The 230686-nt window shown below is 52.5% G+C and carries 183 protein-coding genes, 1 tRNA gene, 4 pseudogenes and 1 riboswitch (1 of these 189 cut by a window edge); of the genes and pseudogenes, 114 read left to right on the top strand and 74 right to left on the bottom strand.

Features of this window, described 5'->3' with window-relative positions:
- From infB to J1778_RS13580, 8 genes are all read left to right on the top strand, one after another.
- Positions 1–1638 carry the 3' portion of a translation initiation factor IF-2 gene (gene infB, locus J1778_RS13615; RefSeq protein ID WP_217173625.1) on the top strand. It extends 1056 nt beyond the left edge of the window, so the window shows 1638 of its 2694 coding nt (coding positions 1057–2694); its start codon lies off the left edge, out of view; it ends in the stop codon at positions 1636–1638.
- A gap of 79 nt (positions 1639–1717) precedes the next feature.
- A complete protein-coding gene (gene rbfA, locus J1778_RS13610) occupies positions 1718–2131 on the top strand; it encodes a 30S ribosome-binding factor RbfA (RefSeq protein WP_014333704.1) in 414 nt (137 codons plus the stop codon).
- Positions 2131–3075 carry a tRNA pseudouridine(55) synthase TruB gene (truB, locus tag J1778_RS13605; protein WP_217173624.1) on the top strand — a complete coding sequence of 315 codons (945 nt, stop codon included), beginning with the start codon at positions 2131–2133 and terminating at the stop codon, positions 3073–3075. The genes rbfA and truB overlap by 1 nt, the downstream gene beginning before the upstream one ends.
- 122 nt (positions 3076–3197) lie before the next feature.
- Positions 3198–3467 carry a 30S ribosomal protein S15 gene (gene rpsO, locus J1778_RS13600; protein ID WP_014333706.1) on the top strand — a complete coding sequence of 90 codons (270 nt, stop codon included), beginning with the start codon at positions 3198–3200 and terminating at the stop codon, positions 3465–3467.
- Between the two features lie 273 nt (positions 3468–3740).
- The gene (gene pnp / locus J1778_RS13595) at positions 3741–5864 is read left to right on the top strand and encodes a polyribonucleotide nucleotidyltransferase (RefSeq protein ID WP_120162396.1); all 2124 of its coding nucleotides are present in this window, start codon (positions 3741–3743) and stop codon (positions 5862–5864) included.
- 129 nt (positions 5865–5993) lie between these two features.
- Positions 5994–6878 carry a lipoprotein NlpI gene (gene nlpI / locus J1778_RS13590; protein WP_112286786.1) on the top strand — a complete coding sequence of 295 codons (885 nt, stop codon included), beginning with the start codon at positions 5994–5996 and terminating at the stop codon, positions 6876–6878.
- Positions 6879–6993: 115 nt separating this feature from the next.
- Positions 6994–7074 carry a protein YrbN gene (yrbN, locus tag J1778_RS24885; protein ID WP_096335046.1) on the top strand — a complete coding sequence of 27 codons (81 nt, stop codon included), beginning with the start codon at positions 6994–6996 and terminating at the stop codon, positions 7072–7074.
- Complete coding sequence (locus J1778_RS13580) at positions 7064–8986, top strand: DEAD/DEAH family ATP-dependent RNA helicase (RefSeq protein WP_217173623.1); 1923 nt, start codon at positions 7064–7066, stop codon at positions 8984–8986. The genes yrbN and J1778_RS13580 overlap by 11 nt, the downstream gene beginning before the upstream one ends.
- 122 nt (positions 8987–9108) lie before the next feature.
- Here the strand turns inward: J1778_RS13580 and J1778_RS13575 are convergent, their stop codons facing one another.
- Positions 9109–10134: a luciferase-like monooxygenase gene (locus tag J1778_RS13575; protein WP_217173622.1), complete on the bottom strand. Its 1026-nt coding sequence runs from the start codon at positions 10132–10134 to the stop codon at positions 9109–9111.
- A gap of 327 nt (positions 10135–10461) precedes the next feature.
- Between J1778_RS13575 and J1778_RS13570 the strand changes: the two genes are divergently transcribed.
- The 3 genes from J1778_RS13570 to J1778_RS13560 all read left to right on the top strand — a co-directional run bounded on the left by J1778_RS13570 (position 10462) and on the right by J1778_RS13560 (position 13765).
- Positions 10462–11436 carry an HlyD family secretion protein gene (locus J1778_RS13570; protein ID WP_217173621.1) on the top strand — a complete coding sequence of 325 codons (975 nt, stop codon included), beginning with the start codon at positions 10462–10464 and terminating at the stop codon, positions 11434–11436.
- On the top strand, positions 11421–12605 hold the full coding sequence (locus tag J1778_RS13565) for an ABC transporter permease (protein ID WP_217173701.1): 1185 nt from the start codon (positions 11421–11423) through the stop codon (positions 12603–12605). The genes J1778_RS13570 and J1778_RS13565 overlap by 16 nt, the downstream gene beginning before the upstream one ends.
- A 71-nt stretch (positions 12606–12676) precedes the next feature.
- Complete coding sequence (locus tag J1778_RS13560; protein WP_217173700.1) at positions 12677–13765, top strand: ABC transporter permease; 1089 nt, start codon at positions 12677–12679, stop codon at positions 13763–13765.
- Between the two features lie 55 nt (positions 13766–13820).
- Here J1778_RS13560 and J1778_RS13555 read toward each other — a convergent pair whose 3' ends face one another.
- Together J1778_RS13555 and ubiU are read right to left on the bottom strand one after the other, a co-directional pair.
- Positions 13821–14699: a U32 family peptidase gene (locus J1778_RS13555; protein ID WP_217173620.1), complete on the bottom strand. Its 879-nt coding sequence runs from the start codon at positions 14697–14699 to the stop codon at positions 13821–13823.
- Between the two features lie 14 nt (positions 14700–14713).
- Positions 14714–15709, bottom strand: coding sequence for a ubiquinone anaerobic biosynthesis protein UbiU (gene ubiU, locus J1778_RS13550; protein WP_217173619.1), 996 nt, complete (start codon positions 15707–15709; stop codon positions 14714–14716).
- A 314-nt stretch (positions 15710–16023) separates the two neighbouring features.
- Between ubiU and ubiT the strand changes: the two genes are divergently transcribed.
- Both ubiT and J1778_RS13540 read left to right on the top strand, forming a co-directional pair.
- Entirely contained in the window at positions 16024–16545 is a 522-nt protein-coding gene (gene ubiT, locus J1778_RS13545) for a ubiquinone anaerobic biosynthesis accessory factor UbiT (RefSeq protein WP_217173618.1), read from the top strand.
- Positions 16539–17042, top strand: a complete 504-nt coding sequence (locus J1778_RS13540; protein WP_217173617.1) for a GNAT family N-acetyltransferase — start codon at positions 16539–16541, stop codon at positions 17040–17042. The genes ubiT and J1778_RS13540 overlap by 7 nt, the downstream gene beginning before the upstream one ends.
- A gap of 40 nt (positions 17043–17082) precedes the next feature.
- Here J1778_RS13540 and J1778_RS13535 read toward each other — a convergent pair whose 3' ends face one another.
- Positions 17083–17385: a GIY-YIG nuclease family protein gene (locus J1778_RS13535; protein WP_217173616.1), complete on the bottom strand. Its 303-nt coding sequence runs from the start codon at positions 17383–17385 to the stop codon at positions 17083–17085.
- A gap of 114 nt (positions 17386–17499) precedes the next feature.
- Between J1778_RS13535 and J1778_RS13530 the strand changes: the two genes are divergently transcribed.
- A complete protein-coding gene (locus J1778_RS13530) occupies positions 17500–17937 on the top strand; it encodes a YhbP family protein (RefSeq protein ID WP_217173615.1) in 438 nt (145 codons plus the stop codon).
- A gap of 37 nt (positions 17938–17974) precedes the next feature.
- Here J1778_RS13530 and J1778_RS13525 read toward each other — a convergent pair whose 3' ends face one another.
- Positions 17975–18493 (bottom strand): type 1 glutamine amidotransferase domain-containing protein, encoded by a 519-nt coding sequence (locus J1778_RS13525; protein ID WP_217173614.1) that lies wholly within the window; start codon positions 18491–18493, stop codon positions 17975–17977.
- A 226-nt stretch (positions 18494–18719) separates the two neighbouring features.
- Here J1778_RS13525 and J1778_RS13520 point away from each other — a divergent pair, with 226 nt between their 5' ends.
- Entirely contained in the window at positions 18720–19361 is a 642-nt protein-coding gene (locus J1778_RS13520; protein WP_217173613.1) for a Rossmann-fold NAD(P)-binding domain-containing protein, read from the top strand.
- A gap of 176 nt (positions 19362–19537) precedes the next feature.
- Here J1778_RS13520 and J1778_RS13515 read toward each other — a convergent pair.
- From J1778_RS13515 to phnF, 10 genes and pseudogenes are all read right to left on the bottom strand, one after another.
- A pseudogene (locus J1778_RS13515) lies at positions 19538–20098 on the bottom strand (DapH/DapD/GlmU-related protein); the annotation flags it as partial.
- 8 nt (positions 20099–20106) lie between these two features.
- Positions 20107–20682: a ribose 1,5-bisphosphokinase gene (phnN, locus tag J1778_RS13510; protein ID WP_217173612.1), complete on the bottom strand. Its 576-nt coding sequence runs from the start codon at positions 20680–20682 to the stop codon at positions 20107–20109.
- 72 nt (positions 20683–20754) lie between these two features.
- Complete coding sequence (gene phnM, locus J1778_RS13505; RefSeq protein ID WP_217173611.1) at positions 20755–21891, bottom strand: alpha-D-ribose 1-methylphosphonate 5-triphosphate diphosphatase; 1137 nt, start codon at positions 21889–21891, stop codon at positions 20755–20757.
- Positions 21888–22595 carry a phosphonate C-P lyase system protein PhnL gene (phnL, locus tag J1778_RS13500; RefSeq protein WP_217173610.1) on the bottom strand — a complete coding sequence of 236 codons (708 nt, stop codon included), beginning with the start codon at positions 22593–22595 and terminating at the stop codon, positions 21888–21890. The genes phnM and phnL overlap by 4 nt, the downstream gene beginning before the upstream one ends.
- 27 nt (positions 22596–22622) lie before the next feature.
- A complete protein-coding gene (gene phnK, locus J1778_RS13495; protein ID WP_217173609.1) occupies positions 22623–23414 on the bottom strand; it encodes a phosphonate C-P lyase system protein PhnK in 792 nt (263 codons plus the stop codon).
- Positions 23414–24289, bottom strand: coding sequence for an alpha-D-ribose 1-methylphosphonate 5-phosphate C-P-lyase PhnJ (locus tag J1778_RS13490; protein WP_217173608.1), 876 nt, complete (start codon positions 24287–24289; stop codon positions 23414–23416). The genes phnK and J1778_RS13490 overlap by 1 nt, the downstream gene beginning before the upstream one ends.
- Positions 24279–25361 carry a carbon-phosphorus lyase complex subunit gene (locus J1778_RS13485; RefSeq protein ID WP_217173607.1) on the bottom strand — a complete coding sequence of 361 codons (1083 nt, stop codon included), beginning with the start codon at positions 25359–25361 and terminating at the stop codon, positions 24279–24281. Before J1778_RS13485 ends, J1778_RS13490 begins: the two co-directional genes overlap by 11 nt.
- Positions 25361–25942 (bottom strand): phosphonate C-P lyase system protein PhnH, encoded by a 582-nt coding sequence (gene phnH, locus J1778_RS13480; protein WP_217173606.1) that lies wholly within the window; start codon positions 25940–25942, stop codon positions 25361–25363. Before phnH ends, J1778_RS13485 begins: the two co-directional genes overlap by 1 nt.
- Before the next feature lie 3 nt (positions 25943–25945).
- Positions 25946–26389, bottom strand: coding sequence for a phosphonate C-P lyase system protein PhnG (gene phnG / locus J1778_RS13475; RefSeq protein WP_217173605.1), 444 nt, complete (start codon positions 26387–26389; stop codon positions 25946–25948).
- Positions 26390–27115, bottom strand: a complete 726-nt coding sequence (gene phnF / locus J1778_RS13470) for a phosphonate metabolism transcriptional regulator PhnF (RefSeq protein ID WP_217173604.1) — start codon at positions 27113–27115, stop codon at positions 26390–26392. It abuts the gene before it with no gap.
- A 674-nt stretch (positions 27116–27789) separates the two neighbouring features.
- On the opposite strand from phnF, the gene J1778_RS13465 reads away from it, so the two are divergent.
- From J1778_RS13465 to J1778_RS24730, 6 genes are read left to right on the top strand one after another with little or no spacing between them, the layout of a single operon-like run.
- Positions 27790–28356, top strand: a complete 567-nt coding sequence (locus J1778_RS13465; RefSeq protein ID WP_217173603.1) for a fimbrial protein — start codon at positions 27790–27792, stop codon at positions 28354–28356.
- A 56-nt stretch (positions 28357–28412) separates the two neighbouring features.
- Positions 28413–29135, top strand: a complete 723-nt coding sequence (locus J1778_RS13460; RefSeq protein WP_217173602.1) for a fimbrial biogenesis chaperone — start codon at positions 28413–28415, stop codon at positions 29133–29135.
- A gap of 43 nt (positions 29136–29178) precedes the next feature.
- Positions 29179–31776, top strand: a complete 2598-nt coding sequence (locus J1778_RS13455; RefSeq protein ID WP_217173601.1) for a fimbria/pilus outer membrane usher protein — start codon at positions 29179–29181, stop codon at positions 31774–31776.
- A 43-nt stretch (positions 31777–31819) separates the two neighbouring features.
- Positions 31820–32791 (top strand): fimbrial protein, encoded by a 972-nt coding sequence (locus J1778_RS13450; RefSeq protein WP_217173600.1) that lies wholly within the window; start codon positions 31820–31822, stop codon positions 32789–32791.
- 34 nt (positions 32792–32825) lie between these two features.
- Positions 32826–34556 carry a ShlB/FhaC/HecB family hemolysin secretion/activation protein gene (locus J1778_RS13445; RefSeq protein WP_217173599.1) on the top strand — a complete coding sequence of 577 codons (1731 nt, stop codon included), beginning with the start codon at positions 32826–32828 and terminating at the stop codon, positions 34554–34556.
- Positions 34557–34596: 40 nt separating this feature from the next.
- Positions 34597–43122: a two-partner secretion domain-containing protein gene (locus J1778_RS24730; protein ID WP_217173598.1), complete on the top strand. Its 8526-nt coding sequence runs from the start codon at positions 34597–34599 to the stop codon at positions 43120–43122.
- Between the two features lie 200 nt (positions 43123–43322).
- Here the strand turns inward: J1778_RS24730 and nrdG are convergent, their stop codons facing one another.
- The 5 genes from nrdG to treR all read right to left on the bottom strand — a co-directional run bounded on the left by nrdG (position 43323) and on the right by treR (position 50460).
- On the bottom strand, positions 43323–43787 hold the full coding sequence (gene nrdG, locus J1778_RS13435; RefSeq protein WP_217173597.1) for an anaerobic ribonucleoside-triphosphate reductase-activating protein: 465 nt from the start codon (positions 43785–43787) through the stop codon (positions 43323–43325).
- Positions 43788–43791: 4 nt separating this feature from the next.
- The gene (gene nrdD, locus J1778_RS13430) at positions 43792–45930 is read right to left on the bottom strand and encodes an anaerobic ribonucleoside-triphosphate reductase (protein ID WP_217173699.1); all 2139 of its coding nucleotides are present in this window, start codon (positions 45928–45930) and stop codon (positions 43792–43794) included.
- Between the two features lie 343 nt (positions 45931–46273).
- Positions 46274–47917, bottom strand: coding sequence for an alpha,alpha-phosphotrehalase (gene treC, locus J1778_RS13425; RefSeq protein ID WP_217173596.1), 1644 nt, complete (start codon positions 47915–47917; stop codon positions 46274–46276).
- A 22-nt stretch (positions 47918–47939) separates the two neighbouring features.
- Positions 47940–49358 carry a PTS trehalose transporter subunit IIBC gene (gene treB, locus J1778_RS13420; RefSeq protein WP_217173595.1) on the bottom strand — a complete coding sequence of 473 codons (1419 nt, stop codon included), beginning with the start codon at positions 49356–49358 and terminating at the stop codon, positions 47940–47942.
- Positions 49359–49509: 151 nt separating this feature from the next.
- The gene (gene treR, locus J1778_RS13415; RefSeq protein ID WP_217173594.1) at positions 49510–50460 is read right to left on the bottom strand and encodes a trehalose operon repressor TreR; all 951 of its coding nucleotides are present in this window, start codon (positions 50458–50460) and stop codon (positions 49510–49512) included.
- A 353-nt stretch (positions 50461–50813) separates the two neighbouring features.
- Here treR and mgtA point away from each other — a divergent pair, with 353 nt between their 5' ends.
- Positions 50814–53516 (top strand): magnesium-translocating P-type ATPase, encoded by a 2703-nt coding sequence (gene mgtA / locus J1778_RS13410; RefSeq protein ID WP_217173593.1) that lies wholly within the window; start codon positions 50814–50816, stop codon positions 53514–53516.
- A 904-nt stretch (positions 53517–54420) separates the two neighbouring features.
- A pseudogene (locus J1778_RS13405) lies at positions 54421–54897 on the top strand (Hcp family type VI secretion system effector); the annotation flags it as partial.
- Between the two features lie 146 nt (positions 54898–55043).
- Here J1778_RS13405 and J1778_RS13400 read toward each other — a convergent pair.
- From J1778_RS13400 to J1778_RS13385, 4 genes are all read right to left on the bottom strand, one after another.
- Positions 55044–56015, bottom strand: a complete 972-nt coding sequence (locus J1778_RS13400) for a TerC family protein (RefSeq protein ID WP_217173698.1) — start codon at positions 56013–56015, stop codon at positions 55044–55046.
- A 412-nt stretch (positions 56016–56427) separates the two neighbouring features.
- Complete coding sequence (locus J1778_RS13395; protein ID WP_217173591.1) at positions 56428–57174, bottom strand: glutamine amidotransferase; 747 nt, start codon at positions 57172–57174, stop codon at positions 56428–56430.
- A gap of 26 nt (positions 57175–57200) precedes the next feature.
- Positions 57201–58187 carry a Gfo/Idh/MocA family protein gene (locus J1778_RS13390; protein ID WP_217173590.1) on the bottom strand — a complete coding sequence of 329 codons (987 nt, stop codon included), beginning with the start codon at positions 58185–58187 and terminating at the stop codon, positions 57201–57203.
- Positions 58188–58218: 31 nt separating this feature from the next.
- A complete protein-coding gene (locus tag J1778_RS13385; protein ID WP_112286754.1) occupies positions 58219–58725 on the bottom strand; it encodes a M48 metallopeptidase family protein in 507 nt (168 codons plus the stop codon).
- 172 nt (positions 58726–58897) lie between these two features.
- Between J1778_RS13385 and rlmG the strand changes: the two genes are divergently transcribed.
- Positions 58898–60049 (top strand): 23S rRNA (guanine(1835)-N(2))-methyltransferase RlmG, encoded by a 1152-nt coding sequence (gene rlmG, locus J1778_RS13380; protein WP_217173589.1) that lies wholly within the window; start codon positions 58898–58900, stop codon positions 60047–60049.
- Positions 60050–60121: 72 nt separating this feature from the next.
- Here rlmG and J1778_RS13375 read toward each other — a convergent pair whose 3' ends face one another.
- Positions 60122–62158, bottom strand: coding sequence for an NADPH-dependent 2,4-dienoyl-CoA reductase (locus J1778_RS13375; protein ID WP_274388759.1), 2037 nt, complete (start codon positions 62156–62158; stop codon positions 60122–60124).
- A 396-nt stretch (positions 62159–62554) separates the two neighbouring features.
- Here J1778_RS13375 and J1778_RS13370 point away from each other — a divergent pair, with 396 nt between their 5' ends.
- On the top strand, positions 62555–63421 hold the full coding sequence (locus J1778_RS13370) for a crotonase/enoyl-CoA hydratase family protein (protein WP_217173588.1): 867 nt from the start codon (positions 62555–62557) through the stop codon (positions 63419–63421).
- A gap of 29 nt (positions 63422–63450) precedes the next feature.
- Here J1778_RS13370 and pdeR read toward each other — a convergent pair whose 3' ends face one another.
- The 4 genes from pdeR to malT all read right to left on the bottom strand — a co-directional run bounded on the left by pdeR (position 63451) and on the right by malT (position 71720).
- Complete coding sequence (pdeR, locus tag J1778_RS13365; RefSeq protein WP_217173587.1) at positions 63451–65469, bottom strand: cyclic di-GMP phosphodiesterase; 2019 nt, start codon at positions 65467–65469, stop codon at positions 63451–63453.
- 282 nt (positions 65470–65751) lie between these two features.
- Complete coding sequence (gene bglX / locus J1778_RS13360) at positions 65752–68049, bottom strand: beta-glucosidase BglX (protein ID WP_217173586.1); 2298 nt, start codon at positions 68047–68049, stop codon at positions 65752–65754.
- A gap of 385 nt (positions 68050–68434) precedes the next feature.
- The gene (locus J1778_RS13355) at positions 68435–68719 is read right to left on the bottom strand and encodes a YjcB family protein (RefSeq protein ID WP_112286748.1); all 285 of its coding nucleotides are present in this window, start codon (positions 68717–68719) and stop codon (positions 68435–68437) included.
- A 274-nt stretch (positions 68720–68993) separates the two neighbouring features.
- Positions 68994–71720 (bottom strand): HTH-type transcriptional regulator MalT, encoded by a 2727-nt coding sequence (malT, locus tag J1778_RS13350; RefSeq protein WP_217173585.1) that lies wholly within the window; start codon positions 71718–71720, stop codon positions 68994–68996.
- Between the two features lie 320 nt (positions 71721–72040).
- On the opposite strand from malT, the gene malP reads away from it, so the two are divergent.
- Both malP and malQ read left to right on the top strand, forming a co-directional pair.
- Positions 72041–74443 carry a maltodextrin phosphorylase gene (gene malP / locus J1778_RS13345; RefSeq protein WP_217173584.1) on the top strand — a complete coding sequence of 801 codons (2403 nt, stop codon included), beginning with the start codon at positions 72041–72043 and terminating at the stop codon, positions 74441–74443.
- A gap of 9 nt (positions 74444–74452) precedes the next feature.
- Positions 74453–76540: a 4-alpha-glucanotransferase gene (gene malQ, locus J1778_RS13340; RefSeq protein ID WP_217173583.1), complete on the top strand. Its 2088-nt coding sequence runs from the start codon at positions 74453–74455 to the stop codon at positions 76538–76540.
- 67 nt (positions 76541–76607) lie between these two features.
- On the opposite strand, the gene J1778_RS13335 is transcribed toward malQ, so the two are convergent.
- The 5 genes from J1778_RS13335 to malE form a co-directional block, all read right to left on the bottom strand.
- Positions 76608–77873 carry a type II toxin-antitoxin system HipA family toxin gene (locus J1778_RS13335; RefSeq protein WP_217173582.1) on the bottom strand — a complete coding sequence of 422 codons (1266 nt, stop codon included), beginning with the start codon at positions 77871–77873 and terminating at the stop codon, positions 76608–76610.
- Entirely contained in the window at positions 77863–78201 is a 339-nt protein-coding gene (locus J1778_RS13330; RefSeq protein WP_129639299.1) for a helix-turn-helix transcriptional regulator, read from the bottom strand. Before J1778_RS13330 ends, J1778_RS13335 begins: the two co-directional genes overlap by 11 nt.
- A 249-nt stretch (positions 78202–78450) precedes the next feature.
- Complete coding sequence (gene malG / locus J1778_RS13325) at positions 78451–79341, bottom strand: maltose ABC transporter permease MalG (RefSeq protein WP_112286742.1); 891 nt, start codon at positions 79339–79341, stop codon at positions 78451–78453.
- Between the two features lie 13 nt (positions 79342–79354).
- Positions 79355–80914, bottom strand: coding sequence for a maltose ABC transporter permease MalF (malF, locus tag J1778_RS13320; RefSeq protein WP_217173581.1), 1560 nt, complete (start codon positions 80912–80914; stop codon positions 79355–79357).
- A gap of 71 nt (positions 80915–80985) precedes the next feature.
- Positions 80986–82185: a maltose/maltodextrin ABC transporter substrate-binding protein MalE gene (malE, locus tag J1778_RS13315; RefSeq protein ID WP_217173580.1), complete on the bottom strand. Its 1200-nt coding sequence runs from the start codon at positions 82183–82185 to the stop codon at positions 80986–80988.
- 378 nt (positions 82186–82563) lie between these two features.
- On the opposite strand from malE, the gene malK reads away from it, so the two are divergent.
- The 9 genes from malK (at position 82564) to gdhA (ending at position 91522) form a co-directional block, all read left to right on the top strand.
- Positions 82564–83673 (top strand): maltose/maltodextrin ABC transporter ATP-binding protein MalK, encoded by a 1110-nt coding sequence (gene malK / locus J1778_RS13310; RefSeq protein WP_217173579.1) that lies wholly within the window; start codon positions 82564–82566, stop codon positions 83671–83673.
- Positions 83674–83699: 26 nt separating this feature from the next.
- Complete coding sequence (locus J1778_RS13305; protein ID WP_217173578.1) at positions 83700–84998, top strand: maltoporin; 1299 nt, start codon at positions 83700–83702, stop codon at positions 84996–84998.
- A 229-nt stretch (positions 84999–85227) separates the two neighbouring features.
- A complete protein-coding gene (gene malM, locus J1778_RS13300) occupies positions 85228–86124 on the top strand; it encodes a maltose operon protein MalM (RefSeq protein WP_217150088.1) in 897 nt (298 codons plus the stop codon).
- Between the two features lie 103 nt (positions 86125–86227).
- Positions 86228–87067 (top strand): AraC family transcriptional regulator, encoded by an 840-nt coding sequence (locus tag J1778_RS13295; RefSeq protein ID WP_217173577.1) that lies wholly within the window; start codon positions 86228–86230, stop codon positions 87065–87067.
- Positions 87068–87118: 51 nt separating this feature from the next.
- Positions 87119–87556: a DUF2000 domain-containing protein gene (locus J1778_RS13290; RefSeq protein WP_217173576.1), complete on the top strand. Its 438-nt coding sequence runs from the start codon at positions 87119–87121 to the stop codon at positions 87554–87556.
- Positions 87557–87790: 234 nt separating this feature from the next.
- Positions 87791–88663, top strand: a complete 873-nt coding sequence (locus J1778_RS13285) for a hypothetical protein (RefSeq protein WP_217173575.1) — start codon at positions 87791–87793, stop codon at positions 88661–88663.
- 153 nt (positions 88664–88816) lie between these two features.
- Positions 88817–89515: an acid phosphatase gene (locus J1778_RS13280; RefSeq protein WP_217173574.1), complete on the top strand. Its 699-nt coding sequence runs from the start codon at positions 88817–88819 to the stop codon at positions 89513–89515.
- A gap of 63 nt (positions 89516–89578) precedes the next feature.
- Positions 89579–90064 carry a methylated-DNA--[protein]-cysteine S-methyltransferase gene (locus tag J1778_RS13275; RefSeq protein WP_217173573.1) on the top strand — a complete coding sequence of 162 codons (486 nt, stop codon included), beginning with the start codon at positions 89579–89581 and terminating at the stop codon, positions 90062–90064.
- Positions 90065–90178: 114 nt separating this feature from the next.
- On the top strand, positions 90179–91522 hold the full coding sequence (gdhA, locus tag J1778_RS13270) for an NADP-specific glutamate dehydrogenase (RefSeq protein WP_217173572.1): 1344 nt from the start codon (positions 90179–90181) through the stop codon (positions 91520–91522).
- 69 nt (positions 91523–91591) lie between these two features.
- On the opposite strand, the gene J1778_RS13265 is transcribed toward gdhA, so the two are convergent.
- Positions 91592–93862 carry a TonB-dependent siderophore receptor gene (locus tag J1778_RS13265; protein ID WP_217173571.1) on the bottom strand — a complete coding sequence of 757 codons (2271 nt, stop codon included), beginning with the start codon at positions 93860–93862 and terminating at the stop codon, positions 91592–91594.
- Positions 93863–94086: 224 nt separating this feature from the next.
- On the opposite strand from J1778_RS13265, the gene fes reads away from it, so the two are divergent.
- A complete protein-coding gene (gene fes, locus J1778_RS13260) occupies positions 94087–95394 on the top strand; it encodes an enterochelin esterase (protein ID WP_217173570.1) in 1308 nt (435 codons plus the stop codon).
- A 9-nt stretch (positions 95395–95403) separates the two neighbouring features.
- Here fes and J1778_RS13255 read toward each other — a convergent pair whose 3' ends face one another.
- The 6 genes and pseudogenes from J1778_RS13255 to J1778_RS13230 all read right to left on the bottom strand — a co-directional run.
- Positions 95404–96201, bottom strand: coding sequence for an ATP-binding cassette domain-containing protein (locus tag J1778_RS13255; RefSeq protein ID WP_217173569.1), 798 nt, complete (start codon positions 96199–96201; stop codon positions 95404–95406).
- Positions 96198–97214: an iron-enterobactin ABC transporter permease gene (gene fepG, locus J1778_RS13250; protein WP_217173568.1), complete on the bottom strand. Its 1017-nt coding sequence runs from the start codon at positions 97212–97214 to the stop codon at positions 96198–96200. The genes J1778_RS13255 and fepG overlap by 4 nt, the downstream gene beginning before the upstream one ends.
- Before the next feature lie 2 nt (positions 97215–97216).
- Complete coding sequence (gene fepD / locus J1778_RS13245; RefSeq protein ID WP_217173567.1) at positions 97217–98218, bottom strand: Fe(3+)-siderophore ABC transporter permease; 1002 nt, start codon at positions 98216–98218, stop codon at positions 97217–97219.
- Positions 98218–99186 carry a Fe2+-enterobactin ABC transporter substrate-binding protein gene (gene fepB, locus J1778_RS13240; RefSeq protein WP_217173566.1) on the bottom strand — a complete coding sequence of 323 codons (969 nt, stop codon included), beginning with the start codon at positions 99184–99186 and terminating at the stop codon, positions 98218–98220. Before fepB ends, fepD begins: the two co-directional genes overlap by 1 nt.
- Before the next feature lie 352 nt (positions 99187–99538).
- Positions 99539–100378, bottom strand: a complete 840-nt coding sequence (locus tag J1778_RS13235) for a hypothetical protein (RefSeq protein ID WP_217173565.1) — start codon at positions 100376–100378, stop codon at positions 99539–99541.
- 154 nt (positions 100379–100532) lie between these two features.
- Positions 100533–101260, bottom strand: a pseudogene (locus J1778_RS13230) (phage integrase); the annotation flags it as partial.
- 424 nt (positions 101261–101684) lie between these two features.
- Here J1778_RS13230 and J1778_RS13225 point away from each other — a divergent pair.
- From J1778_RS13225 to J1778_RS13215, 3 genes are read left to right on the top strand one after another with little or no spacing between them, the layout of a single operon-like run.
- The gene (locus tag J1778_RS13225; protein WP_217173564.1) at positions 101685–102185 is read left to right on the top strand and encodes an Hcp family type VI secretion system effector; all 501 of its coding nucleotides are present in this window, start codon (positions 101685–101687) and stop codon (positions 102183–102185) included.
- Positions 102186–102196: 11 nt separating this feature from the next.
- Complete coding sequence (locus J1778_RS13220; protein ID WP_217173563.1) at positions 102197–102553, top strand: tlde1 domain-containing protein; 357 nt, start codon at positions 102197–102199, stop codon at positions 102551–102553.
- Positions 102554–102564: 11 nt separating this feature from the next.
- The gene (locus J1778_RS13215; RefSeq protein WP_217173562.1) at positions 102565–103077 is read left to right on the top strand and encodes a hypothetical protein; all 513 of its coding nucleotides are present in this window, start codon (positions 102565–102567) and stop codon (positions 103075–103077) included.
- A 276-nt stretch (positions 103078–103353) separates the two neighbouring features.
- Here J1778_RS13215 and J1778_RS13210 read toward each other — a convergent pair.
- Positions 103354–103430 (bottom strand) — tRNA-Ile (locus J1778_RS13210).
- Positions 103431–103573: 143 nt separating this feature from the next.
- On the opposite strand from J1778_RS13210, the gene mug reads away from it, so the two are divergent.
- The gene (mug, locus tag J1778_RS13205) at positions 103574–104071 is read left to right on the top strand and encodes a G/U mismatch-specific DNA glycosylase (protein ID WP_217173561.1); all 498 of its coding nucleotides are present in this window, start codon (positions 103574–103576) and stop codon (positions 104069–104071) included.
- Positions 104072–104153: 82 nt separating this feature from the next.
- Here the strand turns inward: mug and rpoD are convergent, their stop codons facing one another.
- The 3 genes from rpoD to rpsU form a co-directional block, all read right to left on the bottom strand.
- The gene (rpoD, locus tag J1778_RS13200) at positions 104154–105992 is read right to left on the bottom strand and encodes an RNA polymerase sigma factor RpoD (RefSeq protein WP_095923569.1); all 1839 of its coding nucleotides are present in this window, start codon (positions 105990–105992) and stop codon (positions 104154–104156) included.
- 247 nt (positions 105993–106239) lie between these two features.
- Positions 106240–107988 carry a DNA primase gene (dnaG, locus tag J1778_RS13195; RefSeq protein WP_217173560.1) on the bottom strand — a complete coding sequence of 583 codons (1749 nt, stop codon included), beginning with the start codon at positions 107986–107988 and terminating at the stop codon, positions 106240–106242.
- Positions 107989–108123: 135 nt separating this feature from the next.
- A complete protein-coding gene (gene rpsU, locus J1778_RS13190) occupies positions 108124–108339 on the bottom strand; it encodes a 30S ribosomal protein S21 (RefSeq protein WP_001144069.1) in 216 nt (71 codons plus the stop codon).
- A gap of 316 nt (positions 108340–108655) precedes the next feature.
- Here rpsU and tsaD point away from each other — a divergent pair, with 316 nt between their 5' ends.
- The gene (gene tsaD, locus J1778_RS13185) at positions 108656–109669 is read left to right on the top strand and encodes a tRNA (adenosine(37)-N6)-threonylcarbamoyltransferase complex transferase subunit TsaD (RefSeq protein ID WP_217173559.1); all 1014 of its coding nucleotides are present in this window, start codon (positions 108656–108658) and stop codon (positions 109667–109669) included.
- Between the two features lie 182 nt (positions 109670–109851).
- Here tsaD and plsY read toward each other — a convergent pair whose 3' ends face one another.
- The gene (plsY, locus tag J1778_RS13180) at positions 109852–110481 is read right to left on the bottom strand and encodes a glycerol-3-phosphate 1-O-acyltransferase PlsY (RefSeq protein WP_217173558.1); all 630 of its coding nucleotides are present in this window, start codon (positions 110479–110481) and stop codon (positions 109852–109854) included.
- 107 nt (positions 110482–110588) lie between these two features.
- Here plsY and folB point away from each other — a divergent pair, with 107 nt between their 5' ends.
- On the top strand, positions 110589–110945 hold the full coding sequence (folB, locus tag J1778_RS13175) for a bifunctional dihydroneopterin aldolase/7,8-dihydroneopterin epimerase (protein WP_112286726.1): 357 nt from the start codon (positions 110589–110591) through the stop codon (positions 110943–110945).
- Between the two features lie 186 nt (positions 110946–111131).
- Positions 111132–111956 carry an undecaprenyl-diphosphate phosphatase gene (gene bacA / locus J1778_RS13170; protein ID WP_217173696.1) on the top strand — a complete coding sequence of 275 codons (825 nt, stop codon included), beginning with the start codon at positions 111132–111134 and terminating at the stop codon, positions 111954–111956.
- 77 nt (positions 111957–112033) lie between these two features.
- Here bacA and J1778_RS13165 read toward each other — a convergent pair whose 3' ends face one another.
- Complete coding sequence (locus J1778_RS13165; RefSeq protein WP_217173557.1) at positions 112034–113269, bottom strand: multifunctional CCA addition/repair protein; 1236 nt, start codon at positions 113267–113269, stop codon at positions 112034–112036.
- A 132-nt stretch (positions 113270–113401) separates the two neighbouring features.
- Positions 113402–114022 (bottom strand): TIGR04211 family SH3 domain-containing protein, encoded by a 621-nt coding sequence (locus J1778_RS13160; RefSeq protein WP_112286724.1) that lies wholly within the window; start codon positions 114020–114022, stop codon positions 113402–113404.
- 299 nt (positions 114023–114321) lie between these two features.
- On the opposite strand from J1778_RS13160, the gene J1778_RS13155 reads away from it, so the two are divergent.
- From J1778_RS13155 to yjeH, 4 genes are all read left to right on the top strand, one after another.
- Complete coding sequence (locus J1778_RS13155; RefSeq protein ID WP_217173556.1) at positions 114322–115629, top strand: CYTH and CHAD domain-containing protein; 1308 nt, start codon at positions 114322–114324, stop codon at positions 115627–115629.
- A 57-nt stretch (positions 115630–115686) separates the two neighbouring features.
- A complete protein-coding gene (glnE, locus tag J1778_RS13150) occupies positions 115687–118524 on the top strand; it encodes a bifunctional [glutamate--ammonia ligase]-adenylyl-L-tyrosine phosphorylase/[glutamate--ammonia-ligase] adenylyltransferase (protein ID WP_217173555.1) in 2838 nt (945 codons plus the stop codon).
- Between the two features lie 87 nt (positions 118525–118611).
- Positions 118612–120039: a bifunctional D-glycero-beta-D-manno-heptose-7-phosphate kinase/D-glycero-beta-D-manno-heptose 1-phosphate adenylyltransferase HldE gene (gene hldE / locus J1778_RS13145; RefSeq protein ID WP_217173554.1), complete on the top strand. Its 1428-nt coding sequence runs from the start codon at positions 118612–118614 to the stop codon at positions 120037–120039.
- 112 nt (positions 120040–120151) lie between these two features.
- Entirely contained in the window at positions 120152–121402 is a 1251-nt protein-coding gene (gene yjeH, locus J1778_RS13140) for an L-methionine/branched-chain amino acid transporter (RefSeq protein ID WP_217173553.1), read from the top strand.
- Between the two features lie 80 nt (positions 121403–121482).
- On the opposite strand, the gene ubiK is transcribed toward yjeH, so the two are convergent.
- Positions 121483–121755, bottom strand: a complete 273-nt coding sequence (ubiK, locus tag J1778_RS13135; RefSeq protein ID WP_112286719.1) for a ubiquinone biosynthesis accessory factor UbiK — start codon at positions 121753–121755, stop codon at positions 121483–121485.
- A 132-nt stretch (positions 121756–121887) separates the two neighbouring features.
- A riboswitch (FMN riboswitch) is annotated at positions 121888–122063 on the top strand.
- A 134-nt stretch (positions 122064–122197) separates the two neighbouring features.
- Here ubiK and ribB point away from each other — a divergent pair.
- Together ribB and ygiD are read left to right on the top strand one after the other, a co-directional pair.
- Positions 122198–122851, top strand: a complete 654-nt coding sequence (gene ribB, locus J1778_RS13130; protein WP_217173552.1) for a 3,4-dihydroxy-2-butanone-4-phosphate synthase — start codon at positions 122198–122200, stop codon at positions 122849–122851.
- A 237-nt stretch (positions 122852–123088) separates the two neighbouring features.
- Positions 123089–123877, top strand: a complete 789-nt coding sequence (gene ygiD, locus J1778_RS13125) for a 4,5-DOPA-extradiol-dioxygenase (RefSeq protein ID WP_217173551.1) — start codon at positions 123089–123091, stop codon at positions 123875–123877.
- Between the two features lie 52 nt (positions 123878–123929).
- Here ygiD and J1778_RS13120 read toward each other — a convergent pair whose 3' ends face one another.
- The 3 genes from J1778_RS13120 to tolC form a co-directional block, all read right to left on the bottom strand.
- On the bottom strand, positions 123930–125090 hold the full coding sequence (locus J1778_RS13120) for a glutathionylspermidine synthase family protein (RefSeq protein WP_217173550.1): 1161 nt from the start codon (positions 125088–125090) through the stop codon (positions 123930–123932).
- 9 nt (positions 125091–125099) lie between these two features.
- The gene (locus J1778_RS13115) at positions 125100–125771 is read right to left on the bottom strand and encodes a DUF1190 family protein (protein ID WP_217173549.1); all 672 of its coding nucleotides are present in this window, start codon (positions 125769–125771) and stop codon (positions 125100–125102) included.
- A 185-nt stretch (positions 125772–125956) separates the two neighbouring features.
- The gene (gene tolC, locus J1778_RS13110) at positions 125957–127456 is read right to left on the bottom strand and encodes an outer membrane channel protein TolC (RefSeq protein WP_274388758.1); all 1500 of its coding nucleotides are present in this window, start codon (positions 127454–127456) and stop codon (positions 125957–125959) included.
- A 224-nt stretch (positions 127457–127680) separates the two neighbouring features.
- Here tolC and nudF point away from each other — a divergent pair, with 224 nt between their 5' ends.
- The 5 genes from nudF to parE all read left to right on the top strand — a co-directional run bounded on the left by nudF (position 127681) and on the right by parE (position 132185).
- Positions 127681–128313 (top strand): ADP-ribose diphosphatase, encoded by a 633-nt coding sequence (nudF, locus tag J1778_RS13105; RefSeq protein ID WP_112286713.1) that lies wholly within the window; start codon positions 127681–127683, stop codon positions 128311–128313.
- Entirely contained in the window at positions 128313–128738 is a 426-nt protein-coding gene (locus J1778_RS13100; protein WP_217173547.1) for a DUF1249 family protein, read from the top strand. Before nudF ends, J1778_RS13100 begins: the two co-directional genes overlap by 1 nt.
- Positions 128739–128765: 27 nt before the next feature.
- Positions 128766–129596 carry a 3',5'-cyclic-AMP phosphodiesterase gene (cpdA, locus tag J1778_RS13095; RefSeq protein ID WP_217173546.1) on the top strand — a complete coding sequence of 277 codons (831 nt, stop codon included), beginning with the start codon at positions 128766–128768 and terminating at the stop codon, positions 129594–129596.
- Positions 129593–130174 (top strand): esterase YqiA, encoded by a 582-nt coding sequence (yqiA, locus tag J1778_RS13090; protein WP_217173545.1) that lies wholly within the window; start codon positions 129593–129595, stop codon positions 130172–130174. The genes cpdA and yqiA overlap by 4 nt, the downstream gene beginning before the upstream one ends.
- 115 nt (positions 130175–130289) lie before the next feature.
- On the top strand, positions 130290–132185 hold the full coding sequence (gene parE / locus J1778_RS13085; protein ID WP_112286710.1) for a DNA topoisomerase IV subunit B: 1896 nt from the start codon (positions 130290–130292) through the stop codon (positions 132183–132185).
- Positions 132186–132285: 100 nt separating this feature from the next.
- On the opposite strand, the gene J1778_RS13080 is transcribed toward parE, so the two are convergent.
- Both J1778_RS13080 and J1778_RS13075 read right to left on the bottom strand, forming a co-directional pair.
- Positions 132286–132591 (bottom strand): putative quinol monooxygenase, encoded by a 306-nt coding sequence (locus J1778_RS13080; RefSeq protein ID WP_217173544.1) that lies wholly within the window; start codon positions 132589–132591, stop codon positions 132286–132288.
- 30 nt (positions 132592–132621) lie between these two features.
- Positions 132622–133209 (bottom strand): NAD(P)H-dependent oxidoreductase, encoded by a 588-nt coding sequence (locus tag J1778_RS13075; RefSeq protein ID WP_112286708.1) that lies wholly within the window; start codon positions 133207–133209, stop codon positions 132622–132624.
- 323 nt (positions 133210–133532) lie between these two features.
- Here J1778_RS13075 and parC point away from each other — a divergent pair, with 323 nt between their 5' ends.
- From parC to ftsP, 3 genes are all read left to right on the top strand, one after another.
- Complete coding sequence (gene parC, locus J1778_RS13070) at positions 133533–135806, top strand: DNA topoisomerase IV subunit A (protein ID WP_217173543.1); 2274 nt, start codon at positions 133533–133535, stop codon at positions 135804–135806.
- A gap of 218 nt (positions 135807–136024) precedes the next feature.
- On the top strand, positions 136025–136762 hold the full coding sequence (locus tag J1778_RS13065) for a 1-acylglycerol-3-phosphate O-acyltransferase (protein WP_217173542.1): 738 nt from the start codon (positions 136025–136027) through the stop codon (positions 136760–136762).
- Between the two features lie 154 nt (positions 136763–136916).
- On the top strand, positions 136917–138332 hold the full coding sequence (ftsP, locus tag J1778_RS13060; protein ID WP_217173541.1) for a cell division protein FtsP: 1416 nt from the start codon (positions 136917–136919) through the stop codon (positions 138330–138332).
- A 69-nt stretch (positions 138333–138401) separates the two neighbouring features.
- Here the strand turns inward: ftsP and dkgA are convergent, their stop codons facing one another.
- Together dkgA and ahr are read right to left on the bottom strand one after the other, a co-directional pair.
- Complete coding sequence (gene dkgA, locus J1778_RS13055; protein WP_217173540.1) at positions 138402–139226, bottom strand: 2,5-didehydrogluconate reductase DkgA; 825 nt, start codon at positions 139224–139226, stop codon at positions 138402–138404.
- Between the two features lie 104 nt (positions 139227–139330).
- The gene (gene ahr / locus J1778_RS13050) at positions 139331–140395 is read right to left on the bottom strand and encodes an NADPH-dependent aldehyde reductase Ahr (RefSeq protein WP_217173539.1); all 1065 of its coding nucleotides are present in this window, start codon (positions 140393–140395) and stop codon (positions 139331–139333) included.
- A 306-nt stretch (positions 140396–140701) separates the two neighbouring features.
- On the opposite strand from ahr, the gene J1778_RS13045 reads away from it, so the two are divergent.
- Positions 140702–141637, top strand: coding sequence for an AraC family transcriptional regulator (locus J1778_RS13045; RefSeq protein WP_217173538.1), 936 nt, complete (start codon positions 140702–140704; stop codon positions 141635–141637).
- A gap of 32 nt (positions 141638–141669) precedes the next feature.
- Here J1778_RS13045 and J1778_RS13040 read toward each other — a convergent pair whose 3' ends face one another.
- The 5 genes from J1778_RS13040 to J1778_RS13020 all read right to left on the bottom strand — a co-directional run bounded on the left by J1778_RS13040 (position 141670) and on the right by J1778_RS13020 (position 146768).
- Positions 141670–142329: a DedA family protein gene (locus J1778_RS13040; protein ID WP_217173537.1), complete on the bottom strand. Its 660-nt coding sequence runs from the start codon at positions 142327–142329 to the stop codon at positions 141670–141672.
- Positions 142330–142543: 214 nt separating this feature from the next.
- Positions 142544–143737 (bottom strand): cystathionine beta-lyase, encoded by a 1194-nt coding sequence (gene metC, locus J1778_RS13035; protein WP_217173536.1) that lies wholly within the window; start codon positions 143735–143737, stop codon positions 142544–142546.
- A gap of 179 nt (positions 143738–143916) precedes the next feature.
- The gene (locus tag J1778_RS13030) at positions 143917–145209 is read right to left on the bottom strand and encodes a TRAP transporter large permease (RefSeq protein ID WP_217173535.1); all 1293 of its coding nucleotides are present in this window, start codon (positions 145207–145209) and stop codon (positions 143917–143919) included.
- A 12-nt stretch (positions 145210–145221) separates the two neighbouring features.
- Complete coding sequence (locus J1778_RS13025; protein ID WP_217173534.1) at positions 145222–145734, bottom strand: TRAP transporter small permease; 513 nt, start codon at positions 145732–145734, stop codon at positions 145222–145224.
- A gap of 56 nt (positions 145735–145790) precedes the next feature.
- Complete coding sequence (locus J1778_RS13020; protein ID WP_217173533.1) at positions 145791–146768, bottom strand: TRAP transporter substrate-binding protein; 978 nt, start codon at positions 146766–146768, stop codon at positions 145791–145793.
- A gap of 522 nt (positions 146769–147290) precedes the next feature.
- Here J1778_RS13020 and exbB point away from each other — a divergent pair.
- Both exbB and exbD read left to right on the top strand, forming a co-directional pair.
- Positions 147291–148217 carry a tol-pal system-associated acyl-CoA thioesterase gene (gene exbB / locus J1778_RS13015; protein ID WP_238484717.1) on the top strand — a complete coding sequence of 309 codons (927 nt, stop codon included), beginning with the start codon at positions 147291–147293 and terminating at the stop codon, positions 148215–148217.
- A 9-nt stretch (positions 148218–148226) separates the two neighbouring features.
- Positions 148227–148661 carry a TonB system transport protein ExbD gene (exbD, locus tag J1778_RS13010; RefSeq protein ID WP_217173531.1) on the top strand — a complete coding sequence of 145 codons (435 nt, stop codon included), beginning with the start codon at positions 148227–148229 and terminating at the stop codon, positions 148659–148661.
- A 71-nt stretch (positions 148662–148732) separates the two neighbouring features.
- On the opposite strand, the gene garD is transcribed toward exbD, so the two are convergent.
- A complete protein-coding gene (gene garD, locus J1778_RS13005; RefSeq protein ID WP_217173530.1) occupies positions 148733–150304 on the bottom strand; it encodes a galactarate dehydratase in 1572 nt (523 codons plus the stop codon).
- A 563-nt stretch (positions 150305–150867) separates the two neighbouring features.
- Here garD and J1778_RS13000 point away from each other — a divergent pair.
- The 5 genes and pseudogenes from J1778_RS13000 to J1778_RS12980 all read left to right on the top strand — a co-directional run bounded on the left by J1778_RS13000 (position 150868) and on the right by J1778_RS12980 (position 156654).
- On the top strand, positions 150868–152214 hold the full coding sequence (locus tag J1778_RS13000; RefSeq protein ID WP_217173529.1) for an MFS transporter: 1347 nt from the start codon (positions 150868–150870) through the stop codon (positions 152212–152214).
- Positions 152215–152276: 62 nt separating this feature from the next.
- Entirely contained in the window at positions 152277–153047 is a 771-nt protein-coding gene (gene garL / locus J1778_RS12995; RefSeq protein WP_217173528.1) for a 2-dehydro-3-deoxyglucarate aldolase, read from the top strand.
- A gap of 27 nt (positions 153048–153074) precedes the next feature.
- Positions 153075–153968, top strand: a pseudogene (gene garR / locus J1778_RS12990) (2-hydroxy-3-oxopropionate reductase); the annotation flags it as partial.
- Positions 153969–154088: 120 nt separating this feature from the next.
- Positions 154089–155228, top strand: coding sequence for a glycerate kinase (locus J1778_RS12985; RefSeq protein WP_217173527.1), 1140 nt, complete (start codon positions 154089–154091; stop codon positions 155226–155228).
- A 118-nt stretch (positions 155229–155346) separates the two neighbouring features.
- Positions 155347–156654 carry an amino acid deaminase gene (locus J1778_RS12980; RefSeq protein WP_217173526.1) on the top strand — a complete coding sequence of 436 codons (1308 nt, stop codon included), beginning with the start codon at positions 155347–155349 and terminating at the stop codon, positions 156652–156654.
- A 55-nt stretch (positions 156655–156709) separates the two neighbouring features.
- On the opposite strand, the gene barA is transcribed toward J1778_RS12980, so the two are convergent.
- Positions 156710–159460: a two-component sensor histidine kinase BarA gene (gene barA / locus J1778_RS12975; RefSeq protein WP_217173525.1), complete on the bottom strand. Its 2751-nt coding sequence runs from the start codon at positions 159458–159460 to the stop codon at positions 156710–156712.
- Between the two features lie 64 nt (positions 159461–159524).
- On the opposite strand from barA, the gene rlmD reads away from it, so the two are divergent.
- From rlmD to eno, 5 genes are all read left to right on the top strand, one after another.
- On the top strand, positions 159525–160895 hold the full coding sequence (gene rlmD / locus J1778_RS12970; protein ID WP_217173524.1) for a 23S rRNA (uracil(1939)-C(5))-methyltransferase RlmD: 1371 nt from the start codon (positions 159525–159527) through the stop codon (positions 160893–160895).
- 9 nt (positions 160896–160904) lie between these two features.
- Positions 160905–163142: a GTP diphosphokinase gene (gene relA, locus J1778_RS12965; protein WP_217173523.1), complete on the top strand. Its 2238-nt coding sequence runs from the start codon at positions 160905–160907 to the stop codon at positions 163140–163142.
- A 77-nt stretch (positions 163143–163219) separates the two neighbouring features.
- Entirely contained in the window at positions 163220–164023 is an 804-nt protein-coding gene (gene mazG, locus J1778_RS12960) for a nucleoside triphosphate pyrophosphohydrolase (protein ID WP_217173522.1), read from the top strand.
- Between the two features lie 348 nt (positions 164024–164371).
- A complete protein-coding gene (pyrG, locus tag J1778_RS12955) occupies positions 164372–166009 on the top strand; it encodes a glutamine hydrolyzing CTP synthase (RefSeq protein ID WP_217173521.1) in 1638 nt (545 codons plus the stop codon).
- Between the two features lie 75 nt (positions 166010–166084).
- Complete coding sequence (gene eno / locus J1778_RS12950; RefSeq protein ID WP_217173520.1) at positions 166085–167389, top strand: phosphopyruvate hydratase; 1305 nt, start codon at positions 166085–166087, stop codon at positions 167387–167389.
- A gap of 88 nt (positions 167390–167477) precedes the next feature.
- Here the strand turns inward: eno and J1778_RS12945 are convergent, their stop codons facing one another.
- Positions 167478–168278 (bottom strand): MurR/RpiR family transcriptional regulator, encoded by an 801-nt coding sequence (locus J1778_RS12945; protein WP_217173695.1) that lies wholly within the window; start codon positions 168276–168278, stop codon positions 167478–167480.
- Between the two features lie 204 nt (positions 168279–168482).
- Between J1778_RS12945 and J1778_RS12940 the strand changes: the two genes are divergently transcribed.
- The 3 genes from J1778_RS12940 to queE all read left to right on the top strand — a co-directional run bounded on the left by J1778_RS12940 (position 168483) and on the right by queE (position 171504).
- Positions 168483–170036, top strand: coding sequence for a PTS transporter subunit EIIC (locus J1778_RS12940; protein WP_217173519.1), 1554 nt, complete (start codon positions 168483–168485; stop codon positions 170034–170036).
- 8 nt (positions 170037–170044) lie between these two features.
- A complete protein-coding gene (locus tag J1778_RS12935; RefSeq protein ID WP_217173694.1) occupies positions 170045–170734 on the top strand; it encodes an N-acetylmannosamine-6-phosphate 2-epimerase in 690 nt (229 codons plus the stop codon).
- A gap of 98 nt (positions 170735–170832) precedes the next feature.
- Positions 170833–171504, top strand: coding sequence for a 7-carboxy-7-deazaguanine synthase QueE (gene queE, locus J1778_RS12930; protein WP_217173693.1), 672 nt, complete (start codon positions 170833–170835; stop codon positions 171502–171504).
- A gap of 130 nt (positions 171505–171634) precedes the next feature.
- Here queE and queD read toward each other — a convergent pair whose 3' ends face one another.
- Positions 171635–171994 carry a 6-carboxytetrahydropterin synthase QueD gene (gene queD / locus J1778_RS12925; protein ID WP_113877448.1) on the bottom strand — a complete coding sequence of 120 codons (360 nt, stop codon included), beginning with the start codon at positions 171992–171994 and terminating at the stop codon, positions 171635–171637.
- 168 nt (positions 171995–172162) lie between these two features.
- Between queD and J1778_RS12920 the strand changes: the two genes are divergently transcribed.
- From J1778_RS12920 to J1778_RS12905, 4 genes are all read left to right on the top strand, one after another.
- On the top strand, positions 172163–173164 hold the full coding sequence (locus J1778_RS12920) for a hypothetical protein (RefSeq protein ID WP_217173518.1): 1002 nt from the start codon (positions 172163–172165) through the stop codon (positions 173162–173164).
- Between the two features lie 344 nt (positions 173165–173508).
- Positions 173509–175311, top strand: coding sequence for an NADPH-dependent assimilatory sulfite reductase flavoprotein subunit (cysJ, locus tag J1778_RS12915; RefSeq protein WP_217173517.1), 1803 nt, complete (start codon positions 173509–173511; stop codon positions 175309–175311).
- Between the two features lie 27 nt (positions 175312–175338).
- The gene (gene cysI / locus J1778_RS12910) at positions 175339–177075 is read left to right on the top strand and encodes an assimilatory sulfite reductase (NADPH) hemoprotein subunit (protein WP_217173516.1); all 1737 of its coding nucleotides are present in this window, start codon (positions 175339–175341) and stop codon (positions 177073–177075) included.
- Positions 177076–177099: 24 nt separating this feature from the next.
- A complete protein-coding gene (locus tag J1778_RS12905) occupies positions 177100–177837 on the top strand; it encodes a phosphoadenylyl-sulfate reductase (protein ID WP_217173515.1) in 738 nt (245 codons plus the stop codon).
- Positions 177838–177995: 158 nt separating this feature from the next.
- On the opposite strand, the gene J1778_RS12900 is transcribed toward J1778_RS12905, so the two are convergent.
- Entirely contained in the window at positions 177996–179033 is a 1038-nt protein-coding gene (locus tag J1778_RS12900; protein ID WP_217173514.1) for an aminopeptidase, read from the bottom strand.
- Positions 179034–179284: 251 nt separating this feature from the next.
- Between J1778_RS12900 and cysG the strand changes: the two genes are divergently transcribed.
- The 13 genes from cysG (at position 179285) to rpoS (ending at position 190550) form a co-directional block, all read left to right on the top strand.
- A complete protein-coding gene (gene cysG, locus J1778_RS12895) occupies positions 179285–180709 on the top strand; it encodes a siroheme synthase CysG (protein WP_217173513.1) in 1425 nt (474 codons plus the stop codon).
- A gap of 10 nt (positions 180710–180719) precedes the next feature.
- Entirely contained in the window at positions 180720–181628 is a 909-nt protein-coding gene (gene cysD, locus J1778_RS12890) for a sulfate adenylyltransferase subunit CysD (RefSeq protein ID WP_217173511.1), read from the top strand.
- Positions 181629–181641: 13 nt separating this feature from the next.
- Positions 181642–183069: a sulfate adenylyltransferase subunit CysN gene (gene cysN / locus J1778_RS12885; RefSeq protein WP_217173510.1), complete on the top strand. Its 1428-nt coding sequence runs from the start codon at positions 181642–181644 to the stop codon at positions 183067–183069.
- 1 nt (position 183070) lies between these two features.
- Positions 183071–183694, top strand: a complete 624-nt coding sequence (gene cysC / locus J1778_RS12880; protein WP_217173508.1) for an adenylyl-sulfate kinase — start codon at positions 183071–183073, stop codon at positions 183692–183694.
- Between the two features lie 59 nt (positions 183695–183753).
- Complete coding sequence (locus J1778_RS12875) at positions 183754–184134, top strand: DUF3561 family protein (RefSeq protein ID WP_238484700.1); 381 nt, start codon at positions 183754–183756, stop codon at positions 184132–184134.
- A 167-nt stretch (positions 184135–184301) separates the two neighbouring features.
- Positions 184302–184622 (top strand): cell division protein FtsB, encoded by a 321-nt coding sequence (gene ftsB, locus J1778_RS12870; protein WP_013574012.1) that lies wholly within the window; start codon positions 184302–184304, stop codon positions 184620–184622.
- A gap of 2 nt (positions 184623–184624) precedes the next feature.
- On the top strand, positions 184625–185344 hold the full coding sequence (gene ispD, locus J1778_RS12865) for a 2-C-methyl-D-erythritol 4-phosphate cytidylyltransferase (protein WP_217173507.1): 720 nt from the start codon (positions 184625–184627) through the stop codon (positions 185342–185344).
- Entirely contained in the window at positions 185344–185817 is a 474-nt protein-coding gene (gene ispF, locus J1778_RS12860) for a 2-C-methyl-D-erythritol 2,4-cyclodiphosphate synthase (protein WP_015695903.1), read from the top strand. Before ispD ends, ispF begins: the two co-directional genes overlap by 1 nt.
- A 22-nt stretch (positions 185818–185839) precedes the next feature.
- A complete protein-coding gene (gene truD / locus J1778_RS12855) occupies positions 185840–186886 on the top strand; it encodes a tRNA pseudouridine(13) synthase TruD (RefSeq protein ID WP_217173691.1) in 1047 nt (348 codons plus the stop codon).
- Positions 186867–187631: a 5'/3'-nucleotidase SurE gene (gene surE, locus J1778_RS12850; RefSeq protein ID WP_217173506.1), complete on the top strand. Its 765-nt coding sequence runs from the start codon at positions 186867–186869 to the stop codon at positions 187629–187631. The genes truD and surE overlap by 20 nt, the downstream gene beginning before the upstream one ends.
- Positions 187621–188247, top strand: coding sequence for a protein-L-isoaspartate(D-aspartate) O-methyltransferase (locus tag J1778_RS12845; protein ID WP_120134251.1), 627 nt, complete (start codon positions 187621–187623; stop codon positions 188245–188247). Before surE ends, J1778_RS12845 begins: the two co-directional genes overlap by 11 nt.
- Positions 188248–188489: 242 nt before the next feature.
- Positions 188490–189512, top strand: coding sequence for a murein hydrolase activator NlpD (gene nlpD / locus J1778_RS12840; RefSeq protein WP_217173504.1), 1023 nt, complete (start codon positions 188490–188492; stop codon positions 189510–189512).
- Between the two features lie 51 nt (positions 189513–189563).
- Complete coding sequence (gene rpoS, locus J1778_RS12835; RefSeq protein WP_112287711.1) at positions 189564–190550, top strand: RNA polymerase sigma factor RpoS; 987 nt, start codon at positions 189564–189566, stop codon at positions 190548–190550.
- Positions 190551–190678: 128 nt separating this feature from the next.
- On the opposite strand, the gene mutS is transcribed toward rpoS, so the two are convergent.
- Positions 190679–193234: a DNA mismatch repair protein MutS gene (mutS, locus tag J1778_RS12830; protein ID WP_217173503.1), complete on the bottom strand. Its 2556-nt coding sequence runs from the start codon at positions 193232–193234 to the stop codon at positions 190679–190681.
- A gap of 421 nt (positions 193235–193655) precedes the next feature.
- Between mutS and J1778_RS12825 the strand changes: the two genes are divergently transcribed.
- The 3 genes from J1778_RS12825 to J1778_RS12815 all read left to right on the top strand — a co-directional run bounded on the left by J1778_RS12825 (position 193656) and on the right by J1778_RS12815 (position 201013).
- Positions 193656–196316: a hypothetical protein gene (locus tag J1778_RS12825; protein ID WP_217173502.1), complete on the top strand. Its 2661-nt coding sequence runs from the start codon at positions 193656–193658 to the stop codon at positions 196314–196316.
- Between the two features lie 485 nt (positions 196317–196801).
- Positions 196802–197419, top strand: coding sequence for a response regulator transcription factor (locus J1778_RS24795; RefSeq protein WP_217173501.1), 618 nt, complete (start codon positions 196802–196804; stop codon positions 197417–197419).
- On the top strand, positions 197420–201013 hold the full coding sequence (locus J1778_RS12815) for an ATP-binding protein (protein ID WP_217173500.1): 3594 nt from the start codon (positions 197420–197422) through the stop codon (positions 201011–201013).
- 16 nt (positions 201014–201029) lie between these two features.
- Here the strand turns inward: J1778_RS12815 and J1778_RS12810 are convergent, their stop codons facing one another.
- The 6 genes from J1778_RS12810 to flgA all read right to left on the bottom strand — a co-directional run bounded on the left by J1778_RS12810 (position 201030) and on the right by flgA (position 209348).
- Complete coding sequence (locus tag J1778_RS12810; RefSeq protein ID WP_217173499.1) at positions 201030–203165, bottom strand: virulence factor SrfC family protein; 2136 nt, start codon at positions 203163–203165, stop codon at positions 201030–201032.
- Entirely contained in the window at positions 203162–206134 is a 2973-nt protein-coding gene (locus J1778_RS12805) for a virulence factor SrfB (protein WP_217173498.1), read from the bottom strand. Before J1778_RS12805 ends, J1778_RS12810 begins: the two co-directional genes overlap by 4 nt.
- Positions 206135–206137: 3 nt before the next feature.
- Positions 206138–207607, bottom strand: a complete 1470-nt coding sequence (locus J1778_RS12800) for an SrfA family protein (protein ID WP_217173497.1) — start codon at positions 207605–207607, stop codon at positions 206138–206140.
- 241 nt (positions 207608–207848) lie between these two features.
- Positions 207849–208292: a flagella synthesis protein FlgN gene (locus J1778_RS12795; RefSeq protein ID WP_238484699.1), complete on the bottom strand. Its 444-nt coding sequence runs from the start codon at positions 208290–208292 to the stop codon at positions 207849–207851.
- A 23-nt stretch (positions 208293–208315) separates the two neighbouring features.
- Positions 208316–208615, bottom strand: coding sequence for a flagellar biosynthesis anti-sigma factor FlgM (gene flgM, locus J1778_RS12790; RefSeq protein WP_217173495.1), 300 nt, complete (start codon positions 208613–208615; stop codon positions 208316–208318).
- A gap of 76 nt (positions 208616–208691) precedes the next feature.
- On the bottom strand, positions 208692–209348 hold the full coding sequence (flgA, locus tag J1778_RS12785; RefSeq protein ID WP_238484698.1) for a flagellar basal body P-ring formation chaperone FlgA: 657 nt from the start codon (positions 209346–209348) through the stop codon (positions 208692–208694).
- Positions 209349–209701: 353 nt separating this feature from the next.
- On the opposite strand from flgA, the gene flgB reads away from it, so the two are divergent.
- From flgB to J1778_RS12685, 20 genes are all read left to right on the top strand, one after another.
- Positions 209702–210115: a flagellar basal body rod protein FlgB gene (gene flgB / locus J1778_RS12780; protein WP_217173493.1), complete on the top strand. Its 414-nt coding sequence runs from the start codon at positions 209702–209704 to the stop codon at positions 210113–210115.
- An 8-nt stretch (positions 210116–210123) separates the two neighbouring features.
- Positions 210124–210528: a flagellar basal body rod protein FlgC gene (flgC, locus tag J1778_RS12775; RefSeq protein WP_217173492.1), complete on the top strand. Its 405-nt coding sequence runs from the start codon at positions 210124–210126 to the stop codon at positions 210526–210528.
- Positions 210529–210539: 11 nt separating this feature from the next.
- Positions 210540–211217 (top strand): flagellar hook assembly protein FlgD, encoded by a 678-nt coding sequence (locus J1778_RS12770; protein WP_217173491.1) that lies wholly within the window; start codon positions 210540–210542, stop codon positions 211215–211217.
- Between the two features lie 44 nt (positions 211218–211261).
- On the top strand, positions 211262–212488 hold the full coding sequence (gene flgE, locus J1778_RS12765) for a flagellar hook protein FlgE (protein WP_217173490.1): 1227 nt from the start codon (positions 211262–211264) through the stop codon (positions 212486–212488).
- 11 nt (positions 212489–212499) lie between these two features.
- Entirely contained in the window at positions 212500–213255 is a 756-nt protein-coding gene (locus J1778_RS12760) for a flagellar basal body rod protein FlgF (RefSeq protein WP_217173489.1), read from the top strand.
- A 13-nt stretch (positions 213256–213268) separates the two neighbouring features.
- A complete protein-coding gene (gene flgG, locus J1778_RS12755; RefSeq protein WP_129639238.1) occupies positions 213269–214051 on the top strand; it encodes a flagellar basal-body rod protein FlgG in 783 nt (260 codons plus the stop codon).
- Positions 214052–214211: 160 nt separating this feature from the next.
- A complete protein-coding gene (locus tag J1778_RS12750) occupies positions 214212–214952 on the top strand; it encodes a flagellar basal body L-ring protein FlgH (protein WP_217173488.1) in 741 nt (246 codons plus the stop codon).
- Between the two features lie 77 nt (positions 214953–215029).
- Positions 215030–216091 (top strand): flagellar basal body P-ring protein FlgI, encoded by a 1062-nt coding sequence (locus J1778_RS12745; protein WP_238484712.1) that lies wholly within the window; start codon positions 215030–215032, stop codon positions 216089–216091.
- On the top strand, positions 216091–217038 hold the full coding sequence (gene flgJ, locus J1778_RS12740) for a flagellar assembly peptidoglycan hydrolase FlgJ (RefSeq protein WP_217173487.1): 948 nt from the start codon (positions 216091–216093) through the stop codon (positions 217036–217038). Before J1778_RS12745 ends, flgJ begins: the two co-directional genes overlap by 1 nt.
- A gap of 121 nt (positions 217039–217159) precedes the next feature.
- Positions 217160–218797 (top strand): flagellar hook-associated protein FlgK, encoded by a 1638-nt coding sequence (flgK, locus tag J1778_RS12735; protein ID WP_217173486.1) that lies wholly within the window; start codon positions 217160–217162, stop codon positions 218795–218797.
- 49 nt (positions 218798–218846) lie between these two features.
- A complete protein-coding gene (gene flgL / locus J1778_RS12730; RefSeq protein WP_217173485.1) occupies positions 218847–219764 on the top strand; it encodes a flagellar hook-associated protein FlgL in 918 nt (305 codons plus the stop codon).
- A 71-nt stretch (positions 219765–219835) separates the two neighbouring features.
- Positions 219836–221500: a methyl-accepting chemotaxis protein gene (locus J1778_RS12725; RefSeq protein WP_217173484.1), complete on the top strand. Its 1665-nt coding sequence runs from the start codon at positions 219836–219838 to the stop codon at positions 221498–221500.
- Positions 221501–221692: 192 nt separating this feature from the next.
- Complete coding sequence (locus tag J1778_RS12720; protein WP_217173483.1) at positions 221693–222415, top strand: RNA polymerase sigma factor FliA; 723 nt, start codon at positions 221693–221695, stop codon at positions 222413–222415.
- 445 nt (positions 222416–222860) lie between these two features.
- Complete coding sequence (gene flhD, locus J1778_RS12715) at positions 222861–223208, top strand: flagellar transcriptional regulator FlhD (protein WP_238484697.1); 348 nt, start codon at positions 222861–222863, stop codon at positions 223206–223208.
- Positions 223209–223238: 30 nt separating this feature from the next.
- A complete protein-coding gene (gene flhC, locus J1778_RS12710; protein WP_217173482.1) occupies positions 223239–223802 on the top strand; it encodes a flagellar transcriptional regulator FlhC in 564 nt (187 codons plus the stop codon).
- A gap of 128 nt (positions 223803–223930) precedes the next feature.
- Entirely contained in the window at positions 223931–224815 is an 885-nt protein-coding gene (gene motA, locus J1778_RS12705) for a flagellar motor stator protein MotA (RefSeq protein WP_217173481.1), read from the top strand.
- Entirely contained in the window at positions 224812–225786 is a 975-nt protein-coding gene (gene motB, locus J1778_RS12700; RefSeq protein ID WP_217173480.1) for a flagellar motor protein MotB, read from the top strand. Before motA ends, motB begins: the two co-directional genes overlap by 4 nt.
- Positions 225787–225788: 2 nt before the next feature.
- Positions 225789–227843 carry a chemotaxis protein CheA gene (gene cheA / locus J1778_RS12695; protein ID WP_217173479.1) on the top strand — a complete coding sequence of 685 codons (2055 nt, stop codon included), beginning with the start codon at positions 225789–225791 and terminating at the stop codon, positions 227841–227843.
- Positions 227844–227852: 9 nt separating this feature from the next.
- Positions 227853–228359, top strand: coding sequence for a chemotaxis protein CheW (gene cheW / locus J1778_RS12690; protein ID WP_112287685.1), 507 nt, complete (start codon positions 227853–227855; stop codon positions 228357–228359).
- Between the two features lie 359 nt (positions 228360–228718).
- Positions 228719–230098: a methyl-accepting chemotaxis protein gene (locus J1778_RS12685; RefSeq protein ID WP_238484696.1), complete on the top strand. Its 1380-nt coding sequence runs from the start codon at positions 228719–228721 to the stop codon at positions 230096–230098.
- A gap of 201 nt (positions 230099–230299) precedes the next feature.
- On the opposite strand, the gene J1778_RS12680 is transcribed toward J1778_RS12685, so the two are convergent.
- Positions 230300–230686: flagellin (locus tag J1778_RS12680; RefSeq protein ID WP_274388756.1), on the bottom strand; the 387-nt coding region annotated here is incomplete at its 5' end.

Raw genomic sequence — 230686 nt, 5'->3', positions numbered from 1 at the left:
GTTATTGATCAGGAAACTGCTCAGCTGGTTGCGGAAGAAATGGGCCACAAAGTTATCCTGCGTCGTGAGAACGAGCTGGAAGAAGCGCTGATGAGCGATCGTGATACAGCTTCTTCTGCTGCCGCTGAGCCACGTGCTCCGGTTGTGACCATCATGGGTCACGTTGACCACGGTAAAACCTCATTGCTCGACTACATTCGTTCTACGAAAGTTGCAGCAGGCGAGGCCGGTGGTATTACGCAGCATATCGGTGCTTACCATGTAGAAACCGAAAACGGCATGATCACTTTCCTGGATACACCGGGACACGCCGCATTTACTTCAATGCGTGCTCGTGGTGCTCAGGCAACAGATATCGTAGTTCTGGTCGTTTCTGCAGATGACGGTGTGATGCCACAAACCATCGAAGCTATTCAGCATGCGAAAGCAGCTGGCGTGCCAATCGTGGTTGCGGTAAACAAAGTTGATAAGCCAGATGCAGATCCGGACCGTGTTCGTACCGAACTGTCTCAGTACGGCGTGATGCCGGAAGAGTGGGGCGGCGAATCTCAGTTCATTCACGTTTCTGCGAAAGTCGGTACCGGTATTGACGATTTGCTGCAAGCTATCTTGCTGCAAGCCGAAGTTCTGGAACTGAAAGCCGTTCGTACCGGCATGGCTAGCGGTGTCGTGATCGAGTCCTTCCTGGACAAAGGTCGTGGCCCGGTTGCTACCGTTCTGGTTCAGGAAGGTACTCTGAACAAAGGCGACATCATTCTGTGTGGCTTCGAATACGGCCGTGTCCGTGCGATGCGTGACGAAATGGGTCGTGACATTACGTCTGCGGGTCCTTCTATCCCTGTCGAAGTTCTGGGTCTGTCCAGCGTGCCGGCTGCGGGTGATGAAGTGACTGTTGTTCGTGACGAGAAGAAAGCTCGTGAAGTTGCTCTGTATCGTCAGGGTAAATTCCGCGAAGTGAAACTGGCTCGTCAGCAGAAATCTAAACTGGAAAACATGTTCGCGAACATGACTGAAGGCGAAGTTTCTGAACTGAATATCGTTCTGAAATCTGACGTTCAGGGTTCTTGCGAAGCGATTTCCGATGCGTTGCAGAATCTGTCTACTGACGAAGTTAAAGTTAAAATCGTCGGTATGGGTGTCGGTGGGATCACCGAGACTGACGCAACACTGGCCGCTGCTTCCAACGCGATCATCCTGGGCTTCAACGTCCGTGCAGATGCTTCTGCCCGCCGTGTCGTAGAAAGCGAAAGCCTGGATCTGCGTTACTATTCCGTTATCTATAACCTGATTGACGAAGTTAAACAGGCGATGAGCGGTATGTTGGCGCCAGAATACAAACAGCAAATCATCGGCCTGGCCGAAGTTCGTGACGTGTTCAAGTCACCTAAATTCGGTGCTATTGCAGGTTGTATGGTGACTGAGGGTATGATCAAGCGTAACAACCCAATCCGTGTACTGCGTGAAAACGTGGTGATCTACGAAGGCGAACTGGAATCCCTGCGTCGCTTCAAAGATGACGTTGCTGAAGTTCGTAACGGCATGGAATGTGGTATCGGCGTTAAGAACTACAACGATGTGCGTACTGGCGATGTGATCGAAGTCTTCGAAATCATCGAGATCAAACGTACTATCGCTTAACGTTTGCGAAGTAGCTGATATCCAGATGGGGGGCCTTGCGCCCCCTTATTTGTCTGGAGCAAGTGAGGAGAAAAGCATCATGGCAAAAGAATTTAGCCGTACTCAGCGCGTCTCTCAGGAGATGCAAAAAGAAATCGCCATCATCTTACAGCGTGAAGTCAAAGACCCGCGCGTAGGCATGGCGACTGTTTCAGGCGTTGAAGTTTCACGTGACCTGGCGTATGCCAAGGTGTTCGTGACCTTCCTGGACGTGCTGACCACAGATAATCACGATCCTGATCGTGTTAAGAATGGCATCAAAGCTTTGCAGGACGCGTCAGGTTTCATCCGTACGCTGATCGGCAAAGCGATGCGTTTGCGTGTAGTACCGGAACTGACTTTCGCTTACGACAACTCTTTGGTTGAAGGTATGCGTATGTCCAATCTGGTGACCAACGTCGTGAAGAACGATGCTGAACGCCGTTCAGCTGCAGGCGATGACGAGGAAGCATAATGAGTCGCCCACGTCGCCGCGGCCGTGATATACACGGTGTTCTGCTATTAGACAAATCTTTAGGCTTGTCTTCTAACGATGCCCTGCAAAAGGTTAAACGCCTTTATAACGCTAACCGGGCAGGACATACCGGCGCGCTCGATCCTTTAGCTACTGGCATGTTGCCGCTGTGCTTAGGCGAAGCGACCAAGTTTTCCCGGTTCTTGCTCGATTCTGACAAACGTTATCGCGTGATTGCCCGTATGGGACAACGCACGGACACGTCAGATGCTGAAGGCTCCATCATTTGTGAACGTGAAATGGCCTTCACTCAGCAGCAACTTGACGATGCTCTCGACAGTTTCCGCGGGGAAACCCAGCAAATTCCTTCCATGTATTCTGCATTGAAATATGAAGGAAAAAAACTGTACGAGTACGCGCGTCAGGGCATCGAAGTTCCGCGAGAATCCCGCAGCATTACCGTGTATGAACTCAAGTTCATCCGCTGGGAAGGCTTCGAGGTTGAATTAGAAATCCACTGTTCCAAAGGCACTTACATCCGCACGATTGTGGATGATCTGGGCGAAAAATTGGGCTGTGGTGCGCACGTCACATATTTGCGTCGTCTGCAGGTTGCAACCTATCCTTCAGAGCGTATGGTTACCATGGAACAACTTCATGAGCTGATCGCTCAGGCAGAAGAGCAGGGCATTGAGCCACGCCTGCTGCTGGATCCATTGTTGTTGCCGATGGACAGCGCGTGTGAAGACTTCCCGGAAGTGAATCTGCTGCCAGTGGTGGCCGGATATGTCAAACAGGGTCAACCTGTTCAGGCATCTGGTGCGCCGGTCAGTGGCATGGTTCGCATCACCGAAGGCGAAGAACGTAAGTTTATCGGTGTAGGCGAAATTGATGATGATGGCCGCATTGCGCCGCGTCGTCTGGTCGTCGAATACACGGATTAAGCGCTTTCTGCTCACCTTGCGATCATATATAGCAAAGGGTAGAATAGCGCAGCTTATGCATTGGGTTGCTGAATTAGAGATCGGCACCCGTTTAATTATCTATAATATTTTGGAGTAAGATTATGTCTCTAAGCGTTGAAGCTAAAGCTCAAATCGTTTCCGACTTCGGTCGTGGCACTAACGACAGTGGTTCTACCGAAGTTCAGGTTGCTCTGCTGACTGCTCAAATTAACCATCTGCAAGGTCACTTTGCAGAGCACAAAAAAGATCACCACAGCCGTCGTGGTCTGCTGCGTATGGTTTCTCAGCGTCGTAAACTGCTGGACTACCTGAAGCGTAAAGATGTAGCACGTTACACCAGCCTGATCGAACGTCTGGGTCTGCGTCGCTAATCAAGCGAGTTTCAGTGTAAAGGGGCCAATAGGCCCCTTTATTCTAGGAAGCATGGCCAAATCAGGGTACTGTATGGCTGCTGTTTCTGTTGTTATTCTAAGTACATGAACTTCCGTTACAGATGTTTTCGCGCGGCTAATGAGAGACTTTATTACCACATTGCCAGGTATATAAGGATTGTCATTAGTCGCGAGAATGTAGTGAGAAGCTCGGATATCTATCGGCGTGAACTGCTGTCATAACAGCTGCGCGTCATACAAAAGGACATTACATTGCTTAATCCGACTATTCGTAAATTCCAATACGGCCAGCACACCGTTACGCTGGAAACCGGCATGATGGCTCGTCAGGCAACTGCCGCTGTTATGGTCAGCATGGACGACACCGCGGTATTCGTTACCGTTGTTGGCCAGAAAAAAGCTAAACCAGGTCAGAGCTTCTTCCCGCTGACTGTTAACTATCAGGAGCGTACTTACGCTGCTGGTCGTATCCCGGGTAGCTTCTTCCGTCGTGAAGGACGTCCAAGTGAAGGCGAAACTCTGACTTCACGTCTGATTGACCGTCCGATTCGTCCTCTGTTCCCGGACTCCTTCCTGAATGAAGTTCAGGTTATCGCGACTGTAGTTTCCCTGAACCCACAAGTTAACCCTGACATCGTTGCGATGATCGGTGCGTCTGCAGCCCTTAGCCTGTCTGGTATTCCATTCAATGGCCCAATTGGTGCTGCACGCGTTGGTTACATCAACGACCAGTATGTTCTGAACCCAACCGCAGATGAGCTGAAAACAAGCCGTCTGGACCTGGTTGTTGCCGGTACTCAGGGCGCGGTTCTGATGGTTGAATCTGAAGCTGAAGTGTTGAGCGAAGATCAGATGCTGGGCGCGGTCGTATTCGGCCACGAACAACAACAAATCGTTATCGACAACATCAACTCACTGGTTGCTGAAGCCGGTAAGCCAAAATGGGACTGGCAGCCAGAAGTGGTTAACGCTGAGCTGCACGCTCGCGTAGCTGCACTGTCTGAATCCCGTCTGGGTGATGCGTACCTGATCACCGAGAAACAAGAGCGTTACAACCAGATTAACGTCATCAAATCTGACGTTGTTCAGGCTCTGCAAGCTGAAGACGAAACTCTGGACGCTGGCGAAATCTCTGACATTCTGGGCAGCATTGAGAAGAACGTGGTTCGTAGCCGTGTTCTGCGTGGCGAGCCACGTATCGATGGCCGCGAAAAAGACATGATCCGTGGTCTGGATGTGCGTACTGGTGTTCTGCCGCGTACTCACGGTTCTGCACTGTTCACTCGTGGTGAAACTCAGGCACTGGTTACTGCAACTCTGGGTACTGCCCGTGATGCACAGAACCTTGATGAGCTGATGGGCGAGAAAACTGACAGCTTCCTGTTCCACTACAACTTCCCTCCGTACTCTGTTGGTGAGACCGGTATGGTAGGTTCGCCAAAACGTCGTGAGATTGGCCATGGCCGTCTTGCTAAACGTGGCGTACTGGCGATGATGCCAAAACCAGAAGACTTCCCGTACACCGTACGTGTGGTTTCTGAAATCACTGAATCTAACGGTTCATCTTCAATGGCTTCTGTTTGTGGCGCATCTCTGGCCCTGATGGATGCAGGCGTGCCAATTAAAGCCGCTGTTGCGGGTATCGCAATGGGTCTGGTTAAAGAAGGCGAAAGCTTTATCGTTCTGTCCGACATTCTGGGTGACGAAGATCATCTGGGCGACATGGACTTTAAAGTAGCCGGTAGCCGCGACGGTATCACCGCGCTGCAGATGGACATTAAAATCGAAGGTATCACCCGCGAAATCATGCAGGTGGCTCTGAACCAGGCTAAGGGTGCGCGTCTGCACATTCTGGGCGTGATGGAACAGGCTATCAGCACACCACGTGGCGATATCTCGCAGTTTGCTCCACGTATTCACACCATCAAGATCAGCCCGGACAAAATCAAGGACGTGATCGGTAAAGGTGGTTCTGTAATCCGTGCGCTGACTGAAGAAACCGGCACCACCATCGAAATCGAAGATGACGGTACTGTGAAAATCGCAGCAACCGACGGCGAGAAAGCGAAATACGCTATCCGTCGTATCGAAGAGATCACTGCTGAAATCGAAGTTGGCCGTATCTATCAGGGTAAAGTGACCCGTATCGTAGACTTTGGTGCGTTTGTTGCCATCGGCGGCGGTAAAGAAGGTCTGGTACACATTTCTCAAATCGCTGACAAGCGTGTAGAGAAAGTGACTGATTACCTGCAGATGGGTCAGGAAGTACCGGTTAAGGTTCTCGAAGTTGACCGTCAGGGTCGTGTGCGTCTGAGCATCAAAGAAGCTACCGCACCTTCTCAGGACGAAACAACTGAGCAACCTGCAGCAGAATAATCTGTAACAGAAGTTTTACAGCTCCTTTCCAGCTGGAAGGGAGCTGTTCGTCTCATGAACACAGGATGCGTTCGTGTTAAGCAAGCGGATGACAGGATGTTCATCCAATGTTTGTCTCCGGGAGTAGAAATGAAGCCTTTCTTGCGCTGGTGTTATGTTGCGACAGCACTTATGTTGGCAGGATGCAGCAACCATGATTGGCGTAAAAATGAAGTTCTGGCGATTCCGTTGCAGCCGACGTTGCAGCAGGAAGTCATCCTGGCACGCATGGAACAAATACTTGCCAGCCGGTCATTGACCGATGATGAGAGAGCACAGCTATTATATGAGCGCGGTGTGCTGTATGATAGTCTCGGGCTAAGAGCACTGGCGCGAAATGATTTTTCACAAGCGCTGTCTATTCGTCCTGATATGCCAGAAGTTTTTAACTACCTGGGGATTTACCTAACGCAGGCAGGCAATTTCGATGCTGCCTATGAAGCGTTTGATTCTGTACTAGAGCTTGATCCAACTTACAACTACGCGCGTTTGAACCGAGGTATCGCACTGTATTACGGTGGCCGATTCTCGTTAGCGCAGGATGATCTGCAGGCGTTTTATCGAGACGATCCAAATGATCCCTTCCGTTCGTTATGGCTTTATCTTGCGGAGCGAGAAATCAATCCGAAGAATGCCGAGGTAGCGCTCCAGGAGCGTTATGACAAAGCGGACAGAGGGCAATGGGGATGGAATATCGTCGAATTCTACCTGGGCAAAATCAGCGAATCTACGCTGATGGAACGCCTCAAGGCAGAAGCAACGGATAACACTTCGCTCGCTGAGCATCTCAGTGAAACTGACTTCTATTTAGGTAAGCATTACCTAAGTCTGGGGGACAAGAACAGCGCCGCGGCACTGTTCAAACTGACGGTAGCTAACAACGTCCATAACTTCGTTGAGCACCGCTATGCATTGTTGGAATTGGCGCTTTTGGGCCATGAGCAAGACGACCTATCAGAATCGGACCAGCAATAGCTGACGACACCAATCAGCCTTTTTAATCATGGTATTTACCATTTTTAAGCGCCTTAACGGGCGAGGGTTGCTTTGTTCGTTTTATAATCTAATTTGAGCCGGTTCACACTTTTCAATGAAAATGACTGAAAATTTTCTCGACGAGTTATGTAGACTGGCTGCCATTATTAATGAGGCACGTGTACATGACTACTGAGCTTGAAACCTCTTTTGCTGACCTGGGGCTGTCTGCTCCGATCATTTCTGCCCTGACTGATTTGGGCTACGAAAAACCTTCACCAATCCAGGCTGAGTGTATTCCTCACCTGTTAAATGGCCGCGACGTTCTGGGTATGGCTCAGACAGGTTCCGGTAAAACAGCAGCATTCTCTTTACCACTGCTGCACAACATTGATGCTTCACTGAAAGCACCACAAATTCTTGTTCTGGCACCAACCCGCGAACTGGCGGTTCAGGTTGCTGAAGCAATGACTGATTTCTCTAAACACATGCATGGCGTGAATGTGGTTGCTCTTTACGGCGGCCAGCGCTATGACGTTCAGCTGCGCGCACTGCGTCAGGGACCACAAGTTGTTGTGGGTACCCCGGGCCGTCTGCTGGACCACCTGAAACGCGGCACCCTGAACCTCTCTAACCTGAGCGGTCTGGTGCTGGACGAAGCTGATGAAATGCTGCGTATGGGCTTCATCGAAGACGTCGAAACTATCATGGCTCAGATCCCGGCTGAACATCAGACCGCGTTGTTCTCTGCAACCATGCCAGAAGCCATCCGTCGTATTACCCGTCGCTTCATGAAAGATCCTCAGGAAGTACGTATCCAGTCAAGCGTGACTACCCGTCCAGACATCAGCCAGAGCTACTGGTCTGTCTACGGTCTGCGTAAAAACGAAGCGCTGGTGCGTTTCCTTGAAGCAGAAGATTTTGATGCGGCGATTATCTTCGTTCGTACCAAAAATGCGACACTGGAAGTGGCTGAAGCTCTGGAACGTAGTGGCTACAGCAGCGCTGCACTGAACGGTGACATGAACCAGGCGCTGCGTGAGCAGACTCTGGAACGTCTGAAAGATGGCCGTCTGGACATTCTGATCGCAACTGACGTGGCAGCACGTGGTCTCGATGTAGAACGTATCAGCCTGGTGGTTAACTACGACATTCCGATGGACTCAGAATCATACGTTCACCGTATCGGTCGTACCGGTCGTGCTGGCCGTGCGGGTCGCGCATTACTGTTCGTTGAGAACCGTGAGCGTCGTCTGCTGCGTAACATTGAACGCACCATGAAGCTGACCATTCCAGAAGTTGAAATCCCAACTGCAGAAGTTCTGGGCGAACGTCGTCTGGCTAAATTCGCAGCGAAAGTTCAGCAACAACTGGAAAGCAGCGATCTGGATCAATACCGTGGTCTGCTGGCGAAACTGCAACCTGCAGAAGAGCTGGACATCGAAACACTGGCTGCGGCATTGCTGAAAATGGCACAGGGCGAACGTCCTCTGATCGTTGCAGCGGATCCGGTCTTCAAAAGCCGTCCACCACGTCGTGAATTCGAAGATCGTGGTGACCGCGGTGATCGTGGCGATCGTCGTGACCGTCCGGTTCGCAGCAACGACCGTCCTGCACGTGATGGCGACAGCCCACGTCGTGAACGTCGTGACGCTGGCGAAATGGAACTGTATCGCATCGAAGTGGGTCGTGATGATGGTGTTGAAGTTCGTCACATCGTTGGCGCTATCGCTAACGAAGGCGACATCAGCAGCCGTTATATCGGTAACATCAAGCTGTTCGGTACGCACTCAACTATCGAATTGCCTAAAGGTATGCCGGGCGAGATCCTGTCTCACTTCACCCGTACGCGTATCCTGAACAAACCGATGAACATGCAGCTGATCGGTGATGCAGTGCCACAGGCTCCGCGTCGTGATCGTCCGGCTGGTGCAGGCGGTGAGCGTCGTGGTAACGGTGCTCCGCGTCCTTTCAACGGTGAACGTCGTGAAGGTGGCCGTGGTAACGGTGCTCCACGTTCTTTCAGCGGTGATCGTCGTGAAGGTTCTTCAGCAGCTGGCGACCGTCGTCCGCCAAGCCGCGCACCACGTCGTACTACTGACGCATAATCTGAATCCAGCTTGCTGATATTCAGATGACTTAACGTCAGAAAATAAAAAACCAGCCTTCATCGGGCTGGTTTTTTTTCGTCTGTAATTTACTTTGCTCTGTAATTTACTTACTAAGAGGGTCAGCTGATGCGCTGCTCTTTAACCAGATCGCCCTGCAGCTGAGACACAATTTCGAACGAATGCAGACGTGCCTGATGATCAAAAATCTGACCGTTGATCATCAGTTCATCGGCTTCGGTTTCACGCAGAATATTTTGCAGACCCTGACGCACCGTCTCTTTATTGCCCACGACTGACATGCGCAGTGCGTTGTCGACGCCAAAGCGTTCCTGTGCTGACCACAGGCTTTCAATGTTATCGACCGGCGCAGGGAGTTTACCCGGCATTCCGCGGCGCAGATTAATGAACTGCTGCTGATTGGAGGTAAACATCCGGCGCGCCTCTTCATCAGTATCCGCGGCAATCGCGTTGATGCACACCATCGCGTGAGGTTTTTCGAGCTGCGCGGAAGGCTGGAATTTGCTGCGATAAATCGCCAGTGCCTGATACAGCATGTCCGGTGCAAAATGTGAGGCGAAGGCAAATGGCAGGCCAAGAGCCGCCGCCAGCTGCGCGCTGTACAGGCTGGAACCGAGTAACCAGATTGGCACATGCAAACCTTGTCCCGGCACGGCCTGAACGGCCTGCTGCGGCTGAACGTCGCCGAAATACATCTGCAATTCCTGCACATCTTGCGGGAAGTTATCGATTTCGCCGGAAAGATGACGGCGCAGCGCAATCATGGTGCGCTGGTCTGTACCCGGCGCACGGCCCAGTCCCAGGTCTACGCGATTTGGATAGAGCGTGGCGAGCGTACCAAACTGTTCAGCAATCACCAGCGGTGAGTGGTTTGGCAGCATCACACCGCCGGAACCCACACGGATCGTTTTCGTCCCGCCAGCGATATAACCCAGCAGCACAGAGGTCGCCGCACTGGCGATACCGGTCATGTTGTGATGTTCTGCCATCCAGTAACGCTGGTAGCCCCACTTCTCGGCGTGCTGCGCCAGTTCAAGGGAACACTGGAATGCCCGGGCGGGATCGGCACCCTGCGGAACCGGCGCCAGATCGAGCACGGAAAGGGGAACGGTGTTTTTCTCAGACATAATCACGGCTCACTCATCAAAGGAAAGAGCGGAGAAAGCATTCACTCCGCTCATAATTAGAACGAGTATTACCCAATAAGTAGGTATTGAATACGGCATTTGTGCCCTTAATTGCCGTTAAAACATCCTTAAAATCGATTTAAATAACTTAAACTATAGTTTCTATGAATATGTTGTTTTGTGTTAAACAGTCTTTGTTCATCCCGCTATGATTTGACAGAAGTGCACATGCGCCTTTAAGAACGGGCGTTGGCGGGAAAGGACAATCATGGAAAGGAGAACCAAAGCCGATGATAAACACAGGCAAACAAAAAGGATGAAGCACCGATGAGTAAACGAATATTATTGACCCTGCTGCTGGTTGCAGCGGCGGTTTCTCTGGCGGTGCTGTTTCGTGCGCACAATCAGGATTTGCTGTTACAGGGCGAAGTCGATGCGCCGGAAGTGATTGTGGCATCGAAATCTAAAGGTCGCGTGATTGAACGTCATGTTGAGCGCGGTGACGATGTAAAAGCCGGGCAACTGCTGATAACTCTCGACAGCCCGGAAATGATGGCGCAATTGCGCGCCGCCGAAGCTGCCCGCGATCAGGCAAAGGCCCAGCTCGATCTCTCGGTTAACGGTACCCGTGAAGAAAGTATCCGCAATCTGAAAGCTACCCTGGCGCAGTCTCAGGCGGAATATGTTAACGCCCGTGACCTCTACAACCGCAACGCCAAAGTGGCGGCAAAAGGATTTATTTCAGCCTCTGATTTAGAAGATTCCCGCCGCGCCCGCGACAGCGCATATGCACAAGTTCTGGTCGCCAAAGCCAATCTTGATGAAGGCGTGAACGGCGACCGCGTGGAACAGCGCGCGAGTTACGCCGCGCAACTGCGTCAGGCTGAAGAAGATTTGCTGGAAGTGAAAGCACAGACCGATGACCTACAGGTCAAAGCGCCGGTTGATGGTGAAGTGGGGCCGATCCCGGTAGAAGTCGGCGAGCTGGAAAGTGCTAACAGTCCGTTGCTGACATTGGTCCGTCTGCCCGATGCCTATTTCGTCTTTAACCTGCGTGAAGATATTCTGGCCGGCGTACGCAAAGGCGACAAAGTGCAGATGCGCGTTCCCGCGCTGAATAACCAGATGATCGAAGCTGAAGTTCGCTACATCGCGCCGCTTGGTGATTACGCAACCAAACGCGCCACGCGTGCCACCGGTGATTTCGATTTAAAAACATTTGAAGTGCGTTTGTATCCTGCGAAACCGGTGCCCGGATTGCGTCAGGGCATGAGTGCATTGTGGCAATGGAAAGCGAAGTGAAGCCGGTCAAAGCGCCACGCAGTGAAAGGGTAAAAGCCGCATGGCGCTGTTTCAGCCGTTCTTTTACCCGTGAAGTGAATCACGCCTTTCGCAAACCGGTGATCCACTGGCTGTGCTGGATCTTCCCTTTGCTTCTGTTCGGCCTGATCAGCAGCAACTTTTCAGAAGGTACGTTGCTGGATTTACCGGTGTCTGTGGTCGATAACGATCACAGCCCTTTATCCAAAACGCTTGTTCGCAAACTGGATGCCGGTTCACACGCGCATGTGCAGGCGTTCGAAGGCGGTTTACCCGAAGCGGAATATCGTCTGCGTACAGCCCAGGACTATGCGCTTTTATATATTCCTGATGATTTTGAAGCGGACGTTCTGGCCGGAAAACAGCCCAGCGCCGTGCTGTATTACAACGCGTTATTTTACGGTGCCGGTCTGTATTCCACGCAGGATTTCAGCGGGCTGATTACCGAACTCAATACCAGTTACCGTTCTATTATTGCGACCGAAATCGGTAAAACGCTGCCGTCGCTGGCCAGCGTCGATTTATCCTACGGCAGCCTGTTTAACGCCAGCGGCAGTTACATCTATTACCAGCAATTTGCGGCGACCATCCATCTGCTGCAATTATTTACCGTGACTTGCATGATCTACGTGATGGCGCGCAGCCAGGCGCTGCTCAGTGCGCCGTCATTTACGCTGGCGCTGCTCGGCAAACTGGCCCCTTATACGTTGTGTTTCACCACGTTGCTGATGGTTGAAATCGCGATGCTGGTCGGGTTTTTCGATGCCCGCGTCAGTGGTAACCCCTTGTACATGCTGGTGATTGGCTTCTTCTACGTGATCGCTGCGCAAAGCCTCGGGCTCTTACTTTTCACCTTCACCAAAACCACTATTACGGCTTACACCATGATGGGGATTTTCGTCAGTATCGCGCTGACTTTTTCCGGCATGGCGGTACCGGTGCTGTCGATGCCGCTGCCAGCGCGCATTATTTCCGGCATTGAACCGCTCAGTTATGCGCTGGCCGCAATGTTTGACGTCTTCCTGCGCGAAGTCTCGGTGCGCGGCATTCTGATGGTGTGCTGCATCCTGCTCATTTATCCGCTGCTGACCGGCCTGCTGGTGCGCAGACGCCTCTACATGCGGCTGAAACGACAGGAGGCAGGCCAGTGACCCGTCGTGAATGGTTTAAAACCTGGTGGGCGACATTCCGTAAAGTGCTGACCGGTTTGCTCGACAAGCCAATGTGGATGATGTTGCTGCTGTCATTGTGCGTGATGAGCCTGGTCTATGCGAACCGCACGGTATGGGATTTGCCGGTGGCGGTGGTCGATCAGGATCACAGCACCGCCAGCCGGATGCTGACCCGTCAGCTGGACGCCACTTCCAAAGTCGCGACGGTGGCTTACGACAGCCTGGCGCAGGCGGAACACGATCTGGCGCTGCGTAAGCTCTTCGCGGTGATTATCATGCCGGTGGATCTTGAGAAGAAAATCCTCGCCGGGCAAAACATTGTGATCCCGGTGTACGGCGATGCGACTAACCGGCTGGCGAACGGGCAGATCCAGCAGGATGTGCTGGCGGCGTATCAGGCGATCCTTACGCAATACAACACGGATTTATTGCTGAGCAGCGGCTTCAGCGAGCGGCAGGCCAGCGTGGTGCTTTCACCCATCATCGGGCAGTCTCTGGATGTGTTTAACCCCGGCATCAGCTTTGCGGCGATTATTTTCCCCGGCCTGCTGGTGATGTTATTGCAGCACTCATTACTGATCGCCAGCGTGCGTGTCAGCATTGTGCTCAACAGCGGGCCTTCCGGAAAACCGGCGGTACCGGCGTTTCTGGGCGGTATTTCGGCGCTGATCCCGGTCTGGCTGTTTCTTTCAATCGTCTTGTTTGTGCTGTGGCCGTGGATACTGGGTTACCGGCAAACGGCCAGCATTCCTGAAATCCTGTTGCTGACGTTCCCGTTCCTGCTGGCGGTGCTGGGGCTGGGAAAACTGGTGACGGAATGCCTGCGCAGCGTCGAACTGATTTACCTGACGCTGGCCTTTATCACCACGCCGGTCTTTTATATTTCCGGCACTATCTGGCCGTTACAGGCGATGCCCGCCTGGGTCAGGGGTGTATCGTCTATGCTGCCCTCAACCTGGGCGACCAAAGCCATTGCTGGCGTCAATCAGATGGGGCTGCCATTTAAAGATGTGGGCGGTGATATTCTCATGCTGCTGATATTGTGCCTGTTTTACACCTTTATCGGCATTGCCGTAGGCATGTTGCGCGATGGTGTCCGGCTAAGAGCGATGTTCCGGCCGAAGCAGAGAAATTCGTAATAAAAAAAGGGAGATGACCGCCAGGTCTTCTCCCTTTTCACTGCAACAGGCGCTGTCAGGGGCGCAGTTCCAGCCCGGCGACGCGCTGCCAGTAGCCGTTACAGTCGGCCTTATCGGTGAGTGTCAGGGGCAGCAAACCGCGTTCGTTGTGACGAAACGCTTCCAGCGTGGCGAGAGTATCTTTGGTTTCCGGCGACAGACGCACGATATCGACTATTCCCTGCATCGACACCAGTTCGTTGCCGAGGTTGTAGCAGTAGCCGCTCTGCGTCTGAATGCCGTTGAGGACGAATACCTGCTGATTTTCCTGCGACAACATTTTGCGTCCCTGGGGATAATTGATGCAGCAGGTTTCGCATTCGTCTTTCGCGCGGTTTTCAGAACGAGCGGTGAAACAGCGGGCCGAATAAGCCAGCGGTAAATGCCCATAAGACAGCACTTCCACCTCAAACTTATCGCGGATACCCAGGTCATCGCACTGGTTCAACAGATTCACCAGCCAGTCGCGGGAAAGCTCTACCGGCATACACCAGCGCACCATGCCCTGTTTTTGCAGGATTTTCAGCGTGACGGCGTTATAGCAGTTCAGCGCATGACCGACGACAAACGGCAGATTGCGTTCGGCTGCCATGTTCACCGCGCCAAAATCGTTGGCTTCCAGCAAAAACTCGCCGTTTTCTACGTAGCGTTTCAGTTCATTAAGTTCGGACGGTGCCTGCAATAAGGCCAGCGTGGAAATCACCACCTGTTTGCCCGCAGCGGCCAGCTGGCGCGCGACCTCCATCCAGTCATTCACTTTCATCTCACGGCGTTTGGTACAGACGTTTTCGCCGAGATAAATGATATCTGCGCTGCTGTCCGCAGCGGCCTGGTAAAAATCTTCAACCTGCGCTTTTGGCCAGTAATAAAGAATGGCCCCTAAAGAGTATTTCATCATTGTCTCTTCGATTACTGCCACTTGCGGTGATAAGCACCGAGCGTGGTTTGTGTACCTTCAGACATGGAGCCCAGCGTTTTCATCCATGCATCATCGGTTTTGAAGTTTTGCGGATCTGCCATACAACGGTCGATCGCCGCGCGCCATACGCGGGCCACCTGACTGACATACGCCGGGCTGCGCTGACGTCCTTCAATTTTCACGGAAGCAATATTAGCTGCGAACAACTCCGGCAATAACTCCAGCGTGTTCAGGCTGGTCGGTTCTTCCAGCGCATGATATTTCGCGCCATCCACCAGATAACGCCCCTTACACAGTGTTGGATAACCGGCGTTTTCACCTTCGTCATAACGGTCGATCAGCACATCATTCAGACGCGATTCCATGCCCTGAGCCGTTTGTTGCCAGCGCACGAACCGCGCCGGTGAGCAGGCACCGACGGTATTCGGCGATTCTCCGGTCAGATAGGAAGAAAGATAGCAGCGACCTTCGGCCATGATGCACAAGCTGCCAAAGGCGAAGACTTCCAGCGGCACGACTGTGGTGCGGGAAAGCTGACGCACCTGATGCATGGAAAGCACGCGGGGTAAAACAACGCGGGCGACATCAAAGTTACGTTTATAGAAGCGAATTGCTTCGTCGTTGGTGGCCGATGCCTGCACCGAGACATGGCGCTCCACGTGGGGATATTTATTCGCGGCGTAATCAAGCATGGCGATATCGGCCAGGATAAGCGCATCCGCTCCGAGCTGCGCGGCCATATCTACCGCGCGCTCCCAACGCTGATAGCCGTCAGGGTGCGCAAACGTATTGATGGCGATATGCAGTTTACGGCGGTGACGGTGAACGTAATCCGCGGCTTCCTGCAATTTTTTTTCCGTGAAATTCAGACCGGCGAAATGGCGTGCATTGGTATCATCTTTCAGGCCGATATACACCGCGTCGGCGCCATTATCGATCGCCGCTTTCAATGCAGGTAAATTCCCTGCCGGGCAAAGTAGCTCCATTCTCGTTCCTTACTACAACCGGCCAGCCAGAGCTGAGGTTGGTGGGTGATGAAAAGCCAGTTGCCGACGTCATTCATTCATCAGTCAGGGCTTTGATTGGCGAACTATTTTAGAGAAGCTATGGATGCAATATTTTGATTTGAGGCAGTTTCTGCGGCTTTGGAAGGCATACAACGCCCGGGGAGGTTGTACGTGATGTTTTTCTGTTGCAGTATTTATTGATGTAGACCGCTGAACGTTCCCGGCAATGTGTCAAAATAGGCGGTATAACTGCCTTAAAACTTGCCGAAAAGTTACCGAAAGGAGTAGTGCCAGTGTTGCAAAAACTACGTGCACGTGTGGTCCGTCAGGGGCCATCCCTGTTAAGTCTGCCTTTGAAATTCACGCCTTTTGCGTTGCAACGGCAGGTTTTGCAACAGGTGCTGAGCTGGCAGCTTCGTCAGGCGCTGGCCGACGGAGAGCTGGATTTCCTTGAAGGTCGCTGGTTGAAAATTGACGTCAGCGATCTCAGCCTGACCTGGCTGATGTCAGTGGAGGAGGGCAAACTGGTGGTCGCCGAACACGGCGAAGCCGATGTCAGTTTCAGCGGTAATGCAAACGATCTGATCCTGATTGCTGCCCGCAAAGAAGATCCGGACACGCTGTTCTTCCAGCGCCGGCTTCGTATTGAAGGTGATACCGAACTGGGCTTGTATGTGAAGAATCTGATGGATTCTATCGATCTTGATACTATGCCGCTGCTGCTGAAAAATGGCCTGCTGCGCCTGGCCGATTTTGTCGAAGCGGGTCTGCAAGAGGACCGTGAGCCGCAAGCTCCGGTAGCTGAGCCATGTTAATTCGTACTGAAATTCCGGTAGATGCTGCGGGCATTGACCGTTTGTTACGCGCCTCATTCCCGACGGGTGCAGAGGCGGATCTGGTGCAGGAACTGCGCGAAGATGGTTTGCTGACGCTGGGGGTTGTGGCGACCGACGATGAAGGCGGCGTGGTCGGTTATGTCGCTTTCTGCCCGGTGGATATCCGGGGCGAAGACCGCAACTGGGTCGGCCTCGCTCCGCTGGCAGTAGACGAATCTCTGCGCGGTCAGGGACTGGGCGAAAAACTGGTTTATGAAGGGTTAGATTCCCTGAATGAATTCAGCTATGCCGCGGTAGTGGTATTGGGTGATCCGGCGTATTACCAGCGCTTTGGATTCAAACCGGCTGCCGCTCATGACCTGCATTGCCGCTGGCCGGAAACGGAAACGGCTTTCCAGCTGTTCACCTTATCTGACGACGCACTGACGGACGCCAGCGGCGAAGTGGTTTTCCCGTCAGCGTTCAATCGTTTCTGAATCTTTTCAGATACTATAAAGGCCGGATATCCGGCCTTTATTATTTTCCGCTTTCCGTTAATCCTGGATAGTTTTCCAGACATTCCGGTGCATTTCTCACCAGCAACTCTTTTTGCGCTTTGCTCAGTTTTTTGACTTTAATTTCCAGCTTTGATGCCAGTGAGCGGTCGCCTGCCGGACAATGAAATGCCAGCGTCAGTTCACCTTTTCCCCGCAACGATTTCGCCCCTTTTCCGGACTGATGCTGACCGAGACGCCGCGCCACGTCGGTCGTTATGCCGGTGTAAAGCGTCCCGGTCGGGGTTCTCAGCATGTATAGAAACCAGTTGGATGGTGCGGACATAAGCTCTGCGCGTCAGGAAAATTTTGTGTCAGTTTACCTGAAAGGCACAATAGAGTGAGGCAAAACATCAACATGGGGCGGTAAACTGACCCAAACGAAAATAAGGCGTGTGTGATGAATAACCCTGATGACCTGAAACATATTCTGAAGTTTCTGAATAAACACCATGTGCTGGCGCTGTGTGCCGTTGCGGACGACGAGATGTGGAGCGCTAACTGCTTTTACGTCACAGATGCAAAAAACATGACGCTGTATTTCATGACCGAAATGAAAACCCTGCACGGTACGCTGATGGTCAAATCACCGCATATTGTCGGCACGATTGCGCCGCATCCGAAAACCATTGCGCTGATTAAAGGCATTCAGTATCGCGGCGAGGCAGCCATTCTTAGCGGTGAAGAAGAAGCTCATGCGCGACATCTGTACTGCAAGCATTTCCCGGTCGCCATCGCCATGAAGGCTCCGGTTTGGGGACTGAAACTCAATCACATCAAAATGACCGACAATGCGCTGGGCTTTGGCAAGAAACTGCTGTGGGACAGGGAAGTCTGAAGGGGAAATTGCCCCTTCAGCAGAAGGGGCACATGGCTTATGCGGCCAGAATTTTCAGTGATTCACGGTTAAAGGCTGGCAAATCGTCCGGCGTACGGCTGGTGACCAGCGTGTTATCGTCAACCACGACTTCTTTGTCGTAAAACTCTGCACCGGCGTTTTTAACGTCGACCACGACCGGTTTAACCGTCGTGAGTTTTCTGCCACGTATTACATCGGCGTTAATCAGCAACTGCGGGCCGTGGCAGATGGCGAAAATCGGTTTGCCGCTTTTCGCGAAAGCACGGGTGAATTCGACAAATCTGTCGTCACCGCGCAAGGTATCCGGCGAATGTCCGCCAGGCAGCAACAGTGCATCGAAGTCGGCCACGCTGACATCATCAATCGATTTATCAATGGTGACTTGCGCCTTGCCCTGTTTGCCTTTGATCACGTTGCCCGCTTTATTTTCGATGGTAATGACCTGATGGCCAGCCTTTTTATAGGCTTCGGCGGGTGAAGTGAATTCTGAATCCTCAAATTCATCAGTGATGAGTACCGCTATCTTCTTGCTCATGGTTCCTCCTGCTGAGAATGTGTCTTTCGTCATACATTACTAAGCCTAGAAGCCAGCGGCTGCCTGATCAAACTGGATTCGTCCTAGTCTGCGAAAGTAACAGGAACTGTCTTATAGCGTGATATTTACATTCAGGTAACACTTCAAATATCTGTTCATGCTTTCATGTTTCAGAACCCATGTTTCAAAATCGCAGCGCGAAAGCCGTTTTTTAAAAGGAAGTGATATGGCAAAAGTTCTTCTGCTGGGCGGAAGTGGCCTGATCGGGCGTGAGCTCTTACGTCTGTTGCAACTTGATCCGCGTGTCAGCCGCATCGTGGCACCCAGCCGTCGTCCGCTTCAGCCTGGGAATAAGCTGTTTAATCCGCTTGGTGAAAATCTCACGTCACTGGTGGTCGCACTCGATGAGCCGATTGATTTACTGTTCTGCTGTCTGGGCACCACGCGAAAACAGGCGGGAAGTGCGCAGGCATTCCGGGCAGTGGATTACGATCTGGTGGTGGATTGCGCCAAGGCGGCACGCGAGCTGGGCGCACGCCATTGTCTGGCTGTGAGTGCTAACGGAGCTGACGCCCGTTCGCGTTTTCTCTATAACCGTACCAAAGGTGAAATGGAGCTGGCGCTGATGCAACAGGGATGGCCGTTGCTGACATTAGTCCGGCCTTCGTTATTAGTTGGAAAGCGCCATCCGCCGCGTCTGCTGGAACAACTCAGTGCGCCGCTGTTTAAAATGCTGCCGGGGAAATGGAAAGCGATTGATTCAGATGTGGTGGCGAGGGCGTTGCAGGAGCAGGCATTTAATGCAGGATTAGGCGGCATCACCGTGCTGGAATCCAATGAGATCGCCGCCAGTATCGAAGATCTTTAATTCGCATGATCCGCTGATCCGGATCCTTGTGATATGGTATCAGGCAAAAAACGCGAATTTTTCTCAGACTACTTTCAACTCAATATCACGCCAGATCCTTACAGGTATTTTTCTGCAAAAACGGAAAGATCCCTGAAATCCGGCATCCTTTCTCTCAGCGTTTCATGATCTCAGTCCCACCAGCGACTGGTTTCGATCCGCCCGATCATAGTGTCATCAAAGCGCATGCCGATCTTTTTCGCTGCCACGCCCGCGACGATCGAATAGGGTTCAACGTCTTTCGTCACAACGGCAGAAGTGCCGATCACTGCGCCATTGCCGACTTTTACACCGGGCATCAGTACCGCGTTATGCCCGATCCACACATCGTTACCGACGGTGACATGATGCTCACGCCGCCAGTCGAAAAATCCCTGATCGTCTTCACCGAGTCCGTAAACAGAACTGCGATAGGTGAAATGATGCTGGGCAACGCGCTGGTAGGTCGGATGATTGCCGGGATTGATCCGCACGTAAGTGGCGATCGAAACAAATTTCCCGATCGTCGCGTAAAAGATCTGATTGTTGCCGGCGGTATACGAGTAATCGCCGATCTGCGTTTCTTCGATGATCGCGTTGTCCGCAATATGCACATACTGACCCAATGTTGAACGGTTCAGCTCGACCTGCTGACCAATTTTTGGCCGCGAATAATCCTGCTCGTCAGCCAGCGAAAACGGATGAATGATATCTGTCATAAAATCGCTCATGATGAAGTGACCGGATAAATAAATGCGCTGACTGGCAAGGCAAGAATGGCCAGCAGATGCTGTAAAGTCTCGTGCAACGCACCGTCATTATTCAGCCGGTGGCAGCCGGCTGGCAGGGCGTTTTCGTACTCTCTGGCGCGCTGAAGACGGCAGGCGATTTGCGCCGTATCTTCACGTCCGCGACGCGTCAGGCGTTCAGTCAGCACCGGTTCGGAAACCTGTAAACAGACGGGTACCAGCCGCTGACCATAACGTTGCCGGGCTTTTTCCAGATGCGCGCGCGAGCCGTTGACCACCACGTGACAACCGAGCTGCATCCAGGTGTCTATCTCAATCCCCACGGCGTACTGGCACTGGTGCGCGTGCCACTCCATGGCGAATAAACCGTGCTGGCGACGCTGAATAAATTCGGCTTCGCTTAGTGCGATATGGTTTTCAGAACCCGCATCCGCAGGGCGCGTAATGTAACGATGCGCGACGGCGACATCGCTGGGTAAATGCTGGCGCAGCGCGTCCAGAAGACTGTCCTTACCAGAACCCGAAGCACCCATCAGATAGAGTAAACGACTCATTTCATCTCCTTACTGAGTAAGAATTCGGCCTGCTCCCTCCCTTCGCACGGGGAGGAGCAGGATTTCATTCCCTCAGAACACCTGAATGCCCTGACGCCAGACGTTCTGCACAAAGTAGTAATCGCCATGTGCGCGTGCCAGAACCAGATCGGCGCGTTTGCCTTCGGCGATTTCCCCGCGATCTTTCAGACCCAGCGCGTTAGCCGGATTGCGCGTCACCAGCTTCACCGCCTGCGGCAGACTGAACGCATTGCTCTCATCGTTGGCAATCCGGAAAACCGCGTCGAGCAGGCTGGCGGGATAGTAATCGGAAGAGAGAATATCCAGCAGGCCGAGTGAAGCCAGATGGTGCGCCGCCACGTTGCCTGAATGCGAACCGCCGCGCACGATATTCGGTGCACCCATCAGCACCTGCAAACCGCTGTTGTGCGAGGCGCGGGCAGCTTCTTCGGTGGTCGGGAATTCGGCGATCACGCTGCCGAGCGCCAGGGATTCTTCGACGTGCGCTGCCGTGGCATCGTCATGGCTGGCCAGCGAAATATTGCGCTCGCGGCAGTGTGCTGCAATCGCTTCACGGTTTGGTTGCGCCCAGCGACGGGAGAGCGCGATTTGTTCTTGCTGAAAATCGTCCATCTGCTCATCGTTCATGTGGTATTTGCCCTGATAATACTCACGGTATTTCTGTGGCGTGGCGAACTGGCGCTGGCCCGGTGAATGGTCCATCAGTGAAACCAGTGATAACACTGAGGTGTCCATCAGCTTCTCGAACAACGGTAAGGTCGTTTCATGCGGCAGTTCGCAGCGCAGATGCAGACGGTGTTCGGCGCGGTTCAGCCCGGCGTTCTGGCTGTTGACGATGGCGTCGATCATCTTTTGCAGATTATCCAGACGATGTCCGCCGTCGCGCACGTCACCGACGGCAACGGCGTCCAGCACGGTAGTGATCCCGCTGGCGACCATCAGCGCATCGTGGCTGCTCATCGCGGAATGGGCTGGCCAGTCTACTTTTGGTCGCGGCGTGAAAAACTTATCCAGATTATCCGTGTGCAGCTCGATGAATCCCGGCAGCAGCCAGCCGCCCTGAGCATCCAGAGCCTGCGGCAACTGACTGCGGCTGTCAGCAAAGGCGCTGATCACGCCGTTTTGCATCTCAAGCGACCCTTCAACCACCTGATCGTCGAGCACCAGTTTGACGTTATTAATGATCATGCGGACATCTCCGGCGCCGTTTCCGGGCTCATTTCATACAAGCGATCGGCAACGCGTTCGCGCACATCTTCATCATGGAAAATCCCGACCACCGCCGCACCGCGCGCTTTCGCCTGCTCAATCAGTGTGACGACGGCGGCACGGTTGGTGGCATCCAGCGAGGCGGTCGGTTCATCAAGCAACAGCACCGGATAATCGACCACAAAACCACGGGCGATATTCACGCGCTGTTGTTCGCCGCCGGAAAACGTGGAGGGCGCAAGATGCCACAGACGTTCCGGCACATTCAGATGGCGCAGCAACGCGCTGGCGCGGGCTTCGCTTTGTGCTTTGTCCGCACCGAGTTCCAGAAGCGGCTGCATCACCAGATTTAGTGCACTGATGCGCGGAATAACCCGCAGAAACTGGCTGACCCAGCCGACCGTATGGCGGCGAACGGCCAGAATGTCCCGTGCTTCGGCGCTCACCATATCAATCTGCTGGCCCTGATGTTCGACCCAAATTTTGCCGCTGTCCGGCAGATAGTTGCCGTATAAAGAACGCAGAAGGGTGGACTTCCCGCTGCCGGAATGGCCGTGCAGCACTACGCATTCACCGGCATTCACAGTCAGGCTGGCGTTGCTGAAAACCGGCAATCTGGCGCTGTTCTGGTTATGCAGAACGAAAGTTTTACTGAGATTTTCGACCCTGAGCTTCGTCGTCATTTTGGTCACTCTTTCTCTGAAATGAGGTTAGGAAAGCACGGAAGAAACGAGCAGTTGCGTATACGGATGATGCGGATCGTCAAGCACGCGGTCGGTTAACCCACTCTCCACTACCTGACCCTGTTTCATGACCAGCAGACGGTGTGCCAGCAGGCGGGCAACGCCCAGATCGTGGGTGACAATCACCACCGCCAGCTGCATTTCCACCACCAGCGTGCGCAGCAGATCCAGAAGGCGCGCCTGAACCGAAACGTCGAGTCCGCCGGTCGGTTCATCCATAAACACCAGACGCGGATGTGTCACCAGATTGCGGGCAATTTGCAGGCGCTGCTGCATGCCGCCGGAAAACGTGGTTGGCAGGTCATCAATGCGTGAAACCGGAATTTCGACATCTTCCAGCCACTGACCTGCCTTCCTGCGGATATCGCCATAATGACGTTCTCCGACTGCCATCAGGCGCTCGCCGATATTGCCGCCGGCAGAAACCTGACGGCGCAAACCGTCCATCGGATGCTGATGTACCACGCCCCAGTCTGTGCGCAGTAAACGGCGGCGATCGCTTTCCGCCATGTCATAAAGCGACTGCGCCGGAGTCTGGCCGTTGTTGTAGATGACTTGCCCTGCCTGGGGCGCGAGCCGGGCAGAAATCGACTGCAACAGCGTGGTTTTACCCGAGCCGGATTCGCCGACAATGCCCAGCACTTCCCCAGGATACAAATTGAACGACACATCGCTGAAGCCTTTGCCCGGCGCATAAAGATGGGTCAGGTTATTCACCGACAGCAGCGGTTCGGCGGCAAGATTTAAGGGAGTGATCATCAGCGGTTAACCTCGTTGGACGCCTGTTGCTCAACCTGCTGAGCACAAAAATCGGTATCGGAACACACGAACATGCGGTTGCCCTGATCGTCGAGCACCACTTCATCAAGATAACTGTGGTGCGATCCGCAAATCGCGCAGGGTTCATCCCATTGCTGGACGGTGAACGGGTGATCGTCGAAATCCAGACTTTCGACTTTAGTGAATGGCGGCAGGGCGTAAATACGTTTTTCACGTCCGGCACCGAACAGCTGCAATGCGGGCATCATGTTCATTTTCGGGTTATCAAATTTCGGGATCGGCGACGGATCCATCACGTAGCGGTCATTGACTTTCACCGGATAGGCGTAAGTGGTGGCGATATGCCCGAAGCGCGCGATGTCCTCGTAAAGCTTCACCTGCATCACGCCGTATTCTTCCAGCGCGTGCATTTTGCGGGTTTCTGTTTCGCGCGGTTCAATAAAGCGCAGCGGTTCCGGGATCGGCACCTGGAAAATCAGGATCTGATCTTCCTGCAACGGCGTTTCCGGAATGCGATGACGGGTCTGGATCAGGCTGGCTTCCACGGTTTTTTCAGTGGTTTTTACCCCCGCGACGCTCTGGAAGAACTTGCGGATTGATACGGCATTGGTGGTGTCATCCGCGCCCTGGTCGATCACTTTGAGCACATCTTTTTCGCCGATCACGCTGGCGGTCAGCTGGATCCCACCGGTGCCCCAGCCGTAAGGCATCGGCATTTCACGTCCGGCGAACGGCACCTGATAACCGGGGATCGCCACGGCTTTGAGGATCCCACGGCGGATCATACGTTTGGTCTGCTCATCGAGATAACCGTGGTTGTAGCCGGTAATCGTTTGAGCGGCATTATTGTTCATTGGCGGGATCCTGTTCTTTCGCGGCGCGCAGGCGTTTTAACAACTCCAGCTCAGCCTGGAAATCGACGTAATGCGGCAATTTAAGATGCGAGACAAAACCGGCGGCTTCGACGTTATCGGCATGGGACAACACGAATTCTTCGTCCTGCGCCGGGCTGCTGATTTGCTCGTTGTATTCACGGGTTTGCAGCGCGCGATCCACCAGCGACATCGACATTGCCTTGCGCTCGGCGCGACCAAACACCAGCCCGTAGCCACGGGTAAAGTGCGGCGGCTTGTCTTCAGGGGCGACAAAACCGTTCACCATTTCGCATTCAGTCAGCAGGATCTCGCCGATATCAATGGCAAAACCCAACTCTTCCGGCACGATCTCAACGGTGAGCCAGCCGGTACGGATTTCACCGGCAAACGGATGGGTGCGGCCGTAACCGCGCTGTGTGGAATAACTCAGTGACAGCAGAAAACCTTCATCGCCACGCACCAGTTGTTGCAGACGTGCCGCGCGGGATGCCGGAAATACCGGTGGCGTGCGGGTGATGTCTTCCGGTTCGGTTCCGTCATCTTCTTCCTGCATCGCCAGCTGTTGTTGTGTCAGCAAATCAAACACATGGCCGCAATTCTCCGGCTGTGGTTCATCGGCTACCGGAGTGAACGGTGCTTCGCCTTCGGCCAGCAGTGCAAAATCCAGCAGGCGGTGGGTGTAATCGTAAGTCGGGCCGAGCACCTGCCCGCCGGGCAAATCTTTGTAGATAGCAGAGATACGGCGTTCGGGGCGCATCGCCTGAGTCTTCAGCGGTTCGCTGGTCGCCAGACGCGGTAACGTGGTGCGGTAAGCGCGCAGCAGGAAAATCGCTTCGACCAGATCCCCGCCGGATTGCTTAATCGCCAGCGCGGCAAGCTCGCGGTCATAAATCCCGCCTTCGCTCATCACACGGTCAACGGCTAAACCCAGTTGTTGTTCAATCTGTTCGCAGCCGAGTTCTTTCACATCGGTATTGCCGCGGCGTTCATGCGCCAGCAACTGATGGGCGGCGGCAATCGCCTTCTCACCCCCTTTAACGGCGACGTACATCAGCACACCTCCACGCGCGTGGTGCGCGGTACGGCAATCATTTCTTCGCCGCAGGTGAACATAAAGTCCAGACCCAGCGGGAAACGGTGAGGGCGGTTAAGCAGATAAGCACGAACACAATCAGGCAACTGCGGTGAAATCGTGCGGCTGCTCTCAATGCCGGGTCCACGCAGACGCAGCGGTGTGCCGCCGGTCAGACTTTCCAGCTGAACAATCACGCTCGTCGCCAGCTCCGGTGACATCTCATCACCGCACGGAAAAGCCAGCAGCGTGGCGCTGTCGAGCGCCGGATCGGCCAGTGCAAAACTGACGGCAGAAGGATCATCGGTGAGCACCGCACCGGTATGAAAACGCAGGTTTTTACGCAGAATTTCATCGTTGAGCGAGGCGCTCAGCCACAGCGGCGTATCGTTATCGATAAGCGTCAGCAGCACGCAGGCGCTGGCGGAACCTAACGCACCGAAGCCGGGCATGGCAGGCAACTGCACGCTGACGCCGGGCTCACTTAACGCTTTGAGAATACGACGGAAACTGTACTGCGCATCAGCAACCGGATTTTGAAAACTGGCAACAAGTGACATGAATTATTCTCCGCGAACCAGGGTAAAGAAATCGACGCGGCTGGAAGCCACTTCACGGGCGCGTTGCTGGCGGCGTTCCTGTTGCAGAGCAGCCAGCGGCGCTATCACACGTTTGTGCAGCAGTTCATCCATGCCCTGCATTTGCAGCAAGGCGTCGATGACTGCGCACAGTTCGGCGTGGGCTTTATTACGCCCGCTGACGTAGCTGTAGCCATAGACGCCACCGTCTAACTGAATGACTGCGCGGGTGACGGTCATATCGCCCATCACAAAACGTTTTCCGGTGCCGCCCATGCGGCCCTGAAGCTGAGTCAGACCCGTTTCGGCAGCGCGGATCCGTTCAAATTGCGGGGACAAATTCAGCGGCTGCCAGTGGGCGATCAGCTCATCGGGGCGGCTGTGAGCCAGCACCGACATCCAGCGCTGGCGGGTTTGCAGGTGATCCATTCAGTGCTCCATGGTCAGTTCGATCATGTCGGCGCGCGTCAGGCTGACGGAATATTCCGCCACCGAATTGCTGCCTTCACAAATGTTCAGGGTGCGGACACACAGCAGCGGTGCCTGCGGGACGATTTCGAGTAATTTGCTCTCTTTTGCCAGCGCGCGGCGGGCATTAATGCGGGTGGTACGGCGGCTGAGTTTTTGCTTAATCTCTTCGCGGATAAAATCGTGCAGCGAGCCGTTATGGAAGTTTTGCAATGCAGGCCACCAGTCGAGATCGGGCAGATAGTGATCAATCACGCAGACCGGCACGCCGTTCACGCGCCGCAGCGTGCGCAGATGAATAACGGTGTCGCCTTCCTGACGGGAAAGCGCTGCCGCGACGTGATCGGTTGCCGGACGCAGCACCGCCAGCAGACGTTCGCTGGTCGGGTGGCTACCCTGATCCAGCAGGTTCTGGCTGAAACGTGCCTGCGAATGCAGCGGATAATCGTAGGGACGCATCAGCACCAGCGTGCCAATGCCCTGACGGCGTTGCAGCCAGCCGCGATCGACCAGCTCATCCACCGCACGGCGCAGCGTATGGCGGTTCACCTGAAAACGTTCGGCAAGCTGTTGTTCCGGTGGCAGATAATCGCCGCAGCGGTAACCATTACGCAGCTCCTGTTCCAGTTCGGCAGCGATTTGTTGATACACCCTGGCGTGACTGGTCGGATGTCTAGATAAGTTCATCACAATGAATACCTCGCACGGGATAAACGGGTAAGGGAGGGGGAGGCATTAATACGCATTCGCCTAAAACTTTGTTGCAAACGAGACGAAGGAAACATGATTCAAACCTCAGTTCGGTGTTGAGATCATGTTGGTGGAATTAGGTGACAGTTGAGTGAAGGTTTGGTTGCAGTGATGTGTCGGATGAAATGGAAGAAAATATCAGGAAAAATGAATGGAACTTTTTTAAAACTCTATTTTTTAACATTATCATTTAAGAGTTATGTATAAAAACTATTACCCTATGATTTCATTGTAATTTATGAATTTTAAATATGTAAATTTTCATAAGCGTTTTTTGCATTTCAGATTTTGAATAATATTAATTGATATTTCACCTTTCTTAATTAATTTAAATGAGATGTTTATCTAACAAGTTAATTAACCGAATGAAGATTTTTAAAGGCATAACTCTGTGTTTTTAATGCTGAATTTCAGGGTGGGCGTTTAGTAGATGATTAAATACATTCAGTATGCAAATAATTGAATGTCGCAGAGTATTAAAATTGTATTAATTGCATTGAGAAGGGGGTTGTTAAAAATTAGTGTATATTTTAAGTGTCGTCCATTCATGTACAATATACATCTTTCAGAGTCGTTTATTATGTTCATCTATTAACAAGGAAAAGTTAGTTATGTTAAAGAAATCAAAGTTTTTATTATTACCTGTGTGTTTATTTGCCAGCAGCATGGCAGCGAGTGCTGAAGATGGCACAATTACTTTTACAGGTACTATCAGCGATGCAACATGCATTGTTGAAGGCGGAACCGAGGCGGGCTTAACACCATCCGGGACTTTTACCGTTAATCTTAAACCCGTCAGCACCACTGCATTAAGTGCAGCAGGTAAAAAAGCGGGTGATACACCATTTTATATCAGTCTGAGTGGCGCTGATTGCCCGAATGGTAAATTTGCTAATGTTTCCTGGGAACAAGCAGCAAGCACTAAAATTGACAGTGCAACAGGTAATTTGCAGAACTCAACTGCAACAGGTTCTGCAACGAAAGTTCAGGTTGTACTTTCTGACGAAAATAAACAAGCCATCGACTTACGTCAGGCTGTAACCGATCCGACTACCGGTAAAAAAATTTCTAATAATGCTGCTCGTTTCGATTATTGGGCACAGTATATTGCTACCGGTGGTGCATCTACCGCGGGTACAGTGAATACCGATATCGTTTACTCCATTATTTATAACTAAGATTTAACGCCGGAATGCGTTGTATTCCGGCTTATTAATAAACCGGAGTGTTAAAGATGAAGTTAAACCTGGCAATCCTGTTGCCTTTACTCTTTGTATTTCTGTCACCCGCTGAGGCTTCCATTCAGGTGATGGGAACCCGTGTTATTTTTAATGCAAAAGAGAAAGAACAATCGGTTCGCATTAATAATGTGGGAGACGCGCCTGCACTTATTCAGGTCTGGCTCGACAGTCGGCGTGAATCAAAAATTGACGATAAAGAAAATTTGCCGTTTGTCATCAATCCGCCCATCTCCAGAATAAATAAAGGCAAAGGGAAGGTTTTGCGAATCTTTCCAACGGATGAAACTGCGACAAAATATCCCCAGGATCGTGAAACGATGCTCTGGATAAACATTCTCGACATCCCACCTGAGGATGAGAATGCTGAAGATAAAAACTTGATGAATATTGCAGTCAGAACGCGTCTTAAGTTCTTTTATCGCCCGGCGGGCCTTAAAGGCGATCTGATCACTGCGTCTGAAAATGTCCAGTGGTCCTCTCAAAAGACGGCGACGGGTTATAAATTTACAGGGAAAAATAACTCTCCTTATTACATTTCATTCGCCTCCATAAAATTGGTTGGGCAGGAGAAAAGTATCCTTCAGGGCGATACTATCGAACCCTTTAGCAGTAAAGATTTTGAATTTAAAGACATAAAAGCTATGGCTAACCCCGTACTTAATTATACTTTCATAACTGATCTTGGTGCATTTGTCAGCAAGGAATTTAAGTTGTAATAACTGCTGTTGCCTGTTGTTGCATTAGATAAAGGAATATTTTGTGATTCGTTACATTCAGGCATCAAAGCATATTCCTGCATTTATAGCGGGAGTCTTCAGTGTTGTGGTCACTAATGCATTTTGTGAAGACGTGACCGCTAAGCGCGTTTCTTCTGAAAACAATACTGAATCTTCGAATATTGTTAAAGAAAAAAAATCAGTAAAGTTCAATAATGGATTTATGGTCGGAAATCTTGCCGGTATGGATCTCTCTGCATTTGATAATGAAACTGTAACACAGCCAGGAAATTATCAGGTAGATGTCAAAATCAATGAGAGATCTATTGGCACGAAAAAAGTTAAATATGTCGCAGTCGAAGGAACACGTGATGTTCAGCCCTGTTTAACCAGAGAGTATGTTTATCAATTTGATATTGATACGGCAAAGCTGCCATCGGGGTGGGATCAGGATGAATGTATTTTATTGAGTAAGCTCATTCCGGCAGCGTCATTTAACTATGATTCTGATGAAGAAACACTGTTATTTGCAATACCACAAGTAAGCTTACTCAATAATCCGGAAGGCTATGTTAATCCGGAGCTTTGGGATAACGGTGTACCTTCTTTAGCGGTAAATTATTCGCTTAGTGCCACTAACATGCGAAGCAACGACCATACCTCCGATGATTATTATTACGGAAATGCAATATCTTCATTAAAACTTGGGGCATGGCGTTTCTACACTTACGACAGTGTCACCAAAGACAGTACGTCTACTCAATGGGATCATATTTCGTCGTATGTACAGCGAGCTATTGCGCCGCTCCAGGCAGAGATGAAAGCCGGGGATATCAACACCAGTGGCGAACTGTTTAATACCGTTTCACTGCGCGGTATCACTCTGGAATCCGATGAGCGTATGCTCCCTGATTCTCTCAGAGGATATGCGCCGGTTATTCGTGGCGTTGCCGATACTAATGCGAAAATAACGATCAGGCAAAATGGTAATGTGCTTAAGGAACTGACGGTTCCACCGGGTGAGTTTGAAGTTAAGGATCTTTATGCAACGGGCTATGGCGGGGATCTTGAGGTCACTATCACCGAGGCGACAGGTCAGATTCGTACCTTTATTACCCCTTATTCCAGCGTGCCGATGTTATTACGTCCGGGGCAGTCGAGGTTTTCCACCACGGTGGGTGAAGTGCGTAATGACTCGTTACGTGACAAACCCCTGGTTCTGGAAGGAACTTACCAGTATGGCGTGACTAACCCGTTAACTGCCTATACAGGTTTTCAGACTACGGATAATAACGAGTATTCAGCGTTAATGGTGGGGGCGGCTGTCAATACACCAATAGGTGCTTTGGGTGCGGATATTACCCGGTCATTTACTTCTTTCGAGAAGGAGGACGAGGAGTCATGCGATCGCTTCTGTGATATGAGTCTGAAACTCAGCCTGGCAAAATTCTTTAATGAAACCGGGACGAATCTCAGCCTTGCGGGCTATCGTTATTCAAGTAAGGATTATTATTCTCTTAGTGATGCCCTGCTGACTGCGCAGGCATTAGAGGAAGATGAGGGTAAATATTTACCTGTCAACTATCGCGATAAAGTTGAAATAAATATCAGTCAGAATCTTACCGATGGCTGGGGGAACGTTTATCTTTCCGGATATTATGGCCGCGCATGGGATTCAAAGACTGAAAAAAATAATGCCAGCAGTTATCAGTTTGGTTATTCCAATTCATGGCAGTCAATGAGTTATAACATCAACTTCAGCAAAACTATCGATGAAGATGGCAATACTGATGATGCGATATATCTCAGCATGTCAGTGCCCTTCGGCACATTGCATTCTAAAGTGCCTAAGTTGAATGCATCAGTAAGTTACAGCGATCAGGACTCCAGTATCAGAACTGCGCTGAACGGTACTGCCGGTGAATATAACCAGATGTCGTATGGGGGCTGGGTGAATTATGTGCAAGATCACCAGACAAATGCGGGTATTAATCTGGGGTACAGCGGCAGCGCAATGCAAGGCAATGTGGGTTATAGCCAGACCGAAACTTCATTCATGACCACCATGAATGCCAGCGGTGGTGTGGTTTTACATGAGGGAGGCGTCAACTACAGTTCTGCGTTAAGTGACACCTTCGGTATTGTTGAGGCAAAAGGGGCGACAGGTTCACATGTTTACCCAGATATGACCTCCCAGGTATCTGAAAATGGTTATGCCATTATCTCCTCACTGAATCCGTATCAATATAACGATGTTTATCTTGATACAAAAGGAGCAGAGGCAGATGTGGAAGTTGAAGATACTAAAGCAAGCCTGGTTCCAACAGCCGGAGCCTCAGTAAAACTGGATTTCAAAACCAAAAACAACGTGACCAGATTCCTGGTAGTGAAAGATAAAGAAGGCAGCGTTATCCCTTATGGGGCAATGATAAAAGACAGTAATAAAAATGTTCTCGGAATTGTCGGTCAGGGAGGAAGGGCAATGATCGCTCAACCTGAAGATAATGTTGACCAAAATCTGTTGGTGACCTGGTCTAAAAAAGAGGGTGCTCATACCTGTCTCATTAAATATGTTCCTGATGAAAAGGAAGTCGCCGAAAAAACAGTTGGGATCGCCACGCTTAATAAAGTGTGCCAGTAACACACCCCCATCATTTATTTCATAACGTACAGGAGGGTGCATAATGAAGTTAATAATAACTTTAGCTATGCTTGGTTTATTATCGTGGGTAATGCCGGTGTCCGTGGCATTGGCGGCGAATGACTGCACTATTACGCAGGGTAAGGCTATTAATGTTTCCGTTAATATCCCCACTCTGAGGCCTGCTAAAAGAGGCACTGTCGGGACTGTATTGGGAAAAGGGGAAATTAATACCCCTGCTATCAGTTACAACTGCGGTAATTTAATCCGTAATACCTGGCGCTCTAAGTTTACCCGGGCGGAATCGACTCTGCAGGCACTGAACGATGTATATAACACGAATATCCCGGGGCTGGGCATCAGATTAAGCTGGCCTTCTTCAAGGAATATGTTTTTCCCCAATGCGGCAGAATGCATCAGTTCCTGTACCGAACCTGCTGATAAGGTTGTTTTAGAGTTTGTACAAACTGGCGTCATCAGTAGCGGAATCATTCCGGCAGGTAAAATTGGCGAAGTGAATTTAGAGGCGGATTCCAATCCTGGTACTCCGGTAAACCTGGTGACCATTAGCCTGGGAACGCCGGTGAATATCGAACCTAAATCTTGTGCCATTTTAACCCCGATTCAAAACGTTGAACTGGGTACGTATTCTTTGGCAGATTTTCAGAGCAGGGCCGTCAGGCGTGGCGCAAAGGTTCCTTTCAACATAACACTCGATTGTCCGCAGCAAACTTCTCTGGAATTTAGTTTTTCCGGCGAACACCCCGTGGGTACCGTCGTGGGTTACATAGCGAATTGCGACACCAGCGGTTGTGCAAAAGAGGTGGGGGTCAAGTTGTTAGACAACTCGGGTAATAAAGGGATCAATACCCAGGGCACCTACAGCACGGCAGTAATACTTAACGGTAAGCAGTCTTACTTGTACTACGCAAATATAGAACCTAAAACGACGGGTACGGCAGTGGGTGCCGGTAAAATAGATACCTCAGTAGTTTTTAATATTCGCATGAACTAGTTATTCACTCTTATAAAACATCAGGAAATAAATCATGTATAGGACATACAAATATTTGGGGGCTGGATTACTGGTTTTATCTTTTTCCGGTCAGTCAGCGATGCTTGCACCCATGAATTCCAATCGTGAGCTTGACCAACTGGAACGTCGTCAGACTCAAATGAATATTCAACAGGAGAAAGACCGCGAGGCTGAAGTATTAAAGGCCGGAAAAAGTTCGGAACAATTACCAGATAGCCTTGCCAAGGCGGGACCAGGTTATAAATTTGATATTAATGATATTGTTGTGCTGGGCGATGAGGAGTTTAATGATTCCCCGACACGTCAGAAAATCATCGATGTCTATAAACATACTAAAATGGGTCAGTATGAAATTATTAAGCTCATTAGTGAGCTGACTAATTTCTATGTTGGTAAAGGTTATACTACTACCACAGTAACTATTCAAGAGAGCAGTCTTAAGAGTGGCATTCTGACCCTTAAAGTATTGTGGGGGAAAATTGATGGTGTCACAGTTGACGGCAAGGCCCCGGATTTTAGAGAATCCACACGACTGTTCAGTGCTATGCCATTTGCATCAGGTAAAGTATTAAATATGTCTGATGTTGATCAGGGGCTCGACAACCTCCTGCGGGTTTCAAACAGTGACAAGCTTATTATTGTTCCTTCTGATAAAAGCGGTTACTCGAAAATAGATTTACAGAATATGGATGTTAACTTGTTTTCCGGCAGCCTGGGCACAAATAACTCCGGTACTGAAAAAGACGGCTGGGCACAATATTCCGCCAGCCTCAGTGCAAATAATTTAGCTGGGTTTAACGATGTCCTGAATTATTATACTTCTTTTAATGACCTGAATAATAATAATGATAACCAAAAATCCTGGTCATTAGGCTACAGCGTGCCTCTTGGCTATTGGGCTTTTGATGCTCAATATTATCATTCAAGTTATGACAAAACGATTGGCGGCGATTTTGGCGGCTATGGTTCTGACGGTACTTCTGATCGCATGTCGCTTAAAGTGAGCCGGATGCTGTTCCGTGATGCGAAAGGTAAAACCAGTGCTTACGCTAAAGTTGAAAGTAGCGACAGCACCAATAATGTTGAAAGCTCGCAAATTGATGTCAGCAGCAAGCGTTTTTCTAACGTGACGGTAGGCCTGACCCGGGTGGGTACGTTATTTGATGGTTCACTGTATGCTGATCTGAGCACGACTTTCGGTGTGCCGTGGTTTGGCGCTGCCTGGAAAAACGATCCTGATTTAACCGGCTTTGATGTTGATGCTGTGAAATATAATGGCCTGCTCAGCTGGTCTAAATCACTTCTTCAGCTCGGTCGTGTGGGTATGGAATATGAACTGGGTTCTGGTTTCCAGTACACAGACGATATTTTAGTCAGTGATGATAATATGAGTGTAGGTGATGAGTACACGGTGCGCGGATATAAAGATAGCTATATGTCTGTAAACAGTGCTGCTTACCTTTCAAATACTTTTAAATTCCCAATTAGCATTTACAAATTCGGTATTAACCAAATCGCACCTTTCATTGGTTATGACCTGGCAGTTGTAAAAGATAATTGTTCCCAGGATGTTTCTCTGTGTCATGCGGAATATATGACCGGTGCAGCTATAGGTCTGAAGTTTAATGCCAGCCATTTTAACAGCGCATTGACGTATAGCCGCCCATTAACAGAACCAACATCCTTAAGAAACACAGGGATGTCAGAAGAAGCGATTTACTACAACGCTTCTATTTCATTCTAATTAAGATCTCTAGTTAATTAATCATCAGACAGAGGATGTTATGACTAATCGCAATCATCAAAATCACTCCAAAAAAGTGATCAAACTTAAGCCGTTGTATCTGGCTATGGCCAGTATTTTTTCCTCATTCGCCGATGCGGGTGCAATTATTCCTGATAACCGGGAACATAATGCACCAACAATGAATCAAAGCGCCAATGGTACGCCGGTTATCAATATTGTTGATCCGAATGCCAGTGGTGTTTCGCATAATAAATTTTCTGAATTCAACGTTGATCAGCAAGGCGTTGTATTCAATAACAGCATGACCGATGGCGCCAGTCAAATCGGCGGCTTTGTCATTAAAAATAACCAGCTGACCCATGAGTCTAAAGCAATTATTTCTGAAGTTACCGGCACGAAAGGCACTCAGATTAATGGTGCTATGGAAGTGTTCGGCCAGAAAGCCGATGTCATTATTGCTAACCAAAACGGGATTTCCGTTAATGGTGTCTCAACCGTCAATGCTAATAATCTGACATTAACGACGGGTAAAATTAATGCACAAGCGGATGGTCGTATTCAGCTGAGTGTAGAAAAAGGCACGGTAAATGTTCAGGGGAAAGGGATCTCAACTGAAGGCCTGGGCTACTTCGATATTATCAGTCGTTCTGCGGTTCTTGAAGGTGAAATTGCAGGCCAGGCGGATATTAAAGTGGTTACCGGTCTGAATGAATACGATATTCAGTCCCGTACGCACACTGTGCGTGATGCGAATGCCAGCGATCGTCCTGAAGTCTCCATTGACGGCAGTGCTTTAGGTTCCATGTACGGTAACCGTATACAACTTATCAGTACTGAGAGTGGTGCCGGGGTTCGCCATGAAGGCAGCGTTGTCGGTAAAAACGGCATTGAAATTTCTGCGAATGGCGATCTGCGTTTAAGTGGTTTAAAGAGCGAGCAAGGCGGCGTGACGCTCGCAGGTAATAATATCAGCGTACAGAAAAATTCTGCGGGTCAGGGCGGGATTATTAGCCAGTTGGATCTGGTTATTAATGCATTGGGTCATATTGATTTAGGCGCTGATGCGGTTTCACAACAGGGCCGGATCCTTATTGATGCCAGTTCAATGCTTCAGAATGCAGCCACATTAATGGCGGAAAATGGTCAGGCGGCGGCTGTTAACGTGCCGTCCATCCAGATTAATATCGCTAATGAATATCAGATTGTTGGCTCGCTTTACGCCGTCGATCAATCTGGACAGCAGATTTCTGATGCTGTTATCTCCCTGGAAAATGGAGATTATGTTGTACGCAGAAACGGTCAGGTTATTGATGCCGGGGTTGCTTCCAACGCACAGGTTGTCAGCGCCAGTGGTGACATCGCCCTTAATGCTAAATCGGCCAAAAATAACAATGGCGGCATATTCGCTCAGAAAGGTGCATTGGTATTAAATATTGATGAAGCCTTTGAGAATAATGGCATGCTCAATGCGTCAGGTAAACTGTCCATTAATACCCGCGCATTTAAAAATAAAGGCATTATTTTTACTGACAGCCAATTAATCAACGCAAATTCTTTCGAAAATGCGGGCGGCTTGTATGCTCAGAACAAGATTGATGTCACGAGTGACTCACTGATTAACAGTGGCAAAATGAGCTCGACTGGCAGCGATATTCAACTGAATGTTAATGGCGAAACTGCGCGTAACAGCGGCAATATTTCTGCGAAAAATGTCACCATTAACCAGAAGAATCAGGCTAATAAAAGCGCTGCCTTTATAAATGAAGGACGAATTGATTCTGAAGAAAAATTACACATTAATTCTGATTCAGTCTCTAACAGCGGTACCCTTATTGCCGGCACAGCTGTAGAACTGGCTTTAACCAAAGAGTTAAAGAATACCGGTTCCGCCGCTGAAATCATTGCCGAACAGGATTTACTCATCTACAGCAATCTGACGGATAATGCGCTGTCCGTCTTTAATGAAAGCGGATGGGTACAAGGTAATAACCTGCATTTATCTGACATCGATACTTACAGCAATACTGCCGGTGCAACGTTGATTGCCAATGAAAGTATCGAACTCTCAAACATCAATAATATCTTTAACGATGATTCGTTGATTAAAGCAGACTCAGTATTATTAAGCCATATCCAAAATCTGAGTAATACACAGAATTCTATTATTGAAGGTACCAACAATTTAGTAATCAGTGATATTAATAAACTGATCAATGACAAATCAACCCTTCAGTCTGATGGTGATATGTCAATCAGTAATATCGACGAAATGAATAATATCAACGGTCTGATCAGTTCCGGCGGTACCCTGGATATCCGTCAGGTTGAACATTTCCTGAATACTGCAGTGGCGACTATTCAGGCATCGACCGCATTACTGATCAATTCTGTGACATCTCTGGAAAACAGCGACGGCTCTATCATATTGTCACAAGATGTGATGAATATGGATGCAGTTAAAAATATTCTCAATGATGAGACGAGTCAGGTCATCAGTGAAACAGAGCTGACTATTTCAAATGCAGATCTTATCGATAATGCCGGGGTTATTCAGTCAAACAGTAATTTATCGATCAAAGATGTCAATACTTTACTGAACTCAGGTGAAACTTCCCTGATTGCAGCGCTTGATAATCTGACCATTGAAAACATTGCGACTCTGTCGAACACAGAAAAAGCAATAATCTCCTCTGGTCTGGAATTGGTGCTCAACTCTATTGAAACCCTGATCAATAATGCTGCCCTCATCCAGTCAGAAGACGGTATGACGGTGAATGCGGCCAACCTGACTAACCTGGGGGGTAATATACAGAGCTATGGTAATATTGCGTTAAATATTACTCATGTGCTTGAGAATTTATCTGTGGCCGGTGTGGATATATACGGCAATCCGGTAAGTTCTGGCGGGAATTTGCTTGCTGACGGCACGCTTGATATTCATGCTGAAACCCTGGTTAACCAGAGTGAAATCAATGCAACGAATATCCTTATTGATGCCAAAGATGTCATTAACACCGGCGGTAATATTGAAGGGTATGAGACCGCTGCCCTTAAAATAGCCAATGAATTCGTCAACAAAGACGGTTCAGTTCGCGGTAATGACCGCATGTCTTTGGATTTAGACAAAGACTTTGTATTTGATGAGAATGCCGGGAGTCTGATGACTCTGGAAGAATTATCCATTCATTCTGATGGTAATATTTCTATTCGAGATTCTCTCGAAAGTATGGGCGATATTATTCTCGATGCCGACAAAGATATTACCAACTATTCCTCCATCGTAAGTAATCAGAATATTACTCTGGACGGTAAAAATATTATCAATGCCTTTAATGCTGACACAGTAGACAGTGACGGTAATCCGGTCCCTGCGATGAGTAGCCTGATCTGGGCATTTGGTGACGTCAAAATTGATGCTCGCGACGGCACGTTCCATAACCAAAAATATGGCAACGTTCTGAGCGTGGGCGACATGAGTATTATCGCCAAAGAAATTATCAATGATGCCGGTATTATTCGCTCCGAAGGCGATATGGCGCTGGATGCAAGAAGCATTAAAAACCTGAGTGAATACAGCGGTGGCGACTGGAAAACCGGGCCTATTCAGGAAGGGAAGGGCAAAACTACGGGGTGGGAGCACGCAGCAACCTACGATGCCTGGACCGTGTGGACTTATCTTCCTACGTTATCTTCAGATATCACTTTACTGACAAAAGCTGAAATCTCATCTGCCGGTAAGATGGATATCAATCAGAAGGGTATTTATGAAAATACAGAAAGCAACCGTGTAGAAGTACTCAATGAAGGCGGCATTATTCAGTCTGTTGGCGATATGACTATCACCGGGAATCTGACCAATGCGCCTAAATACACAAAAGCATCATTATATGAATATCTTACCGAGCCGCTGGCAACCCCAATAAAAGTCGAATATTACTGGACAGTGCTCATTGATCATCAGGACACGGCTACTTTCAACACTGTTTATACCTTCCTTGACTGGATGTTCGGTGATGGTCGGCCAAGTTCTAAGGATGGGGATGAATTCTCAAAATCACATTTCCTGGACTCATTACGTTTAGCGGCGGCAGGTACTGATGAATCTTCTCCACAGCTTAACACCGTCATGACCATGATATTTGGTGAGAGCTGGCTGACGAAAAGTCTGGATACGTTAAGAGACGAATGGGTTAATCTGGGGAAATCCTCGGATAATACTGATATTGGCACCGATGGTGCCCTGAAAGAAAAAGGTTTCTATTTCCTGCCTAATGACAAGGGCAGCATCGTCACCATGGGCGACTTCAATCATAATGGTGGTGAGCTAAATAACGGTATTGGCGACTTTACTATAGAAACGGGCAATTCAAGCTCAGTGAATGTTGAGAAAGTTGGCGATCAGGAAATTGCCCCGATTGGTGGCAGTACGGAAGTTCTGATTAATATCAAGGACATTGAAGAATACCGCGCAGGTATTTCTCCAATGAGTACCATTGAGGCCATGAGTAAGTTGCCTGCCATGTTCCCTTATTCTCCGGAATGGAACCAGCGCAACACGGGCGAGCCGAACCTCAAGGACGGGCCAACCAATACTGTCACACCTGTTTTCGAAACACGTTTTGAAATGATCGACCAGAGCCAATATTTTGGTTCTGACTATTTCTTTGAACAAGTCGGTTATGTTCCTGACGAACCTGTCTATGTCATTGGTGACAACTATTATATTTCTGAACTGATCCGTCGCCAGGTCAACGACTCTGTCGGCACCTACTTCGCAGTACGCGATGGTGTTGATGGCGTGGACATGGTTCAGATGTTAATGGACAACGCGAATGAAGTGGTTAAAAACGGTGTTCAGGTAGAAGGGGCGCCAGCTAATTCGGCGAGTCAAACACCTGATACTGATAACCTGCCAGGCCAAACACTGGATTCGGGTAATACCACTCATACAGAAAATCTTGGTCTGGTGGTGGGTGAGCCATTGACTGAAGAGCAACGCAGTAAACTGGACAAAGACATTGTCTGGTTTGTTAACCAAACGATTGATGGTGAGCAGGTATTAGTGCCGTTTGTCTATCTGGCTAACACGACCATTGAAGCGATGTCGACCGGTGCCAAAGAATCCAGCGGTTCTGCCGTCATTCATGCTAAAGAGGACGTCAATATCGATGCCTCTTCTGTGAATAACAAAAACGCCCTTATTTCTGCAGGTAATAACGCGAACATTACCGCCGAAGGCGATATTAACAACAGCAGCAAAGGCGCCAGTGGCGGCATTGTGGCTAAAAAAGATGTAAGCCTGGTCAGCACTGAAGGTTCCATTAAGAGCGATGGTGCCTACGTTAAAGCCGGTAATGATATCAATATGGCGGCAGAAAACGGCAGCATTGTAATGACCGCCAGCGTCGGCCGTGATGAAGAAGGTAAACAGCAAGTTCATACTTATGACGATGCTGTTTCCGCCGGTGGCAACATCACAATGAAAGCCAAGGACATTACGTCTAATGCGGCAATTATCGAAGCCGGTAATGATGTCAATATGACATCAACTGAAGGCGATATTACCTTCAACGAAATGCATGAAATTTCAGCTGAATACACAAACGAGATGGATGGGAAGGGGGCGTTAAACTATACCCATACTGAAACCGAGACGACAACCGCAACGGCTATTGAAGGTAAGGTCACCGCGGGCGGCAATTTAAATATTGACTCCGCTAAAGACGTGGTGATGAAAGGGGGTGAGTACAGCGGCACTTCCGGCAGCATCAAAGCGGCCGGTGAAGTCGATATGCAGGCCACTCAGGATTATGAACATTCTGAATCTGTGGTTGAATCCCGTGAATTTACGCTGACCGGCAATGCCAATGCCATGGGGTATAGCGCCTCTGCCGAATACAGCGGACTTGATGGTATGAGTAGCAACACCACGGCGGGTGACTACGAATTCGATTATGGTTCAGAATTTGGCGGTAAGGGCTCAAAAAATCCGGGTAAAGCTGCGGTAGCGCCTGCTGCTACAAGTTTTATAGGCTTCCGTACCTCAACGGATACCTCGACTTCAGACAGCGTAACGAATCAGAACGCTTCCTTTAATTTCAGCAAGGATCTTAATATTGAAGCGAAAACTGTCGATATTGGCGGCGCTGACATTAAGACGGGCAACGAGCTTAATATCACGGCTGATGAGCTTAAAACCACCAAATACGTCGACACTGTTGATGAAACCTTCACGCATGAAGGGCTCTCCGTCGGCTTAACGGCGAGTGCTGCGAGCGTGTTCCTGGATGTTGCCGATAAGAATGCTGGCATGGTTGTCAAGGCTGCAAATAACCCTGATGTCGGTTTTGATGCACTGACTACCGCCGCTCAGGTTGCGGGTGATGTGACCAACTTAATCTTCAACGATTTTGGTTCTTACAGCCATACATGGGGAGTGGATTACAATAAATCTTCAGGCTCCTCAAGTTCGACCAGTGAAAACATCACACATGTCGATGCCGGTAAAGTCAATATTAAAACCAAAGGCGATACCACGCTGAATGGTGTTGATATGAAAGCGAAGGATGTTGTTATTGATGCTGGCGGCGATGTGAATATGCGCGCGGCTGAACAAACCACCTCTTACACCGAGGATGGGATGAATGTCAGCGTGGGTGTGACTCTGGGTGGGGCTGTTGACCGCGATTCTGCAGGGGTCGGACTCTCGCTGGATGCTTCTGGCGGTAATAACCACAAGGATGATAGTTCCAAAAGTTATACAAACACCACAGTGGTTGCTGACAATGTGTCAATTAAAAGCGGAAACGACGTTAATTTAGTTGGCGCAGATGTGACGGCGAAAACTGCGGATGTCAAAGCGGCGGGTGATCTGAATATCGTTTCCGTACAAGACACAGTCGATAACGACGCATCAAGCTGGCATGCCGGTGTTTCAGTGGGTGCCGCAGTCACATCGCAGACAGGATCAATCCCTATTCCTACTGCATCGGCTAGTGGTGGCGGGGGATCTGATTACCTTGACAGCGCAACCACCGCGAAACAGTCCGGAATCCATACCAGCGGTGAGCTGAACGTGGAAACGGGCGGTGACCTGAATATGACCGGTGGTCAGCTAATCTCTGATGATCATACCGGTAATGTTGATGTGGCAGGCAACATTAATGTGCAGGATCTGGTTGATACTGTTGAACAGGATGGTGCGTATGGCGGTGGCGGTGGCGGTGTAACCAAAACCGGTCCAAGTGTTAACATTTATACACAAACTACCGACGAAATTCATTATCAGGAAAACCAGCACTCAACGATTGATGTTGCCAATACAACGGCTTCTAAGATCAATGGTGATCTCAATACTGATGGCACCAAAACTTCTGACATCGTCAAAGATGAGAAAGAGTGGGGCAGTGATATTTCTGCCACAGTGAGTTATTCGAAGAAGAAAAAAAGTAAGGATGGTAAGGCTGTCGACGGAAATAGCCCAAATACCACTGATGGTGGGGCAACGCCGAGACCAGATGGTATGACACCGAAGCCAGATCCGAAGCCAGCGCCGAAGCCAGAACCGACTCCGGAGCCGACGCCAACGCCAACGCCAGAACCGACACCGGCGCCATCGCCGAAGCCAGAACCAACACCGAAACCGGATGACGGCGTGAAACCGGATGACGGCGCGAAACCGGATGACGGCGTGAAACCGGATGACGGCGCGAAACCGGATGACGGCGTGAAACCGGATGACGGCGCGAAACCGGATGACGGCGTGAAACCGGATGACGGCGCGAAACCGGATGACGGCGCGAAACCGGATGACGGCGCGAAACCGGATGACGGCACGAAACCGGATGACGGCACGAAACCGGATGACGGCACGAAACCGGATGACGGCACGAAACCGGATGACGGCACGAAACCGGATGACGGCACGAAACCGGATGACGGTACAAAACCGGATGACGGCACGAAACCAGATGACGGTACAAAACCGGATGACGGCACGAAACCAGTGGACGGTGATGATGGCAAAACGCCAGAAAAACCACGTCCAAGCGAATACAACGGTAAGAAGTGGGCCAAAGTTGAAACACCAAAACGTGTGGTAACAACGCCAGGATCTGCTACTGGTAACACAACCTGGATCGAACCACCGAGAACCGGTCCGGGTAAAGATGGCACACAGTATCAGGGTGTGCCAAGAAGTGGTGCGGTTAAAACGCGCGATACTGCGCCGAAAACACCGGCTGCGGACGGCAAAAAGGTCGATCCAAGTAAGTATGATGGTAAAAAATATCCGGTTGTGCAGCCTGCCAAACCAGTGGTGCTGACGCCGGGGTCAAATACCAATAACATCACGCCGAATGATACGCCGCGCGATGGGAACAAGAACAACGGGACGGAGTATGAAGGTATGCCCGTTCGTAAAGAAGTGAAGCTACCTGACAGCTCCGCTAACTGGAAGCCACTGATGCCAGAACATGTTATGGCTTCCGCGCATACTTATCAGGAGACAGAGTGGTCTGAGAGTAATACCCCAATCAACCAGCGGGGTACTAAGAACGCGTAACTGATAAAACTGTAATCTCCATTAGCCCTAAAATGCGCCTCACTTGAGGCGCATTTTTTTTACCTGTTTGTCTGGCAGTCCGGCAAATTTTTTGATTAAGGTTGTGGGTGAAAAAGGATCGGGGGAAGAGAGATGAAAACGAAGAGATGTAATGACGAGAGAAAAGAGAAGGCACTGCCGGAAAAGGAGTGCCTTTAATGTTATCTGAGGTAATGAATCACCTGGTTGCTGCTGCCGCGCCAGATAAGTGCAGGGTCTTTCAGTTCCTGCACGAATTTACCGTCGACCAGCACGTTGATTAACGCCACGACTTCCTGCTGTTCAGCACTCAGTTCCCCGAGCGTATAACCCGTCCACATCCACACATCTTTGCCCGGACATTCCGCCTGCACGCGCAATAACAACTGGCGCACCGCAGAAAGATTTTGCGGATGCAGCGGGTCGCCACCGGACAGCGTTAAACCCTGACGCGGGATCACTGTGCTTTGCAGATCGGCGATAATGCGGTCTTCATCTTCCTGCGTAAACGGTTTACCAGAATCCAGCCGCCAGGTGCTTTTGTTATAGCATCCGCGGCATTCGTGGACGCAGCCGGAAACGAACAGCACGCAGCGTGTTCCCGGCCCGTTGACCACGTCGATCGGATAATATTGATGGAATCTCAAAACATTAACCCAGCTGACCGTTACCCAGATGTTTAATCCGGCGCTTCACTTCTTCCTGCTTACCGGCGTTAAACGGACGCGCATCCGGGCTGCCGAGATAACCGCACACGCGGCGGGTGACTGACACGCGGGAAGGCTCGTGATTGCCGCATTTCGGGCAGGTGAATCCTTTGCTGGTGCATTCGAATTCGCCGGTATAGCCGCAGTCGTAACATTCATCAATTGGCGTGTTGGTGCCGTAATACGGTACGCGGGTATAACTGTAATCCCACACGTCTTCCAGCGCTTTCAGGTTGTGCTGCAGGTTCGGGTATTCGCCATAGCAGATGAAACCGCCGTTGCTCAGTGGCGGATAAGGTGCTTCGAAGTCGAGTTTTTCGTACGGATTCACTTTCTTCTCGACGTCCAGATGGAAGCTGTTGGTGTAATACCCTTTGTCGGTGACACCCGCCACCAGGCCAAATTCGGCTTTATCCAGACGGCAGAAGCGGTCACACAGGTTTTCGCTCGGCGTGCTGTACAGGCTGAAACCGTAGCCCGTTTCGTCTTTCCAGCTTTCGGTTGCCGCTTTCAGACGGGCCACAATCGCCTCGGCTTTTTCACGCAACTGACTGGCGTCGAACACGTGGGTCTGATTGCCGAACAGTGCGTTAATGGTTTCATGCACGCCAATGTATCCGAGCGAAATCGATGCACGGCCGTTTTTGAAAATGCCGGAAATATCGTCGTCGGCTTTCAGGCGTACGCCGCACGCCCCTTCCATATACAGAATCGGCGCAACGCGCGCTTTGATGCCTTCGAGGCGCGCAATGCGGGTCATCAGCGCTTTCTTCGCCAGCAGCAAACGTTCATCGAGCAGTGTCCAGAACGCCGCTTCGTCGTGGTTTGCTTCCAGCGCGATGCGCGGCAGGTTCAGGCTGATCACGCCGATATTATTGCGGCCTTCGTGGATCATCTCGCCGTTTTCTTCATACACGCCCAGGAAACTGCGGCAGCCCATCGGCGTTTTGAACGACCCCGTGACTTTTACCACCTGATCATAATTGAGGATGTCCGGGTACATACGCTTGCTGGCGCATTCCAGTGCCAGTTGCTTGATATCGTAGTTGGCGTCACCGGCTTTGTGATTGAGGCCGTCGCGGATGGCAAATACCAGTTTCGGGAACACGGCAGTTTTACGATTTTTGCCCAGACCCGCAATGCGGTTACGCAGGATTGATTGCTGGATCAGACGCGATTCCCACGACGTGCCAAGGCCAAAACCAAAGGTGACGAACGGCGTCTGGCCGTTGGCGGTGTGCAGCGTGTTGACTTCATATTCCAGCGACTGGAAGGCGTCATAACACTCTTTTTCGGTGCGGCTGTGAGCAAAGCCCTCTGCATCCGCAATCTGCCACTCTTCGGCAGTCTGACGATGTTTATTGAAGCTGGCGGTGACGAACGGTGCCAGAACTTCATCAATACGGTTAATGGTCGTGCCGCCGTAAATATGGCTGGCGACCTGCGCGATAATCTGCGCGGTGACGGCCGTCGCGGTGGAAATGGACTTTGGCGTGTCAATTTCCGCATTACCCATTTTGAAACCGTGATTCAGCATGCCTTTCAGGTCGATCAGCATGCAGTTAAACATCGGGAAGAACGGGGAATAATCGAGATCATGATAGTGAATTTCGCCACGCTCATGCGCCAGTACAACATCACGCGGTAAAATATGCTGTTTGGCGTAATGCTTGGCGACAATACCGGCCAGCAGATCACGCTGTGTCGGGATCACTTTGCTGTCTTTGTTGGCGTTTTCGTTGAGCAACGCCATATTGCTTTGTTCAACCAGACCACGGATTTCCTGATTCAGGCGGCCACGCATTTCGCGTTTCACATCGCGGTCATGGCGGTATTCGATATACGCGCGTGCCAGCTTTTTATGCGGACCTGCCATCAGCTGATTTTCGACCGCATCCTGAATATCGTGGATATCAACACGAGCCTGATCTTGCAGACTTTCCGCCACCACCCGCGCAACCTGCGCGCAATAATCCACGCTGTCGATACCGGCGGCGGCGGCGGCGCGTTGCACCGCTTGTTTAATCAGAACTTCATCGAAAGGGACCTGACAACCATCCCGCTTGATCACGATGGGCTGCATTTTTGTGGATTTTGCGGGTACGGTTTCCAATCTGTCTGCCTTCACAATGACACTCCTATTGGGCGGATCCCGCGCCCCACAAGGCTTACAGGCCGGTTGTGTGGTTTTTGCAGGAAACCGCTATATCTTGGGTTGGGTGTGTACTATACACACTACATGTAGCATTCACGCGAGTGATAATTCTCGTTTTATTGACCTGAAACAAAGAATTTTTTTGGCGGAAGAATTGGTGACCAACTGTAAGTTCTGGCCTGAATTTTGCGTGTTGTTTTATAAGGAGATGCATAAAAAATAAACGGGCCAGACACGAGTGTGACTGACCCGACAGAACAGAAATTTCAGATTATTCGGTGAGTTGCCAGAGGCATTCGTAAGGACGAAGCATGCCGGAAGCAGCCGGTGTGTCGTAATTACTCAGCAGCGTACTGCCGGTGAATTCCGGCAAGGTGAACGCCTGATCCTGTGCGCTCAGGTTTGCCATCACCCGCAAGGTTTTGGTTGCTGACTGACGGGTATAGCACCACAACTGCGGATGTTCCGGCAGCAAATCCTGATAATCGCCATCGGTCAGTACCGGCAGCGTTTTGCGCAGTCGGATCAGTTGCTGATAGAGATAAAAAACGGAGTCTTTATCCGCCAGCGCCTGTTCGGTATTGATATCCTGCGCGTTGTGGCTGACGGAAATCCACGGCGTGCCGGTGGTAAATCCGGCCTGCTCCCCGGCATTCCATTGCATGGGCGTGCGCGAGTTATCCCGTGATTTCTTCGCCAGAATGCGCAACAGTTCTTCGTTGCTGCGCCCGTCGGATTTCAGTTCGGCAAACATATTCAGACTTTCCACATCGCGATACTGTTCCAGATGCTTAAAGCCAGGATTAGTCATGCCGATTTCTTCACCCTGATAGATGTACGGCGTGCCCTGCAGACCGTGCAGCACCATCGCCAGCATTTTGGCAGACGTATTGCGCAGTGCGCCTTCATCACCAAAGCGCGACACAATGCGCGGCTGATCGTGATTACACCAGAACAGCGCGTTCCACGCATGCCCGTGCATTCCCTGCTGCCATTCGCGAAAAATCTCCTTGAGCTGGACGAAATCCGGTGGCGCATCCGTCCATTTTTCGCCGTTGGGATAATCGACTTTCAGGTGATGGAAGTTAAACGTCATCGACAGTTCACTGCCGTCATTGGCAGCGTAGCGGCGGCAATGTTCCAGTTTGGTGGAAGACATCTCGCCGACCGTCATCAGCCCGAGCGGTTTGAACACATCGCGGCTGAATTCCTGCAGGAACTCATGAATGCGCGGCCCGTCGGTATAAAAACGGCGACCATCACCGGTATCGTCGGACGGGAAGTCCTGCTGTTTTGATACCAGATTAATCACATCCAGCCGCAGACCGTCGACGCCTTTATCCGCCCAGAACTGGCAGACTTTTTTCAGCGCCTCGCGCACCGGCGGGTATTCCCAGTTGAGATCGGCCTGCTCGGTGGCGAACAGATGCAGATAATACTGGCCGCTGGTTTCATGCCACTGCCAGGCACCGCCACCGAATTTAGAACGCCAGTTATTCGGCGGGCCGCCTTCGGCTGCGCTGTCACGCCAGATATAAAACGGGCGGAATGGACTGCCCGGATCCTGCGACTGGCGGAACCATTCGTGGTGCGTCGAGGTATGATTAAACACCATGTCCATCACGATGCGGATCCCGCGCTGATGCGCCTCAGCGGTCAGCCGCTCGAAGTCTTCCAGCGTACCGTAAGCCGGGTCGATCTCGCAGTAATCCGCCACGTCGTAGCCGTTATCAATCTGCGGAGAGAGGTACATCGGTGTCAGCCACAGGGCATCGACGCCCAGTGTTTTCAGGTAATCCAGACGCTGCGTGATGCCGTTGATATCACCGGTGCCGCTGCCCGTAGTGTCCTGAAAACTCTTTGGGTAAATCTGGTAAATCACGCCGTTTTTCCACCACGGCAATTCGCTGTTCATTCCATTTTCCTTACTGAATGTTTTATACCACTGCCAGTTCGCCACGGCGGGCTTTGCGCTGATAAACCAGCACGGTCAGAATAATCGGCACCACAATCGCTACCAGCATGGCCAGCGCGTAGATGCTCCAGAACTGCGGTTTGATGGACAGAATGCCCGGCAATCCGCCGACGCCGATGCCGTTAGCCGTGACGTGGAACAGGCCGCAAATCAGGCCGGCAAACGCCGAGCCGATCATCGCGCACAGCATCGGGAAGCGGTATTTCAGGTTGATCCCGTACATCGCCGGTTCGGTCACGCCGAGGAAGGCAGAAATCGCCGCAGGCACGGAAATTTCGCGCTCGTTATGTTTACGGCTGACGATAATCACACCGACGACCGCGGCTGCCTGGGCAATGTTAGACAGGGCGATCAGCGGCCAGACTGGCGTTCCGCCGGTGCTTTGTACCATCTGCATATCGATGGCGAGCGTTGTCTGATGCACGCCGGTAATGACCAGCGGCGCATAGAGGAAACCAAACAGTGCGGCACCGATTGGCGCGAGGCTGCCGGTCATGATGAATTTCACTGCGAAGGCGACGCCGTCACCAATCATGCGGCCAAACGGCCCGATCAGCGTGTGCGCCAGGAACACGGCAATAATCAGTGAGCTGACCGGCACAATCACCAGATACAGATAATTAGGGATGATGCGTTTCAGGCCATTTTCGATAACCGCCAGCGCCATACCGGCGAGAACTGAAGGGATAACCTGCGCCTGATAACCGACTTTTTCGATGGTGAACCAGCCGAAATTCCACACTTCAGGAATTTGTTGCCCGAGGTTGTAGGAGTTCATTAACTGCGGCGACACCAGCGTGATACCGAGCACGATACCGAGGATTTCAGTGCCACCCATTTTTCTGACCGTTGACCAGCAGACCGCCACCGGCAGGAACATAAATACCGCTTCGCCGAGCAGCCACAGGAAATCGTAAATCGACTGCCACAGCGGATGCATCTGCGCCAGCGTCTGGCCGCCGCTCATCGGGATTTCACCGATAACGTTACGGAAACCGAGAATCAAACCGCCGCTGATCAGCGCCGGTAACAGCGGGAAGAAGATTTCTGCGAAGTGAGAAATGCTGCGCTCAAACCAGCTCATATTCTGGCGGGCGGCGACTTTTGCCTGTTCTTTTCCGGCCGCGCTCTTACCGGTGCTGGCGATCAGGACTTTATAGTAATCATCCACTTCCGGCCCGATAACGACCTGGAACTGACCGGCGTTGGTAAAGCAGCCTTTTACCATCGGCAGGGCTTCGAGGCCTTTGGGATCGGCTTTGGACGGATCATTGAGGACAAAACGAAGACGCGTAATGCAGTGAGTCACCATCGCGATATTGTCGCTGCCGCCGACGAGGGCGATCAGCTGATCAACATCCTGTTGCTTAACTTTGCTCATGGGAAGTGGCCTGTGATTTTGCGTAAGTGTGTAGGGTACGGTTCAAGCATAGCGAAGGTGATGGGAACTTGTCAGGGAACGTTCCCAGTTTTGCCGGAACGATCACAAAGTTTCTGCTTTTTAGAAAAGCACAGAACAGAAAAGCGGGGACTCAGAAAGCAAGCTTGCCGGGGATAATCCGCTGCTGCAAGGCCGCAGAACCGCTGAGTTGCGCCAGCAGTTGCTTCGCCGCCGCCTCACCGCCTTCGCCATAACCGAGTTCAACTGAAAGAGATTCAGGGAAGAGGAAACGCAGCAGCGGGTTATTACCGATACCGCACACCTGAATGTCACGGATTTGCTGCTGTTGCAGGTATTTTTGCGCACCGATGGCGATGGTATCGGAGGCACAAATTACCGCCTGCACGTCGTTTTTCAGTAATTGCGGGATCAGCTCAAAACCGCTCTGATAGGTGAGTTCACCCAGCGCAATGTGCGGTATCAGCCCGTTTTCCTGACAAAATGCCCGGTAGGCTTCGCTGCGGCGCTGGCCTGTCGTGGTGTCCTGCGGGGAAACGCCAATAAAGCCGATGTTACGCAGGTTCTGTTTCATCAGCTTTTGCATCAGCAACTGCACCGCGCCTGCATCGTCATAACAAACAGAAGACAGCCCCGGTATATCCCGCGCCAGCATCACCAGTTTGTCCTGCCACGGTGTCAGTATCTGCGCCGATAAACCGGTAAAACCAAACAACACCACGCCGTCGATATTGCGCTGTTTCAGCACCTGTAAATGCTCTTTAACACGTTCGGCGCTGAACTGACTTTCCAGCACAATCGGGTCGTAACCTTGCTGATAAAACAGTGGCAGCATGGCGCGGACGGCCTGATTTTCGGACGGAGAGTCGAGGCGCGACACAATGATCGCCACGATTTTATCGCTGAACCCGCGCATCGCCCGCGCTGATTTCGACGGGCTGAAATGTTCCTGCTCAATCACCTGCAGAACCCGTTCGCGGGTTTGCGGGCTGACATTGCCTTCATTGTTCAGCACGCGGGAAACCGTGGATTTACCGACGCCGCTCAGGCGCGCAATGTCATTTATGGTCAGGCGATTTTGCATAGTTATTTTGTATGGTTAAGTTTGATCAGGTTTAAGTTCGGTTGCAGTAAACAGGTCTATAATCCGCGGAAAATACGCCTGAGGCGTAGTTAACAGCTCTACCCTAACGGATTTTTATACCCGATGCGTATGAATTTCCAGACCGTTCCTTACCGGAGGTGAAAACCCATGGAACCCGACCCCAATTCTGTAGGTCCGTTGTGATCCGGTAAGCACCCGCTTTTTGCTGCTGCTTACCGTGACGTTAAAAGTTATCAGGTAAGCGGTGGTGTACGTCTGTTCGTTCGCCCCTGTTTTGTTATAACCCTTTTGCCCGTCTGCGGTCATTTTCCCGTGGGCGCAATAAGGTGCGAATGATGTTCAAAGATTTCACTTCCCGGCTGCTTAGCGCGCTCAGCCGCAACTTACCGCGCCGTTTAGTCCGTCGCGATCCGATGCTGGAAAACGTTCCTGCCCGTGCGGCGCAGGCTATTCCTGCGGCAATGGCTGCGCATTGTCAGGCCTGTGCCCGTGCGACGGAAGATCAGTTGTATCTGCAATTTGCCAGTCATCCTGAAGGGCTGACCGCGCACGAGGCCGATGCTATCCGCGAAGTCTCAGGCCTTAATCAGACCGGCGACCAGCAGCCTGCGCCGTGGTGGCTGCACCTGTGGTACTGCTATCGCAATCCGTTCAACCTGTTGCTGACCGTGCTCGGCCTGGTGTCTTACGCGACCGACGATCTCACGGCGGCGCTGGTCATTGGCGCGATGGTGTTCATTTCCACCTTTATGCACTTCATTCAGGAAGCACGCTCCAACAAAGCCGCCGATGCGCTGAAAGCCATGGTCAGCAACACCGCCACGGTGCTGCGCAGTGATGCACAAAGCGGACGAAGTGAAACGGTGGAAATCCCCATCAGCCAGCTGGTGCCGGGTGACCTGATCAAGCTTTCTGCGGGGGATATGATCCCGGCAGATTTGCGCATTCTCTCGGCCAAAGATTTGTTTATCAGCCAGGCGGCGCTGACCGGTGAATCCCTGCCGGTGGAAAAACATGCCTGCGAGAAAAAACCGGTTGCAGTTGATCCGCTCGAACTGAACACGCTGTGTTTTATGGGCACCAACGTGGTCAGCGGCACGGCGATTGCGATGGTGATCGCCACCGGCGGCAAAACCTGGTTCGGTCAGCTGGCCGAACGCGTGGTGCAGGAAGATACTCAACCGAATGCCTTCCAGGCCGGTATCAGCAAAGTCAGCTGGCTGCTGATCCGCTTTATGATGGTGATGACGCCGGTGGTGCTGGTCATTAACGGCTACACCAAAGGCGACTGGTGGGAAGCCGCGCTGTTTGCGCTTTCAGTGGCGGTCGGGCTGACGCCTGAAATGCTGCCGATGATTGTCACCTCGACGCTGGCGAAAGGCGCGGTGAAACTTTCCCGCCAGAAAGTGATCGTCAAACGTCTGGACGCTATCCAGAACTTTGGCGCGATGGACATCCTCTGCACCGATAAAACGGGGACGCTGACGCAGGATAAAATCGTTCTCGAGCGTCACACTGACGTGCTGGGCGTGACCAGTGATGACGTACTGCATCTGGCGTGGCTGAACAGCCATTATCAGACCGGCCTGAAAAACCTGCTGGATGTTGCCGTGCTGGAAGCGGGCGATGCCGGTCCGGTACATAACTCGCTGAAAGTAGATGAAATTCCATTTGATTTCGACCGCCGGCGCATGTCAGTGGTCGTGGCAGAAAAAGACCAAAATCACCGCCTGATTTGCAAAGGTGCGCTGGAAGAAATGCTGTCGATTTGTACGCTGGTGCAGCTCAACGGTGAGATTGTGCCGCTGACCGATGTGCTGCTCGCACGCATCCGCCGCATTACTGACGACCTGAACCAGCAGGGCTTACGCGTGGTGGCTGTGGCGCATAAAGTGATGCCATCGCGCACACAGGGTTATGGCGTGACCGATGAATCCAGCCTGATCCTGGCCGGGTATATCGCATTCCTCGATCCGCCAAAAGAAAGCACCGCACCGGCGCTGGAAGCGTTACAGCGCAAAGGTGTCACCGTTAAAATTCTCACCGGCGATAACCCGCTGGTGGCGCGTAAAGTCTGCAAAGATGTCGGATTACATGCAGAAACGGTGCTGACCGGCAGCGATATCGATGCACTTGATGATGTACAGTTGCTGCACGTCGCCCGCAAAACCACGGTATTTGCCAAACTCACGCCGATGCACAAAGAACGCATTGTGCGCGTGCTGCGCGGCGAAGGGCATGTGGTTGGCTTTATGGGCGACGGCATTAATGATGCACCGGCGCTGCGCGCGGCAGATATCGGTATTTCCGTGGATTCTGCGGTAGATATCGCCAAAGAGGCGGCTGATATTATTCTGCTGGAAAAAAGCCTGATGGTGCTGGAGCAGGGCGTGACAGAAGGGCGCAGAACCTTTGCCAACATGCTGAAATACATAAAAATGACGGCCAGCTCTAACTTCGGTAACGTTTTCAGCGTGCTGGTGGCCAGCGCCTTCCTGCCGTTCCTGCCGATGTTGCCGCTGCATCTGCTGATTCAGAACCTGATTTACGATGTGTCACAGGTGGCGATCCCGTTTGATAACGTCGATGAAGAACAGCTGGCGAAACCACAGCGCTGGAACGCCGGAGATATTGGCCGTTTTATGGTGTTCTTCGGGCCTATCAGTTCCGTGTTCGACATCCTGACCTTCAGCCTGATGTGGTGGGTCTTTAAAGCCAATACGGTGGAAGCGCAGACGCTGTTCCAGTCCGGCTGGTTCATTGAAGGGCTGCTGTCGCAGACGCTGATTGTACATATGATCCGCACCCGAAAAGTGCCGTTTATTCAGAGCCGCGCCTCCTGGCCGCTGTGCATTATGACGCTGATGGTCGTGATCACCGGTATCGCGCTGATCTACTCGCCGGTTGCCGGATTCCTGCAATTGCAGGCGCTGCCGCTGAGCTATTTCCCATGGCTTATCGCCATCCTTGCGGGTTACATGGTGCTGACGCAGTGCGTGAAAGGCTGGTTCGTGCGTCGTTACGGCTGGCAGTAATCGTTTCCTGTGAATGATAAAGGCGGTGATTGTTAACTCAGTCACCGCCTTTTTTTATCCGGCAGCTATAGTTATTCCTTTAGATTCAGCGGGCTAAGAGGGCTCGCTTTTTACTCTGAGGAATTTCACCGATGTTATTGCCTTTCCGCCGTACTCTTCTGGCTTCATCCCTGTTTCTCACCGCTTCTGCTTTTGCCGCACCGGCCGGTAATTTACCGCTGATGCCGTGGCCGGATATCAAATTCTAATGCGAGGGATTTATTTTATATGTTTCGTTTAAAGAAATTCTAATAAGTGTGTATTTTACACAATAAGTGAACTTTCAAATAACAAAAATCAAGAACAAGTAATGTCAGGTTAGCCAGTAACGAGTGAGTAATGTGATTAAATGCTTGTTGGTGAAAAAGGGGTGAGGGAAGGCAATAGTATAGTAGGGCGTACAGACTGAAGTCGGTGTAATGAATTCCCATTCCTTGGCTACGCCATCACTCATAAGCATTTTTGTAAAACTTAGGTAGATGTATACGCCGTATGAATTAATATATCAAAACGAGTGATTCAGTATTAATTAGAGCCCGACTAAACTGGGCTTGCATTCAGAAAAATAATTGAGTTGGTGAGGAAGAAAATAAATGCCTAAAGACGGGGTGTTTTTTAAAGTCATCAAGATGATACTTACTGCAATTGAAAAAATAGTTGCTTTTATAATTTATTATTTATTTGAGTTCGCATTTGCACCGTTGATGATATTTGGGCCAATACTTTGCATTATGTACATCGAGCCGTGGCCGATGAAGTTTGTAGGTATAGGAGCTTGGCTAATATTTCTATACATCTTGTACAAAGTGATTGATAAAATCACAGGCAGAGACAAACGTAATAATTAACTTTATAAGGATATAACATGTCTATTCCAGCTTATTTATTTCTAACAGATGAAAATAATTCTCCGATTATCGGTGGCTCGTTGGTTTCTGGCCGCGTGGGTGCCATTGAGTTGAAATCGTTTGCTCACCACCTTTCTATACCCTGCTGCGGGCATACGGGGAGACTGACGGGTACACGCGTACATGAGCCCATCAACATTCAAAAAGAGTTCGATAAAGTCACCCCGTTGCTATACCGCGCTCTCACAAATAACCTGGTATTGAAATCTGCAACAATAAAGATGTATCAGATAGTGGATTCAGGCATGGAACATGAGTATTTCAATATTCTGTTAGAGAACGTGAAGATCACTGCGATCACTCCAACGCTCCATCCTGGCGGCACAACGGGAACGCATCTGGAAAACATTCAGCTACGTTATGAGGCGATTACCTGGAAGCACTGCGACGGTAATATCATACACAAAGAAAAATGGAATGAGAGGGCCACAGCGAAGCATTGCCTTCGGTCAGTTGGACGGGCTCGTAATCGGAGTGGGGGTATGCCGATGGAAATAAGCTTTGATAATCTTCATTGAAAATAAACAGGTAAAATAATGAATGGACGTAATATCCGCCCATTCATTATTCCTGATTAATGCTATGACTTTCGCGTATTGTTTAGATCGTTACGACGGTTCACCCAGGTGTTAATCAGTAAGGTGATGATCAGAATCGACGCGATCACGCCCAGCGAAATCCCCACCGGAATGTGGAACACGTCGAGCAGCAGCATTTTGATACCGATGAAAATCAGGATCACCGCCAGACCGTATTTCAGCATTGAGAAACGTTCCGCCACGCCCGCCAGCAGGAAGTACATCGCACGCAGGCCGAGGATCGCAAACAGGTTAGACGTCAGCACAATGAACGGGTCGGTGGTCACGGCGAAGATTGCCGGGATACTGTCGACCGCGAAAATCACGTCACTCAGCTCGACCATAATCAGCACCAGCAACAGCGGTGTGGCGAACAGAATACCGTTGCGGCGCACGAAGAATTTCTCGCCCTGCAAATCGTCGGTCATACGCATTTTACTGCGCAGCCAGCGGATCATCGGTTTCTCGCCCACTTCTCCGTCGTCATCTTTCGCCAGTGCCATCTTAATCCCGGTGAACAGCAGGAACGCGCCGAACACGTACAAAATCCAGCTGAATTGCCCCACCAGCCAGCTACCCGCGAAAATCATACCGGTACGCAGGACGATAGCGCCGAGCACGCCATAGACCAGCACGCGGCGTTGCAGGTTAGACGGAATAGAGAAGTAACTGAACAGAATCAACCAGACGAAGACGTTATCGACAGCCAGCGCTTTTTCCAGCAAATAGCCGGTCAGGAACATGGTGGCCTTGGCGTCGGCGACTTCACGGCCAAACTCGCCGTTGAGATACCACCAGAAGCCGAAGTTGAACAGCAGCGACAGGCCGATCCACACCAGCGACCACATTGCGGCACTTTTCATACTCATGGTTTGCGCGCCTTTGCGACCCTGCAACAGCAGGTCGAACGCGAGCATAATTATCACTACCACGGCAAAGGAGCCCCACAACATCGGGTTGCCTACGGAGTTCATCATTGCGATATCCTCAAAAAAACATCAAAAAAAAACGGCCAGCGTCGGAAGACGTTAGCCGCTCATTTTTGAGCTGTGAGCAACCTCGCCTTCCGGCAAGGTCTCACTTACAACCCGTTTCCCCTTCATCCTTCGAGCCGCAGGGTTGTTGGCTGCGTTCGCTCACCCGAATCACTGACCTGTGTCAGCTCATCGGGATTCGTTCGCTTGCCGCCTACCTGCAACTCGAATTATTCGGGTAAACATTAATTAGTGGGTTGCCCCGGTAACCGGGTGGCTGAGACGGCGCTGCGTGAGCGCGGGTCCAGACACCGTAATGACGATTATCCGGCGAAGAAGTTACTCCCCTTTGCACTTTGCAAATTAATGCAAAATGTGTCCAGTGTCAAACATTCAGAAACATTATAGTGCATTAACCCGCCAGCGCCTGACGTTTGCCGAGTGCGCCGACAAAGGCCAGCAGCAGCCCCTGACTGAGCGGTGTTTCACTAAGTTGTTGAGCCTGATGCGCAAAGTCCACTGAATCGTCTTCGGCGATGGAACCCAGCCACGACAAATACGTTTTCATCACCGCCAGACTGAATTCCGGATGGAACTGGGTGCTGACAGCATGGGGGCCATAACGCAGGATCTGATGCGGGTCATGCCGCGTTTTCGCCAGTACCGTCGCCGTCGCGGGCGGCGTAATGACGGTTTGCAGATGGATCAGGTTGGCCGCGAACTGTGCAGGAAGCTGTGACACCAGCGGATCAAGATGGCCGGCAGGCGTCAGCGTGACTTCATGGGTGCCCACTTCAATTCCTTGCGGATGATAATCCACCTCGCCGCCCAGCGCGTACGCCATCAGCTGATGGCCGTAGCAGGCACCGAACATCGGTAATTCCTGCAACATACCCAGACGTACCCAGTCCGCCGCTTCTTCACTCCATGCCAGACGTTCAGTCACCATGCTGCGCGAACCGGTAATGATCGCCCCGCAATAATTTTCAGGCGGCAGCGGGCGTTCACCCGCCTGCAAATCCACAATCACGACCTGCTGCGGATCGATATCCCCCTGGCGGATAAACATCTGCGGGAAGTTATCGTGCGCGCGACGGATAGGCTCCGGCGCGTGGCCGGTTTGTAAAATCAACAGCGGTTTCTGACTGGGTGCAATCATCTGTTACTCCCGATACTTACGGAACATTAAGGCTGATTATCGGCCGGAAACACCACACCGGTCTGACGACGGATTTCGGTCAGCACTTTGGCAGTGATGCGCGAGACTTCCAGCCCCGGGTGCGCGACAAACTGGCTATCGACCAGAATCGCAAAAGTTTCTGCTTCATACAGCATGGTGTTGATGTGCTGAGGTTGCGTCAGGTCCAGCTTCTGGCTGCCACGTGGCGTCAGGCTGAGCGTCTGGCATTCAGACAGTTTTTTCATCTGCAGGGTGCCGTCTTCGCCCTGAATTTCACTTGGCAGCAGGGAGTCGCTGATTTTGGAATGGTTGATCACCACTTCGAAATCATCGGCATAGGACAAAATCACCGTGCCCTGACCGTCGACGCCGCTGTCCAGTAATGTCGCCGTGGCTGTTACTGATTCCGGTTCACCAAACAGCGAAATGGCGCTGGCCAGACAGTAATAGCCGATATCCATGATTGAGCCGTTGGAAAACGCCGGGTTAAAGGTATTCGGGTTTTCACCGGCCAGATAGCGCGGATAACGTGAGGAATACTGGCAGTAATTCAGAATAGCTTTACGCAGTTTACCGATACGGTTCAGCGCGCCTTTCATGTGCAGGAAATTCGGCAGATAGGCGGTTTTAAACGCTTCGAACAGCACCACGTTATTTTCTTTCGCGCAGGCGATCAGGCTTTCGGCTTCTTGCAGATTAGACGCCAGCGGCTTCTCGCAAATCACGTGCTTTTTATGGCTGAGGAACAACAGCGATTGTGGGGCGTGTAATGAATTCGGGCTGGCAATATAGACGGCATCAATCAGGTCAGATGCGGCCATTGCTTCAAGGGAATCAAAATAATGTTCAACCGGATAATCCTCACCGAGCTTTTTAGCGCCTTCCAGCGTGCGGGAGTAAATCGCGGTTAACTTCATCTTACCGCTCTCGTGTGCGGCATCAATAAAACGCTGGGTGATCCAGTTGGTGCCGACGACTGCAAAGCGAATCATATGTATTCCCTATAGATAAGTGGACAATGAATTATTGGTATAACTTGCCGAATATTTCCAGATGCGTCAGGTACATGCGCGTATCAAATTCTAACTGATGATAGTCGGGCGTCATATGACAGCACAGGCTGTAGAAGGCTTTGTTGTGTTCTTTTTCTTTCAGGTGTGCGAGTTCGTGCACCACAATCATTTTCAGAAACGCTTCCGGCGCGCTTTTAAATACCGTCGCGACGCGGATTTCCGCTTTGGCTTTTAGCTTGCCGCCCTGAATGCGCGATATGGCGGTATGCAGCCCCAGCGCGTGTTTCATCACGTGGATTTTATTGTCATAAGCGACTTTGCTTAACGGCGATGAACTGCGCAAAAACTGGTTTTTCAGGTCCAGCGTATACTGATAAAGCGATTTGTCAGTGGTCAGCTCGTGCGGCTCGGGGTATCGCGTCAGCAACACTTTACCTAAACGTTCCTGTTCGATTAACTGGCGCACCTGAGCCTGAAGATTCTCGGGATAGCCTTGCAGATAGGTCAATTCAGGCATAACTGTTTGCTTTGTCTCTTATTGACGGGGAAAAGATGCCATACCGGTAAGCGGTGTTTTCGTCTCGATCGCACCAGTCCGGCAGATAAACCCCTTTTTAACTGAAAAAACGTTTTACTGATAGACCAAATTAAGGGATAAACAGCGCAAATTGAATAATAGAGGAGGGCCAATGAGCCAATTCGAAACCGAAACAGGTGGTCAGTTATTGCAACTGCGTCTGGAACGTTATCCGCTGGAAGAAGCGGCAACGCAGTTACAGGCATGGGAAGCGGCGGATGAATATCTGCTGCAAAACCTGAACACCGACGCGCTCAACGGCCGTCCGCTGCTGATTTTCAACGATGCTTTTGGCACGCTGGCCTGCGCCTTGCAGCCGCACAACCCGACCAGCATTAATGACTCTTTCATGAGTCAGCTGGCGATGCGCCATAACCTGCGTCTTAACGGATTTGACGAAGACAGCGTGGCGGCGCAAAGCAGCCTGGTACCGTTGCCAATCAATCCGGGTCTGGTCATCATCAAAGTGCCAAAAACGCTGGCGCTGCTGGAACAACAACTGCTGGCGCTGCGTGAAGTGGTGATGCCGGACACACAGATTATCGCCGGCGCGAAAGCCCGTGATATCCACACCTCTACGTTGCAGTTGTTCGAGAAAATCCTCGGGCCAACCAAAACCAGCCTGGCATGGAAAAAAGCCCGTCTGATCCATTGTGAAGCGACTCTGCCAGCGCAAACCGCTGAGCCGGTGATTTCCGAATGGGCGCTGGATGACAGTGAATTCCGGATTTCCAACCACGCCAACGTGTTCTCACGCGGCGGTCTGGATATCGGCGCACGCTTCTTCATGCAGCATCTGCCGGAAGGTATCGAAGGGCGTATGGCAGATCTGGGCTGCGGTAACGGCGTGATTGGCATGACCGCTTTGGCGCTGAACCCGGATGCGGAAATGCTGTTCGTCGATGAATCTTATATGGCGGTAGAATCGAGCCGTATTAACGTCGAAAACAATTTGCCGCAAGATGTCAGCCGCTGTCATTTCGAAGTGAACAATATGCTGGCCGGTGTCGAGCGCGAAACCCTGCACGCCGTGCTGTGTAACCCGCCGTTCCATCAGGGCACTGTCGTCAGTGATGACACCGCGTGGCGCATGTTCTGCGACGCCAAACGCTGCCTGCAAACCGGCGGCGAACTGCGCATCGTTGGCAACCGCCATCTGGATTACTACCAGAAACTGCGCCGCCTGTTCGGCAACTGCACGACTATTGCCACCAACCAGAAATTCGTGATCCTGCGTGCGGTAAAAACTGCCTCGCATCACTAATCGCTGAATTGCTGATATGAAAAAGCCGCTCATCGCGGCTTTTTTTTGTCTGGCATTTTCTAATGTCGTTTTCTAAATTTTCAGCGCCAGCCGCGTGCCCTGATCGATAGCACGACGTGCATCAAGTTCGACCGCCACGTCTGCACCGCCGATCAGATGCACGATTTTTCCGGCATCCTGCAACGGCTGATACAGGGCGCGCTGCGGTTCCTGTCCGGCGCAGATAATCACGTTATCCACTTCCAGACACACCGGCTCGCCGTTCATGATCAGATGCAAACCCGCATCGTCGATGCGTTCGTAGCTGACGCCGCTTTGCATCTTCACGCCACGCTGCAGCAGGCTGGCGCGGTGGATCCAGCCGGTGGTTTTTCCCAGTCCTGCGCCGACTTTAGTGGTTTTGCGTTGCAGCAGAACGATCTCCCGCGCGGCCGGTTCTGGCTGAGGTCCCTGCGGTGCCAGACCGCCGCGATGCGTCAGGCTCTGGTCGATTCCCCATTCGTGGCTGAAGGCCTGAGTACTCAGGCTTGATGACACGCCTTTATGCACCAGATATTCAGCCGTATCAAAACCGATACCGCCCGCGCCAATAATGGCGACACGCTGGCCGACCGGTTTTTTATCGCGCAACACGTCGAGATAGGTCAGTACGCCCGGGTGATCAATGCCTGGAATATCCGGCAGACGTGGCGAAATACCGCAGGCGAGGATCACTTCGTCATAACCCGTTAACTGGCTGGCGGTGACGGTTTCACCCAGACGCAGCGTCACGCCCAGTAATGTCAGCTGGCGCGAGTAATAGCGCAGCGTCTGATAAAACTCTTCTTTGCCGGGGATCTGTTTGGCGACATTAAACTGTCCGCCGATTTCATTGTGTGCATCAAATAATGTGACGTGATGCCCGCGGCTGGCGGCGGTAGTGGCAAAGGCCAGTCCGGCCGGCCCCGAACCGACCACGGCCAGACGTTTGGTGATTTCCGCACGGGTCAGGGGTAACTGCGTTTCACGGCAGGCGCGGGGATTCACCAGACAGGAAGTGACTTCACCGGCGAATATCTGATCCAGACAGGCCTGATTACAGCCGATGCAGGTATTGATTTCGTCAGCACGACCTTGTGCGGCTTTTTCGACAAACGCCGGATCGGCGAGGAACGGGCGTGCCATCGACACCATATCCGCACAACCTTCGGCGAGAATTTTCTCCGCCACGTCAGGGTCGTTAATGCGGTTGGTGGTGATCAGCGGAATACCCACTTTGCCCATCAGTTTTTGCGTCACCCAACTGAACGCCGCGCGGGGAACCATCGTGGCGATAGTCGGAATGCGCGCTTCATGCCAGCCGATGCCGGTGTTGATAATGCTCGCGCCAGCCTGCTCGATGTGCTGCGCCAGAGTTTCGACTTCCTGCCAGTCCGAGCCTTCCTCGACCAGATCCAGCATGGATAAGCGATAAATAATGATGAACTCCCGGCCACAGGTTTCGCGAACGCGGCGTACGGCTTCGGTGGCAAACCGCATGCGGTTATTGGCGGAACCGCCCCAGCGGTCCGTGCGCTGATTGGTGCGCGCGGTGAGGAACTGGTTTATCAGATAACCTTCGGAGCCCATGATTTCCACACCGTCATAGCCGGACTCCTTCGCGAGTTGCGCACAGCGGGCAAAATCTGACAGCGTTGATTCGATTTCCTCTTCGCTCAGGGCGTGAGGTGTAAATCGGTTGATCGGTGCCTGAAGTGCTGAAGGCGCAACGGGGTGGGGCTGATAACTGTAACGGCCAGCATGAAGAATTTGCAGCGCAATTTTGCCGCCAGCGGCATGTACGGCGTCAGTCACCACGCGATGATGGGTGATATGTTCCTGTTCGGCGAGTACCGAACCTCCCTGATACACCACACCCTGTGCGTTGGGCGAAATGCCGCCGGTGACAATCAGCCCGACACCAGCGGCAGCGCGTTCGGCATAAAAGGCTGCCAGACGTTCAGGCCCGTCCTCCAGTTCTTCAAGTCCGGTGTGCATAGAACCCATCAGCACGCGATTTTTCAGTTGTGTAAAACCTAAATCCAGCGGCGCCAGCAGGTGCGGATAAAACAGCGAAGCGCGTTCAGTCATGGAATTCTCTTAAGTGGTCGGAGGAGATGAATTCAATTTAGCGGGTGGCAGAGCAATTGGAAAGTCAGCGTGCAATGACTGTGATATGTATCACTCCGGGGAATTGCCTGAGAGTTAATTAACTATTACGCATATTATTAATCGGCAAACATTAAATTTGGTGGATTAATTTTGCGGGAGTCTGGCCGTCTGATGTAACGGATAAAACATTATTTCTTTGTTTTTACACAATATTGATTCGTTGCAGGTTGTTTATTTTAAACAATTTTTTATTACGTTTATGCGCTTAGGATTATTTTTATAAAACAATCTCGAATCGATTCAGTTCAGGTTAGAGCTGGACTAGGCTGGAGCTGCTTCACCCTAAAAAATTCATTTCTAACCTGGATATATACTATGAATCTTATTGACCATACAGCCTGCCGCCCGTTTACCGAAGCCGGGCATTTGTCCCAGATTGCAGCCTATTATGAAGAAGGCCGTAATGTCATGTGGATGATGCTCAGGTCTTATCCACGTCCCTGTTTTAATCAGGAGCTTATTGAAGACATCATGACGCTGACCTATGCCGCAAAGGCGTCGGGGCTGCGTTTTGATTTTTGGGTCACCGGTTCTTTGGTGCCCAATATGTACAATGCGGGAGGTGATCTGAGTTTCTTTGTCGACGCCATCGTCAATAACAAGCGCGAGGCGTTGCGCGCCTACGCCCGAGCCTGTGTGGACTGTGTTCACGCTGCGGCGCGTGGATTTGATGTGGGGGCGATCAGCTTGTCGATGATTGAAGGCACGGCGCTCGGCGGCGGATTCGAAGCGGCGCTGGCGCATCATTATGTGCTGGCGCAAAACACGGCCCGGATGGGATTTCCGGAAATCGCTTTTAACCTCTTTCCGGGAATGGGCGGTTATTCGCTGGTCTCGCGCAAAGCGGGCATGAAGCTGGCGGAGGAACTGATTTCCACCGGCGAGTCTCATACGGCGGAATGGTTTGAAAGCCGCGGGCTGGTGGATGTGTTATTCCAGCCGGGTGAGGCGTTCAACGCCACGCGTACGTTTATGGATGTGCTGAGGCCAAAACTCAACGGGATCCGCGCCATGATCCGCGCACGCCAGCGCGTACTGCAACTCTCACGTTCGGAGCTGATGGATATTACGGAGGATTGGGTGGATGCAGCGTTTACGCTGGAGGAGAAAGACCTGAGTTATATGGAGCGTCTGGTCATGCTGCAAAACCGGCATACGGCATCACTGCGTAAAACCGGCTAGCAGCGGGCAGAAAGGGCCCGTCACTGGCGCTATTTCTGTTTTGCTTTAGGTTTAAAAACATTGGGTGAAGCAACCATTTTTTCTTCAAGCCAGTGCTCGAGTTCCGTTGCGGGCATTGGCCTGGCGTAAAGAAAGCCCTGTTTGCTGTCCACGCCAATCTCGTCAATTAACTTCTCTTCTTCAGCCGTTTCCACACCTTCCGCCACCACGGTCAGTTGCAGGGTTTTCGCCACAGCCACAATCGCCCGCACCAGCGCCTGCGACACCGGATTGTCATTGATCCCACGGACAAAGCTCTGGTCGAGCTTGATGCAGTCGAGGGGAATGCGTGCAAGCTGGGACAGAGAAGAATAGCCGGTACCGAAATCATCCAGATGCACCTGCGCGCCGAGTTTATGCAGCTGATTAATCATGGTGACAGCGGCGCCTTCGTCTTCCACCAGGCAGCTTTCGGTGAGTTCAAAATCGAGCAGACAACCTTTCATGCCCGCTTTTTTCATGGCGTCAGACAGCGTGGTAATAAACGAGCCATTGTTCAGCTGGCGTCCGGAAAGATTCACGGCCACGCGCAGATTCAGCCCCTTTTTCTGCCACTCAGTCGCCTGACGGGTGGCGGTTTCGATCACCCATTTGCCGATGGGCGTAATCAGGCCAGATTCTTCGGCATAAGGGATAAAACTTTGCGGCTGGATCAGGCCGCGCTCCGGCGAATTCCAGCGCAGCAGTGCCTCCACGCTTTGCACGGTGCCATAAAGTGACACTTTCGGCTGATAGTGCAAAACCAGCTGGTCTTTTTCCGCCAGTGCTTTGCGTAAATGCGTATCCAGCCACATGTATTCTGAGGCTTTTTCATTCATACCCGGCGAGAAAACGCAGTGCGCATTTTTGCCTTTTTCCTTCGCCACATACATGGCGGTATCGGCGTTTTGCAACAGCGTGTCGCCGTCAGTGCCGTGTTCCGGACAGATAGCGATGCCGCCGGAACAGCCGGTATAAACTTCGATGAGGCCGATACGAAATGGCAGACTCAGGCGGCGCAATACGCGCTGGCTGAGTGCTTCGAGTGAACTCAGTTCGGCATGGATACTGAGGATAATGAATTCATCGCCGCCGAGGCGCGCGAGCTTATCGTCAGGCGACAGGCAATCCTGTATAGCGTCGGATACCGCCCGCAACAGGTGATCGCCAAACATATGGCCGTAAGCGTCGTTAACCTTTTTGAAATTATCCAGATCCAGATAAATCAGCCCGACTTTGTTTTCGCCGCGCTCGATAAGGGCTTTAGCCAGAGATTCCTGTAACGCGTTACGGTTAGCGAAACCGGTGACCAGATCGGTGTTGGCCAGTACGCGCAGACGCTCCTGCGCTTTGCGCTCGTCCGTGATGTCGGTACCTGAGCAAATCAGATACTTTTGCTGTTTACCGCTGCCGCTGTGGACGAATTTATTGCGAAACAGGAACAGCCGCTGACCTTTAACCGTATTGATCCAGCGTTCTACTTCGTAGGATTGCTGATGCTGAAAAAAACCGTTGATGTTCTGGCGCGACGCCAGACCTTCTTCCATCGACATGAATAAATCGTAGGCGCTGCGGCCAATGACATCCTCTTCGCGCAGGCCGGTGTATTCTTCGCTTAGCCGGTTAAAACGATGGATTTTGCCTTCCTGATCGATAATCACAATCACGGAGTTGGCTTCTGAAACGACCTGTTCCGCGAAAGTCAGACCGACTTCAAGGTCATGCGCGACGGATTCAGTGTCCTGATACGCTGATGCGGTGCCGGCCCAGGCTTTACTGTCGATTTTCCGGCCCACGAGATAGAGACGTACGGGGGAGCCGAACAGGGTGATGTCCAGTGTAAAACTTGAGGTGATTCCGGTCAGTTGCCTGATTTTTCCCGCCTGCCATTGGGTCAGGGAGATAGCAACATTAACGACGCCTTTCTCTGCGGACAGCTCCAGTGCATTGCTGTCAGACCCCACTCGCCAGTATGGGCGGGGCGTACCAAAATGCAGGTACAGGATGGACGCATCTTGAGAATCGACCATGAATGTTTCTCCGCAAAGAACGCTAGACGCCGCCAGTGTGGCGACATGGCGATAGTCAGCACAGACGGAGTTTACTCTGTTCAGCACACCCGCAACGCTCCGCAATGCGCGGATACAGAGCCGGAGGGCGTAACACATTGAATTTAAGGTTAGCAACTGTCGGTTATATATCCAGTCACCGGACAGAAATTACTGCTCAGAACAGGCGGGTTCCGTTACCGGAATTCCGCCTGTGAGATAACGTGCTGACTGCATTCCGGGTCTGCTTTCAGACCAGGAACGTTATTTCAGCAGGAAGCTGGTTTTCTTCACATCCTGAGAATCTAAGCCCACGAAAACGTTGAACTTCCCGGGTTCAGAGGCCCATTTCAGCTTGTCATTGTAGAAACGTAAATCTCTTTCATTGATAGCAAATGTAACAGTTTTCTCTTCACCCGGCTGCAGGTTGATCTTCTCGAAGTTCTTCAGCTCTTTAACCGGACGACTAATAGACGCCGTGACATCCTGCAGATACATCTGAACGATAGTTGCGCCACTGACCTTACCGGTGTTTTTCACCGTCACACTGGCTGTCAGCGGATGTTTCGCATCCATGCTCGTCGATGAAAGGCTCACGTCAGACACGCTGAAACGGGTGTAGCTCAGGCCATAACCAAACGGGAACAGCGGCCCGTTGGTGATATCGAAATAACGGGTGGTGTATTTATCCGGATGCTGCGGATTAAACGGACGTCCGGTATTCAGCACGCTGTTATACAAAGGAATTTGTCCGACCGAACGCGGGAAGGTCATCGGCAGTTTACCTGACGGGTTGTAATCGCCAAACAGAACGTCCGCAATGGCGTGACCGCCTTCGGTGCCGGCGAACCAGGTTTCCAGCATGGCATCAGAGATGTCATTTTCCCACGTCAGTGTCAGAGGACGACCATTCATCAGCACAATCACCAGCGGTTTGCCGGTGGCTTTCAGCGCCTTAAGCAGGTCACGCTGGCTCTGTGGAATGCTGATATCAGAACGGCTGGAGGCTTCGTGCGCCATACCCTGTGCTTCACCGACCACGGCCACCACGACATCTGATTTCTCCGCTGTTTTCACGGCTTCGTCAATCATGTCCTGCGGTTTACGCGGATCGTTAATAACCTGCTTGTCGTAGGAATTGAGGAAATCGACCATCCCCTGATCGCTGGTGATGTTAGCACCGCGTGCATATAACAATGTGCCTTTATCACCGAGGACATCTTTCATTCCCTGCAAGACCGTCACGGCCTGAGCGGCTTTACCGGCGGCAGACCAGCTCCCCATCACATCGCGTTTGCTGTCAGCCAGCGGGCCAATCACGGCAATGGTGCCTTTTTTCTGTAACGGCAGCGTCTCGTTAGTGTTCTTCAGTAAAACGAGGGAAGTACGCGCGACTTCGCGGGCTTCGGTCCGGTGCAGACGGCTTTCGGCATTGGTGTCCGCCGGATCGCTTGACTGCGGGCCTAAATGACGGTATTCATCGACAAACAGCCCCATGTCCCATTTCGCGGCCAGAACGTCACGCACGGCACGGTCAATGTCCTGCTGACTCACCAGACCGTCGGCGAGTAATCCTTTCAGATACTTACCGTACATATTGTCGGCCATGTCCATATCGACACCGGCTTTCAGCGCCATGGCCGCAGCCTGACGATCATCTTCGGCCACGCCGTGTTTGACCAGACCGCCGATGGCGCCGTGGTCGCTCACTGTCAGGCCTTTGAACTGCCAGTCATCGCGCAGAATATCTTTCAGCAGCCAGGTATTTGAGGTCGCGGGAATGCCGTTAACACTGTTGAGCGCAACCATCACGCCACCGGCACCGGCATCGACCGCCGCTTTATACGGTGGCATGTAATCGTTGAACATGCGGGTCAGGCTCATGTCCACGGTGTTGTATTCGCGACCGCCTTCCACCGCGCCGTAAAGCGCATAGTGTTTGACGTTTGCCATGACGGCGTCGGGTGCGGAAGGGTCTTTACCCTGATAACCCGTCACCATTTCATGTGCGAGACGGGACGTCAGGTAGGTGTCTTCGCCAAAACCTTCGGAGACACGTCCCCAGCGCGGATCACGGGTAATATCGACCATTGGCGAGAAGGTCATATTCAGGCCATCCGCTGCGGTTTCCAGTGCGGAAATACGGGCGCTGGTGTTGACGGCCTGCATATCCCAGCTGGCGGCAAGGCCAAGGCTGATAGGGAAAATAGTACGCTGACCATGCACCACGTCATAGGCATAAAACGGTGGGATTTTCAGGCGGCTTTCTTTCACCTGATCCTGCATACGGCGTATATCAGGTTTGGTTACGGTATTAAACACGCCACCGACTTTACCGGCGCGGATGTCAGCCATAATGGCTTCTTTCTGATAATCCGGCCCCACAGTGACCAGATTCAGCTGACCAATCTTTTCATCAATGGTCATTTTTTTCATCAGGTCAGCAATAAACGCATTGCGCTCTTTTACCTGATCCTGAGGGATGCCCGTCGTTTCGACGGCGAGCGAAGAAGCAGAACTTACCAGTAACACTAACGCGCCAAGCACGTGATGCGTATTCATCGGAATTCCTTCAGCCATAAGCAGGGGTGCCAAACCGGTGAAAATTCAGCAGCCTGAAGCAAACAAAGCAATGATCATTCTAAGAAAAGTATGGGTGAGAATCTAATACGACCTTTCAACTATTAGCAATGAATAGTTTATTCTCCGCGCACAATATCGTTGTACATTGCGCAACAGACTGCAATTTACAGGTAATCAGAAACTCACGTACAAAAAGACCTCAGATACGCCACGCATTTTTTTAAATTTAGGATTAAATGAGATGCAGGTGGACAAATAATCAGCAAGCTGGCCTGCAAGCTCATTATCAGGGCAATAAAAAAGGCAGAACATGATGTTCTGCCTTTTTTCATCTGTTATCGGGACACGCCGTCAGCGGGTCGGATTAATAGTAATAAGACATATCGGTCGGGGTTTTGCTCATCACATCAAAGAAAACGTCTTTGGTGTTTGCCCAGAACTGCGCGACGGCGGCGGCATCATAATTCATGCCCATCAGGCTCATTACGAAGAAACAGGTCACGGTCAGGCCCAGACCGCTGCAAACGAAGGCCATGGTATTGCGGCTGGACTGGCGGCAAACAATATTGAGCTGGCTGGTGCAGAACATCAAAAAGGCGCTCAGCAATTCCCAGCGCATCATGACAATCCCGGCAGTTAACGTACCCATCGATAAAATCCTTACTCACTACAGCCGCTTACGCAAAGCCAAAATCAGCCGCAAGGCTGTGACAACAGGTTGGCAGCGGGCTTATCTGAAGAAATGGTGAATTACAATAGTGTGACGACGGTCACATTATATCACCGGATTTTAATTTTGAGCAAAATATGTTCGCTAATGAAAAATAGGCATAACACATCAACTTATTTTGATGATGTGTTATGAAAAGGGGTGTACTGAAAGAGAAAGGGCGCGGCGATTTACGTGTAACTTCAGTGGCAGATCACGCGCCGTAGCCCATAACCTGCAACAAATGCTGTGCCTGCTGAACGGCTTCCTGACGGTGTGCCACGCCCAGTTTCTGGTACAAATTGCGGATATGCGTTTTGATGGTGGTGGACGCGACATCGAGTTCACCGGCGATCTGATCATTGCTGTAACCGGAGTAAATCAGCCCGAGAACCTGCCATTCGCGCTGGGTCAGCGGACTGGTGCGGATCAGTTCCGGCACCTGCGGATGGGTCAGCAGTTTGTTAACAAACCCTTCGTCGAAGTGCGCGAACTTATGACGATGGTGCTGGTTAATTTCACGCAAAATCTGCTGAGCACGGCGCTGTTCCAGTTCCGGCAGCAGATTGAGTTGCAGCAACTGACGCAACTGCTGCGCCATCATTTCCCCTTCGATGACGAAATGACTGACAAAACCCGTACGGTTCGCCAGGCCCAGCGCTTCGATCAATACCCGCTGCGCATCATTTTTACGGCCGGTATGCCAGTAAAGCAGATTGCTGAGCAACAGATTGCGGTTGAGATCGCTGGTCAGACGCAACTGACGGGCATTCTGATTCAGCTCATCGAGCACCACCTCGGCTTCCTCAAACTGTTCCAGCAAAATCTGCACGCGGGCAATATTACGCCACTGGCCTTGCTGGAAATGATTGTCGGCCATATCAGGTTTACGCGCCTGTTGCAGCCACTGGCGGGCAGCGGCTTTATCGCCGATCATTTGCCAGTAAATCACCCGCGGCTTATCGGTATTGGTCAGCCAGTCGATATGATACTGACCGGTTTTAAGCAGCGTTTCGCAGCGCTGTAAATGATGATGCGCGTTGTCGAGCTGACCGCGGGCCAGAGAACATTTCGCCAGCATCGCCAGACACTGCAACTGCTGCTGTGGCTGGAAGTTGGTCAGCACGTCGAGCCCCTGACGGGCGGCGTCTTCGGCATCATCGAGCCGCGACCACGACCATAACAATTGCGAACGCAGACGCAGTAAAAACTCGTGCATCGGCAGCTGTTCCAGATGCTGTTCACGCACCAGTTCAAAGGCGCGATCCTGCATCTCAAACGCAGCCTGCAAAAAGCCCTGAGCAATCAGAATTTCACTCTGTTGCAGCAATGCCCATAACGCGTAGTGATAGGCTTCATAGCGGCGCGCAATCTGTTCGGTTTGCTGCATCAGCGGCAGTGCGCGGGTCAGATCGCCTTTGCAGTGCTGGATTTCACCGGTGACCGAGGTCGCCACAATGCGGCTGTAATAACTTTCATACGGCAGATAACGCAGGGCGTCGGCGGCCAGTTTTTCCGCCTCATCCTGACGGCCATCGTTGATCGCCACCTGTGCACGCAGGGCATCAAATTCTGCCGCCAGTTCCTGTTCCATCACGATATTTCGCTGCTTCATTTCACTTTCGGCACGCACCAGCAACGTTTCCACTTCGGCATAACGGTGCTGACTTTGCGCCAGCCACGCCTGCAACAGCACCAGTTTAGGATTCTGGATCAGGCGGTCATACGGCAGGGCGGCCAGACATTCTTCCAGCAACGCCAGTTCGCTCTGATTGAACAGCGCCCAGGCATGTTGCAGCAAAATATCGCGCAGCATATTGATGTCTTCCGCACCCAGCGCATGGTGGATAGCTTCGGCGGGGAAGCCCTGAGCCAGCCAGCCTTCGGCGGCGGCACGGTGAATCGCCGGCAGTTCCGTCGACAGTTCCCACTGGCAGCGCTGGCGCAGGAAAGTGGCAAACAGCGGATGGAAGTTAAACCATTCGCCGGTGTCATCCATGCGGTGAATGAAAAGCCCCTGACGTTCCAGTTCTTCCAGGCGCTGCTGGCCGTTTTCGCTGCCGGTCAGACGCACAATCAGCGCATCGTTCATTGACCGCAGCAGCGAGCAGCGCAGCAAAAAGTCCCGCGTCGGGGCATCCACGCGATTCAGCACTTCATCCACCAGATATTCTGAAAGATGGCTGGCATTCAGACCGGCCAGTTTGCGGGCGGACTGCTGTGTAGACTGCTGCGACGAGGTTGAGGACTGACGTGCGGATAACGCGATCAGCTGAAGGGCCGTTGCCCAGCCGGCCACTTCGTCGCACAGACGGCCACTGTCAGCCTGATCGATCGGGTCTTTCAGCCGGTTGTCGAAAAATTGTTGTGTTTCCGGGTGCGTAAAGGCCAGATGCGTGGCGTTGAGTTCCAGCAACTGATCGCGGACACGCATATTGGCGATACCCAGCGGTGGCAGGGTGCGCGAAAGGACCACCAGCGACAGATTTTCCGGCTGATGACGCAGGAAAAAACGCATCCCTTCATGGATGGCGTCGTTAGAAATCAGGTGATAATCGTCGATAACCAGCAGCAGCGGGCGGTGCCAGTCAGAAAGCTCAACAAACAGCTGAGCAAACAGCGCCGATAAACTGGCGTACTGGTGTTTCTGACTCAGCGCTTCGCTTTTGACGCAATGACCGCCGCAGGCCTGTTGTACCGCAGCAATCAGATAGCTGGCAAAACGCTCCGCCTGGTTGTCACTTTCATCCAGCGAATACCAGCCGAGATCGCTTTTGCCCGCCGCCCAATGTGCGACCAGTGTCGTTTTCCCATAGCCTGCCGGACTGGCAACCAGGGTCAGACGATAATTTGGCGCAGTCGAGAGCTTCGTCAGCAGACGATCGCGAACCACTGTATTTTGCTGCCGCACCGGGCGGCTCAATTTCGACGGGATCAGCATTTTTTTCGATTCTTTTGACGGTAGTCAGGAGGCGTAATAATTATTTCGCAGCGTGTAATTAATCACTTTTTCTAAAGTCCTCCTTTGAAACATTGATTGCAAGAATGTTACGTTTTTACATGCCGTTAAGTTGCTCTGCATCACACTTCTAAATACAAATTTTCAGCGCTTCCCCCTGATCCCCCGTCTCCTCCGGCTACGCCCCGTTTCTCCTCCCTGCCTAATCTTTGGCAGGATGATGCTGCTCACAGGCACAAGCGTCAGCATAGTGATAATCAACATCAGACTTCCCTACAAATTCCCGGATAAAGAGGCATGTGATGCAGGTGACTTTGGATAAGACGCAGTTTTTAGCCGCGCTAAAACGCCAGTGGCAGGGATTCGGTTTGCAACAGGCAAAGGATATGACACCGCATCAGTGGTGGCAGGCCACCAGTGCCGCGCTGTCCGAACAACTGAGTGCGCAGCCCGCGCCAAAAGCGACGAAACAGCCCCAGCGGCACGTAAACTATATTTCGATGGAATTTCTGATCGGGCGCCTGACCGCGAATAACCTGATTAATCTCGGCTGGTACGAAACCGTCAACCAGGCGCTGAAAGAGCAAGGCGTGGCGCTGGCCGATGTGCTTGAGCAGGAAACCGATCCGGCGCTGGGTAATGGCGGATTAGGACGTCTGGCGGCCTGTTTCCTCGATTCAATGGCGACGGTGGGACAACCGGCGACCGGCTATGGCCTGAATTATCAGTACGGTCTGTTCCGTCAGTCGTTCAGCGAAGGCAAGCAGCAGGAAGCGCCGGATAACTGGCATCGCGAAAGCTATCCGTGGTTCAGCCACAACAGCTCGCTGTCCGTTGACGTGGCGTTTGGCGGCAAACTGACGAAGAGCGAGAATGGCGAAGAACAATGGCATCCGGCGTTCACCCTGCGCGGTGAAGCCTGGGATTTACCGGTGGTCGGCTATAAAAATGGCGTTACCCAGCCGCTGCGCTTGTGGCAGGCAACCGATGTGCATCCGTTCGATCTGACCCTGTTCAACGACGGGGAATTCCTCAGGGCCGAGCAAAAAGGCATTGATGCAGCGAAGCTCACCAAAGTGCTCTATCCAAATGACAACCACGACGCCGGTAAACGCCTGCGCCTGATGCAGCAGTATTTCCAGTGCGCCTGCTCGGTAGGCGATATCCTGCGTCGCCATCATTTCCTCGGTCGAAAAATTGAGGACTTACCGAAATACGAAGTCATCCAGCTCAACGACACGCACCCGACCATTGCCATTCCTGAACTGCTGCGTATTTTGCTCGACGAGCATCAGCTGGACTGGGACGCTGCCTGGGCAATCACCAGCCAGACCTTTGCGTATACCAACCACACGCTGATGCCTGAAGCGCTGGAATGCTGGGACGAAAAACTGGTACGCAGCCTGTTGCCGCGCCACTTCTCGCTGATCAAAGCCATTAACGCCCGCTTCAAAAAAGTGGTCGAAAAGCAGTGGCCGGGCGATAAAGCCGTCTGGGAAAAACTGTCAGTTCACCAGAACAAACAAGTCCGCATGGCGAATCTGTGCGTGGTCAGCGGTTTTGCGGTGAACGGCGTGGCGGCGTTGCACTCCGAGCTGGTGGTGAAAGATCTGTTCCCGGAATATCACCAGTTGTGGCCGAACAAATTCCATAATGTGACCAACGGCATTACGCCGCGTCGCTGGCTGAAACAATGTAATCCGGCACTGTCTGCACTGATTGACGACACGCTGAAAACCGAATGGGTTAACGATCTGGATGCCCTCAAAGGGCTGGAAAGTTTCGCCGACGATAAAAAATTCCGTCAGCGTTATCAGGCGATTAAGCGCGAGAATAAAATCAAGCTGGCGCACTATGTGAAAAACGTCATGGGGCTGACGCTCAATCCTGACGCGATTTTCGATGTGCAGATCAAACGCCTGCACGAATACAAACGTCAGCATCTCAACCTGCTGCACATTCTGTCACTTTACCGTCAGCTGCGTGATAACCCGGACATGGACATGGTGCCGCGCGTATTCCTGTTCGGCGCGAAAGCGGCACCGGGCTATTACCTGGCGAAAAACATTATCTACGCCATCAATAAAGTGGCAGAGAAAATCAATAACGATCCGCTGGTGCGTGATCGCATTAAAGTGGTGTTTATTCCGGATTACCGTGTTTCTGTCGCTGAAGTGATGATCCCGGCCGCAGACGTTTCCGAGCAGATTTCAACCGCCGGGAAAGAAGCCTCAGGTACCGGCAACATGAAGCTGGCGCTGAATGGTGCGCTGACCGTTGGCACGCTCGATGGCGCAAACGTCGAAATTGCCGAAGAAGTCGGCGAGGACAATATTTTCATCTTCGGGAACACCGTTGATCAGGTCAAAGCGTTGCAGGCCAAAGGCTACGATCCGCTGAAGATCCGCAAGAAAGACAAGCACCTGGATAAGATCCTTAAAGAGCTGGAAAACGGCTTCTTCAGCGATGGCGATAAACAGGCGTTCAGCCTGATGCTCGACAGTTTGCTGGGTGGCGGCGATCCTTATCTGGTGCTGGCTGACTTTGCCGATTATTGCGCCGCACAGCAAAAAGTTGATCTGCTGTATCGCGACCAGGAAGACTGGACGCGCAAAACCATTCTCAATACTGCACGTGTTGGGATGTTCAGTTCCGACCGCTCGATCCGCGATTACCAGCAGCGGATCTGGCAGGCGAAACGTTAAGGAGCCCGCATGGAGAACAAAGCACTGGAGCAGGCCGCCAGGGAGGCGGGTATTTCCTCTGGTTTTATTAACGCGCACGGTAAGCAGCAGGCGATCGCGCCACAAACCAAGCGTGAACTGTTAGCCGCAATGGGCTGGGTGGCTGAACGCCACCCGGTTGTTACGCCGGTTCCTGCGGTGAAAGTGTTCGTTTCCGGCAGCCGTCTGGCATTGCCGGTCGGTGGTGAAGGCGAATATGCCTGGACACTCAAACTGGAAAGCGGTGCAACCCAGCAAGGGCGCATCAGCGGCAAAATGACCCTGGCGCTGCCGGGCAAAATCCCTGCCGGTTATCACCAGCTGACGCTGACACAGGATGCGCAGCAGTGGGATTGCCGGGTGATTGTCGCCCCGAAACGCTGCTATGAGCCTGATGCACTGCTGGCCGGTAAAAAACTGTGGGGCGCGTGCGTGCAACTTTATACGCTGCGCTCGGAAAATAACTGGGGGATTGGCGATTTCGGCGATCTCCGGTTGTTGCTGAAAAAGGTCGCTGAGCGCGGCGGTGCGTTTGTCGGGCTTAATCCTATCCACGCGCTGTATCCAGCCAATCCGGTAGCCGCCAGCCCTTACAGTCCGTCGTCCCGCCGCTGGCTGAACGTGATTTATATCGACGTCAGTGCCGTGGACGATTTCAGACTGAGCGAGGCCGCACAACAGTGGTGGAGTCTGCCGCTGACGCAGCAACGGTTACAGGCCGTACGTGCCAACGACTGGGTGGATTATGGCGAAGTGATGCCGTTGAAACTCGAAGGTTTACGCCTGGCCTATACACAATTCCTCAGGCGTAAAGCGCAGGATCCGCAGGTAAAATCGCTGGCCGCTTTCGTGAAGCAGGGCGGGGAAAGCTTGTATCTGCAGGCGGCGTTTGACGCGTTATACGAGCATCTGGCAAAAGAGACGGATGTTGCGCTCGGCTGGAACCGCTGGCCGGCGCAATATCATGATGCCCGTGGCCCGGCCGTACGCGCCTTCTGCGAGCAACATGCACAGGATGTGGAGTTTTACCTCTGGTTGCAATGGCTGGCAGAAACGCAATTTTCGCAATGCTATGAGGTCAGCCAGCAGGGCGAAATGCCAATCGGTTTATACCGTGATCTGGCCGTCGGTGTGGTGGAAGGTGGATCGGAAACCTGGGGCGATGGCGAATTGTACTGCCTGAAAGCCTCGGTCGGCGCACCGCCGGATATCCTCGGGCCGCTCGGTCAGAACTGGGATCTGCGCCCGATGGATCCGCATGTGATGGTGAAACGCGGCTATCAGCCGTTTATCGATCTGCTGCGTTCCAACATGACCAGCTGTGGTGCGCTGCGTATTGATCACGTCATGACGTTATTGCGTTTATGGTGGATCCCGGCGGGAGAAACGGCGGATAAAGGGGCGTATGTGCAGTATCCGGTAGACGATCTTCTGGCTATTCTGGCGCTGGAAAGTCAGCGTCATCACTGCATGGTGATTGGTGAGGATCTGGGTACGGTTCCGGTGGAGATCGTCAGCAAGCTGCGCGAGGGCGGGGTGTACTCCTACAAAGTGCTGTATTTTGAGCGTGATGAGGAAAATAACTTCCGTGCGCCGCAGTCGTATCCGGTTCAGGCGATGGCGACGATTACCACGCATGATCTGCCAACGTTGCGCGGATACTGGCAAAGTGACGATCTGGCGCTGGGTAAATCGCTGGGATTATATCGCGATGAAGACGTCCTGCAGGAGCTGTACGCCGACCGCGCCCGTGCGCGTCAGGGGCTGCTTGACGGCTTACATCATTACGACTGTATCCCGAAGAAAACCGGACGCAAAGCGGCACTCATGGAGATGACGCCGGTGCTTAACCGTGGTCTGCAACGCTACGTCGCTGACAGCGCCTGTGCTTTGCTCGGCCTGCAACCGGAAGACTGGCTCGACATGGACGCGCCGGTCAATGTCCCCGGTACCAGCGACGAATACCCGAACTGGCGCCGTAAACTGTCCACCTCCCTCGAAGAGATGTTCGCCGACGAGCAGGTGAATAAGCTGATTAAAGACCTCGATAAACGCCGCCGGAAAGTGTCGGTGAGCTGAGGTTTAAAAAAGAAGTGAAAAGGGAGTGCTGCCGTGAGGGAGTGCTCCCTTTGTTCAAAACGCTGCATTATTCCTGTTCGAGTGAGAACGGGTTCAGAAATTGTCTTCCCCAAAGAAGATTGCGATCAACCTCGTTAAGCTCAGCCTCATCACATACTGAGGTCCAGTTATCTTCTATCACACTGATCTGATGCTCAAAAATGTCCCGTGCTTCGTTTTCTGCCAGTAAGAATGAATGAGCGGCACTCAGGCAGGTTTTGAGACGACTGAGATTATTATCTCCTGAAATCAACATGGCCTGAGAGGCTTCATTACCAGCTCTTCCTTGCGGGCAAATATCGTAAGCCGGTGTCAGGCTTAATGTTTTGCCATCCCAGAATGCCGCATGGTTCCGGGCATGATCATCGGTATTGCCACAAAGAATGTTAAAAACGAGTCGTGAAAACAATTCTTTAGTGCTTTTTTTGGGTTCAGAGAAACGATGCCTGATGATACCTGCAAATTCTTCGTAACTGGCATAGCGCGCCATCATGTCATCAAGACCAAATAAAGTCAGGGCAGATATCATGCATTTCCTGGACCAGCCATTTTCTTTTTTCAGCCGGTCAAAGCGTTGAATAAGCAATACGTCTTTATTCGCGGCACGAGCCATTTTGACGGGTGCGACGCTGAGCCCGGCGAGGGACGCAAGCCGCATCGCGATAAATTCTGCTTTTACCACGCTGTAGAGATCGGTGGTTGAGGAAAATTTTGCCACATACTTACAACCCTGATCCTCTATCAATGCCTTAGGTCGTGCGCCGCCGATCGAGCTGCCATGAAAAAGTGCCTGATCGAGTTCAGGGGTGAGCGCGATCCCTTTTTCAACGCGTTCTGCCGATTGAAGCAGTTCTTCCAGACTGACATTACTGGCTGAACGTGAAACGTATTCCGTCGCTGATCGCTGGAAATCCAAAGCGCCGATGCGGTCTGAGCCAGACTCCAGTAAATACGTCAGTTCATCTAACATTGCGGTATCTGTCGATGCGCCTTTTTGCCCGAGCTTTCTGTTAATGATTACCCGACGCCCCCAGGCGTCTGGTGCGGCGTCGCGCAGGCATCCGTAGAAATTGAGCCCCTTCTTTACGGGCAACAGCCCCGGCTGTAAAGGCAATTCAGGTTCGTAAATCGAAATGGCAGCCCGCTTGTCATTGCGACGTTCGAGATAGCTTTTACCGTAATTAAATTCGATATCTTTGCCGTCAGACACTATTTTTCCCGCAACAATGGGGCGTGTTTCTTCCGGAAGCCAAATCCAGACAAAAGCCTCAGTGTCCTTACGCTTAGAAGTCATCGTCTATTTCCTTATGTGCTTTACGAACCGATTTCGGCATCAGTGCCAGTTTGTCTTCTGTTTGTCTGAGATGGCGCGAAACTGAATTTTCGTCCGCATCGAATAATCTGACGCCGACAATAACAGCCACTTCAAAGACTGCCCCTATTTCACATTTGAGATCGCCTTTCTCAATGCGCTGCACTAACCCTCTGGAAACGCCGGCGCGTTCTGCCACTTCCTGAACGGTCAGTTTATTCTCCAGACGTGCAGTTCGAATTAATCCGCTGAGCAATGATGCTGCTTCACGGGTGTATCGGGAATAGGTACGCACTCTTGGATTCGCCATCGTATGTCTATGCTCATTATGAAATTCATCGAAAATTTGACTACATTTCATCCAGTGAAATGCTAGGCTCGTGACTTAAATCTGTCAATTAAAATGATCTTTATATGAATCATAATAGCGCATTATGATTCATATAAAGATCATTAATCGTCACTTTTACGTATTCCATTACACAAAAAAAGGCGGCTTATTCAGCCGCCCAAGACACAGGGAATTAATCAAGTACTACAAAGCGCATTAGCCTTACATTTAACCTTTCACACCGCCTGCCGTTAAGCCGCCGACCAGCCAGCGTTGAGCAATCAGGAAAACTGCCGTAATAGGGATAGCGGACAGTATGGCTGCCGCCGCGAAATCACCCCACAGGTAGTTTTGCGGGTTCAGATATTGCTGCATCCCGACCGCCAGGGTGTAGCTGTTCACGTCACGCAGCAGTAAAGATGCCACGGGTACTTCGGTGATGGCCGCGATAAACGACAGAATGAACACAACCGCCAGAATCGGTACTGACAGCGGCAGCAGTACCAGACGGAAAGCCTGCCACGGGGTGGCGCCATCCAGTGCGGCGGCTTCTTCCAGCGAGCCGTCGATGGTTTCGAAATAGCCTTTGATGGTCCAGACGTGCAGGGCGATGCCGCCCATATACGCGAAGATCACGCCGCCATGAGTGTTCAGCCCGAGGAACGGCACGTACATGCCGAGGCGGTCAAACAGGGCGTATAACGCCACCAGCGACAGCACCGCCGGGAACATCTGGAAGATCAGCATCCCTTTGAGCAGCGAACTTTTACCGCGGAATTTCATGCGGGCAAAGGCGTAGGCGCAGGTGGTGGAAAGGGCGACGATGCCGACGGCGGTGATCCCGGCGATCTTGATCGAGTTCCATAACCACAACATCACCGGGAATGGCGGCGGCGTAATACTGCCGTCGCTGTTGGTGACCGCAATGCCGAGTGCCAGTTTCCAGTGATCCCACGATACCTGATCGGGGATCAGACTGCCGGTGGCGAAGTTACCCGGACGCAGCGAGATGGCAAACACCATCAGCAGCGGGAACAGGATCAGCGCCAGAAAACACAGCAGTAAAAGATGCGTCACCAGCAATCTGACTTTCTGCGACTTAGGTTTAACCATGGGCATTGTCTGTTTCTCCTTAGTCGAATTTCATGCGTGAGGCTTTCAGGTTCACGACAGCCAGTGCACCGACCAGCAGGAAGATCAGCGTGGCAATGGCTGCCGCCAGCCCGAAGTCCTGCCCGCCGCCGCCTTCAAAGGCGATGCGATAGGTGTAGCTGACCAGCAAATCGGTATGACCGGCAGGCGTGGTGGTGCCGAGCATGTCCGGCCCGCCGTTAGTCAGTAACTGGATCAGCACGAAGTTATTAAAGTTAAAGGCAAAGCTGGCGATCATCAGCGGCGTCAGCGGTTTAATGAGCAAAGGCAGCGTGATGCGGAAGAAGTTCTGCATCGGCGTAGCGCCGTCCATTGCCGAAGCTTCATAAAGATCGTCAGGAATGGCTTTCAGCAGGCCCATACACAGGATCATCATGTACGGATAACCGAGCCAGGTGTTGACGATAATGATCATGCTTTTGGCGGTCCACGGATCGCTGAACCATGCCGGTTTTATGCCAAACAACGCGCTGAGCATCAGGTTGATTTCACCGAAGCTCTGGTTGAATAACCCTTTGAAAATCAGAATCGAAATAAAGGCCGGCACCGCATAAGGCAGGATCAGCAGGATGCGGTAAGCGGCTTTGCCTTTCAGCTCTTCCCACTGTACGACGCAGGCCAGCACCATGCCGACGGCGACGGTCAGGATCACGGTCAGCAGGGCAAAAACAACGGTCCAGACGAAAATCGACAGAAAGGGTTTCTGGATCCCTTCGTCATGCAATACGCGCAGGAAGTTGCCCCAGCCGATGCCGACGGTAAAGCCCGGGCTGAGTTGTTCGGCCTGCCATTCGCCCTGAGCATTCACTGCCTGATAGAAGCCGGTGTTCATGTTCGGACGGTAAATTGTGCCGGTTTCTACGTTAGTCAGCTGTTTTTCATCCTCGCCCAGTTTATACAGCGACTGGGTGCCGGAGAACTGGCGCAGTGAACTCATGCGCAGCGTTTCGCCGTCGGGTAATTTTGCCGAGAGCTGACCCAGCGCCGCACGGTTTTGTGTCACCACGCGCAGCCCGGCTTTTTCAGCGGAAGGGGCCGTCTGCGGGAGCATCTCCAGCGTTTGTGGCGTGGAAGCGTTAAAGGCAAAAGGTGGCGAAACCAGCGTTTCGCTGTTATCCGCAGACGTCAGTGCCAGCTGCCATTTATCACCGGCAGACTTTTCACCTGCAGGGAATAGTGCAAAATTGAGAGCCTTTCCGCCCTGGAATTCACGGTCCATCAGCACCGACTGCGCACGCTCGAAAGTCAGCTGGTTAGTGCTGCTGTAATTCGTGAAGGCAATCGCGATGGTGCAGACCAGCGGGAACAGCACAAATAACGACATCCCGGCGAGGCCAGGATAGACATAGCGCCACGAATAGGCGCGGCGGTTGCCGTAAATGTATAAACCGACACTGGAGAGGATCAGGGTCAGAACGGCAAAAAGGGTTTCGCCCTGCGCATACATCAGCACGATCAGATAACCGGTAAAGCAGGCGAGCAGGGCGATGATCAGCCATTTGAACGCATTGCTGAACGGCCGTTTTTTGGCTCTTGGCATAAGGACAATCCTTGTGGTGGCGGTGCGGAACGCGTAAGCCCCGCACCGTTCATTGAGCTAGTGCTTCGGCATTACTTGGTAATGCGTGTTTCTACGTCTTTCAGTGCTTGCGGAACAGTCTGGCGGCCATTCACCGCATTGATGATGGCGCTGCGTTCTGCATACCAGAAGGCGCTCATCTGCGGGATGTTAGGCATGATTTCGCCGTTTTTGGAGTTAGCCATGGTGGCGGCGATGCGCGGATCTTTCTCCAGTTGTTCCTGATACGTTTTCAGTGCCACGGCACCTAACGGTTTATCTTTGTTCACCACCGCCAGACCTTCGTCGGTGATCAGATAGTTTTCCAGGAACTCTTTCGCCAGTTCTTTGTTCGGGCTGGCGGCGTTGATACCGGCAGTCAGCACGCCGACGAACGGTTTAGACGGTTTGCCGTGGAAGGTTGGCAGCAGCGTCACGCCGTAGTTGATTTTGCTCTTGTCGAGGTTTGACCAGGCCCACGGACCGTCGATAGTCATCGCGGTCTGGCCTTTGTTAAAGGCGGCTTCGGCGATGGAATAATCGGTGTCAGCGTTGATGTGTTTGTTTTTCACCAGGTCGATGATGAATTGCAGGCCCGCCTGAGAACCCGCGTTATTCACGCCGGTGTCTTTGATGTTGTATTTGCCGTTTTCATACTTGAAGGCATAACCGCCGTCAGCGGCAATGATTGGCCAGGTGAAGTACGGTTCCTGCAAGTTCCACATGATGGCGCTCTTGCCTTTGGCGCGCAGCTCTTTGTCCAGTGCCGGGATTTCTTCCCAGGTTTTTGGCGCTTCTTTAATGATGTCTTTATTGTAAATCAGTGACAGCGCTTCAACCGCAACCGGATAGCCGATCAGCTTGCCGTTGAAGGTCACTGCGTCCCAGGTGAACGGGAACAGTTTGTCTTTGAAAGCTTTATCCGGGCTGATTTCAGCCAGCAGGCCGGATTGTGCGTAACCGCCAAAACGGTCGTGCGCCCAGAAGATAATGTCAGGGCCGTCGCCGGTGGCCGCCACTTGCGGGTATTTTTCTTCCAGCTTGTCCGGATGTTCTACCGTGACTTTAATGCCGGTGTCTTTCTCAAACTTCTTACCGACTTCTGCCAGACCGTTATAGCCTTTGTCACCGTTGATCCAGATGACCAGCTTTCCTTCTTCTATTTTGGCAAACGCGGAAGATGACAGCACCAGCGTAGCCAGCGCTGAGAGTGCCAGTGTTTGTTTAACAATCTTTTTAATGCTGAGAGTCATAATCCAATCCTTTTTATTTCCTGTGAGGAGTCGGTTTTCTGTCGTCTGAGACGGGAAAAGACAGGGTACGACGCCAGTGTGGATTCAACCCGACAAGGCTTCATCATCCCCCCCTCTACGCCCCCGCCTCTCAGAATGTGATCCCGCCGACACTCTCAGGCGTTATGTGGTTCATCACTCAAAAATATGCGTCGTTTTTTGCCATTCAGATCACGAATTTGATTTTTGGTGTGAACTTTCATCCTGTTGCGCGAAACCGTCATCCTCCCTGCTCCTCCCCCATGAAAAACTTTGTTACGGATGATTACGCTTAGCCGCTATTCCTTCACTCTTCGTTGCATTGAGTTTTCTCGCTGGCAGCAAGTACAGGAGTTCAGGATGGCGAGCGTTTCCCTTAACAGCGTGTACAAAGCCTTTGGTGAAACCGTGATTTCCAGCGACATCAATCTGGAAATCGAAGAGGGCGAGTTTGTGGTTTTTGTCGGGCCATCCGGCTGCGGTAAATCAACCCTGCTGCGCATGATTGCCGGTCTGGAAGACATCACTTCCGGCGAACTGAAGATTGGTGATAAACGCATGAATGAAGTGCCGCCCGCAGACCGCGGTATCGGCATGGTATTTCAGTCTTATGCGCTTTATCCGCATCTGTCGGTGGCTGAAAACATGTCTTTTGGCCTGAAGCTGGCCGGAGCGAAGAAAGCCGAAATCAATCAACGCGTGAATCAGGTTTCTGAAGTGTTGCAGCTGGCGCACCTGTTGGATCGTCGTCCGAAAGCGCTTTCCGGTGGACAACGTCAGCGCGTGGCGATTGGCCGTACGCTGGTGGCAGAACCGACGGTGTTCCTGCTCGATGAACCGCTTTCCAACTTAGATGCCGCGTTGCGTGTGCAGATGCGTATTGAGATTTCGCGCCTGCATAAGCGCCTGAAACGCACCATGATTTACGTGACCCACGATCAGGTCGAAGCGATGACCCTGGCCGATAAAATCGTGGTGCTTGATGCCGGGCATATCGCTCAGGTCGGTAAGCCGCTCGAGCTTTATCACTATCCTGCCAACCGTTTTGTCGCCGGTTTTATCGGCTCTCCCAAAATGAATTTCCTGCCGGTGAAAGTCACCGGTGCTGAACCTGCACGTGTGCAGGTCGAGTTGCCAAACCGTCAGCAAGTCTGGCTGCCGGTCGAAGGGGCCGACGTAAAAGTCGGCAGCAACCTGTCACTGGGTATCCGTCCTGAACATCTTCTGCCAAGCGACGTCGCGGAAGTGACGCTTTCCGGTGAAGTGCAGGTCGTCGAGCAACTGGGTAACGAAACACAGATCCACATCCAAATTCCGGCAATTCGTCAGAACCTGGTGTACCGCCAGAACGACGTGGTGCTGGTAGAAGAAGGTGCAACATTCGCCATCGGGTTGCCACCACACCGCTGCCATCTGTTCCGCGAGGACGGAACTGCATGTCGCCGGTTACATCCCGAATCTGGTGTTTGAAAGCACGCGATCCCCTACAGGAGAAAATGATGATCACAATGCGTAGTTCTTCCCTGGCGCTGGCAGTGGCTGCCGGAATCCTTTCTACACAAGCAATGGCAGTCGATTTTACCGGTTATGCCCGTTCGGGCATCGGCTGGACTGGCAGCGGCGGCGAACAGCAATGTTTCAAAGCGACAGGCGCTGACAGTAAATACCGTCTGGGTAACGAATGCGAAACCTATGCGGAGTTAAAACTCGGTCAGGAAGTGTGGAAAGAAGGGGATAAGAGCTTCTACTTCGACACCAACGTGGCGTATTCCGTATCACAACAGAACGACTGGGAGTCAACCGATCCTGCTTTCCGCGAAGCAAACGTGAAGGGTAAGAACCTGATCGAATGGCTGCCAGGTTCCACTATCTGGGCCGGTAAGCGTTTCTACCAACGTCATGACGTTCACATGATCGACTTCTACTACTGGGATATTTCAGGTCCTGGTGCCGGTCTGGAAGACGTGGATCTGGGCTTCGGTAAACTGTCTCTGGCAGCGACCCGTAACACCGAAAGCGGCGGCTCATACGGCTATATCGCCGATCAGCGTAACGAAGTCCCAACGTCCAACGACGTGTTCGACGTTCGTCTGGCAGGTCTGCAAACTAACCCGGGCGGTGTGCTGGAGTTAGGTGTGGATTACGGTCGTGCCAATGCGCGTGACGGTTATTCCTTCGCAGACAATGCGACCAAAGACGGCTTCCTGGTGACTGCGGAACATACGCAGAGCATCTACAACGGTTACAACAAATTCGTCCTGCAATACGCTTCTGACTCCATGACGGATCCGGGCCAGGGCGCAGCGAACGGCCACTCCAACGGTGCAGCCATCGACAACAACGGCAGCATGATCCGCGTTCTCGACCACGGTGCCATCGACTTCAACGATACCTGGAGCCTGATGTATGTGGCGATGTATCAGGATGTTGACCGTGATAACAATAACGGGACAACCTGGTATACCGTGGGTGTGCGTCCGATGTACAAATGGACCCCAATCATGAGCACCTTGCTGGAAGTCGGTTACGACAACGTGAAATCCCAGCGTACCGGCGACAAAAACGGTCAGTACAAAGTCACCCTGGCGCAACAATGGCAGGCTGGCGACAGCATCTGGTCACGTCCGGCCATCCGCGTGTTTGCAACCTATGCAAACTGGGATGAAAAATGGGGCTACGACACCGACAGCGGCACAAGCAATGGCTTAGCTATGAACGATACCAGCACCCGTACCTTCAGCCGTGGTAATGACGATGAAGTCACCTTCGGCGCACAAATGGAAATCTGGTGGTAAATTTTTCCTTCCTCCTTCGCGCTGCCGATGCGTTGGCTGCGCGTCCTCGCCCCGGTCACGTAGTTGTCTGCGCTCCCGGGGACTTGGACGCTTGCCGCCTTCCGGCAACCCGAAAGAGTTTGGAAAAATGGCAATGTAAGCTTTAAAAGTCGCAGTAAAGAAGATGTGCTGGCTGGCGGATTATCGCTGATGACCGCCAGCCTTCATGGTGATTTCAAAGGAAACAATAATGAAAAAGAATCTGCTGTCACTGTGTTTGTCGCTGAGCCTGCTGGCTGCTGCACCTGCGGTCGTGAATGCGGCGCAGAATGATGCGAATACCGCTCCGGCGATTTCCAGCCAGACCTTACGCAACCTTTCATGGACGCCGCTGGTCCCGCCAGTGACGCAGGATGTGACGCTTGGAACGTCCAGCGCACAGATTAATCAGGGGCAAATTCAGGGCGCCGTCGGGGCATTCGCGTTGCCTGCCGACCGTGGTTCACTTGAAATTACGCTGACCAGTATCGCGACCGGTAAAACCGTGTATGCACCAAATGTTCTGGTGCTGGATGAGCAGATGCGTCCGGCGGCCTTTTATCCTTCCAGTTATTTCCCGTATCAGAAACCGGGCATCGTCTCCAGCGATCGTCTGGAAGGCACGCTGAAACTGACACCCGCGCTGGGTCAGAAACAAATTTATCTGCTGGTGTACACCACCCGTCAGGATCTGGCTGAAACGACTCAGATGGTAAACCCGGCGAAAGCCTTTGCCGCTGGCGTGGGTAACGCGGTACCGGATATCCCGGATCCGATTGCCCGTCATACCCCAACCGGCACGCTGAGCCTGAAAGTCACCGCCGAGCAGAAAACCGGTAACGTGATGATTGGTCAGATCTTCCCGTCATCCGCACCAGCAGCGGCTGCGCCGGTTGTGGTCGGCAGCACACAAGCTCCGGCACCTGCGGCTGCTCCGGCAAAACCGTCTGAGCCAATGCTCAGCGATTCCGAAACCTATTTCAACGACGCGATTAAGAAAGCGGTGAAAGCAGGGGACGTCGATAAGGCCCTGAAACTGCTCGACGAAGCCGAGCGTCTGGGTTCTAAAACCGCCCGTAAAACCTTCATTGAAAGCGTGAAACACTAAGTTTTCTTAGCGCCTCCCTGCGAAGGAGAGGCGCTAAATCTCTTCATTTCTTTTTCTCCCTTCTGTTTGTTACCCTGTTGTTAATTCATTCAGCGGGGGATTTATGGCGTCTGCAAACTGGGTCGATTTATCGAAAGATAAAGACAGCGGTATCGAGACGATCCACGCCCATTTCGAAGGCCATGCGTACGATCCTCACTGGCACGACAGCTATCTGGTCGGTGTTACCCAATACGGATTGCAGCAGTTCAGCTGCCGGCGAAAGAAACACCAGAGCCTGCCGGGTAAAGTCTTTATGCTCGAACCGGGCGAAATCCACGATGGTGATGCGGTGCAACCCGGTGGTTTTACTTACCACATGCTGTATCTCGATCCGCAATGGCTGAGCCGCGAACTGGCGGCGCGGCGCGATTCGCTGTCTTCTGCCGGTGATCCGAGTTTCGAAAATACCTTAGCGCAGGATCCGCAACTGGCGCAGGCGACGTCGCTGGCGTTTCAGGCGTTGCATGGCAAAGAACTGCGCATCTTCCGGCAGACAGCGCTCGACGGATTACTCAGCGCGCTGGGCGGCCATCTCACCTGGCAGCCACCGCGTCTTCAGGTTGATGCACCCTGGTCACGCGTGGCGCATCAGGCGCGGGAATATCTGCATGCCCATCTGCACGAAGACATCGGACTCGAACAACTGGCGGCGGCGACCGGCGAAAGCCGTTTTGTGGTCAGCCGTGCCTTTAAAGCCGAATTTGGATTGCCGCCGCACGCCTATCTTATTCAGCTGAAACTGACCCGCGCCCGTGAAGGGCTGGCGCTGGGGCGCACGCCGGCAGCAGTGGCGGCAGATTTAGGGTTTGCCGATCAGAGTCATCTCGGACGCTGGTTCCGCCGTGCTTATCAGCTCACGCCTGCGCATTACCGGCGTCTGTGCACAAATCTTCCAGATTAAGAAAAAGTGACAGGTTAAGCTCAGATTTCAACTGAACCGGAGCCTGTCATCATGAATACCACCGCAACAATTCTGCCCTCGTCCCCTGAACGCTGCGTAATTGTGATCAACCAGCAACTTGCCGCCGGACACGCGGCTAATGCCGCCGCGGTCCTGGCGCTGACGCTCGGACAACGCCATCCGGCGCTGGTGGGCGCACCGCTGATTGATGCCGATAACCGCGAACATCCGGGGCTGATCCCGATTGGTATCAGCGTGTTAGTCGCTGATGCTCAACAACTCACACAACTTCATCAGCATCTGCTAAATGACGATGAAATGGACGGCATTATTTTCCCGGTGGAAGGGCAGCAAACCACCGATTACGCCGCGTTTCGTGAGGCAGTATCTGTTGTGCCGACGGATAACCTGCAACTGCTCGGCATCGCGCTGGCGGGAAATAAAAAAGTGGTCCGTAAGCTGACCGGTAAACTCGGATTACTGGGCTGAAAACCCTTATTTATATGAAGTTATTTAATTATTATATTTTCGCACTGCACTCCTGATCTTAAAATTAACATCAGGAGTTTTAATGAATAAATCTTAATGAACCATTAATAAACGCTTCGGTGAGTAGATGATATTCTGTGATTAAGATTCTGCTGGCTTACATTCTGAACATCTATTATGGTGCGTGAGTTCATCTCAGAAAGATCCTTCAAAGACAAGGAATATTTTATTTGTATGAATAAATGTCCACTAATACGTCTCTCCGATAGTATCAGTTATATCCAGGCAAACATCAGCATTGATCTCGCTAATCAAGTCAGAAAACTTATAGCAGGCAAAGAGCGTGAAACTGGAGCATTACTTCATCTGGGTCAGAATAAAATTAAGGGGATCGAGAAAAGACGTGCACTGCGTTCTTTATTATTATGTCAGTATGTCTATTATTCAGCGCAGTGGGTAAAAATGACAGGGAGGATATCAACGTTATCCCCTGTTAATTATCTATCTTCTGACTGGAAAGAAAGTAGCATTTGCTACTGGACCTCACAATCTGAACTGGAGATTCGTGAAGGTATACGCGCGTATATAGTGACCTCCTCAGATATCACGGACGCTGCACGGGCTGCGAGCCGGTGGGTGCAGAGTGATGTTAAAAAGTACAACTTTATCTCGGCACCACGCCAAAAATTTAGCGGTATGTATAACCAAATCTGCTACGTTGGCGTGATGGTGTGGCTTTTCAATAGCGGTCTGGTGTCATTGCCCTGGTTATTGAGATTCTCCAACGCGAACAGGCAGATATCGTTGACTCAGGCTTTTGGGCCGGGCAGGGCTACTTATTACAGCGCAGAGGCAATATCCAGTAACTCTTTTTTGACGGTACCTCGAGGGTATATCGTTCATATTTATAAGAATGTGTCCTGCTGGAATGGACATTGGATGATAAGTCTGGGTAATGGCATGGCTGTGGGCGTTAATAACAACGACGAATCACCTCCGGTCAGCCGGATATATTGCAATCATCTCAGCATTAAAAAACAGCTTATGGACTATCAAGGTGGATATATGGTGGTGATTAATCCACGGCTCATCCCGGCAGTATTGTAATGCGGATAAAATAAACAACCCGGTAATAGCAACAGAGTTGTCCTGGCTTAACCCCAGCCATTTTGTGGGATGAGTTCAGCATGGCGACGTCATATTTCTGTCATGTCTTCTCTCTATTCTCCTGATATTCAAACTAATATCAGGAGTTTCACTGTGCGTAAGTCCCTCGTCGCTCTGCTGCTTTTCACTCTGGGTTCAACCTTTGCTGTTCAGGCTGCTGATGAAGCCAAACCGTTTATCACCAGTCAGGAGCTGGATCTGACTCAATATCTGCCTGCGCCACCGGCGGATGATTCTGCTCAGACCAAAGCAGAACTCAAAGAGTTGCTGCAAATTCAGGCTACCCGTACGCCTGAGCAAGAGAAAGCCGCGATTGCCGATGCTGAGGAAAACGTATGGCGTTTTGCAAACGTCATGGGCCCGGATTTTGATGCCGCCAAACTGCCGAAAACCGCCGCGCTGTTCGATCGCATTGTGGCGACAGAAGACGTGGTGGACGATCACGCCAAGAAAGCGTTTAACCGTCCCCGTCCTTATATGCTGGATGAACAGATTCATCCGCTGCTGAAAAAGTCTAAATCCGGTTCATGGCCTTCCGGTCATTCCACCATCGGTTATCTGATGGCGACGGTGTTGGGTGAAATGGTGCCGGAAAAACGCAATGAGCTGTTCACCCGCGCAGCCGGTTACGCTGAAAATCGTCTGGTGGCCGGTTTCCATTACCGTTCTGATACTGTGATGAGCCGCACCGGCGCGGCGCTGATTGCCCAGAAAATGGAAGAGCAGCCTGATTTCAAAACCGAATTTGACGCGGCAAAAGCCGAACTGCGTGCGCAGCTTGGTCTGAAATAATTTTCGTCAGTTCCTGCCTTTCCGGTAAAGTGTGAGGCGTAAAACTCGCAAAGGCAGGGACTGATGGAATACAGATTCAAGCGCATGGCATCACCGGTCGGGCTGCTGACGCTGGCGGCAAAAGGCGACAAACTGACCGCTATTTTGTGGGAATGCGAAATCGACGGGCGTGTGCCGTTGGGCGATATGACTGAAGACCCGGCGTTTCCGATCTTGCTGAAAACGGAGCAACAGCTGAACGAATATTTTGCGGGCGAACGTACCCGTTTTGAGCTGGAACTTGATTTCACCGGCACGGCATTTCAGAAAGAAGTCTGGGCGGCGTTGCTGGAAATTCCCTTTGGTGAGACGCGCAGTTATGGCGACATCGCCCGCCGTATTGGTCGTCCGAAAGCCGTTCGCGCCGTCGGTGCTGCTAATGGCCGTAACCCGATTTCCATTGTCGCGCCTTGCCATCGTGTCATCGGTGCTTCCGGTAAGTTAACCGGCTTTGCTGGCGGTCTGGATAACAAAGCGTTATTACTCAAGCTGGAAGGGCGTAAATCTTAGGGTTTTAATCCGGTAAATAAATCACTTGATGTCCGCTTGTCAGTCGATGCATAGTCAAAAAATAAGCAGTAAATAAAAAAAGACAACATCACTTACAGACGGAGTTTTAAATCAATGGATCAGATTCAATCCCTCGAACAGTTCTTATCCTCAGTGCAACAACGCGACCCGCATCAGGTCGAATTCTCCCAGGCCGTACGTGAAGTTATGACCACGCTATGGCCTTTCCTCGAGCAAAATCCGCAATACCGCCGTTCTGCTTTGCTTGAACGTCTGGTCGAGCCGGAGCGTGTTATTCAGTTCCGTATCGCGTGGGTGAATGACAAAAATCAGGTGCAGGTAAACCGCGGCTGGCGCGTGCAGTTCAGCTCGGCCATCGGCCCGTATAAAGGCGGCATGCGTTTCCATCCGTCGGTCAATTTGTCGATTCTTAAATTCCTCGGTTTCGAACAAACCTTCAAAAATGCTCTGACCACGTTACCGATGGGCGGCGGGAAGGGCGGCAGTGATTTCAATCCTAAGGGCAAAAGTGAAGGCGAAATCATGCGTTTCTGTCAGGCGCTGATGCTGGAACTGTACCGTCATCTCGGGCCGGATACCGATGTGCCTGCGGGTGATATCGGCGTCGGCGGGCGTGAAGTGGGGTATATGGCGGGTATGATGAAAAAGCTTTCCAATAACACCGCCAGCGTTTTCACCGGCAAAGGGCTGTCGTTTGGCGGCAGTCTGATCCGTCCGGAAGCCACAGGTTATGGCCTGATTTACTTCACCGAATCTATGCTTAAACGTCACGGGCTGGATTTTGAAGGCATGCGCGTGGCAGTGTCCGGTTCCGGTAACGTCGCGCAGTACGCGATTGAAAAAGCCATGTCACTGGGCGCGCGAGTGATCACCGCGTCAGACTCCAACGGTACCGTGGTTGACGAAGCCGGTTTCACGCCTGAAAAACTGGCGCTGCTCTCCGAAATTAAAGCCAGCCGCGACGGTCGCGTCGCTGATTACGCGCAAAAACTCGGGCTGACTTATCTGGAAGGTCAGCAACCGTGGAACGTGCCCGTGGATATTGCGCTGCCTTGCGCCACGCAAAATGAACTGGATGCCGATGCGGCGCGGGTGCTGATTGCCAATGGCGTGAAAGCCGTGGCAGAAGGCGCGAATATGCCGACGACTATCGAAGCGACAGATTTGTTTATTGACGCTGGCGTGCTGTTCGCACCGGGCAAAGCGGCAAACGCCGGTGGTGTGGCGACGTCCGGGCTGGAGATGGCGCAGAATGCCGCACGTCTTAGCTGGAAAGCCGAAGAAGTCGATGCACGTTTACGTCATATCATGCTGGATATTCACCACTCCTGCGTTGAGTATGGTGGTGAAGGCAAACAGACACAGTATGTACGTGGCGCCAATATCGCCGGTTTCGTGAAAGTCGCCGATGCCATGCTGGCGCAGGGTGTGCTTTAATCCGCTACGCTGATGCCAGAAACAACAAAGCCACCTTCGCAGGTGGCTTTTTTTATGCGGACAACATACTCAGAAATGCGTATTCAGGCTCATGTAAAACGTACGACCCGGCTCGTTGTAGGTTGCTGCGCCTGCGCCATACATGTAAGCACCGGTAGCGGCGTTACCCACGGTCTGGGCATTACCCGCACGGAACTGGCGTTTGTCGAAGACGTTATCGATACCCGCCGTGACGCTCACATTTTTGGTCGCGGTGTAGGTGCCGCTCATGCCGACAACAGAATACGGGCTGACTTCATTCCTCTCGCTGCCGGTCACCGCTTCACCCTTGTAGTTGTATTTCTTCGGTTTCTGACGGCCGTACCAGGTCAGGGTGGATTGCAGGGAGAGATCTTCCGTCGCCTGCCAGCTTAGCGTGGAGTTGATGGTAAATTCAGGGATGATCGACAGATAATCGCCGGTTTCCTTGTTTTTACTTTCAATCATGTAGGTTCCGTTGTTATTCCAGGAAACGGTGCTGCTGACCGGAATATTTAACGTGCCTTCAAGACCCTGGACCACGGCTTTCGGCACGTTTTCCCATTTATACACGTCAGTCTTGCCGGTGGAAGAGGTGCCGGCTGGCAGATAACCGGATTCGATTTTGTTGCGGTAATCATTGCGGAAATAGGTCACACCCGCCTGATAACCGTTGCGGTGGAATTCCAGTCCGATCTCTTTGTTGACGCTGGTTTCTGCATCCAGATCGTTGTTCCCCACCAGATAACACCCGCCGCCGCTGGCCGCACAACCCTGACCTTTGCTGTAAAGCACGTAGTTCGGGTTGGTCTGATACAGGCTTGGCGCTTTATAGGCGCGGGCGATGCCCATTTTCAGCGTGAAATCGTCACCCAGTTCCTGAGACAAGTTCAGCGCAGGGCTCCAGTTATTGCCCACAATGGAGTGATGATCGAAACGCAGACCCGGTACCAGCATGGTGCTGTCGGTCAGTTCGATATTATCTTCAGCAAACAGCGAGAAAATCTCTGCCTGCGAATACGGGCTGCGGTTAGTGCTGTCGGTACCGGCAATCGCGCCGCCGAGCATCGCCTGCGTATTGGAAGACGGATCTTTCATCTTCTGCTGGTTCCATTCGGTGCCGAACGTTGCGGTTTGCGGCACACCCAGTTCAAACGGAATGCTGACTTCGCTGTGCGCCAGAATGTCGCCGAGATTGATAGTGTTGAAATCTTCATCGGAGAAGATACCTTCAGTCCCGCCCGCCAGACCTTCGTTCATACGCGAGTTACGGGTTTTTTCATATTGCACGTAGTTGTTGGTGGTCACGCCGTTATCCCACGCGCCTTTATAGGTCAGTGCGTAGGACTGGCGGTAGATGCGGTTAGTCTCTTTACCGTACATGCTTTTCACCAAATCACTGGTGTTGGTATTCTGCGTGTCGCCTGCGTACAGGTTACCCTGACGGCTATTTGAGACTTCAAATTCCAGCGACTGCATGCGGGCAAAATCCCAGTGCAGCAGGGCATCGATGTTTTTATCAATAACGCCTTCGCGTCCGGCCGGCACGGTGTCGGCATAGGTGCCGGTGCGTTCGGACTGATGGCCGTCGTTGATGTATTGCGCGTCAGCTTGGGTTTTACTGTAGCCGCCGAACAGGCGGAAACTGAACTGCTCGCTGAGCGGACCGGAAAGGCTGAAGTCGGTGCGCTTGGTCGAGCCTTCATCTTTATGCTGCGGCGCGTTCAGGTAGGTATTCCATGAACCGTGCCACTCCTGCGTCTCTTTTTTGGTGATGATATTCACCACGCCACCCGCTGCGCCGTTACCGTAACGTGCCGCTGCCGGGCCGCGGATCACTTCGATGCGTTCAATCATATCCGGTGGAACCCAGCTTGTGTCGCCGCGGGTATCACGCTCGCCACGCCAGCCCTGACGCACCGAGTTGCGGCTGTTCACCGGCTTACCGTCGATCAGGATTAAGGTGTTTTCCGGGCCCATGCCACGGATGTCGATCTGGCGGTTGTTACCACGCTGGCCGCTGGTAGAGTTGCCGGTCAGGTTGACACCGGGCATGGTGCGGATCAGTTCGTTGATATCACGCGCCGGTGGGCGCTTCTGAATTTCGTCGGCGGTAATAGTGGAAACGCCGGGTGCCTGAAGATTCTGCTGTGCGGCGGTGACAACCAGGGTGTCGCCGGTGTCTTTTTCTGTTTCAGCGGCGGTCTGTGTGGCGTCTGTTTTATCTGGTGTGGTCGTTTCTGCGGCGCTGGCGGGAAAAGTAAATGCTGATCCCAGCCCGAGTAATGTCGCCAGAGAATAATGTGGTAGCCTGTTTTTCATATTGGATTCTGCCCTGAAATCCACCCTGTCCTGCAAAAATTGTTAATGAACAGGAGGATGGCCTGTTGTGTGTGTATTTTTATTGTCCCGTTTTACGGGCGGTAACACACTATTGCAAATGCAAACAATTATCAATACGATTCCTATTCGTAATTTACAGGGAATGTGTAAAGCATCCCGCAAGTTATGCCCTTTTCTCACGGTAAAAGACTGCAAACGCAAAAATGATGAAATCCCAGCGCCCCGAAAAACTGACCGCCCGTACCCTGTTATCCTCATCTGAGGCGGGGAGCGCCGCGTGGTGGAATGACATCAAAGCGCAGGGAACGCCGTGGATTGAGCCGCCGGATGACGGCGTATGTCGCGTCACTTTTTTCTGGCGGGATCCGCAGGGCAGTGAAGCCACCTCGGCTTTTCAGCGCGTGTGGATCAACATTAACGGCATCACCGATCACCATCAGTCGTTGCCACCGCAGAGCCTGCAACGACTGGCCGGTACCGACGTCTGGTCGCTGAGCATCACATTACGTTCCGGCTGGCGCGGCAGTTACAGCCTGATCCCCCGCACGGAGACCGGCAAAGAGTTTCCGCAGGATCCCGATGCGTATACTGCCATGCTGGCTGCACGCGACTGGTGGAAGGATATGTTCGCCCATGCCATTCACGATCCGCTGAATCTGCATCAGCCATGGGCAGGGGCGAAATCTCATGCGCTTTCGCCTTTGCATATGCCCGATGCCTTGCCGCAGCCCGCGTGGGAAGAATTTGATCTGCACGGTCCCGCGTTGCCGCAGCCACCGGCAAAGCTGCAAATCTATCAGTGGAACAGCGCGCGTCTGGGCAACCGGCGCAGGGTGTGGATTTATACCACCGGCGTTAGCCCTGACCTGGCAGCACGACCGCTGGCGATACTGCTCGACGGCCAGTTTTGGGCGCAGCAGATGCCGGTCTGGCAACCACTGATGCAACTGACGCAGGAAGGCACATTGCCGGAAGCGGTTTACGTGCTGATCGACGTGATTGATACCCAAATTCGCGGTCTTGAGCTGACCTGTAATCCGGATTTCTGGCTGGCGGTTCAGGAAGAATTATTACCCGCCGTTGCCGCGCTCGCGCCGCACAGCAGCAGCGCGGAGAACACGGTGGTGGCGGGGCAGAGTTTCGGCGGTCTTTCCTCGCTGTACGCCGGTTTACACTGGCCGCAGCGGTTCGGCTGCGTACTCAGCCAGTCGGGCTCTTTCTGGTGGCCGCGACGTAATAAATCTCAGCAGGGTGAAAATCCTGACGATGGCGATCTCTTACTGCGTGAGGTGAACAACGGACTGGGCGCTGCCAGTCATCTGAAAATTTTCATGGAAGCAGGCAGCAACGAACGGCTGATTTATCAGGTGAATAATCAGATGGATGAGCTGCTGGCCCGCACCGAAAACAACGTGCGTTATCGCGTAGTTGATGCGGGGCACGATGCACTCAGCTGGCGCGGCGGATTACTCGACGGCCTGCAATATCTGTGGAGTGATAAGCCCTGGTGAGACAATGATTCAGCCGTTGCCCAGCGGAATAATTAACGGCGTATGTGAAACCGGGCAGTCGATAATGGTGCAGCGCAGCCCGAAAACCTGCTCGATCAGCGCCGGTGTGACGATGTCCGCCGGTGCGCCTTCAGCCAGTATTTTGCCGTCGCGCATGGCAATCAGATGTCCGGCGTAACGACACGCCTGATTCAGGTCGTGTAACACCACGACCAGTGTGCGGCCATTTTCCTGATTCAGGCGACACATCAGTTCCATCAAATCAATCTGATGCGCGATATCCAGCCAGGTTGTCGGCTCATCGAGTAATAATAGCGGCGTTTGTTGCGCCAGCACCATCGCTATCCACACCCGCTGGCGCTGCCCGCCGGAAAGTGAATTTACTGTGCTTTCCGCCAGCTCATAAACGCCCGTGGCTTGCATGGCCTCGTTCACCGCTTGTGTATCCTGCGCCGTCCAGCGGCTGAACAGGCTCTGGTGCGGGTACCGTCCGCGTGCCACGAGATCTGCCACGCTGATATCGCCCGGTGCCGTTGAACTTTGCGGCAATAGCCCGAGGCGTTTTGCCACCTCTCTGGTGCCGTAATCGCCGATCAGTCTGCCATCGAGAAATACTGCGCCGGATTGCGGCTGCATTAGGCGGCTGAGTGTGCGTAATAGCGTGGACTTCCCGCAGGCATTCGGCCCGATAATCACCGTCAGTTTGCCCTGCGGAATAGAAACAGAAAGTTCGCGGGCGACGACCTTTTTATCGTAGCCCAGCGTCAGGTCTTCCGCGTACAAAGGTGAGGTATGTTCAGTATTCATGAGCGTCGTGACTCCCGGATGAGCAATCCAATCAGATAAATGCCGCCCAGACTGACGGTCAGTACGCCGACGGGTAACTGATAGGGCAGGAACAGCCGCTGCGCAATGACATCTGCGGCGAGCAACAGCAGCGCGCCGGTCAGCGCCGCGAAAAATAAAGCATGCTGCTGGCTGGCGCACAAGCGGCGCGAAATCTGTGGAGAAACCAGCGCGATAAAGGAAATCGGTCCGGCCAGCGCGGTGGCTGCGGCGGTCAGCGCCACGCCCGCCAGCATCAGCAACACGCGTGAGCGCTCAACCGGTACGCCCAGCGCGCAGGCGGCATCATCGCCCATTTCGAGCAGCCGCATCGGCGCAGACAGATAACGCGCCAGCATGCAGGCGACGACAACCATGCCCGTCACCGGCAGACTTTTTTCCCATGTGATGCCGTTCAGCGAACCGGCATTCCACAAGCCGGCCGTCAGTGCCGATTCCAGCGAGGCGTGAATAATCAGCCAGGTATTAGCGGCAATCAGCAACGCGCGTACGCCGATACCGACAATAATCAGGCGGAAGGTTTCGACGCCCTGACGCCATGCCAGCGCGTAAACCACCAGCGCGGTCACAACGCCGCCTGCCATCGCGCCCAGCATGGTTTCGCCTGCACCCCCGTTGAACAACACGATAATCAGCAGAACGCCGGTGTAGGCGCCGGTGTTAAAGCCGATAACGTCCGGACTGCCCAATGGATTGCGCAACAGTGACTGAAAAATTGCGCCACTGACACCGAGTGCAGCACCGAGCACCATCGCCATCACCACGCGCGGCAGCCGCCATTGCGTGACAATAATGCTCAGGTTTTTCGGCCCGTCTCCGGACAGGGCTGTGATCACCTGAGACGGTGTCAGCGTCAGGGTGCCGCTGCCGAGGGCATAAATCGCCAGCAGGATCAGACATAACACCAGCCCGCAGGCGGTTATAAAGGGACGCGATATTTTAAGCGGGCGAGGTTCTGCGAGGATCTGACTCATGATTAACCTCTGCGTAATCCGCCGGGACGGCGTACCAGAAAGATAAGTACCGGTGCGCCGATAAACGCGACCACCACGGAAACCCGCAATTCTCCGGTAACCAGAAAACGCCCGGCGATATCTGCGGCCAGCAACAGCGTCGGGGTGAGTACCAGCGTCCACGGCAGTATCCAGCGCGGATCCGCCCGGCAAATCCAGCGCGCCATATGCGGCACCATCAGGCCGACAAAGGCGATCGGGCCAACCGCTGCGGTGGCGCTGCCGCATAATAACGTGATCGCCAGTAATCCCAGCAGTTGTGTCGTCGCGATTTTAGTGCCGAGCGCCGTCGCCAGTTCGCTGCCCATCGACAGATTATTCAGGGAACGGGTCATCAGTAAGCTCAGGACAACGGCCAACATCACCGGCGGCGTGATGGTTTTAATCACCGCGATATTGCGGATATCCAGCGTGCCGGCCTGCCAGAATCGCAGCTGATCGTAGACTGTCGGATTGAGCAGGGAAATCCCCGAAGAGAGGCCCTCCAGCACCGCGCCGAGCGCAACGCCCGCGAGGGTTAAGCGTACCGGATCCAGCTTGCCGCGCCCCAGCGCACCAATCATGGCGACCAGCAATGTCGCCAGCAACGCACCGGCAAATGCGAACCACAGATAGCTGCCGACGCCGGTTGCGCCGAAGAAGGCAATGCCGATCACCACCGCGAAAGCGGCACCGGCATTAACGCCGAGAATACCAGGATCTGCCAGCGGGTTGCGTGTGAGGATCTGCATCAGCGCACCGGATAATCCGAGCGCCATACCTGCCAGTAAACCTGCGAACGTGCGTGGCACACGGGCATCGGTGACGATCACGCAGTCCGCGCCCGTACACTGACCGTTAAGCGCTGACATCACAGTGCTGAAAGAAAGGGATTTCTCGCCCAGCGCCAGACTCAGCGCCATCATCAGGCAGAGCAATAACAGCGCAAACAATAACGCGGTGAGATTTTTTATTGAGCGGGACATCAGTGAGTGACGAACAATTTTTCAAGCTGATTCAGCATGTTGCTGGCGCTGTAATAATCGAGCCTGAACGTATCGTCGCCCATGGCGTAAACCCGCTGGCTTTGTACGGCAGGTAACTTCGCCAGAAAAGGATTAGTCAGCAGCCGCTGTGCATCGGACTGATTAGCGGAAAATAACAGCAGCGTCTGGCCGTTCATGGCATCCGGCATTGTCTCACCGGCAAGCTGGATGATGTCATGGCGTTTGCCCTGACTGAAACTGGCCGCGAAATTCACCGGCACCGGCGCGAGAGTAAATCCTAACTGCTGAAGCAACTGGCCCTGCGGTGAAGCGGGTGTCCAAAGGTTAGCGCTTTTACCGTCCGACCCGTAAACCAGTGCAGACACCGGCTGCGGCGGCAAATATATCGCTTTTTTTACACTGGCTTCGCGGGCTGAAAACTGTGCAACTACCTTTGCTGCATCGGTTTCCTTACCGGTGGCCTGACCCAGTTCGGTGGCAAGTTCCTGCCAGCTTTTGTCGTCGTAACTGACCACCATCACCGGCGCAATGGCCGACAACTGATCATAGAGTTTCAGCGCAGAATCCCCGCCGGTGGCGGCAATAATGATGAGATCCGGTGCCTGTCCGGCAATGGCTTCAGCGTTCGGCTCACCGATATAGAGCCGCTGCACACCGCGCTGTTTCGCGACCTCGCCCCACTGACGGAAAAATCCCTGAGAGTCAGCAACGCGATTATTGGGCGCAGTCGCGCCACTGGCAACCACCGGCGCATTAATCGCCAGCAATGTGCCAGTAATTGTGACGCTGGTGGATACGATCCGTTGTGGCTGCTGTTCTAAGGTGATGGCGCCCTTTGACGTCATGATTTTACGCGGCCAGCCTTCTGCAAAGGCATGAGAGGCGAACATCAGTGATAAAAGTAGTGCAACTGTCCCTGAAAAACGACGAAAAGCGGCCCTTGTCATTGGATCCATTCCTGAATTTTTAATGTTAATGGTTATCATTATTATATGCAGGGGGAATGTGGTCAATGACCGGCGAGACTTAACCCGGGTAAAAATCAGGATAAGGTGAAATTAAGACAACAAAAAAGCCACTTCGTGAGAAGTGGCTTAATCGTTTGAATCTGGTACTAAAATTTGGTGGCCCTTGCTGGACTTGAACCAGCGACCAAGCGATTATGGTTATCAACTGAATGCTAGATAAAACAGTTATTTACCTTTTAATACAGTGGCATAGCAAGCCAGTAATTGCCATGAAATGCTCGTTTACTCCATCTGGATCGCCACTTTATCGTCATTCAATAGTTCTGTTTTGCTACTGCTTTTCTTCAGGCAAAAGATGACGTAAGAATTCTTCACATGTGTTATTAAGTTGGCACTGGTTTACTGGCACCCATGGCCCGCTCGGTTCCTTAGTACCTTCTAAATCAACAATAAGAACACCGGCAAAGTGACTTCCCGGTACTCCAGGAAATGGTATATGTTCTGTGCCATCAGGGGTGCTTTCGTAGATAGTCTGAGGGCTACCACTTTGAGAGATCATCTTTACCGTTACCTTCCCCGATGCACGGCAGGTCACTGTCACTATAGTATTTGTATGCGTGGCATACTTATTATCACTGGGAGTCAGGATGATGGGTTCTTTCTTGGAGTTTTTGCAATACGAAGATGAAAGTAGTGCACTTAAAGTTTCAGCTGTAACATTGTTGTCTAATGCGGTTGGCAGGTAAAATTCTAATCTAATTGCAATTTGCTTTTCATTATCAAGAGGAAACAAAACATCTCTTACGTACTCCTTGCCACCAGATAACAGTGAATACACCGTATTTGTAATTGCATTATTGAACGGTACTAGAGATGCCGTAACGATGCTAAGAATTATAATGCTTTGAGCTTTGCGTGAGTATCTACGCCATAAATTAATACCCAACGTATAACTCTTTGATTTTTTTGGAGCAACATGTTCCTTTACAACTTGATTTTGCATGTTACTTTTATTGCAATTCCTACAATAGGGAATTGCGAATACGCGCCCATTTTTAGGGTTTCGAACTAAACCATTAATAATGAGGTTTTTTTTAAAAATAACCTCACATTTCTCCCCACATTTGGGACATATTCCTGTTGTCACGCTTTCTATTTCCCTTTCACGCATAAAATTCCCAGCGCTACGCTGGGCTTGAACTGAATCACCATAACTAAGCCGGACATTTACGAACAATTTTTCGGTGACTTTTTGGGTGTAATTTCTGCTTTCGCTCTTAGCCGACTGTCAGATTTAGAAACACCTGCTAAAAAATATTGTGGCATCAGGTACTCGTTAAAGGATTAAGTCTTAAGCTTCTTCAAGATGTTCCAGCGCAAAATGAGAATATCGCATATTCATTTTGATATCAGTGTGACCAAGCACTCTTTGCAACACCAAAATGTTTCCCCCATTCATCATAAAATGAGACGCGAAAGTGTGCCGCAGGACGTGTGTTAGTTGGCCTGAAGGTAATTCAATATCTGTGCGTTCAAGGGCAGAGCGGAACGCACCATAGCAAGTTTTGAAAAGTCGGCCTTTTTTTACTTCAGGCAAAGAATTATGCAGATCTTCACTGATTGGGATAGTTCCGTTTTTTCGGCCTTTAGTCTTCGTATAAGTGACTTTGTACTTGGTGATCTGGCTCTTATTAAGTTCTTCTGCCTCAGACCAGCGAGCGCCGGTTGATAGGCATAATTTAACAATGCAAACGAGGTCATTATTATTTTCCCGCGCGCACTCTTCTAATAGATGTCCGATCTGCTCTTTTGTAAGAAAAGCCATCTCGCTTTCTTCTGTACGGAAAGGGCGCACATTCTTGATCGGATTTTCGCCTTTCCATTCTCCCAGGCGACCAAGCTCATTAAAAACAGCTCTAAAATATGCCAACTCAAGATTGATGGTTCGCAGGGCTACCTTCTTCACTCTGTATGAGCGGGCGTAATCACCGGAAAGGCGCTTTTCGCGGTATCGGGAAAACATCTGTGCATCGAATTCTCTTGCAAGTGGTTTGGTAATCATACCCGGTTTTGTTCCATACGTTTTTGAGATTTTCGAGATTTTGATCATGGCCTGCAATCAGCTCGACATCAGAGAGCTTAGTTTCCCAGTGGAAGATCTGAAATACCGTATTGCCTTCGTCTGCGGCTGGATATGATACTCAATGTTAATAACATTATCTAATATATCATTTAGATTAATTAGAATGCCTTAATCGATTCAATAAATGTAAATCATAAATAAAGGTTTTTGGGAAAGCTGATTATCTATTGGTCAACGTGACTTTATACACGGATATACTCTGCTCCGTTGGACCTCTTAGGCGCTTTGACATTAATAACAAAATTCTGAAAATTCACGTTATTTGACCGGGTCGGCACAAGCGTAATGTTTTTCAAGCTTAGTATCTTCATGGGAATTAAATGAATGACAGGAAGTGTTAAAAAAGGCTATACCCGTTTATTTATGGCTTAAAGACGATGGTGGGGCAGATATCAAGGGTTCCGTATGCGTCACCGGGCGTGAGTACAGCATAGAGATATTGGCGATTGATCACAGTATTTCATTACCTGTGGATAACAATACAGGGAAAATCACAGGCAACAGGATCCACAACTCATTTGGTTTTGATAAAGAAATTGATTCCTCTTCTCCCTATTTATACAAAGCTATATGCACCGGTCAGACACTAAAATCCGCGGAGTTTAGATATTACCGTATTAATGATGCCGGGCAGGAGGCGCTTTATTTTACCGTCACCCTTGAGGGGGTGAAGGTGGTGAGTGTAATGCCGCTAATGTATGACATTAAATCTGATTACGGTGAAGTGCGTAACCATTTGGAAGCCATTGAGCTGCGCTATGAAAAAATCACATGGCACTATCTTGATGGCAATATTTCTCATTCAGACGCATGGAACGAACGAGCCACTGTTTAGGAGCAACATAAATGACTTGGATATACCACCAAAGCACAGGCAACCTCTATAAAGATGGTGTGTTAATTGAGAGCGGTTATTCCGGTGTTTTCACCAATAAAAATAACCCCGATCGTGAACACGTAAAGGGAATGGGGCCGATCCCAAGGGGATCTTATCGAATCAATGGTTATACTGATCATAAAGGGCCATTCACTATAAATCTTGAGCCTCAAGGCACCACACATGGTCGTGATAGTTTCCGTATACACGGAGAGCGGGTGAATAAGCCGGCTGGTTTTGCGTCGGCGGGATGCATAATCATGAGTAATCACACTCGCAGAATGGTGGCACGGTCAGGTGATAATCAATTAGAGGTGGTGCGTTGAGGTACTTTCTGATGATTATCCCAATGGTGTTTGCAGCTTTTGGCGTATTGGCCTCATCTCTCACACCTGAATCACTTCACTCATCCATTGTTAAAGCAGGTGCTGATGCCACTGTTCACACAATGGGCAATAGTGATTGGGACCATTTTTACGACGCTGTGAAAGACGGTAAGCCTGAATGGATAAAGTTGATACCTGAGGTGACACCGGGAACGGATGCGGGAAGAGCTGAAGATTTAGCGACTATGCTCGCATTGGGATTATCCAAAGCACCTGTAACGGTTATCAGTGTGTTGAGTGAAGGAGAATATTCACGTCTTATTGGTTCAGACGTGGTTTGCTCTATGCCATTCATCGAACCCACCCGCGATTCTATTTATCGCTATTATGAACACACACGCGCGGCTCTCATAAAAGTAGGCTCACCCGGTAAGAAGTGCCTGAGTATTCTGGATGCTTCGATGCAGTCGATAAAAAAGAATGACAGTCAGGGAAAAATTGAATGGGGTGAAGGCGAATATTGAACCCGTTCTGCCGCTGATTGGCTCAACCATCAGGCACAGTTTGCTGGTGGTTTTTTTATGTGTGGAGTGCCAATTATTGGCTGATCAAGTCACTACCGGTTATCACCTGTCATCATTTCTATTTTTTTGCACATTCAACGGTGTCAGATTGCTACGCAATATAACATTTATGACCTGTGGAAGAGATTGAGGGTCAAAAAAGGGCCGTAAGAATGATCTAACAAAAAAGCCACTTCGTGAGAAGTGGCTTAATCGTTTGAATCTGGTACTAAAATTTGGTGGCCCTTGCTGGACTTGAACCAGCGACCAAGCGATTATGAGTCGCGTGCTCTAACCAACTGAGCTAAAGGGCCAAGGTGCGGGATTATACGGTAAACTCTGCTTACAGGTCTATATGTGTTCGGTTTGTATGCGCGTTTTGTGCACAGTTATGACGTGTTGTGTGCGAAGACTTTTTTTACCTATAACTCAGGTAAATACATCTCAGGAAAGAATAATGATTACAGATATTATTGCCGGGGAACTTTCCGTCGTGTTTTGCGGCATCAATCCTGGTTTATCAACCGCTCATCATGGTTTTCATTTTGCTAATGCCAATAACCGTTTCTGGAAGGTTATCTATCAGGCCGGTTTTACCGCGCGCTTGCTCAAGCCTGAAGAAGAGCATCATTTGCTGGATACCGGCTGTGGCATCACGATGCTGGTTGAGCGTCCGACTATTGAGGCGACTGAACTGGTACGTGATGAGTTGCGTGAGGGCGGGGCGGTTTTGACGGAGAAGATCGAACGCTATCAGCCGCGTGCCCTGGCTGTTTTGGGTAAGCAGGCGTTCAGTAAAGCGTTTGGGATCAGCAAAGTGAACTGGGGGCGTCAGGCGTTGAAGATCGGTGACACAGAGGTCTGGGTGCTGCCTAATCCCAGCGGACTGAACCGTGCGACGTTAGAGGAACTGACCGCGTCTTACCGCGAACTTTACGATGCACTGAATTCCTGAGCGTTAACTTAAAAGAATAAAAAAAGCCCCGCCATCTCCAGAGAAAGGCGGGGCTTTTTATTGGCTGACAGCCTGAGGACGATTAATCGTCCAGGAAGCTGCGCAGCACTTCGGAGCGGCTTGGGTGGCGCAGTTTACGCAACGCTTTCGCTTCGATCTGACGGATACGTTCACGGGTCACGTCGAACTGTTTGCCCACTTCTTCCAGCGTGTGGTCAGTGTTCATATCGATACCGAAACGCATACGCAGAACTTTCGCTTCACGTGCGGTCAGGCCAGCCAGAACGTCGTGCGTCGCAGAACGCAGGCTTTCAGACGTTGCAGAATCCAGTGGCAGCTCGAGGGTGGTATCCTCGATGAAATCGCCCAGATGCGAATCTTCATCGTCGCCGATTGGCGTTTCCATGGAGATTGGCTCTTTGGCAATTTTCAGCACTTTGCGGATTTTGTCTTCCGGCATCAGCATACGCTCGGCCAGTTCTTCCGGCGTCGGCTCGCGGCCCATCTCTTGCAGCATCTGACGGGAGATACGGTTGAGTTTGTTAATAGTCTCAATCATATGCACCGGGATACGGATGGTACGCGCCTGGTCGGCGATGGAGCGGGTGATAGCCTGACGGATCCACCATGTCGCATAAGTTGAGAACTTATAACCACGGCGATATTCAAACTTATCAACGGCTTTCATCAGGCCGATGTTACCTTCCTGGATCAGGTCAAGGAACTGCAGACCACGGTTGGTGTATTTCTTGGCGATAGAAATAACCAGACGTAAGTTTGCTTCAACCATCTCTTTCTTCGCGCGACGGGCTTTCGCTTCGCCGATCGACATGCGACGGTTGATGTCTTTAACCTGTTCGATAGTCAGGCCAGTTTCTTCTTCGATCTGACGCAGTTTCATCAGGCCGCGCTGCACGTCTTCGGTCACTTCTTTCAGCTTCTCAGACCATGGTTTACCCATTGCCAGAGCCGCATCGAACCAGGTATCGCTGGTTTCGTTACCGGCGAACAGATTGACGAAGTTTTTCTTCGGCATTTTGCACTGTTCAACGCACACTTTCATGATCAGACGTTCCTGAGCACGTACGCGATCCATCATGGAACGCATGCTGTTTACCAGGAAATCAAACTGTTTTGGCACTAAACGGAACTGTTTGAACACATCAGACAGCTTCAGGATTTCTTCTGCTGCGCTCTTGTGACTACGGCCGTTTTTCTTGATGACCAGACGTGTCGCTTCATGCTGTTCACGCAATTCTGTGAACTTCTGGCGAGCCAGTTCAGGGTCGATGCTGTTGTCGTCTTCAGCGTCGTCGTCTTCATCTTCGTCTTCGTCATCATCATTCTGCTCTTCAGTGGTCAGTTCAGAACCCACATGAGTTGCAGTTGGTGCGATTTCTTCTTCGGCGTTCGGGTCAACAAAACCGGTGATCAGATCCGACAGACGTACTTCGCCTGCTTCAACACGGTCATATTGCTCTAACAAATAAGTGATAGCTTCAGGATATTCAGCAACGGAGCACTGGACCTGATTGATACCGTCTTCGATACGTTTGGCGATGTCGATTTCGCCTTCACGGGTCAGCAACTCAACGGTACCCATCTCGCGCATATACATACGCACTGGGTCGGTGGTACGGCCAATTTCGGATTCAACGCTGGAAAGTACCTGCGCCGCCGCTTCTGCAGCGTCTTCGTCGGTATCAGGGCGATTTTCGGCCAGCATCAAATCATCGGCGTCCGGTGCTTCTTCAAGTACCTGGATGCCCATGTCGTTAATCATCTGGATGATGTCTTCGATCTGGTCGGAATCGACGATATCTTCCGGCAGATGGTCATTGACCTCAGCATAGGTCAGATAGCCTTGCTCCTTACCACGGGTGACAAGTAGCTTAAGCTGTGACTGCGGGTTTTGCTCCATAAGACGGTATCCACACTTCAGAGTATTTGGGTTGGTGTCGGTCGGGTAACATCGCCAACAATAACGTTAGGGGCGTTTATTGTGCCGCGGCCCACCAGGGCGGCTCTGCGCAGGGCCGTGCCCCGCTTTATATCGGCACTTAAGCCGTGTTCTGTTTTACCCTTCCTGCTTCAAGCCGCAGGCGCGTTGGCCGCCTTCCTGCTACTCGAATTATTAAGGGTAACTATATGTTCTTGTTATGTAATTTTTAACTCTTTCTCGCTAACACCTGATTCAGGGAACTGACTTCAGTTCGTTCCTCTGGACTCAGGCCGTGCGTCCTGGCTTTTGCAATCAAAGTTTCAAGCCGTTGCTCTAAAATCGAGTCATACAGGCTGGCTAGCGTGGCACGAAATTCCTCTTCGACCATGTCCTCTACGATCATGTGGTTCCATGTCGCCAGAGTTTCAAGTTGTTGGTAGAACTTATTGTCGCGGTAAAGTTCCAGTAACTGGCCTGTTGTCAGGCCCGGCTGGGCTAAGCAAGTGGTTACTAACTCGCTGAACAGATCCAGTCCTGGTTGCTTCGCTTGCTCCAAACCTTGCAGCGAGGGTATAAGTGTAGCCAGTTGTGGATTTTGTACCAGTAACCCTATAAGTATACGCATGGTTGTGCGTTTTAGCTGGGGCGCCTGATAGACATTGCTATTTTCTGCCTGTTTAGGCATCAGCTTTTCCAACTGGCTGTCATCCAAAATCCCGAGCTTATTCCCTAACTGCTGACGCAAATACATCCGTAATGTTTCACCGGGTACCTGGCGAATTAGCGGCAATGCCAACATGCTCAATTTGGTTCGCCCGTCAGGGCTGCTCAAATCAACCTGCGGCATCAGCGAATCAAACAGGAAAGTGGACAGAGGCATCGCCTGCTCCATTCTTTGTTCGAACGCTTCTTTGCCTTCTTTACGTACCAGCGTGTCCGGATCTTCGCCGTCGGGTAAAAACATGAAACGCAGCTGACGACCATCATTAAGATAGGGCAGTGCTGTTTCCAGCGCGCGCCATGCAGCTTCACGTCCCGCCCGGTCGCCGTCGTAACAACAAACGACGTTATCGGTGCTGCGGAACATCAGCTGAATATGGTCAGCCGTCGTGGACGTGCCCAATGAGGCCACGGCATAATCAATGCCGAACTGCGCCAGTGCGACGACGTCCATATACCCTTCAACAACCAGCAAACGCGCCGGCGTCGGGTGCTTTAACTGTGCTTCATACAGGCCATACAACTGGCGGCCTTTATGGAAAATTTCGGTTTCCGGCGAGTTGAGATATTTAGGCGTACCGTCACCCAAAACCCTGCCACCAAAAGCAATCACGCGGCCACGTTTATCACGAATAGGGAACATCACCCGTTCGCGGAAACGATCATAGCTGCGGCCATTGTCACTGGTAACCAACATACCGGCGTCAATCAGAGACGCTTTATCATCGGCATTTTTGCCGAAACGCTTTAATGCGTTGTCCCAGCCCGGTGGGGCGAAACCAATGGCGAAATGACTGATGACGTCTTCACTCAAACCGCGCCGGGCAAGATATTCCCGTGCGGGGGCACCTGCAGGCTGTTTAAGTGATTGCTGATAGAACTCGCTAAGCGGTGCCATCAACTGGTAGAGGCTTTGACGCTGATGACGCTCCATCTGGCTTGGACCGGTGCCTGCTTCATACGGCACTTCCAAACCCTGCATTGTCGCCAGTTCCTCAATGCTTTCGACAAACTCAAGTCTGTCATAGTTCATCAGGAAATCGACGGCATTGCCGTGGGCACCACAGCCGAAACAGTGATAAAACTGCTTATCGCCATTTACGGTAAATGAGGGTGTTTTCTCATGGTGGAAAGGGCAGCACGCGTGATAATTTTTACCCTGTTTCTTGAGCTTTACACGTGCGTCGATCAAATCGACGATATCGATGCGAGCCAGCAAGTCATTGATAAATACGCGCGGAATTCTCCCAGCCATAAGCCCCTTACTCACTAGCCTATAAACGAGAACAAGCCGCGCATTCCTTTCGGAAAGCACGGCCTTCGTATGCTACTACGCAGTCTGCGCGTTCTTAATATTGCAAATCACGCGATTTGGGGTTGCCCCCGAAGATTAATACAGACGAGTGCGGCGTGCGTTTTCGCGAGCCAGTTTCTTGGCGTGGCGTTTTACTGCAGATGCTTTAGCGCGTTTACGTTCGGTAGTCGGTTTTTCATAGAATTCACGACGACGAACTTCTGCCAGAACACCTGCTTTTTCGCAGGAACGCTTGAAGCGACGCAGAGCTACGTCGAACGGCTCGTTTTCACGTACTTTAATTACAGGCATGTGCCTCTCACCTCGATAAAATCGGTTTGTTTGCTGATGTTGTACCAGCACATTTCAAAATGGTGCGGAATTTTACTCCAATTCGCCTCGTCTTGTAAAGCATAACGGCAAATTGAAACAGGTGCGTTCAGCAACCCTTCTGCAACATTGTGCGCTCGCTTTTGCGTCGGGCGGCGATTATATACCAATCAATCGAAATTGCTCGACATTAATTGGCTCAGGAAGCAAGGAATTCCCATGCCGGTGCAGCACCCGCTAAGGCTTGTGTGCTAAACTGCGCGCCGCGAGTTAGCGCGAAACTATGATGGAAAGAGCGATGCGAGTACTGGGTATTGAAACGTCCTGCGATGAAACCGGAATTGCAGTTTATGACAGCGAAGCCGGTTTGTTAGCCAACCAACTGTATAGTCAGGTAAAACTGCATGCAGATTACGGCGGCGTGGTGCCAGAACTGGCCTCGCGTGACCATGTGCGTAAAACAATCCCTTTGATTCAGGCCGCGCTGAAAGAAGCCGGGCTGACTGCGCAGGATATCGACGGCGTGGCGTATACTGCCGGTCCCGGTCTGGTCGGCGCATTGCTGGTCGGTGCCACCATCGGCCGCTCTCTGGCGTTTGCCTGGGATGTGCCTGCGGTGCCGGTGCATCATATGGAAGGCCACCTGCTGGCACCCATGCTTGAAGATAATCCACCTGATTTCCCGTTCGTGGCGCTGCTGGTTTCCGGCGGGCACACGCAGTTAATCAGTGTCACCGGTATCGGTGAATACACACTGCTTGGCGAGTCTATTGATGACGCAGCCGGTGAAGCCTTTGATAAGACAGCGAAATTGCTGGGACTGGATTATCCCGGTGGCCCGCTTTTGTCAAAAATGGCGGCTCAGGGTGTGGCCGGTCGCTTTACGTTCCCGCGTCCCATGACCGATCGCCCGGGACTGGATTTCAGCTTCTCCGGCCTCAAAACGTTCGCCGCCAATACCATTCGTGGCAATGACAGCGACCCGCAGACGCATGCGGATATTGCCCGTGCTTTTGAAGATGCCGTGGTCGATACGCTGGCAATTAAGTGTAAACGCGCACTGGATCTGACCGGTTTTAAACAACTCGTCATGGCGGGTGGCGTCAGCGCTAACCGCACATTACGCGCCAAACTGGAAGAAGTGATGGCCAAGCGCGGGGGTAAAGTGTTTTATGCGCGTCCAGAGTTCTGTACCGATAATGGCGCGATGATCGCTTATGCCGGTATGGTGCGGTTGAAAACCGGAGCAACATCCGATCTTGGCGTCACCGTACGCCCGCGCTGGCCTCTTGCGGAGCTTCCGCCAGTTTGAGTCAGGCCTCCGCCGGTCTGAGCGGTGCTGCGTCGACCCGAAATGCCCACATACTTGAGTATGCTGCGCTTTCAGGTCTCCTGCCGCCTTGTCTCGCTTCCGCTCAGTCAGGCTGGATGAGCTAAAAAAACAATAAAAAAACGACCCGCATGAGGTCGTTTTTTATGTCTGGAATGTACCGGTTATTCGGACTTATCTTCTTTCGCCGCATTACGTTTTTTCTTCAGCTTATCCCAGATTTTTCCTTCCTGACCACGCCATAAACGCTGGATGTTATCGTGATGACGCAACAATATCAGACAGGAAAGCATGGCGACCGGGAAGGTAAATTCTGGCTTGAACCACCACACGTAAAAAGGCGCAATCAGCGCACTGATAATGGCGCCGAGTGAAGAATATCCGCTCAGCAGCACGGTCAGCACCCATGTCCCCATCATCAGGCCGGTTAAGTCCCAGCCGATAGGCGCAATGGCACCGAAAGCCGTCGCAACGCCTTTACCGCCTTTGAAACGGAAAAATACCGGATAAATGTGACCCAGACACGCCGCGATGGCGGTCAGCCCAAGGTACATCGGCGGAATATTCAGGCGATAGGCCAGCCAGACAGGCAACATGCCTTTCAGAATATCGAAGATAAGAACAGACGCCGCGGCCAGACGACCACCAAGTCGCAAGACATTTGTGGCACCAGGGTTGCCAGAGCCCGCCGTGCGCGGATCAGGTAACCGTGCGACCCGGCAGACCAGAATCGCACTGGAAATCGAGCCGCAGAGGTAGGCGAAAATAATCATTCCAAGCGCGGTAGCACTCATAAAGCAGTTCCGTCTAATAAGGGTCGTTTTAATCGCAACATCCATGGATAATACGCATTTTCTGCTGGAAGTGGTATCCGGCTGGGCCAAAAACAGAGAATCACGTGATGGATATCGTATTTATTGAGCAACTAAATGTAATCACCACGATTGGCGCTTACGACTGGGAACAGACAATTAAACAGAAACTGGTGTTCGATATCGAAATGGCCTGGGATAACCGTAAATCCGCTGCCAGCGACGATGTGAATGACTGTTTAAGCTATGCTGACGTCAGTGATGCGGTGATCGAACATGTGGCATCGCAAAATTTTGCGCTGGTAGAGCGGGTCGCCGAAGAAGTGGCGACATTGCTTCTGACCCGTTTTAACTCGCCGTGGGTACGGATTAAGCTCAGCAAACCCGGCGCGGTGGCTCAGGCGGCCAATGTCGGCGTGATTATTGAGCGCGGAAAACGAATTTAGTCCGGTTACGGATACAATTTAAAAAACGCTTGTCTATTTAATGTCATATAGAAGCGTTAAAAGGAAAGTCCGGATAACCGGGCTTCTTTTAGTGAAGCGGCTCAGCGTGATGCCGCTTTTTTATTGTCTGTATTTTGATCATGTTTTCCCATCAGCGGATATTTCATAGGGTAGGGTGCGATAATGATCGTTGAAAGTCATTCTTTGCTTGTAGCAGCAATTTTGGGTGTTGTTGAAGGGCTGACTGAGTTTTTACCGGTTTCATCTACCGGCCATCTGATTCTTGCGGGAAATCTTCTTGGCTTTACCGGAGATACCTCGAAATCATTTGAAGTGGTTATTCAGCTGGGATCGATTCTGGCCGTGGTGGTGATGTTCTGGCGTCGTTTGTTTGGCATGATTGGCCTGCACTTTGGCAAGCCGCCTGTTCATGAAGGCACGGGTACCCGCCGTCTGAATTTATTGCATATTATTTTAGGGATGGTCCCGGCCACTGTTCTGGGCTTGCTGCTGCACTCGCAGATTAAGTCACTGTTTGAGCCAAAATTTGTGATGGTAGCGCTGGTCGTCGGTGGTGTTTTGCTGATTGCAGCCGAACTGCTGAAACCGAAAAAACCGCGTGCGGAAGGAGTGGATGACATCACTTACCTGCAGGCCATTATGATTGGTGTTTTCCAGTGTCTGGCGCTCTGGCCGGGTTTCTCCCGTTCCGGTGCGACCATCAGTGGCGGAATGTTAATGGGTATCAGCCGTTTTGCAGCGTCTGAGTTCTCTTTCCTGCTGGCGGTACCGATGATGATGGGCGCGACGGCGCTGGATCTGTATAAGAGCTACAGCTTCCTGACGCTGGCTGATTTGCCGATGTTCGCTACCGGTTTTATCTGCGCATTTATCGTCGCCCTGATTGCTATCAAAACTTTCCTGGCGGTGATCAAACGTATTTCGTTCATTCCGTTCGCCATCTATCGCTTCTTTGTAGCGATCGCGGTGTACTTCGTCTTTATCGCCTGATAATTGCTTCGCACAAGCAATAAAAAAGCCCTGCAGGTTAGTCACCGTGCGGGGCTTTTTTTGATCGTTGATGCGAGTTAAATCGCCGCTTCCTGCGTTTGTTTCCAGTCTGCCAGTGCCTGTGTTCGACGCTTTTTCAGCTCGTCGCGGATTTCTATTCCCTGAAAACCCGCATCCAGCACTTCTTTATTAGTAATGCTGTTTGCCACCTTAAAGGCTTCGCGCAGGTAATCACCTTGCGGATAAGGGTTGTTTTCAAAAGTAGTACGCCCGCGTGCGTCGGCTTCACTGGTCATAATCATCTGCTCAAGCCGCTGCGGTTTACGCCACACATCAATGGTGTCGAACAGTTTTAACAGGGTTTCCGGACGCAGCTTGTTCACGGTATGGATCAGGTCATGGAACTCTGCGACCAGTTTAGCCAGATCACGTATATGCGTCGGGACTTTCAGGCGCTGGCAGATATTCTCCACCAGTTTCACCCCGGCCGGACCGTGGCCGTGATGGGCTGGCCAGAATTGCGGCGGGGTCAGCGCCTTGCCCAAATCATGGCAAAGTGCAGAGAAGCGCACATCCACGTCCTGTGTCAGCGTGCTGGCGATTTTCAGCGTCATCAGCGTATGAATGCCGGTATCTATTTCGGGATGCCATTTTTCCGGTGCCGGAACGCCAAAGAGCGCATCGATTTCCGGGAACAGCACTTTGAGCGCACCGCAGTCACGCAGCACCTGGAAAAAGACCTGAGGATCCTGCGTCTGCAAGGCTTTCTCGGTTTCTTTCCAGACCCGTTCAGGGGTCAGCGCTTCCAGTTCACCGCTCTGCGCCATATGCTGCATCAGGGTCTGAGTTTCAGGGGCGACTGTGAAGCCTAAATGAGCAAACCGCGCAGCAAACCGGGCGACGCGCAGTACACGCAGGGGATCTTCACCGAAAGCATCGGAAACGTGACGCAACAGGCGCTGTTCGATATCGCGCTGTCCGTGATAGGGGTCGACAAGTTCGCCGTCTTTGCTTTTGGCGATTGCATTGATGGTCAGATCACGCCGCATCAGATCCTGTTCCAGCGTGACATCCGGCGCAGCGTAGCAGGTAAATCCGTTATAACCGGAACCTGATTTTCGCTCGGTGCGGGCCAGGGCATATTCATCGCGGGTACGGGGATGCAGAAACACCGGGAAATCTTTGCCTACCTGCTGATAGCCATTTTCCAGCATGTATTCAGGCGTTACGCCCACCACGACCCAATCGTGTTCAGACACAGGCAGGTTTAATAAACTGTCTCGGACTGCGCCGCCGACCAGGTAAATCTCCACGCGATAACTCCTGAAATAGGCAAAAGGGACTCTTTGTTCATCATAGCAAAGTTGCGCTGAAGATTTCCTGATTGATGGAAACACGAAAAGGCACCGAAGTGCCCTTGTGGAAATCATCAGGATGTGGAGCTTTTAGCTCATCCAGCGATCTTTCTTCCTGCGACGTGGGATCAGATGCGGCAACAGCAGACCCAGAACCAGACCAACGCCCGCGACACCGCCGCCGTACATAAACCATTGCAAAATAATGGTTCTTTGTTTGTCGTCGAGCTGAACATTGACCGCATCAACTTTCTTCTTCGCCACGATCAGTTGATTTTTCAGATCCTGATTTTCTTTCTTCAGGCCATTGATAATACCGTCGCTGGACGAAACCTTGCTCTGCATTTCCGCCGTGCGCTGATTCCAGCTGGAATCAATGTTGGTCAGTTTGTCCGTCAGCGTTTTCACCTGTTGTTCCAGATCCGGAACGCGGGTACGCAGGCTCGGCACATTGCTCAACTGATCCAGTGGGATCCAGGCCGTTTTGCCTTTTGAATCAACAATCTCACCGTATTTTGTGCTGTCGTTGACGCTGCGCAGGGTGACTTCTTCACCGGCATTCAGCGTGCCAACAATGCGATACTGATTACCCGGACCGCTGTGGATATAGGTAATCAAATCGTCGGAGATATAGCGCTTCTCATCAGCGTGAGCGCCCCATGTGATGCTTAAACCAAGCAAAGCGAAACCAATTAGGCGTAATTTCTGCATTATTTCATCGTTTCTTTGTGAATTTAGGGAACGTGAAGTGTGGATCCGTTTTATCAGGATACGTCTTCTGGCAACCGCCTCTGTTGGCCATTGCACTAATTCAGAGTCCAAAAGTTTGGTTCATAGACCAAAAGTTGGGTGACCGATAGTAAGGGCAACAGTGTGACGACGCAATGTATAAACCGGAATGAGAACTATCTTACAATCCCGCAACATGCGGCTTGCGCGCTGTGCTTATGATAGAATTGCAGCGACGCGTTTATCCCTTTTGGCAGCAAAGAATCGGTGTGAAGACTCCTATGACCGTAGAAATAGAATTAAAATTTATCGCCACCCCGGCAGCAATCGCCGAATTACCTTCGCAACTCGCTGGATTTAACAGCGAGCACACCGCGCCTTCGAAACTGACCAACATCTATTTTGAGACTGCGGAAAACTATTTACGTTCGCACGATATCGGCTTGCGTATCCGTGGTTTCGACGATCAGTATGAAATGACCATCAAAACCGGCGGGAAAGTAGTGGGCGGTCTGCATCAGCGCCCTGAATACAATGTCGAGCTGAAAAAGCCCGTGTTGAAACTCAGTGCGTTCCCGAAAGATATCTGGCCGGAAGGCTGTAAACCTGCCGCGCTGCAAAAAGAACTGGCACCGCTGTTTCGCACGGATTTCACCCGTGAGAAGTGGGTGATCACTTACGGCGAAAGCCAGATTGAGCTGGGTCTGGATCAGGGTGAAATCGTGGCCGGTGAGCTTTCTGAAGCACTGGCAGAAATTGAACTTGAACTGAAAAAAGGCAATACCGCCGATCTGCTGGCGCTGGCCGCTGAAATGGGTGTTCGTGGCGGTTTGCGTCAGGGCGGATTCAGTAAAGCCGCTCGCGGCTATCATCTGGCGAAAGGCAATCCGGCGCGTGAAATCAAACCGTTGCCGGTTTTTAAAGCCCAGCCGAAAGCTACCGTGGAACAGGCGATGTCCGCTATGTTCGAGCTGGCGCTGGACCACTGGCAATATCATGAAGAGCTGTGGGTGCGTGGCGATAAAACTGCGCGTCTGACCGTGTTACAGGCCGTGGAAACTGTACGTCAGGTGCTGGTGCTGTTTGGCGGACTTGTGCCGCGTAAAGCCTCATCTGAACTGCGTACGTTGCTGACCGATCTGGTTCCTGTGCTGGAACAGAAATCTGCCGATGCACAGGAAATTTGTTACAGCGCCAGCTACCTGAAATGCAAGTTAGTGCTTACTTCCTGGCTGGCAACCTCAGGCTGGACGCCTTTCATTGATGACAAATCGGCGAAAAAGCTGGAAGGCTCTTTCAAACGCTTTGCAGATATCATGCTGGGCCGTACTGCTGCCGATCTGAAAGAGGCGTTTGCACAACCGCTGACCGAAGAAGGTTATCGTGACCAGCTGGCGCGTCTGAAACGTCAGATCATCACCTTCCATTTGCTGGGCGGTGCTTATCCTGAAAAAGAGGTTGCCGCGTACATTGCGGGATGGGCCGATCTGCAACAGGCCATCGTTCAGCAGCAACACGCCTGGGAGGATTCCGCCCGTTCTCATGCGGTGATGATGGATGCATTCTGGTTAAACGGACAACCACGTTAATTGACTGATAAGCCTGGGCAAATAGCCCGGGCTTTTTTTTGCAAGGAATCTGATTTCATGTTGCCACTCTCTTCTGTTTTGCAAAGTCATGCTCAGAGTCTGATTGAGCGCTGGCGTGAACATCCTGAAAACCTCCCGCTTCCCGATGATCAACAGCTGGCCGTATTAACCAGCAGTGAATTTGTCGCAGACAGCTTGCTGGCGTTTCCGCAGTGGTGGCATGAAATCAAGGAAACCCCGCCTCAGTCCCAGGAATGGCAGCTTTATCGTCCATGGCTGGAAGAGGCACTGACCGGTGTGACGGATGAAAACGGGCTGATGAAAGCACTGCGGCTGTTCCGTCGCCGTATTCTCACCCGTATCGCCTGGTCGCAATCTGCACAGACCAGCGAAGCAAAAGATACCCTTCATCAACTGAGTGAACTGGCTGAACTGCTGATCGTCAGTGCCCGCGACTGGCTTTACGACGCCTGCTGCCGCGAGTTTGGTACGCCGGTCAATGCTGCCGGCGAGCCGCAAAGAATGCTGATCCTCGGGATGGGAAAACTTGGCGGGGGGGAGCTGAATTTCTCCTCCGATATCGACCTGATTTTTGCCTATCCGGAAAACGGTCAGACCCGCGGCGGGCGGCGCGAACTGGATAATGCCCAGTTCTTCACCCGCCTTGGACAGCGGCTGATCAAGGCGCTGGATCAGCCAACCATCGACGGTTTTGTTTACCGTGTTGATATGCGTCTGCGTCCGTTTGGTGACAGCGGCCCGCTGGTGATGAGTTTCCCGGCGCTGGAAGATTATTATCAGGAGCAGGGACGCGACTGGGAACGTTACGCGATGGTGAAAGCGCGGCTGATGGGCGGCGCGGAAGATATCAGCAGTCAGGAATTGCGCAAAATGCTGATGCCTTTTGTGTTCCGCCGTTACATCGATTTCAGCGTGATCCAGTCCCTGCGTAATATGAAAGGGATGATCGCCCGTGAAGTCCGCCGCCGGGGGTTGAAAGACAACATTAAACTTGGCGCAGGCGGCATCCGCGAGATTGAATTTATTGTGCAGGTCTTCCAGCTTATCCGCGGCGGGCGTGAACCGGCATTGCAGCAGCGTGCGTTGCTGCCGACGTTGCAGGCGCTGGAGAATCTGAGCATCCTGCCGGTCGAGCAGGTGCTGCAACTGCGCACCAGTTATCTGTTCCTGCGTCGCCTGGAAAACCTGCTGCAGGCAATTTCCGATGAACAAACACAGACTTTGCCTTCCGATGAACTGAATCAGGCGCGTCTGGCCTGGGGGATGGATTACGCAGGCTGGCCACAGCTTCTGGATGCGGTGAATGCTCACATGCAGGCCGTGCGTGCGGTGTTTAACGATCTGATTGGCGATGACACGCCTGACTCTGAGGACGATCAGCAACAGGCTCAGTTCAGCAGTTTATGGATTGATCTGCTGGAACCTGCCGAACTGGCACCTCTGGTTCCTCTGCTTGATGAAAACGCGCAGCGTCATGTTTTAAATCAGATTGCCGAGTTTCGTCGTGATGTCGATAAGCGCACCATCGGACCACGCGGACGCGAGCAACTGGATTTACTGATGCCACGATTGCTGGCGCAGGTGTGTACCTATAAAAATGCCGACGTGACACTTCAGCGCCTGATGCAACTGCTGCTCAATATTGTCACGCGCACCACTTATATCGAGCTGCTGGTGGAATATCCCGGCGCGCTCAAGCAGTTAATCCGCCTGTGTGCGGCATCACCGATGGTCGCGAACCAACTTGCCCGCCATCCTTTATTGCTCGATGAACTGCTCGATCCGCGCACGTTGTATCATCCGATCGAACTGACTGCCTATCGCGATGAACTGCGTCAGTATCTGATGCGTGTGCCGACAGAAGATGAAGAGCAGCAGCTTGAAGCGGTGCGGCAGTTTAAGCAGGCGCAGCACCTGCGCATTGCCGCCGGAGATATTTCCGGGGCGCTGCCGGTGATGAAGGTCAGTGACCATTTAACCTATCTCGCCGAAGCCATTCTGGACGTCGTGGTGCAGCAGGCGTGGGAACAAATGGTCGCGAAATACGGTCAGCCGACGCATCTTCAGCACCGTGAAGGCCGTGGTTTTGCCGTCATTGGTTACGGCAAACTTGGCGGCTGGGAGCTGGGTTACAGTTCCGATCTGGATCTGGTCTTTCTGCTCGATTGCGCGCCGGAAGTCATGACCGACGGCGAGCGCGTCATCGACGGGCGTCAGTTTTATCTGCGGCTGGCGCAACGCATTATGCATTTGTTCAGCACGCGCACGTCGTCCGGCATTTTGTATGAAGTTGATGCGCGGCTGCGGCCTTCAGGCGCATCCGGCATGCTGGTCAGCACCATTGAGGCTTTCGCGGATTATCAGGCCAATGAAGCCTGGACGTGGGAACATCAGGCGCTGGTACGCGCTCGCGTGGTTTACGGCGATCCGCAACTGACGCAGCAATTTAACGCCACGCGCCGCGATATTTTATGTCGCCAGCGTGACGACGAAGGGCTGCGCAAAGAAGTGCGCGAGATGCGCGAGAAAATGTATGCACACCTGGGCAGTAAAAAGGCTGACCAGTTTGATCTGAAAGCCGATCCGGGTGGCATCACCGATATTGAATTCATTGCACAATATCTGGTCTTACGCTTTGCTCACGGTGAGCCAAAGCTGACCCGCTGGTCCGATAATGTGAGGATATTCGAGCTGATGGCGCAACACGACATCATGTCGGAAGAAGAGGCACGAAATCTGACGCAGGCTTATGTCACGCTGCGCGACGAAATTCATCACCTCGCTTTACAGGAACACAGCGGAAAAGTGGCCGCAGACAGCTTTGCGGCAGAACGCGCACAAATCCGCGCCAGCTGGGCGAACTGGCTGGGCTGAGGGTTTTTATTCGGGTAACAGGCGCTTGTGATATTATCCGGCGCATTAAGTTTACCCGATTTGATTTATCTGTTTTGGAGTCTTGGGATGAAAGTGACTTTGCCTGATTTCCACCGTGCCGGCGTGCTGGTGGTCGGTGACGTAATGTTAGACCGCTACTGGTATGGCCCGACCAACCGTATTTCTCCGGAAGCGCCGGTACCGGTCGTGAAGGTGAATACTATCGAGGAACGTCCAGGCGGCGCGGCAAACGTGGCGATGAACATTTCGTCTCTCGGTGCTTCTTCACGTCTGATTGGCCTGACCGGCGTGGATGACGCGGCACGTGCGCTGAGCGAACGTCTGGCGGAAGTGAAAGTAAACTGCGATTTCGTGGCGTTGCCCTCGCATCCGACCATCACCAAATTGCGTATATTGTCCCGTAACCAGCAGCTGATCCGCCTCGACTTTGAAGAAGGTTTTGAAGGCGTAGATCTCCAGCCGATGCTGACCAAAATTGAACAAGCCTTGCCGCAAAGTGGCGCGCTGGTGCTTTCTGACTACGCCAAAGGCGCACTGACTGAAGTGCAGAAAATGATCCAGCTGGCGAGAAAAGCCGGTGTACCGGTACTGGTGGATCCTAAAGGTTCTGATTTTGAACGCTATCGCGGTGCGACGTTGCTGACGCCGAATCTGTCCGAATTCGAGGCTGTCGTCGGTCGTTGCAAAAACGAAGATGAAATTGTCACGCGCGGTATGAAGCTGATTGCTGATTTCGAGTTGTCTGCATTGCTGGTGACACGTTCTGAACACGGTATGACGCTGTTGCAGCCAGGCAAAGCGCCTTTCCATATGCCAACGCAGGCGCAGGAAGTGTATGACGTGACCGGTGCCGGTGACACGGTGATCGGTACGCTGGCTGCGGCTCTGGCCGCCGGTAATACGCTGGAAGAATCCTGCTTCCTGGCGAACGCCGCTGCCGGTGTGGTGGTCGGTAAACTCGGTACGTCTACCGTTTCTCCGGTTGAGCTGGAAAACGCCATCGGCGGGCGTTCAGACGTCGGTTTTGGCGTGATGAATGAAGAGCAGCTGAAAGCGGCGGTGGCGATGGCGCGTCAGCGCGGCGAAAAAGTCGTAATGACCAATGGCATCTTTGACATCCTCCACGCGGGACATGTCTCTTATCTGGCGAATGCCCGCAAACTCGGCGACCGTCTGATCGTTGCGGTCAACAGTGATGCCTCGACCAAACGCCTTAAAGGCGAAACCCGTCCGGTGAATGCGCTGCAAAACCGCATGATCGTGCTGGGCGCACTGGGTGCCGTTGACTGGGTGGTTTCTTTTGATGAAGACACCCCGCAGCGTTTGATCGCCGGGATCTTGCCTGATCTGCTGGTGAAAGGCGGAGACTATAAGCCTGAGCAAATCGCCGGTTGTCAGGAAGTCTGGGCTAATGGCGGTGAAGTGCGTGTGCTGAATTTTGAAGATGGTTTGTCTACCACCAAAATCATCAATCAGATCAAAGCACAGGACTGATTTTCACCCCAGCTGTTTACAGGAAGGGCTTATCTGATAAGCCCTTTTTCTTTTTGATTGTGTCTTCAATAACGCAAAGCAGAAGTGACTTTGCTGTGAGCGGATTAACGTTGTGAGCGGATTAAAACAGGAACTGAGTCTGGCGCAGGGCGTCGGGCTGCTATCAACCTCATTGCTCGGCACGGGTGTTTTCGCGGTACCTGCGCTGGCGGCGCAGCTGGCACAAAATGACAGCCTGTGGGCATGGCCGTTGCTGATCCTGCTGGTGTTTCCTATTGCTATCGGTTTCGCCGCACTCGGACGCCATTTCCCCAGCGCAGGCGGGGCGGCGCATTTTGTTGGTAAAGCCTTCGGGCCACATATGGCCCGCGTCACCGGCTGGCTGTTCCTGTCGGTTATCCCGGTGGGTTTACCCGCGGCGTTGCATATTGCTGCCGGTTTCTGGCAGGCGGCATTTGGCTGGAACAGTGAGAATCTTCTGCTGGTTCAGCTCGGCACGTTGCTGGTTATCTGGTTTCTCGGTACACGCAGCGCCGGTTCGAGCGCCAATATCCAAACGCTTATCGCTCTGCTGGTTATCGCGCTGGTGATTGCTATCTGGTGGAAAGGGGGGATTTCCCTGCCTGACATTCCGTTACCTGCAATGCGTGACGTTTCACCCGCAAACCTCTTTGACGCGCTGGCAGTGATGTTCTGGTGTTTTGTCGGTCTGGAAGCGTTTGCCCATCTGGCGACAGAATTCCGCAATCCTGAGCGGGATTTTCCACGTGCTTTACTGATTGGTATGCTGGTGGCGGGCGCAGTTTACTGGGGTTGTACGGTCGCCGTGCTGAAATTCCATGCCTGGGGAGAAGGGCGGGAAGCGGGCGCGTCATTGCCGGGGATCGTTGTGCAATTATTCGGACAAAAAGCGCTATGGGTGGCCTGCATCATTGGCTATCTGGCGTGTTTTGCCAGCGTGAATATTTATACACAAAGTTTCGCCCGGCTGGTGTGGTCGCAGGCTCAGCTCAAACCGCAAAGTAAGCTGGCGCAGCTTTCTTCTCAGCAGGTGCCGGTCGCGGCGCTTAATCTGGTGGTCGGCAGCTGTATGTTGTTCACCCTGCTGATTTACTGGCTGCATCTGCCTTTGGGTGCGTTAATCACTTACGCCAACGGTATTTTCATCCTGATATATCTGCTCTGTATGCTGGCGGGTACGCGGATCCTGAAAGGACGTTCAAAATGGATGGCGATGCTGGGCGCCGTGTTGTGCTGCGGATTACTGGCGATGGTCGGCTGGAAAGCGTTGTATGCAGTCGTGGTATTTGCTGCGCTTTCGCTGTTATTGCCCCGCGCTAAAACGTTACTCAATACGCCGTAAGCCGGACCGTACACAGCAAAAAGGCCTGCTCAGCAGGCCTTTTCTTTTTCTACTTCTGCAATCCGCATGATGGATGCAAATCAGGCCGGATCTTGCGGTTTTTCCGCTTCAGCTTGTTTGCCTTCCAGCGCTGCCAGACGTTGTTCCAGTACGGCCAGTTTTTCGCGGGTGCGCAGTAAAACTTGTGTCTGCACGTCAAACTCTTCGCGATTGACTAAATCCATACGGCTGAACTGCGCCTGTAATACCTGGCGGATTTTCTTTTCGGCATCTTCACCAAACTCACGGATCCCTTTAGGCATAGATTCGTGAACCTGGCGGGCAATTTGTTCAATTTTTTTCGGGTCAATCATGATTATTCCTTTTCTCGAAGGAGGTGCTTTTCCTTAGTGTAATCGCTGACGCCGTTTCTATAAACCTTCAGGGGCACTAATTGGCCAATCCGCAGGATTGCCCTGTACATTTATTGGCGCTATAGTTGGTTTGCTTATTCTCAGGGCGGGGTGAAAGTCCCCACCGGCGGTAAACCACGGAATATCGGAAGGATCATAATCCCTTCCATGTGGAAGCCCGCGAGCGCTCAATCCTTCGGGGTTAGAGGTCAGCAGATCCGGTGTGATTCCGGGGCCGACGGTTAAAGTCCGGATGGGAGAGAGTAACGATTCAAGCCGGGCACAGTATTGTCCGCTGCGTTATTTTTTATAACTGTAGCACGCCATGCGGCTGCCGCAGCTAGCCTCCTCAAGACGCCCTGATTCTGGTAATCCACATACAGAACATGAGGTTATTTTTACCATGAATCAGACCCTACTTTCCGAATTCGGTACATCAGCTGAACGTGTTGAGCGTGCTCTTGACGCCATGCGTAACGGTGTTGGTGTGTTAGTTCTGGATGACGAAGATCGTGAAAACGAAGGCGATTTAATCTTTGCCGCTGAAAACATGACCGTTGAGCAAATGGCGCTGACCATTCGTCACGGCAGCGGAATTGTGTGCCTCACCATGAACGAAGACAGCCGTAAAAAGCTGGATTTGCCAATGATGGTTGAGAACAACTCCAGCCCGTTCCAGACGCCATTTACCGTGACTATTGAAGCGGCTGAAGGCGTGACCACAGGCGTTTCAGCTGCTGACCGCATCACCACTATCCGTGCGGCCATCAAAGACGGCGCGAAACCTTCTGACCTGAACCGCCCTGGGCATATCTTCCCGCTGCGTGCGCAGGCCGGTGGCGTGCTGACCCGCGGTGGTCACACAGAAGCATCTATCGATCTGGCGACACTGGCGGGGCTCAAGCCTTTTGGTGTGCTGTGTGAACTGACCAATGACGATGGCACCATGGCACACGCGCCGGAAGTGATTGTTTTTGCCCGTCAGCATAATATGCCGGTAGTGACCATCGCCGATCTGGTGGCCTATCGTCAGGCGCAGACCCGTCAGGCAAGCTGAATGAACACCGATCGTGCGTAACAGAAAGGCCGCTAATGCGGCCTTTTGCTTTTGAATCCTGCAATTTGTCTTTAGCGTAATTTCCCGCCTTCTTCTTTTGATTTGTCTCATCAAATTTATTGAACATCTCCTTCATGGTTATCCGGCTGTAACCCGTAATCAAAAAGAGTACCGTAATGACATTACGCGGAGGCTGCTTTTCAGCCCGCCCACTCTATTTGCGGTAAGGAATTTATGATGACGACTCAACGTATGCCCGCACTTTTCTTAGGCCACGGCAGCCCGATGAACGTGCTGGAAGACAACACTTATACCCGTGCCTGGCATGCGCTGGGTGAATCATTACCACGGCCAAAAGCGATTCTGGCGGTTTCTGCTCACTGGTTTACCCGCGGAACAGCGGTGACCGCGATGGAAAACCCGCGCACCATTCACGATTTTGGCGGTTTCCCGCAGGCGCTTTTTGATAAGCGTTATCCGGCACCGGGTTCACCGGATCTGGCGAAACGGGTTCAGGAATTGCTCAGCCCAGTGAATGTGATGGCTGACACCAGCGAGTGGGGTTTTGATCACGGTACCTGGGGCGTACTGATCAAGATGTATCCGGATGCCGATATCCCGGTTATCCAGCTGAGTATCGATGGCACACAGCCGCCGGAATATCACTATGAGTTAGGTCAGAAACTGGCAGTTTTACGTGACGAAGGCGTGATGATCGTCGCCAGCGGCAACGTGGTGCATAACCTGCGCATGGTGAAATGGGACGGTAATGGCGAGCCGTATCCGTGGGCGATTGCGTTTGAGAAATATGTGAAAGATAACCTGAGCTGGAAGGGCGAGGCGAAAGATCATCCTCTGGTGAAGTTTATGGAACATGAGGGTGGCGCGTTATCGAATCCATCTCCGGATCACTATCTGCCATTGCTGTATGTTTTAGGTGCGTGGGATGGTGCAGAGCCGATCACACAGCCAACGGACGGGATCGTGATGGGATCGCTTTCTATGCTTTCCGTTCAGGTTGGGTAGTCCGGTGAATAAAAAGGATAATGAAAGCTCTCATTATCCTTTTTTAGTTTTTTTATCCGACGATGGTATGCGGATAAAAACGTGACAGATCCTGCGTGATCAGCGCTTTGTCCTCACGGATGCCGATCCCACAAGGCTGATCGTTGACCAGCCAGCTGCCGATCAGGGTATAGCTGCCTTCAAACACCGGCAGCGGATGGAACTGCTGTACAATCATGCCTTCCGCGCCATACGGGCCTTCAACGCTCGCCACTTCCTGACCTTTTTCGATCACTTTGATGTTAGCGCCTTCGCGTGAAAACAGCGGTTTCACCACGTAGTGATCCAGTTCCGGATGCGGGTCTTCAGCAAAATAAGCCGGCAACAGATTCGGGTGGTCCGGGAACATTTCCCACAGTAACGGAAGCAGGGCTTTATTCGACAGAATTGCTTTCCAGGCTGGTTCCAGCCAGCGCACACCGGCATCTTCCAGCTTGGTGGCAAACACTTCGCGGAACATAAATTCCCACGGATACAGCTTGAACAGGTTAGAAATTACCTGATCCTGTGTGTCAGTGAATTGTCCGCGTTCGCCCAGACCAATTTCCTCAATGAACAGGAATTCACTGGCCAGTTCAGCTTCCAGCGCGCAGTCCTGCAAATATTGCACGGTACCGCGATCTTCTTCGGTGTCCTGGCAGCAGGCGATATGCAGCAGCGAAAAACCGTGCTGATTTTTCAGTTCAGCAAAACGCTCGATCAGCTTTTCCTGCAAACTGTTGTACTGGTCAGCTTCCTGAGTCAGGTTGCCAGCCGCGATTTGATCTTCCAGCCACAGCCACTGGAAGAAAGCCGCTTCATACAGAGAGGTCGGCGTATCGGCGTTATTTTCCAGCAGCTTAGGTGGATTCACACCGTCATAGGCCAGATCCAGACGTGAATACAGCGAAGGTTGTTGCGTGCGCCATGAGCTGCGGACAAATTCCCAGACGTGTTTTGGGATCTGGAATTTGGCCATCAGTTTGTCGTCGTTCACCACACGCTCAACCACTTTCAGGCACATCTGGTGAATGTCAGCGGTGGCGTCTTCGATCTCTTCAATCTGCGCCAGTGTGAACTGGTAATACGCATCTTCACACCAGTACGGCTCGCCATACATGGTGTGAAAATTGAAGCCAAACTCCGTGGCTTTTTCGCGCCAGTCCGGACGCTCATTAATGGCTAAACGTTTCATCTGATTCTCTTAGCCACCCATGCTGCGGCCAGGGCTGCGTGTCGCTGCGGAAGAGCTGCGCTGCATCGAGGTTTGCTTGGCTACGCTGTCGCCGAAACCGCCACGGGTGATGGTATTAGTGACGGCAGGTTTTGGCGCCATCGCTGTTCTCGGTACGTTCATGGTACGTCCGCCGGCAGTGGCTGGGCCGTAGTTTTTACCGGTCGCATCGACGAATTTGCCGTTCGCCGGGCTGGCCGGATTTTTTGAACTGAACAGAGGCTGCTGCGCGTAGCCGCCGCCGCTCATCATGCGTCCCATCATGTAACCGGCCATCAGTGGCATCCACATGCTGCCACCGCTGCTCTGGTTTTCAGCCGAGGCCACGCCCGCCTGCGCCGGCGCCTGCGTACACTGGCCTTCGCCAAACTCAGCGATACAGTCTTCACGGCTGGCATATTTTGGCGCGGTTTTTGCGGCTTCCTGTTTAGCAGCATCATAAGCGGCGACACATTGCGCGCTGCCAGACGGATTGGCTTTCGAGCAGTCGTCCGCATTCTGATACAGAGAAACTGTTTCGTCGGTTTTCTCGCAGCCGGCCAGCATAAAGACTGCACTGACTGCCAGAGCGACAGGAGTGATTCGAGAGCTACGCCATGATTTACGGAAGGTAGCTAAGTTAACTTTTTGTGTCCGTTTCATCGTTCTTATCCCATGTGTAGGGCTTTTTCGCCCTTTCCCAGTAGGGCCTAAGAATAGGGGAAAGTTGGTTAATGTTAAAGCAGCGACAGGCAATTGTTACGAGACTTTACAGAGCGGCGTGATACAGGCAAAAAAAAGCAGCCTTTTCAGGCTGCCTTAGTGGAAATTCGGGGGACTTTTCAGGATCAGTTCTGGAAAGGATTGCCGCTTTTCCTGGTGTTGTTAGCAGAGGTCTTTGCACTGGCTTGCTGAGCGCGTGGTGCAGGTGCAGCTGCGGTTTTGTTACCGTACCCGTCTGCCGCGGCATCCTGGTCTGGCGTTTCCGGCGCAACCTGATCAGGCGCTGTCGGAACCGGTTTGCCCAGAGCACCGTTCAGTGCCAGCAGGTCGCTTTCGTTCAGTGTACCCAGCGCTGATTTGATGTTCAGCTGGTTGATCAGGTACGTGTAACGTGCGCTGGAAAGCTGTTGTTTGGCGTTATACAGCGTGGTGGTCGCATCCAGCACATCAACGATGGTACGTGTACCCACCTGATAGCCGGCTTCCATCGCATCTAAAGAACTCTGAGCAGAAACAACGGCTTGTTTGTACGCGTTGATGCTGCTGATTGAGGCAGAGATGTTGTTGAAGGAAGAACGAACGGTCTGAACAACGCTGCGATGCGCGCTTTCCAGTTGTTCGCTGGCGCCCACGAAGTTGTACTGAGCTTGTTTGACCTGAGAGGTCACAGAACCGCCGCTGTACAGTGGCAGGGAGAAGCTCAGACCAATTTTGTTCTGGCCCGCATCGGCATCCTGGTAGCTTGAAGAACCACCGGTTTTGTCGCCGTGATACTTGGTGTTGCTGATGCCGGTAGAGGCCGTCAGATCCACCGTTGGCATGTGGCCGGTTTCCGCATAACGGATTTGCTCACGTGCCAGATCCTGTGACAGACGCGCAGACAGCAAGCTCAGGTTGCGGCTTTCTGCTTCTTTCAACAGCGTCGCGACCGGTTGCGGACGCGTAGTGTTGAAGTTGTCGACATTCAGGGAAGACAGTTGCGGATAATACATACCGGTCACCTGACGCAGGGATTCCAGTGCGTTATCCAGGTTATTACGGGCAGTCACTTCGTTAGCCAATACGGTGTCGTATTGTGAACGGGCGTTCTGCACATCGGTAATCGCCACCAGACCCACGTTAAAACGCTGAGTGGTTTGATCTAACTGGCGGTAAATTGCCTGTTTCTGCGCTTCGGTATAAGAGAGTGAATCGATCGCACTCAAAACGTTGAAATAAGCCGTCGCGGAATTCAGGATCAATGATTGCTGATCAGTCTGATATGACACATCCTGAATACCGGCAGTTTTTTCCTGCAAAGTCAGGGCGCGCCATTTTGACATATCGAAAATGGTCTGCGTTAATTGCAGGCTGGCGCTGCCAACATCGCTGTTAACGCCATTGGCATCACGGTAGCCATTGGTATATCCATAATCCGCACCCAATCCGAGTTGCGGTAATAAAGGACTGCGGCTTTCGTTGATTTTTTCGAATGCAGCATCCCGGTCAGCAGCAGATTTGCGCAGGTCCGGGTTACTTATCCTGGCTTGCTGATAGACCTGCATCAGGTTTTCGGCCTGGCTTATCGTACTGAAGCCGCCCAGGCTGAGTCCGATGAGAAGGGGGAGCAGTTTCTTCATTTGCATTCCTTGTTGTGCAGCAATGTTGTTATGTATGGTGGCGCAGTCAAAATACCAATAGACGCGGATTCTAGCAGAGTCAGGCTAGCGGGGCGGTTGGCTTAACGTGCCTTCCCGACTGAATGAGCCTAAATCTATCACAAACAACCTTGATTATTATTAACGCATTTTCATCAAATTGACCTCAAAGGGCGATAAATTACCTTTAAGAGGCATTAAGGAAACATTCCATGTCTTCATTTAAACGGTCACCGGTTACTTTCGGCAAAGATGATGTAGAAATTATTGCACGTGAGACGCGATATAAAGGTTTTTTTTCTATTATTGCATATCGGTTTCGCCATCGGCTGTTTAATGGGGAAATGAGCGGTGAAGTTGTGCGCGAAGTTTTCGAGCGCGGACATGCGGCAGTCCTCTTACCTTATGATCCGCAACGGGATGAAGTGGTGCTGATTGAACAGATCCGTATCCCCGCACTGGATTCCAGTGATACCCCTTGGCTTCTGGAGATGGTCGCCGGTATCATTGAAGAGGGCGAGACAGTCGAAGATGTCGCCCGCCGCGAAGCACTCGAGGAAGCGAACATTGTGGTGAAGCGCTGCAAACCGGCTCTGAATTACCTGGCAAGTCCGGGCGGAACCAGCGAGCGTCTTTCCATTATGGTCGGTGAAGTCGATGCCACGACGGCAGAAGGAATTCACGGTCTGGAAGCAGAGAATGAAGACATCCGGGTACATGTGGTCAGCCGCGAACAGGCTTACCGCTGGGTGGAAGAAGGAGCGATAGACAATGCGGCGTCAGTGATTGCCCTGCAATGGCTGCAGCTGCACCATGAATCCCTGAGAAAAGAGTGGGCCAACTAATGATTAAGCGCTATACCCCTGATTTCCCTGAAATGATGAGATTGTGCGAAACCAATTTTGCACAATTGCGCCGTTTAATGCCACGCACCGATGAGCCTGGTGAAACCGTGACATATCGGGTGAGTAGCGCGACGTATTGCCTGACAATCCTCGAATCAACGCGTTATACCTCGCTGGTAGAAATCAAACAGACAGCGCCGGCTGTCAGTTACTGGAGTCTGCCTTCGCTCACCGTTCGCCTGTATCACGATGCGATGGTGGCTGAAGTGTGTGCAAGTCAGCAGATATTTCGTTTCAAAGCACGCTATGATTACCCGAATAAAAAGTTGCATCAGCGTGATGAAAAGCATCAAATTAACCAGTTCCTTGCGGACTGGCTGCGTTATTGCCTTGCGCATGGAGCGATGGCAATTCCGGTTTGTTAGACAGACTTCAACAACAAAGGAAACGATTTGGAAAGCCTGTTTACACTGCCTTTGGTGAATGGGGCCAAAGTCAGGATTCTACAGATTACTGATACCCATCTCTTTGCTGGCGAAGATGAAACGTTGTTAGGCGTGAATACGTTTAACAGCTATCGCGCAGTGCTGGACGCTATCAAAGCCCAGCAGCGCGAAGTCGATATTATTGCTGCAACCGGTGATCTGGCTCAGGATCAGTCCGTGGAAGCCTACCATCAGTTTGCCCGCGGCATCTGCGAACTGACTGCGCCTTGCGTCTGGCTGCCGGGCAACCATGATTTCCAGCCAGCGATGGTCAATGCACTGCAGGATGCGGGTATTAGCCCTTCAAAGCATGTTCTCCTCGGCGAACACTGGCAGATTGTCCTGCTCGATACGCAGGTTTTCGGCGTGCCTCACGGCGAACTCAGCGAATATCAGCTGGAATGGCTGGTGCGCTGCCTGGATGCTTATCCGGATCGTTTTACGTTGCTGATGCTCCATCATCATCCGCTGCCTTCCGGCTGTACGTGGCTGGATCAGCACAGCCTGCGCAATGCGCATATGCTGGCGAACACGCTGGTGAATTACCCGAAAGTGAATACGCTTTTGTGCGGACATATTCATCAGGAACTGGATCTCGACTGGTATGGCCGTCGTCTTTACGCGACGCCGTCGACCTGTGTGCAGTTCAAACCGCATTGCACCAATTTTACAATTGATACTGTTGCGCCGGGCTGGCGCTATCTCGATTTGTATCCGGATGGCCGCGTGGAGACTGAAGTCTTCCGTCTAGAAACCAGCGAGTTTCATCCTGACACGGAGTCGGACGGCTACGAATGAACACCTTACTTTACCTGCACGGATTCAACAGTTCGCCAAACTCAGCAAAAGCCACGTCGTTAAAAAACTGGCTGGCGGTTAATCATCCTCATATTGATATGATTATCCCGCAACTTCCGCCTTATCCGGCGGATGCCGCAGAGCAACTTGAAACGCTGGTTATTCAGAATGCGGGTAAAAAATTGGGGATTGTCGGCTCGTCGCTGGGCGGCTATTACGCCACCTGGTTGTCGCAATGTTTTGCCGTGCCTGCAGTGGTAGTGAACCCTGCGGTGAAGCCGTATGAGCTGCTGATCGACTTCCTCGGGCAAAACGAGAACCCCTACACCGGACAACAATATGTGTTAGAGTCACGCCACGTTTACGATCTGAAAGTGATGCAGGTCGAACCGCTGGAGTCACCGGATTTACTCTGGTTGCTGCAGCAAACGGGCGATGAAATTCTCGATTACCGTCAGGCTGTGGCGTATTACACCACCTGTCGCCAGACGGTCGAACCCGAAGGAAATCATGCATTTGTCGGCTTTGAGCGTTATTTTTCGCCGATTGTAGATTTCCTTGAGCTGGCCGCAGACTAACATCGTCAGGGTGATTTTATCCCCGGATTAATTGCGTCTGCTTGCTGCCAGTGCTGATACCCGCCCAAATACTGTATCGTTAGCCCACAAACCTATGAGCCACGAATAATCAACGATGAGCCAATCAACTTATAACGCGGATTCCATAGAGGTCCTCAGCGGACTCGAACCGGTGCGCCGCCGTCCGGGCATGTATACCGATACCACCCGGCCAAACCATCTCGGCCAGGAAGTTATTGATAACAGTGTGGATGAGGCATTAGCCGGTCACGCGAAACGCATCGAAGTGATCCTGCATGAAGACCAGTCACTTGAAGTCATCGATGATGGCCGTGGTATGCCGGTGGATATCCACGCCGAAGAAGGCGTCCCGGCAGTTGAACTGATTTTCTGCCGTCTGCACGCAGGCGGTAAATTCTCGAATAAAAACTACCAGTTCTCCGGCGGCCTGCACGGTGTTGGGATCTCTGTGGTCAATGCCTTATCTAAACGCGTCGAAGTGGCGGTAAAACGCGGCGGCGAAGTGTATGAAATGGCGTTTGAAAACGGCGATAAAGTGCAGGATTTGCACGTCACCGGCACCTGCGGTAAACGCAATACCGGAACCAGTGTCCATTTCTGGCCAGATGGCAGCTTCTTCGACAGCCCGCGTTTTTCGGTCAGCCGCCTCAGCCATTTGCTGAAAGCCAAAGCCGTACTGTGTCCTGGCGTAGAAATTCTGTTCAAAGACAAAGTGAATAATACCGAGCAACGCTGGTGTTATGAAGACGGTCTGACGGACTACCTGATGGAAGCAGTCAACGGCCTGATCACTCTGCCTGAAAAAGCCTTTGTCGGTAATTTTGCCGGTGATACTGAAGCCGTAGACTGGGCGCTGTTGTGGCTGCCGGAAGGCGGCGAACTGCTGACCGAAAGCTATGTCAACCTGATCCCGACAATGCAGGGCGGTACGCATGTTAACGGTCTGCGTCAGGGGCTGCTCGACGCCATGCGTGAGTTCTGCGAGTTCCGCAATATCCTGCCGCGCGGCGTGAAGCTGTCTGCTGAAGATATCTGGGAACGCTGTGCCTATGTGCTGTCAGTAAAAATGCAGGATCCGCAATTCGCCGGTCAGACCAAAGAACGTCTGTCTTCGCGCCAGTGTGCGGCGTTTGTTTCCGGCGTGGTGAAAGATGCCTTCAGTCTGTGGCTGAACCAGAACGTTCAGGCGGCAGAACAGCTGGCTGAACTGTGCATTTCCAGCGCTCAGCGTCGTCTGCGTGCGGCGAAAAAAGTCGTGCGTAAAAAACTGACCAGTGGCCCTGCGCTGCCGGGCAAACTGGCGGACTGTACGTCGCAGGATCTGAATATGACCGAACTGTTCCTGGTGGAAGGGGATTCCGCGGGGGGCTCTGCCAAACAGGCACGCGATCGTGAATATCAGGCGATCATGCCGCTCAAAGGTAAGATCTTAAATACGTGGGAAGTTTCTTCCGATGAAGTACTGGCCTCGCAGGAAGTGCACGACATTTCCGTGGCGATCGGTATTGATCCGGACAGCGAAGATCTGACCCAGCTGCGTTACGGAAAAATCTGTATCCTTGCGGATGCGGACTCCGACGGCTTACACATCGCGACTTTATTGTGCGCGCTGTTTGTCCGTCACTTCCGGTCCCTGGTGCGTGGCGGCCATGTGTATGTGGCGATGCCGCCTTTGTACCGTATCGATCTCGGCAAAGAAGTATTCTATGCGCTGGATGAGCAGGAAAAAGAAGGCGTGCTGGATCAGCTGAAACGCAAGAAAGGCAAACCGAACGTACAGCGCTTTAAAGGTCTGGGTGAAATGAACCCGCTTCAGCTGCGCGAAACCACACTGGATCCGAATACACGTCGTCTGGTGCAGCTGACTATCGATGAAGAGGATATCGATCAGACGTTGCGCATGATGGATATGTTGCTGGCGAAGAAGCGTTCTGAAGATCGCCGTAACTGGTTGCAGGAAAAAGGCGACACTGCCGAACTGGACGTCTGATCCTTTTCTTTTCGCTGCACCCATAAAAAAAATGCCGGACGCTTTATCGCTCCGGCATTTTTGTTTCTGAAAATCGATGTTTTAGAAAATCGTCAGAAAATCACGCTTTCTCAATAATATGGATCACCACATCCAGCACGTCGGCTTTGATATTTTCGCGGTGCTTATCCATATGTTCAGCCTGCTGATGCGCTTCGAGATGCGCCAGGCTTTCCCAGTCTTCCAGCATAAAGATGGAATCAGGTACCGTTTTACGCCACGGGATCTGACCGTTGAAATCAATGTAAGGCTCGTAACGGTGACAACCCTTTTCAGCCAGAACGTCCGGCAGCAGGGCGGTGATTTTTTCCATAACCGAATCGCGACGGCCTGGTTTTACTTTGATTTCAGCTATAACAGTGATCATAAAAACCTCTTTCCCGGGTGACCTTAAACCTTAAGCCTGACCGAATACATTTTCAAGGTGAGCACGGTAGCGCGCAAAATCACCTTCCACATCTGGCTGTTTAATCACGTCGTTACACATAAAGGTCGGCAGCGTGTCGAGGCCGATAAACTGGTTGGCTTTGTGCTGCGCCAGATAAACGCCGTCAACGCCGACGCCGTGGAAGAACTGTTCCTTATCTTCGAACGCTTCCAGAGGCGCGTTCCAGGTCACGGAAAGCATGTAGCATTTGCCATGCAGCAGGCCGCCGGAACCGTATTTTTTCGATTCATCAGAACGGGTTCGACCGTCGCTGGCGTACAGTTTGCCGTGACCTTCAGTGAACACTTCATCGATGTATTTTTTCAGCGTCCACGGCATGCCCATCCACCAGCCCGGTTGCTGATAAATGATGGCGTCGGCCCACAGATAGCTTTCGATTTCAGTTTGCACGTCATAACCGTCTTCCAGCACGGTTACACGCACGTCGTGGCCTTTGTCACGCAGGAAGCTGGTGGCGACTTCGGTCAGGCTGTTGTTCAGCGCGCCTTTTGAGTGGGCAAATGTTTTGCCAGCGTTGATGATCAGGATATTGCTCATGGATTTCCCTTAAATTGAATTCTGGTGGTCAGGCTGTTACCACATAGTGTACTTAACTCTGCCCCGCAGAAAAATGTGATATAGCGCACAAGACTATTGACTCAGATGCAATAATGGAAGAAACAGCACGGCAATTTAGCCATTTTATCGGGGAATAACTGTTTAAAAAGAAGGCATAAACACAGCAACTGTGACAGCCATACGGCAGATGATGTACTATCGCGAACATCATTGCCCTGCGAAAGTCGCCTCAGTGCGCCAGCGGGTGCAAGCTTCCTTAATTTCCAAAACGATAACGCCACGGGTCTGAGGATTAAACATCAATGAGCGAAATGACTCATGACGGAACAGAGCGTTTAGCCCTGCACACGTTTACTGAGAACGCCTATCTCAACTATTCCATGTACGTCATCATGGACCGCGCGCTGCCGTTTATCGGTGACGGGCTCAAGCCGGTACAGCGTCGTATTATTTATGCGATGTCCGAGCTGGGTCTGAGTAATAACGCCAAATTCAAAAAATCCGCACGTACCGTCGGTGACGTGCTGGGTAAATACCATCCGCACGGCGACAGCGCCTGTTATGAGGCGATGGTGCTGATGGCACAGCCGTTCTCCTACCGTTATCCGCTGGTAGACGGGCAGGGGAACTGGGGGGCGCCGGATGATCCGAAATCCTTCGCTGCGATGCGTTATACCGAATCGCGCCTGTCAAAATATGCCGACGTTCTGTTACGTGAATTAGGGCAGGGGACGGTTGATTACGTCCCGAACTTTGACGGCACCATGCAGGAGCCGAAAATGCTGCCTGCGCGTCTGCCGAATATTCTGCTCAACGGCACGACCGGCATTGCCGTCGGGATGGCGACGGATATTCCGCCGCATAACATCCGTGAAGTGGCTGCCGCTGCGGTCGCATTGCTGGAAAAACCGAACAGTTCGCTGGAAGATTTGCTGGAATTCGTTCAGGGGCCAGATTTCCCGACCGAAGCCGAAATCATTACGCCACGCAATGAAATCCGCAAAATGTACGAATCGGGCAAAGGCTCGGTGCGTATGCGTGCGGTCTGGCACAAAGAAGACGGCAGCGCGGTGATCACCGCTTTGCCTCATCAGGTCTCCGGTGCGAAAGTGCTGGAGCAAATTGCCAACCAGATGCGTGCCAAAAAGCTGCCGATGGTTGAAGATCTGCGTGACGAATCCGATCACGAGAATCCGACGCGTCTGGTGGTGGTTCCGCGCTCTAATCGTATCGATCTGGATCAGGTAATGAATCACCTGTTCGCGACCACCGATCTGGAACGCAGCTACCGCATCAACATGAATATGATCGGCCTCGATCACCGTCCGCAGGTGAAAGGGTTGCTGGAAATTCTGACGGAATGGCTGGTTTATCGTCGCGATACAGTACGCCGTCGTCTGAACTACCGTCTTGATAAAGTCCTGAAACGCCTGCATATCCTCGAAGGTTTGCTGACGGCGTTCCTCAATATCGATGAAGTTATTCACATCATCCGCAGCGAAGACGAGCCGAAACCGGTGCTGATGCAGCGTTTCGCGCTGTCAGATACTCAGGCAGAAGCTATTCTCGAGTTGAAATTACGTCATTTGGCGAAACTCGAAGAAACCAAGATTCGCGGTGAGCAGGATGAACTGGCGAAAGAGCGCGATCAGCTGCAGGCACTGCTGGGATCTGAACGCAAACTGAGCACGCTTATCCGCAAAGAAATTCAGGCTGATGCTGAAGCCTTCGGTGACGAGCGTCGTTCGCCAATCACTGAGCGTGAAGAAGCTAAGGCGATGAGCGAGCACGATTTCATCCCGTCTGAGCCGGTAACAATTGTGTTGTCCGAATCAGGCTGGGTGCGCAGTGCTAAAGGTCATGACATTGATGCTTCCGGTCTGAGCTATAAAGCGGGTGACAGTTTCCGTGCCGCAGCGAAAGGCAAGAGTAATCAGCCGGTGGTGTTTATGGACTCCACCGGGCGCAGTTATGCGCTCGATCCGACCACGTTGCCATCGGCGCGCGGTCAGGGTGAACCCCTGACCGGTAAACTGACGCCGCCGCCGGGTGCGACTATTGAACATGTGCTGATGGCTGCCGACGATCAGAAGTTACTGATGGCTTCCGATGCCGGTTACGGTTTCGTTTGTACCTTCAACGATTTAGTGGCGCGTAACCGTGCCGGTAAAGCGATGATCACCTTGCCGGAAAATGCGAAAGCGTTCCCGCCAATGGAGTTGCATGGCGACGATGATATGTTGCTGTCAATTACTGCCGCAGGCCGGATGCTGATGTTCCCGGTGGCTGATTTGCCTCAGTTGTCGAAAGGCAAAGGTAACAAAATTGTTTCAATCCCATCTGCACAAGCAGCAAGTGGTGAAGATAAACTACAATGGCTGCTGGTGTTGCCACCGCAAACGTCAATTACGCTGCACGTGGGTAAACGTAAGCTGGTTCTGCGTCCGGAAGATTTGCAGAAATTCCGTGCTGAACGTGGCCGCAAGGGAACCCTTCTCCCACGCGGACTGCAACGTATCGATCGGGTTGAAGTCGATGCGCCTGTGCGCACCGGTGGTGGTGACAGCGAAGAATAAAATGGCTGTAACTTCTTAACAGACAGGGCACATTTGTGCCCTGAAATCGTTTGAGGGGTATGCAGCGGCCTGAGACTGTTGTGCAGTGCAAAGATTTTACATTTGTATCAATAAAACCGTTGTGCCCTGCTGAAGGAGGCTTGAGAATAGTTCACCTCACAGGGAGCGAAACTGCACAGGTTTCTTACCGGCTTCGGCTGTAGTTTTAAGAGGATGTTATGTTATTTATTTTGCGTCTGATTATCGTGGTGGTTTACTCGATTCTGGTCTCTGTTTTTGGTTGTATTTATTGTCTTTTCAGTCCGCGGAACCCGAAACATGTGTCGACTTTCGGTAAGCTGTTTGGTCATCTGGCACCGGTATTTGGCCTTCGTGTTGAAAAACGTATTCCTGCGGAAGCAGTGAATAACGGCAACTGTATTTATATTGCCAACCATCAGAACAATTATGACATGGTGACGGCTTCATCCGTCGTCATGCCAAGAACGGTGACCGTCGGCAAGAAAAGCCTGGCCTGGATCCCGTTCTTTGGTCAGCTTTACTGGCTGACCGGCAACCTGCTGATTGATCGTGATAATCGCGCCAAAGCGCACGGTACCATTTCTCAGGTGGTGACCCAGATTAAGAAAAAGAATCTGTCGATCTGGATGTTCCCGGAAGGGACCCGCAGCCGTGGCCGTGGCCTGATGCCATTCAAAACCGGCGCTTTTCATGCTGCCATTGCTGCCGGCGTGCCGATTGTGCCGATTTGCGTATCCAACACCAGTAACAAGGTGAAGTTAAATCGCTGGTCAAACGGTCTGGTGATTGTTGAAATGCTGCCGCCAATCGACACCAGCGGTTATACCAAAGACCGCCTGCGTGAATTGTCGGAGCATTGCCGTCAGATCATGGCGGACAAAATCGCCGAGCTGGATGCCGAAGTGGCACAGCGCGAAGCCGCCGCAAAAAAATAATAGTATTTATAAATCCACTACATAATTCGAGCTGCAGGAAGGCGACCCGAACAAGCCAGCGCACCTGCAGCCTGAATGATGACGGGGATTCTTCCCGCTGCCATTGATGGCGGTGGCTTAACACAGTTCCTGATTTTGTTTTCATGGAGAAGATATGTCACTCAGTCGTCGCTCGTTCCTGCAAGCCTCCGGCGTGGCTCTTGCCGCAGGTGCTCTGCCATTAAAAGCAGAAGCGAGTGGTTCGCAACCTGTATTGCCTGTTCCGCCGTTGCTCGAATCGCGTCGCGGACAACCCTTGTTTCTGACTTTGCAGGCTGCCCACTGGTCATTCCTGGGAGGCGCCAAAGCGCCGGTCTGGGGCATCAATGGCATGTATCTTGGCCCGACGGTCAAAGTACACAGCGGTGATGACGTCAAACTGATTTACAGCAACCGTCTGGCAGAACCTGTTTCAATGACCGTCAGCGGTCTGCTTGAACCGGGTACCTTAACCGGTGGCGCCGCGCGTCTGATGCAACCGGGCGTTGACTGGTCTCCGGTATTGCCTATTCGTCAGGCGGCGGCGACCTGCTGGTATCACGCGAATACCCCGAACCGCATGGCACCGCACGTTTATAACGGTTTAGCGGGGATGTGGATTGTTGAGGACGAAGTCAGCAAGAATCTTCCGTTACCGAATCATTACGGCGTGGATGATTTCCCGATCATCATTCAGGACAAGCGTCTGGACGGGTTCGGCGTGCCGCAGTACGACACACCGGCTTCCGGCGGATTCTTTGGCGATACCATGCTGGTGAATGGCGTGCAAAGCCCGTTCGTTGAAGTTTCGCGTGGCTGGGTGCGTCTGCGTTTACTCAACGCCTCGAATGCGCGCCGTTATGAACTGAGCATGACCGATAACCGTGCATTCCACGTTGTCGGTTCCGATTTGGGTTTCCTGCCTGCGCCAATGACGGTAAAACGTCTGTCGCTCGGGCCTGGCGAACGCCGCGAAGTGCTGGTGGATATGTCGCAGGGCGAGGAAGTGTCGATTACTGCCGGTGAAGCCGCGGGCGTGATGGACAGACTGCGCGGCCTGTTCGAACCTTCAAGCATTCTGGTTTCTACCATCGTGCTGACGCTGAAACCCACCGGCCTGCTGCCGCTGGTGACGGATAATCTGCCGATGCGTTTGCTGGCCGATCAGATCCTGACCGGAAACGTCGTCCGTACCCGTGACCTGCGCCTGGGCGACAGTGAGCCGGGCATTAACGGCGCGCTTTGGGATATCAACCGTATCGATCTCACGGCGCAACAAGGCACGTGGGAACGCTGGACGGTGCATGCGGATATGCCGCAGACGTTCCATGTTGAAGGGGTGTCCTTCCTGGTGAAAAGCGTCAATGGCGCAGCGCCACTGGTGGAAGATGCCGGCTTCAAAGACACGGTGTGGGTTGATGGTGATGTGGAACTGCTGGTGTATTTCAATCAGCCTTCATATGAGCACTTCCCGTTTGTTTACCGCAGTGGCGCGCTGGAACTGGCCGATCGCGGTTCTGCGGCTAATATGCTGGTGCAGCCTTCGATGTAAGCTTACATCGCGCAATAAAAAACCCGCTTTCGGCGGGTTTTTGTTTATGGCTTAGTGTGAGTAAAAGCCTTACACACCTTTTTCCGGATCCGGGCCCAGACGATGCTCTTTATCCAGCTTGGTGACTTCCGCCAGTTCTTCCTTCTCCAGTTTAAAATCAAACACGTCGAAATTCTCGCGTATGCGTTTTGGCGTCACCGATTTCGGGATCACAATCAGACCATTATCCAGGTGCCAGCGGATAACAATCTGAGCAGGCGTCTTGTCATATTTTTCTGCCAGTTTCTGGATGAGGGGCTGATCAAACACGCCTTCGCCGCCCTGTGCCAGCGGGCTCCAGGATTCGGTGGCGATAGTGTGCGTAGCATTCCAGGCGTGCAGCTGGCGCTGTTGCATCAGCGGGTGAAGCTCAATCTGATTCACGACAGGGAAAATGCCGGTTTCATCTTTCAGCTTCTGCAAATGTTGCAGCGGAAAATTACACACGCCGACGCTTTTCGCCAGACCTTGCTCCTTCAGCTTCAGCAGGGCTTTCCAGGCATCCACATAATGCCCCTGTGCCGGCTGCGGCCAGTGGATCAGATACAGATCGACATAATCGGTTCTCAGCTTTTTAAGGCTGGCTTCCAGCGCTTTTGGCGCATTTAACTGATCGTCATTCCACAGTTTGGTGGTGATAAACAGCTCTTCGCGAGGCACCAGATTGGCAGCAATCGCTTCGCCGACGCCTTCCTCATTTTTGTAGATGGCGGCGGTATCAATATGACGATAACCGGTTTCGATCGCTGTTTTCACCGCGCTGGTGGCTTCCTGATTACTGGCTTTCCATACGCCAAGTCCTAACTGAGGCATCAGATTGCCATCGTGAAGTTTGATGATGGGTTGCGTTGCCATGAGTTTCTCCTTTCAGGGCAGAGTGCCCGCCGGAATGCACGGGCACCATGTAGGGATTGACGTTAAGTCTAGTTAACGAAACGGCATCTTGCTGAGCAGGCTACTTATTTTTTAGACAGGGAAGTTGCCTGAGCGTTCATATCCAGTACCACGCGATAGCGTGCTTTCCCTTCGTGCAGGTGCTCCACGGCATCATTGATTTTGCTCAGCGGGAAGTGCTCAACCTGCGGCGTGATGTCATGACGGGCGCAGAACGCCAGCATGTCAGCCAGACGGGAAGGGGAACCGGTCGGTGAACCGGAAACCTCAGCCTGTTTGCTGATCAGCGCCATCACATGCAGCGGTACCGCTTCCGGCACAACGCCGACAAAGTGCAGACGGCCTTTCGGTGCCAGCGCGCCGATAATGGCGTCCCAGTCCAGCGAGGCATTGGCGGTAACCATAATGAAGTCCAGCTGGCCGGCGATTTTCTTCAGTTCATCGCTGTCACGGGTGGCGATAACGCGGTGCGCGCCGAGTGATATGGCTTCGTCACGTTTCGCCAGCGAGGACGTAAATGCAGTGACTTCACAACCCCAGGCATTCAGGAAGCGCAGCGCCATGTGGCCTAAACCACCGATGCCGATCACGCCGACGCGGTGAGTCGGCAGCACGCCAAACTGCAACAGTGGGTTAAAAACGGTGATCCCGCCGCAGAACAACGGACCGGCGCTGGTGATATCCACGCCTTCCGGCAGCGGAATCGCCCACGCCCAGTGGCTGCGGATACGGTCCGCGAAGCCGCCGTGATGGCCGATGATGGTGGCTTCCACGTCATGACAAAGGTGCTGATCGCCGGACATACAGGGGTGACAGTGCATACAGCTGCCACGGTTCCAGCCTACGCCCACAATCTGGCCGACTTTCAGCCCTTTGTTCTGCGCATGATTACCCATTTTGACGATTTTTCCGACCACTTCATGGCCCGGTACAAACGGATACTGCGTAATGCCCCAGTCATTATTGAGCATCGACAGATCCGAATGGCAGACGCCGCAGTAATCAATGGCGACTTCAATTTCTTCATCGCCAATCGGCCCTGCGTCGAAAGCAAACGCTTCGAGCGGCTGGTGCGGGCCGGCAGCGGCCCAGGCGTTAAAGGTATTTTCAGCAGCAACAGGTGCAGACATACAATCCTCCGAACTTTCGGGTTAGACGAATAATGAATTGAAATAAGGAGTTATCAGAAAAAAAGAATCGGTGACCGGAAGTCGCTCACGATCAGCGAAAGAAAAGTGCGTCCATACAGACTAGCAGTTCATCGCATTTATGCAGGTGTATCCCCCGGCGGAAGGCGACATTAACTGTAAGAGAAAATTGGCAGCGGCATGATGCCCATTTCTGCCAGAGTCTTGCCTGTTTCTGCTTGTCTCTGTAGGAACACGGGAGGTTATGGCAGAATCAATGCCAGTTTAGTGAATATGTGGAGCGAAATAATGGAAAACGTGGACAGTCTGTGCGCCCGCATGGCGGCTAGAGTCGCCCGACTCAGTGGTGATAAAAATCTTGTGCCATCAGCGGTCCCGCAGGTGACGCTGATGTACACCACACGTTACCATCCGCGTCAGCCGGTTCTGTACAATCCCGGCATTGTGATCCTTTTTCAGGGGCGAAAAGTCGGTTATCTGGGCAAGAAAACGTTCTCTTACGATCCGCACAATTACCTGATGCTGACCGTTCCGCTGCCTTTCGAATGTGAAACCTTCAGCAGCCCTGAAGAACCGCTGGCCGGTATCCAGATCAGTATTGATAACCTGATGTTGCAGGACTTGCTGATGGATATGGGCGATGAAAGTGTGGTGCGTCAGAAAGAATCCTCAACAGGCATCAACTCCGGCGTGCTGGATGGCGATATTCTGTGTGCGACAGAGCGCCTGCTGGATGTGATGGATAAGCCGCTGCACGCCCGCATTCTGGGGCCTAAAATTATCCGCGAAATCCTGTTCTTTATTCTGACCAGCGAGAATGGCGGCGCGCTCCAGGCGCTGGTTAACCGTCATACCCATTTCAGCCAGATTGCCAAATCCCTGCGCCGGATTGAGGCGCAGTACGCCGACAATCTCAGCGTGGAAACCCTGGCCAGTGAAGTTAACATGAGCATTTCGGCGTTTCACCATAACTTCAAAGCCGTAACCAGTACCTCGCCGCTGCAGTATCTCAAAACCTATCGCCTGCACCGTGCGCGTACGTTGATGATTTATGATGGCGTGAAGGCCAGCGTGGCGGCATTACAGGTCGGGTATGAAAGCGCGTCTCAGTTCAGCCGGGAGTTTAAACGCTATTTTGGCGTCACGCCGAGTGATGAGATGGCGCGTCTGCGCGAAGGAAGTTCCGGTGTGCTGGCGTTAACGGACGTGGCATTTAAGGCCTGAACCGGTCTGTTGCGAAAGGTTTCAGAAAGGGCTCACAAGCGGCATTTCCGTTTTTTCCAGATAACCAGCACTGCGCCAGCAAGACCGACGACCAGCAACAGAACTGGTAAAATCATCAGTCCCGCCATGACCTGATCTTCATGGCGTTTCACTATCGGAATGTGGCTCAGTGCGAAGCCCAGAGAAATCACCACACCCACCCACAATATCGCGCTCAACCAGTTAAAGAACTGGAAACGGGCATTGTTGAGGCCGGAAATCCCTGCCATTGTCGGTAACAGTGTCCGCACGAAAGCCAGAAAGCGACCCACCAGCAGTGCCATCAGCCCGTGCTGAATAAACATCTGATGCGCACGCTGGTGATAATGCGCCGGAAGCTGTAACAGCCAGCCTTTGACCAGTTTGGTGTGGCCGAGCCAGCGTCCCTGAATATAACTCAGCCAGCAGCCGAGGCTCGCGGCCGTCACCAGAATAATCAGGGTAGGAACGAAGCTCATGACGCCTTTGGCAATCAGCGCGCCGGTCAGCAGCAGCAGGCTGTCACCGGGCAGGAAAGACGCAGGTAATAAGCCGTTTTCAAGAAACAGCGTGGCAAACAGGACGGCATAAATGACCCAGAGGAGATTCGGGTCGGCGAGCATACTGAAATCATGCTGCCAGAGCGCATGAAAAATGTCGCAAAGCACTGCCATATTCTGTCCTGTTTCTGTTCATTAAAAACTGTCGCCTGCCAGTGTAACGCGGATCGATGTTGGAGATGTTGATCTGAGGACACTGTAAAAAAGACAGAAGGCTCCGGCATCAGTCACCCGGAGCTATAAAGAGCTTACAGATTATTATCATTTAGCGAATGAATATCCGTCGGTTACCTTACCGATCTGCGCGTTATGTCGCAATCTCTGCGGCTCAGGAAGTGGTAATCCGTTCAAAAGCCGTTGAAAGATCGGCAATCAGATCGTCACAGTTTTCCAGCCCGATGTGCAGACGCACCAGCGTACCGCTAAAATCGACGGTTTCAGCCGGGCGGATAGCCTGAATTTCTTCCGGCTGATTGGCCAGAACCAGCGATTCAAAGCCGCCCCACGAATACGCCATGCTGAAATGTTCGAAGTGGTCGAGGTAGTCAGAAAGCTGCTGTTTACTCAGGCGCTGTTTCAGTACGAAGGAGAACAGGCCACAGCTGCCGGTGAAATCCCGCTTCCAGAATTCATGGCCCTTGCTGCCCGGCAATGCAGGATGATTGACCACCGCCACTTCCGGACGCTCTGCCAGCCACTGTGCAATGCGGATGCTGCTTTCTGCATGTTGTTTGAGCCGCACGCCCATGGTGCGCAGCCCGCGGCTGGCGACATACGCAGTATCAGCATCGACCATTTGCCCCATCAGATACGAGTGTTCACGCAGTTGTTCCCAGCAACGCTCATTAGAAACGGCGGTGCCAATCATCGCATCAGAATGACCGACGATATATTTGGTGCCTGCCTGAATCGAAATATCGATATCAAATTCCAGCGCTTTAAACAGAATGCCTGCCGCCCAGGTGTTATCGATCATGATGACAACGTTCGGATTTACTGCGCGCACCGCTTTCACCATCGCCGGGATATCCGGGACTTCCATGGTGATAGAACCCGGCGATTCGAGGAACACCACTTTGGTGTTGGGCTGCATCAGCGAACCTAACTCAGCACCGATATTGGCCGGGAAATAGGTGGTGGAAACACCGAGTTTCTTCAGCACTTTTTCGCAGAAATCCTGCGTCGGTTCGTAAGATGAACCGGCCACCAGAATGTGGTCCCCGCTGCTGACAAAGGACAGCACCGCGTTACTGACCGCCGCCGCGCCGCACGGATAGAGCGCGCAGCCCGCGCCGCCTTCCAGCTCGATCATCGCCTGTTGCAGCGAGAAATGTGTCAGGGTGCCGCGACGTCCGTAAAACAACTCGCCGTTAGCGCGGTTGGTGGTGGCGTGTTTTTTATCCGCCACGGTTTCAAATACCAAAGATGACGCACGCTGAATTACCGCATTCACTGAGCCTTGCGTGAATTTCTTGTCCCTTCCGGCGCTGACCAGCGTGGTTTCAATTTTTTTAGACGACATAATCCGTATTTCACCCTGTTATGTTGCACGGCATGCACCAGCATCCGCCGATATGTCATTAACTTAACATGATGAATTTCAGGGATCAGGCTTTTGGCGGGTGGATGAGAAAATTTCAGCAGCACGGCCAAAAAAAAGCCCGTCGTGATGACGGGCAAGGGAGAAACACGTTTTAGGTATCAGCCGGTATAAACGCCAAACAGTTTGGGCAGGAACAGCGAAATGGTCGGGATATAGGTCACCAGCATCAGTACCACAAACAGTACGCAGTAGAACGGCAGCATGGCTTTGACCACTTTTTCAATGCTTTGCTTACTCACCGCACTGGCGACAAACAATACCGAGCCGACCGGCGGAGTAATCAGCCCGATCCCCAGATTCACCAGCATGATCATGCCGAAATGCACCGGATCAATGCCGAGCGATAAGACCACCGGCAGCAGCACCGGTGTCAGGATCAGAATGATCGGTGCCATGTCCATCAGCGTGCCGATCAGCAACAGCATGATGTTGATCCACATGAGGATCACGTACTTGTTGTCGGAGATCGAAGTGAAGAATTCAGTGATGCGCATCGGCAACTGCATGTAGGTCATCACAGCGCCAAAGCTGGCGGCAAAGCCTATCAGGATCATAACGATGCTGACGGTTTTCACCGTGCGGTACATCAGTTTCGGCAGTTCGCTCCACTTGTAATCGCGGTAGATAAACATGGTAACGAAAAACGACCAGAGACAGGCTATCGCCGCAGATTCCGTGGCGGTAAATACTCCGCTGAGAATACCGCCCATGATGATGACCACAGTCATCAGTCCCCACAGCGTGTCGATGAAAATCTTCAGCGCCTGGCGGAACGGCACGCGTTCACCTTTCGGATAACCACGTTTATGCGCAAACACCACGCACATCACCATCAGCGTCAGGCTGAGCAGTAAACCGGGCAGAATACCGGCGATGAACAGCGCGGCAATCGACACCGTACCGCCGGTCGCCAGTGAATAAATCACCGAGTTATGGCTAGGTGGTGTAAGGATCGCCTGCACCGAACCGCTGGCGGTGACCGCCGCTGCAAAGTCACGCGGATAACCTTTCTTCTCCATTTCCGGGATCATCACCGAACCGATCGATGCGGTATCTGCCACCGAGGATCCCGAAATCGCGCCGAAAAAGGTCGAGGCCACGATGTTCACCAGCGACAGTCCGCCGCGGATAAACCCGACAAAGATATAGGCAAAACTGACCAGCCGGCGGGCGATCCCTCCTTCGGCCATGATCGCGCCTGCCAGAATAAAGAACGGGATCGCCAGCAGAGAGAACTTATTCACGCCGTTGGTCAGCTGGATCATCAGCGCTTCAAACGGCAGATCAATCCACCAGGCTCCCGCCAGTGCGCTCAACCCGACGGCATAAGCGACCGGCACGCCAATCGCCAGCATTACCGCCAGCGTTAACAACAAGATTAATGCATCCATAACAGGCTCCGGTCAGGCGTCAGAATTGCCCAGCATCACCACAGGTCGCTGATGCTGTGGTCCGGCAATGATCTGCTCAATGATAAATAACAGCGTCAGCGCAGAACCTATGGGCAGCGGCAGATAGGTTTGTCCGGCGGTCAGCAGCGGGAATTCCGCCACCGGCTGTTGCCAGAGCTCGCTGCACAATTGCAGGCTGTACCAGAAAATAAACACGCTGATCGCCAGCATCATCAGATCAGCCAGCAGGGCGGAGAATTTTTTCAGCGCAGGCGGCAGACGGTCGGTGACCATCGCCACCACAATGTGCGAACCGGCGCGGTAACTGACCGCAGCGCCGATAAAGGTAAATGTCACCATGCACATAATCGCAATGGGCTCCGGCCACGACAGGGCGCTGTTCATCACGTAGCGGGCGAAGATCCCAATGGGGATCACGGCGACCATCAGCAGTAACGCTATTCCGGCGAGCCACATCGCGCAGCGGTAAAGAATGTCCATCAGGGTGTGATAATTCGAGACCATAAATCCCCCGGCGAAAGATCAGAAAGAGGCAGCCTGCAGGCTGCCGGTGTCAGGATTCACTGAACGTCAGCAATTTGCTGCATCAGTTCCTGATGGTCTTTGCCGAATTCATCGCGCACGGACTGTGTGGCTTTCACATAAGTCGCAGGGTCGATCTCATAGAATTTCACGCCGCCATCTTTCATCGTCGCCAGCGCTTTCTCGTTATAGGCTTTCCACAGTTCGCGTTGCTCGTCCTGCGCTTCCTTCGCCAGTTTGAGGATTAACTGCTGGTCTTCCGGTTTCAGCTTGTCCCATTTCACTTTTGAATACAGGAACAGTTCAGGAATAATGAAGTGGCGGCTGTAAGTGTAGTTTTTCACCACCGGCAGATAGTTGTGGGCAACGAATGTCGGCGGATTGTTTTCAGTGCCATCAATCACGCCGGTTTGCATGCCGCTGAACACCTCGCTGACGCCCATCGCCACCGGGTTTGCGCCCATGGCTTTCAGTGTCGCCAGCGCAATCGGGCTGCCCTGAACGCGGATTTTCATGCCGTGCAAATCTTCCGGTTTCACCACCGGCTCTTTGGTGATCAGGTTACGTGTACCACCGTCCATCCAGCCGAGGAACACCAGTCGGGAATTCGGGTTGTTAGTGATTTTGTCGCCGATTTCTTTACCAATCTGACCGTCGAGCACTTTGTGCATATGGTCTTCGTCGCGGAATATATAGGGCAGGGTGAAGACGTTTATCTCCGGCAAAATCGAAGCGACCGGCGTCATCGACACACGGATGATATCCAGTGCGCCAAGCTGTGCCTGTTCAATTTCCTGCTTTTCATCCCCCAGAACACCGCCCGGAAAGGTTTTGATTTCCAGGCGTCCGTCCGTTTGCTTTTGCAGTTTTTCGCCCATGTGCTGAACGGCGACAACGTTCGGATAACCTTGCGGATGCACATCGGCGGCTTTCAGCGTTTGTGCTGATACACCAGAGGTAAATAAAAAGGTCGCTGAACTCAGGCAAAAGCTGAGAAGTGCTTTTTGCATTTTCATCAGTTTGTCTCCAGGGTACTCAGTAAGGGAAAGATAAATAAGATCAAGTGTCGATCAGGGCGAACAAAAGAGCCGGCCTGCTCATTATGAAAAAGTTGGGAATAAGCTTTTAAAATTATAGGGATACAAGACGTGCCGGTGTGCGGTCTTCGCCAGTGCAAGCACCTTATCCTATTTTTTACTGCGCGGTATTTGAGCGTTATCACAAACTCGCAACAAATGTAAAAAGCTGTTACTTAATATTTAAAACGTTGTTTTGACTTGGGTAATAAAGCCCAGATGATTGATTTACTGCGTGATTTTTATAGAAAATGTGACGCAGGTTAAATTGTTCATCCCTTGTACAAACACAAAAAACCTTGTCGTCTGTCAATGACACGCCAGCCGTCAGACGCGACAATGTAAATAATAATGAGAACGACTATCAATTAGGCCTTTTTCTTTGATATCATTCGGCGTTATTCATTCCTTCTACACACTGATTCTGGCTGGAGGCGACGCGTGAAAACGGCTCGCAATAAGATGAAAGAGGCGACCTCATTACTGATGTCGTTAATGTTGGTTGCTGGTCTGAGCGGCAACGCAATGGCTGCTCCTGCGACGCCGGCTGGACAAGCCGTCACTTCCGCAGCAACTCAACCGGCAGCGGCAGATGCCCCTGCACCGGCGAACAGTGATGCAACGCCAGCACCGGTGATGCAACCGGCACCGACCGAAGCGACGCCTGTCATTCCTACCGATTTGTCTGTTATGGGCATGTATCACCACGCCGATGCGGTGGTGAAAACCGTCATGATTGGCCTGCTGCTGGCCTCTGTCGTTACCTGGGCGCTGCTGTTCAGCAAAGGCGCAGAAGTATTTACGGGCAAACGTCGTATGCGCCGCGAGTTTGATGCGCTTTCTTCTGTCCGTACGCTCGATGAAGCGGCTGAGCAAGCCGAAAGCTTTGCTGCCAGCAGCATCAGCGCACAGATGATCCGCGATGCACAGAATGAGCTGGAACTGTCAGCCGGTTCCACCGACAACAACGGCATCAAAGAACGTACCGGTTTCCGCCTTGAGCGCCGCGTCAGCGCTGCGGGTCGTTACATGGGGCGTGGCAACGGTATTCTGGCGACCATCGGGGCTATTTCTCCGTTCGTCGGCCTGTTCGGTACGGTCTGGGGCATCATGAACAGCTTCATCGGTATCGCACAAACGCAGACCACTAACCTGGCTGTCGTGGCACCGGGCATCGCAGAAGCCTTACTGGCGACCGCTGTCGGTCTGGTTGCAGCCATTCCAGCCGTGGTGATCTACAATATTTTCGCCCGTACTATCACCTCCTATCGTCATCAGGTTGGCGATGTGGCGGCGCAGATTATTCTGTTGCAGGGTCGTGATTTGGATCTGGCTGCCAGCGAAGGCGATGTGCCGCGTGGTCAGACAGGTCAGTTACGCGTAGGGTAAGAACAGATTATGGCTATTCGGTTAAACGACGATATCGACGAAAGCGGTGAAATGCATGACATCAACGTCACGCCTTTCATCGACGTCATGCTGGTATTGCTGATCATCTTCATGGTGGCCGCACCGCTGGCGACCGTAGATGTGCGGGTGGATTTACCCGCCTCCACGGCGAAACAGCAGCCGCGCCCGGAGAAACCGATCTTCCTGTCGGTGAAAGCAGATAAACAGCTGTTCCTCGGCGACACGCCAGTCAACAGCGATAATCTGACCGCGATGCTGGATCAACGTACTCAGGGCAACAAGCAGAGCACGATTTTCTTCCGTGCGGATAAGACAGTGGATTACGAAACGCTGATGAAAGTGATGGATAACCTGCGTAAAGCCGGTTACCTGAAAGTCGGACTGGTGGGTGCTGAACAAACCGGTGCCGCAGCGGTGCAGTAAATTTTTCCTCAGTTCAGACGCACAAAAAAGGCCAGCATTGCTGGCCTTTTGTTTGTCTGCTAAAGGGTAACTCAGGTCACCGGCGCCGGGTTAAATACCGCCAGCGCATTGTGGATACCCCAGGTGTCAGACCAGGTTTTCTTGCGCCCGCTGGCGATATCGAGAATGAAGTGGAACAGTTCCCAGCCTACATCCTCAATGGTCGCGTCACCCGTCGCAATGGTGCCGGCGTTGATGTCCATCAGATCGTGCCAGCGGTTTGCCAGCGTGGTGCGGGTCGCCATTTTAATTACCGGCACCGCCAGCAGGCCGTAAGGCGTACCGCGCCCGGTGGTAAATACCTGAACGGTAATACCGGAAGCCAGTTGCTGTGTGCCGCAGACAAAATCGCTGGCAGGCGTGGCCGCGTAAATCAGTCCTTTTTTAGTCGGACGTTGGCCGGGCGACAGCACTTCTGAAATCGCACTGGTGCCGGATTTCGCAATCGAGCCGAGCGCTTTTTCCACCACGTTAGCCAGACCGCCCTTTTTGTTGCCCGGAGACGGATTGGCGCTGCGGTCGGTTTGTCCCATCGACAGATAATCATCGTACCAGGCCATTTCTTCCAGCAGACGTTTACCCACTTCGACATCCGCAGCACGCGGCGTCAGCAAGTGGATGGCGTCGCGCACTTCAGTGACTTCCGAGAACATCACGGTCGCGCCGCAGCGCACCAGCAGGTCTGAGGCGTAACCGACCGCCGGGTTAGCCGTCACACCAGAGAAAGCATCGCTGCCGCCACATTGCGTGCCTACGACCAGATCAGACGCCGGACAGGTTTCGCGCTGACGGCGGTTCAGGCGCTCGAGATGGAATTGTGCGACGGTGAGGATATCGTCGACCATCGACTGGAAGCCGACATGCTGTTCATCCTGCAAACGGACGATATGCGTGTCGTCGAGGGAAATCGCCTGCACGTCCGGCGTACCTTCCAGCAATCTTTCCGGCTGCAACTTCTCGCAACCTAAACCGACGACCATCACTTCGCCGCCAAAGTTCGGGTTCAGCGCCAGATTGTGGATGGTACGGATAGGCACCACAGCTGCCGGCGCGTTAATCGCCACACCGCAGCCGTATAAATGATTCAGTGCGACAACGCCGTCAACATTGGGGAATTTCGGCAGTAAATCGCGCTCGATGATTTTGACCACATAATCCACCACACCCGCCACGCAGTGTACGCTGGTAGTAATACCGAGCAGGTTTTTGGTGCCTACGCTGCCGTCGGCGTTGCGGTAACCTTCAAAGGTATAACCTTCCAGCGGCGGTAATGCCGGGGGTACGCGGGTAGCCAGCGGCAGGCTGTTAAGCTCAGGGGCGACCGGCAGTTCCACCAGGGATTCGTCAATCCAGCCGCCCTGTGCGATATCACGCACTGCATAACCGATGACTTCACCATAACGAATAATATCGCCACCCTGGGCAATCGGTTCTAAAGCAACTTTATGGCCTTGCGGAATATGCTCAATTAATTCCAGACCATTTGAAAATCGGGTGCCGGCTTTTAAACCGTTATCGTTCACAATAATGGCAACGTTATCGCTTTCATGAACCTTAATGAAAAGTGCTTCGGTTGCATGTTCTTTATCTTTATTACGTGACATAACTGTCTCCGCGTTTATTAAACATCCCGGAACAAAAGGTGCCGGTTAATTCTCTGAAGTTGACGCTTAACGACGTTTCTCAAAAACATGCTCAGGCAATACAGGGTATGACGCTCATTATAGGGCAGACTTCCATGAACCTCATTGTGCAACTGACCAGCTTTTTACCGGTTTAACATCATTCTGTGGGGCAGGTGACAGAATAAATGTGATGCAAATCACCCTTTGATTTAAGCGGTTATCAGCGCGAGACAATCTGTGATTTTCCTCCCACACCGATGTGTGGATGCAAAAGAATAGTCACAATTATCTGCTATATTCTTGGGCGAATGCACAGTGTTATTTTGGGGCCTCTTTTTTATACTGTATTAGCCCTCTGAAGGTGACGTTTTAAGTAATACAGGTAAATTTCGTACAAAAATTAATAAAGGGTAATTCCCCATATTGTATAAAGCATGTCGTTTAAGACAAGTGTGCGGTGAATAACGCAGATAAATGACGGGCGTTATTTAAACGGTGGTGAATTCCCAAAAGAATTTTTCAATATTACAACGAAGGTCACCATGAATATTCAATCTCAGTCCCGGACAATCGCGCAAAGTAAGGTACGAACTCATATTCGTTACTACATTTTGCTGATTATCTTTTTAATTACGGCGGTGAACTATGCCGACCGTGCAACGCTTTCCATTGCAGGAACCGAAGTCGCGCGCGAGCTGGGCCTTGATGCAGCAGATATGGGGCAGATCTTTGCGGCATTCGGCTGGGCTTATCTGATTATGCAGTTGCCTGGCGGATGGTTGCTGGACAAGTTTGGGTCAAAGAAAGTCTACAGTTACAGCCTGTTTTTCTGGTCGCTGTTCACCTTATTACAAGGCTTTGTCGGTTGGTTCCCGCTGGCGTATGGCGCACTGACGCTGTTTATCCTGCGCTTTATGCTGGGTTTCTCCGAAGCGCCTTCCTTCCCGGCCAATGCCCGTATTGTGGCCGCCTGGTTCCCGACCACCGAGCGCGGCACCGCTTCTGCAATTTTTAACTCTGCACAGTATTTCTCACTGGCGCTGTTCTCTCCGTTACTCGGCTGGCTGACCTACGCCTGGGGCTGGGAACATGTGTTTATCGTCATGGGCGTGATTGGCTTTGTACTGACATTGGTATGGATCAAGTTCATCCATAACCCGCCGGAACATCCGAATATTTCCAAAAGCGAGCTGGAGTACCTGAAAGAGGGCGGCGCGGTGGTGGATATCGACCACAAGAAAACCGACAGTGCGAATAACGGTCCGAAATGGAGCTACGTTCGTCAGATGTTGAGCAGCCGCATGATGCTGGGGATCTTCTTCGGGCAGTATTTCATTAACAGTATTACGTGGTTCTTCCTGACCTGGTTCCCGATTTATCTGGTTCAGGAAAAGGGCATGTCTATTCTTAAAGTGGGGATGATTGCCGCAATTCCGGCGTTGTGCGGATTTGCAGGGGGTGTGCTGGGTGGCGTGTTCTCAGATTTCCTGATCAAGCGCGGCTTCTCGCTGACTGTGGCACGTAAAATTCCTATCGTGCTGGGCATGTTGTTAGCCACCAGCATCATTTTGTGTAACTACACCGACAACAACACACTGGTCGTCACCCTGATGGCGCTGGCGTTCTTCGGCAAAGGCTTTGGTGCGCTGGGCTGGCCGGTTATTGCCGATACCGCGCCGAAAGAAGTCATTGGCCTGTGCGGCGGCATCTTCAACGTGTTCGGAAACGTAGCCTCTATCGTGACGCCGCTGGTGATCGGCTACATGGTTAAAGGGCTGCACTCTTTCAACATGGCATTAATTTTTGTGGGCTGTTCAGCACTGATGGCGATGCTCTGCTATCTGCTGGTGGTCGGCGATATCAAACGTCTGGAACTTAAGAAACAGTAAATTTTGATGCGGGCACGCCGGGCTTTCCGGTTCTGCCCCTTTGATGAGGTCAGATATCAGATATGAGTAATCAAATGATTCCAAATCGCTTTCGCCAGGACTTGTTGCAAGGGAAAACGCTGATTGGTTGCTGGTCAGCCCTGTGCAGCCCGATCACTACCGAAGTGCTTGGCGTGGCGGGTTTTGACTGGCTGCTGCTGGATGGCGAACACGCGCCGAATGATGTCACCACATTTGTACCGCAACTGATGGCGCTGAAAGGCAGCCGCAGCGCGCCGGTGGTGCGTCCGCAATTTAATGATCCGGTGGTGATTAAGCGCCTGCTGGACATCGGTTTCTACAATTTCCTGATCCCGTTTGTGGAAACACAGGAACAGGCAGAACTGGCGGTTGCCTCAACACGTTATCCGCCAGCAGGCATCCGTGGCGTATCGGTTTCGCACCGCAGCAACATGTTCGGCACCGTGCCGGATTACTTCACCAGCATCAATGACAACATCGCGGTGATGGTGCAAATCGAAAGTCAGCAGGGCGTCGATAATCTTGATGCGATTGCCGCCGTTGACGGCATCGACGGGATTTTTGTGGGGCCAAGCGATCTGGCCGCAGGCATGGGGCATCTCGGCAACGCCGGACACCCTGACGTGCAGGCCGCTATCCGTCACATTTTCGCCCGTGCAAAAGCCCACGGCAAACCGTGCGGCATTCTGGCACCGGTAGAAGCGGATGCCCGTCGCTATCTGGAATGGGGCGCGACTTTCGTGGCAGTCGGCAGTGATTTAGGCGTTTTCCGCGCAGGGACTCAGGCGCTGTGCGATCGCTTTACCAAGTGATCCGCTCTCAAACATCAATATAAAGAGGATACCCGAATGAAAATTGGCTTTATTGGTTTAGGCATCATGGGCAAGCCTATGAGCAAAAACCTGCTGAAAGCAGGATATGAGCTGGTGGTTATGGATCGCAATCAGGATACCGTCGGCGAAATTGTGAAACTCGGCGCGACGGCGGCAGATACCCCAAAAGCCGTGGCTGCGGTTTCTGATGTCATTATCACTATGCTGCCAAACTCGCCGCAGGTGAAAGAAGTTGCGCTGGGCGAAAATGGTCTGATTGAAGGCGCGCGGCCGGGCACTATTTTCATCGACATGAGTTCTATCGCGCCGCTGGCAAGCCGCGAAATCAGTGAAGCGCTGGCCGCGAAGCAAATCGCCATGCTCGATGCGCCGGTTTCCGGCGGCGAACCGAAAGCCATCGACGGCACCATGTCTGTCATGGTCGGCGGCGACAAAGCGGTGTTCGATAAATGCTATGAAATCATGAAATCCATGGCGGGTTCCGTGGTGCATACCGGTGATATCGGTGCAGGCAACGTCACCAAACTGGCGAACCAGGTGATCGTGGCGCTGAATATTGCTGCCATGTCTGAAGCGCTGGTGCTGGCGACCAAAGCGGGTGTGGATCCTGATTTAGTTTTCCAGGCCATTCGTGGCGGCCTGGCAGGCAGCACCGTTCTGGAAGCGAAAGCGCCAATGGTGATGGATCGTAACTTCAAGCCGGGCTTCCGTATTGATCTGCACATCAAGGATTTAGCTAACGCACTGGACACCTCACACGGCGTTGGTGCGCAACTGCCTCTGACCTCGCTGGTCATGGAAATGATGCAGGCACTGAAAGCGGATGGTCACGGACAATCTGACCATAGCGCCATTGCACGCTATTATGAAACCTTAGCGAAGGTTGAAGTTACCCGTTAGTCTGCGGCGGCAACGTGGCCCTGAGTGGAAACTCGTTTCGCGTTGCCCTTCAGGCAGGATGCAAAACTGACAGGACGCTTTTCCCCATCGGCGCGTGCAGTTTATGAAGGTAATGACTTTATGAAAATAGTGATCGCACCGGATTCATACAAAGAAAGTTTGTCTGCTTTGGATGTGGCAAAAGCCATCGAAAGTGGTTTCCGTGAGATTTTCCCTGAGGCGGAGTACGTCAAGCTGCCGGTTGCCGATGGCGGCGAAGGCACCGTTGAGGCGATGGTGGCCGCCACCGGAGGCCGCGTCGTTAAAGTGAATGTCACCGGGCCGCTGGGAAAACCGATTGAGGCGTTCTTCGGGTTATCAGGTGATGAGAAAATCGCTTTCATCGAAATGGCGGCGGCCAGCGGGCTGGAAAGCGTTCCGCCAGCACAGCGTAATCCGCTGAAAACCACGTCCTATGGCACCGGGGAACTGATCCATTCCGCGCTGGACCATGGCGTAAAACACTGCATCATCGGCATTGGCGGCAGTGCCACCAATGACGGGGGCGCGGGCATGATGCAGGCGCTGGGCGCGAAGCTGCTGACCAGCGACGGCAAGCCGATTGGTCAGGGCGGCGGCGAGCTGGAAAAGCTGCATCACATTGATATCAGCGGGCTGGATCCGCGGATCAAAAAATGTCGCTTTGAAGTGGCGTGTGACGTGACCAATCCGCTGACCGGAAAAGACGGTGCGTCTGCTATCTTCGGTCCGCAAAAAGGTGCGACACCGGAGATGATCGAGCAGCTCGACGGCTATCTGCATCATTATGCGCAAGTGATCAAAAAGGATCTGGGCATTGATGTTGAACAGGTTCCCGGCGCAGGCGCTGCGGGCGGCATGGGCGCGGCACTTTACGGATTCTGCCATGCGGAATTACGTCAGGGGATTGAGATAGTCACCGATGCGCTGGGTCTGGATGAGCTGGTGAAAGACGCCACGCTGGTGATCACCGGTGAAGGGCGAATTGACAGCCAGAGCATCAACGGCAAAGTGCCAATTGGTGTGGCGCGGGTCGCCAAGCGTTATAACAAACCGGTCATTGGCATTGCGGGCAGTCTGACAAAAGATGTGGATGTGGTTTATGACCACGGGCTGGACGCCGTTTTCAGCGTGCTTTACAGCATTTGTACGCTGGATGATGCCCTGAAAAATGCCGCTGATAATCTGCGTAAATCCGCACGGAATATTGCCGCGACCATTAAGTTATCGCAAAAACTCTGACTGACAGCCGTCAGCGAAAAAAACCGGCGTTCAGGCCTTCCCTGCGCCGGTTTTTTGTATTTTATTTCCGCTGTTTTTACGATAGGTTTTAGAAACATCCGCCAGAGAGAAAACACGTATGTCAGAGATTGATTTTTCACAGCAGCCGGTAAACACCCTGACTAAAGGGCTGGGGCCGCTGAGTGCCGGTGCGCGCAAGGGCGATATCCGCGGGCAAGGCTGGAATATTCTTCGTGAAGACGTCAGCCTGCCGGTGGCGGTGCTGCTCGAAGAGAGAGTCGAACATAATCTTTCCTGGATGCGTGAATTTATTCAGCGCTATCAGCTGAAACTGGCACCGCACGGCAAAACCACCATGAGCCCTGAGCTGTATCAGATGCAGCTGGAGTTTGGCGCGTGGGGCATTACGCTGGCGACTGCGCCACAGGTTAATGCGGCATTCGCGCATGGCGTGCGCAAAGTGATTATGGCCAATCAGCTGGTCGGCAAAGGCAATATGGCGATGATCGCCGGGCTGATGCGTGAAGATCCGGCTTTCGATTTTACCTGCATTGTTGATTCGGCAGATAACGCCGAGGCACTCGGGCATTACTTTGCCAGTCAGCAACTGAAACTGCGCGTGATGTTTGAATACGGCATTGCGGGCGGGCGAACAGGCATCCGTACCGATGAACAGGAAGCCGACGTGCTGGCGGCGGTCAAACGCTGGCCGCAGTCGCTGGCGCTGGTCGGCGTCGAGCTTTACGAAGGTGTCAGTAGTGACGAGGCCGTGATCCGCGATTTTCTGCGCCACGTTATGACCCGTACGCAAGTGCTGGCACAGGCCGGAGAATTTGCCGAACCACAGGTCATTTTAACCGGCGCCGGTTCCGCCTGGTTCGATGTGGTGGCTGAAGAACTGACGCGCGAAGACACGCATCTTGATGCTGAAAAACGCTATACCCTCGATATCATCCTGCGTTCCGGTTGCTACGTGACGCACGATGTCGGCGCGTATCAGGCGGCGCTTGAGCGTATGCAAACCAGCAATCCGGTGGCCCGCGAGATGAACAGCAGTTTACAGCCCGCGTTGCAGGTCTGGGCGGCGGTGCAGTCGCTGCCGGAGCCGGGCAGGGCAATTATCGCTTTCGGTAAGCGTGATGCCGGTTATGACGCCGGGTACCCGAAAGCCGCCGGGCATTTCCGTCCGCGCAGCGCCACACAGGCGGGATACACCACGGTGGTGCCTGCGCCGGAAGACTGGAAAGTGTTCGCGATGATGGATCAGCACGCGTTTATGTCGATACCTGAAAACGCCGATCTGAAAGTGGGTGACATGCTGGTCTTTGATATCAGCCATCCGTGCCTGACGTTCGATAAATGGCGTCAGTTGCTGCTGGTCAACGAGCAGTGGGATGTGACCGGCGCGGTGACGACCTGGTTCTGACGATACAAAAACGCCCGGACGATGCCGGGCGTTATTCTTTTTACCGCAGGATGGCTTATTTCGGTAAATAGGCCAGCGCGGCGCGCTTCACATTGTCGATTTCATCAAGCAATTCAAACCATTCCGGTTCCAGTGTTTCCACGCTGACGCCCTGTCGCAGCTGTTGTTCGATGTAGAAACACAGCTGTTTAAGGCGCGGTACGCCGCTGTAACTGCAACTGCCGTGCAGTTTATGGATCAGCGCCAGAATATCGTTGTCCGGTTCGCCCCGGGTGACAGCTTCCACGCGTTCCGCCACCTGCGGCAGGAATTCCACCAGCATTTGCAGCAAGTCCTGCGCCAGCGCTACTTTATTGGCTGACTGACTTAATGCCAGCTGCCAGTCGAGTGTGCTGATCGGCGCCAGTTCTTCGCCGGACTGCAACGGAGAATCCAGTTGCGTCTGATGAGTCTGATGTCGTGACAGCACGTTTTTCAGCATACTTTCATCAATCGGTTTAGACAGATAATCGTCCATGCCCAGCTTCAGCAATTGCTCGCGTTCACCACTCAGCGAGTGCGCGGTGACCGCCACCACCGGCGTTTTGGCATGGCGGGCCATCTGATGAATGATTTCACTGGCGCGGATACCGTCGATATCCGGCATCTGAATATCCATCAGAATAATGTCGAGATCTGTGTGGCGCGCGACTTCAATCGCTTCTTCACCGCTATGACACAGCACGGTGGTTTCCACCAGTTCTTCCAGCAACGCGCCAATCAGTTTGAGGTTGGCCGGATTGTCATCCACCGCCATTGCCGTCAGCGGCAGGCGCGACGTTTTATTCTCATCACTGTTGATCACCCGCACCGACGCCTGCTGCTCTTTGAGCAATAACGGCAGTAAACGGATGCTCGACATGGGTTTAATCAGACAAGCCTCGACCCCGCGCCGTTTCAGCTCTTCGGCATCCACCTGGAACTGGCTTGGCAGTGCCAGTAACAGATGCTGTGTCATGCTGAACACCCTTTGCAGTTTGCCGTCGTAATCGGACAGCGCCATATCGGGGTTCACCGGAATGCTGCACAGCATAATGTCGTAATGGGTTTCCGGAAGCGCTGCAATTGTCGTGCGGTGCGTGACATCCAGCGGCGTGGCCTGCAGGATTTCCATCGTGGCTTTTGCCGCTGCCGGATTGGCCTCGACATACGCCAGACGTTTACCTTCAAGATGACTCATGGAAACCGGTGTGATGTGACGGTTTTCATTCAGTTCAAGGGTGACGTGGAACCAGAACGTTGAGCCGCGGTTGATCTGGCTGTAGAAACTGATATCACCGCCCATTTCTTTAACCAGCCGCTGGGTGATTACCAGCCCTAATCCGGTGCCGCCGTGACGGCGTGAAATGCTGGCATCTGCCTGACGGAAAGCCTGGAACAACTGCGACTGCTGACGCTCGGAAATCCCGATGCCGGTGTCGTGAATTTGCACTTCCAGTTCAACCTGTAAATTGTTCTGAGAACGCAATTCCACGTTGATATCAATATTGCCGGTTTCGGTGAACTTAATCGCATTTCCCAGCAAGTTAGTCACCACTTGCTGCATGCGCATCGGATCGCCCAGCACATTTTCCGGCACATTGTTGTGGACGTTCAGCGTCAGCTCCAGCCCTTTATCATGAGCGGTATGGGCCAGCAAAATCACCACTTCATCGAGCATTTCACGCAGCGAGAACGGAATGTGCTCCAGCACCAGTTTGCCGGCTTCGAGTTTTGAGAAATCCAGCACGTCATTAATGATAGTCAGCAGATGGTTAGCAGAACGCTCAATGGTTTGCAGATAATCCGCCTGCGTCGGCGACAGCGGGGTTTTCAGCGTCTGACGGGTAAAGCCAATCACGCCATTAAGCGGGGTACGCAGCTCGTGGGACATATTGGCCAGGAATTCGGATTTGATACGCGCCGCTTCCTGCGCCCGCTTTTTCGCCAGATCCAGCTCAACGTTCTGGATTTCCATCTGCTCGAGCGTTTCACGCAGATCTGACGTTGCCTGATCGATATTCTGCTGCACTTCTTCGTGATACGCCGTCAGCGACATCGCCATCGAGTTGATGCCGTTTTTCAGCATACTCAGTTCGCCCGGCATGTTGCCTTCCACACGGCTGTCGAGCTGTCCGCGCCGGATACGGTCAACGGTATTGACCATATTGCGGATAGGCCCGGTGACGTCGCGCATCAGGCGGTAGGCGAACAGCGTGGCGATCCCCAGACACAACAGCAGCAACATGGTGGAAACAAACGCTTCCTGATACTGCGCCAGTTTGACCGAACGTAAATCCAGCTCAATGGCGATGTAACCTAACTGGTGATCCGGCGAAGCGCTGAAAGATTCGTCATCGGCCTCTGTGTGGTTTTCGGCCTGAATGGGCGTGCGCAAAATCAGCACATCACCGGAGCGTTCCTTGGTGAGGTCGCGGGGAATATCCTCTGTACGTTTTACCTGCAGCGGACTGCCGTCGTGCTGAGATGTCGAACTGGCAAACAGTTTATTGTCGCCATCAAATACGCTGATGCTGCGCACAATATCCGAATGATTGCGGTGCAGACGACTGATCAGGCGCTTGACCGGTTCGCGTTCACGGAACGTCATGCCATATTCGCTCGCGACCGCCAGAGGCTCGATAATACTGGCTCCGGCTTCTGTCAGCTGATTCTGCAACTCGTTGTAGCGATGGACCACAAAGAAGGTGCTGAGCAGCAAACCGATCATTAAAGTCGGTGCCAGAATCAGGATCATCATCCTTGCGCGAAGGCTATATTTGGTCATGGGGTTCCAATGTGGGAGAATTAGCTCCAGCTAAGCTTAATAAACCAGCGTGTAATCGACAATAATGGCTCAATTCTACTCTCCGAACCGCCGCGTGACGACCCGGCAAACGATAACTGTGACCGCAACCGACCTTGATGCTTTCGGGCAGGGTGTCGCACGTCACAACGGCAAAGCCGTGTTTGTCAGTGGTTTACTGCCCGGTGAACAGGCAGAAGTCACTTTAACAGAAGATAAAAGTAAGTACGCCAAAGGGCGGCTGAAACGTTTGCTGACCACCAGCGCGGATCGTGTGAAACCGGTTTGTCCGCACTATTCGGTCTGCGGCGGTTGCCAGCAACAGCACGCCAGTGAGGCGCTGCAACAGAGCAGCAAATCGGCGTCACTGTTGCGCCTGATTGCACGCGAAACCGGAGTTCAGGCGGATCCTCAGCCGGTGATTGCCGGTCCGCAATACGGCTACCGCCGTCGCGCGCGTCTGGGATTGCAAATTGCGGGCGTTAAACCGGGGCGTAAAGCGGGAACGGCGAACGGTCCGCTGGTGATGGGGTTCCGTCAGGAAGGTTCAAACGATCTGGTTGCCATCACAAAATGCCCGGTTTTGCGTCCTGAACTGGAACAACTGCTGGTGCCGGTGCAGGAATGCCTGTCGTCGTTGTCGGCAGCAAAACGTCTCGGACATCTGGAACTGGTGCTGGCGGATAACGGTCCGCTGCTGGTGCTGCGCCACCTTGATCCGCTCAGTGAAGCCGATCGCGCGCGCCTGACCGCGTTTGCCGCGCAACATCAGCTGACGATTTTCCTGGCACCTGACAGCGATACGCTGGAGCGCTTATGCGGTGAAACGCCTTATTATCAGATTGATGGTCTGAATCTGAAATTTGGTCCGCGCGATTTTATTCAGGTGAATGACGCAGTTAACCAGCAAATGGTGGCGCAGGCCTTGCAATGGCTGGAACTGAAGCCTGAGGATCGTGTGCTGGATTTGTTCTGCGGGATGGGGAATTTCACTCTGCCACTGGCAAAAAGAGCTACGCAGGTTGTCGGCGTCGAAGGTGTTGCTACACTGGTGGCGAATGGGCAAGATAATGCCCGGAATAATGGATTAGAAAATGCCTCTTTCTTCCACGAAAATCTGGAAGATGATGTCAGTAAACAACCCTGGGCAGCGCAAGGCTTCAATAAAATCTTGCTGGATCCGGCCCGGGGCGGCGCTGCTGGCGTGATGGCGCATATCGTTAAGCTTGCCCCGGCGCGTGTGGTGTATGTGTCATGCAACCCCACAACATTGGCGCGGGACAGTAAAATTTTGTTGGAGGCGGGTTATCGTTTAGCTCAGGTGCGTATGTTGGATATGTTCCCGCACACCGGGCACCTTGAATCGATGGCTCTGTTTATCAACCCGTCTGACACAGGCGTTGTGTCAGAAACGTAGGGAGAGGGTATGGTTGCGGTAAGAAGTGCACATCTGAACACAGCTGGCGAGTTCGCGCTCGACGACTGGATCAACAGTTTAGGACTGTCCAGCCAGCAATCATGTGAGCGTTTAGCCGAAACCTGGCGCTACTGCGAGCAACAAACGCAGGGCCATCCTGACGCCTCGCTGCTGCTGTGGCGCGGCCTTGAGATGGTTGAAATCCTCTCGACCCTCAGCATGGATAACGACAGTATGCGCGCGGCGCTGCTGTTTCCGCTGGTTGATGACGGCATCATCGACGAAGACACCCTGACTCAACAGTTCGGTAAAGGCATCACCGATCTGGTGCACGGCGTGCGCGATATGGACGCCATCCGCCAGCTGAAAGCCACGCAAAACGACTCCATGGCTTCCGAGCAGGTGGACAACGTCCGCCGTATGCTGCTGGCGATGGTGGAAGATTTCCGCTGCGTGGTGCTGAAACTCGCCGAACGTATCGCGCACCTGCGCGAAGTAAAAGATGCGCCGGAAGAAGAGCGCGTTCTGGCGGCGAAAGAATGTACCAATATCTACGCGCCGCTGGCCAACCGTCTGGGTATCGGTCAGCTGAAATGGGAGCTGGAAGATTTCTGCTTCCGTTATCTGCATCCTGACGAATACAAACGCATCGCCAAACTGCTGCACGAACGTCGTATCGACCGTGAGCAGTACATCGACGATTTTGTCTCGACGGTTAAAAATGCGATGGCGGAAGAGGGCATCAAAGTTGATGTCTATGGCCGCCCGAAACATATCTACAGCATCTGGCGCAAGATGCAGAAAAAATCCCTGTCCTTCGACGAACTCTTCGACGTGCGCGCCGTGCGTATCGTGGTGGAACGTTTGCAGGATTGCTACGCCGCGTTAGGGATTGTGCATACCCATTTCCGCCATCTGCCGGATGAGTTTGACGATTACGTCGCCAACCCGAAACCGAACGGTTATCAGTCGATTCATACCGTCGTATTAGGCCCGCGCGGTAAAACGCTTGAAGTGCAGATCCGTACCCGCCAGATGCACGAAGATGCCGAACTGGGCGTCGCCGCGCACTGGAAATACAAAGAAGGCACTGCCGTGGCCGGTGGCCGCAGCGGTGGCTACGAAGGCCGCATTGCGTGGCTGCGTAAACTGATCGCGTGGCAGGAAGAAATGGCCGATTCGGGCGAAATGCTCGACGAAGTGCGCAGCCAGGTCTTCGACGATCGTGTTTACGTGTTTACGCCAAAAGGCGACGTTATCGATCTGCCAATGGGCTCCACGCCGCTCGACTTCGCGTACCACATCCACAGCGATGTCGGTCACCGGTGTATCGGGGCGAAAATCGGCGGGCGTATCGTGCCGTTTACCTATCAGTTGCAGATGGGCGATCAGATTGAAATCATCACCCAGAAGCATGCGAACCCAAGCCGCGACTGGCTGAACCCGAGCCTCGGTTACGTTACAACCAGCCGCGGGCGTTCGAAAATCCAAAACTGGTTCCGTAAACAGGATCGCGATAAGAACATTATTGCCGGTAAACAAATCCTCGACGACGAGCTGGACAGACTGGATATCAGCATCAAAGATGCCGAGAAACTGCTGCTGCCACGCTACAACGTCAACTCGCTGGATGAAGTGCTGGCCGCGATCGGCAACGGCGATATCCGTCTGAATCAGATGGTGAACTTCCTGCAATCTCAGCTGAAAAAGCCGAGTGCGGAAGAGATGGATAAAGAAGCGCTGCGCCAGCTGACGCAGAAAACTACGCCACCGCCGACGCGTTCCAAAGACAATGGCCGCGTCGTTGTCGAAGGTGTGGGGAATCTGATGCACCACATTGCGCGTTGCTGCCAGCCGATCCCGGGCGACGAAATCGTCGGTTACATCACGCAGGGACGCGGGATTTCAATCCACCGTGCCGACTGTGATCAGCTGGAAGATTTACGCTCGAATGCGCCGGAACGTGTGGTTGATGCCGTGTGGGGCGAAAGCTATTCCAGCGGTTATTCACTGGTAGTGCGTGTGGTGGCGAACGACCGCAGCGGCCTGCTGCGTGATATCACCACCATTCTGGCTAACGAGAAAGTGAACGTGCTCGGTGTGGCCAGCCGCAGTGATACACGTCAGCAATTGGCGACCATTGATATGGATATCGAAATCTATAACCCTCAGGTTCTGGGACGCGTGATCGCCAAACTGAACCAGTTGCCGGATGTGATTGAAGCCAAGCGACTTCACGGCAGCTGATCAAACTCTTATAAGGCCCGCCAGTCGGGCCTTTTCTTTTATGTTTTGACCCCTCTATTTTAAAACGGACAGATCCTATGACCGACTCTTCTTTGCAACGCCTGCTCACCATTATGAAAACCCTGCGTGATCCTCAGGCCGGTTGCCCTTGGGATAAAGAGCAAACTTTTGAGACGATTGCCCCGTACACGCTGGAAGAAACCTACGAAGTGCTGGACGCCATCGCCCGCAAAGATTACGACGATGTGCGCGACGAACTGGGCGATCTGCTGTTTCAGGTGGTGTTTTACGCACAAATGGGCAGCGAGCAGGGGCTGTTTGAGTTTGACGACATCTGCAATGCCATTTCGGACAAATTAGAGCGCCGCCATCCGCAAATCTTTGGTCAGGAAGCGGCGTGGTCGAAAGATGCCAGCAGCAAAGATGTGCTGGTGAAATGGGAAGCGCGCAAAGCAAAGGAACGGGCGGAGAAATCCCTGCATTCGGCGCTGGATGACATTCCTTCCGCGCTGCCTGCGCTGATGAAAGCGCACAAAATTCAAAAGCGCTGTTCGAATGTCGGTTTCGACTGGACCACGCTCGGGCCGGTGCTCGACAAAGTGTATGAAGAAATCGACGAAGTGATGTTTGAAGCGCGTCAGGCAGTCATCGACGAAGAAAAGCTCGGTGAGGAAATCGGCGATCTGCTGTTTGCGACGGTGAACCTTTCCCGACATTTAGGCCACAAAGCGGAAGATGCGCTGCAGGCCGCCAACCGCAAGTTTGAGCGTCGTTTCCGGCAGGTCGAAGAAATTATCCGCGGGAAAGGCTTAAACATGGACGATGCTACACTTGAGCAGATGGAAGACGCCTGGCAGCAGGTGAAAAAATCAGAAGGCTAGGTTAGCTCTCCGACTTTGATCGGAAACAAGATCTGAATCTGCTGAAACGGTTAAGCTCAGTGTCATTCGCCACTTATCTGGCTGATCTGAGAGCAGTAAAGTCCAACAAATTGATATCTAAGATGTTTTAGTGGTTCATGCGAGCAACTCAGCACTTTTCTGAAGTTAACTGATTGTTTTTGAAAGAATGAGAGGAAAGGGCTGGCAGGGTTAACCCTTCTGAACTGACGGTAAGGAAAACGATGATGGACAGCAAAACGTTTATTTGTGGCGCACACAAGGTTCCGGTATACTGTTTTCCCGTCTTGGTTACTCCATCATCTTTAAACCTAACCTCTCAGGTTCAGCATGACAACTAATTATATTTTTGTGACCGGCGGGGTCGTATCCTCTCTGGGTAAAGGCATTGCCGCAGCCTCACTGGCGGCTATTCTCGAAGCCCGTGGCCTCAACGTGACCATCATGAAACTGGACCCGTATATCAACGTGGATCCGGGTACGATGAGCCCAACTCAACACGGCGAAGTCTTCGTTACCGAAGATGGCGCTGAAACCGATCTCGATCTGGGTCACTACGAGCGTTTCATCCGCACCAAGATGACTCGCCGCAACAACTTCACCACTGGCCGTATTTATTCCGACGTGCTGCGCAAAGAGCGCCGTGGCGATTATCTCGGCGCAACCATCCAGGTTATCCCGCACATCACCAACAACATCAAAGAACGCATCATTGAAGGCGGCGAAGGCCACGATGTTGTGCTGGTTGAAATTGGCGGTACTGTTGGTGATATCGAATCCCTGCCATTCCTGGAAGCGATTCGTCAGATGGCAGTTGAAGTCGGTCGCGAGCACACGCTGTACATGCACCTGACGCTGGTGCCTTACATGGCCGCTGCCGGTGAAGTGAAAACCAAACCGACTCAGCACTCTGTAAAAGAACTGCTGTCTATCGGTATCCAGCCAGATGTGCTGATCTGCCGTTCAGACCGCGCCGTGCCTGCCAACGAACGTGCGAAAATTGCCCTGTTCTGTAACGTGCCGGAAAAAGCGGTTATTTCTCTTAAAGATGTTGATTCCATTTATAAAATCCCAGCCCTATTGAAATCTCAGGGTCTGGACGACTATATTTGTAAACGTTTCAGCATCAACGCGCCGGAAGCTAACTTGTCCGAATGGGAACAGGTTGTTTACGAAGAAGCCAATCCGGGCGGCGAAGTCACCATCGGTATGGTGGGTAAGTACATTGAGCTGCCAGATGCCTATAAATCAGTGATTGAAGCGCTCAAACACGGTGGCCTGAAAAACCGTCTGACCGTGAACATTAAACTTATTGACTCTCAGGATGTCGAAACCCGTGGTGTCGAAGTGCTGAAAGGCCTGGACGCAATCCTTATCCCGGGCGGCTTCGGCTACCGTGGTGTAGAAGGGAAAGTGGCGACGGCGCGCTATGCACGTGAAAACAACATCCCATATCTGGGCATTTGTCTGGGTATGCAGGTTGCACTGATTGAGTTCGCCCGTAACGTCGCGGGTATGGAGAACGCCAACTCCACCGAATTTGTGCCAGACTGTAAGTTCCCGGTGGTCGCACTTATCACCGAATGGCGCGATGAAGAAGGTAACGTCGAAGTACGTTCCGAAGACAGTGATTTAGGCGGTACCATGCGTGTAGGCGGGCAGCAATGTCACCTGAACGACGGTAGCCTGGTTCGTGAGATGTACGGCGAGCCGACAATAGTTGAACGCCATCGTCACCGTTACGAAGTGAACAATATGCTGCTCAAACAAATCGAAGCCGCAGGTTTACGCGTAGCCGGTCGCTCTGGCGATAAGCAACTGGTGGAAATCATCGAGCTGCCTAACCATCCGTGGTATGTGGCTTGCCAGTTCCATCCAGAATTTACGTCAACGCCGCGTGATGGTCATCCGTTGTTTGCAGGCTTTGTGAAGGCTGCCGGTGAGTATCAGAAGCGTCAGGTAAAATAAAATACCGGCGAAACGATGTGCCTCAGGCACGTCGTTTAACCGAAGCTTTAGTTAACTTGTACTGAGGAAATCCTAATGTCCAAAATCGTTAAAGTCATCGGTCGTGAAATCATCGACTCCCGTGGTAACCCGACCGTAGAAGCTGAAGTTCATCTGGAAGGTGGTTTTGTTGGTCTGGCTGCTGCGCCATCTGGTGCTTCTACCGGTTCCCGCGAAGCGCTGGAACTGCGTGACGGTGACAAATCCCGTTTCCTGGGCAAAGGCGTACTGAAAGCCGTTGCTGCAGTTAACGGTCCTATCGCTCAGGCTGTAATCGGTAAAGACGCGAAAGACCAGGCTAACATCGATAAAATCATGATCGACCTGGACGGTACTGAAAACAAATCTAACTTCGGTGCTAACGCGATTCTGGCTGTTTCCCTGGCTGCTGCTAAAGCGGCTGCTGCTTCTAAAGGTCTGCCACTGTACGCACATATCGCAGAACTGAACGGCACCCCAGGCAAATACTCTATGCCACTGCCTATGATGAACATCATCAACGGCGGCGAACACGCTGATAACAACGTTGATATTCAAGAGTTCATGATCCAGCCTGTTGGCGCTAAAACGCTGAAAGAAGCCATCCGTATGGGTTCTGAAGTGTTCCACACCCTGGCTAAAGTTCTGAAATCTAAAGGCATGGGTACTGCTGTTGGTGACGAAGGTGGCTACGCGCCAAACCTGGGTTCTAACGCAGAAGCTCTGGCTGTTATCGCTGAAGCGGTTAAAGCAGCAGGCTACGAACTGGGTAAAGACATCACTCTGGCGATGGACTGTGCGGCATCTGAGTTCTACAAAGATGGCAAATACGTTCTGGCTGGCGAAGGCAACAAAGCGTTCACTTCTGAAGAGTTCACTCACTTCCTGGAAGACCTGACTAAACAGTACCCGATCGTGTCTATCGAAGACGGTCTGGACGAGTCTGACTGGACTGGCTTTGCTTACCAGACTAAAGTTCTGGGCGACAAAATCCAGCTGGTGGGTGACGATCTGTTCGTAACCAACACCAAGATCCTGAAAGAAGGTATCGACAAAGGCATCGTTAACTCCATCCTGATCAAATTCAACCAGATCGGTTCTCTGACCGAAACTCTGGCTGCGATCAAAATGGCGAAAGACGCTGGCTACACTGCCGTTATCTCTCACCGTTCAGGCGAAACTGAAGACGCTACCATCGCTGACCTGGCTGTTGGTACCGCTGCTGGCCAGATCAAAACCGGTTCTATGAGCCGTTCTGATCGTGTTGCTAAATACAACCAGCTGATCCGTATCGAAGAAGCGCTGGCGGCTGCGGGTACTCCTGCTCCGTTCAACGGTCTGAAAGAAGTTAAAGGTCAGTAATTACTGCCCCGTAACGCTTTCTTAAAAAACCCGCTTCGGCGGGTTTTTTTATGTCCGCAATTTAGGGGAAGATGCGGATATCTTCCGCTTACAGCAATAAAGAAAGCGTGGCGCTCGCGCTGTGTTCGCTGGCCTGCAGATAATCCGGGGAGTGCGTTAACAGCTGATTGATCAGTAATTCCACCAGTAACATCCCGCCGACTTTTGACGTCAGTAATCCCGCCGTCAGCGGGCCCTCGGGTTTAGCGGCCACCAGTAAAATATCAGCCAGCGAGGAAAGCGGACTACGCAGCGTATTACTGATGCCGATAACGGTGGTGCCCTGACGCTTTGCCAGCGCGGCGGCGTGCAATACATCTTTAGTGGAACCTGAGCTGGAAATGACCACCACAATATCCCGGTCGTCCAGACTCACGGCATTCATCGCCGCACGGTGCATATCGGCGAAACATTGCGACGCTTTACCCAGACGCAGCAATTTATAGCCCAGGTAGTCCGCCACGATAGCGCTGGCCGCGACACCATACACCTGAACGGAGCGTGCGTTATGGATGTGCAACGCTGCGTCCGCCAGTACCTGACGATCAAGCAGTTTTCCGGTATCACGCAAAGCGGTGATGCTGTCTTCTATCAGCGTCTGAACGTCGTCATTTCCTTCTGCCGCCGGCAACGTCGGATTTTGCCGCGTCTCCAGCGCCAGACCCATTTTAAATTCGGTAAACCCCTTGCAACCCAGCTGGCGACAAAGCCGCGTGACGCTGGCTTCACTGGTATCACTCTCACGCGCCAGCTCAGTAATGGTCAGGTAAAGCACGCGCTGTGGCTGCTCCAGTACATAACTGCCCAGTTTATGCAGAGTCGGACTGTAATTCTCCAGCCCCTGACGCATTCGCAGTAACAGCGTGCCTGTTTCCTTGGTCTGACTCACTCGGCTCTCCTCAGAATAATTGACCTGACTAGTTTGGCTGATGTGACGCAGTTAACGCCAGAAGAATTCCGTATGGATAACGTTGTACATTTGATGGTAATTATTATTTTAATTATATAGTGTGGTGAAAATAATTATCACAACAACACAACGCGGAGTCATCTCATGTCGATATTTAATGGTTCAGGGGGCGGGGCGTGGTTCGAAAGAGCCCAAAAATTTGGCAAGTCATTCATGTTGCCCATCGCTATTTTGCCTGCAGCCGGATTGCTGCTGGGAATTGGCGGGGCGCTTTCCAACCCCAATACGCTGGCGGCGTATCCGTTTTTGAATATCTCGTTCCTGCAGGCGATTTTCACCGTCATGGCCAGCGCCGGGTCGATCGTCTTTGCCAATCTGGCAGTGCTGTTTGCCGTCGGCGTTGCCGTCGGACTGGCGCGCAGTGATAAAGGAACCGCTGGCTTGTCCGCGTTGCTCGGCTATCTGGTGATGAACGCCACCATCAACGCCATCCTGATCCTCAAAGGGCAACTGGTCACCACCAATCTCAGTGCGGCAGGGCAGGGAATGGCGCTCGGCATCCAGACGCTGGAAACCGGCGTATTTGGCGGCGTGGTGATTGGTCTCGTGACGTGGTGGTTGCATCAGCGCTATAACAAAATCGAATTACCGCAGTTTCTCGGATTTTTTGGCGGTTCCCGCTTTGTGCCAATCATCACCTCCGTCGCGGCTATCGTCGTCGGGGCGGTAATGTTCTTCATCTGGCCACATTTCCAGAAAGTGATTTTTGGCATGGGCGGACTGGTGGATGCGACAGGATACCTCGGCACCTTCATTTACGGTTTTGTGCTGCGTATGCTCGGCCCGTTCGGTCTGCATCATATTTTCTATCTGCCTTTCTGGACCACCGCACTCGGCGGTACTGACGTAGTCAACGGGCATCTGGTGGAAGGCACGCAGCGCATCTTCTTCGCGCAGCTGGCAGATCCCAATACGCAGCAGTTTTATATCGGCACTTCACGGTTTATGTCCGGGCGCTTTATTACCATGATGTTTGGTCTGGTGGGCGCATGTCTGGCGATGTACCACACGGCGCGGCCTGAGAATAAAAAGCGCGTCGCCGGGCTGCTGCTTTCGGCGGCACTCACCTCCTTCCTGACCGGGATCACCGAACCTATTGAGTTCTCGTTCCTGTTTGTCGCGCCGATGCTGTATGTCCTGCACGCGGTATTCGACGGTCTGGCGTTCATGATTGCCCACATTTTGCAGATCACCATCGGACAGACTTTCTCCGGCGGCTTTATCGACTTCATCCTGTTCGGCGTTTTACAAGGCGAAAGCAAAACCCACTGGATGTACGTCCCGCTGGTGGGTGTGCCGTGGTTCGCTCTTTATTACTTCTCTTTCCGTTATCTCATCAGGCGCTTCAACTTCAAAACGCCGGGGCGCGATGAGGCTGAAGTTCAGCAGGATAGCGTCGTCACCGATCGCGCCGGACTCATTATCGACGCACTGGGCGGGGCGGCCAATATCGCGGAGCTCGATTGCTGCGCAACGCGTTTGCGCATCAGCGTCCGCCAGGCCGCCGGAATCGATGAAAACAAGCTGAAATCGAGCGGGGCGCGTGCCGTGCTGATACGCGGAAACGGTATTCAGGTCATCTACGGACCGCATGTCACGATTATTAAAAATGAAATTGAGGAGATGTTGGGAGTATGAATCAGTCAATGTTAACGACCGTCAGGGGACAGTTGATCGTGTCCTGTCAGGCGCTGGATGACGAACCGCTGCACAGCGATTTTATTATGAGCCGCATGGCGCTTGCCGCTCTGCAGGGCGGCGCAGCGGGGATCCGCGCCAACAGTGTGGCTGATGTTAAAGCCATTCGCGCCACTGTTCCGCTGCCGGTTATCGGCATCATTAAGCGGGATTATCCGGCAAGCGATGTCTATATCACCGCGACCCTGAAGGAAGTCCGCGAGCTGATGGCCGTCGCACCGGATATGATCGCGATGGATGCCACTTTCCATCAGCGACCGGGTGAATTACAACTTGCGGCGCTGGTGCAACACATCCGTGAAGCGTTCCCGTCTCTGTTACTGATGGCGGATATCGCGACCTTAGAAGAAGCGCAAAATGCGCAGGCTTTAGGTTTTGATTGTATCGGTACAACATTGCACGGCTATACTCAGGAGACGCAGGGCAGCAAACTCTGGCATGACGACTTTGCCTTCCTGCGACAGGTGCTGGCGCAGTGCACGACGCCGGTCATTGCAGAGGGAAACGTGGATACACCAGAAATGGCAGCGCGATGTTTAGCGCTTGGGGCGCATTCCGTAGTGGTCGGTGGTGCAATTACCCGCCCGCAGCAGATCACGCAACGCTTTACTGACGCCATCCGCTCTCTGCACTCATAAACATTTTTGCACACACTCCCGCTGTGGCCTGTATTTGGCGCAGCGGCTGTGATCTGCGATAATGCGCGCTGATTTTTTTAGAGATGACTGAGAAACCGATGCAGTACCCGATTAATGAGATGTTCGAAACCCTGCAAGGGGAAGGCTATTTTACCGGCGTGCCGGCGATTTTCGTTCGCCTGCAAGGCTGTCCTGTGGGTTGCAGCTGGTGCGATACCAAACATACCTGGGATAAAATTGCCGATCGGGAAGTCGATATGCAGCGCATTCTGGTCAAAACCGAAGAGAGTGATGCCTGGGGCAATGCCACGTCCGAACAGCTGCTGGATGTTATCGCGCAGCAAGGTTACACCGCGCGTCACGTGGTGATCACCGGCGGCGAGCCGTGCATTTACGACCTGACAGAACTGACGTCATTGCTGGAAAAGAGCGGTTTCAGTTGCCAGATTGAAACCAGCGGCACCCACGAAGTCCGTTGCTCGGTGAATACCTGGGTGACTGTTTCGCCGAAAGTGAATATGCGTGGCGGCTACGACATTCTGCCGCAGGCGCTGAAACGTGCTGATGAAGTGAAACATCCGGTGGCGCGTCAGCGTGATATCGACGCTCTGGATGCCCTCCTCGAAACGCTGACTGACAGCAAAGCGCGGATTATTGCCCTGCAGCCAATCAGTCAAAAAGAAGAAGCCACCAGACTGTGCATTGCGACCTGCATTGCAAGGAACTGGCGGCTGTCGATGCAGACACATAAGTATCTGAACATTGCGTAATACCCTGCATCCTTCGCGCTGTCTCTGGGTTGGCTGCTTTCATTCACCCCAGTCACTGACTATTGTCAGCTCCGGGGGATTCATTCAATTGCCGCCTGGATAAAGCACGAATGATTTTGGGTATTTTGCGTTAACCTTTATACACGCAACCCGCTGTGCATGTTTCTTTGACGCGCACGGCGCTGAGCAGTGGCAGCTTAGGTTTCATCTCGTTCCAGATCCACGCGGCCAGCACTTCGCTGGTCGGGTTTTCTAAGCCCGGAATATCGTTGAGATTATAGTGATCGAGACGATCCAGAGTCGGATTAAACGCGGCTTTCAGATCGGCGAAATCCATCACCCAGCCGGTGTGCGGATCCACTTCACCGGTGATTTCTAAACGAACGGTGAAAGAGTGGCCATGCAACCGGCCGCATTTATGCCCGGCTGGCACATGCGGTAAATGGTGGGCGGCTTCGAACTGAAAATCTTTAAATAATGTGGTGGTCATGAGGCAGTCTCGTTGCTCGAAAAAACGCGGCATAGTACCGGAATACCGGCTTACGTGCCATGACTTAACTGCGCTTTTCTTCACCAAATCCTGACTTTTACTCTCTTTACTCCGCCCGCATTGCTGGCATACAGTGAGCCGGTAGAAACTAACCTGTTGAGATAGTGAATGATTACTGTGCTTCGTTGCGTTGTTCTGGCGCTGTTGTTCTCTGCCAGCGTGCAGGCTGAAACTACGGCACCCGATCAGAAGGCCGTGCCGGCTGCGGCCAAACCCGCGCCCGCTGTGGCGAAAGCCTCTGTCGCCAAAGCGCCGGCCGCCAAAAGCCCTCTGGTTTTCCCGCAGGGATCCGGCGTGATGCATATTCCGCTCGCGGGCGTTAAAAAGCCGCTGGACGTTTTTACCTATCAGCCGGTTGGTGCAGATGAAACGACGCCGGTCATTATGGTAATGACGGGCGTGGATCGTAACGCCGCCACCTACCGGAATGACTGGATGACCGTTGCCGATCAGTATCATTTGCGCGTGGTGGTGCCGCATTTCAGCGAGCAGGATTTCCCCGGTGCTGCAGGCTATAACCTGGGTAATCTGACTGACAGCAAGACTCACCGCCGTTTGCCGAAATCTCAGTGGGCGTTCAGCATTGTCGATAACGTGTTCACCACACTGCAAAAGCAGGGCATCACTCAGCAGAAGCAATATTATCTGTTTGGAAACAGCGCGGGCTGCCAGTTTGTCCACCGTATGCTGACGTTATTGCCTGAGCCGAATGTGAAAGCGGCAGTTTGTGCGGCGGCGGGTTGGTGGACGTTACCGGATACCGATCAGCGCTGGCCTTACGGTTTACGTGAAGCGCCGGTCGCAGTCAGCCAGCAACAACTGAACGATTATTTTGCCAAACCGGTGCTGATTGCCGTGGGCGCTGAAGACGACGATCCGGAAAACCGCCTGCTGCGCAAATCCAAGCAGGCGATGGCGCAGGGCACCAACCGTCTGGAGCGGGCCGAAAGTTATTTCACCACGTCTCAGCAACGCGCAGAACAGAACAACACGCCGTTTAACTGGCACTTTATGGACTTGTCAGATGTCGGCCACAGCGGCAGTAAAATGTCGGTGTTTGCCGCGGGGCAGTTTGCCTGGTTTGAACAGCACAACGCTTTCCATCTCTGAAAACGTCTGCGAGAAACCCGGCCTGAAAAAAATTCATCACCCCGCTCCGGCGGGGTTTTTCTTTATTCGTCCGCGACTTGGCAAAAGGCTCTGAACAGGCAGGAATTTTTTTTAGCGATTTCAGTATGATAAAAATCTCCGCTTACCACTTTTTCAGATAGAACTTACCTCTAAATCCTCTTAGTCATTTTGGTTATTTATTATTTCCATCACTTCTTTAATTGTTATTATCCGGCTCGTTAACCTACACCTACTAAAAGGTCTTTCCCGCGCGTACTCACACCGAATAAGCCGCCGGAGGCCGGATTGATGACTTGCTTCTGCATAAGGGAATTCGTACCGCGATGACGACTCAGGCACCTCCAACTTCACTGCTCCCGCTGACCCCCGAGCAAATGGCCCGCCTTCAATCGGCGATTGGTGATTATTCGCCGACTCAGATGGCCTGGTTGTCCGGCTATTTCTGGGGCATGGTCAATCAGCAACCGGGCGCAGTGGCCGCTGCCGCACCTGTGCAGGCTGCCGCGTCGGTCACCCTGATTTCTGCTTCGCAAACCGGTAACGCCCGTCGAGTCGCTGAACAGTTACGCGATGATCTGACGGCTGCAAAAATTAACGTCAACCTGGTGAATGCCGGCGACTATAAATTCAAACAAATTGGTCAGGAAAAGCTGCTGCTGATCGTGGCCTCCACGCAGGGCGAAGGCGAACAGGCTGAAGAAGCGGTCGCGTTGCATAAATTCCTGCAATCGAAAAAAGCCCCGCAAATGAAAGACACGGCTTTTGCGGTGTTTGCACTGGGTGATACGTCCTACGAATTCTTCTGTCAGGCGGGTAAAGACTTTGATACCCGTCTGGGCGAACTCGGCGCAGAACGCCTGTTAGATCGCGTTGATGCCGATGTTGAATATAAAGAAGCGGCAGAAAACTGGCGCAAGCGTATTGTTGATGTGCTGAAACAGCGCGTGCCGGCAGATACTGGCGCTCAACCCGCGCCGACGCTGGCGGGTAGTGTAAATCAGGTCGACAGCAGCCCTTACACCAAAGAAGCGCCGCTGACAGCGACACTTTCTGTTAACCAGAAAATCACGGGTCGTGATTCTGACAAAGACGTGCGTCATCTGGAAATCGAACTCGGTGATTCCGGCCTGCGTTACCAGCCTGGCGATGCGCTGGGGATCTGGTTTGAAAACGATCCGCAACTGGTACAGGAAATCGTGGAGTTGCTGTGGCTCAAAGGCGATGAAATCGTCGAAGTGAACGATAAAAAACTGTCACTCTCAGACGCACTGCAACATCACATTGAACTGACCCAGAACACCACGCCGATTATCGAGAAATACGCCGCGCTTTGCCGCGACGAACATCTGACCGGTTTGCTGGCGGATATACCTGCTTTGCAGCAATACGCGCAGACCGTGCCGTTCGCCGACATGGTACGCCGTGCGCCGACTGAGCTGGATGCCCAGCAACTGGTGGATTTGCTGCGTCCGCTGACGCCGCGTCTGTATTCGATTGCCTCTTCGCAGGCGGAAACCGAATCTGAAGTGCACATTACGGTTGGCGTGGTGCGTTACGACATCGACGGGCGTGCGCGTACCGGCGGCGCTTCCGGCTATCTGGCCGACCGTCTGCAAGAGGACGGTGAAGTGAAAGTTTTCATCGAACATAACGACAACTTCCGCCTGCCGGCCAATCCGGAAGCGCCGGTCATTATGATAGGGCCCGGCACCGGTATTGCGCCATTCCGCGCGTTCATGCAGCAGCGTGATAACGACGGCGCCAGTGGCAAAAACTGGCTGTTCTTCGGTAACCCGCACTTTACCGATGATTTCCTGTATCAGGTCGAGTGGCAGCGTTACGTGAAAGACGGTCTGCTGACCCATATCTCTCTGGCATGGTCACGCGATCAGGCAGAAAAAGTGTACGTACAGGACAAACTGCGCGAGCAGGGTGCGGAAGTCTGGCAGTGGTTGCAGGAAGGCGCGCACGTTTATGTTTGCGGCGATGCCAACCGTATGGCGAAAGATGTAGAGCAGGCGTTACTGGAAATCATTGCTGAATACGGCGTGATGGATCTGGAAACCGCCGACGAATATCTCAGTGAATTACGCCTGGATCGCCGTTATCAGCGCGACGTCTACTAACGAATCAGAGCAATGAGCGAAAACCTTATGAGCAACAAGTTGTGGAGTGAACTCAATCCCGGTCCGGGCCCGCTGATCGTCGATGCGCCGCTGGCTGACGCCGAACGCCTGAAGAAGGAAAGTAATTTCCTGCGCGGTACCATCACCGAAGATTTAAAAGACGGTCTGACCGGTGGCTTCAACGGTGACAACTTCCTGTTGATTCGCTTCCACGGTATGTATCAGCAGGATGACCGTGATATTCGTGCGGAACGCGCTGAGCAGAAGCTGGAACCGCGTCATGCCATGATGTTGCGTTGCCGTTTGCCGGGCGGCGTGATGACGCCTGCGCAGTGGCTGGGCATCGATAAATTTGCTGAAGACAGCACGCTGTACGGCAGCATCCGTATTACTAACCGTCAGACTTTCCAGTTCCACGGTATTCTGAAACCGAACGTGAAACCGGTACATCAGTTGCTGAATAAACTTGGTCTGGACGCACTGGCGACCGCCAATGACGTTAACCGTAACGTATTGTGTACCTCGAATCCGGTGGAGTCTGAACTGCATCAGGAAGCGTATCAGTGGGCGAAGAAAATCTCCGAGCACCTGCTGCCGCGCACCCGTGCTTACGCCGAAGTCTGGCTGGATCAGGAAAAAGTAGAAACCACCGACGAAGAGCCGATCCTGGGCGCGACCTATCTGCCACGTAAATTCAAAACCACCGTGGTGATCCCGCCGCAGAATGACGTGGATTTGCACGCTAACGACCTTAACTTCGTGGCGATTGCCGATAACGGCAAACTGGTCGGCTTTAACGTGCTGGTCGGCGGCGGGCTTTCTATCGCACACGGTGATAAAGCCACGTATGCACGTACTGCCAGCGAACTGGGCTTTATTCCGCTGGAGAACACGCTGGCTGTTGCCGAAGCGGTGGTGACCACGCAGCGTGACTGGGGTAACCGCACCAACCGTAAAAACGCCAAAACCAAATACACGCTGGAACGCGTCGGCGTGCCGGTTTTCAAAGCCGAAGTTGAAAAACGCGCAGGCATTCAGTTTGGCGATGTTCGTCCTTACGAATTTACCGGTCGCGGCGATCGCATCGGCTGGGTAAAGGGCATCGACAAACAATGGCACCTGACGCTGTTTATCGAAAATGGCCGTATTCTCGATTATCCGGGCAAACCGCTGAAAACCGGACTGGCAGAAATTGCTAAGATCCATAAAGGCGACTTCAGGCTTACTGCTAACCAGAACCTGATCGTGGCCGGTGTCGCTGAAAAAGACAAAGACGCGATCGAAACCCTGGCGCGTAATCACGGCCTGATTGACGACGGCATCACCGAGCAGCGTAAAAACTCGATGGCTTGTGTGTCGTATCCGACCTGTCCGCTGGCGATGGCGGAAGCGGAACGTTTCCTGCCTGAGTTTGTGACCAAAGTAGAAGGCATCATGCACGGTCACGGCGTGGGCGATGAACACATTGTTCTGCGCGTCACCGGTTGCCCGAACGGCTGTGGCCGCGCGCTGCTGGCCGAAATTGGCCTGGTGGGTAAAGCGATGAACCGCTACAACCTGCACCTCGGCGGTAACCGCGCCGGAACACGTATTCCGCGCATGTATCGCGAAAACATTTCTGATGCTGAAATCCTGAGCATCATTGACGAACTGGTCGGACGCTGGTCGAAAGAGCGTGAAACCGGTGAAGGCTTTGGTGACTTCGTGATCCGCGCCGGGATCATCAAGCCGGTGCTGGATCCTGCACGCGACTTTTATGACTAAGCGCGATAACCGCCTGGAGGCAATATGAGTTTGCTGAATCTTACTCTGGCTGAACTGAACGAACTGCCGAAGTCCGGACAATCTTTGGCGCTGGCGGAAATTAACGTCAGCCTGGAAAAACTGTCCGCGCAGGAGCGTGTGCAATGGGCGCTGGAAAATATGCCCGGCGAATTCGCGCTGTCTTCCAGCTTCGGCATCCAGGCGGCGGTCTGTCTGCACTTAGTCACTCAGCAGAAACCGGACATTCCGGTGATCCTGACCGATACCGGCTATCTGTTCCCGGAAACCTATCAGTTCATCGATACGTTAACCGAACAGCTGAACCTGAATTTACAGGTATTCCGCGCGGAACATTCTGCGGCGTGGCAGGAAGCGCGCTACGGCAAACTGTGGGAGCAGGGTGTCGGGGGTATCGAGAAGTACAATCACATCAACAAAGTCGAGCCGATGAATCGTGCGATTCAGACGCTCGGCGTGCAGACCTGGTTCGCCGGTCTGCGGCGCGAGCAATCCGGCAGCCGTGCGCATCTGCCGGTGCTGGCTGTGCAACGCGGTGTGTTTAAAATCCTGCCGATCATCGACTGGGATAACCGTCAGATCTTCCAGTATCTGAAAGAACACGGCCTGAGCTATCACCCGTTATGGGATCAGGGCTACCTTTCCGTCGGTGACACGCACACCACGAAGAAGTGGGAAGAAGGAATGAAAGAAGAAGACACGCGCTTCTTTGGGCTCAAACGCGAATGCGGCCTCCATGAGTAAATCCCCGTCATACTTCGGGTTGCAGATGCGTTGGCTGCGCGCTCTTACCCCGGTCACATAGTAATCTATGCTCCCGGGGATGCGTTTACTTGCCGCCTGCCTGCAAACCGAATTATTTAGGGGATTCCTGATAAGAGTCCCCTAAATTATCCTCTTAATCAGGCGTGTTTCGCCGGTTTCGCCAGATCCTTCAGCAGCGGGAATAACACTTTCACTGTATCGCGTGAGCGTTTTTCGATGCGGCCCGGCAGGGCTTTATCCAGATATTGCAGATTGTCGAACTGGCTCTGATAACGCGTCGTGCCCAGCGGGAAGTGACTGCTGATCGCACGTTGTTGCATGCCGTCTTTCTTACCCAGTGCAAAGTTAGTCGCGGTGACATTCAGCAGCGGCAGACGCGCGTCATCCAGCGCTTTGATACCCTCGCAGCAATGTGCGCCTTCGTGACTTTCCGCCGGAATGCCCAGACTGCGCGCAATATTCAGCGCCCGCACACGGGTGAGTTTCGCCACCGCCACCGACGTGTTAGTGCCGCTGTTGAAATACAACCGGTCGCCGGTGATAAGTGAACTCAGGTTAATCACCAGCAGGGTATTTTTCTTCTCTTCAGCACTCATGCGGTTAACGAAATCTTCCGCGCCTTTTGTCCCGGTTTCTTCCGCGCTGAGCGCCACAAAACGCAGACTGTAATGCGTCGGGATGGCCTGCATGCGTTCGGCCAGCTCCAGCATCACGCCGACGCCTGAGGCGTTATCATCGACACCCTGTAAGGTCAGGCCGCCGAGATTATGATTGGTATCGCTGTCGCTTTGCGGCACATAGGTATCGAAATGCGCCATCACGATGATTTGCTGCGGGACTTCACCGGCACGTGCAGCAATCACTGACGTGGCGTGAATGTTCCGCCAGTCCTTTTTGCCCGCGCTACTGGTGTAAAGATAACGGGTATCGAAACCGCGTAAATCGCTCTTATAACCCAGTTTGGTGAACTGCTGATTCAGATATTCAGCGGCGATGAGTTCTGCCGGGCTGCCGGCCATACGCCCCGGAAAATAGGTCGCGATATGGCGGATTTGCTGACTGGCGATAAACCCCATTGCCGGAAGCGGGGCGGAAGCCGCCAGCGCATGACCCAAACCGGCACAGCTCAGGCTCATCGCCAGCAGTGTCCGCGTCATGCGTGAAAAAGAAAACATAGCCAAAAATCCTTATTTGCTGGTCAAAACGACCGGAAGGCAATCAAACATCAGGCCGCGTATGGCGGTCTTTCTGGGGGATACAGTATGCGATTCTCTGGGCGATTAGACAATTTCCCGTTATCCCAAACCGCTCTTTTTGCCGGGCTATATTCCATTTAGTAACTAATCATTCCTTTTCGTCATTTCAGATCAATTATTCCCTGCACGTATAGTTTGTTTATTAATCCTGATAATCATTTAAGGCTTTTGTGGACTATCTACCAATATTTGCCGACCTCAAACAACGCCCTGTGCTGGTTGTGGGTGGTGGCGAAGTCGCTGCTCGCAAAATCGATCTTCTCCTGCGGGCAGGTGCGCAAGTACGGATAGTCGCACAGGCACTTTCTCCCGAGCTGGAACAACGCAGACAGGCCGCTGAAGTCAGCTGGTCAGCCCAGGCGTTTTTGCCGGAACAACTCGATGACGTGTTTCTGGTGATTGCCGCCACTGACGATGCTGCGCTGAATGCTGAAGTGTTTGAGCAGGCCAACCGCCGTCATGTGCTGGCTAACGTGGTTGACGATCAGCCGAAGTGCTCGTTCATTTTCCCTTCGATTGTCGACCGTTCGCCGATTGTCGTGGCGATTTCGTCCAGCGGTAAAGCGCCGGTGCTCGCCAGAATGTTGCGTGAAAAGCTGGAAACCTTGCTGCCGAACAGCCTCGGGCAAATGGCCGATATCGCCGGACGCTGGCGCGAAAACGTGAAAGCGCAGTTCAGTTCCATGCGCGCGCGTCGCCGTTTCTGGGAACACGCCTTTGCCGGACGTTTCGCCAGCCTCGCGTCTGCGGGAAAGCTCGCAGAAGCTGAACAGGCACTGCAACAGCAGTTAGAAAACGCGGAAGACATCTCGCATAACGGCAATGTCACGCTGGTCGGCGCCGGGCCGGGTGATGCAGGATTGCTCACCTTACGCGGGCTGCAGGTGATGCAGCAGGCCGATGTGGTGCTTTACGACTATCTGGTCAGTGACGAAGTATTGGATCTGGTGCGCCGTGATGCGGACAAGATTTGTGTCGGTAAACGTGCGGGCAGCCATTCTGTCGCACAGGAAGAAACTAACCGTCTGCTGGTCGAGCTGGCACTGCAGGGGAAAAAAGTCGTACGCCTTAAAGGGGGCGACCCGTTTATTTTCGGTCGCGGCGGCGAAGAATTACAGGCCGTGCAGGCTGCAGGCATACCTTTCCAGGTGGTGCCGGGCGTGACTGCCGCGGCGGGTGCGACGGCTTACGCCGGGATCCCGCTGACGCACCGCGACCACGCACAGAGCGTCATATTTGTCACAGGACATTGCCGCCCGGAAAACAACGGCGTGCAGTGGGAAACTCTGGCGAAAGGCCAGCAAACATTGGCGATTTACATGGGCACGCTCAAAGCGGCTGAAATCAGCCAGCAGCTGATCGCTCATGGTCGCGCAGCGAATACGCCCGTTGCCGTAATCGGACGGGGAACGCGTTCTGACCAGCAGGTGCTGACCGGAACACTCGATAATCTTGAACATCTGGCTCAACAGGCGCCGGCACCGGCGTTACTGGTGATTGGTGAAGTGGTTACGCTTCATCAGCAACTGGCATGGTTTGGGCATCATCCTGAGACTGACGGCACCCAACGCCCGTCGGTTGTGAATTTGGCTTAAAGGATCTGTTATGGACGAAAAACGACTGACTCATTTGCGGCAACTGGAGGCGGAGAGTATCCATATCATCCGTGAAGTGGCTGCTGAATTCGCCAACCCGGTGATGATGTACTCCATCGGTAAAGATTCCTCGGTGATGCTGCATCTGGCGCGCAAAGCCTTTTTCCCGGGCACCTTGCCGTTCCCGCTGCTGCATGTGGATACCGGCTGGAAATTCCGTGAAATGTACGAATTCCGTGACCGCACGGCGAAGAACTACGGTTTCGAGCTGATTGTGCATAAAAACCCGGAAGGCGTAGCGATGGGCATTAACCCGTTCGTTCATGGCAGCGCCAAACACACCGACATCATGAAAACCGAAGGGCTGAAGCAGGCACTGAGTAAACATGGTTTTGATGCCGCTTTCGGCGGTGCACGTCGTGACGAAGAAAAATCCCGTGCCAAAGAGCGTATCTATTCGTTCCGCGACCGCTTCCACCGCTGGGATCCAAAAAACCAGCGCCCTGAGCTGTGGCACAACTACAACGGCCAGATTAATAAAGGCGAAAGCATCCGCGTGTTCCCGCTCTCCAACTGGACTGAGCTGGATATCTGGCAGTACATCTATCTGGAAAACATCGAGATCGTTCCGCTGTATCTGGCCGCGCCGCGTCCGGTACTGGAACGCGACGGAATGCTGCTGATGGTCGATGACGATCGTATTGATCTGCAACCGGGCGAAGTGATCGAAAAGAAAATGGTGCGTTTTCGTACCCTGGGTTGCTGGCCGCTGACCGGTGCCGTTGAATCCGAGGCGCAAACGCTGCCGGAGATCATCGAAGAAATGCTGGTGTCGACCACCAGTGAACGTCAGGGACGCGCGATCGACCGTGATCAGGCCGGTTCGATGGAACTGAAAAAGCGTCAAGGGTACTTCTGAGGAGCCGCAGCTAATGAATAACGCAATTGCACAACAAATCGCGGAGCAGGGCGGCGTCGAAGCTTACCTGCACGCTCAGCAACACAAAAGCCTGCTGCGCTTTCTGACCTGTGGCAGCGTCGATGACGGCAAAAGTACCTTGATCGGACGCCTGCTGCATGACACCCGTCAGATCTACGAAGATCAGCTGTCTTCTTTGCACAACGACAGCAAGCGCCACGGCACGCAGGGCGAAAAACTGGATCTGGCTTTGCTGGTAGACGGCTTACAGGCTGAACGCGAGCAGGGTATTACCATCGACGTGGCATACCGTTATTTCTCCACCGAGAAACGTAAGTTTATTATCGCCGACACGCCGGGACATGAGCAGTACACCCGTAATATGGCGACCGGTGCATCGACCTGTGATCTGGCTATCTTACTGATCGACGCCCGTAAAGGCGTGCTGGATCAAACCCGCCGCCACAGCTTCATTGCGACATTGCTCGGGATCCGCCATCTGGTGGTGGCCGTCAATAAAATGGATCTGGTGGATTACAGCGAAGCGGTATTCGAACAGTTTAAACAGGACTACCTGGATTTCGCTCAGCAATTGCCGACCGATCTGGACATCAAATTTGTGCCGCTCTCTGCGCTGGAAGGCGATAACGTCGCCACGCAAAGCGAGAAAATGAGCTGGTATACCGGCCCGACGCTGCTCGACGTACTGGAAACGGTCAACATCATTAACATCCGTGAACAGCAGCCGATGCGTTTCCCGGTGCAGTATGTGAACCGTCCAAACCTCGATTTCCGTGGTTATGCCGGCACGCTGGCATCCGGCTCAGTGCGTGTCGGCCAGAAAATCAAAGTGCTGCCATCTGGTGTGGAATCCACCGTGGCGCGCATTGTGACGTTCGACGGTGATTTGCAGGAAGCCTGGGCAGGCGAAGCGATTACTCTGGTGCTGGCTGATGAACGCGATATCAGCCGTGGCGACACGCTGGTGGATGCGCAAGAAACCGTTAAACCGGTGCAGAACGCCAAAGTTGACGTGGTGTGGATGGCGGAACAGCCACTGAGCGTCGGTCAGAGTTACGACATCAAAGTCGGGGGCAAGAAAGCCCGTGCGCGTGTGGAAAATATCGAATATCAGGTGGAAATTAACTCGCTCACGCAGCGTGTGGTTGAAAACCTGCCGCTCAACGGCATCGGCCTGATTGAACTGACCTTTGATGAACCGCTGGTGCTGGATAACTACCAAAGTAATGCCGTGACGGGGGGGATGATCTTTATCGATCGCCTGACTAACGTTACCGTCGGTGCCGGTCTGGTACGCGAAGCGGTTGAGCAGGTTTATCAGGAATCTGATAAATACAGCGCGTTTGAGCTGGAACTGAACAGTCTGGTTCGTCGTCACTTCCCGCACTGGGGCGCACGTGACCTGCTGGGTGGCAAATAAGATGGCGTCACAAGACAGCACTTTTTTAAAAGATGAGAATGTTGTCTGGCATCCGCACGCCGTTACGCGTGCGGATCGCGAAAAACAGCATGGTCATCGCGGTGCAGTATTGTGGTTCACCGGGCTTTCGGGCTCGGGAAAATCCACCGTGGCCGGTGCGCTGGAACAGGCGCTGCATGCGCAGGGCGTCAGCACGTATCTGCTCGATGGCGATAACGTCCGCCACGGGCTGTGCCGTGATCTGGGTTTCACTGATGACGACCGCCGTGAAAACATTCGTCGCGTGGGTGAAGTGGCAAAACTGATGGTGGATGCCGGACAGGTCGTGCTGACTGCGTTTATCTCGCCGCACCGCGCCGAGCGTGACATGGTGCGTGATTTGCTGGAAGACGGTCAGTTTATCGAAGTGTTTGTGGATACGCCGCTGGCTATCTGTGAGGCGCGGGATCCGAAAGGGTTATATAAGAAAGCCCGTGCGGGTGAACTGAAAAACTTCACGGGCATTGACTCGGAATATCAGCCGCCGGAGACCCCGGATGTGCATCTTGATGGCGAACAATTGGTAACACATTTGGTCCCTCAATTATTAGATGTGATGCGCCAGCGCGCTATTATCAATCCCTGAATGTTGCCGGCCAAACGCCACAGAGCGTGCCGGTTTACACCGAGATACAGGGATCACTTATGCAGGCTTTACTCAGCAGACTTGTCAGCAGGATCCGCGTGGAACGTACCGGAGAAATCAGCCCCCGGACACGCGTACCCGTGCCGGCAACCGACAGTGCAGACAATGAAGATCCTTCCTACTCCATGCAGGGCGGATTCATCGGGTTTGTCTTCTACTGGCTGGCGTTTGCGATCCCTTTTCTGGTTTACGGTTCCAACACCCTGTTTTTCCTGCTCTATACCTGGCCGTTCTTTCTGGCGCTGATGCCGGTTTCCGTGCTGATCGGTATTGCGTTCAGCATGTTCTTTGGCGGTGGCTGGTTTACAACCTCTCTGGCCAGCGCTGTCTGCGTTATCGGCATGTTCTGGACAGTCTTCTCTTTCCTCTCTGGCTGGTGACTTTTGCTGGCGGTTTTCCCTGCAAATTCCCTTCACGATGTAACCCATTGTGTCATTCTCACCCATAATTGCGTGCGTAAGTCTGATTCTCACCGGCATTTACCCTGCCACAGTGGAGTCAGAGGGAAAGTTGTGGGATGATTGTCCAGCTTTTTTAGGGGGCGGGGATGGGCAAACTAACACTGCTTTTACTGATTTTACTTGGCTGGCTACAGTATTCGCTGTGGCTGGGTAAGAATGGTATTCACGATTATGTTCGTGTAAACGATGACGTTCAGGTGCAGCAAGTTAATAACGGCAAACTGAAATCACGTAATGATCAACTTTTCGCAGAAATCGACGATTTAAACGGCGGTCAGGAAGCAATCGAAGAACGCGCACGCAACGAACTGGGCATGATTAAACCCGGCGAGACTTTCTATCGTCTGGTGCCTGACAACAAACGTGCGCCGGGCAGCACCGTTTCGCAAAACAACCTGAATCAATAGCCATGAGTCATACCGCAGTTTCCCTTCCAGAGGTCATTGCCGTGTTACCGGCTGCCGGAATTGGCAGCCGTATGCAGGCAGAATGCCCCAAGCAATACCTTTCTGTCGGCGGTAAAACGCTGATAGAACATTCAATCCGCGCTTTGCTGCAAAGCAGCAGAGTCAGCCAGGTTATTGTGGCGTTAAGCCCGCACGACACGCAGTTCGCCCAACTTCCCATTGCCAGCGATCCGCGTATCCGCGTGGTGGAGGGAGGTTCAGAACGCGCGGAGTCGGTGATGGCCGGACTGAACGTCGCCGGTGATCGTGGCTGGGTGCTGGTGCATGACGCCGCACGCCCGTGCCTGCATCCGGATGACCTCAATAATCTGCTGGCGATTTCCGCCATCAGCAAAGTCGGCGGGATCCTTGCCGCACCGGTGCGCGACACCATGAAGCGCGGCGAACCCGGCGTTGCGGCAATCGCGCATACGGTCGATCGTCAGGATCTCTGGCACGCGCTGACGCCGCAATTTTTCCCGTTAGAATTACTGAAAACCTGCCTGCGCCGTGCCCTGAATGAAGGTGCGGTGGTCACAGATGAAGCCTCTGCAATGGAATATTGCGGTTTTCATCCTATGCTGATCCCGGCGCGCGCCGATAATATTAAAGTTACCCGCCCGGAAGATCTGGCGCTGGCAGAATTCTATTTAACCCGCTTATCCCAGGAGGAGAACGCATAATGCGTATCGGTCACGGTTTTGATGTACATAAGTTTGGCGGCGAAGGCCCGCTGGTGATCGGTGGTGTGCGTATCCCTTATCCGCAGGGTTTACTGGCGCATTCGGACGGTGACGTGGCGCTGCATGCGGCTACGGATGCCCTGCTCGGCGCAGCGGCATTGGGTGATATCGGCAAGCTTTTCCCGGATACCGATCCGGCATTCAAAGGCGCTGACAGCCGTGAACTGCTGCGTGAAGCTTATCGCCGTATCCGTGCGAAGGGCTATAAGCTGGGCAATCTGGATATCACCATCATTGCACAGGCACCGAAAATGGCGCCGCACATCCCGCAGATGCGCGTGTTTCTGGCCGAAGATTTGCAGTGCCATATGGATGACGTCAATGTAAAAGCCACCACCACCGAACAGCTGGGCTTTACCGGTCGCGGCGAAGGTATCGCCTGTGAAGCCGTTGCCCTGCTGATTAAGGAATGATGTTGTGGAAGATTACCGCATGATAGATATGTCCCGTCTCACCTGGTTACTGGGCGAACCTGTTGCCACCGGCCAGCTGAAAGCCAATCCGGAAGACTTTATCGTCGAAGAGGATCTGGGCTTTGAGCCGGACGGAGAAGGTGAACATCTGTTGGTGCGGATCCGCAAAAATGGCTGCAATACACAATTTGTTGCCGAGCAGCTGGCGCGGTTTGCCAAAGTGCATCCGCGCGACGTCAGTTATGCCGGTCTGAAAGACCGTCATGCGGTCACCGAACAATGGTTTTGCCTGCATCTGCCGGGCAAGGCTGACCCTGATTTAAGCCAGTTTAATCTCGAAGGCTGCGAAGTGGTCCGCGCCTCACGCCATCGTAAAAAAATGCGTATCGGCACACTGAAAGGCAATGCGTTTACGCTGGTGCTGCGCCAGATAAGCAATATTGCAGATGTCGAAGCGCGCCTGGAAAAAATCACCCAACAGGGCGTACCGAACTATTTCGGCACCCAGCGTTTTGGTCGTGGCGGCAACAATCTGGTGCAGGCGAAACGCTGGGCAACCAACGAAGCCCGTCCGAAAGAACGTGCTAAACGCAGCTTCTATCTTTCTGCCAGCCGCAGCGCCATGTTCAATATTGTCGCCAGCCAGCGTCTGGCCGATGGCACCGTGCGTCAGCCGATGCTGGGTGATGCCCTGCAACTTAGCGGACGTGGCAGCTGGTTTGTGGCAAAAGCGGAAGAGTTTGAATCGCTGCAACCGCGTGTTGAAAGTGGTGAACTGCTGGTAACGGCACCTTTACCGGGTGACGGTCCGCTGGGCACGCTGGAAGACGCCGAAGCTTTCGAGCAAAGCTGTCTCAGCGATCAGACGGATTTGCTGTCACTGCTTAAACGTGAACGGGTGGAACCTGCGCGTCGCGCCATTATGCTGCAACCTTTGCAGATGCAATGGCAGCGCTGGGATGACGTCACTCTGGAACTCAAATTCTGGTTACCGGCCGGCAGTTATGCCACCAGCGTGGTGCGTGAACTGATGAATCTGGATGAAACTGATGCGGATATTACTGAGTAACGACGACGGCGTACTGGCTCCCGGCATTCAGGCGCTGGCGTCCGCGCTGCGCGAGTTTGCCGACGTGAAGCTGGTGGCCCCTGACCGTAACCGCAGCGGCGCATCGAACGCGCTGACGCTGGACGGCCCGTTGCGTATTCAGTCTTACCCTAACGGCGATACCGCCGTGATTAATGGCACGCCGACCGACTGCGTGTATCTTGGCGTCAATACGCTGATGCGCCCGAAGCCGGATATCGTGGTCTCAGGCATTAATGCCGGGCCAAATCTGGGCGACGACGTGATTTATTCCGGTACGGTCGCCGCCGCAATGGAAGGTCGTCATCTTGGCTTCCCGGCGCTTGCGGTCTCGCTGGACGGTCATCAGCATTACGACACCGCAGCGATCATCACTTGTCGCATTCTCAGGGCGCTGGCGCGTGAGCCTTTGCGCACTGGCAAAATTCTGAATATTAACGTCCCGGATCTGCCACTTTCGCGGATTTTGGGAATCAAAGTGACGCGTTGCGGTAGCCGTCATCCGGCCGAGCAGGTATTTTGTCAGCAGGATCCGCGCGGCCAGGACTTGTACTGGATTGGCCCGCCGGGCGATAAGTTTGATGTCGCACCTGACACTGATTTTGCCGCTGTCGCGCAAGGCTATGTTTCAGTGACGCCCCTTCAGGTGGATTTAACCGCCTATGCGGCTCAGGATGTCGTGGTCTCATGGTTGGAAAAGGCCGGGGTGAGCGCGAATGGTGAATAAGCCGATGTACAACCTGCTGGAACAACTGCGCCAGCAAGGCATTCATGATGAAAAACTGCTGCATGCTATCGAGTCCGTGCCGCGCGAGCGGTTCGTCGATGAGGCATTTCAGCATAAAGCGTACGAAAACACCGCGTTGCCGATTGGCTCGGGGCAGACCATTTCTCAGCCTTATACCGTGGCCAGAATGACTGAGCTGCTGCGCCTTGAGCCGTCTTCACGCGTGCTGGAAATTGGCACCGGTTCAGGCTATCAGACCGCTATTCTGGCGCATCTGGTTGAACATGTTTTCTCGGTTGAGCGCATCAAGGGTTTGCAGTGGCAGGCGAAAAGACGCCTCAAGCAACTCGATTTGCATAACGTCTCTACGCGTCATGGTGACGGCTGGCAGGGCTGGCCTTCACGCGGCCCGTTTGACGCCATTATTGTCACCGCCGCACCCCCTGAAATACCTCAAGATTTACTGCAGCAACTCGATGATGGCGGAGTGTTAATTCTGCCTGTGGGCGAAGAAAACCAGACATTGCAACGGATCACCCGGCGTGGTGATGAGTTTGTCGCAGAAAACATCGAAGCCGTTCGTTTTGTCCCGCTGGTGAAAGGCGAACTCGCCTGAAACCGGCGGTGTGCCGGTGCCTTCAGGACTAACCCCTTAAAATTTAAATACAACTGTTATATGGTGCTGTACTGGCGATGTTGATAGCATCCACTACAGTTTTTTATGGCACAGCGGCATTCGGGCGTAGACCTGAGTGAGTATGTTGCCTGCCCGCACCGTGTCAGGTGACACGAAAAGCGCCAGCTGGCGCGGTGTGCGCGGTTAAAGAGATATTCTGAGATTGCCGTAACGGGGGAAATATGAGCACGGGAAGCCCAATAAAAACACTAAGCCGCATTGCAGTGTGTACTTTTATCAGTGCCTGGATGGCGGGATGTTCGAACAATTCAACGACATCTGCACCTATCAGCAGCGTTAATGGCGGCGGAAACACTGGCAATTCTGGTCAGAATACTCTGAATTCCGCTCCGCAAATGGCACCTGCTGTCGGGCCTGGCGGACACATTGTTTACAACCGCAGCTACAACTCCATCCCTAAGGGAAGTTATAGCGGCAGTACCTATCAGGTGAAGCGTGGCGACACCCTGTTCTACATTGCGTGGATCACCGGTAATGACTTCCGTGACCTGGCCGCGCGCAATAATATCCCGGCGCCATACAGCCTCGAAGTCGGGCAGACAGTCCAGATAAATAACGTCTCTTCTGCGGCCAGTACGAACAGCGCGCCAGTGGTGACAGATGCCACAAATGGCGGTGTTCCGAAAGTGCCAACCGGAGGAATGCTTGCAGGTTCTGTGGTTGCATCTCAACCAACTACCACGTATTCTGATTCCTCTGGTAAACAGAATGTAGGTAAGATGTTGCCTTCATCAGGTGCAGTTACTACCACCACAACACCTGTTGCTGTAGCCAGCACTCCCGTTGCCACGTCAACAAATAATGGCGGTCCGGTTTCCTCCTGGAAATGGCCGACTGACGGGAAAATTATCGATAATTTCTCAGCTTCTGAAGGGGGAAATAAGGGGATCGATATTGCTGGTTCGCGTGGACAGTCTGTCGTAGCAACCGCCTCGGGGCGTGTGGTTTACGCAGGTAATGCTCTTCGCGGTTACGGTAATCTGATCATCATTAAACACAATGATGATTACCTGAGCGCCTATGCACATAACGATACAATGCTGGTCCGGGAACAACAAGAAGTGCAGGCGGGACAAAAAATAGCGACTATGGGTAGCACCGGAACCAGTTCAGTAAGATTGCATTTTGAAATTCGTTACAAGGGGAAATCCGTAAACCCGCTGCGTTATCTTCCGCAGCGATAAATCGGGGCAGAGCATTGATTCTGCCCTCGGGACCACGGGTAGGAGCAGCTTATGAGTCAGAATACGCTGAAAGTTAACGAGTTACATGATGATGTAGATTTCGATGAGAACAGCGCTGAAGCCTTTGACGAGAAAGCATTAGTCGAAGAGACTGCCGATAACGATGCTGAAGAAGAATTGTTGTCGCAGGCTGTAAGCCAAAGAGTGCTGGATGCCACTCAACTGTACCTCGGTGAAATCGGTTATTCCCCTCTGCTTACTGCAGAAGAGGAAGTTTATTTCGCACGACGCGCGCTGCGGGGAGATGTTCCTTCCCGCCGCCGTATGATTGAAAGTAACCTGCGTTTGGTGGTTAAAATTGCCCGCCGCTACAGTAATCGCGGTCTGGCACTGCTGGATTTGATCGAGGAAGGTAACCTGGGTCTGATCCGTGCGGTTGAAAAATTCGACCCTGAACGCGGCTTCCGTTTCTCTACCTATGCAACATGGTGGATCCGACAGACAATCGAACGGGCGATCATGAATCAAACCCGTACTATTCGTCTGCCAATTCACATCGTTAAAGAACTGAACGTTTACCTGCGTACCGCACGTGAACTTGCACATAAACTGGACCATGAACCAAGCGCTGAAGAGATTGCTGAGCAACTCGACAAGCCGGTACATGACGTCAGCCGTATGTTGCGCCTGAATGAACGCATTACGTCTGTAGACACCCCGCTGGGTGGTGACTCAGAGAAAGCGTTGTTAGATATTCTGGCGGATGAAAAAGACAACGGCCCGGAAGACACCACACAAGACGACGATATGAAACAGAGTATCGTGAAGTGGTTATTCGAGTTGAATGCAAAACAGCGTGAAGTTCTGGCGCGTCGTTTCGGCCTGTTAGGCTATGAAGCAGCGACGCTGGAAGATGTGGGTCGCGAGATTGGTCTGACACGTGAACGTGTTCGTCAGATTCAGGTAGAAGGTTTGCGTCGCCTGCGTGAAATCCTGCAGGGACAAGGGCTGAGCATCGAAGCATTGTTCCGCGAGTAAGAGAGTTCCGCGAGTAACAGACTCGTCAGACAGTGGCTGTATCATGCAGTATCTGCAAGAACGGAAATTAAAAACGGTGGGTTAATCCCCACCGTTTTTTTATGCGTCCGTTTCAGGTCAGCAGCGATTTACACCATGTCTTTCAGACGATAAATCCACTCCAGCGCCTGACGTGGCGACAATGAATCTGCATCCAGAGATTCCAGCGCCTCCACGGCCGGAGACACTTCTTCGGTCAGTAATGCCAGCTGCGGGCCATCGACTTTGCTGGCAGCGGCGTTGTTCGACAACGTTTCCAGCTCTTTCAGTTTCTGACGCGCACGCTTAATCACATCACGTGGCACACCGGCCAGTGCAGCCACGGCCAGACCATAACTTTTGCTGGCCGCGCCGTCCTGCACGCTGTGCATAAAGGCGATAGTGTCGCCATGTTCGATAGCATCCAGATGCACGTTGACGGTGCCTTCCATTTTTTCCGGCAGGGTGGTCAGCTCGAAATAATGGGTCGCGAACAACGTCATGGCCTTAATGCGGCTGGCGAGGTTTTCCGCGCAGGCCCATGCCAGTGACAAACCATCGTAAGTTGACGTCCCGCGTCCGATTTCATCCATCAGCACCAGACTGTTTTCGGTCGCATTGTGCAGGATATTTGCCGTCTCGGTCATTTCCACCATAAAGGTCGAACGCCCGGAGGCCAGATCGTCGGCTGCGCCCACGCGGGTGAAGATGCGATCCACCGGACCGATGACAGCGGCTTCCGCCGGCACATAGCTGCCGATATGCGCCATCAGAACAATCAGTGCCGCCTGACGCATATAGGTACTTTTACCGCCCATGTTCGGGCCGGTAATGATCAGCATCCGTCGCGCCGGAGACATGTTCAGCGGATTGGAAATAAAGGGCTCGCTCAGCACCTGCTCAACCACCGGATGGCGACCGCCGGTAATATTAATACCCGGTTTTTCACTCATGGTCGGACAGGCGTAATTTAGCGTGTAAGCACGTTCTGCCAGATTGCTCAGCACATCCAGCTCGGCCAGCGCGCTGGCGCTTTGCTGCAACGCTGACAGATGCGGCATCAGCAGGTCGAACAGTTCTTCGTACAGCGCTTTTTCCAGAGACAGCGCTTTGCCTTTGGAGGTCAGCACTTTATCTTCGTATTCTTTCAGCTCAGGAATGATGTAGCGTTCGGCATTTTTGAGCGTCTGGCGACGGACGTAATGGATGGGCACCAGATGGCTCTGACCACGGCTGACCTGAATGTAATAACCATGAACGCCGTTGAACCCGACTTTCAGCGTATCCAGCCCCAGCTTTTCACGTTCGCGGATCTCCAGACGATCGAGATAATCCGTCGCACCGTCGGCCAGTGCGCGCCATTCATCCAGCTCAGCATTGTAGCCCGGCGCGATTACACCACCGTCACGCACCAGAACCGGCGGGCTTTCGATCACGGCGCGTTCGAGCAGTTCCACCAGTTCGGTAAAGTCACCGGTTTGCTCCACCAGCGTTTTCACATGAGCGGCTTCGGTTCCCTGCAAGATCTCGCGGATTTCAGGCAGTTGTTGCATGGCATGACGCATACGGGCCAGGTCGCGCGGGCGTGCGCTGCGAAGTGCCAGACGCGCCAGAATACGCTCGAGGTCGCCGACCTGACGCAGTACCGGCTGTAAATCGGCGGTGATATCCTGCAACGCACCAATCGCCTGCTGGCGATGCGTCAGCAGTTTGATGTCGCGGCTCGGCATATGGATCCAGCGTTTGAGCATACGGCTGCCCATCGGCGTTACCGCCTGATCAAGCACCGCTGCCAGCGTATTTTCTACACCACCGGCCAGATTTTGCGTCAGCTCCAGATTACGGCGGGTGGCCGCATCCATAATGATGCCGTCCTGCTGGCGTTCCATGGTGACGCCACGGATATGCGGCAGGGCAGTGCGTTGGGTATCTTTAACATATTGCAGCAGACAACCGGCTGCACGCAGCGCCTGCGTCGCCTGCTCAACGCCGAAGCCGCTTAAATCGCGGGTGCCGAATTGCAGATTGAGCTGCTGTTTCGCGGTTTCCAGCTCAAATTCCCACATCGGACGACGACGCAATCCGCGACGGGAAGAGATAAGCTGCATGGCCTCAAAGCTTTCCGGATAGAGCAGTTCAGCCGGATTGGTGCGCTGCAATTCAGCCGCCATGGTTTCCAGATCGTCGGGCTGAGCCACACGGAAACGGCCGGAGCTGATATCCAGCGTCGCATAACCAAATCCACGGCCGTCCTGCCAGATAGCGGCCAGCAAATTGTCATGGCGCTCGCTCAGCAACGCTTCATCGCTGACGGTGCCGGGCGTCACGATACGCACGACTTTACGTTCAACCGGCCCTTTGCTCAGCGCCGGATCGCCAATCTGTTCCGCAATCGCGACGGATTCACCGAGCTGCACCAGTTTTGCCAGATAGCCTTCAACGGCATGATAAGGCACACCCGCCATCGGGATAGGTTCACCGGCAGAGGCACCGCGCTTGGTCAGAGAAATATCCATCAGCTGCGATGCGCGCTTTGCATCGTCATAAAACAGTTCGTAGAAGTCACCCATGCGATAGAACAGCAGAACTTCTGGGTTCTCTGCTTTGAGACGCAGATACTGCTGCATCATCGGCGTGTGGGCATCCAGGTTTACATTATTTGTCATAGACTTAATCTTTTTTAATCCACTTCGGCGCGATGGGTTTAAGCATTTTTTCTGATGCGTATCTTAGCCCAGCGGGCAAGAAGCTGTCACAACTAAAAATGGATAACATCGCGCAAAGCAGAAATGTAACAGGCTGCCCGTTTGCAGTGCTTAATGGTGCAGGGAAATGCACCCCCCGTTATTCGGGTAATAAACGTGTTTTATAATTTATTTATAATAATAATCAGGTAAATGATAAGTATAAAAACGTACAGTTATATTAATGGGTTAGTTTTTCGAAATATTAATAATAACAAGTACGTAAAATGAATTAAGTGTGGAGATGGATGGTTTATTCCTCTGCTAGGGTGGTGGCTGTTCCCGGATGACGTTATTGCAGCGGGAGTTTCACTCTATTTATCCATCTTTGCGGAGAAGTATTATGCAATTGCAATTCAAATTAAACATGATCAACGATGCGTGGTATCCCACTCTCGATTTGAATGAGATTAAGTCGACAACGGGTGGCGCGGTTGATATTAAAGAAAAGTTAGTGATCGTATTTTCAGCACCCGGAAAAATAACTGCCGGTGATATTAATGTCGAAACTAATCCGTGGAAATCACTCGGTATCAAGGTGGAATCCACAGACGTCGGCGGCGGAATTTTCGATGTTAAAGTGATCGTCGAACCGACTGATGGTCAGCCTGTCGGCGACGCCATTCAGAAAATCCATATGGGGCTGAACGTCTCTTCTGCCGATTCGCCTGCGTGGTCTGATTTCCGCGAAACCTTTGCGCTGGCCGCAGACGAAGAGCCGGGCATGACCGGTGAATTGTCGGTCAGTTGCCCGCCGTTGCCTGCCGGATTGAAAAATACCGCAGTTGAACTGCGCCTGGTGCGCGGCGATAAGACACTGCGTGTTTTACCGGGATTTGGTCAGGTGTCTACATTCTCCGTCAATGCCGGGAATTACAGTGTCTTTGCGACAGATTTAAGCACGGATGACGGTACTGTCCGCGTTCCCGTGAATATTGGTCAGGCAGAAATCACCATTGATAAAGGCCGCACCACCTCGCTTGCCATCAATTTTGGCGAAGTGGAGCGCAGCACGACCATTGATGTGGCACTGAATTTCTCTGGTCTTGCCGGTTTACGCGATGAAGAACTGACACTGATTTGCAGCGAAAATGGTACGGATAAACTGAGCCTGCCGGTGCGCTCCGGCCAGCAATATCGTCTGGAACAGCTGCCGGTTTCCGGTCGCTTTGAAATCCGCATTGCCGATTTACGCCTGAATAATGTTCATTATCTTTTCGATGATTACGACGGTCAGTTCGACGGTCAGTATCACAGCATTAACTTCACGCAGGCACAGGTCAGCCAGCGTGGCGATTCACAGTCAAATGCGGCGAAGCTGACGATCAATGTGAAGGCAGAAACTGCGGTCAGTAAATCCCTTACCCTGCGTCTGACGGACAACGCCGTGCCGCCGCGTCAGTACCGGTTCGATGCGATTGCCGCGCAAAATGGCAGCATTGAGCAGCCGGTTCTGGTGGCGCCAGGTTCTTATACCGTGGTTTCCGGCACCTTTATTCATAATGGCGTCGTGCATTACGTGGATGTCAGCCCTCAGCCGTTACTGATCAGCGCGAATGCACCGGCACAGCTGAATGTGACAATTGTCAAAGGGGCGAATCTGCGGGTGAAAGGTTTCCCTGAGTTCCTCACCTTTGGTGCCTGCGCCAATATGGTACCGACTAACGTGGACGATTTTGCCGCGGCGCGCGTCTCTTCAATTTTCAAATATTCCGGTGATGACGGCATGGGCGATGCGGGCGATTATCTGTCTCCGTCTAAAGAACCTACGCTGCAAATTATTAAAATGGCGCGGGACGTCTCCGCCAAACTGAATGAAACCGTGCTGCCGGTGATGGTGTCATATACCTGTAACTTATCACTGGGTGATGTGCCGAATATTATTGCCGATCCGGTTCGCCATAAATTCAGCTTCGCCAACTTTATTCAGTCGCTGCAAATGGCGCAATCCCAGCAGGATGCCGAACATCCGGTGCCAGCCGGGTATATTGTGAATCCGGATTATCTTGGCGAATGCCAGAAATACGGTTTCCTGCCCACTTATGAAATTCCGGTACGTCAGCCTCTGAGCGAAGCACTGGCCCATCATAATGTGAATGTGCAGGTTCCGGCGGGCATTACCAATACCCTGAAAGGTTATATCCGTGCGGTTAACTGGCTGACGCGCGTGGTTGCACCAGACGTCGTACTCGGCTGGCAGGTTAATCTGTGGGGCGTGGCGGGTTCGCAGTGGGTTTATAAAGATTTCGTCTACGATGATGTTTTTGATGCCGCTGACATGCAACATAAAAAAATGACGGTTGATCCGTTCACTGCGGGCAGACTGACGGCGCAATATGCGTTGCTGGTCGGCGTGTTTGATGACATCGAGTATATCCGTGCAGACGGTTCGCCTGATGTGGCGAAGGGGGCTGATTTTATGGCCGCTGACCGTTATGAGGCTGATGACTTCACTATCCGTTCGTATGCCAATGGTTATTGTTATTCGCCATATGAATGGGAACGCACCTTTGATTTCTGCGCCTCATTAAGTCGCCATCTGCGTCAACCGGTTCTGCCATGGCAGGTTCCGGCCAGCCATCTGCCGACTTCTTCTGATGAGGTGAACGCTGATTTCAACACCCAGAACTGGGGCAGCGGCGGCAGCTATCTGATGGGGCATTCTGAAATTGGTACCTCGGTGGATGCGATCCATGAGCGCCTTCTGGCACTGAAATTCGATGCCGCTTATGCATCAATGATGGGCCACGACACCCGTGAACTGTTCTCTCGTCATTCATGGGATCTGTCCACGCCGAAATATCTGGATTTCCCGTCACGCGGTATTTTCCATGTCCATCTGGGCGGCGGAGCGACGACCGGGGTGATCAGCGGCGTGGGCGATGCCAGCAGCTGGATGCGCAACAAACTGAAAGCCTATAGTGATAATCCGGTGAAATTTGAGGAAAGCAGTACGCTTAAATCAGGCAGCCAGTGGCGTTCGAAGACGCCGTCGGTGAAGTAATCATCCGGTCTTTTTAACACGTGCGGGTCCGTTACAGCGGGCCCGTCACCTCTTTTCCCCGGTAACGGTTTCCTGCGGCTGATCAGGTTATGTTGAGCCACATCGCGAAGCCTGCCGGCAATCCCCTGTCACAGTGACGCCTTCTAAGCCTTGTTCAGCGTGAGAATGTAACGATTGCGTTAAGTTACCTGAAGTGAGATGTACACAGAATCCTGCTGGCAGCGTAAAATGGCGTGGCTGCACGGGTTTTTCATCGGGTCAAAGGCCGGCATCAGTGGCCGCTATCGTTCAACGGATCCCGGTTTCCCGTTTCGGAATGAAGGGTCGCGTTTTGATGAGTGTACAGGCGTTCACGCTGTTTCCTGATCCCCGGATTAGCCTCCTTCCTGATATGAAAACCCCTGCTAATATTCATTGAGTAATCTCTCTGATTCTTTGCGATTTTGCTCTGTTTATCCTTTTTGAAACCGGTTTGAGGTTACAAAGTGCGTAAAGCAATTATTGTTGATGACCATCCTTTCATTCTGGCAACGGTCAGAATGCTGGTCATCAATGCTGGATTTCAGGTTGTCGCTGAGTGCGACAACGGTATTGAGGCTTTACAGCAATGCGAGTCACTGCAACCTGATTTGCTGGTGCTGGATTTAGGCATTCCCGGACTGGGCGGACTGGAGGTGATCCGCCACTTACGCGAGCGTAAAAACGCCTGCAAAATCGTCGTGCTGACCTCCCAAAACAGCGAGCAGTTCACGTTGCCTTGTATCCAGGCGGGGGCGTCAGGTTATGTGTCAAAGAACGATAATCTTTCGATGCTGACGGACGTCATCAAAGCCGTCATGTCGGGTTATTCATTATTTCCGCAAGTCTCTCCCGCAACCGGTGAAAATACGATGGCGGATACGGAGAAACTGGCCCGTCTGTCGCACCGTGAAATGCTGGTGATGAAATATCTCATCAACGGTCTGAGCAACAAAGAAATCGCCGAAACATTGTCACTGAGCGAGAAGACGATCAGCACCTATAAAACCCGGTTATATACGAAGTTAAATGTCAGCAACTTACTCGAACTGGCTGACGTAGCCAGCCGTTATGAGAAGACGTAAATGCGTATATTTGGCTGGATAATCTTAAGCTTATTGCTCTGCACACAGGCAATGGCTGCCGGAGTTTATACCGCCACACTGCACGGGCAATATAAAGGCCCTGTCCCTGTTGTTTCACTCAGCAACGAGCAGCAACAGTGGTTGCAGCAGAAAGGGCTGCTCACGATGGGGATTACCGAACCGGGCTACCCGCCTTTCGATATCATCAATTTTGAAAATGATTATATTGGTATCACCGCCGACTATGCTTCACTGATCTCCACCGCGCTGCACATCCCGGTGACGGTGAAAATTTTTGGTACGCGCCAGGAGGCGATGGCTGCGCTGGCAAACAATGAGGTCGACTTCCTCGGGACAGCGAATGGTTTCGACCAGATAGACAAAAACCTCGTTTTATCTGAATCTTACGCTGAAGACAATCCGGTCTTCGCCAGACGTACCGACATTCCTGAAAATCACAGTGACAGCCTCAACGGTCTTTCTGTGGCCATGGTGTACAACTATTTGCCTCCACAATGGATAGTGGAAGCCTATCCCGACATTAAGCTGAAAATGTATCCCTCCAACTTCAGTGCGATGGGGTCAGTGTCCTTCGGACAAAATGATCTCTTCCTTGGCGACAACATCAGTGCTGAATTTCTTTCGGGCCGGCGTGTTTTCAATAACATTACTATTGAACGCCGGGCCAGCCTGCCAAAGACGCAGTTCGCTTTTGCTCTTAACCACGCTAACAAAACCCTTTTACCATTAATGAATGCCGTCATTCATGCCGTCACACCCGGGCAGCGTCAGCAAATCCTTGCTCACTGGGGAGTGAAGTCGCAAATGATTGATAAAGACAATCCCGTACTTTTCGATGAAAAAGAGCTGGAGTGGCGCGATAACCATCGGGTTTTACGGGTTGCGCTGGAGGACATCAATGAACCCTACTCTTTTTTTGCGGCAGACGGCGAGCCCTACGGGATCAATGCGGATGTACTGAAAGAAGTGGCTATAATCGCCGGTATACGGCTGATATGGCACAAAGTACTGACTGGCGCAGAGGCAAGAAGTTTGCTGGAAAAGGGAACGGTTGACCTTGCAGTGATGGCGACAGATAACCTGCAACCGCCACCGCCGGGCATCCGTTATTCGCCTACTTTTTATCGCGACAGCTATGTGGTTTCCAGTCGCTTAAACAGCAATATCAATATTGATGCACTGGGTGATAAACCTTTGCGTGCTGCGGTCGTGGAGAAAGATCCGATTCTGAACACGATTAAAGATGAATATCCGCAGATGATACCGGTGATCAGTGAGGGGGCCGTGGAGGCTTTTCGTCTGCTCAGTGCCAATAAGGTCGACATCGTCGTGGTTTCACTGGCTGAATCCGTGTTCATGATCGATAACTTCTACAAAAATCAGTTCAAAATCGACTCGGTCTTTACCACCCAGTCACTCCGGCTGAGCATTGCGATGGCAGATAACCGGCCGGAATTGTCCGGCATTATCAGTAAGGCCCTGGCCTCCATTCCTCCGGCGAAAATGAGTGAACTTGGCAATCACTGGCGCGGCCAGACGGTGATTGAGCGAAACTTCTGGAATAAGGAACGCCAGCAACTTCTGTACGGATTCCTGTTTCTGTTTGCTTTCCTCATCGTCCTGCTGATTTGGGTTTACTGGCTGCGTAATCTGATAAAGCAGCGGGATAAGGCCGAATCAAAGCTTAACGATCAGCTGACTTTCATGAGGGACCTGATTGATGGAACGCCGCTCCCTATCTACGTGCGTGACTGCAACGGTAAATTGCTGTTGTGCAATACCAGTTACTATCAGCAACTGAATATTCCAGAGGATGCGGTTCTGGGTAAAACGATGTTTGATATGCAGGATATGAACGAAGGATGGGTCGAAGAACTTGAGGAAACGTACCTGCAGGTGATTGAAACGGGAGAAAGCATTATCAGTGACCGGATCCTGCGGCTCGCCCAAAATGATTACCGCATTATTCACCACTGGATCATGCCCTACCGGACCGGAAAGGGCGAGATTATCGGCGTCATCGGCGGCTGGTATGACATCAGCGAACGTCACAAACGTATGGAGCGTTTACAGACCGATAAAGACCAGGCCGTGCAGGCCAGCGAAGCGAAATCAACTTTCCTGACCACCATGAGTCACGAAATCCGCACGCCGATGAACGTCATTATCGGAATGCTGGAACTGGCGGTTAAAAAAGCCGATGCAGGCATTGTTGATAAATATTCCCTGAATATTGCGTCCGGCGAAGCGCAGGGTTTACTGGCGCTGATAGGGGATGTTCTCGATATAGAACGTGCCGAAAGCGGCTACCTTTCGCTGAACGAACAGGCGGAAAATCTTGGCCAGTTGATCTCCTCCCTGTGCCGGTTATTCGGGGCGCTGGCGCGACGCAAGGGGCTGGAATTCAGTACAGACATCACCGGAACGCTCGATTATGGGGTACTGATAGATCCTCTGAGATTTAAACAAATCATCTCCAACCTGCTCAGTAATGCACTGAAATTCACCGAACAGGGCAAAATCACTGTCAGTGCGACTGCCCATGTGGAAAGCGCAGAGCGCCTGCAACTGACAATAACGATTACCGATACCGGTATCGGAATTTCAAACGAAGACTGTCAGAAACTTTTCTCCCGCTTCTCACGGGCGTCCAATAATAAACTGTCCTCTCAGCAAAGCTCGGGGCTGGGTCTGCTCATCTGCAAAACGTTGAGTGAAATGATGGGCGGGACGCTGATGCTTAAAAGCCAGCCAGGACAGGGCACTTCGGCGGTCGTGATATTGCCATTGCAGCGCAGTGCGCTGCCACAATCCGAAAGCCTGCCAACGACCGTCACAGAAATTCAGGCATCGCGGCGGGTGCTGATTGTCGATGATTACGCGGCTAACCGGGAAGTGCTGACTTTCCAGCTGAACTCACTGGGGCATCACGTGACTGCGGCCGCTGACGGCAGCGAAGGGCTGGCTGCGTGGCGACGCGGAGATGTCGACTTCGTGATCACTGACTGTAGTATGCCGGTGATGGATGGCTATGAACTGACGCGCCGGATACGTCAGCAAGAAAGCAAACAGGGTAAGTTGCCGGTAAAAATCATCGGATTAACGGCCAGTGCCGTCAATGAGGAACGGCAAAAATGTCTTGATGCCGGAATGGATAAGTGTCTGTTTAAACCCGTGACACTGGCGATGCTGGCCGCTCTTTTTGAGACTCAAATTGAACCCGAAGACGTACCCTCTGGCGATGAAAATGAAGTGGATTTAAGCGGGCTGGTCACGCTGACAAATAACGATCCCGCTAAACTTCACCCTCTTTTACAGACATTTATTTCCGGTATTCATAAAGACACGCAGCAACTTCAGACCGCGTCAGCCTCGGGCGATAGTCAGGCGCTGGCGGCCATTGCTCACCGCATCCGCGGCGGCGCTGAGGTGATCAACGCGCAGGCCGTCATTGATGCCTGCGATACGTTGGAAATTGTGAGTGAGAATGAGGAAAATTACGACGATGCCGTCAGTGAGTTGCTCGCCGCCCTGGAATCATTGTCAGCCAGACTGAAAAGGCACATGAGCTAGAAACGGTGCTGCTGATTTATGCCGTCAGCAACCGGCGCAGTGAACTTCGCTGTTTTTCATCCAGCCCGTCAGCCATGTCCCATTGTGTATTTTCTGCTGCGCGGGTCAGCAGGGCGACCAGCCAGTCGAAAATGTATCGGGCATTGCCCTGTATCACGTTATCACCGAGGCTATCCAGGCGCATGCCGGCACAGGCCTGAGGAGCAGGCGCAAAAATCGGTGTGCCCTTATTAATACGGCTTTGCGGGCGCAGCCCGACATCCACCTGGTTGTAACCCAGCCAGCTGACAAAATCATTTAATACATTACCCGCCTGAGTGACCGCCATTGCGGCATCGCCATTCTGTTGCGCCAGCGTCGTTTCCAGCGTATCAGCCAGACCGAGGCGGTAAGCCGTGGTGATCAGCGTGTCGCACAGTGTCTGAAGCTGAGCGGTATCCAGTCCGGCGGCACCGGCAGTAGCCTGATGGTGCCCAAGCTGAGTCAGATGATTTACCCACAGGGCGAAAACGTCTGCCGCAAAGCTGTCCTGCTGATGCGCTGTATCGGGGGCCGCGTCCGCGTCGTCAAACAAATCGACACTCATCATCAGCGCAGAATGCTGCCCGGTATTTTTCTGCTGCTGTTGTTGCCAGCACTGATAAAGCGCGGCGCGTGGCAACATCAGACGGTCAATCAGGTCACCCTGTTTTGCCGCCTGAGATTGCAGGGCGCGGATCATCATTTCAGTGCGCTGACCCGGTTGCTCATTTTCCGGCGAAATGAACCGGCGGAACTGCGCGGCAATCCGCTGATGCAGATTCTCCTGCAAGGCGCGAATACGGTCCTCTCTCGATACGTCGTTGATTGCCGCCGACAGCCATTCGTTCAGACAAGCGATATCGCGCTGATCGAGCGCCTGTAATGTCCCCCAGCGTTTTCCCGATTGCGTGATATAACGCTGCACGGCGGCGTCGGTGTGATTGCCACGGGTAAAGCGCAGGTCGAAAGGCGTGATGGCCCATACCAGACGCGGCAGTGCGCTCTGTGTCTGTGGCTGAGTTTCCTCCACCCAATTTTCCAGCATTCGTGCCACCGGGCTCAGACTCTGGCTTTCGGAGACTGAGTTACAGATGAGCACCGTATCGGGTTGCAGGCATGCCTGATAGCGGGGGAGTTGTCCTGCGGGGATGTCCAGAATATCGACGCCGGTCAGTGAAGAAGGCTGGCTCAGTGTGAAAGTGATTTCGGCACACAGGCTGACCAGATCCTGCTGCGGGATGCTCAGACGTGTCAGATTATTTTCATCACGCAACGGGCAGACAATCACGTCGTTGTTCAGCTCTCCGGTATTTTCCGCCGCGGGAACCAGGAAACCGGGATTTGGCAGCAGCATATTGTCGACGAGCAGACTGAGCGGCGCCAGAACCTGTGTCACTCCACCTAAATTCTGTAACCTGCGCGCCTGCTGCTGCCACTGCGAACTCAGTGCCGGGTGTTCTCCCCACAGGGTGGAAAGCAATATTGCCCGGTCGGCCAGATCCAGCCAGGGAGCCAGTTCGGCCATCTGCCAGACCAGCGCATCATCCAGATGATAAGCGCTGCGAACCGACTGATGATAACAGCGGACGACCGATGAAAATTCTCCGCAGGTCATGCCCGGAACTTCACGCGGCTGGCGGCGCAGTTTCAGCTCATTCAGTCTGGCAGTGATGGCGCTGCGGGACAGGATACGCGGCTGGCGGGAAGCCTGATACTGACGTATCAGCCGCTTTGCCAGTTCACTTTCGCAAAACAGTGTCAGCAGCAGCGGAAAATTTTCCACCCTCTGTGTCACAACATCGGTGAAACGAACGGCCATCGAAGGCGGGAGATTATCGGGATTAATATGACGCAGATAGTCGAGCGTGTTTTCACCCAGCTGCACGTAAATCTCATCACTCCCTGCGGCGGCAATCATTTTGAGCATGTGGTGTTTACCGGCAACGGAGCTTCCGTATAACCCCAGCGTCAGCGGGGCATCCTTCAGAGAAACGATCTGTTGCTGGCGCTGCTGTAATGGCATTAGCCGCGCCAGCAGCCCGTCAGCTTCCCGATCCAGCCGCGGGGAATGCGCGCGGGTGTCGTTTACCCATCCAGTGAGTTGATTAATCATGGCGTCTGACTGGCTCATTTTAGGTATACGCTCCCGCTGTCGATCCAATAGTGATTTTCGCCGTTGTAACTGCTGGCGAGAGTATTCAGTTTCAGGCTTACCGCCCCTTCCGGCAGCGGGCTGCCGTCCTGCATTGTGGCGTGCGCCAGAGAGAAGCCGCCGTTTTGCTGATCATATTGCAGCTGCACCTGCAAAATGCCGTCTCCTGCAATGCGCTTTGCCAGCGCCGGAGTGTTGATTTTCAGCTGATACAGCGGCGTGGCCGGCCAGCGTGCATCAGCCAGCTGGCGGAACCCCAGACAAATATCGCCACGCACCGGGAAACTCAGGTTGTCATCCAGCCGCGCTGTCGGGCAGTCAAGATCCACCTGCGCATACCAGACGTTTTCTGCATTCAGGGTCTGATTACCCTCTAACACGCCCAGATAGCGGATGGTGGAATAAGCCTGTATATCAGCGCTTTTAAAGTTGAAACCCGGCAGGCGTAAATCCATCGCCAGACTGCAAAGCATTGCACCCAGCGCCGCGGTGGATTTTGGATTCACCACCCGTCCCTGCTGACCAAAAGGAAAGCGTTCGTGGATCTGATAACTGTCCAGCCAGACAATACGGTTGACCGGTACCGGCTGCTGATAACGCAGTAACGCCTGAACACCCGGAAAACAGGAAGGGCGACCGGTGACCAGCAGGACATCACAGCAGTAATGGTTGATCACTTCGCACAATGACTGCAGCGGGGCAGTCAGGCTGAAGCGCCCGGTGAGCAGGGCTTCTTTGAGCGATGCCAGCTTCACCAGCAGCGGGACATCCAGCACATCAAAAGGCTGCGCGTCCGCGGGCAGCAGCGGTTGTATCGTCTGATGGATATAGTTGATGACGTTCTGCGTCGGTTGCCGGGGGATCAGCTCACCGAACCGGCCTTCAAACAGCGCGCCGTGATCATGCGGATCGCTGTTTTCCCAGCTGGCGAGAATGGCGTGACCGAGAGGAATAAACAGCTGCAAGGTGACCTGCTGGCGCAGCGTGGCACGACTTCCGTCGAGGGCGGCATCGCCGAACAGTTTATTCATGACGCGCGCGGCATCGGTCACACCGGCTTTTTGCAGGGTATTTTCCAGTGCCGGAAGAATACAGTGGCGGATCACGTCCAGAAGAATGTCGTCACCGGCAATTTTGAACCCTTCACGGAACAGCAGATTTGGCGTGATTTTGACATTGCTTCCCGCACCGTCGTCCAGCTGGTACTGGGTGATTGCCATATCCGTGGTGCCGCCGCCGATATCCACAGACGCCACACGCAGGGTGCGTCCCTGAGGTTCATCGCCGGCGAGCTGCCGGTCAGGACGCGCAAGGCTTTGGAAAAACACCTCCGCATGACCGGCATAATTATTGATGACTTCGTTATACAACCAGACCAGCTGGCCGCAGGTGGCTTCGTCCCATTCCATTTGTACTTTTGGTAAAGGAACCACGGTGGCACGGCTGCCGGAACCGGGCAGCATATCGTCATCTTTTGGCTGCCAGCCGAGGGATTTCCAGACCAGTTTTACCGCTTCCTCCACCCGCTGGCGGAAAATCTCCCGCTCCTGTTTGGGCATGGCAGAAGGCAGCGTCAGGACAATATCGCGCAACTGGCGCGGTGCATGCGTCAGCCCCATGCTCTGACGGTGGCCGACGCTGTTGATTTGCGCCAGCGCCTGAGCCAGCAGCTCGCACAACATGATCGTCATCAGCGAACTGCGGCTGTAGTTGGGTGAAAACACCGGCAGACGCTCTTCCGGTGGCAGGCGGTACAAAGGCTGCCCGTCATCATTCATCAGATTCATCAGCGGTAACGCGATGGCACGAGGCTCACGCGGCGTTTTACCCGTCAGCTGACTGAAGCGCCACGCCTGATCTGACGGGGCATCATCCCACAGATAGCGGCGCGGACTGGAAATGCCACTGGCACCTTCGGTTCCCAGACGGCGCGTTGCCAGCTGGCGTGCTTCATCGCCGACGCGGGCAAAAGACGGCCAGACGAACGCTTCATCGCGGCCACTTTCAACTGAAAAATGGTGTTTGCCAAATTTGGCTTCATTGAATTCCAGACGGCTGGTGAACAGCGGTTCGCTGATGAGCTGCGGCTCCGTCAGTGAACGGATATGCAGTTCGGCGCTCTGCTGTAATCCGGCATTTTTCGGGCCGTGATCTTCAAGGATCACGCCGCAGGTATGCGTGTTACCTACATCAAGGATCAGATCCACCGGAACGGGCGCATTGCTCAGGGTTTCCGTGACGATCTGAACTTCCGGGATCATCAGCTGGGTACCGAGCATTTCGAGAATATTGAGGAAGTGTGCCTGATACTCGAAGGCTTTCATGGCGCTACTGATATCGCCCGCGCTGCGCGTTTCTTTGTGCGTGGCATAGTGAACAAACACTTCACGCAACCAGCCGTCGACCCAGGTCTCGTCCAGAAACTCACGGATCTCATGATTGTGCCACGCCAGTGCAAAACGGCTGCCGTCACGCACATCACGGGCGGTGAGAGCCAGCTGCGCGGTGGCGCTGTCATCTGCGTGAACTTTGGTGTCGAACGCAATACACAAACGGACGGTGTTACCGGCCTCATCCGGCGCTGGCAGGCGCTTAATCTGCACACGCGCCCAGTTCGCAGGGCTGTTGGTGAATACGCGCGGCGGGCTGAAACGCATAAAAGGCAGCGGCAGCCAGACGTTGTCCATCACCTGCAAAGAATGTTCCAGAGAAACCGTCATCTCCGGACGGACAAGTTCCGGCTCACCGCCGTTTTCAGCGGGCAGGGTGAAGCGTTCAGACAGCGTATCGTAGCTGAGACGCAGCAGCGGGCCATTAACGCTGTGGCGCACAAAGCGACCCGCATGCGGGCTTGCGCCCACCGGATTCAGGCCGAAATCCAGAAACTGCACACTGCTGTTCTGGATGAGCGTAACGGCCGGTTTGAAGTCGATAAGGGTTGCCAGCATGAATTATTTACCCACTCTCAAAAGCGTCATCGGAACGACGGTGTTGTCTTCATAACGGCCGGTGCATTGGGCCGCGCCGCTGAGCGGCTGTTTGCAGGTGATTTCCGGCACCTGATAACGGGTGTCATCGCTGCATTTCGCTTTGGTGCGGCTCTTGATCAGCAAATTGCCTGACTGCATCAGCCCGAGATAAACGTCAGCTTTACAGACGATATTATTGTTGCGGGTAATGCTGATGGTGCCTTCGCTATTTTTGATCTGATAACGCAGGCCCGGCGGTGTACTGGTCAGCGGATTATTGACGTTGATGCTCGCCTTCCAGCGGCCATTCATAAAGGCAGTCGAACCCGCTTTAACCTCATCAGCAGGCAGCACCAGTGCATTTTTATCGATGACCGGTTCCTGCGCTTTTTCCACGACGGGCTCTTTCACTGACTCTTCTTTCACCGCTGGCGCAGGCGGCGCAACCACCACGGCAGGCTGAACCGGAAGCTGAGCGGCCACCAGGATTTTTGGCGTGTCGGTCACCGGTTCGGCGATATTTGCAGGCACGTTGTTTTCCGTGGATCCGGCGCGATAAGGCGTCACCACCAGCGACGGCATCATGGCGGCGATATACGGCCAGGCGACGGGCAGGCCGATAAACAGGATGCCCACAAAGGCAATTTTGAGCATCAGGCTGCGCCACAGCAGTCTGGTTTTTTGGGGCAGTGCGGCGGGCTCAGCCTGCACAGTGACAGCGGGTTCTGACGGCGGTGCAGAAGGCGATGAGAGCGTGACGACGACCGGCTGCGGATCAGCAAATTTTTCATCTTCAGGCTCGGGCGCGGTTGCGGGCAGCGGATCGGAAGCCTCAATAACCAGAGGCTTATTGATCAGAGATTTTTCGACCAGGGGAGGGGGCGTTTCTGGTGTGACAGTATCCGGTTTTTCAGCCACCGGCGGGATAACGGGCTCCTGTTCTGCCGCGATTTCGGCCACGACAGGTGTCGCGATTTCACGCAGGCAATCGAGGGGATCATCCTGTTGAGCATGGTTAAGACGGGTAAATCCCCAGAAAGTGATCACCGGTTTATCGTCAACCAGATAGACATGCTGACTGGCGGGAAACTGCATCACCCGGGCCAGCAGTGAACCAAATAACCGCACGGAGGTTTTTTCCGCCAGCAGGCAGCTTTTGCTCAGCACACTGGCGCTGGTCAGGCAATTTTCCAGATACCGCAGGGCGTGTTCGCGTTGTTTCCCGCTGGCGTTAGCCCACTGAGTAATAACGCCTTCGTGCGGCGCGTACCAGTCCACTTTATCTTCGGCTTCATTGTGCTGAGGGATCGCCAGGCAATCGAGAAGGATCAGTTGTTTACGCAGACGTAATGTTTCGCGAATTTGTATCGCGCTTTCAAATATTGTCTGACCGTTTTCACCCAGCGCATTGTAATCGTCCAGATATCCACTGCGCAGTATTAGATTTGCCACTTCACACCCTGTTTAAAATTCCGCATATTTTTACGCTGGCTATTTTAGCGGCTTTCGGGATGAAATAATGATAAACAAATTGGCCGAAGAACGAACAGAAGTGACGCTTATTACGGAGATGGGAAAGACAAAAAAAAGCTTCCCGCGACAGGAAGCTAAAATAGACAACAAGGGTGGTTTATTTAGAACGCTTTTTTAGATAACTTATATTATTAATTTGTTAATGCTTTTAATAATCCCGTTACACGCTGATGTTATAAACCTTTCCTGATGCAGGCGTCGCAGACTGACCTTCCTGACCATAAAGTGAGGTGGGCGCGCCCGCGTTATTCACCAGTTTTTTTATGCTTTCGGTTTTCTGAATATGCATTTCGAGCAAATCATAAATCTTTTTATTCAGCTCGTTAGACGTGCTGACTTTTTTGGTGATATTTTTCCACAGCAATGCAAATCTTGCGTTCTGATGATAAGGCGCAGAAAGATGTAACGGCTTTTCAATTTGCTTACGCAGGTCATCATAATGACTGATCGTCGCCAGTAACTGACTTTTGCTGTCGGATACAATTTGCAGGGAAACAGGATTAATCTGCGTCCGCCTTAACTGGTTTGCTTCCTCGACAAGAATAGCCTCCAGCTCACCCAGAGAATCTTGAATTTTTAGCAGAACCGAACGTAAGTTTTCCATTTTCATTAATGTCTTATCAGAACTTATGAGAGTTGAAAGATGTCTTCGACCAGCGCATTGGCAATCTGGTCGGTATCAAGTTGTAATTCACCGGCATCCATGGCTGCGCGAATTTTAGCAAGACGGTCGTAGTCAACATCCTGTGAGCTGTCTGCCTGAATGGCCTGCGTCACTTTACTCAGCTTAATTTGCGTACCTGAGGTTTCGCTGGCCGCAACCGGCGCCGCGCTGATATCCGCGGCTTTCGGACGCATTTTTAAATCCTGCTGTTGCACATTCACAGCGGGTACTGAAAGAGGTTGAATTGTCCGGTCGATGCTCATGGTGTTCCTCTACATTCGTTGTTCTGGTGACCTCACGGTATATTTAAAATATCGGTGGCTGCCAAAATAACTAAAGCTATTCTTTTAAATTAATATGCACTTTTCCGTCCGGGGCGACCATGCCGGTCACAATCTGCCCTGAACGGGTGCTCAGTCTCACCGGCTGGCCTGCTGCTGCGCTGTCCAGCGCTTTGGCTTTTATGCGGATCTGAAACCCTTCACCGGTGGCTAATACGTCCACTTCCTGTCCTGAAACCACGGACCAGCCTTTGCGTAGCTGATTTTCGACGACGGCCTGCCCTTTATTGATAGTGCGCGTGGCGGTCTGGCCGACAATGTTCTCCCGGTCAAAAATAAGCCCGGCGGGAAGTCTGTCCAGCGAGCCGGTGCGCGGCTCAATATCATTCGCCTCAATCACGCTGCCGGGTTTAATTCCGTGACGCGCCGTCCACCAGGTACCCTGCGCCTGTACCGAAATCTGGATAAATTTACGTTTGTTCCCGCACTGCGCAATGATGCTTTTATTGCCGGTCAGACGCCGGTTGTTTCCTGCTATGGATAATTCCGGCGTGGCGCAAAGAGAAGTCAGTTGTTCAGCGGGCGTCAGGATCTTTATGCTGCGAATAATGGCGCTGTCCGCAGGCCTTTCATTGTGGCTGTTCACCAGCGCAGTGATCTGTGTTTTAAGCGTCTCAGCAGAAAGCGTTGCGGCAATAGCATCAAAAGAAAGCAAACAAAATATAAGACTTAATACTGGGATTGCCGCTGTATAAAAAGGGCGGGGTAAAAACAAAAACGGTCGGGAGGAAAACATGATTTGCACTGACCTTATATTATATAACGCAGGGTGAATCCCTTTTCCAACAACTTTTAACGGCTCAAAGTATAAGCCAGAAATTGAGTTTATTAACGTGTTAAATGCACGAATTTCTGAGGCTAATTTAAGGGATTGCTTTGTGTAAATAAGCACGAAAAATCCATCCCGCTAAATGCGCTTATTTTTGTCGAATCATCACAGTATAAAATTGAACCATTCGCCAATAGAATGTATGAGTTAATTTTCATAAGGCAGAGGGTTGTTTCTTCATGCTTGATAAACTCGATAATGCGCTACGTTTCCAGCAGGAAGCGCTGGGCTTACTGACTCAACGTCAGAATATATTGGCTTCAAACATTGCTAATGCAGATACGCCGGGATATTTAGCCAGGGATATTGATTTCTCTGAACAGTTAAAAAGTGCAGTGGAAAGAAATACGCCGCCACAAGGTCCTCTGACCTTGTCATTAACGTCAGGATCACATATTCCCGCTGTGGCGCCGGCAATGGATAACGGTCAGCTGCTTTATCGTATTCCCGATCAGCCAAGTGCTGACGGAAATACTGTTGATATGGATCGTGAGCGTATCAGCTTTGCTGATAACAACATGAAATATCAGACCAGCCTGACCGTTTTGGGTGGGCAAATTAAAGGCATGATGAGTGTCATTGGCCAGGGTTAATTATTGTCATGTCTACGATGAGTATTTTTGATATTTCAGGATCCGCCATGGCGGCCCAGTCTAAACGTCTGAACGTCAGCGCCAGCAATATGGCCAATGCCGACAGCGTCGTCGGACCGGATGGTCAGCCTTATCGCGCCCGACAGGTGGTATTTCAGGTGAACAGTGCGCCGGGTCAGGAAATTGGCGGCGTTCGCGTCAGCGATGTGGTGGAAAGTAATGAGCCGGATCGTCTGGTGTATGAGCCGTCAAATCCGCTGGCGGACGCCAGGGGTTATGTGCGTATGCCCAATGTCAATGTGGTGAATGAAATGGTGAACACTATTTCAGCCTCCCGCAGTTATCAGGCCAATGTTGAAGTGATGAACACGGCCAAATCGATGATGTTGAAAACATTAACGCTGGGCCAATAAGGGACGACTCCATGGCTGTTTCACCCGTAATGAATAGTGGTTCATCTTCCTCCCCGACGTCGACAGGCACGGGCAGCAGCGCGGCTGACCTGTCGCAGAGTTTCATGGAACTTCTGGTGGCGCAGATGCAAAACCAGGATCCCACTAATCCGATGGATAACAACCAGCTGACCTCTCAGCTGGCGCAATTTAACACCGCCGCAGGCGTCGAGAAGCTCAACAGCACCCTGGGTGACGTGGGCCTGATCGTTAACAGTATGCAGCAAATGAACGCCGCGCAATGGGTCGGACGCACCGTGTATATCGAAGGTGACTCGACCGTTTCCAACAAAGAAGGCGGGAATAAAGATTTCGGCTTCAGCCTCGATTCGGACGCCGACAAAGTGACGGTCACCCTGACGGATGAGCAGGGCAACGCCTACACCGCGGATGTGAAAGGGGCAAAAGCCGGTCCCAATAAATATTCACTCGACGATCTGGAGAACTTTAAGCCCTCCGATCCGACCGTTGACGAGACCAGCGTCTTTAAGGTGACTTTCACCGCCTCTAACGAAAACGGCAGTGTGCCAAAAGTCACGTCACTGAAAAAAGGCACCGTTGAAAGCGTGTCCTTCACCAATGGCGGCGCTCAGCTCCAGCTGGGGCTGGATGGAACCGCGCCGATTGGCAAAGTGTATTTGATTGAATGATCAGGTCTTCATATTTCATTTATTAGTGTTCAGGAAGAATAACAATGAGTTTTTCACAAGGTCTTAGCGGGTTAACCGCAGCTTCACAAGCCCTCGATGTGGTCGGTAATAACATTGCAAACTCCCAGACCGTGGGCTTCAAATCCGGCTCCATTGCGTTTGCTGATGTTTTTGCCGGTTCTCAAATCGGTATGGGTGTACAGGTTTCCTCTGTTAACCAGAACTTCAGTGATGGCGTACTCGGGATGGGCAACAGTGATCTGGATATGGGTATCCAGGGAAATGGTTTCTTCCGTCTGGCCAGTGAAGCCGGCAGCATTTTCTATAGCCGCAACGGACAATTCAAACAGGACGAAAACGGCTATATCGTCAACAACCAGGGCATGTTCCTGACCGGTTATCAGGCGACCGGAAACCCGCCAACCATTCAGCCGGGTGCGGCCGTCGGCCCGATTCAGATCCCAAATGGTCAGATGCCAGCGCGTGCTTCTGACGCCGGTACCCTGAAAGGTAACCTGAATTCGGGCAGCGATGTCATCGATCAGACCGCGAACCCGTTCGATCCTGCGGATAATAAAAGCTACAACTCCGTCACCCAGATGGATGCCTACGACAGTCTGGGTAACAAGCACACCATCAACGTGTATTACGTGAAAACCGGTGATAACCAATGGAAAGCCTATTCCAGTGATACCACCTCGCCAAATCTGAATGACCAGGGTGATCCTGTTTATCAGGAACTGGAATTGTCTTTCGATACCGCAGGTCAGCTGACCACCAATCCGGCGAAATTAAGCATTCAGGGTGCCGGCTATAACGGCGGCGCACCGCTGAATTTCGATCTGGATATGGACGGTATGACCCAGCAGGCATCGGATACGGACATGGGCAGCCCGACCACCACCGGTTACGCGCCGGGTCTGATGAACGGCTATATGGTCGGTGACAACGGTCAGGTGATTGCCAGCTACAGCAACGGTCAGTCTCAGCTGATTGGTCAGGTGGTGCTGTCTAACTTCACCAATCCGGGTGGGCTGACGTCCAAAGGCGACAACACCTGGGCTGAGACGCCGGAATCTGGTCAGCCTTCTACCGGCGTGGCGGGAACCGGGAATCTGGGGAACCTGCTGGGTAACAAGCTTGAGTCTTCCAACGTGGATCTGAGCAAAGAGATGGTCAACATGATCGTCTATCAGCGCAACTATCAGTCCAACTCGCAGACCATCAAAACCCAGTCTGAACTCCTTCAGATTCTGGCTAATCTGGGCTAAAGGCTGCTGCTATGGATCGCGCAATATATACCGCCATGGGCGCGGCAAATGCCGCCCTCAACCGTCAGGCCGTCACGTCAAACAACCTGGCGAATGCCACCACGACCGGATTTCGGGCACAGCTCGCGGCTTTCCGCGCGGTGCCGGTAAATGGTCCGTCCGTCGCCACCCGTACGCTGGTGACGGAATCCACGCCTTACCACGACGATTCGATGGGCGCCATCAACCAGACCGGACGCAATCTCGACGTTGCTCTGCCACAAAATGGCTGGCTGGCCGTTGCATTGCCGGACGGCACTGAGGCTTACACCCGCGCGGGCAATATTGCCGTCGACAGCGAAGGTCTGCTGAGCATCAGAGGAATGCCGGTTCTCGGCGACGGTGGCCAGATTAACGTGCCACCGCAGTCTGAACTGACCATTGCGCCGGACGGGACAATCACCGCACTGGGTGCCGGTGACGAGCCGACCGCGCTGGCGCAGGTGGGCAGGCTGAAGATGGTGAATTCACCCCTTCAGGATCTGACGCACGGCGATGACGGATTGTTCCATATCTCTCCACAATCGCCAAACGCCGGGCTGAACCAGTTACCTGCGGATCCTGATTTACAGCTGATCCCGGGCGCGCTGGAAAGCAGCAACGTCAATCCCGCCAAATCGATGGTGGACATGATTGCGACCGCGCGCGGCTTTGATATGAACATGAAAGTCATCAGTGCAGTGGATGACAACGAAAAGAAAGCTAACCAGCTACTGAGCATGGGCTAAGAGGAAATTCAGCATGATCCGTTCTTTATGGATTGCCAAAACAGGTCTTGAAGCACAACAGACCAACATGGATGTCATCTCCAACAACCTGGCAAACGTGAGCACCAACGGTTTCAAACGCCAGCGTGCGGTGTTTGAAGACTTGCTTTATCAGACCCTGCGCCAGCCCGGTGCTCAGTCTTCCGAGCAGACCACCATTCCTTCCGGTTTGCAGCTGGGTACCGGTGTTCGTCCTGTGGCGACCGAGCGTATTCACAGCCAGGGCAGCCTGACGCAAACCAATAACAGTAAGGATCTGGCGATCGAAGGTCACGGGTTCTTCCAGGTGTTGCTGCCCGATGGCACCACCGGTTACAGCCGCGACGGGTCATTCCAATTTGATCAGAATGGGCAGCTGGTGACCGCCAGCGGGTATCAGGTTCAGCCTGCGATCACCATTCCGCAAGATGCTGACACCCTGACCGTCGGCAACGACGGCATCGTGAGCGTCACCGTACCGGGACAGACTGCGCCGCAACAGGTCGGGCAGCTGACGTTAAGCACATTCATCAATGATTCCGGTCTGGAAAGCATCGGTGAAAACCTTTACCGCGAAACTCAGGCTTCCGGCGCGCCGAATGAAACAACGCCCGGTCTGAACGGTGGCGGCACCCTGAAACAGGGCTATGTCGAAACCTCAAACGTTAACGTGGCGGAAGAGCTGGTCAATATGATCCAGACTCAGCGTGCCTACGAAATTAACAGTAAAGCCGTTTCAACGTCCGACCAGATGTTGCAACGCCTGACACAACTTTAATCCTGTTTAGACCTGGATCCTGTTTAAACCTGGATCCTGTTTAAGCCTGAATCGTTTTTAAACCTTAATCGTATTTAGAAGCCTCAAAGCACCCATACGCCCGGCCTCTGTCCTGCAGACGGGGGCCGCTTTATGGCTGCTTAAGCCTGTAGTGGATGACATGAAAAACCAGCTTTCTTCTCTGTACCCCGTACAGTTTCCGATCCGCACGCGTGCCGCCAGCCAGCTGATCGCCGCCGGTGCGCTGACGTTTCTTTTGACGGGATGCGCCTATCTTCCTCACAAACCTTTAGTCGATGGCGTCACGACCGCCAGTCCGGCGGCGGCGGCTACCACTACCGCTAACGGGTCTGTATTTCAAACCGGGCAGGCGATGAGCTACGGCTATCAGCCGATGTTTGAAGACCGCAGACCCCGCAACGTGGGTGATACGCTGACCATTGTGCTGCAGGAAAATGTCAGCGCCAGCAAAAGTTCTTCGGCCAATGCCAACCGTGGCGGATCCACCGATCTTTCTGTTGATGCGGTGCCGGGTATGCTGGCCGGTTTACTGGGCGGTGACCGCGCGGCGACCTCGATCAGTGGCAAAAATGATTTCTCCGGCAAAGGTGGCGCTGCGGCGAAAAATACCTTCAGCGGCACCATCACCGTCACCGTTCAGCAACTGCTGGAAAACGGCAACCTGAAAGTCGTGGGCGAGAAACAAATCGCCATTAATCAGGGAACCGAGTTCATCCGTTTTTCCGGTGTGGTTAACCCGCGAACCATCAGCAGCAGTAACACCGTTATCTCCACTCAGGTGGCGGACGCCCGCATCGAATACGTCGGTAACGGCTACATCAACGAAGCGCAACAGATGGGCTGGTTGCAGCGTCTGTTCCTGAATTTATCCCCTTATTAATGGTTAACAGACGACAGTTCATGAAAACTTCATTTCTCTCGCTGTGCTTGACCTTGTTCTGTGGCCTGATTTTCATCATGCCGCAGAATGTACAGGCAGAGCGTATTCGCGATTTAACATCGATTCAGGGCATTCGCAGCAATTCCCTGATGGGTTACGGGCTGGTGGTCGGCCTTGACGGCACCGGCGACCAGACCATGCAAACGCCTTTCACCACGCAAAGCCTGAGCAACATGTTGTCCCAGCTGGGGATAACGGTGCCCGCAGGCACCAACATGCAGCTGAAAAATGTGGCGGCGGTCATGGTGACCACTGATTTGCCTCCCTTCGCACGTCCGGGCGAGAAAATCGACGTGGTGGTGTCTTCGCTGGGTAACGCGAAAAGCCTGCGCGGCGGCACATTATTAATGACGCCGCTCAAAGGTGTGGATAACCAAATTTATGCGCTGGCGCAGGGGAATTTACTGGTCTCCGGTGCGGGGGCGCAAAGCGGTGGCAGCCGTGTGCAGACCAATCAGCTTAACGGCGCGCGCATCAGCGGCGGCGCTACCGTGGAACGTGAAGTGCCGGCCAGTTTTGCTCAGGAAAATACGCTGCGTCTGCAACTTAACGATGATGATTTCACCGTGGCCCAGCAGATCAGCGATGAGATTAACCGTCGTTTCGGGGGTTCAACCGCCGTCGCGGAAGACTCGCGCACCGTGAAGTTGTTTGCCCCGTCCGGCAGTGCCGCCAAAGTGCGCTTCCTGGCCGATGTGCAGAACATCCCGATCCGTATCGGCATTATGGATGCCAAAGTGATCGTCAACTCCCGCACCGGTTCGGTGGTGATGAACCGTCACGTGACGCTGGACGCTTGTGCGGTGGCACAGGGTGATCTGACCGTCGAAGTGTCGCGCAGCAATCAGGTCAGTCAGCCGGATACGCCTTTCGGTGGCGGTCAGACCGTGGTGACACCGAATACGCAGATCTCCGTACGTGAGCAAAATGGTTCGCTGCAACGGGTGAACACCAGTGCTGATCTCAATAATGTGGTCCGTGCGCTGAACAGTCTGGGCGCGACGCCTAACGATCTGATGTCGATTTTGCAGTCGATGAAAAGTGCCGGTTGTCTGCGCGCCAAACTGGAGACCAACTGATGAGCAGCTCACCGCTGACTTCCGGTGCGGCGTTTGATGTCCGCGGCCTTGATGCCCTGAAGCGCGAAGTGAAAAGTAATTCGCAGGAAGGGATCAAAGCGGCGGCTAAGCAGATGGAAGGCATGTTTATCCAGATGATGCTTAAAAGTATGCGCGATGCCTCTTTTAAGGATGGCCTGCTGAACAGCCAGCAGTCGGACATGTTCACTTCGATGTATGACCAGCAGATCTCTCAGGACATTGCCTCGCAAAGCAAAATGGGGTTTGCCGATCTGATGGTCAGGCAAATGGGGGGAGAAGTGACGCCGGTGACGAATACGCCCGGTGTTGCTCCGGCACCTTATGTGCTCAACGGCGGCGGGTATGCGTCCCGCGTGCCGCTGAGCCGGTCTGAACAGACAACATCTGAAAGCCTGAGCGCGGCGCAATATTCCCGGGGAACAGAGAAAAACAGCCACTTTATTTCCCGGATGCTTGAACCCGCAATAGCGGCGGCGAAGAAAAGTGGTATTCCCCATCAGCTGATTATTGCCCAGGCGGCGCTGGAGTCAGGCTGGGGAAATAAAGAAATCACCACAACAAATGGTAAACCAAGTCATAACTTATTCGGAATAAAAGCCACGCCGGACTGGAAAGGTGAATCGACAGAAATAACCACCACCGAGTTTGTTAATGGTGTCGCGCAAAAAGTAAAAGCCGCATTCCGGGTATATCCGTCTTATTCCGAAGCGCTGGCCGATTACACGTCTCTGCTGACTAATAACCCACGTTATCAAAATGTTGCGCGTTCAGGATCACCTGAAAGGGCTGCGCACGCCCTTCAGTCAGGCGGATATGCCACCGATCCTGCGTATGCGAAAAAATTGATCAACATCATTAATCAGGTGAAGGGAAATATCAGTCAGGGGGTGAATGCCTATAAAACCGATCTTTCTTCAATTTTTTAGCCTCCGGCGTTTTAGTTTATTTTCGAAGTACCGATAGATTAAACAGGTGCGAATTTTCCTAGAGAATAATTCTGGACAAAGGCGCTAACAACTTTAGCCAAGAACACAATGTTGGTGATTTATGAATCTTTATAATCTGGCTCAGAGCGGACTTAGCTCGGCACAAGCCGCGATGAATGTCGTGGGTAACAATCTGACCAATGGCATGACGCCGGGATATAGCCGACAGAGCATTATTCTGGGGGAAGCGGGCGGCAGAACCACCGGTTCCGGCTTCTTCGGTTATGGGGTTCAGGTGAATGGCGTTCAGCGCGCCTATAACGGATTTGTGAATAACCAGCTTCGCGGCGCTTACACAGAATCATCAAGCCAGGTCGGGCGTTATCAGCAACTGACACAGATTAATAATATGCTGGGCGACGATACCAGCAACATCTCCACATCCCTGAACAGCATCTTCAAATCGCTTGAGGAAATAAGCGCCGATCCGGTCAGTCAGGCTGCGCGTCAGGGCGCTTTATCCCAGTTCAAGGCGATTTCTTACCAGTTCAATACCCAGAGCAATACCCTCAACGGGCTGGAAAAAAGCACCAATACCCAAATTTCCCAAAGTGTTTCTGACATTAACGCGGATGCCAAACAGCTCGCGAAACTGAATGAAGAAATTGCCAGGATCCACGGACGTACCGGCGATCTTCCGGCGGATTTGCTCGATCAGCGCGACGCCTTATTAGAGCGTCTGAGCACTCAGGTGGGTATCAAGGTCAACGAAAATACCACCACTGGCCGCGTGGATGTCACGCTGTCAAACGGTATGCCGCTGGTGAACGGTGACCGCTCTTATCAGCTGGAAGCGTTTGCTTCTGACGAGGATCCTTCCAAAACCGTCGTGGCTTACGTCGATGCTTCAGGCAACAAAATGCTGCTTGATGAAGACAAAATGAGCGGCGGCAAACTGGGTGGATTATTCAAATTCCGCAATGAAGATCTGGTTGATGCCCGTAACCAGCTGAACCAGCTGGCCTTGCAAATGGCCAACCGCTTCAACGAAGTCAATGCCGCAGGTTTCGATCTCGACGGTAATCCGGGCGGTGACATTTTCAATATTGCTGACCCGACCGCGCTGGCAAACAGTGGAAATACCGGCGACAGCTCGCTGGACGTGTCCTTCTCCGACATCAGCAAAGTGAAGTCAGAGGATTACACCTTAACCTTCAAAGGCCCGAACGATACCGACTGGGAAGTGACCACGGCAGATGGCAGAACCATCAATCCGACGGTGGGCACTAACGGCGAGCTGGAGTTTGACGGCGTTTCCATCAAACCGCAGGGGACTCCTCAGGCTGGCGACAGTTTCGTGATGAACCCGACAGCAGGGGCGGCCGGAAAGATCAGCGTGGCGATAACCAAAGGCGACCAGATCGCGGCGTCGAGTGTAAAAGGCGAAGAGAGTAATAACGAAAACATCAAGGACATGCTGGCGATCAAGACCGAAACCCTGATTGGCAACGGCACGCTCACGGAAGCCTATTCCAGCCTGGTCAGCTCCGTCGGTTCTTCCATGAAGGCACTTGAGGCAGATAACGAAACCACGTCCAAAGCCGCCGCCGCCATCGAATTCGAGAAGCAGTCGGTTTCCGGCGTGGATCTGACGGAAGAGACCGTCAAATTCCAGATGTACACCCAGTATTATCAGGCCAATGCACAAGTGTTGCAGGCCGCTAACACGCTCTTTGACACTCTGCTGAGTCTCCGCTAACCCGTAAATGTGTCACGGCCAGCGTGGCACGCTATTAAGGATGATTGTGATGCGCCTTAGCACTCAATATATGTTTCAAAACAATATCAACAGCCTTTCCAGTTCGATGAATACCGCCAACGATATCAGCATGCGGTTATCAGCAGGTCAGAAGTTGCTGACCCCCTCTGACGACCCGTCAGGCGCGGCGCAGGCCATCATGTACCAGAACTCTCTGGCGAATATGAAGCAGTTTGATACGGCCCGTGGTTTTGCAAAGGATGCACTCAACTTTGAAGACAATACCCTTAACTCGCTAAGTAATATTCTGACCAAGAACCTGAGTGAAAAAATCGTAGCCGCCGGTAATGGCACGATGTCTGATGCAGACCGTCAGGCGGTGGCGACGGAATTGCAGGGGATCCGCGACAGTATGCTGGATATTGGCAATGCCAAAAACAGCAATGGGCGTTACGTCTTCGCCGGTTATAACACCGGCACGGCACCATTCCAAAAAGACGGTACCTACATCGGCGGCAACACAGCTATGACGCAGATTGTGGCGGACAGCACGGAAATGCAGGTCGGGCACACCGGCAGCGACGTGTTCATGAGCGGAACGCCGGACGACCTGTTTGCCCAGCTCGACAGCGCGATTGCCGCACTTAACACTCCGGTTACCGATGACGCGGGACGCGAAGCCCTGCAAAAGACCCTGGATAGCGTGAACGTTTCCATCAAAAAAGGCATTGATAATCTGGGTCGCGTTCAGGCAGAAGTCGGCACCAACCTTCAGCAAATTGATGCCCTGAACGCCACGTCGATGGTTCAGCAAATCAATGTGGAAAGCAGCCTGCAAGAGACTGTCGGGTCTGATTATTCCACGTTTATCACGCTGGTGAATCAGTCAAAAATGGCAGAATTTACCCTGAATGCATCAATGATGGTTTTCCAGACCATGCAGAAGATGAATATTTTTAACATGTAAATCAGTGCATGACTGAAGGCGGCTGCCTCCGCGCGATCACTCCATTATTACGATGTCGTATGAGGGTCATTATGTTTAAAGGATTAAAGATATCGACAGGCATTACCGGGATTATCGCAACCCTGGCGCTGTTTATTGTGGTGATCGCCGCACTCAGTCTGATGAATGCGATGTCAGCGAAAAATAATTTCGCCCGCATGGCCACTTCTGTGGACAACACCACTGAGATGCAACATGCCGTCTTTAATCTCAACGGCGGCCTGGCGCATGTGAACGCCCTGATGCTGGAAACCAGTCTTAACCGTCCGGTAAACCCTGATGCCATCACCACGGTGAAGGGGATTTTCGCCCAGGCGGAAACCAATATGAAAGCTTTCATGGCGACGCCTTTTAATTCAGAAGAGGAAAAACAGGCCGCCGGTGATCTGAGCAAACAATTTGAAAAGGTGCTCAGCCTGTCGCGGGATAAAATGCGCTTCATCGCTGACCCGGCTCAGTTACCTGACGCGCTGGATCAGGAATGGAGTGAGCGGATGTCGCTGCGGGATAAAATCGACACCTATGCTGCGCTTTCCGCAGAGCAGAATCAGGGATATATCGGGAACGCTGAACGCGATTATCACAACATGATCATCATGGCGGTCATTGTCCTGCTGATATCGGTTGCCGTGACAGTGACAAACCGTATCTGGGTGCGCCATGCGCTGGTGTTGCGGATGGAACAAACCTCCCGTTCGATCAGAATGATTGCCAGCGGTGATCTGAGTCAGAAAATTGAAACCGGCAATCCGAATGAACTGGGGCTGATGCTGGCAGAACTGGAAAGTATGCGCGTTTCCCTGACGGAAACCGTTTCCGGCGTGCAGTACGGCGTGAAACAGATTTACCTGAATGCCCGGGAAATTGCGCAAGGTAATAACAATCTTTCGTCACGAACTGAAGAACAGGCGTCGGCGTTGCAGGAAACGGCGGCCAGCATGGAAGAGCTGAAAACCACCGTGCGTCATAATGCCGACAATGCCCACACCGCGCGTCAGCTTGCCGAGGGCGCGAGCAGTAATGCGCAGAAAGGCGGCAACGTGGTGTCTGACCTTGACGGTATCATGCAGGAGATCACCAAAAGTTCCCGTCAGATTGCTGACATCAACTATGTCATCGACAGCATTGCCAGCCAGACCAATATCCTGGCGCTGAATGCCGCTGTTGAGGCGGCCAGAGCCGGAGAGCAGGGACGTGGTTTTGCCGTGGTGGCGGGTGAAGTTCGCAATCTGGCAAAACGCAGTGCGGATGCGGCAAAAGAAATCAGCCAGCTGATCACCACCTGTGTCAATAATATGAGCACCGGTTCTCAGCAGGTGGAACAGGCCGGAAGGGTGATGAAGGAAATTGTTAATTCAGTCACCCAGGTCACCGATATTATGGGTGAAATAGCGTCAGCCTCGGATGAGCAAAGTGTCGGGATTAATCAGATTGCCCAGGCCGTCAATGAAATGGATCTTGTCACTCAGCAGAACGCGTCGATGGTAGAAGAAGCCGCGCTGGCTTCCAGTAATCTGGAAGCACAAACCGAATCCCTGGAAAAAATCGTCGATAAATTTTCTCTTAATGAGAAGGACGTTACCCTTGACGGAGATCAAAAAATACAGGGAGCCACTTTTACGGCCAGCATCCCCGGAAAAAAAGTCACACCAAAAATAAATCCGGTGTTGCAGGAAGAAGAGTGGGAAACGTTTTAAATCAATCTCAGCGGTTATAATTTTAATTAATTTACAAATATCGGTGGTGATAATTCACAGCGTGATGATTACAGGCGGATGATTGAATTTTAAGAGCCGGATTGCGCAATATAATTCGGTCTTATCAGGCTATATGATTTCAGATTATTCCTTAATAATTGTTATCCCTTTTATACGCCGGATATCGTAATTGTGAATGGTATTTACACCCATGATGGAGTGGTGCAAAAGGACGAGTTGTGGTTGAAATACCGTTATTTAGTTCGTCACGAAGCACTACGGTTACAGGCCAGATTACCCCCTTGCGTAGAGCTGGATGACCTCATTCAGGCTGGCGCAATCGGGATGCTGACCGCCATTGACCAGTTCGACCCTAAGAAAGGGATCGGCATGAGTACCTATGTCACCCAACGTGTGCGCTGGGCGATGATAGATGAACTTCGCGATCGCGACTGGGTTCCCCGGCGTGTGCGCACCAATGCCAGAGAAATTTCTGCTGCCATCAGGGACATTGAGCAGCAGACCGGCGGTATCGCCGCAGAGGCGGAAGTGGCAGCCTACATGGGCATTTCGCTGGAAGAATACCAGCAAATGTTAGTGGATACTAACAGCAGCCAGTTCTATTCCCTGGAAGAATTACAGGAAGAATCCGTCAGTGATGTTGAGCAACCGGGCGCACAGCATGAGATGCTCAACCCATTACATGAATTAATGAAAGGCAAGCTGGCGAAACAAGTGAGTCAGGTGATTAAAGAACTTCCGCAACGTGAGCAGGTTTTGTTGAATTTGTATTATCAGCAGGAACTGAACATGAAGGAAGTGGGCATTATTTTGGGTATCACGGAAACAAGGGTTAGCCAGTTACACAGTCAGGCAATCAAACGAATTCGCGCCAGAATGGATGCTGTTAAATAAAGTGTGTAGGAATTTTCCTACTCGGTTTAAATATTATGTAGGGCGTTTGTAAATTTTTATCGTATAGCGAATAAATAGGGGTTTATATCAAGGATAAAGTAATTCTTAGTGAGGTTTTCGCTCTGAAGCGTTGAGCTTTTAGGTCATTATCGTTATTATTCAAATAATGATTTCCAACGCCATTTTTACTTTGAAATATGAGGTAAGATGGAGAGTCTCTATTTGTCAGCGACAACTCTTATGTTGCCTGTTGCATGCGGGGTCTGACCGGGGAAATGTCATTATTTGTCTTTATGACAAAGCCGTTGTAATGGTAAAAATAATCAACAGGTTACTACTTCTTATGTGGTAGTTATTGCTGAACCTATAGCTTCAATTATTTATTTTCAACGAATTAATTAACGTCCTTTCACCGACAATCCGTAAAGGATCGAGTAACGAAAAAATGAATATAGACAACGTTGACGAACAGCTTCAAAGAATTCATGACATTAACCTTTCTTACCTGCTGCTGGCTCAGCAATTGATCAGAGAAGATAAGTTTGCTGCAGGATTTCGCCTCGGGCTGACTGAAGCAACGATAGATGCAATAAAAGAACTTTCTCTGCCGCAGCTGATAAAACTGGCTTCCACCAACCAGTTAATTTGCCGCCTGCGCGTAGATAACGAAATTGTGATCGATAACCTGACGAAAGACTCACGTATCGAAGCCTTACAGCAAATTCATACAGGGATCATTTTATCCACCAATCTGCTTAACTCACTCTCGGAGAACAGCCCTACACCAGGTTAACGGATAAATGGATTAATGGAGAATGTGGTTATGAGCGAAAAAAGTATTTTACAAGAAATCAAAGAAGTCCAGATTGCCATGCAGCTGATTTCCTTTGGTGCACGCATGCAGATGCTGGAGAGTGAAACCAGTTTAAGTCGCAGAAGATTATTGCGTCTTTACAAAGAGTTAAGAGGATGCCCGCCCCCGAAAGGCATGTTGCCGTTTTCCGAAGACTGGTTTATGGCGTGGGAGCAAAATATTCATTCATCTATGTTCTATAACATCCATCTTTATTTGCAGAAAACCGAACCTTGTCGCCCGATTGAAGCCACGGTGAAAGCCTATCGCTTATATCTGGAACAATGTCCGACGCCTCCGGGTGAAAAACCTGTATTGGGTTTAACACGCGCATGGACGTTATTACGGTTTATCGATTGTGGAATTATAGAGCATACAGAATGTTGTATTTGCGGTGGCGGATTTGTGGTCACGAGTGAACACTCTAAGAATCCTTTTACCTGTAGCTTATGCAGTCCACCTTCGCGCGCCATTAAAAAGTGCAAAGTGGCCGATTCCTCAACGGATCACCCGGCCAGTTCTGCGGCAAATTAAAATAAGCCGTTAAAAATGTTGTTGAAACCTGGTGTCGCCACGATGTGATACGGCCTCCCCGTATGTCAATTTTATGGCTACTGAACACATGGGTAAGATCTGGATATTGAATTATTTAAGGAGCACATGTGCTAGTCATTATTGGATACGTGGTTGTTATTCTGACTGTTTTTGGCGGGTTTGTGATAACCGGCGGACAGCTCGGTGCACTCTATCAGCCGGCAGAACTGTTAATTATCGGGGGGGCAGGTGTCGGTGCATTTATTGTCGGGAATAATGGCAAATCTATTAAAGCCACGCTGAAAGCGTTTCCTCATTTATTACAAAGTTCACGTTATACCAAAGCGCTTTATATGGACCTGATGGCCATGATGTTTCTGCTGCTGACCAAAGCCAGACAGAACGGCATGATGAACCTGGAAAGTGATATTGAAGATCCGCAGAACAGTCCCATTTTCTCCGCTTACCCCCGTTTGCTGGCTGATGCCTCACTGATGAATTTCGTTGTCGATTATCTGCGCCTGATGATAAGCGGCAGCATGAATTCGTTTGAAATCGAAGCGCTGATGGATGAGGAAATCGAAACCTGCGAGCACGAACATGAAGTCCCGGCTAACAGCCTGAACGTGATTGGCGACGCGTTTCCGGCCTTTGGTATCGTTGCCGCGGTGATGGGCGTGGTGAATGCGCTGGCGGCCGCTGACCGACCGGCTGCGGAACTGGGCGAGCTGATCGCTCACGCCATGGTGGGGACGTTCCTCGGTATTTTACTGGCTTATGGGTTTGTCCTGCCGCTGGCCTCCGTACTGCGCCAGAAGAGCGCGGAGCAGATCAAAATGCTGCAATGCATCAAGGTGACATTGCTCTCCAGTATGAATGGTTATGCGCCGCAGATTGCGGTGGAGTTCGGTCGTAAAACGCTGTTCTCCAGCGAGCGTCCAACCTTTATTGAGCTTGAAGAACATGTGCGTGAAGCGAAGTCTTCGGCCAGCTCGGAAAGCACGCCATCATGAACAAAAGCCCCGGTCCGGTAATCATTGTCCGTAAGCGCAAAAAGCATAAACACGGCCATCACGGTGGCTCCTGGAAAATTGCGTACGCCGACTTTATGACGGCCATGATGGCTTTCTTTTTGGTCATGTGGCTGCTGTCATCCTCAACCCCTTTGCAACGTGAACAAATCGCGGATTACTTCAAGATGCCGCTGAAAGTGGCGATGGGGAAAGGGGATAAAACCAGCCTGAGCAGCAGCGTGATCCCCGGCGGCGGGGATGATTTCATGAAGCAGGACGGTGAGGTATTCAAACAAACGCTCACCCGGCTCGACAGGCAAAAGAATGCGCAAAATTTACGCCGCGCCCATGAAAAACTGGAAAGCCTGATCCACAACGATCCTCGTCTGAGCGATTTCCAGTCCAACCTGCGACTTTCCCTGACCGATGACGGATTGCTTATCCAGATCATTGATACACAGGAACGGCCGATGTTCAAAGTCGGCAGTAAAACGCCGGAGCCTTATATGCGCGGCATTCTTCAGGCGCTGGTGCCGGTGCTCAATGAACTGCCCAACCGTATCAGCCTGACCGGGCATACGGATTCTCTGCCTTATGCCAACGGCGAAGCCGGTTATGGCAACTGGGAGCTTTCCTCCGATCGCGCCAATGCTTCGCGTCGTTCCTTAGTCTCCGGTGGCCTGGCCGATAACAAATTCCTGCGCGTCATTGGTACTGCCGACAGAATGAGCCTGGAAAATCTGCGTCCCGATGACCCGGTAAACCGCCGCATCAGTATTCTGGTTCTCAGCATGAATAAAGAAAAATCGATTCTGGAAGAGGATACGGTTATGCAGCAGGTCACCGATAACCAGGGCAGTGAGAAAATTAAAGCTGAGCTGAAAAAAATGTCAGGCGGCGTGGATGTTGAGCCTGCCGGTTCGGTTACCGTCAATCCTTTACAGCAATCTTCTCAGGGACAAGGTCATTAAAAATGGATATCAGTGATTTTTACCAAACCTTCTTTGATGAGGCAGATGAGCTCCTGGCCGATATGGAAAGGCACCTTCTGGAGCTGGATTTCATGTCGCCCGACAAGGAAATGCTGAATGCCATCTTTCGTGCCGCTCACTCGATAAAAGGAGGAGCAGGAACCTTTGGATTTACGGTTCTGCAGGAAACGACGCACATCATGGAAAACTTACTGGATGACGCCAGACGGGGAGAGCTGACGCTCACTGACGCCATCATAAATCTGTTTCTGGAGAGCAAAGATATTATGCAAGATCAGCTTGATGCGTATAAATCCTCGCAAGAGCCTGACCAGGAAAGTTTCCGCTATATCTGTGAAGCGCTCCGCCAAATTGCACTGGAAGATAAACAATCCGCCACGCCAGCGGCGTCTGCGGCAGAACCCTCTGCGGAACAAACCGCTGAACAACCGGCAGCGCAGCCGGTTCCGGTCAGTGCAGAAACCAGCGGCCAGATGCTGAACGTCAGGCTGAGCGGGATTTCAGCGTCAGATAAAACCGTGCTTCTGGAAGAACTGGCTAATCTGGGCGACGTGCTGAGTCACCAGCAGGGTGAAGATTCCCTCGAGGTTGCGTTGCAGACCGGTGTCTGTGCCGACGATATTCTCGCAGTACTCTGTTTTGTGCTGGAACCCGGACAAATTACGATCACCCCTGGCTCCGCCAAATCCCTGGCTGAGGCTGAAGTGCCCGTACCAGCAGTGCCTCAGGAAATAAAACCTGTGGAAGAAAAACCTCAGGAAGAAAAGCCAGTCGCCGCGCCGCCGGTACCCGCGACAAAGCCTAAAGCCACACCACGCGCACAACCTGCCGAGTCCAACAGTCTGCGTGTGGCGGTAGAAAAGGTGGATCAAATCATTAATCAGGTCGGCGAGCTGATCATCACGCAGGCCATGCTGTCACAGCTTTCCGGCGTACTGGATCCGACCCTTCATGACACCCTCATCAGCAGCATCGGACAAATGGAACGCAATGCGCGTGATTTGCAGGAATCGGTGATGTCGATCCGCATGATGCCGATGGAATATGTGTTCAGCCGCTTCCCGCGTCTGGTTCATGATCTGGGCAGTAAACTGAATAAAGAGATCGAGCTGACGCTGCGCGGCGGATCGGCAGAGCTGGATAAAAGCCTGATCGAACGCATTATTGATCCGCTGACGCATCTGGTGCGCAACAGTCTGGATCACGGCATTGAACCTGCGCAGGTGCGGCTGGAGAAAGGCAAACTGGCTAAAGGCAATCTGATCCTGTCCGCTGAACACCACGGCGGCAGCATTGTGATTGAAGTGATCGACGATGGCGCCGGACTGAACCGCGAGAAGATCCTGGCGCGTGCTCATTCACAGGGACTGGCGGTCAGTGAAAACTGGAGCGACAAAGAAATCTGGATGCTTATCTTTGCGGCCGGGTTCTCCACCGCAGAAAAAGTGACTGATGTTTCGGGTCGTGGCGTCGGGATGGACGTGGTGCGCAGGAATATTCTGGCAATGGGTGGCCATGTCGAAATCCATTCTGAGCAGGATAAAGGCACCACTATCCGCATCATTCTGCCGCTGACGCTGGCGATCCTCGACGGGATGTCCGTGCGGGTGGGCGAGGAGATCTATGTCCTGCCGCTCGGCACGGTGATGGAGTCCCTGAAACCGTCGGAAAGCGCGCTTTACAATATGGCCGGTGATGAACAGATGCTGTTAGTGCGCGGCGAATATCTGCCGCTGATTGAGCTGCATCAGGTCTTTAATATTGAAAGTGAAATTCGCCAGGCCAGTGACGGTATTGCGGTCATTCTGGAAAGTGCGGGTTGTCGCTATGCCTTGCTGGTTGATCAGCTTATTGGCCAGCATCAGGTGGTAGTGAAAAACCTTGAGCTTAATTACCGTAAAGTGCCGGGTATTTCCGCCGCCACTATATTAGGCGATGGCAGCGTCGCATTGATCCTCGACGTGGTTGCTCTTTTAACGCTGAGTAAGAATAAAAAGATCGCCGCCAAAAAAAATCAACTTGTCCCTACTGCGTAAGGTAATTTCATGCATTTTTCCGGAACAGAAAAACAATTTAGCGAAAAGAATGTGGATCAGGAATATCTGGTCTTCACATTAGGTAATGAAGAATACGGGATCGAGATCCTCAAAGTTCAGGAGATCCGCGGTTGCGATCGTGCGACACGCATTGCCAATTCACCTGATTTTATTGTCGGGATCACTAATCTTCGCGGCGTCATTGTGCCGATCATTGATCTGCGGGTGAAATTCCAGCTTGAGTCTGCGGAAATTAACGATAATACCGTCACCATTGTGTTGAATCTGTGCAACCGCGTGGTGGGCATTGTCGTTGATGGCGTGTCTGATGTGCTTTCCCTGAAAGCGGATCAGATCAAACCGGCACCGGATTTCACCGTCACGCTGTCCACTGAGTATCTGCTGGGCCTCGGGTCGCTCGATGACCGTATGCTGATCTTGGTCGATATCGAAAAACTGCTGAACAGTGACGAAATGGAAATCGTAGAAAAAATGGCGGATGCCACCTACGAATAATGCCCGGTTGTGAATGACAGGTTCTTAATGACAAACGGATAACCGTCTGTCAGAAGCTGCTGCAAACCTCAAAATCATTAATTTATATAAAGAGAGCCTTTCTTAAATAGTCAGGCTTTCTGTTTTTATTGTGCCAGGAAGTATAAGCGCTTATTACATTCATGTTATGAAACTTAATAGGAAATATTATTTTGTTATCATTAATTAGTATTAAAAAAATGGTCCAGGGCCATCTCTATATTATTGCCTTTTCGTTTATCCTTCTTGCGGGATTAAGTTTAAAAATATCGGATATTTCGCGCAGTAATTCTCAGGATATTACCAGCTTAAACAGCCGGGTTAAATTATTAGATCAGGCCATGTACAAGTTAATGATGATGCGCGGCGATGTTCTCTTTCTTAAAACCGCGTCTTTGTCTAATGAACAGGTATCAGAGGGTTGGGCTAACGCCATTAATGCCAGCAACAGTGATATCCGTCGCAGCATTGATCAGTGGGTAAAAGAGAAAAAGGCTGACGCCTACACGCAGGAGTTATCTGACAAGGCAGGTGCGCTGTTTAGCCAGATCACCGATAACTATATGGCGTTCTTCAAAGATATTCATGGCAGTGCCGCGATTATCGATAGTACCGATAATTTGATCACCGATCTTGAAACCGTCACCGGCAGTTATTACACCGTAGCCGATAAGCTCACTACGCAGTACAAAGAGAGAGCTGATTTTTTACATGACCTGTTATGGATAACCATCGCCATTGTCGTGGTGTTGTTTGTGATTTTGTATGTCTCACTTTCGCGCTATATCACCCGCATGGTGATCAGCCGCCTGTCTGAGGCTTCCGCGATCTTCTCGGCAATCAGTCAGGGAGAGCTGGTGAGCCAGGTGCCGGATTATGGCCGTAATGAAATGGGCAAACTGTTCAGTAGCATTGAAGAAATGCGCGCTTCGCTGGTGAATATCATTTCCGGTGTGAAAGGGGTGGCGGTCAACCTGCGCCACAATGCGGTAGAAATTGCCCACGGCAATCAGGATTTGTCTTCGCGAACTGAAGAACAGGCCAGTGCCTTGCAACAGACTGCGGCCAGTATGGAAGAGATCAAAACCACGGTTGAAAATAATACCGCGCATGCCCGTGAGGCCAATCATCTTGCTAACGAAGCGAAACAGATGGCCGACAGCGGTTCACAAATCATGGTCGATGTTGTCCGCTCAATGAGCACGATTGCCAGCCATGCCAGTCAGATTTCGAACATTATCAAAGTGATCGACGGGATTGCCAGTCAGACCAACATTCTTGCCCTGAACGCGGCGGTGGAAGCCGCGCGTGCCGGTGAGCAGGGGCGTGGATTTGCTGTTGTGGCAACCGAAGTGCGTAATCTGGCCCAGCGCAGCGCCGATGCAGCCAAAGAAATCCGCGGGCTGATTGAACACTCGGTACAGGATACTGAAGCGGGCAGTAAGCGCGTCGATTCGGCCAAAAATACGATTGGCGATATTGTTGATATCGTCAGTAAAGTCAGCCACATCATGCAGGACATCACACAAGCGTCTGAAGAACAGAATATGGGCATTCAGCAGGTGGCAGTGGCCATTAACCAGATGGATGTGGTGACCCAGCAGAATGCGGCGTTAGTCGAAGAATCAGCGGCGATAACGGTGATGATGGATGAACGCACCGGTGAGCTGGAAAGTATGGTGTCGGTTTTCCATACTGAAACAGAACGTCACGAAGCCTGAACCCGGAACGTTAATTAAAGAACCTCCGTAAGCAGTGAGAAATATTATTAAGGGGCGGCAGAGTATTCTGTCGCCCTTTTTTATTGCTGATGTTTTTATTATCAATCTTGTTTACTGTTCTGATCATACCGGCAATAAAAAAACCCCCCGGTCCGTGAAGACCGGGGGGATGTGATACTGACTAACGTATTACAAACTGACTTAGCGCAGCAGAGACAGTACGTTCTGCGGAACCTGGTTAGCCTGTGCCAGTACGGTCACACCTGCGGACTGCAGGATGTTCGCGCGGCTCATGTTAGACACTTCAGATGCGAAGTCAGCATCAAGGATACGTGAACGGGATTCAGACAGGTTGTTCACGGTGCTGTTCAGGTTGCTGATAACAGAATCGAAACGGTTCTGTACCGCACCCAGACCGGAGCGCAGTTCATCAACCTGTGCCAGTGCATCGTCAATCGCTGTCAGCTGACCAACGCCTGCCATTTGATCGGCAGTCGCGGTGGTGCCTGCAGAGAAGGACACGGTATCAGCCGCGCCGCCGGAACCTGCGCTGAAGGTGGCGTCCATGGTGATCGCCACATCTGCGCC

The sequence above is a fragment of the Rahnella bonaserana genome (genome assembly GCF_019049675.1).
In the GTDB taxonomy this organism is placed as follows: Bacteria; Pseudomonadota; Gammaproteobacteria; order Enterobacterales; family Enterobacteriaceae; genus Rahnella; species Rahnella bonaserana.
The sequence above is the reverse complement of the archived record's forward strand: the minus strand, read 5'-3'. Positions and strand labels throughout refer to the sequence as shown.

Excerpts from the sequence above, each read along its gene's own strand:
- tolC (WP_274388758.1), bottom strand. The coding sequence starts at position 127,456 with ATGCAAATGAAGAAACTGCTCCCCCTTCTCATCGGACTCAGCCTGGGC.
- J1778_RS13160 (WP_112286724.1), bottom strand. The coding sequence starts at position 114,022 with ATGCAGAAATTACGCCTAATTGGTTTCGCTTTGCTTGGTTTAAGCATC.
- J1778_RS12805 (WP_217173498.1), bottom strand. The coding sequence starts at position 206,134 with ATGCTGGCAACCCTTATCGACTTCAAACCGGCCGTTACGCTCATCCAG.
- parE (WP_112286710.1), top strand. The coding sequence starts at position 130,290 with ATGAGCCAATCAACTTATAACGCGGATTCCATAGAGGTCCTCAGCGGA.
- J1778_RS12745 (WP_238484712.1), top strand. The coding sequence starts at position 215,030 with ATGCCGCAGAATGTACAGGCAGAGCGTATTCGCGATTTAACATCGATT.
- nlpI (WP_112286786.1), top strand. The coding sequence starts at position 5,994 with ATGAAGCCTTTCTTGCGCTGGTGTTATGTTGCGACAGCACTTATGTTG.
- ubiU (WP_217173619.1), bottom strand. The coding sequence starts at position 15,709 with ATGGAGCTACTTTGCCCGGCAGGGAATTTACCTGCATTGAAAGCGGCG.
- ftsB (WP_013574012.1), top strand. The coding sequence starts at position 184,302 with ATGGGCAAACTAACACTGCTTTTACTGATTTTACTTGGCTGGCTACAG.
- J1778_RS12750 (WP_217173488.1), top strand. The coding sequence starts at position 214,212 with ATGAAAAACCAGCTTTCTTCTCTGTACCCCGTACAGTTTCCGATCCGC.
- J1778_RS12760 (WP_217173489.1), top strand. The coding sequence starts at position 212,500 with ATGGATCGCGCAATATATACCGCCATGGGCGCGGCAAATGCCGCCCTC.
- J1778_RS13485 (WP_217173607.1), bottom strand. The coding sequence starts at position 25,361 with ATGTACGTCGCCGTTAAAGGGGGTGAGAAGGCGATTGCCGCCGCCCAT.
- J1778_RS13155 (WP_217173556.1), top strand. The coding sequence starts at position 114,322 with ATGACCGTAGAAATAGAATTAAAATTTATCGCCACCCCGGCAGCAATC.
- treB (WP_217173595.1), bottom strand. The coding sequence starts at position 49,358 with ATGAGCAAAGTTAAGCAACAGGATGTTGATCAGCTGATCGCCCTCGTC.
- motB (WP_217173480.1), top strand. The coding sequence starts at position 224,812 with ATGAACAAAAGCCCCGGTCCGGTAATCATTGTCCGTAAGCGCAAAAAG.
- fes (WP_217173570.1), top strand. The coding sequence starts at position 94,087 with ATGATGAAATCCCAGCGCCCCGAAAAACTGACCGCCCGTACCCTGTTA.
- J1778_RS12940 (WP_217173519.1), top strand. The coding sequence starts at position 168,483 with ATGTCGATATTTAATGGTTCAGGGGGCGGGGCGTGGTTCGAAAGAGCC.
- plsY (WP_217173558.1), bottom strand. The coding sequence starts at position 110,481 with ATGAGTGCTACCGCGCTTGGAATGATTATTTTCGCCTACCTCTGCGGC.
- nudF (WP_112286713.1), top strand. The coding sequence starts at position 127,681 with ATGTCTTCATTTAAACGGTCACCGGTTACTTTCGGCAAAGATGATGTA.
- cysC (WP_217173508.1), top strand. The coding sequence starts at position 183,071 with ATGGCGTCACAAGACAGCACTTTTTTAAAAGATGAGAATGTTGTCTGG.
- eno (WP_217173520.1), top strand. The coding sequence starts at position 166,085 with ATGTCCAAAATCGTTAAAGTCATCGGTCGTGAAATCATCGACTCCCGT.
- queE (WP_217173693.1), top strand. The coding sequence starts at position 170,833 with ATGCAGTACCCGATTAATGAGATGTTCGAAACCCTGCAAGGGGAAGGC.
- J1778_RS12920 (WP_217173518.1), top strand. The coding sequence starts at position 172,163 with ATGATTACTGTGCTTCGTTGCGTTGTTCTGGCGCTGTTGTTCTCTGCC.
- malP (WP_217173584.1), top strand. The coding sequence starts at position 72,041 with ATGCAGGTGACTTTGGATAAGACGCAGTTTTTAGCCGCGCTAAAACGC.
- J1778_RS12795 (WP_238484699.1), bottom strand. The coding sequence starts at position 208,292 with ATGGAAAACTTACGTTCGGTTCTGCTAAAAATTCAAGATTCTCTGGGT.
- dnaG (WP_217173560.1), bottom strand. The coding sequence starts at position 107,988 with ATGGCTGGGAGAATTCCGCGCGTATTTATCAATGACTTGCTGGCTCGC.
- folB (WP_112286726.1), top strand. The coding sequence starts at position 110,589 with ATGGATATCGTATTTATTGAGCAACTAAATGTAATCACCACGATTGGC.
- ispD (WP_217173507.1), top strand. The coding sequence starts at position 184,625 with ATGAGTCATACCGCAGTTTCCCTTCCAGAGGTCATTGCCGTGTTACCG.
- relA (WP_217173523.1), top strand. The coding sequence starts at position 160,905 with ATGGTTGCGGTAAGAAGTGCACATCTGAACACAGCTGGCGAGTTCGCG.
- cysI (WP_217173516.1), top strand. The coding sequence starts at position 175,339 with ATGAGCAACAAGTTGTGGAGTGAACTCAATCCCGGTCCGGGCCCGCTG.
- J1778_RS12900 (WP_217173514.1), bottom strand. The coding sequence starts at position 179,033 with ATGTTTTCTTTTTCACGCATGACGCGGACACTGCTGGCGATGAGCCTG.
- J1778_RS13120 (WP_217173550.1), bottom strand. The coding sequence starts at position 125,090 with ATGAAACGTTTAGCCATTAATGAGCGTCCGGACTGGCGCGAAAAAGCC.
- J1778_RS13565 (WP_217173701.1), top strand. The coding sequence starts at position 11,421 with ATGGAAAGCGAAGTGAAGCCGGTCAAAGCGCCACGCAGTGAAAGGGTA.
- J1778_RS12825 (WP_217173502.1), top strand. The coding sequence starts at position 193,656 with ATGCAATTGCAATTCAAATTAAACATGATCAACGATGCGTGGTATCCC.
- J1778_RS12980 (WP_217173526.1), top strand. The coding sequence starts at position 155,347 with ATGTCAGAGATTGATTTTTCACAGCAGCCGGTAAACACCCTGACTAAA.
- J1778_RS13490 (WP_217173608.1), bottom strand. The coding sequence starts at position 24,289 with ATGAACAATAATGCCGCTCAAACGATTACCGGCTACAACCACGGTTAT.
- flhD (WP_238484697.1), top strand. The coding sequence starts at position 222,861 with ATGAATATAGACAACGTTGACGAACAGCTTCAAAGAATTCATGACATT.
- barA (WP_217173525.1), bottom strand. The coding sequence starts at position 159,460 with ATGACCAAATATAGCCTTCGCGCAAGGATGATGATCCTGATTCTGGCA.
- treC (WP_217173596.1), bottom strand. The coding sequence starts at position 47,917 with ATGAACAGCGAATTGCCGTGGTGGAAAAACGGCGTGATTTACCAGATT.
- treR (WP_217173594.1), bottom strand. The coding sequence starts at position 50,460 with ATGCAAAATCGCCTGACCATAAATGACATTGCGCGCCTGAGCGGCGTC.
- J1778_RS13390 (WP_217173590.1), bottom strand. The coding sequence starts at position 58,187 with ATGATTCGCTTTGCAGTCGTCGGCACCAACTGGATCACCCAGCGTTTT.
- J1778_RS13020 (WP_217173533.1), bottom strand. The coding sequence starts at position 146,768 with ATGAAAATGCAAAAAGCACTTCTCAGCTTTTGCCTGAGTTCAGCGACC.
- rbfA (WP_014333704.1), top strand. The coding sequence starts at position 1,718 with ATGGCAAAAGAATTTAGCCGTACTCAGCGCGTCTCTCAGGAGATGCAA.
- J1778_RS13370 (WP_217173588.1), top strand. The coding sequence starts at position 62,555 with ATGAATCTTATTGACCATACAGCCTGCCGCCCGTTTACCGAAGCCGGG.
- J1778_RS13025 (WP_217173534.1), bottom strand. The coding sequence starts at position 145,734 with ATGGTCTCGAATTATCACACCCTGATGGACATTCTTTACCGCTGCGCG.
- fepD (WP_217173567.1), bottom strand. The coding sequence starts at position 98,218 with ATGTCCCGCTCAATAAAAAATCTCACCGCGTTATTGTTTGCGCTGTTA.
- phnK (WP_217173609.1), bottom strand. The coding sequence starts at position 23,414 with ATGATCACTCCCTTAAATCTTGCCGCCGAACCGCTGCTGTCGGTGAAT.
- J1778_RS13460 (WP_217173602.1), top strand. The coding sequence starts at position 28,413 with ATGAAGTTAAACCTGGCAATCCTGTTGCCTTTACTCTTTGTATTTCTG.
- exbD (WP_217173531.1), top strand. The coding sequence starts at position 148,227 with ATGGCTATTCGGTTAAACGACGATATCGACGAAAGCGGTGAAATGCAT.
- rpoD (WP_095923569.1), bottom strand. The coding sequence starts at position 105,992 with ATGGAGCAAAACCCGCAGTCACAGCTTAAGCTACTTGTCACCCGTGGT.
- J1778_RS24730 (WP_217173598.1), top strand. The coding sequence starts at position 34,597 with ATGACTAATCGCAATCATCAAAATCACTCCAAAAAAGTGATCAAACTT.
- malE (WP_217173580.1), bottom strand. The coding sequence starts at position 82,185 with ATGACTCTCAGCATTAAAAAGATTGTTAAACAAACACTGGCACTCTCA.
- flgM (WP_217173495.1), bottom strand. The coding sequence starts at position 208,615 with ATGAGCATCGACCGGACAATTCAACCTCTTTCAGTACCCGCTGTGAAT.
- J1778_RS12945 (WP_217173695.1), bottom strand. The coding sequence starts at position 168,278 with ATGCGTCAGGGGCTGGAGAATTACAGTCCGACTCTGCATAAACTGGGC.
- J1778_RS13255 (WP_217173569.1), bottom strand. The coding sequence starts at position 96,201 with ATGAATACTGAACATACCTCACCTTTGTACGCGGAAGACCTGACGCTG.
- malK (WP_217173579.1), top strand. The coding sequence starts at position 82,564 with ATGGCGAGCGTTTCCCTTAACAGCGTGTACAAAGCCTTTGGTGAAACC.
- rpsO (WP_014333706.1), top strand. The coding sequence starts at position 3,198 with ATGTCTCTAAGCGTTGAAGCTAAAGCTCAAATCGTTTCCGACTTCGGT.
- phnM (WP_217173611.1), bottom strand. The coding sequence starts at position 21,891 with ATGATCATTAATAACGTCAAACTGGTGCTCGACGATCAGGTGGTTGAA.
- tsaD (WP_217173559.1), top strand. The coding sequence starts at position 108,656 with ATGCGAGTACTGGGTATTGAAACGTCCTGCGATGAAACCGGAATTGCA.
- fepB (WP_217173566.1), bottom strand. The coding sequence starts at position 99,186 with ATGACAAGGGCCGCTTTTCGTCGTTTTTCAGGGACAGTTGCACTACTT.
- pdeR (WP_217173587.1), bottom strand. The coding sequence starts at position 65,469 with ATGGTCGATTCTCAAGATGCGTCCATCCTGTACCTGCATTTTGGTACG.
- J1778_RS13400 (WP_217173698.1), bottom strand. The coding sequence starts at position 56,015 with ATGAACTCCGTAGGCAACCCGATGTTGTGGGGCTCCTTTGCCGTGGTA.
- rlmD (WP_217173524.1), top strand. The coding sequence starts at position 159,525 with ATGGCTCAATTCTACTCTCCGAACCGCCGCGTGACGACCCGGCAAACG.
- J1778_RS13465 (WP_217173603.1), top strand. The coding sequence starts at position 27,790 with ATGTTAAAGAAATCAAAGTTTTTATTATTACCTGTGTGTTTATTTGCC.
- queD (WP_113877448.1), bottom strand. The coding sequence starts at position 171,994 with ATGACCACCACATTATTTAAAGATTTTCAGTTCGAAGCCGCCCACCAT.
- flgG (WP_129639238.1), top strand. The coding sequence starts at position 213,269 with ATGATCCGTTCTTTATGGATTGCCAAAACAGGTCTTGAAGCACAACAG.
- ispF (WP_015695903.1), top strand. The coding sequence starts at position 185,344 with ATGCGTATCGGTCACGGTTTTGATGTACATAAGTTTGGCGGCGAAGGC.
- flgJ (WP_217173487.1), top strand. The coding sequence starts at position 216,091 with ATGAGCAGCTCACCGCTGACTTCCGGTGCGGCGTTTGATGTCCGCGGC.
- malQ (WP_217173583.1), top strand. The coding sequence starts at position 74,453 with ATGGAGAACAAAGCACTGGAGCAGGCCGCCAGGGAGGCGGGTATTTCC.
- J1778_RS12845 (WP_120134251.1), top strand. The coding sequence starts at position 187,621 with ATGGTGAATAAGCCGATGTACAACCTGCTGGAACAACTGCGCCAGCAA.
- phnF (WP_217173604.1), bottom strand. The coding sequence starts at position 27,115 with ATGAACTTATCTAGACATCCGACCAGTCACGCCAGGGTGTATCAACAA.
- metC (WP_217173536.1), bottom strand. The coding sequence starts at position 143,737 with ATGTCGTCTAAAAAAATTGAAACCACGCTGGTCAGCGCCGGAAGGGAC.
- J1778_RS13445 (WP_217173599.1), top strand. The coding sequence starts at position 32,826 with ATGTATAGGACATACAAATATTTGGGGGCTGGATTACTGGTTTTATCT.
- ygiD (WP_217173551.1), top strand. The coding sequence starts at position 123,089 with ATGACGACTCAACGTATGCCCGCACTTTTCTTAGGCCACGGCAGCCCG.
- ahr (WP_217173539.1), bottom strand. The coding sequence starts at position 140,395 with ATGTCTGCACCTGTTGCTGCTGAAAATACCTTTAACGCCTGGGCCGCT.
- J1778_RS13045 (WP_217173538.1), top strand. The coding sequence starts at position 140,702 with ATGGAAAACGTGGACAGTCTGTGCGCCCGCATGGCGGCTAGAGTCGCC.
- J1778_RS13115 (WP_217173549.1), bottom strand. The coding sequence starts at position 125,771 with ATGAAACGGACACAAAAAGTTAACTTAGCTACCTTCCGTAAATCATGG.
- rpsU (WP_001144069.1), bottom strand. The coding sequence starts at position 108,339 with ATGCCTGTAATTAAAGTACGTGAAAACGAGCCGTTCGACGTAGCTCTG.
- J1778_RS12815 (WP_217173500.1), top strand. The coding sequence starts at position 197,420 with ATGCGTATATTTGGCTGGATAATCTTAAGCTTATTGCTCTGCACACAG.
- cheW (WP_112287685.1), top strand. The coding sequence starts at position 227,853 with ATGCATTTTTCCGGAACAGAAAAACAATTTAGCGAAAAGAATGTGGAT.
- flgK (WP_217173486.1), top strand. The coding sequence starts at position 217,160 with ATGAATCTTTATAATCTGGCTCAGAGCGGACTTAGCTCGGCACAAGCC.
- J1778_RS13265 (WP_217173571.1), bottom strand. The coding sequence starts at position 93,862 with ATGAAAAACAGGCTACCACATTATTCTCTGGCGACATTACTCGGGCTG.
- flgC (WP_217173492.1), top strand. The coding sequence starts at position 210,124 with ATGTCTACGATGAGTATTTTTGATATTTCAGGATCCGCCATGGCGGCC.
- J1778_RS13530 (WP_217173615.1), top strand. The coding sequence starts at position 17,500 with ATGAATAACCCTGATGACCTGAAACATATTCTGAAGTTTCTGAATAAA.
- J1778_RS13535 (WP_217173616.1), bottom strand. The coding sequence starts at position 17,385 with ATGTCCGCACCATCCAACTGGTTTCTATACATGCTGAGAACCCCGACC.
- J1778_RS12810 (WP_217173499.1), bottom strand. The coding sequence starts at position 203,165 with ATGAGCCAGTCAGACGCCATGATTAATCAACTCACTGGATGGGTAAAC.
- yrbN (WP_096335046.1), top strand. The coding sequence starts at position 6,994 with ATGAAAATGACTGAAAATTTTCTCGACGAGTTATGTAGACTGGCTGCC.
- cysD (WP_217173511.1), top strand. The coding sequence starts at position 180,720 with ATGGACGAAAAACGACTGACTCATTTGCGGCAACTGGAGGCGGAGAGT.
- J1778_RS13450 (WP_217173600.1), top strand. The coding sequence starts at position 31,820 with ATGAAGTTAATAATAACTTTAGCTATGCTTGGTTTATTATCGTGGGTA.
- J1778_RS13290 (WP_217173576.1), top strand. The coding sequence starts at position 87,119 with ATGAATACCACCGCAACAATTCTGCCCTCGTCCCCTGAACGCTGCGTA.
- surE (WP_217173506.1), top strand. The coding sequence starts at position 186,867 with ATGCGGATATTACTGAGTAACGACGACGGCGTACTGGCTCCCGGCATT.
- J1778_RS13030 (WP_217173535.1), bottom strand. The coding sequence starts at position 145,209 with ATGGATGCATTAATCTTGTTGTTAACGCTGGCGGTAATGCTGGCGATT.
- ftsP (WP_217173541.1), top strand. The coding sequence starts at position 136,917 with ATGTCACTCAGTCGTCGCTCGTTCCTGCAAGCCTCCGGCGTGGCTCTT.
- J1778_RS13525 (WP_217173614.1), bottom strand. The coding sequence starts at position 18,493 with ATGAGCAAGAAGATAGCGGTACTCATCACTGATGAATTTGAGGATTCA.
- J1778_RS13555 (WP_217173620.1), bottom strand. The coding sequence starts at position 14,699 with ATGAAATACTCTTTAGGGGCCATTCTTTATTACTGGCCAAAAGCGCAG.
- J1778_RS13375 (WP_274388759.1), bottom strand. The coding sequence starts at position 62,158 with ATGACTGAACGCGCTTCGCTGTTTTATCCGCACCTGCTGGCGCCGCTG.
- malF (WP_217173581.1), bottom strand. The coding sequence starts at position 80,914 with ATGCCAAGAGCCAAAAAACGGCCGTTCAGCAATGCGTTCAAATGGCTG.
- J1778_RS13000 (WP_217173529.1), top strand. The coding sequence starts at position 150,868 with ATGAATATTCAATCTCAGTCCCGGACAATCGCGCAAAGTAAGGTACGA.
- J1778_RS12770 (WP_217173491.1), top strand. The coding sequence starts at position 210,540 with ATGGCTGTTTCACCCGTAATGAATAGTGGTTCATCTTCCTCCCCGACG.
- J1778_RS13305 (WP_217173578.1), top strand. The coding sequence starts at position 83,700 with ATGATGATCACAATGCGTAGTTCTTCCCTGGCGCTGGCAGTGGCTGCC.
- J1778_RS13295 (WP_217173577.1), top strand. The coding sequence starts at position 86,228 with ATGGCGTCTGCAAACTGGGTCGATTTATCGAAAGATAAAGACAGCGGT.
- J1778_RS13520 (WP_217173613.1), top strand. The coding sequence starts at position 18,720 with ATGGCAAAAGTTCTTCTGCTGGGCGGAAGTGGCCTGATCGGGCGTGAG.
- J1778_RS13080 (WP_217173544.1), bottom strand. The coding sequence starts at position 132,591 with ATGATCACTGTTATAGCTGAAATCAAAGTAAAACCAGGCCGTCGCGAT.
- bglX (WP_217173586.1), bottom strand. The coding sequence starts at position 68,049 with ATGAATACGCATCACGTGCTTGGCGCGTTAGTGTTACTGGTAAGTTCT.
- ubiK (WP_112286719.1), bottom strand. The coding sequence starts at position 121,755 with ATGATTGACCCGAAAAAAATTGAACAAATTGCCCGCCAGGTTCACGAA.
- mgtA (WP_217173593.1), top strand. The coding sequence starts at position 50,814 with ATGATGTTCAAAGATTTCACTTCCCGGCTGCTTAGCGCGCTCAGCCGC.
- J1778_RS13570 (WP_217173621.1), top strand. The coding sequence starts at position 10,462 with ATGAGTAAACGAATATTATTGACCCTGCTGCTGGTTGCAGCGGCGGTT.
- pyrG (WP_217173521.1), top strand. The coding sequence starts at position 164,372 with ATGACAACTAATTATATTTTTGTGACCGGCGGGGTCGTATCCTCTCTG.
- J1778_RS13075 (WP_112286708.1), bottom strand. The coding sequence starts at position 133,209 with ATGAGCAATATCCTGATCATCAACGCTGGCAAAACATTTGCCCACTCA.
- J1778_RS13385 (WP_112286754.1), bottom strand. The coding sequence starts at position 58,725 with ATGCCTGAATTGACCTATCTGCAAGGCTATCCCGAGAATCTTCAGGCT.
- phnG (WP_217173605.1), bottom strand. The coding sequence starts at position 26,389 with ATGGATCACCTGCAAACCCGCCAGCGCTGGATGTCGGTGCTGGCTCAC.
- mug (WP_217173561.1), top strand. The coding sequence starts at position 103,574 with ATGATTACAGATATTATTGCCGGGGAACTTTCCGTCGTGTTTTGCGGC.
- J1778_RS13395 (WP_217173591.1), bottom strand. The coding sequence starts at position 57,174 with ATGATTGCACCCAGTCAGAAACCGCTGTTGATTTTACAAACCGGCCAC.
- cysJ (WP_217173517.1), top strand. The coding sequence starts at position 173,509 with ATGACGACTCAGGCACCTCCAACTTCACTGCTCCCGCTGACCCCCGAG.
- nrdD (WP_217173699.1), bottom strand. The coding sequence starts at position 45,930 with ATGCAGCCCATCGTGATCAAGCGGGATGGTTGTCAGGTCCCTTTCGAT.
- cysN (WP_217173510.1), top strand. The coding sequence starts at position 181,642 with ATGAATAACGCAATTGCACAACAAATCGCGGAGCAGGGCGGCGTCGAA.
- truB (WP_217173624.1), top strand. The coding sequence starts at position 2,131 with ATGAGTCGCCCACGTCGCCGCGGCCGTGATATACACGGTGTTCTGCTA.
- J1778_RS12985 (WP_217173527.1), top strand. The coding sequence starts at position 154,089 with ATGAAAATAGTGATCGCACCGGATTCATACAAAGAAAGTTTGTCTGCT.
- gdhA (WP_217173572.1), top strand. The coding sequence starts at position 90,179 with ATGGATCAGATTCAATCCCTCGAACAGTTCTTATCCTCAGTGCAACAA.
- malT (WP_217173585.1), bottom strand. The coding sequence starts at position 71,720 with ATGCTGATCCCGTCGAAATTGAGCCGCCCGGTGCGGCAGCAAAATACA.
- flgB (WP_217173493.1), top strand. The coding sequence starts at position 209,702 with ATGCTTGATAAACTCGATAATGCGCTACGTTTCCAGCAGGAAGCGCTG.
- garD (WP_217173530.1), bottom strand. The coding sequence starts at position 150,304 with ATGTCACGTAATAAAGATAAAGAACATGCAACCGAAGCACTTTTCATT.
- ribB (WP_217173552.1), top strand. The coding sequence starts at position 122,198 with ATGAATCAGACCCTACTTTCCGAATTCGGTACATCAGCTGAACGTGTT.
- malM (WP_217150088.1), top strand. The coding sequence starts at position 85,228 with ATGAAAAAGAATCTGCTGTCACTGTGTTTGTCGCTGAGCCTGCTGGCT.
- phnL (WP_217173610.1), bottom strand. The coding sequence starts at position 22,595 with ATGACGACGAAGCTCAGGGTCGAAAATCTCAGTAAAACTTTCGTTCTG.
- J1778_RS13355 (WP_112286748.1), bottom strand. The coding sequence starts at position 68,719 with ATGGGTACGTTAACTGCCGGGATTGTCATGATGCGCTGGGAATTGCTG.
- parC (WP_217173543.1), top strand. The coding sequence starts at position 133,533 with ATGAGCGAAATGACTCATGACGGAACAGAGCGTTTAGCCCTGCACACG.
- J1778_RS13065 (WP_217173542.1), top strand. The coding sequence starts at position 136,025 with ATGTTATTTATTTTGCGTCTGATTATCGTGGTGGTTTACTCGATTCTG.
- glnE (WP_217173555.1), top strand. The coding sequence starts at position 115,687 with ATGTTGCCACTCTCTTCTGTTTTGCAAAGTCATGCTCAGAGTCTGATT.
- J1778_RS13100 (WP_217173547.1), top strand. The coding sequence starts at position 128,313 with ATGATTAAGCGCTATACCCCTGATTTCCCTGAAATGATGAGATTGTGC.
- J1778_RS13335 (WP_217173582.1), bottom strand. The coding sequence starts at position 77,873 with ATGACTTCTAAGCGTAAGGACACTGAGGCTTTTGTCTGGATTTGGCTT.
- J1778_RS13560 (WP_217173700.1), top strand. The coding sequence starts at position 12,677 with ATGTGGATGATGTTGCTGCTGTCATTGTGCGTGATGAGCCTGGTCTAT.
- J1778_RS13285 (WP_217173575.1), top strand. The coding sequence starts at position 87,791 with ATGAATAAATGTCCACTAATACGTCTCTCCGATAGTATCAGTTATATC.
- J1778_RS13040 (WP_217173537.1), bottom strand. The coding sequence starts at position 142,329 with ATGGCAGTGCTTTGCGACATTTTTCATGCGCTCTGGCAGCATGATTTC.
- J1778_RS12905 (WP_217173515.1), top strand. The coding sequence starts at position 177,100 with ATGAGTTTGCTGAATCTTACTCTGGCTGAACTGAACGAACTGCCGAAG.
- flgE (WP_217173490.1), top strand. The coding sequence starts at position 211,262 with ATGAGTTTTTCACAAGGTCTTAGCGGGTTAACCGCAGCTTCACAAGCC.
- J1778_RS13215 (WP_217173562.1), top strand. The coding sequence starts at position 102,565 with ATGATTATCCCAATGGTGTTTGCAGCTTTTGGCGTATTGGCCTCATCT.
- hldE (WP_217173554.1), top strand. The coding sequence starts at position 118,612 with ATGAAAGTGACTTTGCCTGATTTCCACCGTGCCGGCGTGCTGGTGGTC.
- rlmG (WP_217173589.1), top strand. The coding sequence starts at position 58,898 with ATGAGCCAATTCGAAACCGAAACAGGTGGTCAGTTATTGCAACTGCGT.
- mazG (WP_217173522.1), top strand. The coding sequence starts at position 163,220 with ATGACCGACTCTTCTTTGCAACGCCTGCTCACCATTATGAAAACCCTG.
- J1778_RS13580 (WP_217173623.1), top strand. The coding sequence starts at position 7,064 with ATGACTACTGAGCTTGAAACCTCTTTTGCTGACCTGGGGCTGTCTGCT.
- J1778_RS12685 (WP_238484696.1), top strand. The coding sequence starts at position 228,719 with ATGTACAAGTTAATGATGATGCGCGGCGATGTTCTCTTTCTTAAAACC.
- J1778_RS12725 (WP_217173484.1), top strand. The coding sequence starts at position 219,836 with ATGTTTAAAGGATTAAAGATATCGACAGGCATTACCGGGATTATCGCA.
- phnH (WP_217173606.1), bottom strand. The coding sequence starts at position 25,942 with ATGTCACTTGTTGCCAGTTTTCAAAATCCGGTTGCTGATGCGCAGTAC.
- J1778_RS13220 (WP_217173563.1), top strand. The coding sequence starts at position 102,197 with ATGACTTGGATATACCACCAAAGCACAGGCAACCTCTATAAAGATGGT.
- malG (WP_112286742.1), bottom strand. The coding sequence starts at position 79,341 with ATGCCCATGGTTAAACCTAAGTCGCAGAAAGTCAGATTGCTGGTGACG.
- garL (WP_217173528.1), top strand. The coding sequence starts at position 152,277 with ATGAGTAATCAAATGATTCCAAATCGCTTTCGCCAGGACTTGTTGCAA.
- mutS (WP_217173503.1), bottom strand. The coding sequence starts at position 193,234 with ATGACAAATAATGTAAACCTGGATGCCCACACGCCGATGATGCAGCAG.
- rpoS (WP_112287711.1), top strand. The coding sequence starts at position 189,564 with ATGAGTCAGAATACGCTGAAAGTTAACGAGTTACATGATGATGTAGAT.
- cheA (WP_217173479.1), top strand. The coding sequence starts at position 225,789 with ATGGATATCAGTGATTTTTACCAAACCTTCTTTGATGAGGCAGATGAG.
- J1778_RS13275 (WP_217173573.1), top strand. The coding sequence starts at position 89,579 with ATGGAATACAGATTCAAGCGCATGGCATCACCGGTCGGGCTGCTGACG.
- J1778_RS13575 (WP_217173622.1), bottom strand. The coding sequence starts at position 10,134 with ATGTCTGAGAAAAACACCGTTCCCCTTTCCGTGCTCGATCTGGCGCCG.
- flhC (WP_217173482.1), top strand. The coding sequence starts at position 223,239 with ATGAGCGAAAAAAGTATTTTACAAGAAATCAAAGAAGTCCAGATTGCC.
- dkgA (WP_217173540.1), bottom strand. The coding sequence starts at position 139,226 with ATGGCAACGCAACCCATCATCAAACTTCACGATGGCAATCTGATGCCT.
- J1778_RS13540 (WP_217173617.1), top strand. The coding sequence starts at position 16,539 with ATGTTAATTCGTACTGAAATTCCGGTAGATGCTGCGGGCATTGACCGT.
- phnN (WP_217173612.1), bottom strand. The coding sequence starts at position 20,682 with ATGAGTCGTTTACTCTATCTGATGGGTGCTTCGGGTTCTGGTAAGGAC.
- J1778_RS13235 (WP_217173565.1), bottom strand. The coding sequence starts at position 100,378 with ATGCGTGAAAGGGAAATAGAAAGCGTGACAACAGGAATATGTCCCAAA.
- exbB (WP_238484717.1), top strand. The coding sequence starts at position 147,291 with ATGAAAGAGGCGACCTCATTACTGATGTCGTTAATGTTGGTTGCTGGT.
- J1778_RS12875 (WP_238484700.1), top strand. The coding sequence starts at position 183,754 with ATGCAGGCTTTACTCAGCAGACTTGTCAGCAGGATCCGCGTGGAACGT.
- J1778_RS13330 (WP_129639299.1), bottom strand. The coding sequence starts at position 78,201 with ATGGCGAATCCAAGAGTGCGTACCTATTCCCGATACACCCGTGAAGCA.
- J1778_RS12935 (WP_217173694.1), top strand. The coding sequence starts at position 170,045 with ATGTTAACGACCGTCAGGGGACAGTTGATCGTGTCCTGTCAGGCGCTG.
- flgL (WP_217173485.1), top strand. The coding sequence starts at position 218,847 with ATGCGCCTTAGCACTCAATATATGTTTCAAAACAATATCAACAGCCTT.
- fepG (WP_217173568.1), bottom strand. The coding sequence starts at position 97,214 with ATGAGTCAGATCCTCGCAGAACCTCGCCCGCTTAAAATATCGCGTCCC.
- nlpD (WP_217173504.1), top strand. The coding sequence starts at position 188,490 with ATGAGCACGGGAAGCCCAATAAAAACACTAAGCCGCATTGCAGTGTGT.
- yqiA (WP_217173545.1), top strand. The coding sequence starts at position 129,593 with ATGAACACCTTACTTTACCTGCACGGATTCAACAGTTCGCCAAACTCA.